Here is a 230,686-nt window from a genome sequence, read left to right on the forward strand (position 1 = left end):
TCAAGGCTCGGTCGCAGCAAGGGGGGTAGGGGGGTGCCTCTATGTTCTTCGTCAAGCGTGTGGGCAGCTTCGGCTTGGGGTCCGTTCTTCTTCGTGGGGCATGAGACTGTCTGGTCGTGCCAGAGATGATGAGTGGGTTGGAGGCGGCCTTGGCTGAGGCGTCGTCTCCTTCGTGGACGCAACGTGTTCGTGCCGGGCGCGACCTTGCTTCCTTCGCTGATGTTTCTGAGGCTGCGGAAGCGCTGGTGGGGCTGCTGCTGGACGTCGAGGACACGGCGGTGATCCGACAGACGGCAGAGGCCCTGGCCCGGGTGGGGACGGTGGCCGCCGTAAGGCTCATCGCTCTCGCGGTTGCCGAGGCTGACGACAACCAGGCTGACTGGCTGCAGACCGGGGTGCATGACGCGCTCGTGGGACCGGACGGTGTGCCGGACGTCGCAGCGGCCTGCGCGAACCTCGCCCGGGACCAGGAGGACGCTGTCCGACGGGCTGCCGCAGATATCTCGGCGTGGACAGACGACACAAGGCGTTGACCTGAATCGACCTGCCTGTGGGCTGGTTCATGCAGCTGTCGCTTGGGGAAGGCGGGGTTCGTAGAAGGTGCCGTCGCGGAGCATGGCGAACAGAACGCTGATGCGTTGGCGGGCGAGGCGGAGGATGGCCTGGGTGTGGGTCTTTCCGCGGGCCCGGCACTTGTCGTAGTAGGTGCGGGAGGCGGGATCGGCGTTCATGCAGGCAAAGGCGGACAGGAACATGGCGCGTTTGAGCTGGCGGTTGCCGCCTCGGGGTGCGTGTTCGCCATGGATCGAGGTGCCCGACGACTTCGTGGTCGGGGCGAGTCCGGCGTAGGAGGCCAGGTGGGCGGCGCTCGGGAAGCTGGTGCCGTCGCCGACGGTGACCAGCAGGACGGCGGCGGTCCTGACGCCGACGCCGGGCATCGACGTCAGGACCGGGGAAAGAGGGTGGGCCTCCAGCAGGGCGTTGATCTGGGCTTCCAGGGCCCGGCGCTGTTCGTGGACAGCGGCGAGAGAGCGGGCCAGGGAGGGCACGACGATGTCGAGGGTGCCGGTGCCCGGGACCACGACGGTCTGCTCGTCCAACGCCTCGAAGACATCGTCGATCAGCCGCTGGGCCATGCGCGGGGCCTTGGGCCGGATGAGCTCGACGAGCCTGCGGCGGCCGGCTTTGCGCAGTGCGGCCGGGGAGCCGTAGCGCTCCAGCAGCCAGGTGACGGCCTGGTGGTCGAGGCGGGGGCCCAGAACGCGTTCCAGCGACGGGTGGAACTGGGTGAGCAGGCCGCGTATCCGGTTGGACGTGCGGGTGGCCTCAGCGGCGAGGTCCTGGTCGAAGCCCACGAGGACCGTGAGTTCGGCGGTGATCTCGTCGGTGAGCTCCAGCGAGCGCAGGGTGTGCGGCATGGTGCGGGCCGCATCCGCGATCACCGCGGCGTCCTTCGCGTCGGTCTTGGCCTCACCCGGGTACAGGTCGGCGATCCGCCGCATGGCCAGGCCGGGCAGGTAGGCGACCTCGCAGCCGGCGTCCCGGGCCACGGTCAGGGGGAGAGCCCCGATCGAGGCGGGCTGGTCCACGATCACCAGCACGGTGCCGAACTTCGCGGTCAGCTTGTCGAAGACGGCCCGTAGTTTCGGCTCGCTGTTGGGCAGCTGCTTGTCGAGGACCTTCTTCCCGGCTGGCGTGAGCCCATGGCCGTGATGGGCGCTCTTGCCGACGTCCAGGCCGAGGAATACGCCCACGTCTTGGGTGTCGAACATCGCGCCCTTCCAGGGAAGTTGAACGTGCCGGCCTCGGCAGTGGTGTCGTACGCGCGCATCCACGTTATGCAGACCTGCCGCCCGCGAACTGCCCGGCATTGCGCCGGACCGGGCGGTGGCCGGACCTCTCATCAGCGTCTCCGACGGCACCTCCCGGGCCCGGTGACACCACCCCCCAGGTCATCCGTTCGACAGGGGGACACAGTCATGCCGGGCCCGGAGGCCAGCGGCCCTCTTGCAGGACCGCGGAAAACATAACGGGGTCTTTCGCCCCCGCCGCCCCTACCCAGTCCTGTCCCTTTCTGGGGGCTGCCGCCCCCAGGCCCTCGCTTGTCGGCCTGAACGGCCTCGTCCTCAAACGCCGGACGGGCTGGTAGTCAGCCCCTCCGGCGTTCAAGGCGCGGTTGCAGCAAGGGGGGCGAAGGAACTCAGGACATCAGGGCTCGTCCTCGCCCATCGCGAGGACTCTGACCGGGAAGCCTTCCAGTTCGTCCGGGACCACGTCCTCGGGGCGGAGGCGGTCGCGGGGGACCCTGCGGGTGACGAAGACGACGATGACGTCCTCGCCGGAGTCCTCGTCGCGCCCGCTGCCGACACCGGTCACGTTGGCCAGCGCCATCAGCCGGTCCTCATGGCGGTGGCTTGCCTGACGTGCGTCCACTTCGGCTCGCCTTCCACGGGTCGTGCGGGTCGTTGATACCGAGATTATTCCGACCAATAGTTCGGACGCGAGGACTGTTGGGCCGTACGGGGTGTCGTCGGCCCGCACGGGCGGAACGGGCCGGATTCACGCAAGGGAGACCTGGGAAGTCGACCCGCGTTCAACCGGCGTTCAGTCGCGGGCGGGACTGTGTGGCCGACGATCGGGTCCGCCACCCTCCACGCCTCACCCTCCACGCCTCACCCCCCTCGCCACGGTCACACGCCACCGTCACAGGAGACAGCATGTCGCTCACCCGCAGGGACTTCGCCAGACGATCCGCGATCACCGGCGCCGGTGTCGCCCTGGTCGGCAGCGTCGGTACGCTCGCCACCGCGCCCGGCGCCCTCGCGTCCACGGACACCGAGACCATGGGCGACGACGCCGACCGGCACGGCGGAGGGCACGGCGGAGCCGTCGGCTACGGCCCGCTCCTGCCCGACCCCAAGGGCATCCTCGCGCTGCCCGCCGGGTTCACGTACCGGACCATCACGTACAGCGGGAAGACCAAACTGGAGTCGGGCGAGTTCACCCCCTCCAACCACGACGGCACGGCCAGCTTCGACGGCCCGCGCGGCACGACCCTCCTCGTCAACAACCACGAGCTCAAGGGCCCGCGCGCCAACTGGAAGTACCCGGTGCCGCTGACCGAGGGCCTCGTCTACGACCCGGCCGCGTCCGGTGGCTGCACGGTCGTCGAGGTGCGTCCGGGCGGCGCGGTCGCCGAGTGGGTCGGCATCGCGGGCACCTCCACCAACTGCGCGGGCGGCAGCACCCCCTGGGGCACCTGGCTCACCTGCGAGGAGAACTCCGACCGGGCCGGCGTCAACGGCATGACCAAGGACCACGGCTACGTCTTCGAGGTCGACCCCTGCGACCGCCGTGCCAATCGCGACCCCAAGCCCCTGAAGTTCTTCGGCCGCTACGACCACGAGGCCGTCGTCATCGACCCCAAGCGCGGCCACGCCTACCTCACCGAGGACGCTGCCGGCCCCAACGGCCTCTTCTACCGCTGGACCCCGCCGAAGGGCTTCCACTACGGCCACGGCAAATTCCGCGCCCTCGCCGACGACGCGGGCGTCCTCCAGGCCCCCAAGTGCTACAACTCCGGCGGCCACTTCATCGACGACCTCTCCCGCGCCACGAAGATCGGCACGGTGTACGGCGTCGACTGGGTCGACGTACCCGACCGGGACGCCAAGACCGTTCCCGTACGCAAGCAGTTCGACACCGGTGAGGTCACCCACGCCCGCAAGCTCGAAGGCATGTGGTGGGGCGACGGCGGCGCGTACATCGTCTCCTCGTACGCCCGTGAGGAGAGCCCCGTCCAGCACGACGGCCAGGTCTGGTTCTACGACCCCAAGCGCCGCACGCTGACCCTCAAGGTCCTCCTCGGCGTGAACCCCGACCCGTCCAAGGACGGCGCCTTCGACGGTCCCGACAACATCACCGTCTCCCCGTACGGCGGCCTCGTCATCGCCGAGGACGGCGAGGGGATCTCGCACCTCTTCGGCGCGACCGACAGCGGCCGTACGTACCCCATCGCCCGCAACGACCTCAACATCGGCACCGAAGCGGAGCCCGAGTTCAGCGAGTTCACCGGCGTCACGTTCTCCCCCGACGGAAAGACGCTGTACGCCAATATCCAGGAGCCCGGCATCATGGTGGCGATCACCGGGCCTTGGAAGCGCCAGCAGCGATAGAGCGCGTCACTCGAACGGGTGAGCGTGTCAGATTCCGGGGTCGCCAGGTAGTGCTGGACATACCGTTCATGCATGTCCAAGTTGTGCGAACAATGTGGCACTCCGGTGAAGGCAAAGCGCAGACGCTACTGCAGCAACCATTGCAGCCTCCAGGGGACCGCGCGACAGCGGGCTGCGGCAAAACGAAGGCCCAAGCCGCTGTGCCCTCGATGTGGCGAGCCCATCCTGACCCGTGGCGCGGTCCACTGCAGCAGGGCCTGTGCCAACGTGACCCGTCGGCAGGCCGTGTTGGCACGGCGTGGGGAGCCAGCACCGTGCCAACGCTGCGGATCGACGGAACGGCGCCCCCGGTCCAACGGGCCCTACTGCTCCTGGGCGTGCTTCAACGACGACCGGTACGAGCGAACGGGGACGTTCGCCACGTGGCTCGCCGCGTGGCAGGGGGGCGAAGTCAGCGGCACGAGAGAGGACGGGCGCCCTGATTGGCGCGTACGCCAAGCGCTCGTCCTACTCAGAGGGCAGCGCTGCGAGAAGTGCGGGTGGGCCGAGATCAACACGTCGTCCGGACGGGTCCCCTTACACGTCGACCATGTTGACGGGGACCGAACGAAGAACCGGCCGGAGGACCTTCGGCTGCTGTGCCCGAACTGCCATGCGTTGACGCCCAACTATCAGCACCTGAACAACCCGAGGGTGCAGCCGGTCAGGCAGAAGCAGAGCCGCAGGTATCAGGAGGTCTGGCTCGGCGAACGTACACCGCAGTGACGCGGGCGCCACGGACGGCCCGGCGAACCGGCAGGTCGTCGCGTCCGTGCTGCGGCGCCCGGACGAGCCCGGCGAGCTGCTCGCGTACTGGACCGCGCAGTACGGCCGGAGCGTGCCCAAGCCCGTGAAGCGGGGCATCGCCGACGCCGTACGCCGGCTCTACAGCGGCAAGTCGCTGCTGAAGTACGACACGGCGTCCAAGGGCTACCGCTTCGGCGACATACTCAACCTCGTGCACGCGGCACCGGACCCCGAGAAGCCGTGGCAGGGCGACCTGTTCCAGTACGCGCTGGACCGTCGGCACAACCCGGACACGGCCGTCGTACCCAAGTCGCTGCCCGTTCTGGCGGCCCACCGCGACCTGATGGCACTGCGGCCCGCCAAGCGGCGCAAGGTGGTGACCGGTGCGCACGGCGCGCAGCGCCTCGCGGACGCGGGCATGACCTGGGAGGCGCTGGCCGGCTGGCTGCAGGGTCCGATGGACAAGGCGGCCTGGGAGGCCGCGATTCCGTCCATGGGTGCGATGGCACTCGTCCGGAACCTGCGTAACTTCGACGAGGCCGGGGTCTCCGACGAGGTGGCTGCCCAGGTGGCCGCCCGTATCAGCGACCCGGCGGAGGTCGCGCGTTCGCGGCAGTTCCCGTTCCGGTACCTCGCCGCGTACCAGCACGCGCCGTCGCTGCGCTGGGCGTACCCGCTGGAGCAGGCGCTCGGTCACTCGCTGGCCAATGTGCCGGCGCTGGGTGGCAGGACGCTCGTGCTCGTCGACCGGTCCGGGTCGATGTTCTACTCGCGGCTTTCCGACCGCTCGGAGCTCAACCGGGCCGACGCGGCGGCGATCTTCGGCGCGGCGCTCGCGCTGCGGGCGGCGGACGCCGATCTCGTCGAGTTCGGGACGAGCAGCAAGCGGGTGAAGTTCCGTCGGGGCGAGTCGGTGCTGAAGGTGCTGGAGCGCTTCGGCGACCTCGGCGGGACGAATACGACCGAGGCGGTCCGCAAGCACTACAAGAAGCACGACCGCGTACTGATCGTCACGGACGAGCAGGCCACGTACAGCCACTACGGCGACCCGACCGAGCAGGTTCCAGCACATGTGCCGGTCTACACCTGGAACCTCGCGGGGTACCGGGCGGGCCATGGGCCGTCCGGGACGGGGAACCGGCATGTGTTTGGGGGTCTCTCGGACGCGGCCTTCCGGATGGTTCCGCTGCTTGAGGCGGCCCGGGACGCGGATTGGCCTTGGGCGGGCTGAGGGACCGCAAGGGGGTGGGCTCGTGCCTGGGCGCGGGCCCACCCCGGGCATGATCATGGCCAGGACCAGGACCAGGACCAGGACCAGGACCATGGGAGGGGCTGGAGCGTGCAGGAGCGGCGTGACCCGTACTTCGAGAAGTACGACGCCGATTTCGGACTCAGCGGGCTGACCGAGAAGTTCGCCGATGTCGCGGTGCTCGACGGTGAGGAGGCGGCACTCGCGCTCGTCACGGCGAAGATCGTCGAGTACGAGGACGAGACGCCCGTCGACATGTCGCGGATCGAGCGGCTCGGCGAGGACGAGCGACGCAGACTCGGATTCGACGTGTTCCACGACGACTGGGGGTACGCCGAGGAACTCCGTGCGGACCTGCGCAGACTTCTGGAGTCCCCGTTGCCCGACGAGGTGCTCCGCGCGGTGTGGCTGGCAGCCACGGGGAACGCGTGGGACCCGGAGTCACACGGGATCGGCATACGGGACTGGCTCGTCCGGATCGACGAGACGTGCGCGGCGCATCCGCCTCGGTCGATGGTCGGCCGGAAACCGTCCCCGTCATGGCAGTTCTGGCGTCTTCCCGTCGCGGACGCCGCCGTACGGGACGCGATCCTGGCGGAGATCCGGTCGTCCGCCGACGAACTCACCGCTCCCGGTCTCGTGTCGGCGCTGGAGGAGGTCGTCGGCCGAGCCGACCTCGATCTCGGGTTCCGGTTCTTCCTGCGGGCCTTGAAGACCGCCTCCGTGCCGGTCGCCGAGGAACGATTCCACCGGTTCTGTGACCTCGGTGAGCCTTTCGGCTACCACATCGAAGTCATCCATGCAGGGCTCACCGTCGTGTGGCGACCCCTGCATGTTGCCCGGCGCCTCTTCGAAGGAGACTTCGGGTTCTCGGAGCTGGCCAGGCAGTTCGACCCGGTGTGGGAGCGGAACATCCCGACGGCCGAACTCCTCGGGACGACTGTCGCCGCCGACGGTTATCGCACCCCCGGTGTCCAGGCGCTCGTTCTGTGGGAGGACACCGTCCGGCTGCTGCGGTCCCCGCTGTCCACCGACACGATCACGACCCTCTGGACGGCCGCGTCGAATGTGCACCCCGACCGCTTCGAAACCGGCGGAAGGGACTGGCTTCGGTGGATCGCTGATGCGTGTACGGCCCGACTCCGGGAAGTCGCTCCCTCGCACCGTCCTGCCCTGCCGTCCGTACGGGGCGATCTGCCGTCCGTACGGGCGTCCGTATGTGGCGATCTGCCGTCTGTACGAGGTGATCTGGCGGACGCCGTATTGCACGAACTCCGGGAAGCCGCACCCCTGTTGACGGATCAGGATGCCGTGGTGTTGGAGCAGGTTGTCACCCAGGTCGATCCCGGTTTGGGGTACCGACTGTTGCTCCGGCTTCTGCACTCGGCTTCGGGGGCGCTCACCGCCGAGCAGTACGCTCGCTGCGCGGCGATCGGCGAACGGTTCGGCTACGGCGAGGACCTTGTTTCCGAGGCTGTGGAGCACCTCGTTCCGCAGGACTGATGTAGGCGGACTCTGAGGGTGAAAGCCCTCCTGGTCTTGTGCGCGACCTCGGTGACATCTAACATTTCAGTTCATGGGGACCATCCGACCAGTGCCGCGCACCCTGCTCAGGGACCAGGCCTACGCATCGATCCGGGACGCCATCGTGGCCGGGGAGATCGAGCCTGGCGCCGTGGTGCGGGACGCCGAGTTCGCCGAGCGGCTCGGGCTGTCGCGGGCGCCTGTGCGGGAGGCCTTTGCGCGGCTTGTCGACGAGGGGCTGTTGGAGAGCAAGCCGCAGAGTTATACGCGGGTGACCGCGGTGGTGGTCGCCGAGGTGCGGGACGCGGCCGCTGTGGTCGGGGCCATGCATGAGCTGGTTGTGCGCGTTGGCGTGCCGCGGTTGCGGGAGGCTGACGTGGAGGTGATGCGGGCGGCCAACGCGCGGTTCGCGTCTGCCGTGCGGGTGGGGGATGTGGATGCTGCCCTGCGTGCCGATGACGAGCTGCACGATGTGCTGGTGAGGGCGGGTGGCAATGTCGCTGCCGCTGCCACCATCGCGCGGTATACGCCGTTGATTCGGCGGCTGGAGCGGCGGCGTTTCGGTGAGGGCGGCAACTGTCGTTCGGCCGGGCTGCATGAGCAGCTCATCGAGGCGTGTGCGGATGGTGACGTGGACGGTGCGGTCCGGGTTACCGCGGAGATCTGGCGAGGGCTTGAAGGACTCGCCGACGGTGATTGAATCCGGGAGGCTGTTTATGTCCCTTTCTTCGTACGAGCGTTATCCCCTGTTGTTCGGGCCCTCGCCCGTTCATCCGCTGGAGCGGTTGACCAAGCATCTTGGCGGCGCCTCGTTGTGGGCCAAGCGGGAGGATTGCAACTCCGGGGTTGCTTATGGGGGGAACAAGACGCGCAAGTTGGAGTACCTCGTTGCTGACGCGCTTGCGAAAGGGTGCGACACGCTTGTCTCCATTGGTGGGGTGCAGTCCAATCACACTCGGCAGGTGGCTGCCTGTGCCGCTCGGGCCGGGCTCAAGTGCGTTCTCGTGCAGGAAAGTTGGGTGGACTGGCCCGACTCCGTGTACGACAAGGTCGGCAACATCCTGATCAGCCGGCTCGCGGGGGCCGATGTGCGGCTCGTGCGGGCCGGGTTCGGGATCGGGTTCAAGGAGAGCTGGGAGCAGGCGCTGCGGGAGGTCGAGGAGGGCGGCGGGAAGCCGTACGCCATTCCCGCGGGGGCCTCCGATCATCCGCTCGGTGGGCTCGGGTTCGCCGGGTGGGCGTTTGAAGTGGCCGAGCAGGAGCGGGAGTTGGGGGTCTTCTTCGACACCGTGGTGGTGTGCTCGGTGACCGGGTCGACTCAGGCGGGGATGGTTGCCGGGTTCGCCGCGCTGGAGGAAGGCGGGGGGCGGGGGCGGCGGGTGCTGGGCATCGATGCGTCGGCGGCTCCTGAGCGTACGCGTGAGCAGGTTGCGCGGATCGCTCGGGGGACGGGGCAACTCATTGGTGTGGAGCGGGAGTTGGGTGAGCGTGATGTTGAGCTCGATGGGCGGTATCACGCGGGTGTTTATGGGATTCCCGATGAGGCCACGCTGGAGGCGATGCGGCTTGCGGCGCGGACCGAGGGGATGGTGACGGACCCTGTGTACGAGGGGAAGTCGATGGCCGGGATGGTTGATCTGGTGGCTCGGGGGGAGATCGAGCGGGGGGCGACTGTGCTGTACGCCCATCTTGGGGGGCAGCCTGCGTTGAATGCCTACAGCGCCTTGTTCTGAGGGGGCCGTTGGGCGCGGCTAGCGCTCCACCTGCGCTGGTGGGTGGGGCGGGGCCGTGCCGGTATGTCACGTTCGCGACCACTGGGCATACTGCCCCGAGTGCCTTGGTGGGCGTTTCCAGCGGGAGCCCTACGTCGCGAACGTTGACATACCGGCACGGCCCCGCCCCGCGTGCGTTGGCGGCTGCGGGCCTGTGGGGGAGGGCCTTCCTCTGTCGGTCGGTGGGTTGGTGCCGGTTACAGTGCTCAGCGTGTGGGGTGATGAGCAGGGGGAGCCGGCTGGTGGGGCTCGGCGGCGGGCCACGATTCATGATGTTGCGCGGCTGGCCGGAGTGTCGCGTCAGACCGTGTCGCGGGCCGTCAATGACAAGGGTGAGATCGACCCCGGTACCAAGGAGCGGGTGCTGGAGGCGGCGCGGCTGCTGGACTACCGGCCGAGCCGGTTCGCGCGCGGGCTCGTGCGGAAGGGGACCGTGACGGTCGGGCTGGTGATTCCTGACCTGATGAACCCCTTCTTTCCCGAGGTGGCCGCCGGTGTGCTGGAGGCCGCCGAGCAGCGCGGGTGGCAGGTGGTGGTGTGGGACTCCCGTACCGATGAGGCTCGGGAGCGGGAGGCGCTCGACGTGCTCTCCCATCAGGCGGACGCCGTTGTGGGGTACTTCAGGAACGAGGACGACGTGCTGGCCCGGCGGCTGGGTGGTGTGCCGTTGGTGTTGTTGGAGCGCGGGCCGCAGCAGACCCGGTTCGCGGCCGTGGGGATCGACGCCGCCGTCGGGGTGGAGCAGGGCATCGCCCATCTGGTTCGTGCGGGGCATCGCCGGATCGGCATGCTGGACGGGGATCGGAAGGGGGTTGTCGGTCCTCGGCGGGAGGCCTTTCTCGTTGAAGTGCGGCGGCATGGGTTGTCTGTTGACGATGGTTGGGTGGTTGTGTGTCCCGAGCACAGCGTCGCGGGTGGGGAGGCTGGTATGGGGCAGTTGTTGGGCGTTCGGCCCGAAGTTACCGCCGTGTTTGGGTTCAATGATCTGATCGCTGTGGGTGCTATGCGTGCCGCTCGGCGCGGTGGGCGGCGTGTGCCTGATGACCTGGCCGTGCTGGGCTTTGACGGGCTCTCGTTGGGGGAGTTGGTGGAGCCAGCTCTGACCACCCTGCATATCGACAAGCGGCGGCTGGGGCGGCTTGCCGTCGAGCAGGTTGCCCGGTTGCGTGCGGGTGAGGCGCCGTTGAGCGGGGCCGATGCGTGGGTCCTTCCCGAGTTGGTGGTGCGGGCCTCGGCCTAGACGGGGCGGTTGCCGGCTGTCGGTTGTCGGCTGCCCGTGGGTGGGTGGGCTCGCCTTTCACAGGCCTCAACACATCTGCTGTGTACGTCCCTTGACACTGGTTTTCGGGCGCCCCGATACTCGACGGCAACGTTCACGTGAACGCTCACGGCAGATGAGAACGGTGTCGGTCGAGCCCGGGGTCCAGCCCCGACCGCATCGTTGTCCTCCCCCCCACCCCGTAGCGGGCCCGACGCGGCGCCAGGTGCTTGCCTTGCCGTGCCCGGAAAGTGAGTGCGCGCCGATGGAACACCGATTGATGTCCCGTAGACGTCTGTTGGGGGCCTCGCTGGGCAGCGCCGCCTTGTTCGGGCTGTCGGGATGCGGGGCGGGTAATGGGTCGGCCTCCGCGGGTACCGACCATCTGAGTATTTGGTACTGGCAGGGGGCGTTGAGCGACAAGTTGCTCGCCGCCTCCGCGCGTTCGGTGCCCGGGGTGTCCGGGCTGAAGGTGAAGGGGTCGCCGATCGCCGGCGACTACGAGTCGAAGGTACGCACCAGCATGGCGGCACGCGCCTATGTGCCGGACCTGGTCTGTCTCAACTCCAGCGTCGCGGAGTTCTTCCCGGACGAGCAGGAGTTCCTCGATCTGAAGGATCTGGGGGCGGGTGCGATCGAGGGCCAGTATCTGGACTGGAAGTGGAAGAGTGGGATCAGTCCGGCCGGCCGGATGGTTGGGTTTCCGCTTGACGCGGGGCCGACCGCCCTTTTCTACCGGCGGGACTTGTTTGAGAAGGCCGGGCTGCCCACCGAGCCGGAGGACGTTGCGCAGGCCACCTCGACCTGGGAGAAGTTCCTCGCTACCGGGCGGACGTTGAAGAGCAAGGCGCCCGGCAAGCCGTATCTGGTTTCCCAGATCAGTTATGTCTTCCGGATGGTTCTGTATCAGAGCCCCAAGCAGTTCGTGGACGCCGACGATCGCTTCATCGGCGACCAGGAGCACGTCAAGCGTGCGTGGGACGTGGCTGTGGAGACGTACCGGCAGGGGCTCAGTGCCAGGGTCATGGACACAACGCCTGATTACAACGCGGTCGTGAGTCGTGGCCGGGTCGCCACGATGATCAACGCTGTGTGGTCCATCAACGGGCTCAAACAGGTGGCGCCGAAGACCTCCGGGGTCTGGCGGCTGACCGCGATGCCTGCCGGGCCGACCAACTACGGCGGCTCGTACGTGGGTATTACTCGCTACTGCCGCGACCCGGAAGGCGCGTTCGCCTTCCTGAAATGGATGCTCGGGCCCGAGAACCAGTTGAAGAGCTATCAGGAGATGGCGCTGTTTCCCACGACCCCTGCCGTCTACAGCGAATCGGCGATGCGCACGCCCGATGCCTTCTTCGGTGGTCAGGTTCCCGTCGATGTCTTCGGTCCGGCCGCCGAGAAGGCCCCGGTCATCTTCCGCAGCCCCTACGAGGACACCGCCAACACCCCCGTCTTCCAGGAGCTGACCAACGTGGAAACGCTCGGCAAGAACCCCGACAAGGCCTGGCGGGACGCCATGAACGCCGCCGAAACCGCGCTCTCCCAGCGGGGGGTGAACTGACGTGGCCGCCGTCGCGGGAGCGGAGCGGGTTTCCGCCGCCGGGGGTGGGGAGGAAGCGGGCGGTCGTGGTGGTGCTCGTGCAGGTGTGCCGCGTGGTCGGTGGCGGCGCCATCTTCCGCCTTACCTCGCGATTTCTCCGTATTATTTGCTTTTTGCCGTCTTTGGTGCTTTTCCCGTGGTCTTTTCTCTGTACCTGTCCTTTCAGGACTGGGACGGCGTCGGTGACATGCGGTTCGTCGGGCTCCAGCAGTACAAGTGGCTGCTGGAGGACTCGGTGTTCTGGCACTCGATCCTCAACACGTTCCAGATCTGGTTCCTTTCCACCGTGCCGATGCTGTTCCTGGCCCTGGTGATCGCCTTTCTGCTGCACTCGCAGACACGGTTCTCCACCGTCTACCGGGTGGCGTACTTCATTCCCAACGTCACCTCGATGGTCGCCATGACCATCGTCTTCGGGTCCGTCTTCGCCCAGGCGGGGCTGGCCAATTCGATGCTCAGGGCGATTGGGGTCGAGGACGGTGTCGGCTGGCTCAGCTCCTCGCTCGGGATCAAGTCGGCGATTTCTCTGATGATTATTTGGCGGTGGGTCGGCTACAACGCCCTGATCTTTCTGGCCGGGCTGCAGGCCATACCCACCGAGCTCTTCGAGGCCGCCCGGGTCGACGGGGCGAACAGCCGGCAGACCCTCTTCCGGGTCGTGGTGCCGCAGCTTCGGCCGGTGATCCTCTTCGCCGTCATCACGTCCACCATCAACGGCCTGCAGATCTTCACCGAGTCCCAGGTGCTCTTCTACTCCGACGACCCCGGGACCACCGGCGGGCCGGGCCAGGAAGGTATGACCATCGTGCTCTACCTGTGGCAGAAGTCCTTCAACGACCTGCAGTTCGGCTACGGGGCGGCGATGGGCTGGCTGCTCTTCGCCCTCATCGCGCTCTTCGCGATCATCAACTGGCGGCTGGTGTCCGGCTCCGAGCGTGCGGACGGGCGCGGTATCGCCTTGCGCAAGGGGGCCCGCAATGGCCGTTGAACGTCGGCGGGGGGCCGCGGTGACCGCCGACCGCGCGCCCTCCAGCGTGGGGCTCGCCGTCGGGGCCGGCAGCAGGGCGACCAGGATCTGGGTCCGCGTGGCCCTGCTCCTCGGGGTGCTGGTCTCGCTGTTCCCCTTCTACTGGCTGGTGGTGATGGCCTCCGTCACCACCCAGGACATCCTCAGCTATCCGCCCAGGCTGGTGCCGGGCGCCCAACTGCTGCACAACATGGGGGAGGTGATCGAGCGGGTCGACTTCTTCGCCTCGCTGTTCAACACCCTGGTGGTCGCCGTGACCGGCACCGTGCTGGTGCTGTTCTTCGACTCGCTGGCCGCCTTCGCCTTCGCCAAGTACGAGTTCCCGGCGAAGAAGTTCCTCTTCGGCGCCCTGATGGCCACCTATATGATCCCCGCGCAGCTGTCGCTTGTGCCGCAGTTCGTCACCATGGCGGAGTTCGGCTGGGCCGGTTCGTTGAAGGCACTGATCATTCCCGGCGCGGCCAACGCCTTCGGCATCTTCTGGATGCGCCAGTACGCGCAGAACTCGCTGCCCGACGAACTGCTCGACGCCGGACGGATCGACGGCGCCGGGTTCTTCCGGCTCTACTGGCAGGTCGCGATGCCGTTGTTCCGGCCCGCGCTGGCGTTCCTCGGCATCTTCACGTTCATCGGCATCTGGAACGACTACATCTGGCCGCTGGTCGTCATGGTCAACCCCGACCGGCTCACGCTCCAGGTCGCCCTCGCCAACCTCAACGTGGTGTACAACACCGACTACGCCGTCGTCATGGCCGGTGCGTTGATGAGTGTCGTCCCGCTGATCGTGGTGTTCCTGATCGGGGCGCGGCACTTCCTCAGGGATCTTGCCGCGGGAGCCACGAAGATGTGACCGGTGGGGAGAGCGGCTGGTCTGTTGGCTGGCGACGAACGCGCGGGGCGCCCCCAAGAGGGGGCGCCCCGCGCGTTCGTCGTGGATCTGTGGGCTACAGCGACTGGGCTGCCGGCTTCACCATGCCGCGGACCGTGCGGGACTTGACGAAGTTGCCGAGGGCCGTCATTTCCCACTCGCCGGAGAACTGCTTGATGAGCTTGGCCATCATCACGCCGGTCTGGGGCTCCGCGGTCGTGAGGTCGAAGCGGACCAGCTCCTCGCCCGTGGCGGCGTCCAGGAGGCGGCAGTAGGCCTTGGCGACCTCGGTGAACTTCTGGCCGGAGAAGGAGTTCACCGTGAAGACCAGGCCGGTGACCTCCTGGGGGAGGCGGCCCAGGTCCACGACGATCACCTCGTCGTCACCGCCGCCCTCGCCCGTGAGGTTGTCGCCGGAGTGCTTGATCGCGCCGTTCACGATCGAGAGCTTGCCGAAGTAGCAGCTGTCGATGTGGTTGCGCTGCGGGCCGTAGGCGATCACGGAGGCGTCGAGGTCGATGTCCTTGCCTCGGTACGCCGGCTCCCAGCCGAGGCCCATCTTCACCTGGGCGAGGAACGGGCGGCCGCCCTTGACCAGCGACACCGTCTGGTTCTTCTGGAGGCTTACGCGGCCCTTGTCGAGGTTGATCTTCCCGGCGCCCGGGGCGGGGGCGGGGGGTGCCGCCGGGGGTGCGGGCGGGGCCGCGGGGGTGCTGAGCGGCGGGGCCGGGGGCGTCACCGGGGTCTGGACGGGGGGTGCCGCCTGGGCCGGGGCGGCCGGCTCCTCGACCGTCACGCCGAAGTCCGTGGCGATGCCCGCCAGGCCGTTCGCATACCCCTGGCCGACGGCTCGGGCCTTCCATGCGCCGTTGCGCAGGTAGACCTCGACGATCACCAGGGCCGTTTCGGAGCCGAGTTGGGGCGGGGTGAAGGAGGCCAGTACGGAGTTGTCGTCGGCGTTGCGGATCGTCGCCGTCGGTTCGACGCCCTGGAAGGTCTGGCCCGCGGCGTCCGGGCTCGCGGTGACGACGATCTTCTCGATGCCCGGGGGCACGGCCGTCGTGTCGACCGTGATCGAGTCGGGGCTGGTGCCGCCGCCGGAGCGGTACGTCACGCCCTGGCCGGTCGGCTGGTTGTAGAAGATGAAGTCGTCGTCGGAGCGCACCTTGCCGTCGGCGGTGAGCAGCAGGCCCGATACGTCGAGCCGCACCGGGGCGGCGACGTCCACCGTCACGCGGGTGACGGGGAGAGGGATGTTCGAGCCGGGGGTCATAGCTGTCATGCCCGGTGAACGAGCGGGCCCGCTTTACCGTTCCCTTACCTGCCCGCCAATTGGGTCAGCGGCGGTTTCGGGGGTGGTTGCGGGCCGTTCGTTCGTTGCCGCGCTTGTAGTTGCCGGTCCAGCGGGCCATGACCAGTTGGGGGTCGCCGGATTCCACTTCTGCGAGGAACTGGGTGGCTCTTGGGCCGCGGAGGGTGGTGGCGGGGCGGGTGCCGTGGGTGATCGTCACGGTGCCGTCGGGGTGGTGGACGTAGGCGAAGCCGTGGGGGTGGGGCATGGGGGCGATGGTAGGGGGGTGGAGTGGAGCCGGCCCAAGGGTTTTTCGCCCCCGTCGTCCCTACCCTCCCCCACTCTCGGCTTCGCTCGAGCGGGGGACCCCCATCGTCCCTGCCTCGGGGGCTCCGCCCCCGAACCCCCGCTCCTCAAACGCCGGAGGGGCTGACTACCAGCCTGTCCGGCGTTTGAGGACGAGCGCGTTCAGCGCGATAGGGGGTCTGGGGGCGGAGCCCCCAGGGACAGGTAGGGGCGGCGGGGGCGAAATCCCCCTACGGGACCACGACGATCTTTCGGCCCACTCCCGCCGCGAACTGGGCCAGGGCCTCGGGGTATTGGTCCAGCGGCAAGCGGTCGCTGATGAAGATGTCCGGGTCCAGGACACCCGTCGCGAAGAGCTCCGCCGCGCGCTCGAAGCTGTGGAGGACCGCCATGGAGCCGGTGATGGTGATCTCCTGGTTGTAGATGCGGTACGGGTCGATCGTGACCCGGGTCGCGTAGTCGGCCACGCCGAACTGGAGGAACGTGCCGGCCTTGGACACCCGCTCCAGGCCGTCCTGGATCGCCGCCGCGTTGCCCGTGGCGTCGATGACCAGGTCCCACCCCTGCGGCCGGTCCAACTCGTCGGCGCCGGTGGCCGACGCCGAGGCGCCGAGCCGCTCGGCCGTGGTCAGCCGCTGCGGATTGATGTCCACGACGTCCACGCTCGCCGCGCCCGTCCGCTTGGCCAGCTCCAGCATCATCAGGCCCATCGTGCCCGAGCCGTAGATCAGTACGTGGGCGCCCAGGCGGGAGTTCAGTACGTCGTAGCCGCGCACCGCGCACGACAAGGGCTCGATCAGGGCCGCGTCCTGGGTGCGGACGTGGTCGGGGAGGCGTACGCAGTTCGCCACGGGAGCCACCGCGTACTGCGCCGCACCGCCTGCCGTGGTCACGCCGATGGCCGCCCAGCGCTCGCAGAGGTTGTTGTGGCCCGTACGGCAGTACCGGCACTCGTGGCAGTAGAGGGACGGGTCCACCGCCACGCGGTCGCCGAGCGACAGCTCCGTGACCTGGGTGCCCACCCCGACCACCTCGCCCGCGAACTCGTGGCCCGGCACGATGGGCAGCTTGGGCGCGAACTCGCCCTGAAGGATGTGCAGATCGGTGCCGCACAGGCCGCAGGCGGCGACCTGGACGACGACGTCTCGAGGGCCGGGCGTCGGGTCCGGGACCTCGGCCACCACGGCGCGGCCCACGGACTCGATGACTGCGGCCTTCATTTGACGGCTCCCAACGACAGGCCCTGGACCAGCTTGTCCTGGGCGGCGAACCCCGCGGCGAGCACCGGCAGGGAGATGACGAGCGACGCCGCGCACACCTTCGCCAGGAACAGGCCCTGGCTGGTGATGAAGCCGGTCAGGAAGACGGGGGCCGTCTCCGCCGCCACGCCCGTCAGTACCCGGGCGAAGAGGAGTTCGTTCCAGCTGAAGATGAAGCAGATCAGGGCTGTGGCCGCGATGCCCGGGAGGGCGATGGGGGCTACGACCCGCGCGAGGATCGTCGGCAGTTTCGCGCCGTCGATCTGCGCCGCCTCGATGATCGCCACTGGTACCTCGGCGAGGAACGACTGCATCATCCACACCGCGATCGGCAGGTTCATGGAGGTGTAGAGGATGACCAGGAGCCAGATGTTGTCCAGCATTCCCGTGTTCTTCGCGAAGAGGTAGATGGGCAGGAGGCCCGCCACCACCGGCAGCATCTTCGTGGAGAGGAAGAAGAACAGGACGTCCGTCCACTTCTTCACCGGGCGGATCGACAGCGCGTACGCCGCCGGGAGCGCCAGGAGGAGGACCAGGAGCGTGGACACCAGTGATGCCACCGTGGAGTTGATCAGCGCCGGCCACGGGCTCGCGCCGCCGCCCGTGCCGAAGAACTCGCGGTAGCCGTCGAGGGTGAGGGCCGCTCCGAAGGACGGGGGATTGGTCGCCGCGTCCTCCTCGGAGTGGAAGGACGTCAGAGCCATCCAGGCGATGGGCAGGAAGAAGACGATGCCGGCCAGCCAGGCGACCAGGCCGAGGCCCCTCCCCTTGGGGCGGCGGGGGCCGGGCTGGCCCGACTCGGTACTGCGGGGGCGTACACGGATCGCGGTGGCGCTCATGAGCGGCCCACCTCCTCGCGGAACAGGGACGAGACCACGCGCAGCGCGAAGGTCGCGATGATGATCGAGCCGATGACGACCAGGACGCCCGCCGCGGAGGCGAGGCCGTTCTCGTGGGCCTGGTAGAAGCTCTGGTAGACGGTGTAGGGCAGGTTCGCGGTGCCCAGGCCGCCGGATGTGATGGTGAAGACCGCGTCGAAGTTCTGGACGATGTAGATCGAACCCAGCAGGGCGCCCAGTTCGAGGTAGCGGCGCAGGTGGGGGAGGGTCAGATAGCGGAACATCTGCCAGTTGCTCGCGCCGTCCATCTTCGCCGCCTCGATCTGCTGGTGGTCGCGGCTCTGCAGGCCGGCCAGCAGGATCAGCATCATGAAGGGCGTCCACTGCCAGACGAGGGACATCTCGACGGCGAGCAGCGGGGTGTTGGAGATCCAGTCGGGCTGTGGCCCGCCCACATAGTGCAACAACCCATTGAGCAGGCCGTATTCAGGGTTGTAGAGCACATGCTTCCAGAGCAGGGCCGCCGCCACGGGGACCACGAGGAAGGGCGCGATCAGGAGCGTACGGACCAGGCCGCGGCCCCGGAACTTGCGGTCCAGGAGGAGTGCGAGGACCAGGCCCAGGATCAGGCTGGCCAGGACGACGGTGACCGTCAGCAGGATGGTCGTCCAGACCGACTTGCGCAGGGCCGCGTCGGTGAGGACCTCGGAGTAGTTGCCGAAGCCGGTGAAGCTTCGGGCGTCCGGGTAGAGGGCGTTCCAGTCGAAGAAGGAGATCACCAGCGTGGCCACGAACGGGAGCTGGGTCACGGCGATCATGAAGATCAGGGCGGGCAGGAGCGGGGCCCTGGTCGCCCAGGCGCGCATGCGGCCCGATGGGGGCTTGACGGCGCGTACGGATGGTGCGGCTATCGGGGCTGTCGTTGTCGCGGTCATCGTCCCTCGTACTCCTCGGCGATCTCCTCGGCCAGCTTCTGGGACTTCTTCAGGGCCGACTCGACGGACTGGCGTCCGGCGATGGCCGCGCTGATCTCCTGCGAGACCTTGGTGCCGAGATCGGTGAACTCGGGGATGCCGACGAACTGGATGCCGGGCGCGGGCCGCGGCTGCACCCCGGGATCGGTGGGCCGGGCGCCCTCGATGGCCTCCTTGGTCATCTCCTGGAAGGCACCGGCCTCCTTGCGGTAGTCGGCGTTCGCGTACGTCGAGGCACGCTTGCCGGCCGGCACGTTGGACCAGCCGATCTGGTCGCCGACCAGTTGCTCGTACTCCTTGCTGGACGCCCAGGAGACGAACTTCCAGGCCTTGTCGGGGTTCCGGGACGCCTCCTGGATGCCCCAGGCCCAGGTGTAGAGCCAGCCGGAGGACTCGGTCTTCTCGACCGGCGCCGGTGCGTAGCCGATCTTGCCCTTGACCGGGGAGTTGGCCGACTCCAGGGAACCGGCGGCGGAGGTGGCGTCGTACCACATGGCGACCTTGCCCTGGGTCAGGTTGTTGAGGCACTCGGCGAAGCCGGACTGGGGCGCGCCCGCCTCGCCGTGGTCGCGGACGAGGTCTACGTAGAACTTCACCGCCCGTTCCCACTCGGGGGAGTCGAGCTGCGCTTTCCAGTTCTCGTCGAACCAGGTGCCGCCGAAGGTGTTCACGACCGTGGTGAGCGGTGCCATGACCTCGCCCCAGCCGGGCAGGCCGCGCAGACAGATGCCCTTCATGCCCGACTCGGCGCCGTCGGCCTTGGCCGCGAGGTCCGCCACCTGTGTCCAGGTGGGGTTCTCGGGCATGGTGAGGCCCTTCTTCTCGAACACGTCCTTGCGGTACATCAGGAAGGACGACTCGCCGTAGAAGGGCTGTCCGTAGAGCTTGCCGTCCTCCGCGGTGAGGGACTGGCGCATGGGCTTGAGAACGTCCTGCTCGTCGTAGCCCGTGTCCTTGGCGACGTACGAGTCCATCTCGTGCAGCCAGTCGTTCTTGGCGTAGATCGGTATCTCGTAGTTGGACAGGGTGGCGACGTCGTACTGGCCGGCCTGGTTGGCGAAGTCCTGGCTGATCTTGTCGCGGACGTCGTTCTCCGGCAGCACGGTGAAGTTCACCTTGATGCCGGTCTCCTTGGTGAAGTGGGCGGCGGTGAGCTTCTGCAGCTCCATCATCTGCGGGTTGTTGACCATGAGGACGTTGATGGAGTTGCCACCGGAGCCCGTTCCGCCCGCTCCGGTCCAGCAACCGGAGAGCAGCGGGGCGAGCAGCGTCCCTGCGGCGACCGCGACGAGCGTCGCGCGCGGCCTCCGTCGGCTCTGGGTTCGCATGGATCGCTCCTGGATTTATTGGTGCATATGGGATGGCGTGAGGGAGTGCGATGCCTCTGTAGAGGGTCAGTTGGTTTTATGGACTCTGTGTGCGGCTCTTGTTCAGACGCGGATGACCTGGGGGCCCTGCATCGAGTAGCGGTGGGCCTCGGACGTGGGCAGGAGGGTGCTGGTGACGATCGCCTCCAGGTCGCTGACCTCAGCGAACCGGCAGAAGCTCACGGCTCCGAACTTGGTGTGCACACCCGTGAAGATCGTGCGCCGGGCGGCCCTGATGGCCTGTGCCTTGACCTCGCTGACAGCCGGGTCGGGGGTGGTGAGGCCGTGTTCGCGCGAGATGCCGTTGGCGCCGATGAACGCCAGGTCGATGACGAATCCGGCGAGCATCTTCGTCGTCCAGTGGTCGACGGTCGCCAGCGTGCCGGACCTGACCCGGCCGCCGAGCAGCAGCACCGTCATGTTGTCCGCCTCCGCGAGTGCGCCCGCGGTGGCCAGGGACGCGGTGACCACGGTCAGCGGCCGGTCCCGGGCCAGTGACTCGGCGATGAGCTGCGGAGTGAACCCCTCGTCGACGAAGACCGTCTCGGCGTCCCCGAGCAGCTCGGCCGAGGCGGCCGCGATCCGGCGCTTCTCGGGCACGTGGCTGGTGGCGCGGAAGGCGAGCGTCGTCTCGAAGCCGGCGCTCTCCACGGGATAGGCGCCGCCGTGTGTGCGGCGGACCAGGCCGTGGTCCTCCAGGGCGCGCAGATCCCGGCGTACGGTCTCCTTGGCGACGCCCAGTTCGGCGGCGAGCTCGTTCACGTCCACGGCGCCGGTGCGGCGGGCGCTCTGCACGATCTCTCGCTGACGGTCTTCCGCGCTCATGTCCGACACCCGCTTTCCGTGCTCACTGCCCGTTCGGGCCCGGTGGGGCCCACGTGGGAAGTTCTACAGCGGGTACGCACCACTGACCAGGTCTGTTGCGAGATCGATGGCGCCCGTATGTGCCCGTAACGAGCGGCGGCTGCCCACGCGGGACCTGCGGCTGAGCGGAATTCGGGCAGTGGGCATGCCCGAACGACGGGGCGGGCGGGCCCGTTCGGTGCCCGCCCGTCCCGTGAGGTGTCCATGCGGAGTCGGCTTGAAGTGCTTGAAGTGTCGGTGGTGGCCGGTGTGGCCGAACGGGACCCTCGGCCCCGCCGGGAGCGTCAGTACGGCCAGACCGGCGGCTCGTTCACGAACTGGCCGCCCAGGCGGGCGTGGGCCGGGTTGTGCGGGTCCAGCTCGCCCTGCTCCGCGATCAGCTTCTCCGCGTACTGTTCCGAGTCGTCCTGCGGCTCGTAGCCGAGGCCTCGTGCGGTGGTCAGGTCCCACCACAGGCGGGTGTTGGCGGAGGAGCCGTAGACGACGGTGTGCCGGACGTCCTCGGCGGTCAGGGCCGCGTGGAAGAGGCGGGCGCCGTCGCCGGGGCTCAGCCAGACCGAGAGCATGCGCACGCCATTGGGCTCCATGAAGCAGGAGCCGATGCGGACGGAGACGGTCTCCAGGCCGTGCTTGTCCCAGTAGAACTGCGCCAGGTCCTCGCCGAAGGCCTTCGACAGGCCATAGAAGGTGTCCGGACGGCGCGGGGTGTCGATGGGGATGAGGGCGCCCGCCTCGTGCGGCGCCTCGCCCTCGGGGCGCGGGGTGAAGCCGACCGCGTGGTTCGAGGACGCGGAGACGATGCGCCCGATGCCCTCTTCGCGCGCGGCCTCGTAGAGGTTGTGCGTGCCCACGATGTTCGCCTTCAGGATCTTCTCGAAGGTGGACTCCAGCGAGATGCCCGCGAGGTGGATGATCGCGTCCACGCCCCGTACGGCCTCGCGCAGGGCCTCCTTGTCGGCGAGGTCCGCGGTGATCGCGTCCGGCTCGCCGTCGATCGGGAGCAGGTCGAGGAGGCGCAGCTCGTAGCCGTAGGCGGGCAGCAGTCCGCGCATCAGCGTGCCGAGGCCGCCTGCGGCGCCGGTGAGCAGAATGGTGCGGGGAGCGGGCATCCTCGGGTCTCCTTGAATCGGCAGTCGTCATCGTGTACGACGTTCACATCCGTGGACACGCTAGGGATCGTCGACGGATCGCGTCAAGTGTCGCGCGCGGTGGCGGAATCCGCCCCCCTTCTGCGCTCTTTCGGCTCTCTTGTTGCTCCCGTGATGCCAGGTCGCCCGCTTGACCGTCCCCAAGGGGGCGCTCTAGCGTGGAACTGTTCAGGGATATGGACATGGATCAGAAACGTGCACGAATGGCGTGTGCGTGCATGCTCATGCTCTAGGGAGAGCCCGTGACGTCAGCCCCCCTTTCCGCTCGACTCGACATCCCGACCGGGCCGCTGTTCTTCCCCGTCACCGCGTACGCCCGCGACGGCGCCGTCGACCTCGACGTCTACCGCGAGCACGTCCGGCGGGGCGTCGAGGCCGGCGCCGCCGCCGTCTTCGCCTGCTGCGGAACCGGGGAGTTCCACGCGCTCACGCCCGAGGAGTTCCAGGAGTGCGTGCGGGCGGCCGTCGAGGAGACGGCGGGCCGCGTCCCCGTCGTCGCGGGCGCCGGGTACGGGACCGCGCTCGCCGTGCGGTACGCGCGGCTCGCCGAGGAGGCGGGCGCGGACGGGCTGCTCGCCATGCCGCCCTACCTCGTCGTCGCCGGACAGGAGGGACTGCTGCGGCACTACACGGAGCTGGCATCCGCCACCTCGCTCGACGTCATCGTGTACCAGCGGGACAACGCCGTGTTCACGCCGGAGACCGCCGTCTCGCTCGCCCGTGCCGAGGGGATCATCGGCTTCAAGGACGGGCTCGGCGACCTCGACCTGATGCAGCGCGTCGTGAGCGCCGTGCGGTCCGAGGCCCCGGGCGGCCTCCTCTACTTCAACGGGCTGCCGACCGCCGAACTCACCGCACTCGCCTACCGCGGCATCGGCATCACGCTGTACTCCTCCGCCGTCTTCTGCTTCGCGCCCGAGATCGCCCTCGCCTTCCACCAGGCCCTCGGCTCCGGCGACGACCCCACCGTCAACCGGCTCCTCGACGGCTTCTACCGGCCACTCGTCGAACTGCGCGCCCAGGGCCGCGGGTACGCTGTCTCGCTGGTCAAGGCGGGCGTACGGCTGCGGGGGCTCGACGTGGGCGAGGTACGGCCCCCGCTGCACGAGCCTGCCGAGGACCACATCAAGCAGCTCGCCCAGCTCATCGAGCGGGGCTACGCGCTTCTAGAGGAGGGCATGTGAAGGCCTCGACCTTCGTCTACCCGTGGGATGTCAACGGCGACCCCGACGCGGCGGCGCGCATCGCCGGACTCGGCGTACGGCAGGCCACACTCGCCTCCGCATACCATTCCACCCGCGCGCTGACCCCCCGCCACCCCCGGCACCGCATCGTCACCGCGCGGCACGCCGCCGTGCTCTACCCGGCGGACGCCCAGCGGTGGCAGGGCCGCAGGCTCCGGCCGTACGCCGCCGGGGAGTGGGCGCCCGGGGACGCGTACGGGGAGGCCGCGGCGGCTCTCGCGGGGGCGGGACTCGATGTGCACACCTGGGTGGTGCTCGCGCACAACTCCCGTATGGGAGAGGAGTTTCCGGACACCTCCGTGGTCAACGCCTATGGGGACCGCTATCCGTGGGCGCCCTGCGTCGCGCAGCCCGACACGCGCGCGTACCTGGTCGATCTGGCCGTCGAGGCGGCGGTCCGGCCCGGCGCCGCGGGCACGGAGCTGGAATCCCTCGGCTGGTACGGGCTCCCGCATCTGCACGCCCACGACAAGACGGCGGGCGTGGCACTCGGGGACGCCGGCACGTACCTGATGTCCGTGTGCTTCTGCCCCTCCTGCCGGGAGGGCTATACGCAACTGGGTCTGGACCCCGACGAGTTGGCGGCCTCGGTCCGGCGCGCCCTGGAACCCGTGTGGCGCGGCGAGCTTCCCGACGGGGGGTGGGACGCCGTCGAGAAGCTGCTCGGCGGTGACCTGGCGACGGCCACGCGCGCGTGGCGGGACTCCGTGGCCCACTCGCTCCAGGCGGAGGCGGTCGGCGCCGTACGCGCGGCCGCGCCGGAAGGGTTCCAGATCCTGGTGCACGCGGACCCGGTCTCGTACCACGTGGGCGCGAACGCCGGGGTGGACCCCGCGCACATCCTGTCCGTCGCCGACGGTGTCGTCGTGCCGTGCGCCGGAGGCCTGGAGCCGCTGACTCCCTTCGCCGAGCAGGGAGTCGGAGGCAGTGTGCTGGCGGCCAACTTCCCCGTGGTGAGCGGGATGGGCGGCAGCCCCGCGACACTCGTCGAGGACGTGACACGGGCGGTCGGCCTGGGCGCCACCGAAGTACGGCTGTATCACGCGGGGTTGGCGTCCGACGAGGACGTGTCGCTCGTGACGGAGGCGCTCGCGCGGCTCGGCTGAGACCGCAGCAGGGGCACGACGGTCACGAGTCGTACGAGCCCGAGCACCGCCAACAGCACACGGTGGTCGACGAGTTCGACCAGGCCCGCGCCCAGCGCGAGTCCCACCGCGGTCGGCGCGAACAGCAGCGTGTTGGCGGTCGCCGTCGTACGGCCCAGCAGGGCGTCCGGAGTCTCGCGCTGGACCGCGGTGAGCGCCGCGATCAGCACACAGGGGAGCCCGACGCCGACCGCCGCGGCCGAGGCGATGACCACCGCGTCGTACGGGAGCGCACGGGCCGCCACGGCCACGGCGGTGAGCGCGATCCCATACCCGGCGAAGCGGCGTTCGCCCAGGCGGCGCAGGAGCGGGCCCGCGACCAGGCCGACCGCCACCGAGCCGACGCCCTGGGCGACGTACAGGACACCCACGTACGCGGGGGAGTGGCCGAGGCCCTCCGCCACCGCGTAGATCAACGCGCCATTGAGGCCCGAGAAGAGCATGGTCGTGCCGCCCGCGAGGACGAGCGGGCGCAGGGCCACGTGGCCCCACAAGTAGCGGGCGCCTTCGGCCGTTTGGGCGCGCCAGTCGGCCGGGGCGGGGGCCGTGAGCCGCTTCGGCTCGGGTACGCGCAGGAGTGTGTAGAGGCCCGCTGCCAAGGCGAAGGTGAGCGCGTCCAGGAGGGCGACGCGGGCGCCCCCGTACGCCGCGTACAGGCCCGCTCCCGCGAGCGGGGCGAGGAGTTTCATGCCCTCGTTGGCCGTCATGCGCAGGCCGTTGAAGTCGCCCAGGAGCTGTGGGTCGACGGCTGTGGCCACCAGGGCCGACTCCGCCGCGTCGTGGACGACGCCGGCCGCTCCGTAGACCAGGAGCACGGCGAAGAGGATCCACAAGGTGCCGGGGGAGTCGACGGCGAAGAGGGACAGCAAGAGTGCGGCCAGGCCCAGGTTCGTCCACACCAGCAGGGGCCGGCGGCGGGTGCGGTCCGCGAGGGTGCCGAGGGCGGGGCCGATCAGCGTCGGCGCCCAGAGGGCGAAGACGCAGAGGGCGGCCAGGCCGTCCGAGCCGGTCAGATCCTTCACCCAGATCCCGGACACCAGCCACATCGCCGACGAGCCGAACCCCGAGACCACGACTCCGCCGAGGTACAGCCCCGCGTTGCGGTCCTTGAGGACGCGGGCCACCGCCCATGTCCGCGTCCGCGTCCGTTTCCGTATCCATGTCGTCATGCCTGGTCATCGTGGGGCTAAGGCCCGGGGTGGGGCATCAGGCAGGTGCCTTAGTCTCGCCGTTTCGGTAGCCGAGCGGGCGGTCACGGGCGAGGTGATCGGGCTCAATCTCAGGCGGGGAATCTCCCCTTCGGGGGCGGCAGTTGCGGTATCGGATCGTGCGGGGCCGCCGACGTGGTTCCTGGTCGTGATGTGTGACGTGGACTTCATGAACTGCCACTTCTGGAGCCACGGAGCCGGTCCTCCGGAGTGAAGGCAACTCGACTGAAGGCGTAGCCGATATAACACTCCTTTCCCGGTAGTTCGGCATATACCAGTGAATTGTGTAAATCATTCGCTATATCAAACTCTTGATCACCGCGCGATAACTTTTCATTCTCAGATAGCGACACCTCGCCTTCGCGCCGCTTCACTTGTGCCCTCGGTGAGCATGTGCGCGTCACTTGAGGTTCGCGGCTCGCCTACTAGAAGACCCACGCAAGAAGCGGATCAGATAGTCAGTCGTGCGCGTTGCTCTCCGGACTGCGTCAGCGCCTGGCTGAGCGGTGGTCCCAGCCGCCGGCGGAGCAATCGGAGGAACACCGGGTGCTTGCCCTGGCGGTGGCGGTGGCGGAGGAGCTTGAGTCGATGCCCGCGGCCCAGCGGCAGGTACTGGTGCTGCGCTACTACGCGGACCTGCCCATCCGCGAGATAGCGCTGCTCCTGCACGTCCCCGAAGGAACGATCAAAAGCCGCCTGCACACGGCCCATGCGGCGATGCGGGCGCGGCTGCGCCAAGTGGAGGTGATCTGACATGACTCAGTTGACCGGCCCGGAGGAGCATCAGTTGCGCCTGGCCCTCGGCCTGATCGGCGAAGCGGCCAGCGGTGACGAACCCGCCACCTCGCCCCGTACGCGCCCCGCCTGGCCGAAGCGTCCTGGCGCCATCGTCGGTGCCCTGGTCGCCGCGGCGACCCTGGCTCTCGTTCTCCTGGCATACGGACTCTCTGACGGCGATTCAGGCGGAGCCCAGCAGGCTCAGGGACAGGCGCTGAGCCACACGGAGTGGATTGCCTGCTCGCCAGTGATCGTCGAAGGTGACGTAGTGGCGGTACGCGATCACCCTGGACAGGACGATGCGGTCAAGGTGACCCTCACCGTTACGGAATGGATCAAGCCGAGCCATGGTGCTGAGCGGCAGATCCAGTTCACCGCCCTTAGCGCCAAGGAGATGGGCGAGTATCCCTACCGGAAGGGTGAGCACATGCTGGTGGTCACCAAGGACCGTCCCGACCAGCCGGCCGACACCTTCCGCGTCGACGGGGCGGGGAAGTCACGAACCCTGGAGTTCGAGCGCAACCGGATCGATCAGAACCTGGCAGCGGCAGCAAAGACTGAGTGCCCCGCCTTCTGGCGCAACAGAGACCACGACGGCGGCGGACGGGCGGACAACTGACGTTCGTGGTGGCGTGGTCCAGCAGCGCCTCAGGCTGCCATCGATCCTGCGTGGATCGATGGCAGCCGATGGCGCTGAGAGACAGCCCCGCGACGGCCAGTTCACCGACGTCCCTGTGGCGTTGGCGTACGCGCTCCGGGAGGGGAGTCGCCGCCTCAGCGAGGGGCTGGCTGCATAGGAAGGGCTCCACGGTTCGAGGGGATTGACAGGTGCTCGCTCCCCTCTCAACAAAGCCTCGGCAAAGACGATGACAGGCGGCGGGTATGACTCAGGAAGGCGTCATCCGGGAGCCCATCCAAAGGGCCGGAACGTGGCGGGACTCCGTCGTGCACTCGATGCTCGACCACGAATGGGGCGCTCGCCAGATTGTGGTCACCTCATAGGTATGGGGACCGGTTTCCGCTCGTGCCGGGGGAGCAGGAGCGGAGTCGTCAGGATGAGGAGACCGGCGAGGGCGATCGCGACGCGGAGCCCTGTGAGGCCGGCCAGCAGGCCCCACAGGGCGGTCAGGGCCGCGATGGTGAGTTTGCCGGTGATCGACCACGCGGACAGGGTGCGGGTGAGCCGGTCCGTCGGCGTCAGGCCGAGCCGCCAGGTGACGCACAACGGGTTGAACACTCCGATGCAGGTGATCAGCCCGAACTCGACGACGATGACGAGGACGAGTCCGCCGATGCCCGGGCCCACGAAGGCCAGCCCGATCGGCCAGCAGGCGCGCAAGGTCCCCGCCGTGAGCATGACCCGGTGCTGACCGAACCGCGCGACGAGCGGGCCGGCCAGCCGTGCGCCGAGCAGACCGCCGAGACACGGCACCGCGAAGGCGAGACCGTACTGCCAGGGCGCGAACCCGAGGCGGCCGAGCATGAGGACGGCGAGCAGCGGCGAGGTCGCCATGATCAGACCGTTGACCAGGACCATGTTGAGGAACAGCGGGCGCAGCGTCGGGTGGGCCAGGATGTACCGCCACCCTTCGAGGAGTTCACCGACCCGCGACCGGGGCGGTCCGTCGGGCCGTACGGGATCGGGCCGCGCGGGATGGGGCTCGTCGTCGCCGATCGCGCGGATCCCCACCGCCGACAGCAGGAAGCTGACCGCGTTGGCCGCCACGGTCAGCACCGGGCCGAACAGCCCGACCGCCGCCCCGCCGAGCGGCGGTCCGAGCACGGTGGTCGTCCAGGTCGTCGACTCGAACCGGCTGTTCGCGACGAGCAGGTCCTCCGGCCGTACGAGAGCCTTCAGACAGGCGCCGCTCGCCGCGGTGAACGTGATGTCGGCCGCGGCGACGACCACCGCCACGACCAGGAGGTGGACGAAACCGAGGACACCGAGCGCGTACGCGACGGGGACGCTCGACAGCACCGCGAAACGGATCAGGTCCATCGCGATCATCACCGGCCGCTTGCGGCGGAACTCCACCCACGGACCGAGCGGCACCGCGACCGCCGCCCCCACCGCGAGCCCCACGGCCGCCAGGGCCGACACCTGCGAGGGCCCGGCGTGCAGCACCAGGACCGCGATCAGGGGGAACGCGTCGAACGCCAGCCGCGTACCGAACGCGCTGACCCCGTACGCCGCCCACAGCCACCCGAACCGCCGCCCCAGCGACTTTCTGGCCCCCATTCCCGGCGTGCCCCCTTCGCTGCCGCGGCCGACACCGCCTTCGATATCGCGGCCGTCGTTCCACAACCATTCGTTGACCAGCGACATCCAAGCCGTTCCACGACCTGCGGATCAAACAACCGTCCGACCGGCCGGGACACAACCATCCGTTGTACGACTAGGGTTCCGGCGTGGATCTCGATGCCGTGCGCACCTTCGTCGCCGCCGCGGACGCGGGCCAGTTCCAGGTGGCCGCCGCCCACCTCTCCGTCACCCAGCAGGCCGTGTCCAAGCGCGTCGCCACGCTGGAGAAGGACCTCGGTGTACGGCTGTTCGCCCGCACGGCGGGCGGAGTCCGGCTCACCATCGACGGGCAGGCGTTCCTGCCCCACGCACGCGACCTCCTGAAGGCCGAGGAGCGGGCGGCAGCCTCCGTACGGCCCGGCCGTCGCGCGCTGCGCGTCGACGTGATCGGTCGACGGCTCGCCCCGGCCGACCTGCTCCGCGGCTTCCACCGCGCGCACCCCGGCACCGAACTCGACGTCGTGACCCTCTTCGACGCCGACGCGGCCGTCGCCGCCGTCCGGTCGGGCACGATCGACGCCTCCTTCCGCGCCGTCACCATGCCCGCGCGGCGGCTGCCCGACCGCATCGAGGCCGTCCGGGTCCACGACGAGCCCGTCCAGCTCCTCACCGGACCGGGCCATGCGCTGGCGGGCGTCCGCGCGGTCACTCCCGCGCAGCTGGCCGGGCACCGGATCTGGATGCCCGGCATCGTCAGCGGAACCGAATGGGCCGCCTACTACGAGGACCTCGCCGCCGCGTTCGGGCTCACCATCGAGGTGACCGGACCCGACTTCGGCACCGAACCGCTCCTCGACACGATCGCCGACTCCCCGGACCTCGCGACCCTCGTCGGCGAACAGACCCGCTTCGTCTGGCCCGCCGAGCAGGACCTGCGGCGCGTCGCCGTGCACGGCCCGACACCCGTCTACCCGCACTCGCTGATCTGGCGCGGCGACAACCCGCACCCGTCGCTCACCGCGCTGCGCGCGTACCTCGCCGCCGCGCGACCCGACGACGGTGACGACCGCGATGGCGACACCTGGACACCGGCCTGGGCGCGGTGACCGGCACGGCCGGAGAGCCTCGGCGGACACTCACACGGTTCGGCGGGCTCTCGCACCGTTCAGATGGTGAGGACGATCTTGCCGCGGGGGTGCCCCTTCTCCAGGTGGCGGATGGCCTCGGCCGCCTCGGCGAGGGGGTAGGTGCGGTCGATGGGCGGCGTGATCTTTTCCTGCTCGGCGAGCTCCTTGAGAGTCAGCAGGTCCTCGCGGCGTGCGATGGAGACGAGATTGCGGAGGTTCTGGCCTATGAACGGCGAGAGCGTGACGGCCCGCAGGCCGCGGCTCATCCCGCCGAAGAAGCCCGTGCCGCCCTCCCCGCCGACGATGACGAGGGTGCCGCGCGGGGCGAGGGCGCGGCGGAGGACGGGCAGGGGGCGAAGGCCCGCGTTGTCGATGATGACGTCGTAGCGGTGCGGGCCGTCGGTGATCTCCTCGCGGGTGTAGTCGATGACGTGCGCGGCGCCCTGGGAGCGCACGAAGTCCGCGCCCGTAGGGCCGCAGACGCCGGTGACCTCGGCGCCGTACACCGTGGCGAGCTGGACGGCGTAGCAGCCGACGCCCCCGGAGGCGCCGATGACCAGGACCTTCTGGCCCGGTTTCGGACGGCCCTTGCCGCTGAGGGCCTGCAGGGCTGTCATGCCGGAGACGGGGAGGGCGACGGCCTGCTCGAAGGTGAGGTTGGCCGGTTTGAGGGCGATCTTCGCGGCCTTGGCGCACGCGTACTGAGCGAACGAGCCCTCGCAGTTGCCGAAGACCTCGTCGCCCGGCTTGAAGTCGGTCACCTTCGCCCCGACGGCCTCCACCCGCCCGGCGCCGTCCCAGCCCCGTACCGGGTTCTTGGGCTTACGGAGGCCCAGGGCGACGCGCGCCACATAGGGCCGGCCGGTCATGAGGTGCCACACCTCGGGGCCGACACCGGCCGCGCGCACCTCGACGAGCACCTCGTCGTCGCGGGGCACGGGGCGGTCGATGTCGCGCAGTTCCAGGAGGTCCGCTGATCCGTACGCATCCTGAACGATCGCCTTCATGGCGTGGCTCCCCTTCACGGTCCCCGACACCGGATATCCCGGTTGTACCGAGCATCTCGGATGTACCGAGCATCCCGATGGCTCGAACGCCTGACCAGACTCCTGAGCACGATCTTGGGAAAGAGGGCGATGAGTTTTCGTACGGCCGAGGGTCTACCCCCTGAAGACCCCGCGAGGAGAGGAGTCGAGCATGGGCGACGGCGGAACGACCCCCACCACTCTTGACCTGGGGCCGCAGGCCCTGATCGTGGCACGTCTGGCGGAGGAGGTGCGCGAGGAGCAGCTGGACGCGGCGACGCCCTGTCCGGAGTACGCGGTACGGAATCTAGTCGGGCATCTGGCCGGGCTGTCCGAGGCCTTCCGGGACGCCGGGCGGAAGGACCTCGGGGCCACGACGGACACCAACCCCACGACCCGGCTGCCCGACCTGACACCGGAATGGCGCACCGAACTGCCCAAGCTGCTGGCCGAGTTGGCCGAGGCCTGGCGCGATCCGGCCGCGTGGACGGGCGACACCCGCGCGGGCGGCGTGCACCTTCCCGGCGAGGTCGCGGGCATCGTCGCCGCCGACGAACTCGTCGTCCACGGCTGGGACCTGGCCCGGGCGACGGGACAGCCGTACGCCCCCGACGCGCCGGCCCTGCAAGCGGCGTACGAGATGCTGGCGCCGACCGCGGACGACCCGGACCGCGGCATCTTCGGACCGGCCGTGCCCGTACCGGACGAGGCTCCGCTGCTGGACCGGGTGATCGGGCTGAGCGGACGCGACCCCGGCTGGGGGTGAGGCGGCCGGGCCGGGTGAGGCAGTCGGGCCGGGTGGGGCGGCCCCGATCCGGGCGAGGCGGTCGGGCCGGGGCGGAGGATCTCGCGCCTTCTTTTGTCAGAAGCGTTGACGAAACACAGGGGTGCTCCTACTTTCATCGCGTCGCACTTCGTACGTCATATATGAGACGCGATACGTGAGATCGGATACGCGAGCCCCCGAACCCTGGGGACTCCGTCACCGTTCCTAAAGACAGAGCGGGAGTGAGTCCTGTTGCCAGGATCCATGCTCGGCCGAACGCCCCGAACGGTGTTGGGCGTTCTGGTTGCCCGCGTTCGCTCCGCGTCCGGCGCGCACGGATCGTGTCCGGGGTCCGGGGATGCGGGGGCGGGTTCCCTCACGCCCAGGGACGCCCAGTCCGGCCTGGACGGTCCGATGCCCCTGCTCATCTCTCCGGTGAGCAGGGGGCGGTGCCGTCCGTCGCCGGATCGGGTGTCCCTGGGCGCGCCTTCCGACCGCCACGGCAGCAGCGTCGTGGCGGGTGGTCTTGCGGGTTGTAGTGGTGAGGGGTTTCTGCCAGTGCTGGGCGCCCCAGCGGCTGGTGTAGGCAGGGTCCACGGCGATGACCGCGATACCCGTCTGGTCGGCCATCGAGGCCAGCCGGGCGCGGAGCTTGCCGGTGGGCATGCCGGAGATGAGCTGCCGGAAGCGTTTCCTGCGGCCGTGCTTCTCGCGGGTCTTCTCGGCGGCGAAGTCCAGGTCCTCGACAGCGATCGCCTTGACGCCGCAGGTGCGGGCCCAGTGCAGCAGGCGGGTGAGGGCGTGGCGGACCTGGGCGTCCCGGTGTTCGGCGGTGCCGGTCAGGTCGTAGAAGAAGCGGCGCGGGGCACCAACCGGATTGCCGTGCGCATCGAGGCGCCAGGCGGCCAGGTGGTCGGCGTTCATGTCGACGCCGATCACACCGTGGGCGAGCGCGGCCTCCAGAGGGAGGGTGGGGGTGGGCGGGATCTGCCAGGAGGCGGTCAGATACCAGCGGTCCCGGCCCGTATCCAGGTGGATGCGGTAGGCGATCGCTCGGCTGGCCGCGACGCGGTCGGCCCACTCGCCGCCTCGGTGCGCGAACGCGACCCTGCAAGTGAGGACGTACCGTCCGTGCGGGGCGTTCGCCAGATGCGTGAGCGGCGCGGGGAGTTTGATGCTCACCTCGCCGTCGGGGCTGACCCGGATCGTCTCGTTGCCGTACCGCTTGCCGGACTCCCCGTCGGCGGCCAGGAACCAGCGCTCGGCCTCCCAGGCCCGGCGCCACTCGCCCTCGGTGAGCCCTGCCTGGTCCAGGTGGTGCCGGGCACGGGCCAGCCGCTTACCGCCGCGTACGACATGCACGACTCCGGCCTCACGGCCTGCCCGCGCGGCGGCCAGCCGGTCCTGAAGCACCCGCAGCCGCCGGGCCTTCGCATGCCACTCCCGCCGCGACCGGTAACCCCCCGGCGCCTGCTTGGTCCCCTTCTGTCCGACCGGCTGGGACAGCCGGTGCGTCAGCGTGCGGACGCCCGCTTCCAGGTTCTGGATGTGCGCCAACTGGCCACGCCGGGCCAGCGCCCACTGGTCGTGCGACGCCTTCGTGATCGCCCCGGCCCACCGCGACGACGAGACCGGAGTCAGCCCCCGCTTACGCACCGCCCACGCCTCAGCCGAGTGCTCCAGACCGTCCCGGCAACGCGCCTTGAGATCCCTGGACGCCAGCGACCCCAGATGCGCGCCCACCAGCCACAGCACCTTCTCATCGTCCGGCGTCAGGTACTTGAGACGGGTACGGATGGCCACACCACTCGGACCGGACGCGACGAACGGCACCGCCCTACTCCTCAGTTCACCCACCCCTGTCGCCCCCGCCCCGACCCCACCCGAAGAACCCGTCACCGCGTCCAACGAGCCGTTCCCGTAAAAGGTCACGCATTCGATGCGAGAACGTCAGTCCCCCCTGAAAACCGGTGCCACGGCCGCGGCCCCACGACTTGACACAGACCACCAACACTCACTCCCACTCACCAGAACACCCTTGAACACGCTCTAGCGGCAGCAGCCCCAAACCCCGAGAGGCGCGCATGACCTCTGTGCCCACGCCGATCCCCTCCCGCACGCAGTTCGTGCTGGAAGGGATCAAACACCGCATCCTCACCGGGCAGTTGACCCCGGGGCAGGCCCTGGTCGAGACCGAGCTCGCCGCACAGTTCGGGGTGTCCAAGACCCCGGTGCGCGAGGCGCTCAAGACGCTGGCCGGCACCGGGCTCGTCGTGATGAACCAGTACAAGGGCGTCACGGTACGCATGGTGGACGCGGACATGGCGCGCGAGGTGTACGACGTGCGACTGCTCCTGGAGCCGGAGGCGCTGCGGCGCTCCGTCCGGCGCGGCTCCTCCCTCGACACGGCACGCGAGGCGCTCGAACGCGCCGACGCCGCCACCGACACCGCCCAACGCTCCCTCGCCAACCGGGAGTTCCACCGTTCCCTCTACGTCCGCTGCGGCAATCCGCTGCTCGGCCGGATGCTCGACGAGGTCCGGGACCAGGCCGCCCTGGTCTCCGCGGTCGCCTGGGCGGCCAACCCCTCCTGGGAGCGCGAGGCCACCGAGCACCGGGAGATCCTGCGGCTCGCCCTCGACGGCGACGCGGACGGCGCGGCGCGGGCCCTGCACTCGCACATCGCCTCGTTCGTGCGACGGGCCTTCCCCGAGGCCCAGGGAGAGGGTGAGCAGGAATGACCGGGACCGCGACCGAGACCGGGAACGCGACCACGACTACGACCACGACCGCGTTCGAGGCCGGGCGGGCCGCCCTCGCCGACGTGGTGGCGATCCCCGTGACCCCCTTCGCCGAGGACGGCTCCATCGACCAGGAGGTCCACCGCGTCCTGCTGCGCCGGGTGCTCGACGGCGGCGTGCGCATCCTCACGCCCAACGGCAACACTGGCGAGTTCTACGCCCTGAGCCCCGAAGAGCGGTGCACCGTAACGGAGTTGACCATCGAGGAGGCGGGGGACCGGGCCACCGTCCTGGTCGGTGTCGGGCACGACGTGCCGACCGCCGTCGCCTCCGCCCGCCACGCCCGCGACCTCGGTGCACAGATGGTGATGGTCCATCAGCCCGTGCACCCGTACGTCTCGGAGGGTGGCTGGGTCGACTACCACCGGGCGATCGCGGAGGCGGTCCCCGAGTTGGGTGTCGTCCCGTACATCCGCAACCCGGTGCTGGCCGGTGCCCGGCTCGCCGAACTGGCCGACGCCTGCCCGAACGTCATCGGCGTGAAGTACGCCGTGCCGGACGCGGCCCGCTTCGCCGCGTTCGCGCGGGACGCCGGGCTGGAGCGCTTCGTGTGGGTGGCCGGACTCGCGGAACCGTACGCGCCCTCGTACTTCTCGGCGGGCGCGACGGGCTTCACCTCAGGGCTCGTGAACGTCGCCCCGGCCGTTTCGCTGAACATGATCGAAGCGCTTCGATCCGGCGACTACGCGGGCGCCATGAAGGTGTGGGAGCAGATCCGCCGCTTCGAGGAACTGCGCGCGGCCAACAACTCCGCCAACAACGTGACCGTCGTGAAGGAGGCCCTGGCCTCGCTCGGCCTGTGCCGCCGCGAGGTCAGGCCGCCGAGCAGGCAACTCCCCGAGTCCGAACGGGCCGAGGTCGCCGCCATCGTCGCGGGGTGGTCGATATGACCGACGCCAACCCAACGACCGGGTCCGGTTCCGCAATACCCGAAGGCGCCCAAACCCCGGACGCCCCACGGCAGTTGCGCAGCCACCAGTGGTACGGAACCGAAGGCCTCCGCTCCTTCAGCCACCGCGCCCGCACCCGCCAGCTCGGCTACCTCCCCGAGGAACACCTCGGCAAGCCCGTCATCGCGATCCTCAACACCTGGTCCGACATCAACCCCTGCCACGTCCACCTCCGCGACCGTGCCCAGGCGGTCAAGCGAGGCGTGTGGCAGGCCGGCGGCTTCCCCCTCGAATTCCCGGTGTCGACGCTGAGCGAGACCTTCCAGAAGCCGACCCCGATGCTCTACCGCAACATGCTCGCGATGGAGACCGAGGAACTGCTGCGCTCGTACCCGGTGGACGGGGCCGTCCTCATGGGCGGCTGCGACAAGTCGACGCCCGCGCTGCTCATGGGCGCCGCGTCCGTCGACCTGCCGGCGATCTTCGTGCCCGCCGGGCCGATGCTGCCCGGTCACTGGCGGGGCGAGGTCCTCGGCTCCGGCACCGACATGTGGAAGTACTGGGACGACAAGCGCGCCGGGCTCATCGGCGACTGCGAGATGACCGAGCTGGAGAGCGGTCTCGCGCGCTCGCCCGGCCACTGCATGACCATGGGTACGGCGTCCACGCTGACCGCCGCCGCAGAGGCCCTCGGGGTCACGGTCCCGGGTGCCTCCAGCATCCCAGCCGTCGACTCGGGACACGACCGGATGGCCGCCGCCTCGGGCCTCAGGATCGTCGAACTCGTCCGCAGGGACCGGAAGTTGTCCGACATCCTCACGGCCGATGCCTTCGAGGACGCGGTGACGACGGTCCTCGGGCTCGGCGGCTCCACCAACGCCGTGATCCACCTCATCGCCATGGCCGGACGCGCCGGAGTCCGGCTCACCCTCGACGACTTCGACCGGATCGCCCGTACGGTGCCGGTCCTGGCGAACGTACGGCCCGGTGGCCGGACGTACCTGATGGAGGACTTCCACTTCGCCGGCGGGCTGCCCGGGTTCCTGTCGCGGATCACCGACCTGCTGCACCTCGACCGGCCGACCGTCTCGTACGACAGCCTGCGCGAGCAGCTCGCCTCCGCACAGGTGCACAACGACGACGTCATCCGCACCCGGAAGAACCCCGTCGCCGCCGAGGGAGGCGTCGCCGTCCTGCGCGGCAACCTCTGCCCCGACGGCGCCGTCATCAAGCACATCGCCGCCGAGCCGCACCTGCTCAAGCACACCGGTCCCGCGGTCGTCTTCGACGACTACCGGACCATGCAACGCACCATCGACGACCCGGAGTTGGACATCACCGCCGACACCGTCCTGGTGCTGCGCAACGCCGGACCCAAGGGCGGCCCCGGCATGCCCGAGTACGGGATGCTGCCGATCCCCGACCACCTGCTGAAGCAGGGCGTACGGGACATGGTGCGGATCTCCGACGCCCGGATGAGCGGCACGAGTTACGGCGCCTGTGTGCTGCACGTGGCGCCCGAGTCGTACATCGGCGGGCCGCTCGCCCTGGTCCGCACCGGCGACACCATCACGCTCGACGTCGAGGCACGTCTGCTCCAACTCAACGTGGACGACGAGGAGTTGGTGGCACGCCGGGCGGAGTGGACCGCGCCGCCCGAGCGCTATGAGCGTGGCTACGGCGCGCTCTACAACGAACAGATCACCCAGGCGGACACCGGCTGCGACTTCGCGTTCCTCGCACGGCCGGGCACGGTGCAGGACCCGTACGCGGGCTGAGGGACGGGCCCGCCCACCGGCGCTCCCCTCTGTCCGAGATCCCGAACGACGTGTGCGAAGCGCTTCACCACGGACTGCCCGGACGGCAAGCGCTTCCGCGAAGGCGAAGAGAAGAAACGAACGGAACGAACGCACAGCACCACCCGCACACCCCCGAGAACGGAGAAAGTCATGGCCCAAGCCGCAGCCGTGGCGAAAGAGCCCGCGCCACCCCGGCGGCGCCGTGGCTCGGCGACGCCCCGCAGGCTTCCGTATCTGCTGATCGCCCCGGCGGGACTGCTGATGCTGGGCTTCATCGCCTACCCGGTGCTCAGCGTCTTCTACTACAGCCTGCAGCACTACAACCCCACCAAGCCGTGGCGGAACGGCTTCGCGGGCTTCGACAACTTCGTGCACGCCTTCGCCGAGGACCCGCAGTTCTGGGACACGCTGGTCTTCAGCGCCAAGTGGGTCGTTGTCGAGGTCGGGCTGCAGCTGCTGTTCGGTCTGGCGCTCGCGCTGATCGTCAACCAGACCTTCGTGGGACGCTCGCTGGGCCGCGCCCTGGTCTTCTCGCCGTGGGCCGTGTCCGGTGTGCTCACCTCCGCGATCTGGGTGCTGCTCTACAACTCCCAGACGGGCATCACCCGTTACCTCGCCGACATGGGCATCGGGGAGTACGGCACGAGCTGGCTCTCCGACACCTCGACCGTCTTCCCCGCCGCGGTGGTCGCGGACCTCTGGCGCGGCGTCCCCTTCTTCGCGATCCTCATCCTCGCCGACCTCCAGTCCGTCTCGAAGGACCTGTACGAGGCCGCCGAGGTCGACGGTGCCAGTCGCTTCCGGCAGTTCGTGCACATCACGCTGCCGCACCTCAAGGACGCCATCATCCTCTCCACGCTGCTGCGCGCGGTCTGGGAGTTCAACAACGTCGACCTGCTCTACACCCTCACCGGCGGCGGACCCGCGGGCGAGACGACGACACTCCCGCTCTACATCGCCAACACCAGCGTCGACGCCCACAACTTCGGCTACGCCTCGGCCCTGACCACGGTCGCGTTCGTGATTCTGCTCTTCAGCTCGATGGTCTATCTGCGGCTGAGCAAGTTCGGAGGCGGTGACAAGTGATCACCAAGGACATCGACACCATCGCTCCGGCCGCGCCCGCACCAGTGGCCGACGAGCCGCCGCGGCGCCCGGGGAAGCGCCGCCGCGCCTGGGACGAGGCCCCACGCTGGCAGATCTACCTTCCCCTCGGCATCTACCTGCTCTTCACCCTCATCCCCTTCTACTGGATCCTGCTCTTCGCCCTCAGACCGCCCGGCTCGACCTCGCTCGTGCCCTGGCCCATGACCTTCGAGCACTTCGAGAAGGTGTGGAACGAGCGCAGCTTCGGCACGTACTTCGAGAACAGCGTCTACGTCGGCGTCGCCACGCTCCTCATGACCACGCTCGTCGCGCTGGCCGGCGGCTACGCCCTCGCCCGCTTCGACTTCAGGATCAAGCGCGCCTTCATGCTGGCTCTGCTCTGCTCGCAGTTCGTGCCGGGCGCGCTGCTCCTGGTGCCGCTGTTCCAGATCTTCGCCGAGCTCCGGATGATCAACTCGCTGGGCAGCGTCATCATCGCCGAGACCGTCTTCCAGCTGCCGCTGTCGATGATCCTGATCAGCGGCTTCATCCGGAACGTGCCGTACTCGCTGGAAGAGGCCGCCTGGGTCGACGGCTGCAACCGCTTCACCGGCTTTCGGGTCGTCGTCCTGCCGCTGCTGCGGCCCGGGCTGATCGCGGTGGGCTCCTTCGCCTTCGTGCACTCCTGGAACCACTTCCTGTTCGCCCTGATGTTCCTCAGCAACCAGGACAAGCAGACGATCCCCGTCGGCCTCAACAGCCTGATGAGCGCCGACAGCGTCGACCTGGGCGCGCTCGCCGCCGGCGGCATCATCGCGGCGGTGCCCGTCGTGATCGTCTTCGCGTTCATCCAGAAGTGGCTGATCACGGGCTTCAGCGCTGGGGCGGTGAAGGGATGAGACGAGTACGCACCTTCCCGCCGCGCACGAGAAGAGGGCGCCGCGCCCTCCAAGTCGCCCTCGCCTGCGGGCTGTTGGCCGCCGTAGGGGCACCCGCGAACGCCGAGGCCCGTGACATCAGTCGCGACACGCTGCCCGCGAACGACGGCTGGGCCGCCGCCGACGGAGGCACCACGGGGGGTTCCGACGCGGACGACGCCCACGTCCTCACCGTACGGAACCGGTCCGAGCTGGTCCGTGCCCTCGACGGCGGCAGCGCGACCCCGAAGATCATCAAGGTCGCGGGGACGATCGACGCCAACACCGACGACGCGGGCAGGCGACTGGACTGCGAGGACTACGCGACCAACGGCTTCACCATCAGGAAATACCTGGCCGCGTACGACCCGCGCACCTGGGGCGCCGCCAAGCCCTCCGGTCCGCAGGAGGAGGCCCGCCAGGCCTCGGCCGCGGCCCAGGCCTCCCGCGTGGAGCTGACCGTCGGCTCGAACACCACCATCGTCGGCCTCGGCGACAGCGCCGTACTGAAGGGCGCGAGCCTCCAGGTCCGCGACGCCGACAACGTCATCGTCCGCAACCTCGAACTCCGGGACGCCTACGACTGCTTCCCCGTCTGGCAGCCCAACACCGGCGGCCTGGGCGACTGGAAGACCGCGTACGACACGCTGTGGCTGCGCGGCGCCACGCATGTGTGGATCGACCACGTCACGGCCTCCGACAAGGGCCACCCCGACGCCGACGAGCCCACCTACTTCGGCCGCAACTACCTGCGCCACGACGGCCTGTTGGACATCACCAACGCCTCCGACCTGGTGACCGTCTCCTGGAGCCGGTTCGCCGACCACGACAAGGCGATGCTGATCGGCAGCGCCGACACGGCCACCGGCGACCGGGGAAAGCTGCGCGTCACCCTGCACCACAACGAGTTCGAGTCCGTCGTCCAGCGCGCCCCGCGTGTCCGCTTCGGGCAGGTGCACGTCTACAACAACCGGTACGTCGTCCCGGCCGACGCCCACGACTACCGCTACTCGCTCGGGGTCTCCGTCGAGTCGGCGGTCTACGCCGAGAACAACGCGTTCACCACCCCCGGCCACATCGAGGCCGCCGACCTGGTGAAGAGCTGGAACGGCACGGCCCTGCACCAGTCGGGCACGCTCTGGGGGTCCCCCCGGACGGAGTCTGGGGGAGGCTTCCCCGTCGACCTGCTCGCCATCTACAACGCCTACAACTCCGGCAGCGAACGCGACCTGACCGCCGACGTCGGCTGGACGCCCGCCCTGCACGGCACGGTCGACAGCGCCGCGAAGGCCGACCGCGACGTCGAGCGCGGCGCGGGCGCGGGGAGGATCCGATGAGCACCGCCACCGGGCCCGGAACCGCTTCGATAGGGCCCATGAACTCTTCCTCCGAGGCCCTGCCCTCGCACGAGTCCCCCCTCCCCGTCGTCCTCGCGGGCGCCCGCGGGCACGGCCACTGGCACCTCGCGAACATCCGCCGCCTCCAGGACAAGGGCCTGGTACGCCTGGTCGGTGTCTGCGAGCTGACCCCGCTCACCGAGGAGGAGCTGGACGGCTTCACCGCGCCGGGCGAACTCCCCGAGCAGTCCGCCGACTTCGGGGCCCTGCTGGACTCCACCGGCGCCGCGATCGCCGTGATCTGCACGCCGATTCCGACCCACACCGACCTCGCGCTGACGGCCGCCGCCAGGGGCGTACACGTGCTCCTGGAGAAGCCGCCCGCGCCCTCGTACGCCGAGTTCCGCCGGATGGCCGACGGGGTCGCCGCGGCCGGGGTGGTCTGCCAGATCGGCTTCCAGTCGCTGGGCTCGCAGGCCGTCCCCGTGATCCGGGAACTGGTCGTGCAGGGCGCGATCGGCCGGGTGGACGGCATCGGCGGGGCCGGGGCCTGGGCACGCGCCGAGGAGTACTACCGCCGCGCTCCCTGGGCCGGACGGCGCCGGATGAACGGGGCCGACGTCGTCGACGGCGTGCTGACCAACCCCCTCGCGCACGCCGTCGCCACCGCGCTCGCCCTCGACGGCGCCACCCGCGCGGAGGACGTCACCGGCATCGAGACCGAGCTGCTGCGGGCCAACGACATCGAGTCCGACGACACCTCCTGCGTCCGCGTCACCACCGCGGCCGGGCACCGGATCACCGTCGCCGCGACCCTGTGCGCCGAGCACCCCGACGAGCCGTACGTCCTCGTGCACGGCGACGAAGGACGGATCACCTTCTGGTACAAGCAGGACCGCGTCCTCGTCCAGCGGTCGGGACACGGCCCGCGGGAGCTCACGTACGACAGGACCGATCTGCTGGAGAACCTCGTCGAGCACCTCGAAGGCCGGGCCGACCTGCTGGTCCCGCCGGACTCGACGGGCGCCTTCATGAAGGTCGTTGAAGCGATTCGACAGGCGCCGGACCCCGTCGCACTGCCCGCCGACGCCTGGTACCTCCAAGCCGACGAGAACCGCCGGGTCGTGTACGGAGTCGACGGACTCGTCGCCGCCGCGGCCGACACCCTCGCCCTCTACTCCGAGCTGGGCGCCTCGTGGGCGCCCCCGAAAGAGGTGAGTACCTGATGAACAACGAGTCGCTGGTCCTGCGGGTCGCGGGCCGCCCGGTCGGCCGTTACCTCGCTCGTCCCGAGTTGCCGCCGAAGCTGTCGCCGCGCCCGTACTTCCACCCCGTCACCACCCTGGCCGGGACGGTCGTCACCGAGATCGGCCCCGCCGACCACATCCACCACCTCGGCGTCGGTGTCGCCGTTCCCGACGTCGAGGGGTACAACTTCTGGGGCGGTCGCACGTACGTACGCGACCGGGGGCCGACCGAGCTGGACAACCATGGCGCCCAGCGGCACACCACGTTCCAACTCAGCGACCCCGACGGCTTCGTCGAGGAACTGCGCTGGATCGCCGCGGGAGCCGAGCTGCTGCGCGAGCGGCGCACGGTCGCGGCGACCGAACTCACGGGCGCCGCCTGGGCGTTGGACTTCACGTTCTCGCTCACCAACACGACCGCCGAGCCCCTGTCGATCGGCAGTCCGGCGACCAACGGCAGACCCGGCGCGGCGTACGGCGGCTTCTTCTGGCGGGCCCGCAAGGAGGCCGAGGCACCCGCCGTGTTCACGGCCGGAACCGAGGGCGAGGAGACCGTGCACGGCACACGCGCCGACTGGCTGGCACTCGCGGGCGCCACCTGGACGCTGGTGTTCGCCGGGGCCACCGAACAGACCCGCCGCGACCCGTGGTTCGTGCGCACCGCCGAGTACCCGGGCGTCGGCTCCTCCCTCGCCCACCAGGAACGGCTGCCGCTCCCGGCCGGGGAGACCGTCGTACGCCGGGTCGTCACCGTCGTCGCCGACGGCCGCCTCGACCGGGGCGAGGCCGCGGCCCTCGTCCGCAAGGCGGTGAGCCCGTGAGCGGCCAGAGCGCGCCCGCCTTCACCGCCGACCTCGGCGACGGCACGTACCGCAACCCGGTCCTGAACGCCGACTGGTCCGACCCCGACCTCATCCGCGTCGGCGACGACTACTACCTGACCGCCTCCAGCTTCAGCCGCGTACCGGGCCTGCCCTTATTGCACTCCCGCGACCTGGTCAACTGGACGCTCGTCGGCCACGCCCTCCAACTTCTCGAACCGGCACGGGAGTTCAGGAAGCCACGGCACGACTGCGGTGTCTGGGCACCGTCGTTGCGCCACCACGACGACCGTTTCTGGATCTTCTGGGGCGACCCCGACCACGGCATCTACCAGGTCAACGCCCCTGAGATACGCGGCCCTTGGACCCGTCCCCACCTCGTCAAGGCGGGCAAGGGGCTCATCGACGCCTGCCCGCTGTGGGACGAGGAGACCGGTGAGGCGTACCTCGTGCACGCCTGGGCCAAGTCCCGCTCCGGCGTCAAGAACCGGCTCACCGGCCACCGGATGCGGCCCGACGCCGCCGGGCTGCTCGACGACGGCGAGCCGATCGTGGACGGCGACCGCATCCCCGGCTGGTTCACGCTCGAAGGGCCGAAGTTATACCGGCGCGACGGCTGGTTCTGGATCTTCGCCCCGGCCGGCGGCGTCGAGACGGGCTGGCAGGGCGCGCTACGCTCGCGCGACTTCTTCGGACCGTACGAGGAGCGGGTCGTCCTGGAGCAGGGCGACACCGACGTCAACGGCCCCCACCAGGGCGGCTGGGTGAGCACCCCGTCCGGCGAGCACTGGTTCGCGCACTTCCAGAAGAAGGGCCCGTACGGGAGGGTCGTGCACCTCCAGCCGATGCGCTGGGGCACGGACGGCTGGCCGGTCCTCGGGAACGAGGGCGTCCCCGTCGCCGTACACCGGAAGCCCGACCTGCCGCCGCAGCCGGTGTCGGCGCCCGCCACCGACGACGACTTCCCCGGCGGGCGGTTCGGACGGCAGTGGCAGTGGACCGCCAACCCGCAGGACGGCTGGGCGACCCAGCACTCCGGCGACGGACTGCGGCTGACCTGCGTACGGACGGCCGACGCGGACGATCTGCGCAAGTTACCGAACGTGCTCACGCAGCGGCTGCCCGGGGCCCCGTGCACCGTGGAGGTCGAGCTGCGGCTCTGCGCCGAGGAGCCGGGCGCGCGGGCCGGACTCGCCGTACTGGGCGACGCGTTCAGCTGGATCGGGCTCGAACGGGAGGTGGACGGGACGGTCCGCCTCGTGCACCGGTTCGCCGAGGCGGTCGCCAAGGGGGCGCCTCCCACGCCTTTGAGCCAGTGGGCGAGGGAACGGGACGCCGCCCATCCGCGACTCGCCCCCGAGGACCGGGCGCGGCTGCGGATCGAGAGCGGCGCCGGGGCGCGCTGCCGCTTCTCGTACGACCTCGGGGACGGTTGGGAGTCCTCGGGCCAGGTCTTCGCCGCCACCCCGTGGCGCTGGGTCGGCGCCCTGCTCGGCCTCGTCGCCCTCGCGCCGACCGGCGGGGGACACGCCGGGGCGGCCACGTTCACGCGGTTCCGCATTACCGCGCCACCTGCCGCCTGATCGCTTCATGTCATCACCACCGCAACCTGCCGCTTGATCGCTTCACGTCAGCACCGTTGTAAGCCTGTTGGGAGCCGCAATGACGCACTTCCGTAGCAGCAAGCGCTTGCCCAGACCGGGTCCTGGGCTTGGACCCGGTCTCTGCCGGACCTTGATCACGGTCGCCGCCCTGGTGGCCTCAATGGGGCTCGGGGCCGTCGCCCCGGCCGAGGCGGCATCCGAGAGCGTCGGCCGGACCGACAAGGCCCACGGTTTCGCGTCCCTGGAGGGCGGTACGACGGGAGGCGCCGGTGGCAAGGTCGTCACCGTCACCACCCAGGCGGACCTGGAGCGGTACGCCGCCGCCGAGGAGCCGTACGTCATCCGGGTGGCCGGGACGATCAAGGCCGAGCCGTTCGGCGCGAACGTCGTCGTGGCCTCGGACAAGACCATCATCGGCGTGGGCACCACCGGAGAACTCGTCCAGGGCGAGCTGCACCTCACCCCCGGCACCCACAACGTGATCATCCGCAACCTGACGATCCGCGACTCGTATGTCGAGGGCGACTGGGACTGCAAGGACACCGACTTCGACGGCGTCCAGATGGACACCGTCCACCACGTCTGGATCGACCACAACCGCTTCTCGCGGATCTGCGACGGACAGCTCGACATCCGCAAGGACAGCGAGTACGTGACCGTCTCCTACAACCGCTTCGAGAACAACAACAAGACCTTCGGCATCGGCTGGACGCCGAACGTGAAGACGCAGATCACCATCGACCACAACTGGTTCCGCGGGACGAAACAGCGCAACCCGTCCGCCGACAACTGCGCCTACGCACACCTCTACAACAACTACATGACCGCTCAGGTCGACCCCGGCGACCCGGTGTGGACGTACGGCAACTGGTCGCGCGGCCGGACGAAGATGGTCATCGAGAACAGCTATTACGAGGACGTCCAGCACCCCTACCAGGCCGACGCCACCGCCGAGTTGGTGCAGCGCGGGTCGATCCTCAAGAACACCACCGGGCGGCATGAGACATGGGGCGCGGCCTTCGACCCGCGGGACTTCTACGCCTACCGACTCGACCCGGCCGCCGCTGTGCCGGCGCTCGTGTCCAGGTTCTCCGGCCCGCAGCCCCACCACTCCACAGCGACACCACCCTCGTTGGATCCAGAAGAAGAGAGCCGATCATGAAGAGCAGTATGTGCAGGAGCAGCAGAGGCGGGCGTCGCTCGGCAGCCGCCGTCGCCCTGAGCGCCGTGCTCGCGCTGACCGCCACCGCCTGCGGTGACGACGGCAGCGGGGCAGCGGGCGACAAGGGCGCCGAGGGCAGCGGCAAGGGCGAGATCGTCTTCTGGGACAACAACGGCGGTGTCCGCACCGACATCTGGAAGGAGATCATCGCCGACTTCGAGAAGGCGAACCCGGACATCGACGTCGAGTACGTCGGGATCGCCGCCACCGAGTACCAGTCAAAGGTCGACACCGCCCTCCAGGGCGGCGGGCTGCCGGACGTCGGCGGTGTCGGCGCCGCGATGCTCGCCGGGTTCGCCGCCCAGAACGCGCTGGAGCCGCTGGACGACCGCCTCGGCAAGTCCTCCATCAACGGCAAGCTCAACGAGGACATGGTCAAGTCACTGAAGGCCGCCGGTGGTCGTGACGACACGCTGTACTCGATACCGACCTCCGCCAACAACGGCGTCCTCTACTACCGCACCGACCTGTTCGAGCAGGCGGGCCTCGACGACCCGACCACCTGGGACAAGTTCTACGAGGCCGCCGACAAACTCACCGACAAGGGCAAGAACAAGTTCGGCTACACCATCCGCGGCGGCGCGGGCTCCATCGCCCAGGCGCTGGACGCGATGTACGGGCAGTCCGGCATCACGTCCTTCTGGGACTCCGGCAACGAGAAGACCACGGTCAACGACCCGAAGAACGTGGCGGCCCTGGAGAAATACGTGGGCCTCTTCAAGAAGGTGACCCCGCCCGCCGACCTCAACAACGACTTCACCAAGATGGTCGCCCAGTGGGACTCCGGCACCATCGGGATGCTGAACCACAACCTGGGCTCCTACCAGGACCATGTGAAGGCGTTCGGCACCGACAGGTTCCGCGGTATTCCGCAGCCGGTCGGACCCGGTGGCAAGCGGGTCCAGGTGTCCAACCCCGTGGACGGCCTCGGGGTGTTCAAGAGCTCCAAGAACAAGGACGCCGCCTGGAAGTTCATCGAGTTCGCGACCTCGAAGACGGAGAACTCCAAGTTCAACGAGTCGGCGGGGCAGGTGCCGTCGAACAACGACGCCGCGAAAGACGCGTGGATTTCCAAGGCCGAGCCGACGAAGCTTGCCGCCGAGGCGCTGACCGATGGTTCTACGACCATCGTGCAGCTGCCGTACTACCTGCCCGACTGGAACACCATTTCCAAGACGGACAACGAGCCGGCGTTCCAGAAGGTCATGAACGGGTCGATGAGTGCCGAGGATTTCCTGAACGCGCTGGCCGATCAGCTCAATGAGGCCCAGACCGAGTGGAACGAACAGAAGGGCTAGCCGGGCCGGCACTTTGCAGGGGGGACCGACCGTGGGGGACCGCGGGGCTGTTGTGGCTGGTCGCGCCCACGATGGGGGTCCCCCCGCTCATGGGGGAGAAGCCGAGAGTGGGGGAGGAGCCGTAAATCGATACAGCCCCGCGCCCCTGAAGGGACGCGTTTCCCCCTGGCCTGCCAGAAACAGCTGAACCTCCTGTGTGAAGGCGCCACCTCCTGCACCGACCGCAGCTTTCCCATGTCCGAAAGGCACATCGTCGTGTCACTCACCCGCAGACAGATCACCACCGCGGCGCTTGCCGCCGTTCCCCTCGCCGTCGCGGCGACGGGGCCCGCTGTCGCCGCCTCCCCGCAGGGGCGGCCCCGAGAGCGCACGCTCTATATCGCCGGTGATTCCACCGCCGCCCAGAAATACGCCGATGCCGCGCCCGAGACCGGCTGGGGCATGGCGCTTCCGTTCTTTCTCCGGGAGCGGCTGGCAGTCGCCAACCATGCGGTGAACGGGCGTAGTTCGAAGAGTTTCATCGACGAAGGGCGTCTCGACGTCATTCTCGCCGCGATCCGGCCCGGTGATCTCCTTCTCGTCCAGTTCGGGCACAACGACTCCAAGGTCGCCGATCCCTCGCGGTACACCGAGCCGTGGACGACGTATCAGGACTATCTCCGTCAGTACGTCGACGGGGCGCGGGCGCGGGGGGCGCGGCCCGTGCTGGCCACGTCCGTGGAGCGGCGGAAGTTCGACGCCGGTGGGGGTGCCGTGGGCACCCATGGCGATTACCCGCCTGCCATGCGGGCGCTGGCCGCGGGCGAAGGTGTGGCACTTCTCGACATTCAGGCTCTGTCGATTGCGTTGTGGCAGGAACTCGGGGTCGAGGAGACGAAGAAGTACTTCAACTGGACCGATGTCGAGCAGGACAACACGCATTTCAATCCGCCGGGGGCCATTGCCGTGGCTCGGATGGTGGCGGGTGAGTTGCTGCGTCGGCGGATTGTGGTGCGTCGGGATGTTCGGCGGCTCGATGAGGTGATTCCTGAGTCTTGGATCAGTTGGCCGGAGTCTTAGTACTGCACGCTGAAGGTTTGTTTGCGGCTGCTGGTCCGTTGTGGCTTGTCGCGCAGTTCCCCGCGCCCCTAAAGAACCTTGGCCCTCCCCGTTATGTTTTCCGCGGTCCTGCAAGAGGGCCGCTGGCCTCCGGGCCCGGCATGACTGTGTCCCCCTGTCGAACGGATGACCTGGGGGGTGGTGTCACCGGGCCCGGGAGGTGCCGTCGGAGACGCTGATGAGAGGTCCGGCCACCGCCCGGTCCGGCGCAATGCCGGGCAGTTCGCGGGCGGCAGGTCTGCATAACGTGGATGCGCGCGTACGACACCACTGCCGAGGCCGGCACGTTCAACTTCCCTGGAAGGGCGCGATGTTCGACACCCAAGACGTGGGCGTATTCCTCGGCCTGGACGTCGGCAAGAGCGCCCATCACGGCCATGGGCTCACGCCAGCCGGGAAGAAGGTCCTCGACAAGCAGCTGCCCAACAGCGAGCCGAAACTACGGGCCGTCTTCGACAAGCTGACCGCGAAGTTCGGCACCGTGCTGGTGATCGTGGACCAGCCCGCCTCGATCGGGGCTCTCCCCCTGACCGTGGCCCGGGACGCCGGCTGCGAGGTCGCCTACCTGCCCGGCCTGGCCATGCGGCGGATCGCCGACCTGTACCCGGGTGAGGCCAAGACCGACGCGAAGGACGCCGCGGTGATCGCGGATGCGGCCCGCACCATGCCGCACACCCTGCGCTCGCTGGAGCTCACCGACGAGATCACCGCCGAACTCACGGTCCTCGTGGGCTTCGACCAGGACCTCGCCGCTGAGGCCACCCGCACGTCCAACCGGATACGCGGCCTGCTCACCCAGTTCCACCCGTCGCTGGAACGCGTTCTGGGCCCCCGCCTCGACCACCAGGCCGTCACCTGGCTGCTGGAGCGCTACGGCTCCCCGGCCGCACTGCGCAAAGCCGGCCGCCGCAGGCTCGTCGAGCTCATCCGGCCCAAGGCCCCGCGCATGGCCCAGCGGCTGATCGACGATGTCTTCGAGGCGTTGGACGAGCAGACCGTCGTGGTCCCGGGCACCGGCACCCTCGACATCGTCGTGCCCTCCCTGGCCCGCTCTCTCGCCGCTGTCCACGAACAGCGCCGGGCCCTGGAAGCCCAGATCAACGCCCTGCTGGAGGCCCACCCTCTTTCCCCGGTCCTGACGTCGATGCCCGGCGTCGGCGTCAGGACCGCCGCCGTCCTGCTGGTCACCGTCGGCGACGGCACCAGCTTCCCGAGCGCCGCCCACCTGGCCTCCTACGCCGGACTCGCCCCGACCACGAAGTCGTCGGGCACCTCGATCCATGGCGAACACGCACCCCGAGGCGGCAACCGCCAGCTCAAACGCGCCATGTTCCTGTCCGCCTTTGCCTGCATGAACGCCGATCCCGCCTCCCGCACCTACTACGACAAGTGCCGGGCCCGCGGAAAGACCCACACCCAGGCCATCCTCCGCCTCGCCCGCCAACGCATCAGCGTTCTGTTCGCCATGCTCCGCGACGGCACCTTCTACGAACCCCGCCTTCCCCAAGCGACAGCTGCATGAACCAGCCCACAGGCAGGTCGATTCAGGTCAACGCCTTGTGTCGTCTGTCCACGCCGAGATATCTGCGGCAGCCCGTCGGACAGCGTCCTCCTGGTCCCGGGCGAGGTTCGCGCAGGCCGCTGCGACGTCCGGCACACCGTCCGGTCCCACGAGCGCGTCATGCACCCCGGTCTGCAGCCAGTCAGCCTGGTTGTCGTCAGCCTCGGCAACCGCGAGAGCGATGAGCCTTACGGCGGCCACCGTCCCCACCCGGGCCAGGGCCTCTGCCGTCTGTCGGATCACCGCCGTGTCCTCGACGTCCAGCAGCAGCCCCACCAGCGCTTCCGCAGCCTCAGAAACATCAGCGAAGGAAGCAAGGTCGCGCCCGGCACGAACACGTTGCGTCCACGAAGGAGACGACGCCTCAGCCAAGGCCGCCTCCAACCCACTCATCATCTCTGGCACGACCAGACAGTCTCATGCCCCACGAAGAAGAACGGACCCCAAGCCGAAGCTGCCCACACGCTTGACGAAGAACATAGAGGCACCCCCCCGTTTGGAAGGAACCCGCACTCATGCGTAGCCCTGTGTGGCATGCCCATGTCATTGCATGCCTTGCTGGATGTACCGCTCTCGTCCTCGGTGTCACCGGGACCGTCGCCCATGCCCAGGTTGCTCAAGCCGCCCAGGGACGTGACCTCGGGCGGGAGACCCTCCCCGTCAGTGACGGCTGGGGGTCCGAGGGCACCGGTACCACGGGCGGTGCCGCCGCCACCGCCGAGCACGTCTACACCGTCACCAACTGGGCCGAGTTCAAAGCCGCGTTGAAGGCCGGTGGTGACGCGCCGAAGATCGTCAAGGTCGAGGGGGTCATCGATCCGGTGGCCGAGGGCTGTGCGTCCTTCGCCGCCGCGGGGTACGACTTCGACGCGTATCTGGAGAAGTACTCGCCGGAGAACTGGGGGCTGGACAAGGACCTGTCCGGAGAGCCCGCCGACAGCCCGGAGGGACTACGGGCCGCCTCCGCCGTCAACCAGGACAAGGCGATCAAGGCGAACGTCCCCGCCAACACCACCATCGTCGGGGTCGGCAGGAACGCCGGGATCAGAGGCGGCAGCCTGCAGATCAAGGGCGTCGACAACGTCATCCTGCGCAACCTCACCATCGAGGCCCCGCTGGACTGCTTCCCGCAGTGGGACCCGACCGACACCGACACCGGCGCCTGGAACTCGGAGTACGACGCGGTCGTCGTCTACGGCTCCACCCACGTCTGGGTCGACCACAACACCCTGACCGACGGCCGCTACCCGGACAGCACACTGCCGACGTACTTCGGCCAGACCTACCAGCAGCACGACGGGCTCCTCGACGTCGTGCGCGGCGCCAACTACGTGACGGTGTCCTGGAATTCGGTCGAGGACCACGACAAGACCATGCTCATCGGCAACAGCGACAGCGCCGGACCGACCGACACCGGCAAGCTCAAGGTCACGCTCCACCACAACCGGTTCGAGGGCGTCGTCGAGCGCGCGCCGCGCGTCCGCTTCGGGCAGGTCGACGCGTACAACAACCACTTCGTGGTGACCAAGGGGCAGTCGTACGGATACACCTTCGGCATCGGTGCCTCCTCGCAGCTGTACGCCTCGGACAACGCGTTCTCGCTGCCGGCCGACGTCAGCGCGGCCAAGACCCTGAAGAAGTGGAACGAGGCGCCGCTCACCGCCGAGAACAACTACGTCAACGGGAAGCTGACGGATCTCATCGCCGTCCACAACGCGGAGATCCCGGGGGAGACCCTCCCGTCGGGGGCCGGGTGGACCCCGACCCTGCGGACGAAGGTCGACTCGCCGCGGGCCGTGCCGGGCATCGTCGGCGGCCACGCCGGTGCCGGAAAGGTCTGCTGACCATGACCCTTCCGGCACCGGTCAGCAGACGGTCGTTCGTCGTGGCGAGCGTGGGGGCCGCGCTCGCGTTGGGGGGTGCCTCCCATGCGAGCGCGGGCGGGCGGTCTCCCTTCGGGCGGTACGGCTCGCCGTCCGCCCGGTTGAACGAGCGCACCCTGTACGTCCACCCCGGAGGCCTCGGCGACCACACCACCGTCCAGGCCGCCGTGAACGCCGCGAGCAGCAGCGGATACACGCTGGTCATCGCCCCGGGCACCTACCGTGAGACGGTCGCCGTGAGCGTCGCCCGTACCGACATGACCTGGATCGGGGCCTCGGGTGAGGCGCGTGACGTCGTGGTCGTCTACGACAACGCGGCCGGTACTCCGAAGCCCGGCGGCGGCACGTACGGTACGACCGGCTCGGCGACCACCCTCGTGCAGGCGGACGGGTTCGCCGCGCGGGACCTCACCTTCGCCAACGACTGGCTGCGCGCCGACCACCCCGGGGTCAGCGGCACCCAGGCCGTCGCCATCAAGGTGCAGGGCGACCGGTCGGCGTTCGTGCGGTGCCGGTTCCTCGGGCACCAGGACACCCTGTACGCCGACTCGATGGCGCTCGGCACTTTCGCCCGGCAGTACTTCCGGGACTGTTACGTCGAGGGTGACGTGGACTTCGTGTTCGGGCGGGCCACCGCCGTCTACGAGAACTGTCACTTCCGGACGCTGATCAGGGACGACCTGACCGGGGCACCGTACGGGTTCGTCTTCGCTCCCTCCACCGCGGGCGCCAACCCGCGCGGCTACCTGGTGACCGGTGGCCGGATCTCCAGCGAGGCGCCGGACGCCTACTACAAGCTGGCCCGCCCATGGGTGCCCAGCTCCGACACCACCGCCCGGCCCATGCTCACCGTGCGCGGGACCCGCCTCGGTGCCGGGATCGACGCGGTCGCGCCCTACACCAACATGTCGTCGGGCTTCCCGTGGCAGGACCAGCGGTTCGCCGAGTACCGGAACACCGGACCGGGCGCCGTCATCTCCGTACCGGAGCACCGGCCCCAGCTCACCGACGAGGAGGCCGCGTCCGCCACCCGGGCCGTGTACCTCGGCGACTGGACCCCCTGGAAGGGGTGCTGACATGCGCCGGCGCACACTGCTCACCGGGATCGCCGGTGGCCTGGTGGCCGTCGGCACGACCCCCGCCTTCGCGGAGGCCCGCCGCCACGTCCTGCACGTCCGCCCCGGCGGCTCCGTCCAGGACGCGGTGGACGCAGTGGAGGGGGAGGGCTGGACGATCGTCGTGCATCCGGGCACGTATCGCGAAGTCGTCAACATCCCTGCGGAGAAGGGCGAGTTGACGCTTCGCGGCGCGTCCCGCGATCCGCGGGACGCCGTGGTCGTCTTCGACAACGCCAACGGCACCCCCAGGCCAGGCGGAGGCACCTACGGCACCGCGGGCTCCGCCACCCTCACCTCGGCGGCGCCCGGCCTGACCGTCCGCGACCTCACCCTGGCCAACGACTGGCTGCGCGCCGACCACCCCGACATCACGGGCACACAGGCCGTGGCGGCGTACGTCACCGGGGACCGGTCGCGCTTCGAGCGGGTCCGGCTGCTGGCCCACCAGGACACGCTGTTCGCGGACACCACCGCGCTGGACGCCTTCGACCGGCAGTACTACCGGGACTGTTACGTCGAGGGTGACGTGGACTTCGTGTTCGGGCGGGCGCGGGCCGTCTTCGAGCGGTGCCACTTTCACACCCTCGACCGGGACGTCACCTTCAGGCCGGAGGGCATGGTGTTCGCCCCGGCCACGGCGCGCGCGAATCCGTACGGCTTCCTGGCCGTGGGGTGCCGGGTCACCTCGGGTGCCGAGGACGCCGCGTACAAGATCGCCCGGCCGTGGGTGCCCTCGTACGAGACGACCGCCTGGCCTTCGCTCGTCGTGCGGGACAGCCGGCTGGGGCCCGGTATCGACGCGGTGGAGCCCTACATCAACATGCGCGAGGCGTACCCGTGGCAGACCATGCGCTTCCGCGAGTACGCCAACTCCGGTCCTGGAGCGGTGATTTCGGTACCGGAGAACCGACCGCAGCTCACCGACGCACAGGCCGAGTCGCACACCCGGGAGGCGTATCTCGGGGACTGGAGGCCATGTGAGCGTCGCCGCGCCTGAACGACTCCCCCGAACCGACCGCTCCCGACCAACTGCCCCTGAATCAACTGCCTTTGAACCGACTGTCCTTGACCAACCGCCCTTGACCAACCGCCCCTGACGAAAGGTACCCGCACTCATGTCCCGTCCTACCGCTCTGTCCTTGGGCGCGGCTCTCGCCCTCGGCCTCGGGCTCGCCGTGATCCCCACCCAGGCCCAGGCCGCCACCGTGGTCGTCAGCAACTCCACCGACCTGTCCAACGCCATCAGGAACGCCACGGCGGGCACCACCATCCAGGTGCGCGCCGGTACGTACTACCCGACGGCCACCCTCCAGTCGACCGCCAACGGCACGTCCTCCAGCCGGATTTATCTCCAGCCCTACGGCTCCGAGATCGTGAAGATCGACGGCTCGAACCTCCCCGACGGGGACTGGATCTTCAAGCTCACCGCCGACTACTGGACCGTCTCGGGGATCACCTTCCAGAACTCCCCGGACAGCGCGGTCGTCTGCCAGTCCTGCGCCTCGACCGTCTGGGACAACATCAAGACCATCAACGGCGGCGACTCCGGCTTCACGCTCACCGGGGACAGCACCACCAACAACACCGTCCGGAACATCGACAGTTATGGCCACTATGACGCCGCCACCCACGGTGAGAACGCGGACGGCATCGCCATCAAGTTCGGTTCGGGCAGCGGCAACCTCGTCACCGGGGCGCGCCTCTACAACAACTCGGACGACGGCCTGGACTTCTGGTCGTTCTCGTCCCCGGTCACCGTCGAGCACACCTGGGCCATGGGCAACGGCAGGAACCGCTGGTCGGACTCGGCGTTCGCGGGCGACGGCAACGGCTACAAACTGGGCGGCGACGGCGAGGTCGTGGCCCACGTCCTCAACAACTCGGCAGCCTGGGACAACGCAGGCAACGGCCTTACCGAGAACGGCAACAAGGGCGCCATCGTCATCAACCGCACGACCGCCTACGCCAACGCCAAGTGGGGCTACTACTTCGCCACCGGCGCCGCCAGGCTCGGCAAGAACCTGGCGGTCGGCAACGGCGGCGGCTCGGTGAACAAGGGCACTTCGGTGGTCTCGGCCGGCAACAACTGGGACTCGGGCGTATCGACGCCCGCCTTCCGGTCCACCAACGCGTCGACCACGTACAACGCCCGCCAGTCCAACGGCGCGCTGCCCGTGACCACGTTCCTCACCACGGGCAGCACCACCATCGGCGCGACGATGGACTGAGCCCCTCAGCCTCTCAGCCTTGCCGAACCGGCCTGATCGACTCCAGGGTCGGCACCACCGGCTTGATCGTGCCGTCGGCCGCGAACTTCATGCGGTCGATGGTCGTCTCCCGGTGCATGCCGTCCCCGCCCGCCAGGCCGGGCCCGTTGAGGCCGAACCGGTGGTAGACCATGTACCAGTCGTCCGTGCCGGGGGCGTTGACCACGGAATGGTGGCCCGTGGCGAGGATGCCGTACTCCGGGCGCTTGGAGAGGATCGTGCCCCGCTTGGTCCACGGGCCGAGCGGGGAAGGACCGGTCGCGTAGGCGACGTGGTAGTTCTCGCTGCGGGTGTCGTCCTCGGACCACATGAAGTAGTACGTCCCGTTGCGCTTGACCACGAAGGAGCCCTCCCGGAAGTTGTCCGGGGTGATGTCCTGGATCTTCGACGCGTCGAACGACACCATGTCGTCGTTCAGCGGGACGACGTAACCGCGGCCGTTGCCCCAGTACAGGTACGACGTTCCGTCGTCGTCCGTGAAGACCGCCGGGTCGATCATCTGGCCTCGCAGCGAACCGCCCTTCGCCACCAGGGGTTTGCCGAGGGCGTCCTTGAAGGGGCCGGCGGGGGAGTCGGCCACCGCCACGCCGATCTGCTGCTCCGCGCAGAAGTAGAAGTAGTACTTGCCGTCGCGTTCGGCGATCGCGGGCGCCCAGGCGTTCTTGTCCGCCCAGGACACATCAGGACCCAGGTCGAGGATCTCGCCGTGGTCCTTCCAGTGGACCAGATCCTTTGATGAGAAGGCCTTGAACTTCGTGCCGCTCCAGCCCGGGAAGCCGTCCGTCGTCGGATAGATCCAGTAACGGCCGTCCAGATACTGGATGTCGGGGTCGGCGTACAGCCCCGGCAGCACCGGGCTACGGGTGGCCACGGCCTCGACGGTCCAGGTGCGGACGGTCCCGTCGGCCGCCGTCACCTCGTACTTCCGCGGTTTGCGGAAGTCGCGTCGCGTACCGGACGCCGGGCTCACCGTCGCGCCCTCACCGAGCCAGAGCTTCGGCGCGAGCCTCGACCTGTCCTCGCCCGGCATCATCGGCAGTACGACCTTCGAGGAGGCCTCGGTGACGACCGCGTACGCCTTCTGGTCCTTCACCGTGGCGTCCGTGATCGAGGTGCCGCTGACCGGATATGCGGCGAGCAGCCGGTCGTACTCCGCCTGCGTGACCGGCATGACCGTGCCGTGCCGCGGACTCGCGGGCAGTTGGTAGTTCTCCGACAACGTCCACCTGCCCGAGTCGAGGTCGGTCGTCTCGAAGGGCACGTAGCCGCGGCCGCCGTACTCGTCGATGAACAGGTACCACTTCTCCTCGGTGTTGGACTTGAAGACCGTCGGGCCCTCCCCGCGGTCGATCGAGCCACTGCCGACACAGTCCGCCACGAAGTCGTACGAGGTGTCCGTGAGCGTCGTCGACTTCTCCGCGGTGATGAACTTCGAGCAGGGGTTGGAGGAGGTGGGGTCCCGCTCGTCCTTCGTGTAGCGGTAGTAAGTGCCCCTGTGCTTGACGACCGTTGAGTCGATCACCGAGTATCCGGGGTCGTCCCAGACCTTCGGCTCGCTGAAGGAGCGGAAGTCCTTCGTCGTCGCGTACAGCATCTTGTTGTACGTGGAGCCGGTGTGGTCCGGGTCGTCGGCGGCGTACAGCTTGGACGCCCAGAAGACGACGAACTCGCCGAGCGTGTCGTCCCAATAGGCCTCCGGCGCCCAGGTGTTGCCCGCGCTGTCCGGCGAGACCCTCACCAGGCGCTGGTCGGTCCAGTGGACCAGGTCGGTGGACTCCCAGACCATGATGGACTTGCTGCCGTGGCGCTGGACGTCGTCCCAACTGCCGCTGGAGTTCTGGTACATGCGCAGATCGGTCGCGATCATGTAGAACTTGTCGCCCTCGGGGGAGCGGATCACGAACGGGTCGCGCAGGCCCTTCTCGCCGGTCGTGGAGGTGAGCACCGGCTTCCCGCCGTTCAACTCCCGCCAGTGCAGCGGGTCGTTGCCGCGGCTGAGGGCGTAGCGGATCTGCTCGCCGTCCGCCGTGCCCTCGCCGGTGAAGTAGGCGAAGAGGTAGCCGGCGTACTTCTGCTTGGTCACGTGAGGTGCTCCGCGTGGTGCTTCGGGTGAGGCTTGGGGTGGCGCTTGAGGTGGGGCTTGGGAGGGGGCTTGAGGCTGGGCCGCCGGGCTCGGTGGGGCGGCGAGCAGGCTCAGGAGGAGGGCGAAGAGGGGGATCAGGAGCGTGCGAACGGTGCGGGAACGCATGACACATCCTGTGGGGGTCTGGTGGATTCTGTTGGGGTGGACTGCCCTCGGAGTGTCACCAGTGGCGGACGGGGCGTCAATCGGTCGGCGCCGGTCCGGGCTGAGCGAAAGTTTCGGTGCGTTTGTCGGGTGCGGGTGCGTCGTGGCTGATCGCGCAGTTCCCCGCGCCCCTGGGGTGGATGGGGCGCGGGGTGGCCTTGAGGCGCGGGTCAGCGAGCCGGTGCTGTCCTTCTCAGGACAGCAGGCCCTGCGCGGTCGTTCTCAGGCCAGCAGGTCCAGGCAGTCGAAGGACGTGCCCGGGCTCAGGAACGCCGAACCCGTTGAGCCGCTGACGATGTTCAGCTTCAGGACGTTGTACTGACTGGTGTCCGACTTCCAGGCGGTTGCCGGGATGTTGTACGTGAACGTGTGGTTGTTGCCCCGGTACGAACCCGTGGTGAGGGATCGAGTCGCGGGCTGGGATGGCGGCGAAGGGATCGCCGATACCCAGTCGTTGACCGTCACGCGCGGGCGGCCGTTGATGTAGGCCGTCGTCACCCCGACGCGCAGGGTGTGCGCGGCGGCCGCCTGTGCCGCGGTCAGCTTGAAGTAGACGAGGACGCCGTCGTTGACGTCCTTCCACATGTAGCAGGGGAAGGACGCGGCCTCGCTGCCGCTGCCGATGGTGACGTTGCCGGTCCATTTCGCGGCGCGGCCGTCGGACGGGTGCGCGTACGTCATCAGGTCGGCGTTCTTGAACTCGCCCGGTGTACCGTCCCAGTCGCCGAGCCGCCAGAGGGTGCTCGCGGTGCTCGGATCGCCGCTGATCGTGATGCTGTTGAGGGCCGTCGTGCCGCCCGCGCTCACCGTCACCTCCCGCGTGTGGACGGCGAGTTCGCCCTTGTGGACCGTCAGTGTGTACGTGCCCGGCAGCATCCCGGGGCACGAGAAGGCACCCGTGCCGGCGGCGGCCTTCGCCCAGTACTGGGCGGCGGAGTTGGCGAGACCGACCGTGTACGCGTAGTCCGCGTCCATGCCCTTGAGGCCGACGCCCGCCACCTTGCCGCGTCCCGACTTGCCCACCCAGCCCGTGATGCCCAGGCCGTCCACCCACGACGTGTCGAGGTTGGCGTGGAAGAGCGAGGAGGAGGGCGCGCCGCCGTCGGTGAAGCTGAGCACGTACGGGCCCTGCAGGCCGTACCGCTCGGGCTCCGTCTGCGACTGGTTGTAGTGCAGGATCTCGTAGAGCGCCGCGCTGGTGGAGTTGGTGTGCCGCAGCAGCGAGCGGTAGAACGGGCCGCCCGAGGCCTTCTCGTGGTTGGACCGCACCAGCCACAGCGCGGCCGAACCGGTGGTGAAGCCGATGTGCTCGTAGTCCATGACGCGCTTGCCCGAGTAGTGCTTGGAGTGCGTCGTGCCGTCCGAGCGGGAGAAGACGTCCGAGGCCTCGATGGTCGTGTCGGACGAAGTCCAGGCGTCGGCACCCGAGTTGGGGAAGATGCCCGGCTTGATGCGGACGATGAACCGGGTCGCGGTGAACGATGAGTCCGCCTTGTCGGTCCACAGGTAGACGTTGTTCTGGCCGCTGCGGGCCGCGATCCACTGGGTGATCGCCCCGTGCGCGACCTTCACCAGGATCGTCGAGCCGACCTGCTTGATGGTGACCGTGGAGGCGCCGAGCCCGGTCTCGACGTGTGAGTGCTTGCCCTCGAAGCCCTCGTACTCCTTGCCCTTGTAGACCAGCGAGTTGAGGTCGCCGGTCGACTTGGACACCTTGAGGACGAGCGAGGCGCCCGTGTCGATCACGTAGTTGGAGCCGTCGTCCGTGTAACCGAACGTCGCGGCCGAGGCCGAGGACAGCAGCCCGGTACCGGCCACGACCGCCGCGCCGGTGCCGGCCACTCCCGCGGCGGACGCGGCGAGCAGCCGACGACGGGTGAGGTGTTTCTTGTGCGTGCTCACGTGCGGTGCTCCTGGTCGTACGTCACTGGTAAGTGAGGTCGGAGGCGGTGTAGTTGCAGTGCGTGCCGTCGGGGCCCGAGCCGTTCGTCGACGGCTCCGCACCCGTGTTGTTGCCGATGTACTTCTGGCACGGGACGATCTTCTTGCCGCTGTCGCCGATGATCGTGACGGCCCGCAGGGCCGCGGTGTCGCCGTAGTTGGTGTTGATGCCGACCAGCCGCGAACCCGGCGCGGTCACCTCGATCGTGTTGAAGATCGCGGTGCGCTTGTACTGCGTCGAGCAGTTGCCGCAGGAGCGGTACAGGGTCGTGAAGTCCTGGGCGGCGAACTTCGAGACGACGAGCTTGCCGCCGCCGTTGTGCTGAAAGACCTTGTCCGCGGCCTTCCTCGCGCCGCCGCCGTACACGGTGTAGGTCGCCGCATTGCCGCCGCGGAAGGTGGCGGCGTCCTCGCCGACGTCCTCCCACCAGACGTTCTGCAGATTGCAACTGCCCTGGCAGTGGATGCCGTCGGCGCCGGGCTTGCCGATGATGACGTTCTTCAGCGTCGCGCCGTCGGCGAGCCGGAAGATCGGGTCCTGGCCCTCCTCCTGGCCGTCACCGGCCAGATCGCCGCTGCCGTAGTAGCGCTTCATACCGCCGTCCCGGGTCCCCGACACGGCGATCGTCGCGGAGACGGCCTCGCTGCCGTTGGCGGTCGGCCAGGTGGTGGCGGCGCTCGCCGACGACATCATCGAGCTGGTGACGATCGCGGCTCCGGTCAGGGCGAAGGCGGAGAGACCGCCGACGACGGCGCGCCGCCGACCGGCCCTGCGACCGTGACGTGCGCGCTGTTCCGGTTCCATGCGTGAAGCCATGTCCCGATTCCTTCAGGTGGGGGGAGAGACCTTGCTTCTCCTGGTCGCCACCCGGAAGGCGGGGGTTGCCGCCCGTCGGAACTTTTTTACGAGCCGCCGTCGGACTGGTCGGACACGTCGGACACGTCGGACGCGTCGGACTACTCGGACCCTTCGGCCGCGAAGTCGCCCGCCACGCCCAGCTGTTCGTCCCCGGCCCGCGCGCCGGCCGTGTAGGTGTCGTCCCCGGCGTCACGGCCGCCGCGGTCGTGGTCGTACTGGCCGGCGAACACCCACTCGCCCGGCCACACCGTGCGGCCCGGCTTGAGTACCCAGGTGTAGACGAGGAAGCCGTCCTTTTCGGTGACGGTCGCCGTGAAGTCGTCCTCCGGCGCGGAGCGCCAGGCCCCCGCCGACGTGACCCCGCCGGTCTGCTTGACCTTCAACACGACGGTGAGCGCGGTGAGTTGCTTGCTCGTCTTCAGGGTCACATTGCTCTGCGCCCAGAACTCGTTGCTGTGCGTGTCGACCGAGCCGTCCGACCACAGCGGGCCGTTGGTGTCGTCGGCGTTGTCCGCGTTCGCGGGCGGAGCGGCCGGGGCGGACGTCTTCGGCTTGCCCGTCGGGGAGTTCGGCGTGCTCGGCTTGTCGGGCGGGGGCGAGGACTCGGCCGGGTCCGGCGGGACCGGGGCGCGGGTCGTCGTCTGCGGCGTCGGGTCGGGGGTCGGGGAGACCGCGACCGTCTGGTCGCCGGGCTTGTCGTCCTTCACCGCCGAGGCGACCGCGTAGCCGCCCACCGCGAGCACACCGGCGGCGGTGGCCGTGGCGCCGACGACACGGAACCAGCCGAGCGGGGACGACCGCGGAAAGGGACGCCGGGCACTCTCCGTGCCGGCCATGCCGCGTTCGACCCGGGCCAGGATGTGCGCGCGGTCGGGCTCGTACGCCTCGGCCGCGTCCCGCAGCGTGGCGCGCAGTTCCCCGTGCACGTCCTTCATCGTTCACCCCCTTCGGCTCCGGTGGCACGCAGCGCCGCCGCGTGCATCCGCCGCGGGGCCTCCTGGGACCCCAGCAACCGCTGCAGTTCCGCCATCCCCTTCGATGTCTGGCTCTTCACCGTACCCACCGAGATGCCGAGGGCGAGTGCGGTGTCCTTCTCCGAGAGGTCGAAAGCATGCCGCAGAACCACGCACGCCCGCTTGCGGAACGGCAGTCTGCGCAGAGCTTCCTGGACATCCACCATGCCGGGTATGTCGGGGTTCTCGGTTTTGTCCTCGCGCTGCGACCAGAACAGCGTGATCCGTCTGCGCTCACGCACCGCGCTGCGGATCCGGCTCCTGGCCAGATTGGCGACCACACCGCGGGCGTACGCCGCCGGGTGGTCCGCCGCGCGCACCCGGTCCCAGCGGTGCCAGAGTGCGAGCAGCGCGTCCGCCGCCAGATCGTCGGCGGCGTCCGGCTCGCCCGTCAACAGATGGGCCAGGCGCGCCAGTTCGGCATAGTGCCGCTCGAAGAAGGCGTGGAACTCCACGGAGGCGGCGTCGTCGACGACAGTGCCCACGGGCGACCTCTCCTGTCGGGTCCTGCGCGGTACGTACGCCTGACGGCTCACGGTGCGGGCGTATACGGCCCCTGCGCTGCGCGCGTGAAGGAACGGTGTCCCCGTGGGGCGAGATCCGAGAGAGTATCAGGCGTTCGTACAGCACTTCGAACATCGTATGGCGGGCCGAACTCGATTCCGTAACACGGGGAAAACCTGAAAACGGTTCAACGAGGGAACAATCCAGCCAGCATCCGCACACTGATCACGCAGGTAACGAGGAGTAACCGCCATGTCCGAAACTCAGAAGGTGGGCGATCGGCCGAGCGCCGGACCACCCCCGGCGAACAGCGTCGACCGGTTCTTCAAGATCTCCGCCAGGGGTTCCACCTTCGCCCGTGAGGTACGCGGCGGTTTCGCCACGTTCTTCACGATGGCCTACATCCTTGTCCTGAACCCCATCATCCTGGGCAGCGCCAAGGACAAGTTCGGCGATCAGCTCGACAACGTCCAGCTGGTCACGGCCACCGCGCTGGTGGCCGCGGTGATGACGATCATCATGGGTGTCGGCGGCAACCTGCCGCTCGCGCTCGCCGCCGGTCTCGGCCTCAACGCCGTCGTCGCCTTCCAGATCGCCCCGCTGATGAGCTGGGACGACGCGATGGGCCTGATCGTCCTTGAGGGCCTGCTGATCTGCGTCCTGGTGGTGACGGGTCTGCGCGAGGCCGTCATGCACGCGATACCGCAGCCGCTCAAGCAGGCGATCAGCGTCGGCATCGGCCTGTTCATCGCCTTCATCGGCTTCGTCGACGCCGGGTTCGTCACCCGGATCCCGGACGTGGCGAACACCACGGTCCCGGTGCAGCTGGGCGGCACCGGCGCGCTGGCCGGCTGGCCGGTCCTCGTCTTCTGCCTGGGCGTGCTGCTGACCATCGGGCTGCTCGCCCGCAAGGTCAAGGGCGCGATCCTGATCAGCATCGTGACGATGACGGTCGTCGCGATCATCATCAACGAGATCGCGGACATCAAGAGCTGGGGCCTGACCACGCCGAAGGTCCCCGACGACTTCGTGGCCTCGCCGGACTTCGGACTGCTCGGCGACTTCAGCCTGTTCGGCGCCTTCGGTGAGGCAAGCGTGATCACCGTCGTGCTGCTGGTCTTCACGCTGATCCTGTCGGACTTCTTCGACACCATGGGCACGGTCGTCGGCATCAGCGCCGAGGCCGGACTCCTGGACGAGGAGGGCAAGGTCCCGAACCTCGGCCGCGTCCTGCTCATCGACGGCGCCGCGGCGGTCGCGGGCGGCGCGGCCTCGGCCTCCTCCTCGACCTCGTACATCGAGTCGGCGGCGGGCGTCGGCGAGGGGGCGCGCACGGGCTTCGCGAACCTGGTCACCGGCGGGCTCTTCGCCCTCGCGCTGTTCATGACCCCGCTGCTGACGATCGTCCCGCTCCAGGCGGCGGCCCCCGCGCTCGTCGCGGTCGGCTTCCTGATGATGACCCAGGTCAAGCACATCGACTGGGACCGCTACGAGATCGCCATCCCGGCGTTCCTGACGATCGCCGTGATGCCCTTCACCTACTCGATCACCAACGGCATCGGGGCGGGCTTCCTGGCCTACGTCCTGATCAAGACGGTCCTGGGCAAGGCGAAGGAGGTCCACTGGCTGCTGTGGGGAGCGTCGGTGCTGTTCCTGATCTACTTCGCGATCGACCCGATCGAACAGATCCTGGGCGTGAAGTGACCACCTTCCGGGGGTGATCGGTCGCCCGCGGGCCGTGTGTGGCTGGTCGCGCAGTTCCCCGCGCCCCTAAAAGATGAAAGGCAGGGGCGGAGCCCCGCCTTTCAGGGGCGCGGGGCTGTGCCATTGTGCGGCTCCGCCGCGTGGGCGCGACCAGCCCCCACCGGCCGACAGCCAACGAACCGACCGGAACCGACCGGAGCCGTCAGTTCTGAAGCGCGGCCCGCATCATGGCTTTCGCAACCGGCGCAGCCAACCCATTCCCGCTGACTTCCGACCGCGCCGCATCCGACTGCTCCACCACCACGGCCACAGCCACTTCCTTCCCGCTGGAGTCGTCCTTCGCGTACGACGTGAACCACGCGTACGGCGTCTGGCTGTTGTTCTCGCCGTGCTGAGCCGTACCCGTCTTGCCACCCACGGTCGCCCCGGAGATCCGCGCGTTCGTCCCCGTACCCTCCTCGACGACCGTCTGCATCGCCGACTGCAACTGCTCGGCCGTGGACGAGCTGACGATCTCCTTCGTGTCCGTCGAGTCGTCGTAGTTCTCCAGCACATCGCCGTCCGCGTCACTGATCTGCGACACCATGTGCGGCGAGACCAGCTTGCCGCCGTTGGCGATGGCAGCAGACACCATGGCCATCTGCAACGGCGTCGCGGTCACGTTGAACTGGCCGATGCCCGTCAGCGCGGTGGACGACCGGTCCATGTCCGACGGATACACGCTCTCGTACGCCCGCACGGGCATGTCCTGCGTCTCGTCGTTGAAGCCGAACTTCTCGGCCATCGCCTTCAGCTTGTCCTGGCCCAGGTCGACGGCCATCTTCGCGAAGACGTTGTTGCACGAGTACTGGAGGGCGACCCGGATCGACGCGTTCTCACAGGGCGCGGACTTGCTCTCGTTCTCCAGGACCCTGGTCGTGCCCGGCAGCGTGTACGGGTCCTGGCTGGCGGTCCTCGTGTCCACCGAGGAGTACAGCCCGTCCTCCAGCGCGGCGGCCGCGACGACCAGCTTGAACGTCGAGCCCGGCGGCAGCGGCTGGCGCAGCGCCCGGTTCGTCATCGGCTTCTCCGGATCCTTGGTCAACTTCTTCCAGGCATCGGCATCGCCGGCGCTGAGCACCGAGGGGTCGTACGACGGGGTGGACACGACGCCGAGGATCCTGCCGGTCTTCGGGTCGATCGCGACGGCCGCGCCCTTCTTGTCACCGAGCGCCTCGTACGCGGCCTTCTGGACGTCCGGGTCGATCGTCGTGACCACGTCACCCGGGCCTGCGCGCTCGCCGGTGACCGTGTCGAGGGGCCCCTTCAGCCGGTTGTCCGTCCCGTCGAGCAGTTCCTGGTAGATGCCCTCCAACTGCGTCGCCCCGTACACCTGCGAGCTGTACCCCGTGACCGCCGCGTAGAGACTGCCGTCGGTGTACGTCCGCTTGTACTTGAGGTCGCCGCCTGTCGTCTGCGTGGAACCGGTGATCGCGTCGCCGGCCACGATGATGTTCCCGAGCGGGTACGCGTACTGCTCGATCACGTTCCGTCGGTTGTTCTTGCTCTCCGCGAGCGCCTGGCCTTCGTAGAACTGCACCCAGGTCGCCCGGACCAGCAGGGCGAGGACGAGCAGCAGGGTGAAGACGGAGGCGCGCCTGATCGTTTTGTTCATCCCATACGGACGACGACCGGGACGGAGCCGATCGTTCCCACCCACCCGGATTTCTCATCCGCCCTTCATGAAGCCGGGCCCCTCAAGAAGCCGGGCCCCTCAAGAAGCCGGGCCCCTCAAGAAGCCGGGCCCCTCAAGAAGCCGGGCCCCTCAAGAAGCCGTGTCCTTCATGAGGCCGTGTCCTTCATGAAGCCAGCCTCGTACGCCGCGATCACCGCCTGCGTACGGTCCCGGGTTTCCGTCTTCGCCAGGACGGCCGCCACATGGGTCTTCACCGTGGCGGGGCCGACGCCGATGCGGCCCGCGATCTCGGCGTTGGTGAGCCCGGCGGCCATCAGCCGCAGGACCTCGCGCTCCCGTCCGGTGAGCTTCGCCACCCACTCCGGCGGTGCCGCCTTCGCCCGCCCGTACTCGGTGGCGAGCGCCCGCACCGCCGCCGGGAACAGCAGGCTGTCGCTGTGCGCGACCAGCCGCACGGCCTGGACCAGTGCGTCGGCGTCGGCCCGCTTGAGCAGAAACCCGGACGCTCCGGCGCGCAGCGCCTCGTACACGTACGCGTCGTTCTCGAAGGTGGTCACCACGACGATGCGCGGGGGATCGGGAAGCGTCGCCAGGATCTGCTCGGTGGCACGGATGCCGTCGATCTCCGGCATGCGCACGTCCATGAGGACGACGTCCGGCTCCGCCGCGTGGGCGCGACCAGCCACGTGCAACCCGCAGCCGGCAACGATCCACCCCCTCAACGGCGCCCCCACCGAACCACCGTCGCACCCTCACCCCTCCAGCGTCAGCACAACCTCATCGATCTCCTCGCCCCGCGCATTCGCGAACCCCCTGTCCCGCTCGGAGACGCGAAACCCGCACTTCTCCAGCACGCGCAGCGACCCCGCGTTGTCGGCGGCCGCCCGAGCGAACAACGGACGCTCAGGCACGGCATCGAGCAGCGCCCGCAATGCCCCCGTGGCGATGCCCCGGCCCCAGTACGCCCGGTCGATCCAGTACGTCACTTCGCGCTCGTCCGGTGGGCCGTACACCGCCGCGCTGCCGACCACGTCACCGTCGACGAGGACCGTACGGTTGACGACGTCGGACAAGCTACGGATCCGCTTCCAGTGGGCGTCGAAGGCGTCCCGGTCCGTCGGGTCCTTCGCGGTGAACGCGGCCATCCGTACCGACTCGGGATCCATCATCTGCCGGAAGAACACCGGAAGATCGCTGTCGTGGACCTCACGGAGCACGACCTCCACGTCAGATACGTCAGATACGTCAGATTCGGCAGGTACGTCAGTCATGTCAGAGCCTCCGGGTGGCGAGGGTCAGCCGGTCCCGCGCGTCGAACAGCGCGTCCTTCACCATTTGCTCATGCGCGGGCGTCAGCCGCGCCACCGGCACCGAGCAGCTGATCGCGTCCCGCGCGGGCGTCCGGTAGGGGATCGCGACGCCGAAGCAGCGCAGCCCGAGCGTGTTCTCCTCGCGGTCCACCGCGAACCCCTGCTCCCGCACCTGGCGCAGCTCCTCGATGAGCTTCTCCCGGTCGGTGATCGTGTGCTCGGTCAGCGCGGGCAGCGTCTCCGGGAGCAGCTTCCGTACCTGCTCGTCGGTGTGCGTGGCGAGCAGCGCCTTGCCGAGGGACGTGGAGTGCGCGGGCAGTCGGCGGCCCACGCGCGTGAAGGGGCGCAGGTAGTGCTGGGACTGGCGGGTCGCGAGGTAGACGACGTTCGTGCCGTCGAGACGGGCCAGGTGGATCGTCTCCGTCGTGTCGTCGGAGAGCCGGTCCAGCGTCGGCCGCGCCGCCGCGACGACCTCGTCACCGTCGATGTACGACGTACCGACGAGCAGCGCCCGTACGCCGATGCCGTACCGCGTGCCCGTCGCGTCCGTCTCGACCCAGCCGAGCTCGACGAGGGTCCGCAGCAGCATGTAGAGGCTCGACTTGGGATAGCCCACCGCTTCCTGCACGGCGGCCAGGGAGTGCATACCGGGGCGCCCGGCGAAGTATTCGAGCAATTCAACCGTGCGCACCGCGGACTTGACCTGTGCTCCGCCGCCCGTCTCGCCTGCCGACATCGGCCTTGACCCCCTAGTTCGCCGGGAAATAGTCTCCACAGCATATTCACCACCAGAGACAGCGTTCAGCATATCGAACACCGCTGGTGAGTGGCACATGTACTGCGGCATTACATCTGGAGGGACCCGCGGTGGCAGCAGCACCAGTCTGGAGTGTCGACCCCCGAACCGGGAAGCAGCGCGAGCAGGTTGCGGTCGAAGCCACGGCCCAGGAGGTGGACGCGGCCGTCCGCGCGGCCCACGCCGCCCGGGGAGCACTCGCCGACCGCACGGTCCGCGCGGCCTTCCTGCGCTCCGCGGCCGACCAGCTCGAAAGCGCCAAGGACCACCTGGTCGAGGCCGCCGACGCGGAGACCGCGCTCGGCCCGGTCCGGCTCACCGGCGAGCTCGCCCGCACCTGCTACCAGCTGCGGGCCTTCGCGGACATCGTCGACGAGGGCGAGTTCCTCGGGGTCGTGATCAACCACCCCGACGACACCGCGACCCCGCCGATCCCGGACCTGCGCCGGTACAAGGTGCCGCTGGGCGTCGTCGCCGTCTACTCGGCCTCGAACTTCCCGTTCGCGTTCTCGGTCCCCGGCGGCGACACCGCGAGTGCGCTCGCCGCGGGCTGCCCGGTCGTCGTCAAGGCGCACCCCGACCACCCGGGCCTGTCCGAGCTGGTCGCCGCCGTGCTGCGCCGGGCCGCCGCCCAGCACGACATCCCCGACGGCGTCCTCGGCCTGGTCCACGGCTTCGACGCGGGCGTCGAACTCGTCAAGCACCCGCTGGTCACGGCCGCCGGATTCACCGGTTCGGTACGCGGCGGACGCGCCCTCTTCGACGCGGCGGCCGCCCGGCCCGTGCCGATCCCCTTCCACGGCGAGCTGGGTTCCCTGAACCCCGTCGTCATCACCGAGGCCGCGGCCGCCGAGCGCGCCGAGGCGATCGGTACGGGGCTGGCGGGCTCCATGACGCTGGGCGTCGGCCAGTTCTGCGTGAAGCCGGGCCTGGTGCTGGCACCGGCCGGCGCGTCCGGTGACCGCCTGGTCAAGTCGCTGACGGACGCGGTGAGCGACACGAACGCGGGCGTCCTCCTCGACCACCGCATGCGCGACAACTTCGTCGCGGGGGTCGCCGAGCGGGCCGAACTCCCCGACGTGGACGCCCCGGTGACCCCGGGTGCGGGCAGCGAGCACACGGTGAGCCCCGGGTTCCTGACGGTTCCGGCCGCCCGTATCGCCGCCGAGGGGGAGTACGACCTGCTGCTTGAGGAGTGCTTCGGGCCGGTCACCGTGGTCGCCCGCTACGAGGACGAGGCCGAGGCGAACGCGGTGCTCGCGCGGCTGCCCGGCAACCTCACCGCGACGGTCCACCTCTCCGCGGAGGAGACCGCCGGCGAGGGGCGCGGTGCGGAGATCCTCGCCGAGCTGACGCCGCTCGCGGGTCGCGTCCTGGTCAACGCGTGGCCGACCGGTGTCGCGGTCGCGCCCGCGCAGCACCACGGGGGGCCCTACCCGGCGACCACCTCCACGTCCACGTCGGTCGGCGGTACGGCCATCGAGCGGTGGCTGCGGCCGGTGGCGTACCAGAACACGCCGGAGGCGCTGCTGCCGGCGGAGCTCCGCGACGACAATCCGCTGGGGTTGCCTCGGCGGTATGACGGGCGTCTGGAGCGGTAGCGCTCCGCTGGGGGCGCCGTTTCGTTGGTGCGCCGTTGGGCCTGCGGTCGTCTGACGGCCGCAGGCCCGCTGTGGCTGATCGCGCCCACGCGGCGGAGCCGCAAATCGGCACAGCCCCGCGCCCCTGAAAGGGGCGCGCCCCTTTGAAGGCGCGCCCATCGCAACCGACCGTACGACCTGGGACAATCTCTCAATGGACCTGGAACTTCCTGAACTTCCCTTTTCTCTCCGGACGTACGGGCCCGATGGGCACTGGTCGTACGAGGACGGGGTGCTCACCGGGTGGGCGGGTGCACGGCAGGACCGGTTCGTGCCGCCTACCGACGAGGGACTGGACCCCGCGTCCGACGCCCCCCGGCTGCTGGGGTCGCCGGAGGGGGACTTCCAGCTCATCGCCCGGGTCACGGTCGGTTTCGCCGGGGCCTTCGACGCGGGTGTGCTGTACGTGCATGTGGGCGAGCGGGCCTGGGCCAAGCTCTGCCTGGAGAACTCGCCGGACGTGCCCACCGTCTGCACGGTCGTCACCCGGGGCCACTCCGACGACGCCAACTCCTTCACGGTGGAAGGTAGTTCGGTCTGGCTGAGGATCAGCCGCACCGGCCGCGCCTTCGCCTTCCACGCCTCGCGGGACGGCAAGCGCTGGACCTTCGTCCGCCTCTTCACCCTGGCGGACGAGAAGGAGACCGGAGCGGCCCTGATCGGCTTCATGACCCAGTCCCCGATGGGCGAGGGCTGCGTGGTCACGTACGACCACATCGAATTCCGCCCGGACTGGCCGGCTGACCTGAGGGACGGCACCTGAGACACGGCATTTGGGGGACGGCACTTGAGGGACGGCACCTGACGGGTGGCGCTTGAGCGTCGGTCCCCCGGGGTCGTGTCCGTGGACGCCCGGTGTCATGCTGCCGTGCATGACCACCGACACGCACCCCACCCTGCCGGACGGCCGCCCCATCCCTCTCATGACCGGACCGGAACGGCCCATGCTGGAGAGCTGGCTCGCGTTCCATCGGGCCACCCTGGAGATGAAGTGCGCGGGGCTGGACGACGGCCAGGTGCGGCTGGCGTCCGCCGCGCCGTCGGAGCTGACGCTGCTCGGGCTGGTGCAGCACCTCGCCGAGGTGGAGCGGAACTGGTTCCAGGCGGTGTTCGCCGGACTCGACGTGCCGACGCTGTACGAGGACGGCGCCGGCGGGTACGCCCTCGACCCGGAGCGAGGGCTCGACGAAGCGCTCGCGGACTGGCGCCGGGAGGTCGAGCGGGGGCAGGAGCTGTGCGCCGGGCGGTCGCTGGACGACACCGGGCGCATCGTCGAGGAGCCGATGGCCGGGGTCGAAGTCAGCCTGCGCTGGATCCTTGTCCACATGATCGAGGAGTACGCGCGGCACAACGGCCACGCGGACCTCGTCAGGGAGCGGATCGACGGCGTCACAGGCGCCTGACCAGCGGGGCGGGGGTTGATCGGGGAATTCCGGTCCAGTTTATCCGGGCCTATTCACAGGCGGTATTCCGGTCCCTTATTCAGTGCAGCTTCCCGTATTCTTCTGCCCGCTTTCGCCGGACCTAAACGCTAAGATTTCGCGAACACCATCCTCGTAATTCGGGCGGATCTCGTGGCGATTACGCATCTGTGACGCAACGCACATCGCGTCCGGTTCATTGGGAATTTTCCGGATAAAGTGGTGGTCGAATTTGAGCCCCACGTGGCGCGTGCGCCCGCGTGATAACACATCGGGTGTGCTTGCGTAACCCCATACGGCGATGCAATTTGAACTTTCGCTGGGTAAATTAAATCCGCATGACCGCCGCACAAGCAGACCTGCAAGCGGAATTCCTGGAAATGCCGGAAGGGCTGCGGATCGACCGTCCGCACGTGGACGACGGAGCCGCGCTCTGGCGCATTGCCAAGGACTCCGGAACCCTCGACCTGAACTCCTCCTACAGCTACCTCCTGTGGTGCCGTGACTTCTCCGGCACCTCCGCCGTGGCGCGCACGGCCGACGGCGAGCCGGTCGCCTTCGTCACCGGCTACATCCGGCCAGAACGCCCGCACACCCTCCTCGTGTGGCAGGTGGCCGTCGACGCGGAACAGCGCGGACGCGGCCTCGCCGCGGCGCTCCTCGACGGACTGACCCTGCGCATCACCCGCGCTCACGAACTGACCACCGTCGAGACCACGATCACGCCGGGCAACACCGCCTCCGAGCGCCTGTTCACCTCGTACGCCGCACGTCACGGAGCGACCGTCGAGCGCGAGGTCCTGTTCGACACGGGGCAGTTTCCCGACGGCCCGCACGACCCCGAAGTGCTGTACCGCATCGGCCCCTTGACGCACTGACGAACCCCCCACGCCCTGAGGAGCAACACCGTGACCATCACCCAGCCCGACCTGAGCGTCTTCGAGACCCTGGAGTCGGAGGTGCGCAGCTACTGCCGTGCCTGGCCCACCGTCTTCGACCGCGCGCAGGGCAGCCGCATGTTCGACGAGGACGGCCATGAGTACCTCGACTTCTTCGCCGGCGCCGGATCACTCAACTACGGCCACAACAACCCCGTACTGAAACGCGCCCTCATCGACTATCTGGAGCGCGACGGCGTCACCCACGGTCTCGACATGTCGACGACCGCGAAGCGCGGCTTCCTGGAGTCGTTCCAGAACCTGGTGCTGCGGCCCCGCGACCTCCCGTACAAGGTCATGTTCCCGGGTCCGACCGGCACCAACGCCGTCGAGTCCGCGCTGAAGCTGGCCCGGAAGGTCAAGGGGCGGGAGGCGATCGTCTCCTTCACCAACGCCTTCCACGGGATGTCGCTCGGCTCGCTCGCCGTGACCGGCAACGCCTTCAAGCGGGCCGGCGCCGGCATCCCGCTCGTGCACGGCACGCCGATGCCCTTCGACAACTACTTCGAGGGCAAGGTCCCGGACTTCCTCTGGTTCGAGCGGCTGCTGGAGGACCAGGGTTCCGGGCTCAACAAGCCCGCCGCCGTGATCGTCGAGACCGTGCAGGGCGAGGGCGGCATCAACGTCGCCCGCCCCGAGTGGCTGCGTGCCCTCGCCGAGCTGTGCGAGCGCCAGGACATGCTGCTGATCGTCGACGACATCCAGATGGGCTGCGGCCGGACCGGGGCGTTCTTCTCCTTCGAGGAGGCGGGCATCACCCCCGACATCGTCACCGTCTCCAAGTCCATCAGCGGCTACGGACTGCCCATGGCCCTGTGCCTGTTCAAGCCCGAGCTGGACATCTGGGAGCCGGGCGAGCACAACGGCACGTTCCGCGGCAACAACCCCGCCTTCGTGACGGCAGCCGCCACCCTGGAGACGTACTGGTCCGACGGGCCCGCCATGGAGAAGCAGACCCGCACCCGCGGCGAGCAGGTCGAGGAGGCGTTCATCTCGATCACCGAGGAGAACTTCGCCGACGTCAAGGAGTACCGCGGCCGGGGCCTGGTCTGGGGCATGGAGTTCCACGACAAGGCGCGCGCGGGCCGGATCGCCCGGCGGGCCTTCGAACTCGGCCTGCTCATCGAGACGTCGGGCCCGGAGAGCGAGGTCGTCAAACTCCTCCCGGCGCTCACCATCACGCCCGAGGAAATGGACGAGGGCCTGCGCACCCTCGCCCGCGCCGTCCGCGAGACGGCCTGAACCACACCAACTGCAGTGCAGCAACCACACCAACTGCGGTAACCGCACCAGCCGCTCATCGGCCTGAAGGAGGCTTCGCAGCACCGTGATAGTCCGTTCGTTCAAGGACCTCGAAGGCACCGACCGGCACGTCAAGTCCGCGTCGGGCACCTGGGAGAGCAAACGCATCGTCCTCGCCAAGGAGAAGGTCGGCTTCTCCCTGCACGAGACGATCCTGTACGCGGGTACCGAGACGTCGATGTGGTACGCGAACCACATCGAGGCCGTCGTCTGCGTCGAGGGCGAGGCGGAACTCACCGACGACGAGACCGGCGAGAAGTACACGATCACGCCGGGAACCATGTACCTCCTCGACGGGCACGAGCGGCACACGATGCGGATCAAGGAGGACTTCCGCTGTGTCTGTGTCTTCAATCCGCCGGTGACCGGACGGGAGGACCACGACGAGAACGGCGTCTACCCCCTGCTGACCGAACCCGAGGAGGCCTGAACACGATGACCACCATCGCCGACCTGTATCCCAGTCGCGGAGCCAGCGAGGTGTCCGTGCCCCGGCAGGACCCGGTCGTGTGGAGCACGCCCGGCACGCCGGGGCCGATCCCGGCGGCCGGTCTGGAGTCGTACGAGCGGGACGGTTTTCTCGCCGTCGAGCAGCTCATCGGCGACGACGAGGTCGCGCTCTACCACGCCGAGCTGGAACGCCTGATCGCCGACCCGGCGATCCGCGCCGACGAGCGCTCGATCGTCGAGCCGAAGTCCCAGGAGATCCGCTCGGTCTTCGAGGTGCACCGGATCAGCGAGATCTTCGCCCAGCTCGTACGCGACGAGCGCGTGGTCGGCCGTGCCCGGCAGATCCTCGGCTCCGACGTGTACGTCCACCAGTCGCGGATCAACGTCAAGCCCGGTTTCGGTGCGAGCGGCTTCTACTGGCACTCGGACTTCGAGACCTGGCACGCCGAGGACGGCCTGCCGAACATGCGGACCGTGTCCGTCTCCATCGCGCTGACGGAGAACCACGACACCAACGGCGGCCTCATGATCATGCCGGGATCGCACCACACGTTCCTCGGCTGTTCAGGAGCCACACCGAAGGACAACTACAAGAAGTCCCTGCAGATGCAGGACGCGGGCACGCCCTCCGACGAGGCGCTCACCAAGTTCGCGTCCAAGCACGGCATCAAGCTCTTCACGGGCAAGGCCGGTTCGGCGACCTGGTTCGACTGCAACTGCATGCACGGCTCGGGCGACAACATCACGCCCTTCCCGAGGTCGAACGTCTTCATCGTGTTCAACAGCGTGGAGAACGCGGCGGTGGAGCCGTTCGCGGCACCGGTACGCCGGCCCGAGTTCATCGGCGCGAGGGACTTCACTCCGGTGAAGTGACCCGCGCCCACGGGTGAAGTGACCCGCGCCCACGGGTGAAGTGACCCGCGCCCACGAGTGATCGGCCCGGTGTCCGGCTCGTATCCCGTACGGGATACGAGCCGGACACCGGGCCAACTGCCTTACAGCGTCGGGTAGTCCGTGTAGCCCTTCGCGTCCCCGCCGAAGAACGTGGACCCGTCGGGCTCGTTGAACGGGCCGCCGGCCCTGAGGCGGGCGGGCAGGTCCGGGTTGGCCAGGAACAGCTGGCCGTACGCGACGAGATCGGCGACGCCGTCCTCGACGAGGGTCAGGGAATCCGGCCCCGTCGGCCCCTCGGTGGCCGGACTCAGGACGAGGGCCCCGCTGAACCGCTTGCGCAGTGCGAGGGTCAGCTCGCGGATCTCGACCGCCTCGTTGACGTGCAGATACGCGAGACCCAGCGGCTCCAGCGCGGTCACCAGCGCGGTGTACACCGCCTCCGGCTCGGGCTCGTGGATGTCGTTGTACGGGTTGCCTGGCGAGATCCGGATCGCGGTGCGCGCGGCACCGATCTCGGCGGCGACGGCCTTGGCGGTCTCGACGGCGAACCGGATGTGGTTCTCGACGGAGCCGCCCCACTCGTCGGTGCGGTGGTTGGAGCCGGGGGCGAGGAACTGGTGGATCAAGTAGCCGTTGGCGCCGTGCAGTTCGACACCGTCGAAGCCCGCCTCGACGGCTCCCCGCGCGGCGGTCACGAACTCGCCCACGGTGGCGCGGACCTCGTCACCCGTGAGCTCGCGCGGGGTGACGAAGTCGAGGGGGCCCTCGTGCGTGTAGACCTGCCCCTGGGCCGGTACGGGTGACGCGCCGACGTTGACGAGTCCGTCGGGCAGCAGCGTGGGGTGGCCGATCCGGCCCGCGTGCATGAGCTGCGCGAAGATCCGGCCGCCGGCGGCGTGCACGGCGTCGGTCACCTTCCGCCAGGCGGCGATCTGCTCGGCGCTGTGCAGGCCCGGGGTGTCCGGGTAGCCCTGGCCGGTCGCGGACGGCTGGATGCCCTCGGTGATGATCAGCCCCGCGGAGGCGCGCTGGGCGTAGTACTCGGCGGTGAGGTCGGTGGGGAGTCCTCCCTCGCCCGCCCTGCTGCGGGTCATGGGCGCCATGGCGATGCGGTTCGCGAGGGGGGTGCCGGACAGATCGATCGGGTCGTGGGCGGTGGTCACAGAAGGCTCCCGGAAACGAAATATGTGGTCGGCCAATCATCTGAACAGGGGGCCACCGTGAACCATTCCTTGGCCGACCAAGATAATTTCGGTGCGAGCAGGCCGACGAGCCGATGGGACGTAGGCTGGACGCAACGTTCGCAGGAACCGGGAGTCGAGATGAGCGCCACCCAGGAGGTCGCGGCCGCGCAGGCCGACCCCGCCTGTACCGACAAGCTGCCCTCCGCCGCGCGCGGCGGCCCGGTCAGTCACGCCATCTCCCGCGTCGCCCGGCTGCACCGCACCACCGCGGGCAGACTGCTGCGCGGGTCGGGGCTCTACCCCGGCCAGGAGTTCGTGATGATGCACCTGTGGGACCAGGGCCCGGTGCGTCAGTCGGACCTCATCAAAGCGGTCGAGCTCGATCCGTCCACGGTCACGAAGATGCTCCAGCGCCTTGAGCAGGCCGGGCACGTGACCCGCAGCACGGACCCGAAGGACCGGCGCGCGGTGCTCGTCGAGGCGACCGAGCAGAGCTGCGGACTGCTCGACGAGATCACACGCGCCTGGGCGGGCCTGGAGGAGCACACCCTCGCGGGCCTGAGCCCGGCCGAGCGCACCCAGCTCGTCGCTCTCCTCTCCCGGGTCGAGGCGAACCTCTGCACGGAGTCAGAGGGCACGACCTAGAGCCAGGACAGGGCCGCCGCCCGCTCCAGTACGTTGCGTACGGCGTCCTCGTCGCCCGCCGTGCCCCTCGGCACCTCGTCGGGCGTGTACCGGCCGCCCACGAGCAGGCAGAAGTCCACGGCGTCCAGGACGAGTTCGCCCCGGACCGCCTCGTCCTCGGAGCCGAGCACCCACTCGGTGTCGCCCGCGCCGCCGGTCACCGCGAACAGCACCGGCGGTGCCGTCGGCCCCAGCGCCATGCCGAGTATGCGGACGGCGAGCCGGACCAGCTGCCACAGATGGGCGTCGGGGGGCGGCGGCACGGTGATACCGAGCGCGCGGCCGATGTCGTCCGTGTGGATCCACGCCTCGAAACCGCGCACCACGAAGTGGTCGGCGACCGGCAGCCGTACGCCCATCAACGTCGTGGCGTGCGCGGCCCGTTCGGGGTCCCGGGCCTCGGGCGTGGCCAGCAGCGCGGCGGCCCGCGCGGACCAGGCGGCCACCGTCTCCTCGGGGTCGCGCGTCCGCTCGTACGCGATGACGTCGGCGGTCCGCGTGTTCCACGCCTCCTCCCACGGTGTGTCCTCGGCGATCCGTGAGGGCGGCGTGTGCGTGGCAAGGCCCAGGCGCACGGCCAGTTGCTCGTCGGCGGCGATCAGATGGCCGACGGTGTCGCGGACGTCCCAGTCGTGCACGACGGGCGTGCCCCACGGCCCGTGCCCGTCCGCCACCTCCCGCAGCAGCGCACGCAGTCCGGCGACGGCGGCGGCGTACGGGACCGCGTGCGCGGCGACGCGCGGCACGGCGGGCCGGGCCCGCAGCGCGAGGGCGAGCACACTGTCCGCCCCGGCGGCGAGCACACCGTCCGCCCCCGTGGAACCGCCGCCGACGGACGTCCCCGCGGAACCGTCGCCCATGGCCCCGGCGGCAGCCGAACCGTTCTGCGAGACCGCCGTGGAACCGCCGCGCGCGGCCGGTGATGCCGCGCCCGAGGCTTTGGCCGAGGCCGCTCCCGGCGGCACGTCAAGCAGACGTACGGTCTCGCGGAGCTGTTCCGCCTCCGCCGCGCAGCTCTCGCAGCCGGCCAGATGGGCCGACACCGTCTTCTCGTCCGCGGGCTGCAGCGCGCCGAAGGCCCAGGCGGCCAGCAGCTCGGGCACACCGTCGTGGTCGTCGGTCACCGGATGCCCCCTTCCCCTGTCGCCATCATGCGCCCCTTTCCCACGCCGGATCCGGTGGCTCGGCCAAAGTCTCGGCCAACTTGCGCAGAGCGGACCGCAGGCGGGTCTTGGCGGTGCCCTCCGGGATGCCGAGTTCGACGGCTGCCTGGCGGTAGGTGCGGCCCGCGAAGTAGGCGAGGTGGACCACCTCCCGCTGCTGCTGCGGGAGATCGGCCAGCGCCGAGTGCAGCAGCAGTGAGCGCTCGCGGTCGACGACCGCCTCGTCGGGACCGGGCCCCGAGTCGGGGATGGCGTGCAGCGCGGAGTCGTCCGCCCCGGAAGCCTTGCGGTGCCGGGCCTCGCTGCGCACCCAGTCCACGGCCCGCCGGTGCGCGAGCACCGACAGCCAGGTGCGCAGCGAACCCCGGCGCGCGTCGAACGCGTACGGCCTGCTCCACAGCTGGGCGAAGACCTCCTGCGCCACGTCCTCGGCCGCCGCGGGGCTGTTCGTCACCCGCACGGCGATCCGCCGCACGAGCCCGCCGTACGCCTCGTACGCCTCGGACAGCGCGGACTCGTCGCCGTACACCAGCCGCCGACGCAGCTCCGCGTCCGCGGGCGGCCGCTCGGACTTGTGGAGAGTTGGCTCCACCGGCACCACCACCTCTGATGCCCTTCCTAGCGTCCCCGCGGACCCCGCGCCAGTGGGTCTCGCCATCAGCCCGACAGGACGTCCAGCAGCCGATCGACATCCGCGGCCGTGTTGTACAGGTGGAACGCGGCCCTCAAGTTGCCCGCGCGGTCGGAGACCTCGATCCCCGCCCGGCTCAACTCCGGCTGCCTCTTGCCGAGTCCGGGCACGGAGACGATCGCCGAGCCCGGCGCCGGAACCGGCTCCTGCCCCAGGCCGGCCAGGCCGGCGCGGAAACGGTCGGCGAGGGCGAGGTCGTGGGCGTGTACGGCGTCCACGCCCAACTCCTCGATCAGCTCCAGCGAGTGACGGGCGCCCGCGTACGAGAAGAGGCTCGGGCTCTCGTCGAACCGCCGTGCGGAGTGGGCGAGTTCCTCGACCGGCCCGTAGCAACTGTCCCAGGGGTGCTCTCCCGCGACCCAGCCCGCGAAGATCGGGTTCAGTCCTCCCAGGTCCTCCGGAACGACCAGGAAAGCCACGCCCCGCGGGCAGACGAGCCACTTGAAGGCGACGGAGGACACATAGTCGTACGCGTCCGCCTCGACCGGCAGCCATCCGGCGGCCTGGGACGCGTCGATGTACGTACGGGCCCCGTGCTCACGCGCGGCCTCGCGCAGCGCCGGCAGATCGGCGATCCGGCCGTCCGCGGACTGCGCGGCGCTGACCGCGACGAGCGCGGTGCCGGGGCGCACCGACTCCGCGATCCGCTCCAGCGGCACGGTGCGCACCTTGAGGTCGCTGCGTACGTGGAAGGGGTTCACCACGGAGGTGAAGTCGGCCTCGGCGGTGAGGACTTCGGCGCCCTCCGGCAGCGAGGCGGCGATCAGTCCGCTGTAGACGGCGACGGAGGCCCCGGCCGCGACACGGCGGTCCGGGACTCCGACGAGGCGGGCGAAGGCGGATCGGGCCGCCTCCACGTCGGCGAACATGTCCTGCGGCTGCCCGGCCGCCACGGACTCGACGCCGACCCGCATGGCGTCGACCGCGCGGGCCGGGAGCAGCCCGGTGCTCGCGGTGTTGAGATAGGTGCTCCTCGGGGCGAACTCGGTACGGACGAGGCTCTCGAAGGTCTCCATGGGACCACTCTGCGGCCCCCGGAACCCCTCGTCCATTGCCGACTTCTACGTGGTTTTGCCAAGGAACGCTTATAGATCGGCCCCGACCTGCGCTTTTCCGTCCCCGTCAGTGCTGCGGCACCGCGCATCCGTCGGGGCCGCACGCCTCCGCGTCGTCCTGCTGGATCAGCTTGAGCGGCGCGTGGCTGCTCCATGCCTGAGCCAGGGCCTGCGCGAAGACCTCGGCGGACTGGGCGCCCGAGACGCCGTACTTGCGGTCCAGGACGAAGAACGGCACGCCGTTCGCGCCCAGCTCGGCCGCCTCGCGCTCGTCGGCGCGGACCTCTTCGGCGTACGCGGCCGGGTCGGCGAGCACCTTGCGGCTCTCGTCGGCGTCGAGTCCGGCGGCGACGGCCAGCTCCACGAGCCGCTCGTCGTCGTCGAAGACGGTCCGCTCCTCGGCGAAGTTCGCCTTGTAGAACAGCCCGATCAGCTCGTCCTGCCGGCCCCGCTCCTTCGCGAGGTGCAGCAGCCGGTGCATGTCGAAGGTGTTGCCGTGGTCGCGGCCCTCGGTGCGGTACGCCAGGCCCTCGGCGGCGGCCTGCGTGCCGAGGTTCTCCTCACCGGCCTTCGCCTGCGCCTCGCTCATGCCGTACTTCTTGGTCAGCATCTTGAGGACCGGCTGGATGTCGCCCTTGGCGCGGCCCGGGTCGAGCTCGAAGGAGCGGTGCACCACCTCGATGTCGGCACGGTGCGGGAAGGCGTCCAGCGCCTTCTCGAAGCGGGCCTTGCCCACATAGCACCAGGGGCAGGCGATGTCGCTCCAGATCTCGACGCGCATGTCTTCGGCTCTTTCGACTCGGAGGAACGAGGAACACGGAGGCCCCCTCCGCTCCGAACGTGAACGTATTCATCGCCTGGGTTCATTCCGCGGGTGGGTGGGGGGCTGGTCGCGCAGTTCCCCGCGCCCCTTGAAGGCAGGGGCTGCGCCCCTAGGTCGTGTCCGCACCCACCCGTAGACGCGATCAGTCCTCGGCCAACGCCGCGCGCAGCGCTGACAGACAGGCCTGGACGGAGTCCAGCGTTGCCGCGGGACCGTAGTGGTTGACCCGGATCATCTCCTTGGCCAGGGCACCGCCCCCCGCGGCCAGCGGCAACGACGGGTCCGCGGCCAACGCCCTGGCCACCACCCAGGACGCGTCGACCCCGACTGGCGTACGCAACGTGGTGGTCACCGGCGCCGCGTCCCGGGCCTCGTACACGTACGGCTCGATCCCCGCCCCCAACGCGAGCGCCCCCGCCCGGGTGGCAGCCGAGGCCGCCGCATGGCGGGCCATCACCGCGTCGAGCCCCTCGGCCTCGATGCGCTGGACACACGCCTCCAGCGCGAGCATCTCCAGCTGGGCCGGAGCGTGCGGCAGAGTCCGGCGCCCGGCGTCGGTCCAGCGCTCCTTCCAGTCCAGGAGGGAGAGGTAGGAGCGCCGGGGAGCATACGGGTTGGCGGACATACGGGTCCAGGCACGCTCGCTCACCGAGACCGCGGAGACACCGGCGGGCCCGCCCATCGCCTTCTGGGCGCCGATCACACACAGGTCCACGCCCCACGCGTCCGGCCGCACCGGCTCCGCACCGATCGACGCTACCGCGTCCAGGTAGAACAGGGCCCCGTGCGCCCGTACGACCTCGCCGATCTCCGCGACCGGGTTCGTGTTGCCGGTGGCGGCCTCCGCGTGGACCAGGGAGACGAAGTCGATCTCCGGGTGCTCGGTGAGGGCCTCGCGGATATGCGCGGCCGTGACCGCCGTGTGGAAGGGGACGGCCAGATCGTGCACCGTCGCACCGCAGTCCCGCAGCCAGTCGCCGAACGTCTGCCCGTACGGACCGGTGATCACGTTGAGAGCCGTCGTGCCGGGGCCGGCGGCGCCGCGAATGGCACCCTCCAGCGGCAGCAGAGCCTCGCCCTGCATGATCACGACGTCCTGCTCGGTGGAGAGCAGCCGCGCCACGCGGTCCTCGATCGACGCGAAGTGCGCGGCGCTCAGCGGCGCCAGGTCCAGGAAGGGGTGGGTCACAGCAGTGCTCTCTTCGTTTACGGATAGCGCTGTTCACGGATGGCGCTCACGGGGTAGGCGCACACGAGCGTAACGGGCGGGTTCCCCGCCCACCCCACTGATGACTTCTGATGACTTCTGAGGCTGGACAGCTCATCAGCCATGGGAATGGTTTGAGGACCTCAAACCTTTCCTTATAATCAGAAGTCACAGTTCTCCCACAGGAGGTCAACCCCCGTGAAGATGGTCCTCGGGCGCCGGACCCGCATTCTGGCCGCCACCACCGCGACGGCCGGGCTGCTGCTCGTCGCGGGCTGTTCTTCGGACGACGACGGGGGCAAGAAGACCACCGCGAACGGGGTCGAGCTGGTGAAGGGCGGACAGCTCACCACCTGCACGCACCTGCCGTACCCGCCGTTCCAGTCGGAGATCGACGGCAAGGTGCAGGGCTTCGACGTCTCGGTGATCGACCTCGTCGCCGCGGACCTGGGCGTGAAGCAGACGATCCTCGACCAGCCCTTCGAGAACTTCAAGACCGGCGGGTCCCTCAACGCCGGCCAGTGCGACCTCGCCGCGGCCGGCATGACGATCACCGACGAGCGCAAGAAGAACGTCGACTTCTCCGACCCGTACTTCGAGGCCACCCAGGCCGTCCTGGCCGACAAGAAGAGCGGCATATCCTCCCTCGCCGACCTCAAGGGCAAGAAGGTCGGCGCCCAGGCGCAGACCACCGGCGAGGAGTTCGCGAAGGGCAAGGGCCTCAACCCGGTCTCCTTCGAGTCCTCCGACGCGCTGCTGAACGGCCTGCGCACCGGCCAGGTCAAGGCCGTCGTCATCGACTACCCCGTCGTCCAGGGCTGGCTGAAGGACAAGGCCAACGCGGACGCCTTCGAGCTCGCCGACAACATCAACACCGGTGAGGAGTACGGCATCACGGTGAAGAAGGGCAACACCAAGCTCCTCGCCGCCATCAACAAGGCGCTGGCGGACGCGAAGGCCGACGGCACGTACAAGAAGCTGTACGAGAAGTGGATCGGCCCATACGACGAGAACGCGGCGGGCGCCGCCTCCGCTTCCCCGTCCGCCGCCTCATGAGTGGGACGGACACCAAAGTCCAGCCACGCAGAAGCGGCCTGACCAGACGTCAGAAGCGGGCCGTGTCGCGGGGTGTCCAGTACGCGGTGTTCGTCGCAGCCCTGGTCGCCTTCGGCGTCACGGCCGACTGGGAGCAGCTGCAGAACCAGTTCGCTCAAGTCGACCTGGCCGAGCGGATGTTCCCGGACATCATCACGCTGGCGTTGAAGAACACCGTCCTCTACACGGTGTCCGGCTTCGTCTTCGGCCTCGCGCTCGGTGTGGTCGTCGCGTTGATGCGGCTCTCCTCGGTCGGCCCGTACCGCTGGCTGGCCGGCATCTACATCGAGATCTTCCGCGGGCTGCCCGCCCTGCTGATCTTCATCTTCGTGGGCGTCGCCGTGCCGTTGGCGTTCCCCGGCACGGAGATCCCCGGCGGCACGTACGGAAAGGTCGCGCTCGCGCTCGGTCTCGTCGCGGCCGCGTACATGGCGGAGACGATCCGCGCGGGCATTCAGGCCGTGCCCAAGGGGCAGATGGAGGCGGCCCGTTCGCTGGGCTTCTCGCATGCCCGGGCCATGGTCTCGATCATCATTCCGCAGGCGTTCCGCATCGTGATCCCGCCGCTCACCAACGAGTTGGTGCTCCTCTTCAAGGACTCCTCGCTGGTGCTGTTCCTCGGGGTCACGCTGGAGGAGCGCGAACTCTCCAAGTTCGGCCGCGACCTGGCCAGCGAGACGGCCAACTCGACACCGATCCTGGTGGCGGGCCTGTGCTACCTGCTGGTCACGATCCCGCTCGGTTTCGTCGTACGCCGCCTTGAGGCGAAGGCCGGGGAGGCCACCAAGTGAGCACTACGAGCAGTCCGGCCCTCACGAAGGACGCGAGCGGCACGCCGGAGATCCAGGTCCGCGGCCTGCACAAGGCGTTCGGTGACAACGAGGTGCTGCGCGGCATCGACCTGGAGGTCGGTTCCGGAGAGGTCGTGTGTGTCATCGGCCCGTCCGGCTCCGGCAAGTCCACGCTCCTGCGCTGTGTGAACCTCCTCGAAGAGCCCACCAAGGGCCAGGTCTTCGTCGGCGGCACCGAAGTGACCCACCCCGACGTGGACATTGACGCCGTACGCCGCCGGATCGGCATGGTCTTCCAGCAGTTCAACCTCTTCCCGCACCTGACGGTGACCGAGAACCTCACGCTGCCGCAGCGCCGGGTGCTCGGCCGCGACAAGGAGGCGGCCGCGAAGGTCGCCGCCGAGAACCTCCGGCGGGTCGGCCTCTCCGAGAAGGCGGACGCGTACCCCGCCTCGCTCTCCGGCGGTCAGCAGCAGCGTGTCGCCATCGCCCGCGCGCTCGCCATGGGCCCCGAGGTGATGCTCTTCGACGAGCCGACCTCCGCCCTCGACCCGGAGCTGGTGGGGGACGTACTCGCCGTCATGCGGATGCTCGCGCGCGAGGGCATGACGATGATGGTCGTCACCCACGAGATGACCTTCGCCCGCGAGGTCGCCGACCGCGTCGTCTTCATGGACGCCGGCGTCATCGTCGAGGACGGCACCCCCTCCCAGGTCATCACGAACCCGACCCACGAGCGAACCCGCCACTTCCTGTCCCGCCTACTGGACCCGGCGATGGCGGACGTGGAGGAAGGAAACTCGGACGAGCTGGGCAAGCGCCTCTAGGGGCGCGGGGCTGTATCGATTTGCGGCTCCGCCGCGTGGGCGCGACCAGCCAAGAACCACCCGCAGTCGCCGAACTAAGCTGCAGCCATGAGCGATGAGGCGGTACTGCACGTAAAGGGCCGAGTACTCATCGGCCCGGACGACGCCAGGGACGAACTCTGGATCGTCGGCGGAAAGATCACCTACGAGCGCCCCACCGGCACCCGTGACATCCGTACGGTGACCGGCTGGGCCCTACCCGGCCTGGTCGACGCCCACTGCCACGTGGGCCTCGGCCCCAGTGGCCCCGTCGCAGACGACATCGCCGAGAAGCAGGCCCTCACCGACCGGGAGGCCGGCACCCTGCTCATCCGCGACGCGGGCTCGCCCTCCGACACCCGCTGGATCGACGACCGCGCGGACCTCCCGAAGATCATCAGGGCAGGCCGCCACATCGCCCGCACCCGCCGCTACATCCGCGGCTATGCCCACGAGATCGAGCCCGACGACCTCGTCGCGTACGTCGCCCAGGAGGCTCGCCGCGGCGACGGCTGGGTGAAACTCGTAGGAGACTGGCTCAACCGTGAAACGGGCGACCTCGGCGCCTGCTGGCCGCGCGACGCGGTCGAGGCGGCGATCGCCGAGGCCCACCGTCTGGGCGCCCGGGTCACCGCGCACTGCTTCGCCGAGGACTCACTGCGGGACCTGGTGGAGGCGGGCATCGACTGCGTCGAGCACGCCACCGGTCTGACCGAGGACACCATCCCGCTCTTCGCCGAACGCGGTGTCGCCATCGTCCCGACCCTCGTCAACATCGCCACGTTCCCGCAGCTCGCGGCCGGCGGCGAGGCCAAGTTCCCCCAGTGGTCGGCGCACATGCGGCGGCTGCACGAGCGCCGCTACGACACCGTGCGCGCCGCGTACGACGCCGGTGTCCCGGTGTACGTCGGCACCGACGCGGGCGGTTCGCTCGCGCACGGCCTGGTGGCGGGCGAGGTCGCCGAGCTGGTCACGGCCGGGATCCCGCCCGTCGAGGCGCTCTCGGCGACGGCATGGGGCGCGCGGGCCTGGCTGGGACGGCCGGGCCTGGACGAAGGGGCACCGGCCGACCTCGTCGTGTACGAGGGGGATCCGCGGGCGGACGTACGAGTACTGGCGGCGCCGCGGCGAGTGGTGCTGAACGGCAAGGTCGTCGGCTAGGAACGTTTCTCGCGAGAGCAGGCCGCCGGATGCCGAGTTGACGGAGCGTAACCGGCCACCTGGCCTGCTCGTTTGGCACGTTTTCATGCGACCCGGCGCGTCAACCGGTGCGTTCGAGCCGGTTCAGTGATCCGAGTGGATCCGGGGGGATCCGGGTGAAGATGAGGAACGCGCGTGCCGAGTGATTCGAAGAAGCGCACGGAAACTCCACGTATGAGTGAACTCCCGTCAGCTTGCTGACTGTTCACTCTCCGTGCGTAAGGATTCCCGCATCGACGCCGTCGGTGCTCCCCGCAGGTCCCCGTGAGTGGAGCGTCCGGCGGCGTCGCGTCTCCAGTTCTGTCTCCCGTGGGGGTCCCACCACCTTGAACAGCAACGCTTTTCGCATGCCCGCACGCAGGTTCGCCGTCACCGCGGCGGCCACCGTCCTGGCCGCCGGTCCCGCGGTCCTGGCCGGCGCGGGCTCGGCCCACGCGACCGACGACGACGGAAGCGCGCGTGCCGTCGTCCTGCGCACCGGGCTCGACGTCTCCCTGCTCAACAAGTCCGTGAACGTCCCGCTCACGGTCTCGCTCAACGACGTCCAGGCACCGCGGAGCGCCGAAGAGACCACGCTCACCGCGAAGTTGGACGGAGTCGACGGGGGGCAGCCGTTCACCGTGCTGGGCGCGGAGGTCGCGAAGTCGAGCGCGACCGTCTCCGCGCGGAAGGCCGAAGGCTCGGTGCACCTCGCCCAGGCGAAGGTGCATGTGCCGGGGCTGCCCCTGCTGTCGCTCATCGAGGTCGAACAGGTCAGCGCGAAGGCCGTCTGCGTGGCGGGTGAGAAGCCGGTCGCCTCCGCCAACCCGCTGGGGGCGGTGACGGTGCTCGGCAGGAAGACCACGGTGAGTGCCGGTGGCCCGACCGAGGTGAAGGTGCCCGGCGTCGGTGAGGTGCGCCTCGACCTGGCGTCGACCCGCACCACCACGCGTACGGCCGCTGCCACCGCACTCCAACTCAAGGTCTCCATCAACCCGTTGAAGCTGAACGTGGCCGAGGTCGAGGGCACGGTCACCCTCGCCGAGGCCACCTGCGAGACCCCGGCCGCGCCCGCCGCGTCCGCCGACCCCTCGAACCCCGTCGAGCCCGCGGTCGAGGTGAAGCCGCAGGGTGCGACCACCGAAGAGTCCAACCTCGCCGAGACCGGCGGCAGTTCAGTGACACCGTACGTGGCCGCCGGCGCGGTCGCCCTGCTGGCGACGGGCGCCGGAGCCGTCATGCTGGCCCGCCGCAAGAGGGGCTGAGCAACATCCTGACCTCACCCGGGTGAGGTCAGGAGTCCCGCAGGCTCAGAGCCTGGTCCAGCGCCTGGAGGAAGCGGTTGACCGTCGAGCGGTCGCGCACCGCGAGGCGCAGCCACGTGTCGTCGAGCCCCGGGAAGGTGTCGCCGCGCCGCACGGCGAAGCCCAGCCGGCGCAGCCGGGTGCGGACGGCCGCCGCCCCGGGGAGCCCGATGAGGACGAAGGGGCCCTCGGCGGGCTCCACGACACGGACGCCGTCGGACGCGAACTCCCTGAGTCCGGCGACCAGATGGGCACGGTCGGTGGCGATGCGACGAGCCGCGTCCTCCTGTTCCGCCAGCGCCCGCGGAGTCGTACAGGCCTCGGCGGCGGCGAGGGCGGGCGTGGACACCGGCCAGAGCGGCTGGGCCCGTTCGAGCTCCGCGATCGTCTCGGGTGACGCCAGGACGTACCCGATGCGCAGCCCCGCGAGCCCCCACGTCTTGGTGAGGCTCCGCAGCACCACAAGACCGGGCACGTCCGTACGCCCCGCGAGAGCCTCCCGCTCGTCCGGAACCGCGTCCATGAACGCTTCGTCGACCACCAACGTCCGCCCGGGACGGGCGAGTTCGGCGATCCGCCCGGCCGGATGGAGGACGGACGTGGGGTTGGTCGGGTTGCCGATCACGACCAGGTCCGCGTCCTCGGGGACGGCCGACGGGTCGAGCCGGAAGCCGTCCTCGGCCCGCAGCAGCACCCGGTCCACGGTGTGCCCGGCGTCCCGCAGCGCCGCCTCCGGCTCGGTGAACTGCGGGTGCACGACCACGGGTTGACGGACCTTCAGCGCGCGCGCCAGCAGCACGAAGGCCTCGGCGGCGCCCGCCGTGAGCAGCACCCGCTCCACGGGCAGTCCGTGCCGCGCCGCCACCGCGGCCCGCGCGGCCCGCCCGTCCGGATAGGCAGCCAGCCCGTCCAGCGACTCGGCGACGTGCGCGCGCAGCCAGTCCGGCGGAGTGCCCGCACGGACGTTCACCGCGAGGTCGACGAGCGCCGAGCCGTCGTCGCGCACCTCGGCGTCGCCGTGGTGCCGAAGGTCGTGCGCGTCACCGTGTCCGCCGGGGCGGTATCCGCCCGGGCCGCCTCTGCCGTCTATGTCGTCCCCGTCGTTCCTGTCAGTGCGCATGGGAGGGTGCGTGGCCGTCGTGGTGGTGATGTCCGTGGTGGTGCCCGCCGTCGTGGTGGCCGTCGTGGTGGCCGTCGTCGTCCGGGTGGAAGTGCGGCTGCTGGGGGAGCCCCACCTTGTCCTCGAAGCCGGGCAGCGCGATGCGGTAGACGCAGGAGTCGCAGTTCATCCGCAGATCACCCGCGACCGCCTCCCGGTAGCGCTCCATGACCAGGTCGAGCAGTTCCGGCTCCGGCCCGATGACGTCGGCCGAGACCACCTCGACCTCCGGATGCGCGGCCGCCCACCCCTCGGTCTGCTGCCGCACCCGGTCCGGGAGGATACCCGTGAAGAGGAAGTAGGGGAGTACCACGATCCGGCGCGCGCCCAGCTTCACACAGCGGTCCAGGCCCGACGGCACGTCCGGCGCGGCCAGCGAGACGAACGCCGTCTCCACGCCCGCGTAACCCCGCCCCTCCCACAACAACCGCGCCGCCTTGTGCACTTCGGCGTTGGCGTCCGGGTCGGTCGAGCCGCGCCCGACGAGCAGGACGGTCACCGCGGCCCGGTCCTCGGGTGTCCGCCCCGAGCCGCCGAGCGCCTCGTCGAGCCGCCGCTCCAGCACGGTGAGCAACGCCGGGTGCGGGCCCAGCGGACGCCCATACGTGTACGAGATCCCGGGGTGCCGCTCCTTCTCACGGCTCAGCGCGGCCGGGATGTCGCCCTTGGCGTGCCCGGCGGACACCAGCATCAGCGGGACCGCGGCGAACCGGCGCACCCCCTGCTCGACCAGTTCGGCGACGGCCTCGCCGAGCGGCGGCGGGGACAGCTCGATGAAGCCGCCCGCGACAGGCAGCCCGGGGTTGCGGCGGCCCAGCTCGCGTACGAAGTCACGGAAGGCCTCGGCACCCGCGTCGTCCCGGGTGCCGTGTCCGGCGATGAGCAGGGCGGGGGCGGGGGTGGTCACGATTTCTCCTTGGACTGGAACGAGGACTCGGCCCGGGACTGGGAGTCAGCCCGGGACTCGGACTGGGACTGGGAGTCAGCCCGGGGCACGGGGTGGTACAGCAGGGCGTTGAGCGCCGCCGCGGCGACCGCCGAGCCGCCCTTCTCGGACACGTTGCTGACCGCGGGCAGCCCGCTCTCGCGGAGCGCGGCCTTGGACTCGGCCGCGCCGACGAAACCGACGGGCAGCCCGATGACGAGCGCCGGAGCGGCGTCCAGCGTGAGCAGCTCTTCGAGCGCGGTCGGGGCGCAGCCGATCACCCAGATCGCACCGGGCCCGACCTGCTCGTACGCGAGCCGGACCGCGTGGGCCGAACGGGTCAGCCCCGGACCGGACACGGCGTCCTTGAGCCGGCAGACGGTGTCGCGCCGGGTGATGCCCGCCGCGACCATCTCCACGTCCACCACGACGGGCGCCCCGTCGTGCAGCGCCCGGTGGGCCCTCTCCAGCGCGGCCTCGTCGGTCACGAGGTCGGTCGCGTAGTCGAGGTCGGCGGCGGAGTGGATCACCCGCTCCACGACGGCACGGGTCAGCGGCGGGAAGTGCGAGGTGTCCAGGCGGGCCCGCAGCCGCCGGAAGGACTCCTGCTCGATGGGGTGCACGATCCGGGCCCCGGGGTCCATGGTCCGGGCTCCGGGGTCCATGGTCCCGGCGCCGTGGTCCATGGTCCGGGCCCCGTGGTCCACGGTTCGGGCCCCGTGGTCCGTGATCCGGTTCTCCGGGAACACCCCGCTCACTGCGCTCACTTGGACTCCTCCTGCCAGCGGTAGCCACGCGGCGTCACCATACGCCCGGCGATCTCACGGGTCGCCGTGTTGCCCACGGTCACCACCGTCATCATGTCCACCGTCGCCGGATCGAGTCCGGAGAGGGTGGTCAGGCGGCTGGATTCGTCGGGGCGCGAGGCGTTGCGTACGACTCCCACGGGCGTCGTCGGCTTCCGGTGCTGGGCGAGGATCGTGAGCGCCTTCGGGAGCTGCCAGTCGCGGCCCCGGCTGCGCGGGTTGTAGAAGGTGACGACGATGTCGGCCTCGGCCGCCGCGCGCACCCGGCGCTCGATGACCTCCCACGGTGTGTGCAGGTCGGAGAGGCTGATCGACACATGGTCGTGGCCGAGCGGCGCGCCCAGGATCGCTCCGGCCGCGAGCGCGGCGGTCACCCCGGGCACCCCGACCACGTCGATGTCGTCGGACGCCTCCGCGAGCGCGGGCGACGCCATCGCGTACACGCCCGCGTCGCCGCTGCCGATCAGCGCGACCGCCTGCCCGAGCCGGGCCTCGGCCACGGCCGTCCGGGCCCGCTCCTCCTCGGCGCCGAGCCCCGACTCCAGGATCCGGGTGCCCGGGAGGAGCAGGTCGCGGATCTGGTCGACGTACTGGTCGAGCCCGACGAGCACCGAGGCCCGGCGCAACTCGTCCTTCGCGCGGGGCGTCAGCAGGTCCCGGGCGCCGGGACCGAGGCCGACCACCGCGAGCCGCCCGCGCACCGGCCTGCGTACGACGGCGCAGGTCGCCATCGCTGGCCGCGCGGCCGACTTGCGCTTGGGGACCAGGAGTTCGCCGCCGCGCAGCAGGGCGGCGGCCTCCGCCACCGACGGGGTGCCGACGGCGGCGAGGGGCGCGTCCGAGGGGTTCGGCACGTCGACCGCCGCCAACTCCTCGGCGCCGTACGTCACCACGGGCACCCCGAGCCGCTCGGCCGCTCCGAGAATGCCGGGCTCATCGGCCTTGGCGTCCACGGTGGCGAACTCGGCGACGGACTTCGCCGAAAGACCGGCGTCCCGGAGCGCGTCCTCGACGAGCCCGAGCACCTCGTCGACAGGAGCGCCCTTGGAGGCACCGACGCCGACGACGAGAGAGGGCGGCCGGAGCACGACCTCACTCTCGGCGGGCTCAACAGCCCTGTCACTGACGCGAATTGAGTACGCCCCGGTCTCGGCGACCCGAAGCGGCGGAAGCGGCCAGGCCACGTCGGCCTTCAGTGCAACTGCTTCCCCGTCGAGCATGGCCCGGGACACCCCGGCCACATCCCCTTCCACCGGCAGGCCGAGCATGTCGAGCCCCGGCAGACCCACGGAGTCGGTCGCCGTCGTCACGACGGGTTCGGCACCGAGCAACTCGCCCACCGCGCGGGCGAGTTCATTGGCGCCACCGCCGTGGCCCCCGACCAGGGACACCGCGAACCGCCCGCCCTCGTCGACACACACGATCCCGGGATCGGACGCCTTGTCGATGAGCAGCGGCGCGACGAGCCGCACCACGGCTCCCGTGGCGAGGAAGCACACAAGCTGCTCACACTCCGCGAAGGCCCGCCGTACGGCGTCGCCCACGGGCCCCTCGTACACGCGGGTACGGCCCGGCCAGGCCGAGGCCACCCGCTGACAGCCCGCCGAACCGGCGGCCGTCGCGGAAATCAGGCCGATCACTGAGCAACTCCTTCATCGCGCGCCGGAGGCCGGACGCCCCACAGCAGGAAAACGGGATTGGTCGCCGCGAGCCGGGTGACATCCCCCGGCAGCGGCGCCAGCCGGGACGACTGCAGCAGTACGCCGTCACAGTCGAGCCCGGCCGCGACCAGCGCGTCCCGGACCGCCGGAACCCGGTCGAGGGCGGCCATCGCCACGACGACCGACCGCCGCGCCCGTCGGGCACAGGCGGTCACGATGGCGGGCAGTTCCCGGCCGCCCCCGCCGATGAACACGGCGTCGGGGTCGGGCAGGTCGGACAGCACGGTCGGCGCGGCGCCGTGCACGGCGGTCACGTCGACCCCGTGCGCGGCGGCGTTGGCGCGGACCCGTTCCACACCGTCCAGGGTCTTCTCCACGGCGGTCACGGCGGCCCCGAGCCGTGCGCATTCCACGGCCACCGAGCCGGAGCCCGCGCCGATGTCCCACACGTGCTCACCGAGCCGCGGCCCGAGCCGGGCCAGCGCCAGCGCCCGTACCTCGAACTTGGTGATCATCGAGTCCCGGTGGGTGAACTCACCCTCGTCCAGGGCCCATTGGGCGGGTCCGGGCGGCGGCCCCGCGATCGTACGCACGGGGGAGAGGACGCGTGACTCGTCGAGACAGAGCACGACGCTCACCGCCGGCCCCCAGTCGCGGGCGGCGGCCTCGGCGGGCGTGACCCGCTCGACCCGCTCCCCGGACTGCGAGGCGGAGCCCGAGTCCGGGGCGGTGCCGGTGCCGGTGCCGGTACTGGCACCCGAGCCAGTGCCCGAGTCCGCGCCCGCCCCCAGCGCCGAAGCAACCACCAACACCCGCCCGCTCGACCGGAGCGCGGCCCCGAGTTCCGCGGGTCCGGAGCCCGGCCCCGTCAGCACCGCCACCTTGGGGTGGGCCCGGCAGACGTTCACGGCGGTCCGCAGAGCACGCCCGTGCGCGCTCACGACCACCGCGTCGTCCCAGGTCAGCCCGAGCCGCGCGAAGGCGGTGGCGACGGACGACACCCCCGGGTGGACCGCCAGCCGGTCGGCCCCGAAACGCTCCGCGAGCGCCCGGACGATCCCGAAGAACCCGGGGTCCCCGGAGGCCAGCACGACAACTCGCCCCTGGTCCGCGGGCTTCTCCAGATACTGCTCGATCGCGTCGAGGGCGGGCGCGAGCGGACCGAGGACGACTCGCTCGGCCGTGTCCGGCATCGTCGTCGCGGCGGCCAGATGGCGTCGGCCGCCCACGACGAGCCCCGCCCCGGCCAACGCGGCCCCGGCGTCCGGCGAAAGGGGCGCCCCCGTACCCGTACCGACGACGGTGATCACGGAGTGACACCCTGAGTACCTCGCGCACCCTGAACGCCCTGTGTACCCTGTGCACCCTGTGCACCCTGTGTCCGCAGCGCCCTGCGGGCCTCCGGATCGGCCTTTCGGAAACCGTGGAAGTGGCCGGGGTGGTAGAGGTGCGAGCGCGTGCCGTGTGCGTCGAGGGCCGGGCCGACCAGGAACAGCGTGTGCTTCCAGAGCTTGTGCTCCTTGACGGTCTCCTCCAGCGTGCCGATCGTGCACTTCACGATCAGCTCCTCCGGCCAGGTCGCCTGGTACGCGACCACGACCGGCGTCGACGTCGGATAACCGCCCTCCAGCAGCTCCCGTACGAGCTGTCCGCTGCGGGCGGCCGACAGGAACAGCGCCATCGTCGTGCCGTGCCGCGCGAACTCCCGTACTTCCTCCCCGGGCGGCATCGGCGTCTTGCCGCCGCCGAGCCGGGTGAGGATCACGGACTGCGCGACCTCGGGGATGGTCAGCTCACGCTGGGCGAGCGCGGCGACGGCCGAGAAGGAGGAGACGCCGGGCACGATCTCGGTCTCGATGCCGATCTCCGCGCACCGGTCGGCCTGTTCCTGCGTACCGCCCCAGAGCGCGGGGTCGCCGGAGTGGATCCGGGCGACTCTCAGCCCGGTCTCGGCGGCGCGTTCGTACACGGCGACGACGTCCTCCAACGACATCGTCGCCGAGTCCAGGATCTCGGCTCCCTCACGCGCGTGTTCGAGAACCTCGGCCTGTACCAGGCTGGCCGCCCAGATCACGACGTCGGCCTCGGCGATGGCGCGCGCGGCACGGAACGTCAGCAGGTCGGCGGCACCGGGCCCGGCCCCGACGAAGGTCACCTTGCCGGTGGGGGCATCGGCCATGGGATGGGGTCCTCTCCTACGGGTGCTGCGGGTATCGCTACGGGTAACGCAGGGGGTTTCGGGGGCGCTTCGGGACGTCATCACACGTATTCCGGAAGCCGTGCGGGCTCGGGCGTGCGGCGGACGTGCGTGAACACGGGTTGATCGGATAGCAAGGGCCTATGGCGGTGTTCGTCGCGCTCGGCGCGTTCCTCATGACGCTGGCCGGCGGCTGGACGGCGCAACGCGTCACCGACCGCCGCCACCTCGTCCTCGGTCTGGCAGGCGGTCTGATGCTGGGCGTCGTCGGCCTGGATCTGCTGCCGGAGGCGCTCGACGCGGCGGGTGACGAGATCTTCGGCGTCCCGGCCGCGCTGCTGCTGTTCGTGGCGGGCTTCCTGCTGGCGCACCTGGTGGAACGCCTGCTGGCCGCACGACAGGCGGCGCACGGGGCTGAGGAGCACGACGGCCGCGCGCCCGAGGTGGGCCTGACGGCCGCCGCCGCGATGGTCGGCCACAGCGCGATGGACGGCGTCGCGATCGGCGCGGCCTTCCAGGTCGGCGGCGGCATGGGAGCGGCCGTGGCCGTCGCCGTGATCGCCCACGACTTCGCGGACGGCTTCAACACGTACACGATCACGACGCTGTACGGGAACGCCCGCCGCAAGGCGATCGCGATGCTGTTCGCGGACGCGGCGGCACCGGTGGTGGGCGCCGCCTCGACGCTTCTCTTCACGATCCCCGAGCATCTGCTCGGCGGCTATCTCGGCTTCTTCGGCGGCGCGCTGCTGTATCTCGCCGCCGCCGAGATCCTCCCCGAGGCCCACCACGAACACCCGGCGCGCTCCACACTTCTGTGCACGATCGCGGGTGCGGCCTTCATCTGGCTGGTGGTGGGCATCGCGGAGTGAGGCGCGCGGATACCGCCCTCTGACGGAAGTCACTGTTCCGCTGACGGGAGTCACAACTTTCCGCCGCGTCCGCCGTCGCGCCGCGCGGGCGCGATGAGCGTCGAGAGATAGGGCAGCGGGGTGCCGTCCAGCTCGCCCGCGGGCCGAATGGACTCGTCCGGCAGCCCCAACGCCGACCCCCACACGGCATCGTCGAGCCGCCCGGTCTCCCGCAGCGCCGCGGCGACTTCCTGGGCCAGCCGCCCGAACTTGTACGCGACGACGGTGCCGGGCCCGTTGAGGGCGTCCTTGAGCGCGCCGGCCCCGGCGGTGACGGGCACGAGCGTCAGTGGTTCGGTGCCCTCCGTCAGCACGGCCCCGGAACGGGCGGCGAGGTCCTGCATGGCGGTGATTCCGGGCACGGTCTCGACGACCGTCCCCGGTACGGCGTGCGCGATGGTCTGCGCGAGATAGGTGAACGTGGAGTACACGTTCGGGTCGCCGATGGTCGCGAACGCCACGGTCCCGTGCGTACGCAGCAGCCCGGCCACCCGCTCCCCGGCGGCGTCCCAGGCGGCCTCGCGGCGCCCCCGGTCGGACCGCTCGTTGAGCGCGAAGACGACACGTACGACCTTGTCCTCGGACACGTAATGCAGAACGGTCGCCTCGGCGCGCCCCCGCTCCCCGCCATCCGTCCCATCGGGCGCGGCCATGACGGGCACGACGACGACATCGGCCGCCCGGAGGCAGTTGACCCCCTTGACGGTCACGAGCTCGGGATCCCCGGGCCCGACCCCGACCCCGATCAGCCTGCTGTTGCCCATGACCCGACACACCTCTCCACGAACCGACGGGCGACACCGGGCGCGGACGCCCAATGCGTATGCAGATAACTCGCGTGCACGCCCTGCTGTACGAAACCTTCGACCCGCCGCACCGGAGCACGCAGCCCCCAGGCGGGGGCCACCCCCGCCCCGGGCTCCACGACGGTGCGGTGAAACTCATGCCCGCGCATCCGGCTGCCGGCCTCGGCCAGCACACTGTCGGACACGGCGACGGCGTCCCGATACCCCAGGGTCAGCCGCTCGTCCATCCGCGCCTTCGCGTCGATCACCCCGCACATGGGCCGCCCGTCGAGCTCGCGCGAGAGATACAGCAGCCCCGCACACTCGGCGGCGACGGGAGCCCCACGCTCGGCGAGCGAGGCAACGGCCTTGCGGAGGGGTTCGTTGGCGGACAACTCAGGTCCGTACACCTCGGGAAACCCGCCCCCGATGACCAACCCCCGTGTCCCTTCGGGCAGTTCCTCATCCCGAAGCGGATCGAAGGTGACGACATCGGCCCCGGCCGCGGCAAGCAACTCGGCATGCTCGGCATAGGAGAAGCTGAAGGCGGCCCCACCCGCTATGGCAATCCTCGGGCCATCCAGCCCGTCCGGCGTTTGAGGACGAGGCCGTTCAGGCCGATACGGGGGTCTGGGGGCAGAGCCCCCAGGGTCGGGAATGGGAAGGGGCGGCGGGGGCGAGGAACCCAAGACCTCAGCCGCATCCCACGCGCCACCGGGCAACGATCCGGCCCCACGCGCCAACGCGAACAACGCATCCAGATCACACCCGCCCCGCACCTGCGAGGCCATCGCCGCAACAGCCGCAACCGCCTCCACCCGCCGCTCGGCAACAGGCACCAGCCCAAGATGCCGAGAGGGAGTACCCACCTGCTCAGCCCGCCGCAGGACACCCAGCACAGGCACCCCCGACGCGTCCAACGCCTCCCGAAGCATCCCCTCATGCCGATCGGACCCCACCTTGTTCAGGATCACTCCACCGATCCGCACCTCCGGATCCCAGGAGGCAAACCCGTGCACCAGCGCGGCCACGGACCGCGACTGCGAAGAGGCGTCCACGACCAACACCACAGGCGCCCGCAGCAACTTCGCCACATGAGCGGTAGAGGCCAACTCCCCTTCCCCCGCCGCCCCGTCGAACAGCCCCATCACCCCCTCGACGACCGCGAGATCACACCCCCGCGCGCCATGGGCGAACAGCGGCGCGACCAGCTCCGCCCCACACAGATAGGCGTCGAGATTCCGCCCCACCCGCCCGGTGGCGAGCGCGTGATACCCGGGATCGATGTAGTCGGGCCCCACCTTGTGCGGGGACACGGCAAGTCCCCGCGAGGCGAACGCGGCCATCAACCCCGTGGCAACGGTGGTCTTGCCGCTGCCCGAAGAGGGCGCGGCGATGACCAGCCGAGGGACGGAAGAACTCACCACTCGATGCCTCTCTGCCCCTTCTGGCCCGCGTCCATGGGGTGCTTGACCTTGGACATGTCGGTCACGAGGTCGGCGAGTTCGAGAAGCTTCTCGGGGGCGTTGCGCCCGGTGATCACGACATGCTGGGTCCCGGGCCGGTCCCGCAGCACGGAGACGACCTCGTCGACGTCGACCCACCCCCAGTGCATGGGGTAGGCGAACTCGTCGAGCACATACAGCTTGTACGTCTCGGCTGCGAGGTCGCGCTTGACCTGCTCCCAGCCCTCGCGGGCCTTCTCCTCGTTGTCCATCTGGTCATCCCGCTGAACCCAGGACCAGCCCTCACCCATCTTGTGCCAGTCGACGGCCCCGCCTTCATCGGATGCCCCCAGCACCCGAAGCGCGTTCTCCTCGCCGACCTTCCACTTCGCGGACTTGACGAACTGGAAGACCCCGATGGGCCAGCCCTGATTCCAGGCCCGCAGCGCGAGCCCGAAGGCGGCGGTGGACTTGCCCTTCCCGATCCCGGTGTGCACGACCACGAGCGGCCGATTGCGCCGCTGACGAGTCGTCAGCCCGTCGTCGGGCACCACACTCGGCTGTCCCTGCGGCATTACGCGGCCCTCCTGCTGTTGCCCTGAACATCCCTGACGAGCCCGGCGATCGAGTCGGCCCGCAGCTCGTCCAACGTCACGGCCGTACCGCCGAGTTCACCCGCGAGCTGCGCGGCGAGCCCGAGCCGTACGGGCCCGGACTCGCAGTCGACGACCACGGACGCGACCCCGTCGGCGGCGAACAGCCGAGCGGCCCGTCCCGCCAGCGCGACCGGCTCAGGCCCGCCCGTCGCCCTGCCATCCGTCACCACGACCACCAACGCCCGCCGAGCCGGATCCCGCAACCGCTCCACCCGCAACACGTCATGCGCCCGCAGCAACCCGGCGGCAAGCGGCGTACGCCCACCCGTGGGCAGCGACTCCAGCCGTACCGCGGCCGCGTCCACCGAAGAGGTGGGCGGCAGCGCCACCTCGCCCGTCGACCCGCGGAAGGTCACGAGCCCCACCTTGTCGCGCCGCTGGTAGGCGTCGAGGAGCAGCGACAGCACCGCCCCCTTGACCGCGCTCATCCGCTGCCGGGCGGCCATCGACCCGGAAGCGTCCACGACGAACAGCACGAGGTTCCCCTCACGCCCCTCGCGCGTGGCCTGCCGCAGATCGTCGCGCCGGACCACGAGGCCAGGCCCCGACCGGCCGCGCGCCCGCTGATGGGGTGCCGCGGCCTGCACGGTGGCCGCCAAGTGCAGCTTGGTGAGGGCCCCTTGGGGCCGACGGGCCCCGGTGGTCCGCCCATGCTCGGTCCGCGCCCGCGACCGCCGCCCGGCCGCGCCCTCGCCGAGACCCGGCACGCTCAGCACCTTCGTACGGAAGGGTTCGGCGGCCCGTACGGGAGCCTGCTCGCCCGCGCCCGGCGACGGGGCCTGCCCGCTCTCGGAGGGCTCACCCTGCGCGGGCACCTCACCGGAACTCTCGCCGCCATCGTCGTCGGGCCCTTCCTGAGGCGGCTGCCCGCCGCCTCCGTCGGGCCCGTCCGGATCCGGATCCTCGTCGCCGGAGTCGCCGGAATCATCGGATCCCCCCGAGCCGTTGGAGCCGTCCCCGCCCCCGAACTCCTCCAACGTCTCGTCGAGCTTGTCCTCGTCAAGTCCCGGTGCGTCAAAGGGATTTCGCCGACGCCGGTGCGGCAGCGCGAGCAGCGCGGCCTGCCGTACGTCCTCGGCCAGCACCTCCGTGCGCCCGGCCCACGCGGCCAGCGTGGTGGCGGTCCGGGCCATCACGATGTCGGCCCGCATCCCGTCCACCTCGAAGGCCGCGCAGGTCGCCGCGATCTGCCGCAGCGGCCCGTCGCCGAGCACGACCGACGGCAACAGCTTCCGCGCGGCCACGATCCGGGCTCGTACCGCGGTCTCCTCGTCGGCCCAGCGCGCCGCGAAGCCGTCCGGATCGTCGTCGTACGCGAGCCGCCGCCGTACGACCTCCACCCGCTGATCGGGCTCGCGCGAGGCGGCCACCTCGACGGTCAGCCCGAACCGGTCGAGCAACTGCGGCCGCAGCTCGCCCTCTTCGGGGTTCATGGTCCCCACCAGCAGGAACCGGGCCGCATGCCGTACGGAGACACCTTCGCGCTCCACGTACGAGGCACCCATCGCGGCAGCGTCCAACAGCAGGTCGACCAGGTGGTCGTGGAGGAGGTTGACCTCGTCCACGTAGAGGATCCCGCGGTGCGCGTCGGCCAACAGGCCGGGCTCGAAGGCCTTCACGCCCTCGGCCAGCGCCCGCTCGATGTCCAGCGCGCCCACGAGCCGGTCCTCGGAGGCGCCGACCGGCAACTCGACCATGCGCGCGGGCCGTTGGACCCCGGCACCCACCTCGTGCGGCCCGTCCGGGCACGCCGGGTCGGGAGCGGCGGGCGCACACGAGAACCGGCACCCGGCGACGACGTCCACTTCAGGCATGAGCGCCGAAAGGGCGCGCACGGCCGTCGACTTGGCGGTGCCCTTCTCGCCGCGGACCAGCACGCCGCCCACCGCGGGCGACACGGCATTCAGGAGCAGCGCGAGCCGCAGGTCGTCCTGGCCGACCACGGCCGTGAACGGGAACGGGGTACTCACTGGTCGTCGCCCTCCAAGTCGCCTTCGAGCTCCAGGTACGTGGCGCGCAGCCGCTCCAGCGTCTCGGCGTCCGGCTCGGCCCACAGCCCGCGGTCCGCCGCTTCGAGGAGCCGTTCCGTGATGCCGCGCAGGGCCCAGGGGTTGGACTTCTTCATGAAGTCCCGGTTCTCCGGGTCGAAGACGTACTCCGCGCTGAGCTTCTCGTACATCCAGTCGTCCACGACCCCTGCCGTGGCGTCGTACCCGAAGAGGTAGTCGACGGTCGCCGCCATCTCGAAGGCACCCTTGTAGCCGTGCCGCCGCATGGCCGCCATCCAGCGCGGGTTGACCACGCGGGCGCGGAAGACCCGGTGGGTCTCCTCGCCGAGGGTGCGGGTCTTGACCTGGTCGGGGGTGGCGGAGTCGCCGACGTACGCCTCGGGGCTCGCGCCCGTCAGGTGCCTGACCATGGCGACCATGCCGCCGTGGTACTGGAAGTAGTCGTCCGCGTCGACGAGGTCGTGTTCGCGGGTGTCGACGTTCTTGGCGGCCACGGCGATGCGCTTGAACGCCGTCTCCATGTCCCCGCGCGCAGCCCGCCCGTCGAGGCCACGCCCGTAGGCGTAGCCGCCCCAGACCGCGTACACCTCGGCGAGGTCGGCGTCGGAGCGCCAGTTGCGCGCGTCGATGAGGGGGAGGAGACCGGCCCCGTACGCGCCCGGCTTCGAGCCGAAGATACGGGCCGTCGCGCGCCGCCGGTCGCCGTGCTCGGCGGTGTCCTCGTCGGCGTGTGCGCGGACGTAGTTCCGGTCGGCGGGCTCGTCCAGGTCGGCCACCGCCCGTACCGCGTCGTCGATCAGAGCGACCACATGCGGGAACGCGTCCCGGAAGAAGCCGGAGATGCGGACCGTGACGTCGATGCGCGGCCGGCCCAGCTCCTCCAGGCCGACGACCTCGAAGCCGGTGACGCGCCGCGAGGCGTCGTCCCACACCGGCCGGCAGCCCAGCAGCGCCAGGATCTCCGCGATGTCGTCGCCCTGTGTGCGCATCGCCGAGGTGCCCCAGACCGTCAGGCCGACGGACTTCGGGTAGTCGCCGGTGTCCTGGAGGTACCGCTGCACCAGCGAGTCCGCGAGTGCCTGCCCGACCTCCCAACTCAGCCTGGACGGGATCGCCTTGGGGTCGACCGAGTAGAAGTTGCGGCCGGTCGGCAGGACGTTCACGAGTCCGCGGGTCGGCGAACCCGAGGGGCCCGCCGGGACGTAACCGCCGTCCAGGGCAAGGAGGATGTGGTCGATCTCGTCCGTCGTACGGGCCAGACGCGGCACCACCTCCCGGCACGCGAACTCCAACACCGCGACGGCGTCCGGGAGTTCGGTGCCCAGGACCTCGCGTACGAGAGCGGGCACGGCCGCGGCGTCCCAGGCGCGCTCCTCCATGCCCTCCGCGAACCTGCGGCACAGCTGCTCAAGGAGGTCGATCGCGTCGGCCGCCGACCGCGAGGGTCCCGAGACCAGGTCGCTCAGTTCGGCCGGCACCTTCAGCGGCGCGCCGGGCTCGCCCAGCAACTCCTTCTCGACCAGGCCGAAATGCTCGGCGAGACAGGCCCGCAGACCCGGCAGCGCGTTTGCTGTCCCGCCCCACACCTGCGAGGCCCGCAGCACGGCCAGTACGAGGTTCACGCGCGGCTCGGCCTCCGGGCCGCCGCCGAGAATGTGCAGGCCGTCGCGGATCTGCACGTCCTTGATCTCGCACAGATAGCCGTCGATGTGCATGACGAACGAGTCGAAGTCGTCGTCGTCCGGCTGGTCGTCCACGTGCAGGTCGTGGTGCAGCTCGGCCGCCTTGACCAGCGTCCAGATCTGGGCCCGCACGGCCGGGGCCTTCGTCGGGTCCAGGTCGGACACGAGCGCGTACTCGTCGAGGAGTTGCTCCAGCTTCGCCAGATCGCCGTACGTGTCCGCGCGCGCCATCGGCGGTACGAGGTGGTCGACGACGGTGGCGTGTCCGCGGCGCTTGGCCTGGGTGCCCTCGCCGGGGTCGTTGACGATGAAGGGGTAGACCAGGGGCAGTTCGCCGAGGACGGCGTCCGGCGCGCAGCCGCCGCTGAGCCCAAGTCCCTTGCCCGGCAGCCATTCCATCGTGCCGTGCTTGCCCATGTGCACGACGGCGTCGGCGCCGAAGCTGTTGTCCAGCCAGCGGTACGCCGCCATGTAGTGGTGCGACGGCGGCATGTCCGGGTCGTGGTAGATCGCGATCGGGTTCTCGCCGAAACCGCGCGGCGGCTGGATCATCACGACGATGTTCCCGAACTGGAGGGAGGCCAGCACGATGTCGTCGCCGTCCACGTACAGGTTGCCCGGCGGCTCGCCCCACGCCTCCAGCATCCCGTTCCGCAGATCCGGGTCGAGCTTGTCGAACCAGGCCCGGTAGTCGGCCAGCGGCACGCGCGCGGGGGCCGAGGCCAGCTGCTCCTCGGTCAGCCACTCGACGTCGTGACCACCGGCCGCGATGAGCCGGTGGATCAACTCGTCGCCGTTGTCCGGGTATTCGGTCAGGGCGTACCCGGCGTCTCGCAACGCGTCGAGGACCCGTACCGCCGAGGCGGGGGTGTCGAGGCCGACCGCGTTGCCGACCCGGGAGTGCTTGGTCGGGTAGGCGGTGAAGACGAGCGCGAGCTTCTTCTCCGCGTTCGGCTTGTGCTTCAACCGGGCGTGGCGCACGGCGATTCCGGCGACCCGCGCGGCCCGCTCGGGGTCGGCCACGTACACCGGCACATCGTCCGGACCCTGCTCCTTGAAGGAGAACGGGACCGTGATGAGGCGCCCGTCGAACTCCGGGATCGCGACCTGCATCGCCGCGTCCATGGGGGACAGGGCGGCATCGGACGCGTCCCAGGCGGCCTTCGACGAGGTCAGGCAAAGTCCTTGCAGGACAGGGATGTTGAGAAGGGTGAGCGCGCCCACGTCCCAGGCCTCTTCGTCGCCGCCCGCGGACGCCTCCGAAGCGTGCGTGCCGCCGGCGGCGAGGACGGTGGTGACCAGCGCGTCCGCCCCGCTGATCAGCTCGTACACGCCCGACTCCGCGCTGCGCAGCGAACCGCAGTACACGGCAAGGGCGTTGGCGCCCCGGGCCTCGATCGCGTCGCACAGCGTGTCCACGAAGGCGGTGTTGCCGCTCAGTTCGTGGGCGCGGTAGAAGAGCACGGCGACGGTCGGACGCTCCGTATCCAGCACGGGGTCGCCGTGGACCCCGTACTCCGGCATCTCCCGCGGCCCCTCGAAGCCCTCGCCCGTCAGCAGCACGGTGTCGGAGAGGAAGCGGGCCAGCTCGGTCAGGTTCTCCGGGCCGCCCTCGACGAGATAGCGCAGCGCCTCCGCGACCACACCGGCGGGCACGGACGACTCGGCCATCAGCTCCGCGTCGGGAACCGTCTCCCCGCCGAGCAGCACGGTCGGGATGCCGGACGCCTTGAGCGCGGCGAGCCCGTCCTCCCAGGCACGCTTGCCGCCCAGCAGCCGTACGACGGCGACGTCCGCGCCCTCGACCAGCGCGGGAAGCTCCTCCACGACATCCACGCGGGTCGGATTGCCGATCCGGTACGCGGCGCCGGAGGCACGGGCCGCCAGCAGATCCGTATCGGCGGTCGACAACAACAACACTGTGCTCATGCGGGTGCTCCCGGTGGAATGAAAGGCAGTCCTGTCGGCGCGCCGGACTCGATGAGCCGCCACAGCGCGTCCGTGTCCGCGTGTTCCTCGATCAGATCGCCGAGCCGGTCCAGCTGCTCCTCGCGCAGCGCCGCGAACGACGTGCCGGCGGCCGGTACGAAGCGACGCCCCGCGGCGGCCGCCACCTCGCGCAGGAAGGCCCGCCGGAAACCGTCCGACTCCAGCGAGCCGTGCCAGTGCGTACCCCAGACCTCGCCGACCCGGCAGCCGTCCAAGAAGGGTTCCCCGCCTGTGACTTGGGCGACCCCGTGGTGGATCTCGTACCCCTCGACGGACTCGCCGAGGGCTTCGCCGACGGGCCGCGTGAGCGTCTTCTCCCGCGCGAACCGCACCCGCACGGGAAGGAGCCCGAGCCCGTCCACCCGCCCGGCGCGCGACTCGACCTCGTCCTCGATGTGCTCGCCGAGGATCTGGAAGCCACCGCAGATACCGAGGACGGGACGCCCCTCCGCGGCCCTCCTGACGAGGGCGTCCGCGAGGCCGCGCTCCCGCAGCCACTCCAGGGCCCGGACGGTGCCCCGGGTGCCGGGTACGACGACGAGGTCGGCGTCGACGAGTTCCTCGGCCCGGTCCACGAACCGCACGACGACGCCCGGTTCGGCGGCCAGCGCGTCCACGTCCGTGAAGTTGGACATCAGGGGAATCGCGCAGACGGCGACCCGCAGGATGTCCTCGCCGACGGGGGAGGAGACCGCCGACTCCCGGACCGGGCCCCTCAGCGAGACCGCCATCCCGTCCTCCTCGTCGATGCCGAGACCGTGCTGGAAGGGCAGCACTCCGTACGTGCGACGCCCGGTGAGGCTCTTGAGCATGTCGAGGCCGGGCTCCAGCAGGGACACGTCCCCGCGGAACTTGTTGACGAGGAACCCGGCGACGAACTCCTGGTCCTCGGGCGAGAGCAGCGCGACGGTCCCGAAGAAGGAGGCGAAGACACCCCCGCGGTCGATGTCGCCGACGACGAGCACGGGCAGCCGCGCGTTGCGCGCGATCCCCATGTTCACGATGTCCGTCCGCCGCAGATTGATCTCGGCGGGACTGCCCGCCCCCTCACAGATCACCGCGTCATACGTGCCCCGCAACTCGGCGAGGCACTCCAGCACGGTCCCCAGGAGCTGTTCCTGCCGCCCGCCGTGATAGCCGCGGGCGCTCATCTCTCCGACGGGCTTGCCCATGAGGACTACTTGACTGCTCCGGTCGCTGCCCGGCTTGAGCAGTACGGGATTCATGAGCGCGGTGGGCTCCACGCGCGCGGCCTGCGCCTGCATGGCCTGCGCCCGCCCGATCTCGGCGCCCTCCCGCGTGACGAACGAATTGAGCGACATGTTCTGCGCCTTGAAGGGCGTGACCTTGACGCCGTGGCGCACCAGCCACCGGCAGATCCCGGCGGTCACGACGCTCTTGCCCGCGTCGGAGGTGGTCCCGGCGACGAGCAGCCCGCCACCCATGCCCCCGCTCATTCCCCCACTCGTTCCCCCGCTCATGACGTACGCCCCTTCGTGCGAAGGCTGTTGACGAGGAGCCGCCCGGCGACACTCACGCCGAGCGCGAGCCGGCTCACGCGCCGCGAGAGCCGTACGGCCCGCTCGATGTCCCCGACCTCCACGGCCCGCCCGCCACCATTGAGTACAGGCCGGTGCTCGACCCTTCCCGCATACGAGAGCATCCCGCCCAGCCGCACGCCGAGCGCCCCCGCGAACGAGGCCTCGACGGGCCCGGCGTTGGGGCTCGGATGCCTGGCGGCGTCGGCACGCCAGGCGCGTACCGCCCCGCGCGGATCGCTTCCCGCGACGGCCGCGAGGACGGCGGTGAGCCGCGCCCCCGGCCACCCCGCGACATCGTCGAGCCGCGCGGAGGCCCACCCGTACCGCCGGTACCGGGCGGACTTGTGCCCGACCATGGCATCGAGCGTGTTCACGGCACGGAACCCGACGAGCCCCGGCACACCGGCCGCGGCACCCCACACGAGGGCGCCCACGACGGCGTCGGAGGTGTTCTCGGCGACGGACTCGACGACGGCGCGGGCGATCCCGTCGGCGTCCAGCGCCTGCGGATCCCGCCCGCAGAGGTGCGGCAGCCGCTCGCGGGCCACCTCCATGTCCCCGGCGGCGAGCGCCCCGCCGATGGCCCGGGCCTCCCGCCCGAGCGAGGTCCCGCCGACAACGGACCAGGTGGCGGCGGCGGTCAGGGCGACGGAGGCGACACGAGAGGCCCGCACGGAACGGCCGGCGAGCGCGGCGAGCGAGGTGGCAGAGCCCACACAGACAGCGGTGTGCAGCGCGCCCCACCCCCGGTGGTCCCGCCACAGCACCCGCTCCATGGCTCCCGCGGCGCGTCCGAACGCGGCGACCGGATGCCCCCGGCGCGGATCGCCGAGCAGCAGATCACCGAGGAGGCCGGCGGCGGCGCCGTACGCGAAGACGCGATCGGCGTCACGCATCGGTTAGCCGACCGTCAGGTCGGGCACAACCGTCGCTCGACAGGCACTTGGGCAGCCGCGCATGGCGATATGTCCTCACTCAGGGTGTCCACGCCCTGGTTCGACGAGACCGACGGCGAGAGTTCCTGGCTCCCGGGGCATCGACTCCCCGGTAACAGTGGCGGGACCGCGCCGGATTCGCACCGGCTTCCTCTCCTGCCGCCGTACATGGCTCCGGCAGTCCACCACGCCCACGAACACCCGTCAACTTGCTGTTGACCTGCGGCGCTGTGGTGTGCTGAGCCCCACACCGCTGAAATTTCGTCAGCTACTCGATTCGGCGGTTTCTGGGCTCTTTCACGACGGTCAAGGTGGGAACACTGGAGGGAACGACAGTACGAACACTGAGAGCGCCGACGAGCGGCATTGGGCACTTCGGGCGGGGAGACGAACCTGGTGTGGCCGAGCCTCCGCTGCCCTCGGCAGCGGCTGGACACGGCGCTCGGGGTCGTCGCGGTGAGGACGCGGTGTCGGTGCGCTGACTTGTGGGGCTGGAGGAGGTCGGTGTGATCGACAGGGACCTGTCGGAACGGGTGTGGACCAGGAGCAGTTATTCCCAGGGCAACCAGGAATGCGTGGAGATGGCTGTGGAGTCGCTCCACGTGCTGATACGTGACTCGAACTGGCGCCGGGGGAGCAAGCTCGCCTTCCGCCGCGCGGCATGGTGTGGTTTTCTGGCGGGGCTGGTGTACCCGGGCACGGACGGCTCTTGACGATTCGTCCGGAGGGACGGGAGGTACGCATATGGGAGAGCGAGCCAAGCCATCCACCTCAGCGCACATGGGGAAGCCAGGTACTGGGGGAGCCAGACTGGCGGCGGCTGCTCCACTGACACTGTTCTGCTCCGTGACGGGGGCGCTGGCCGTCGGCCTGGGGGCTCTCGCGGCACTGCTGGTGCCGGGCGGTGCCGCGCGCGGTCTGGTCTGGCTGGTGGTGACCTCCGTCATCGCGGTGGGTGCCGGTCTGTGGTGGGGGCTCACTCCGGTCACGGAGCGGATCCGGGTTCTGAACCGCGTTCTGGCGGCGGCTCAGTTCGAGAGGGCGCCGAACCGCTGACAGGAGTCACCCGCGAATTTTCGGAGCGCAGGCGCAGCGTCCTGCCGAGCCCGGCACCGAGCGCCGTGACCAGGGCGGCGCCGATGGCTCCCAGCACCGCCGTGGTGAGCGGCGTCGCGGCCCCGAACGGGACACTGGCGGCGACCCTGCTGGCCATGGTGACGCTGAACAGCAGGACGCTGCCGCATGCCGTGCCGAGCAGCAGCCGGACGGAGAGCAGGCGTATCTCACCGTCCACCCGGGCGCTCTCCACCCGGATCAGCGCCTCCGTCCACTCGGGCCGCTGCATGGCGTACGACTTCAGGGTGCTGTCGTCGAGGGGGACGGGCCCTTCCTGATCCGTGGACTCGGCGGGCGCTCTCGACGCGTCGCCGCCCGGAACGGTGCTGGCCGCGCGTAACGCCCGCCACCACGCTCGTGTTCCGAAGACCGCCATGGGCCCTCCCCCGATTCCCGCCCGGGCCGTCCCGTCCCGGGGTCAGATGTTGACCAGACTCTCCTTGACCGTGTCGATCAGCTCGATCATCCGGTCACCTTGGTACGCGATGGTGCTGATGTCCTCGAAGCACTCCCGGTAGCGGGCCGTGAGACCGAGGTCGTCACGGTTCGACAGACCGCCGCCGGGGCCTTCCCGGAACAGTAGGTCGTCGTCGTCCTTGAACCCGAGCACGATGAACGACGTGAGGGTGCCGTAGTGCGCCCCGGCAGAGAAAGGCAGGAGCTGGATGGTGACCCTGGGGTGTTCCGCCATCGTCTTGATGTGCTCCAACTGCCGCCGCATCACCGCTGGTCCGCCGATCTGACGTCTGACGGCCGCCTCGTCCAGGACGATATTCACGAGGGGACCGTCCTCACCGTCGAAGAACCGCTCCTGCCTGCTGATGCGGAGTTCCACCTGCTGACGCGTGCGTGACTCCGAGGTCGTGCCGGGCGTGAGCAGTGCGGTGGCGTAGTCCTCGGTCTGGAGGAGTCCGGGAAGGACGATGGGGTTGTACATGAGGATGGTGTTCGCGGCCCCCTCGTAGCCCAGGTACTGCGCGTACTGGACCGACACGACGTCGCTGTACGGGGCCCACCAGGACTGGCCCTTCGAACCCCGGGCCGCATCCTCCAGATCTTTGACATGATCGGCGTCCGTGACGTCGTACAGCTGGAGCAGCGCGCGAAGGTCCGTGACGCCCAGGCCGACGGTCCCCGCCTCGATCCTGAGCAATTTGGAGAGCGACCATTCCAAGCCATTCACGGCGTCCCGCTGGGTGAGTCCAGCCTGTTCGCGGGCTTTGCGCAGCTCGATTCGCAGCCTGCGTCGGTTCAGGCTCGGATCGATGTCCCTGGCCATGGTGCTCCCTGCCACATGTCGTCGTTGACTAGTCAGGCCGCCACCGTCGAAAAGTTAACTCCCAAATAGAATAGGCGAGTTGGACGTCGGCGACCAGCGGTCGTCAGTATGACATGTGTCTTTCCGGTGCGGTCGCAGTGGCGCCTCGAATGCCAAGAAACCCCCCGTAAGCATCACAAAAAGCTCGCGGGGGGTTGATGTGGAGTTATTCGTGTCGCGTCGAGGGAAAGGCGGGATTTCCCGCCTCAGGCCACGATCAGGAAAATTCCATACGCCACGGCCGCCGCGCACAGCGCGAAGCATGCGTACGCACCCGTCGTCGTGAGCACGGCCGACCCTCCCCTTGTTGACGCTTCCTCCCGCTTGGAGAGCCCCACGATCCCAAGAGTGAAGAGCCCCACAAGGGCGACGGTGGCGATGAGGCTGACTCCGAAGACGGAGGCGAGGGCTGCCCAGTCGATCTTCATGCGGTGGGTTCCTGTTCCTTACACCGTGGCCGTACGGGCGGACTCGCTGGCGTCCGGGCCCGGGATCGTGGTCTTCAGGTCGTCGGCCGCGGCAGGCGCGCCCGCCGGCGGCGGGGCGACGGCGGCGATGGCCGTGGTGACGACGCCCGCGGGCTCGCCCGCGTCATGGTCGATGGAGTTCACGTTGTCGACGGTGACTGGCCGACGGCGGGAGAGGACCCAGATGACCGCCGCCCCGGCGATCAGCAGCGCGCCGGTGAGGACGATGCCCCAAGTGCCCTGCTTGGTGAGGAACTCCGCGCCCGCGCCGACGAGTCCGGCGGCGGGAAGTGTGAGCCCCCACGCGACGAACATGCGCGTCGCGGTCGACCAGCGGACGACGCCGCCCTTGCGGCCGAGGCCCGAACCCATCACGGCGCCGGAGCAGGACTGCGTGGTGGAGAGCGAGAAGCCGAGGTGCGAGGAGGCCAGGATGACCGTCGCGGCGCTGGTCTGGGCGGCGAAGCCCTGCGGCGGTGCGAGGTCGGTGAGGCCCTTGCCCATGGTGCGGATGATCCGCCAGCCGCCCAGGTAGGTGCCGAGCGAGATGGCGATGCCGGCCGAGACGATGACCCAGACGGGGGGATTCGAACCGGGCGCAAGGGCCCCGCCGGTGACCAGGGCCAGCGTGATGATGCCCATCGTCTTCTGCGCGTCGTTCGTACCGTGGGCGAGGGAGACCAGACCCGCGGAGGTGATCTGACCCGCGCGGTAGCCCTTGGAGGTCGCCTGCTCGCCGGCCCGGCCGCTGATGCGGTACGTCAGGCGCGTGGCGAGCATCGCGGCGAGTCCGGCCACCAGCGGCGCGGCGACCGCGGGGATCAGGACCTTGGTGACGATGGTCGAACCGTTCACCGACGACCAGCCCGCCGACATGACCGCGGCGCCGATCAGGCCGCCGAAGAGGGCGTGGGAGGAACTGGAGGGCAGGCCCAGGAGCCAGGTCAGCAGATTCCACAGGATGGCGCCGACGAGCGCCGCGAAGATGACTTCGGTGCGGATGCCCTCTTCCTTGATGATGCCGCCGGAGATCGTCTTGGCGACCTCCACGGAGAGGAACGCACCGACGAGGTTCAGTACGGCGGACATGGCCACAGCCGTCTTGGGCTTCAGGGCGCCGGTCGAGATGGTCGTCGCCATCGCGTTGGCGGTGTCGTGGAAACCGTTCGTGAAGTCAAACACGAGAGCGGTGACGATCACGATTCCGAGGAGGAGCGTGATGTGTTCCATTTACCCAGGCTTCTCTTGGATGTCAGTGGCACAGGGACCGTAGGCAACCTGAATGAACGGAAGATGAACTGTGGTGAGCTTCAAGATGGCTGAACAGAGGTGCCGCCACTCCGTTTGCGTCGGAGTGGCGGCGGGCGTTCTCGAACAGGGGCGGACTCTCGGGTTCCGGCTACCCCTTGGCGAACTGCCTGAGCCGGTTCAGGGAGCCATTGAAGAGGTTCTGGTCACCCGGCAGGCTGCCGCCGTTGTCGTACTGCCAGAACGTCCAGAACTGCCAGCCCGACGGCAGTGACCCCGCCGTGGAGCTGTAGCGGGCCAGCCACAGCGGATGGTTCGCGGCGAAGGCGGCGCTGTTGCCCGTGCACGTCTTCCACCAGTTGTAGTTGGTGTAGATCACCGGCCGTCGGCCGGTCTGCCGCTTCACCTCGTTGCTGAACGCCTTGATCCAGCTGACCATCTTGCCCTTGCTCAGGCCGTAGCACTTCTTCTTGCCGTACGGGTTGTACTCGATGTCCAGCGCGGGCGGCAGCGTCCAGCCGTCCGCGCGCCAGCCGCCTCCGTTGCGCACGAAGTACGCGGCCTGGGTCCTCCCCGACGACTTGTGCGGCAGCGCGAAGTGGTACGCCCCGCGGATGATGCCCGCGTTGCGTGCGCCGTTGTACTGCTGACTGAAGTACGGGTTGCGATACGTGTGCGACTCGCTCGCCTTCACGTAGACGAACTTGGCGCCTTTGCTCTTCGCGCTCGACCAGTTGACGTTCTTCTGGTGCGAGGACACGTCGTGGCCCTTGGGCTTGGCGGCGGCCGAGGCCGGCGCCTCGGCGAGAGCGGTTCCACCAAGCGCCAGCGTCGCCACGGAGGCGGCGACCAAGCGAGCACGTGGACGGGACGGTTTGCGATCACGAGCCATATTTCCCCCCGGAATGGCGACATGCGCGAAAAATCTCCCAGAGGCTACTGGAAGATCCCTGAAAGTCCGTCGCATGCCGGTCATTCACTCCCGACGGGCGATTCATGCCCTTGTGTGACCTTTCGCAGACGTCGGCTGCACCCTAAAGTGCCCCGCCCGTCCAGAGGTTGGCACGCGCGACTGGCAGGATCGCGGCATGGCTGAGCAGCGACGGGACCCAGGAGACGGACGAGACGCGGGGGAGCGGGGCGCGCACCCGGCACGGGAGGCGCTGGAGCGCGCGTGGGACGACCTCGTGGCGACGGCCCGCCGGACGGTGGCCGACGGCCTGGTCGTCGGCACGTCGGGCAACGTGTCGGTGCGCGTGGGCGACACGGTCCTGGTCACACCGAGCGGAGTCCCGTACGACCGACTGGCCCCCGAGAACCTCTGCGGGGTCTCCCTCGACGGCCGGCAGGTGTTCGGTTCGCTCGTTCCGACAAGCGAACTGCCCATGCATCTCGCGGTCTACCGCGCCACCGACGCGCGGGCGATCGTCCACACCCACGCGGTGCACGCCACGGCCGTCTCGACCCTCGTCACCGAGCTGCCGCTCATCCACTACATGGCCGCCGCGCTCGGCGGTCCCGTCCGGGTGGCCCCCTACGCCACCTACGGCACGGAAAAGTTGGCCGAGAACATGCTCAGGGCCCTGCGGAACCGCACAGCCTGCCTCCTCCAGAACCACGGCACCCTCACATACGGAGCCTCTCTCCCCCAGGCCTACGACCGAACGGCCCAACTGGAGTGGATGTGCCACGTCTGGCTGACAGCCTCGTCACTTCCTGGGTACTCGCCCACGCTACTGACCGAGGAGCAACTGACCGAGGCGGGCGAACGCCTGAGGGGATACGGCCGGCGACGGTGACGGGAGGGGAGCGGAGCGGAGTGGCTGGTGACGGCGGCTGGGTGAGCGGCTGGTGACTGCGACGGGTGTGGCCGGCGACGGTGACGGGGTGCGGTCTCTGACGGTGACCGGGTGCGGCCGGCGGCCGTGACGGGGTGAGGTCGGCGACCGCGACCCGGTGCGGCAGCCGACGGTGACCATGAAGGGCCACGGCATGTGATCACGTACGGCCGCCGTAGTTGATCTCCGCCGCAACGGCGCTCAGCCGACACGGGCCCTTCCGGCGGTGCCGAAACCACTGGTAACCACCGGTGCCGAATCCGCCGGTCCCGAATCCACCGGTTCCGACCCCACCGGTCCCCGCAGACCCTCCAACCGCCTACGCCGCCGAAACCACACACCCCACCGAGCCGTACCGGAAACACCGCCGCCCCGCTCCACTGGCCGACAACCGGCTCCGTCAGGAGACTGGACCCGTGCGCACCGTGAAACCGACGGCAGCAGCCGTCACCGTCGCCATAGCCGGCGCAGCCACCGTCGCAGCCACGGTGGCGGTCGGCCGCTTCGCCAGCGACGCCGCCCTCAAAGCGCCGCCGGGCAAGCCGCTGCCCACCGAACCCCGCCTCACCGTCCACTCCACGGCCGCCGGCCGGATCACCCTGACCCGCGCCCTGGCCTCACAGCGCCCGGGTGTGTACGGCCTGAGCGGCAACGGCAGCCACGCGGTCGTCGGCCCGATCCTGAACGCCACCCCGCACTCCGCCGACACGGTCGTACGCCGCCTGGAGCGCGTCACCCACGGCACCCTGGAAGCCGGGGACAAGGTCTGGTTCACCTCGGGCGTGCACATCGGCAACCCGAGCACCGCCCTCGGCCTCGACCACGCCGATGTGGACGTGCCCGGCGAACTCGGCGCCCTGCCTGCCTGGTTCGTGCCCGCCGCCCGCGACACCTGGGTGATCACCGCGCACGGCCTGGGCGCCACCCGCGAACACCCCATGAACATCATGGAGTTCCTGCACCGTCACCGGTTCCCCGTCCTCGACATCGCCTACCGCGGGGACCTCGGCGCGCCCCGCCCTTCCGACGGCCTGAACCACCTGGGCGAGACGGAGTGGCGCGACCTGGACGCGGCCATTCGCTACGCCGTGCGCTACGGCGCCGAACGCGTCGTCCTGCACGGCTGGTCCACCGGCGCCACCATGGCCCTGCGCGCCGCCGCGCACTCGGCGCTGCGCGACAGGATCTCCGGCCTCGTCCTGGACTCGCCCGTCCTCAGCTGGGAGACCACGCTGCGCGCCCTCGCCACGGCCCGCCGTACCCCCGGCGCTCTGCTGCCGCTGGCCGTCCGCGCCGCCCAGGGCCGCACCGGTCTGCACGGCGACCGCATCGAGGACGCCGCCGACCCCGAACGGCTCAAGGTGCCGATCCTCGTCCTGCACGGCCCCGACGACGCGGTCGCCCCCTGGGGACCCTCACGTCGTCTCGCCGACCGTCGCCCCGACCTCGTCACGCTGCACACCGTCCGCGGCGCCCCGCACGGCGCCATGTGGAACGCCGACCCGGCCGGCTACGAGGAAGCTCTCCGCCGCTTTCTCACCCCGCTGATGTAGCCACCTCCTCGCCCGACGCGACCACCTCCCAGCGTCGTTTCCGGGCCTTCGATCCACCCAGTCCCAGAGCTTCCGTTTAACTCCGTACCACCTGGCTGTTCGCGGCCAGGAGCGCCTGCGGGGCCCGGTGTACCGGCCGCTCCCTTGACTCCGTGCGGCATTCCGTTTGGGTTTTCGGACCGTCAACCGGAAGACTGCCCCCGTGACGTCCCGTATCCCGCGCGACTCCAGGCTCCGACTCGTCCGCCCGCGAACCCTGGCCGCCGCCCCCCGAGCGATGACCCAGCGGCCCACGCGCCGACCCGTACCCCGCCCGCCGGAGGGCACACCGGCACCCGCGGAACTCGCCCGCATGGCACGCTCCGTACTCGCCGGCGCGGCCCGTGTCGCCCGCTGGGCGGACGCCGTCCTGAGCCCGGCCAAGAACCGCGACGGCACGGCTTCGGACGGCACCCCCGAGGGCCCGGGCACGCTCTCCGACGCGACCGCCCAACGGGCCGCCACGGATCTGGCCCTGACTCCGGCTCAGGTCCGCGAGGACTGGGACACCGCACGTCTCGCGGGCCTCGTCGAGGTGCACGGCGGCACCGCGCGCCCCGGTTGGCGGCTGCGCGCCTGGAACCGCGACGACAGCGCCGTACTGCGCGGCTGGGTCGCCCTGTTCGACGCCTGGTCGATCGCCCACCCCGGCCCCGACGGGCGCGAGCCGGCCGCCGTCGCCGAGGTCGTCTCCGCGATGCCGCAGGTCCTCTCCTTCCTCCAGTTGTCCGCCGGTCCCGTCCCCGTGCCGCAACTCCTCGACCTGCTCGAACAGCGCGTCACGGAACTGCGCACCGAGCGCTGCGAGATCCCCTACGGCCCGCAGCCCGAGCCCGTCGAGAGCCCCGCCGAGGACACCCCGCTGGCCCCCCTCCTCGACTGGGCGCTGCACGCCATCGCCGCCGTGGGCGCCCTCACCTGCGCCGACGGCCAGGCCACGCTCACCCCGCTCGGCAGCTGGGCCGTCTGGGTCAAGCTGGAGCAGATCTGCGTCGCCGCGCAGAGCCCCGCCGGGAACATCGAGCAGGGCGCCGAGGACATGCTCCGCGGCTGCTCCCAGCTGCGCCCGAACGCGGCCCGCGCCGAGTACCGCGCCTGGCTCGCCGCCCGCCCCGTCGGCAGCGCCGTCACCGAACTCCTCGGCGCCGCCCGCGGCGAGGACGCCCTCCTGCGCGGACTCGCCTTCGAGGCCCTGCGCGTCGTCGGAGCCCCCGCCGAGCCCGATGTCCGCTCCGTGACCGACGAGGCCTATCTGCGGCCGTACGCCCTGCTGTGGCTCGCCGAGCACGACGGGCACGACCCCGAGGACGCCCACGAGGTACTGACCCGCAAGGAGGCCACCTGGCTGTGGGTGGACACGGCCGCGGCCGTCGCCGACCACGGCGAGGCCCCGCTCCTCGTACGGCACTTGGAGTCCGCCGTGCAGGCCACCGTCCCGGGGCTGCTCGACGAGGTGCGCGCGGTCGGCCATCCCCGCACCGTGCAGGTCCTGGTCGCGCTCGCCGCCGCCCACCCCGACCCGGCCCTCGCCAAGGCCGTGCGCCGAGCCGCCTTCCAGGTGCACACCGGGGGCAGCTAGCCGCTCCGCGGAGTGCGCGGAGTCTTCGGGGGGGCGTGATTCGGCTGTGGCTGGTCGCGCCCACGATGGGGGTCCCCCCGCTCGAGCGAAGCCGAGAGTGGGGGAGGAGCCGCACAATGACACAGCCCCACGCCCCTGGGCAGTGGGGGCGCGGGCGGGGCCAGTGGTGTCAGGCCGTTATCTCCGGTGCGTACGTGCCGAAGCTCCAGATGTTGCCCTCGATGTCCCGGGCCATGTAGTCCCGCGATCCGTAGTCCTGGTCCGTCGGGGCCATCAGGATCTCCGCCCCGTGGGCGACCGCCTGCTGGTGGTGTGCGTCGATGTCGTCCACGACGACGTACACCCCCGTGTGCGTCGATCCCTTCATCGCCTCGTCGAAGCGGCCGCCGGTGCCTCGGGAACCGAGCATCACCGCGCCGTTGCCCTGCACCAGCTCGGCGTGCAGGATCTTGCCGTCCTCGCCCTCGTACACCGAGGCCTCGCTGAAGCCGAAGGCCTCCGTCAGCTGCTTGATCGCCGCCTTCGCGTCCGTGTACAGCAGCGTCGGGTAGATGCTCGGGCGCCCGCCGTCCGTGCCTGCCATGCCGATCACTCCCTCTGGTCCCCGGCTCGTCCCCATGCCGGAACATCGCCTGAATGTGACCTGCTCCACAGTCTTGCATCCGGCACTGACAACGCCCTGCCGGGCAGAAACGGGGCGGACGACCTCGGCCGGTTCACCCCACACCGCACCCCACACCGCACCTCGTCCACCGCACCGCGCCTGGCCCCGTGCACGGCACCCCGACGGGCAATGAGCGTCACACTCCCGAACACCCGCACACAGAAAAAGTGGTTGCACCGCCCCGTTAGACTTGGCCCATGGCCATTCTCCTCGTGCATTAGACGGCGTGAACGCCTTCAGCCACCCGCCCCGTCATCAACCCTGCCCAGGAGTCTGTCCGTGATTTCCGCCTCCGGTATCGAGCTACGTGCCGGTGCCCGCATCCTCATCGAGTCCGCAACCTTCCGCATCACCAAGGGCGACCGCATCGGCCTGGTCGGCCGGAACGGCGCGGGAAAGACGACCCTCACCAAGGTCCTCGCAGGCGAAGGCGTTCCCGCCGGCGGCACCGTCGCCCGCTCCGGCGAGGTCGGCTACCTCCCGCAGGACCCGCGCACCGGCGACCTCGACATGCTGGCCAGCGACCGCGTCCTCTCCGCACGCGGCCTGGACACCCTGATCCGCAAGATGCGCGAGAACGAACAGCGCATCGCGAACGGCTCGGGCGCCACCCGCGAGAAGGCGATGCGTCAGTACGAGCGCCAGGAAACGGAGTTCCTCACCAAGGGCGGGTACGCCGCCGAGGCCGAGGCCGCCACCATCGCCGCCGCGCTCAACCTGCCCGACCGTGTGCTGGGCCAGCCCCTCCATACGCTCTCAGGTGGTCAGCGCCGCCGTATCGAGCTCGCCCGCATCCTCTTCTCGGACGCGGACACCCTGCTCCTCGACGAGCCGACGAACCACCTCGACGCCGACTCGATCGTCTGGCTGCGCGACTACCTGAAGACCTACCGCGGCGGCTTCATCGTGATCTCTCACGACGTCGACCTGGTCGAGACGGTCGTCAACAAGGTGTTCTACCTGGACGCCAACCGTGCGCAGATCGACGTCTACAACATGGGCTGGAAGCTCTACCAGCAGCAGCGCGAGGCCGACGAGAAGCGCCGCAAGCGCGAGCGGCAGAACGCCGAGAAGAAGGCCTCCGCGCTCCACTCGCAGGCCGACAAGATGCGTGCCAAGGCCACCAAGACCGTCGCCGCGCAGAACATGGCCAAGCGCGCGGACAAGCTCCTCGCGGGCCTGGAGGCCGAGCGGAGGTCCGACAAGGTCGCCAAGCTGCGCTTCCCCGAGCCGTCCCCGTGCGGCAAGACCCCGCTGATGGCCGAGGGCCTGTCGAAGTCGTACGGCTCGCTGGAGATCTTCACCGATGTCGACCTGGCCATCGACAAGGGCTCCCGCGTCGTCATCCTCGGGCTGAACGGCGCCGGCAAGACGACCCTGCTCCGGCTCCTCGGCGGCGCCGAGAAGCCCGACACCGGCCAGGTCATAGAGGGGCACGGCCTCAAGCTCGGCTACTACGCGCAGGAGCACGAGACCCTCGACCCCGAGCGCACGGTCCTGGAGAACATGCGCTCCGCGGCCCCCGACCTGGACCTGGTCGAGGTCCGCAAGACGCTCGGCTCGTTCCTGTTCTCCGGCGACGACGTCGACAAGCCGGCCGGTGTCCTCTCCGGCGGTGAGAAGACACGCCTCGCGCTCGCCACCCTCGTGGTGTCGTCCGCGAACGTCCTCCTTCTCGACGAACCGACGAACAACCTCGACCCGGCGAGCCGCGAGGAGATCCTCGGCGCCCTGCGCACCTACAAGGGCGCGGTCGTCCTCGTCACGCACGACGAGGGCGCCGTCGAGGCGCTCCAGCCGGAGCGGATCATCCTGCTGCCCGACGGCGTCGAGGACCTGTGGGGTTCCGATTACGCGGATCTGGTCGCCCTCGCCTGAGCCCCGAAGCGGTCAGTGCCTGAGCTCCGAAGCCGTCGGTGCGTGAGCCCGAAAGCGGTCAGCGGGGCTTGATCGAACCACTGATCCACTGCGTATGGATCATTCGGCTTATCCGTGATCCATCATCTGTGTGAGATCTCCTCGTACCGAGGTGTGTCCTACATCGATTTTCCGGCCGGGCTCCTTGTTCCCAAGGGTCCGGCCGTCGCGCGTCGCTGACCTGGACCTTCGTCGATGAACCCGTTCGGCCGTACGGAGAGACACGGGCGGAATTACTGATTCCGCTCATGGTGACGGGCGTCCACGGTCCAAAGCCTTTCGCACGGACCTTGCCGAATGGGTGGCCAGGAAGCTCTTGAGGGGTGATCATGAGAAGTCCAGAGCGCACTTCCCATGAGGAGGCACGGGTGGCCGAGACTCTGAAGAAGGGCAGCCGGGTAACCGGCGCCGCGCGCGACAAGCTCGCGGCAGACCTGAAGAAGAAGTACGACTCCGGTGCGAGCATCCGGGCACTGGCCGAGGAGACCGGCCGCTCGTATGGCTTCGTACACCGGATGCTCAGTGAGTCGGGCGTCACGCTCCGTGGGCGTGGCGGAGCGACGCGGGGCAAAAAGGCCGCGTCGGCCTGACGCCGGGCGGCTCCTCGTTCTCCGATGGTGGCCACCCGGTCGGTCGATTGACCGCCCGGGTGGTTACTGTGCAGTCACTTAAGGGTGTGCTTGTACGGCACCCTCTCTGACCGCACACATCGGAGGTGCCCCCATGGCTTCGTTCGACCCGCTGCTCGACAAGGACGGCGTACGGCTCACCGTCGACGACGCGATCGCCACGGTGACACTGACCAACCCGGCCAAGCGCAACGCGCAGAGCCCCGCTCTGTGGCGGGCACTGGTCGAGGCGGGGCAGTTGCTGCCGGGCACCGTCCGTGTCGTCCTGCTGCGCGCAGAAGGCAAATCCTTCTCCGCGGGGCTCGACCGGCAGGCGTTCACGCCCGAGGGCTTCGACGGCGAGCCGTCCTTCACCGAACTCGCGCGCCGTTCCGACGCCGAACTCGACGCGACCATCGCCGGATACCAGGAGGGTTTCACCTGGTGGCGGCGGAGCGACATCGTGTCCATCGCCGTCGTGCAAGGGCATGCCATCGGGGCGGGCTTCCAGCTCGCGCTCGCCTGTGACCTGCGCGTCGTCGCGGACGACGTGCAGTTTGCCATGCGCGAGACCAGCCTCGGGATCGTGCCCGATCTGACGGGTACGCATCCGCTGGTGGGGCTCGTCGGGTATGCGCGCGCGTTGGAGATCTGCGCGACAGGGCGGTTCGTGCTGGCCGAGGAGGCACAGCGGAGCGGGCTCGCGAATATCGCGGTGCCTGTTGACCAGCTCGACGGTGCCGCGCGTGATCTTGCCGGGGCGCTGTTGGCCGCGCCCCGGGATGCGCTGATCGAGACCAAGGCCTTGTTGCAGGGGGCCGTGGATCGTACCTATGAGGATCAGCGTGTTGCCGAGCGGGCCGCTCAGGGGCGGCGGTTTCGGGATCTCGCGGGGGTGGGTGACTGAGGTCGTGTGTCGTGTGCGGGTGCGTGGGGGCTGGTCGCGCCCCCGATGGGGTCCCCCCGCCCGAGCGAAGCCGAGAGTGGGGGAGGAGCCGCACAATGTCACAGCCCTGCGCCCCTAAAAACCCGGTCGTACCGCCGTCACCAGTGCTGCCACCGATGGGTGATCCGGCAGTGCCTCGGTGACTCTCGTGCGGACTTCTCTCGCCACGTCCAGCGTGCGTGCGGACGCCCCCGTCTCGAACTCCACGCGGACATGGCGGCGAGGGAGGGACGCGGTGCCCGAGCGGGATGTGATGTGGACTGCGGCCAGTCGGGTGACGCCGGGGACGGACCGTGCGGCGGTGGCCACGCGGGACTCGTCGGTGTCCAGCCGTGGCTGCGGGTCCCCAGGGCGCCCGTCGGTCTCGTCCTCGTTCGTTGTGCCCGGAGCCTCCTCCAACAGGCCCGTCACCCGCAGGTCTACGTCCGTGACCTTCAGGCCCAGTCGGTCGGTCGCGGCTGACGTGAGAGCCGTCCGTAGGCGGGCGGCGGTCGCCGGGAGAGGTTCGGCGGGTGTGGCCGCGAAATCCGCCGTGATGCGCAGTGGGCCCGGAGGCAGTCCGCTCGGGGGCGGTGGTACGACCGGCTCGGGGGCGCTGTCCGGGGCGGCGAGGGACAGGCGCAGGGCGTCGAGGCGTACTCCCTGCACGTTATGGGCCGCGCGGCGTAGTACCGACGCGGCCGCCGCCTCCGTGATCCATGCGCCGTCGCCCGGGCCGCCGAGGGGCAGCAGTCTGCCCAGGCCGAGCTGATGCCGTACCGCCTGGGTCCATCGGTCCGCCGTCATTCCTCCAGCCTGCCGCATCCCGGCGCGAGAGTGGGGAACCCGACTTAGTGTGGGCGAAGGGGCCTACCGAAAGGGATGTACGGCGATGAGCGACACGACTCAGCGGAAGCGGCCGGAGACCCCCGAGGTCGAACAGCCGGACTCGCAGCAACTCAGGAAGACCAGTGTGACCAAGCGTGGCGGTGGAGACCCGGCCGGCCGGGGGCGTACCACCATCGCCGACGGTGTGGTCGAGAAGATCGCCGGGCTCGCCGCCCGGGATGTCGTCGGCGTGCACGCGATGGGCAGCGGTATCTCGCGGACCTTCGGCGCGGTGCGCGACCGGGTGCCCGGCGGCGGTTCGAAGTCCGTCACGCGCGGGGTGAAGGCCGAGGTCGGCGAGGTACAGACCGCACTCGACCTGGAGATCGTCGTCGACTACGGCGTGTCCATCGCCGACGTCGCCCGTGATGTACGGGAGAACGTCATCGCGGCCGTGGAGCGGATGACGGGGCTCGAGGTCGTCGAGGTCAACATCGCGGTCAGTGACGTCAAACTGCCGGAAGAAGAGGACGAGGAACCGGAGACCCGGCTCCAGTAACGCCTACCAGTGTGACCTGAGTAACGCCTATCAGTGTGACCTGCTGAGGAGTGCACCATGAGCTTGGCCGTGATCGGCATGATCGCCGGAATGGCGCTGGGCTTCGCCGGGTACTTCGGCGGGTTCGGTGCCTTCCTCCTGGTGGCGGCGCTGGGCGCCATCGGCTTCGTCGTGGGCCGGTTCTTCGAAGGGGACCTGGACCCCGGTGACTTCTTCCGCACCCGCGGCACGCGCGACGACCGGCGTCGGTGACGCGCGTGTCGAGTGTGTCGGGTGTGGCCGGTGCGTCCGGTGAGCCTGCCGTCGTCGGGGAGACCGGTGAGTCCGCCGGGTCCCGTGCGGTCTTCCGGCCCGGCAGCCCCGGGCGGGCCGTCGTCCCGGCCGAGCGCGGTGGCCTCCGGATCGCCGACCGGGTCGTCGCGAAGATCGCCGCGCAGGCGGCGCGCGAGGCTCTCGACCTGTTGCCGTCCGGCGCCGAGCGTCCGCACGCCACGGTGATCGTCCACCATGAAACCGCCCGCGTCCGGGTCAGCCTCGAACTCGACTACCCCTCCGACATCGGACGCCAGTGTGCTGCCGTGCGTCACCAAGTCGTGCAGCGGGTAGAGGCGTTGGCGGGGATGGAAGTGCCCGAGGTCGCCGTTCAGGTCGAACGGCTGCACTCGGCGCAGACGAGCGGCGCGGCACAGGGGAGAACGCAATGAGCGAGTCCCACGGCTCCGAGACCACTCAGCACCTGCCCGTCATCGAGAAGGCGGTCGAGAACGAACTGGGCCAGTCCGCCTCGGCGGCGGACTACAAACCCCTGCCCGTCCTCGAGGAAGCCGACGACGGTGAGAGGCGCTACTGGTCGGCCCGTCGCATCCCCGCGGGCATCCTCGCGCTGCTGATCGTGCTCGGCGCGGGCCTCCTGCTGTACGACGTCGCAGCCGTCCGCGCCGACCGGCCCGCCATGCACTGGCGCAGGTCACTGGCCCGCGAGCTCGCCGAGCGGCCCCTCGACGACACCTGGGTCCTCGTCGGCGCCGGGGTCGCGACGGCCCTCGGCCTCTGGCTGCTCGTGCTCGCCGCGACACCGGGCCTGCGGGACGTGCTGCCGATGCGACGCGCCCACGCCGACGTACGGGCGGGTCTCCACCGGGGCGCGGCCGCCATGGTGCTGCGCGACCGGGCCATGGAGGTGTCCGGCGTACGGTCGGTGCGGGTCCGCGTGGGGCGTACGAAGGTCGACGTGCGCGCGGTGTCGCACTTCCGTGAACTCGACGACGTACGAGCCGATCTGGACGCCACGCTCGCCGACGGCATCAGGGGGCTCGGGCTTGCCCGGCGGCCCGCGCTGTCGGTGCATGTCGCGCGGCCGGGCCGGAAGGGATGAGCCAGGTGCTGAGAATCGTGAACCGGGTGCTGCTGGGCCTCGCGGGCCTGCTTCTCGTCGCGTTCGGCGGCTCCGTGCTGGCCGTCGGCCTCGGCGCGAACCCGCCCTCGTGGTGGATCCACGACGGGCGGCACGACGTACTGCTGAGCGACGCGGACCGGACGCGGTGGCGGGACGACGGCTGGTGGTGGCCCACCGTCATCGCCGTACTCGCCGTGGTCGTGCTGCTCGCCCTGTGGTGGCTCACGGCGGTACTGCGGCGGCGCCGCCTCGCCGAGGTGCTCGTCGACACCGGCGACGGCGAGGGCGCGCTGCTGCGGGGGCGGGCTCTGGAAGGCGTACTGGCCGGTGAGGCGGGCGAGTTGGACGGGGTCCAGGGGGCACAGGTGGCGCTCACCGGGCGGCGCAGCGTCCCCGAGGCGCGGGTCCAGTTGCTGCTGGAGCCGCACGCCGACCCCGGGGACGCCCTGCACCGCCTGACGACGGAGGCCCTGGCCCACGCGAGGGACTCGGCGGGCCTGGCAGCACTCCCGGCGGAGGTACGGCTGCGAGGGGTCAAGCACGGCGCGGAGAGGGTCAACTAGGGCGCTGGGGCACGCCCCTTGTCTCTTAGGGGCGCGGGGCTGTGACATTGTGCGGCTCCTCCCCCACTCTCGGCTTCGCTCGAGCGGGGGGACCCATCGGGGGCGCGACCAGCCCCCACGCACCCGCAGCCGCACAACAACCCCGCCGTTCAGAACCCGCTCCGAGCCCCACCATCCACAGGCACCATGATCCCCGTCAGATAGGACGCGGCCGGAGACAACAGGAACGCGGCCGTCCGGCCGAACTCCTCCGGCGTCCCGTACCGCCGCAGCGGAATCCGTGCCTCGTTGGCCGCCCGCGCGGCCTCCGGGTCCGGCGCGTACCCGTCGAGCTCGCGGACGCGATCCGTGTCGATGCGGGCCGGCAGCACGCCCACCACGCGGATGCCGCGCGGGCCGAGTTCGTCGGAGAGCGACTTGGCGAAGCCCGCGAGGCCCGGGCGCAGGCCGTTGGAGATGGTCAGGCCCGGGATCGGCTCGTGCACCGAACCGGAGAGCACGAAGCCGATGACGCCGCCCTCGCCCAGTTCCGCGGCGGCCGCGCGGGCCAGCCGGACGGCACCCAGGAAGACGGACTCGAACGCCGACTGCCACTGCTCGTCCGTGTTGTCGGCGACGAACCCGGGCGGCGGGCCGCCGACGCTGATCAGGATGCCGTCGAAACCGACGAAGCGCTCGCGCGCAGCCGCGATCAGGCTCTCCGGGGCCGTCGGGTCGGAGTTGTTCACGGTCACGCCGTGCGCGTTCGGGCCGAGCGCCGTCGCGGCCTCGGCCACCGTCTTCTCGTCGCGTCCCGTGATGATCACCTTCGCGCCGTCGCCGACGAGCTCACGCGCGGAGGCGTGGCCCAGTCCGCGCGTTGCTCCGGTGACGACGTAGACGCGGTCCTTCAGTCCAAGATCCATGGCCTCTATCCTGCCCCCTCCTCATCGGACCCCTCATCCTCCCCCCTACCTGCCTTCCCTCTACCTCCCCCCTCCCTTTCTCCTTCCCTCCGCCTCGCCGCCGAACAGGGCGAGGGCCGTGCCCACCAGACCGATGTGGCTGAAGGCCTGCGGGAAGTTGCCGAGTTGGTGACCGGCCACGGCGTCGTACTCCTCGGCCAGCAGCCCCACGTCGTTGCGGAGCGCGACAAGGTGCTCGAACAGGTCGAGGGCCTCCTCCGTACGGCCCGTCAGGTGCAGCGCGTCCGCGAGCCAGAACGAGCAGACGAGGAACGAGCCCTCGCTGCCCGGCAGACCGTCGATGGCCTTCGGGTCCGAGTCGTACCGGCGCACCAGGCCGTCCCGCGTGAGCTCCGCCCGGACCGCGTCGACCGTGCCGACCACGCGCGGGTCGTCCGGCGGGAGGAAGCCGAGGCGGGGGATGAGCAGGAGCGCGGCGTCCAGTTCGCGGGAGCCGTACGACTGCGTGAACGTGTTGCGCTCCGGGTCGTAGCCGCGCTCGCACACCTCGCGGTGCACCTCGTCGCGCATCGCGCGCCAGCGGTCCACGTCGCCGCGCAGCCCGGGGTTCTCCTCCAGCGCGCGGACCGTGCGGTCGGCGGCCACCCACGCCATCACCTTCGAGTGCACGAAGTGGCGGCGCGGGCCCCGGACTTCCCACAGCCCCTCGTCCGGCCCGCGCCACGCCGACCACAGGAAGTCCATGAGTGTCAGGTGCAGCCGCCACACGTGCGGCTCGGCGGGCAGGCCCGCCTCATGGGCGAGCGTGAGCGAGTCGATCACCTCGCCGTACACGTCGAGCTGGAGCTGCCGTACGGCGTCGTTGCCGATCCGGACCGGCGCCGAGCTGCGGAAACCGGACAGCCACGCCAGCTCGTACTCGGGGATCCGCCGCTCGCCCGCCAGCCCGTACATGATCTGCAGGTCCGCCGGGTCGCCCGCGACCGCGCGCAGCAACCAGTCGCGCCACGCCTTCGCCTCCTCCTGGTAGCCGCACGCGAGCAGCGCGCCCAGGGTGAGCGTGGAGTCGCGCAGCCAGCAGTAGCGGTAGTCCCAGTTGCGTACGCCGCCGATCTCCTCGGGGAGCGATGTCGTGGGTGCTGCGACGATGCCGCCGCTCGGCGCGTAGGTGAGGGCCTTGAGGGTGATCAGGGAGCGGACGACGGCGTCCCGGTGCGGTCCGTCGTAGCGGCAGCGGGCCGCCCACGCCTGCCAGTCGTCGAGACTCGCGGCCAGCGCCTCCCACGGGTCGACACGCGGGGGACGCGGTTCGTGCGACGGGTGCCAGGTCAGTACGAAGGCGACCTGCTCGCCCTCCGCGATCTCGAACTCCGCGTACGTACCGAAGTCCTTTCCCCAGGTGCGTACGCCGGGCTCGCTGCGCAGCCACACCGAGTCCGGGCCCGCGACGGCCACCCGGTGGCCGTCCGACCTGCGCATCCACGGCACGATCGAGCCGTAGTCGAAGCGCAGGCGCAGTGTGCTGCGCATGGTCACCCGGCCCTTGAGGCCTTCGACGATCCGTACGACGTCGGGGGCGCGGTCGCGCTGCGGCATCAGGTCCGTGACGCGTACCGTGCCGTCCTCGGTCTCCCACTCGGTGTCGAGCACGAGGGAGTCGGGCCGGTAGGCCCGACGGGTGCAGACGTCTGTACCCGTCGCTCCTTTCGCTCCCTTCGGCGCGATCCGCCAGTGGCCGTTCTCCTCGTCCCCGAGCAGTTTCGCGAAACAGGCCGCCGAGTCGAACCGTGGCAGACAGAGCCAGTCGATCGATCCGTCCCGGCCGACCAGGGCGGCGGTCTGGTGGTCGCCGATGAGGGCGTAGTCCTCGATGGATGGGTGCACGTGTGCCAGGTTCCCGGCGAATCGGGCGATCAACCCCGACCAGTCGCTCCGCGGGTTCGCTTCGCTGGATGGGGCGTCCTGTTGGGTGCGGGTCCGTTGTGGCTGGGCGCGCGGTTCCCCGCGCCCCTGAAAGGGCGGGCCCCGCTCCTCGCTCAGACGGTGGCCGGCTCCGCCTCCGGCGCGGTTTCCGCGGCTGCCGCCTCCGCCTGGTCGCGGCGTTCGCGGCGGACCAGGATCACCCAGCCCACGGGGACGCCCGCGGCGAAGAGCCACCATTGGATCGCGTAGGCCATGTGGGGGCCGATGCCGCTGTGGTCGGGCTCCGCGATCAGTTCGGGGGTGTCGCCCTCCGGCTCCGGCGCGGTCAGCTCGATGTAGCCGCCGAGGACCTGCTTGCCGAGTGCCTTCGCCCGCTGTTCGCTGTTGATCAGCATGACCATGCGGTCGGGGAGGCCGCGGATGTCCTTGATGCCGCTGTCGGCGGTCGTCTCGTCGGCCATCAGCCGGCCCGTGACGGTGGTCTCGCCCTTCGCGGGCGCCGGGATCTTCGGGAACTCGGTCTGCGCCCCGTCCGCGGGGATCCAGCCGCGGTTGACCATGAGGACCTTGCCGTCGTCCAGGACGAACGGGGTCAGTACGTGGAAGCCGACCTCTTCGTCGGAGTTGGTGCGGCGGCGGACGACGACCTCGTCCGCGGTGTCGAAGGTGCCCTTCGCGGTCACCCGGCGGTACAGCTCGTCGCGCTCGACCGCCCGGCCCGGCGCGGTGAGCGACTCGGCGGGGACCGGCTTCGCGGACAGCGAGTCGGAGATCACCTTGTTCAGCGCGACCTTGTGCTCGTGGCGGTGCAGCTGCCAGAAGCCCAGCTCGATCATCGTCGGGATGAGCGCGAGCATGATGAGGGTGAGGATCACCCACTGCCGGGACAACAGGAAGCGGTACACCCCACGACCGTACAACTCGGTCATGGGGTGCCGGCGGGAGGGGTGGCTCAGACCTTGTCGACGATCCCCGCCCTCCCCTCAGCGCGGGCGCAGTGGCCCCCGCAGTACCAGTGGCCCTCGACCTCGACCCCCTGGCCGATGATCTGGACCCGGCAGTGTTCGCAGATGGGCGCCATGCGGTGGATGGCGGCCGTGCTCGGTGAGGGCTGGCGGGGCACAGCCGTCGAGAGCCCGCTGCCCGGGGTGCTGGACGTTGTTGGTTGATTCCGCTCCGCTGGATCTGATCCGGCGGGGTTGTGTGCTGCGAAAGGTGGGACACGGGTGCGGGCGAATGGTCTGCCGATCAGTGACATCGCTACGCCGACCAGGGGTAACCCCTGGTCGGCGTAGCGATGTCAGCTTGCGAGTGCCCGCCCCGCCCTTGACGATGTGGCTTGTGACACGTTGTGAAGTGTGTGGAAATGACTACGAGCTGGCGTTCACTGTCGAGACCCGCGATGGGGCACGTCACGTTTTCGATTCGTTCGCTTGTGCGATCCACCGTATGGCGCCCATTTGTGAGCACTGCCGGGTGCAGATCATCGGCCAGGGTGTCGAGGTGGAAGGTCACTGGTACTGCGGCGCGCATTGTGCCCGGGCGGAGGGCAAGGTCGGCATCGTGGACAAGATTGGCTCTGCCGTGTAGCCAACGGGACCTTTGGCGCTTGGGTCAGGGTGCGAAAACGACTGCCTTGGCAGCGGCCTTCCTCATTTGGTCTTCGGACCGCCACAGCGCTTTCCCGCCGATGTCGGGCGGAACAAAAGCTCGTCTTCGGGGCGGAATGCCGAGGCTGCCAGGTCGCGCTCGTACTGTCGCAGCAGCAGCACCCCCAGCTCTACTCCGGCGAAGGGCATGTCGTGCCGCTGTACCGTGCGGCCAGCGTCTGCTTGTCCGGCTTGCCGGCGCCCGTGAGGGGCAGCGCGTCGTGGAACGTCACCACGGCCGGTACGTGCTTCGGGGTCAGCTCGGCTGCCACGTGACCGATCAGCGTGCCGGCGTCGGCGGTGCCGCCCGGTCGCGCCACGACGGCGGCGTGGATGTGCTCCACCTGGTCGTCGTCGATCACGCAGTACACCGCGGCCTGGGCGACCTCGGGATGGGTCAGTAGGGCGTTCTCCACGTCCGTGGGACGGACCTTGATGCCGTTGGTCTTGATCACCTCGCCCATGCGGCCGTGGAGGCGCAGAAAGCCGTTGGCGTCGATGGAGCCGAGGTCGCCGGTGTGTACCCAGCCGTCGCGGATGGTCGCGGCAGTCAGTTCCGGTTCGCCCCAGTAGCCGAGCATGGTGGACGGGCTTCGCACGCACACCTCGCCGATCCCGCCGGGTGGGAGGTCGTGGTCGTCGTCGAGGTCGCGGATGCGTACCTCCGCGGCCGGGCGTCCGACGGTCCGGCGGAGTTCCGGGTCGAAGTGGTCCGGCGGGGTGAGGACGCCGATGGGGCTGGTCTCCGTCGTCCCGTAGAGGCCGAGCAGTACCGGGCCGAATACGTCGAGCGCCTCGGCCAGTCGGGCGGGTGACGCCGGGGAGCCGACGTAGGTGATGTTCGTGAGGCTGGACCGGTCGGTGGTGGCGAGGTGGGGGTGGTCGACCAGCATGTACAGCTGCGGTGGGGTGATCGCCAGCGTGGAGACGCGGTGCTGTTCGACGGCTCGTAGCACGTCGCCCGCCTCGAAACCGTCGTGCAGGACGACCGTTCCGCCGGAGGCGAGCGCGAGGTCGACGACGGAGCCGCTGGAGTTGCTCACCGGCAGGGTCGACAGGTACACGAGGGGTTGCGTGGACTTGAAGCCCATCTTGAGGCCGACCTCGAGGTGGCGGCTGCGGACGCGGTAGGGCATTGCGACGGCCTTGGGGCTGCCGCTGGTTCCGCTGGTGCAGATCACCACGGCCGGCTGTTCGGGGTCGGCATCCACGGTGTCGAGGTCGAAGGCGTCCGGGTCGCCCGACGAGAGGTCCAGGACATCGGGGCCGAGGGTGCCGAGCGCGGCGAGGCGCGGTGGCTCAGGCAGTCGGTCGCACAGCTCGCGGGCCGCGTCCAGGTTCTCTTTGTCGACGGCGAGGAAGGTCGCCCCGGTCCTGCGGAGGATCTTCTGCCGTCCGGCGGCGGCCAGTTGGTCTGTGGGATCCACCGCGTTCGTGGAGTGCAGGTGGACCAGCGTGGCCCCGGCGAGGTTGGCCGCGTAGCGGAAGATGATGGTCGCCGGGCTGTTGGTGACGGTCAGCACCGCCACAACCGGGTCCTTGTCGTGTGTGGTGGGAGCTCGGTGTTCCGTGAAATGGCGACGCAGGACTTCCGCCGCCGTGAGAACCGCCCTCGAGAACTGGCCTGCGGTGAGCACCTCCCCCTCCCGCCAGAGGGCAATCCGGTCGGGGGCGGCTGCCAACGCCTCAAGCACCCGGCGGGCGTAATTCTCATTCGAGGACATCGGAACTCCACTTCGCCGGCTCGTTCTCGGGCCGTGCGGGATTGGGCGATCGTGAGGGCGTGGCGGCGCCCGTAGCCGAAGGCCACGGCGCGTACGGCCTGGGCGCGTAGCCGGCCGGCTGACGGGCCTGCCGGCCGGTCAGGGGCGCTGGCGTGTGGGGCGTAGGCGAATGTCGTCGAGGTGGACGTGTATCGGGCGTCCGATCACGTACCCGATGACCTCGGCGACGTCTTCCGGGACCAACAACGGCCCGTTCTCCTCGGCGATCGCCTCGAACCACGCCGTGTCGTAGCCGGCAGCCTCCTGGAACCCGGAGCGAACGAAGCCCGGTTCGATGAGCGTCACCCGGATGTTGTGCCGGCACACCTCCTGTCGCAGCGCCTCCACCAGGGAGTGCACCGCGAACTTGGTCGAGCCGTAGACCGGATTGGCTGCCGACACCTGCCGGCCGACGGTCGAGCCGATGACCACGATGTCGCGCGCTCGCGCGCCGTCGTCGGCCTCCGCTCGCTTGCGAAATTCGGCAGCCACCACGCGGAGTTGGCGCAGCATGGCGAGGTAGTTGACCTCTACCAGTTGTTCCCAGCGCTCCGGGTCGGAGCTCAGTACGGTGCCGGGCAGGCCCTGCCCGGCGGCGGCGACGAACACGTCGGCAGGGCCCCACTCGCGCTCGGCCGTGGCCAACAGTTCCTCGGTGTGGCCCGCCTGGGTGATGTCGCCTTCCACCGGGACGGTCCGGCCGGGCGCCGTGGCCACCTCTGCCGCCAGTTCCTTCAGTTGTTCGGCGCGCCGCCCGGCGGCCACCACGTGGGCTCCCCGCTGGGCGAGGTCGCGGACGACGGCCCGCCCTATCCCCGACGAGGCCCCGGTCACGACTGCGATGCGTCGGTCTGTCATGTCGAGTCCCTGTCCTTCATCGATCGGCCGGCTCATGGAGAGGGCGGAGCGGCAGCTCGCCCTGGTCGATCACGCCGGTCAACCAGGCGTGCAGCCAACTGCGGTCCGGTGCGGGGAACGACACGTCCAGGCGGGTGAGCAGCCGATGGGTGCGGCTGTGGTCGTAGCGGACGTTGCGCTCCGGGCGGCTCGCCCAGAAGTGGGCCAGAGCGATCTGTTCGTCGCCGTCTGCCAGGTGGTCCGCGAACAACGGCGCGAAGTCGGCGGCCTCGTCGGGCTCCAGGTCGAACCCGAGGTCGCACAGGGCGCCGAACAGGTCCGCGTAGGGCACTTCGTGGAGCGTGTCGACGTGGAAGGTTCCGCCGGACACCCTTTCGCTCCGGGAGATCTGCAGGATGCCTTCGGCCACCACATCCACCGGGCTGAGTGCGACCGTCCGCGCGTCGACGCTGGGTACACGGCCGATCTGGACTGCGGCGCGCAGGAGTTGGACCAGCCGGCTGTCGCCGCCGTTGCGCTGGAAGCGGCCGGTGACCGAGTGGCCGGTGACGTTCCCCGACCGGTAGATGAAACCTGTGCCGCCGGCCGCGGTGAACTCGTGGACGATGCGCTCTGCTTCGTACTTGCTGCGCTCGTACTCGTTGAGGAAGCTCTGGCCGATGTTGAGGGTTTCCTCGGAGAAGACCGCCGGCTCGCCCTCCGGCCCGGCGCCGCAGACCGCGAGAGTGGACACGTAGTGCAGGTCCTTCGGCCGGCCGTTGGAGGCGAGAGCCACGACTGCGCGCACCGGGTCGGTGTTGAGGCGGGTGAAGCTGTCGCGGTCGCCGAACAGACGGGTGTCGGCGGCGAGGTGGAAGACGGCCTCGACCTCGCGGACCAGCCGTGCGTAGTCCCGGTCGGGCAGGCCGAACGCGGGCTCGGCCAGATCACCGGCCAGCACGGTGAGTCGGTCGGCGTAGCGGTCGAAGTCGCCGTCGGGGAGGTACCAGGTGAGCGTCTCGCGCAGGCGCTCGGCGGCCGGGCAGCCGTCGCGGTCACGGACCAGGCAGTAGATCGTGCCGCTGGTGCGGGTGAGCAGCAGGTGCAGGAGGTGGGCGCCGATGAAGCCGGTGGCCCCCGTGAGGAGCACGGTGCCGTACTCGCGAACGCCGGTGCGTCCGAGGCCGCTGTCGGCCGGCGGTTCGAAGCGCAGCGTACGCGGGACTTGGACGAGCAGACCCGTGGTGGAGCCGGGCTCCACCACGAACTGCCCTTCCTCCGGCGGGAGTCCGGCCGCCTCCAGCAGGTGCGCTCGGGTGTCGCGCGCCAGGCCGGTCAGCTGTCCGGAGTCGTTCAGGTGTGAGGGGTAGGACAGGTCGGCGGTCACATGGCCGTCGTGGAGGCGCGCGGTGAGCTTGAGGGCGTAGCCGCGGTCGTTCTCGGGTCCTCGGACCGGGCCCTGCCGGTGTCGTGAGGGCGACAGCCGAAGCTCGTCGTCCTGCGGGAAGGCGAGCGTGCCCAGGTAGTTGAAGCACACGTCGGTGCGCTGTGGCCGACCGTGGAGCCCGTAGGCAACGCCGAGGCGGGGCACATCTGCCAGTGCGGCCTCAGCGGCCTTGATCGTGGCCGTCATGTCGTCGGCGACGGACGCGATGCTGACGGGAAAGGTGGAGGTGAACCAGCCCACCACACGGGAGACGTCCAGGTCCTCGTCGAATGGGAGTCGTCCATGGCTCTCGACGTCCACCACGACCTCGTCTGTGGCGCGCGCTGTGGCCAGTGCCTGAGCGAAGGCACCGAGCAGGACAGCGTGAGGGGGCAGCCCAGTGCGATTCAGCGCGTCGGTCTGGGTGCGGGACAGGCGGAACCAGACCGTCTCGGCGTCGGCCTCGCGGTTGTCGTCGATGGCAGGGGCTGTGGGCGAGGTGGTGATGTCGTCCCAGTGCTGGAGGTCATCGGCCAGGGCAGGGGCCTGGATGCGCAGGTGGGTGGCCCAGTCGCCGAAGTCGGTGGGCGCGGGAGCGAGCGACGGGTCTGCGCCGCGCAGCCGTTCGGCGTAGCAGCGGGCCAGGTCGTTGGTGACGATGCGCCAGGAGACGGCGTCCATGCACAGGTGATGGGACACCAGGAGGAGGTGACTGCGTTCGGTGCCGAGGAACAGGTGGGCCTGTAGCAGGGCGCCGTCCTCGACCCGGATCCGCTGCTGGCAGGCGGCGGCGGTCTCCTCGATGTGCCGTTCGGCCTTGTCGGCCGCGGTCGGCAGGGTGGAGCTGGTGAAGGGCGTGCCGGGCTCGGTGAGCACGCGGCGGACGCCCTTGGGTCCGGGGCGGAAGGCGGTGCGGAGCAAAGGGTGCAGGCGGACCACGTCGGCCACCGCGGCGGCCATGATCTTCGGGCGGACGGGAGGGTCGGCGTCCAGCAGCACCGCTTGGTTCCACTGGTCGGGCTGGGGGAAGTGCTGCCGGAAGAACCATTCCTGGGCGGGTGACAGCGCGGTGTCCTCGGCCAGAACCGGGACCGCCGGGCGGTCCGTGGTTTCGGGGTCCTCGGCCATGGCGCCCGCTCGGAGCCGGGTGGCAAGGGCGGCCGCTGTGGGTTCGGCCAGAAAAGTCGCAGCGGATACCCGATGGCCGCGGGACTGGAGGTCCGCGATCACCTGGATGGCATCAATGGAGTTGCCGCCGACCGACGAGAAGTCGTCGTACGGGGTGAAGTCGTCGTGACCGAGTTGGCGCCGCCAAGCCGTCAACACCTCGTCCAGCAACGGATCTTCGGAGGAGCGGGGGCTTCTGCGCTCGGTTGTGCTCTCCTCGACCAGCTGACGCAGCGCCGCGTGGTCGGTCTTGCCGTTCCCGGTCCGTGGGAAGGCTTCGAGGACTTCGATGCGGTCCGGGACCATGTACGACGGCAGCACTTCCCGGGCTCGGGCTCGGAGCGCGGCCGATCGGTCACGCGTACCGGATGCCGCGCTGACCACGGCGACCAGTCGGCCCTGCTCGTCGGGCAGCACCATCGCGAGGGCGTCGGTGACGCCGGGCATCCGGCGTAACTCCGCTTCGACGTGGCCGAGTTCGACGCGGTGGCCGCGTACCTTGACCTGCCGGTCGCCGCGGCCGAGGAATTCCAGCACACCCTGGGCGTCGGCCCGGACCCGGTCGCCGGTGCGGTAGGCCACGCCGAGACCGGGGTGTCGCGCGGCCACGTCCTCGGTGAACGCCGCCGCCGTGGCTTCCGGGGCGTCTCGGTAGCCGAGTGCTACCGAAGGTCCGACCACGTACAGCTCGCCGGTCGCGTCGCGCTCGTGGAAGGCGCCGTCCGGCGTGCGGACGAAGAGCCGGTTGGCACCGAGCGGGCGGCCTATCGGTACCGATACCGCGTCGCCCAGGGCGTCGAGGTCGGTCTCGGAGGTCAGGAGGTGGACGGAGACGCCGACCGTCGTCTCGGTCGGGCCGTAGTGGTTGACCAGTGTGTCGGTGATGCCGGAGGCGATGACTCTGCGGGCCAGCGGCAGGGGCAGGAGCTCGCCGCCGAGCAGCAGGTGGCGGAGGATCGGCCGGGTGGCGCCGTCGAGCCCGTATGCCTCGGACAGGACGCTCCAGTGCGAGGGCGTGGTCTTGATGACGTCGATCCCCTCGGCGCACAGATAGCGGAGCAGCCCTGCCGGGTCGCGCCGTGTGGCGTCGTCGACCAGATGCAGTGTGCCGCCGGTCCACAGGGCGAGGAAGACGCAGGTGTTCCCGAGATCGGCAGCGAGCGTGGTGATGTGGGCGTACTGGAGCGGCACGGTGATGTCGAGCCGCTCCAGCAGGGACTCGGTGTAGTGCCGGATGTTGGCGTGCGTGACCATGACGCCCTTGGGCACGCCGGTCGAGCCGGAAGTGTGCAGCACGTACGCGGTGTCGGTGTCCTGTGCTGCGAGGGTGGTCACGTCCCCATCGAGGGGCTCGCCGGTGTCTTCCTGTACGTCGATGACGTTGAGCCCGTGCCGACGCAGTTCGTCGACGTACGGTGCCGCACCGAGTACGAGGTCGGGGCGGGCCGCGGCCAGGCGGCCCGCCCCCTCGGAGACCGGATCGGACGGGTCGATCACGGTGTACGCGGCACCGGCGGAGAGCGCGGCCAGGAGCGCGGCGACAGCCGCGGGCGTACGGTCCAGGTGGACGCCGACGAGATGCCCGCGGCCGATGCCTTGGTGGCGCAGCCGGCGGGCCAGTCGTGAGACCCAGAAGTCGAGCTGTGCGTAGGTCAGACGATCGTGACCCACGGCAACGGCCGTCCGGTTCGGGTGAGCCCTCGCGTGCGCTTGGATCTGAGCCGGGAGCATCTACTTCTCGTCCTCTGGGTGTCGACGCGTGGCCGAGCGGCCGGTGGTGGGGCGTCAGCTCCAGAACAGGAGCGGTTCCTGCGGGCCCTTGGTGAGGATGAAGGCGCTGGCTCCGACCCGGTGTCGGTCCTTGGCCGGCGTCACCGCGTGTAGCTGACGGGGGCTCATGAGGATGAGGTCCCCGGCTTCCGGGTGGATCTGAAGAATTGGCTTCTCGATGGAGTCCGGCTCCAGGCCCTCGACATCGAGGATCGTCTTCTTCTCTTCCGGAGACGGCTCGCGCAGCCAGAGCTGGAGGTCGCCGCCCTCGTCCGCGGACTGCAAAAAGATATTGGCAACGAGTTGGTTGAGCACGCCATCGATCTCGGGGGCGTCGGTCTCCCAGTCGATCGAGTCGCTGTGCGGCCAGAACTCCGAAGTGTTCGGCTGGAAGACCCGGAGGGCACCGACGAAGCAGGCCCGGTCTCGCAGGCGCAGCAGGTTGGCTCCTGCCGGCCACAGCTCCTGCAGGTCCAGTCGGATGCGGTCCACCGGCGCGATGTAGGGATGGAACATCGAGCGGACGTCTTCGATCGCGGAGAGCGCCTGCTCGTGGTATTTATTCGTCAGCTCCTTGTCCCACTTGGTATCAATGTGGGGCATGTGGACACGACCGACACTGCTGGTGTGCTGCTTGTGATAATGGCCGAGTTCTTGGTGATTGATTGCCTTTTCGGCGACCTTGGCCGCGACCTCGGCCGGGTAATAGCCGCGCACGTGGATCGCAGCGATCTCTCGACTGGCGAGCTTGAGCAGGTTATCTGTGGTGAGTTCGTGCGCGACCGTGCTTGTGGCGGACCGTACGACGTCGGGCAAGGTGGTCACGGATGGCTTCCTCTCAGTGACGGCGCAGGAACTGGTGCGAGAGCGTGACCGCACTCGGACTTGATTTCGCGTTCATTCGGATCGGCGGTAACGGCGAAACAGTCCGGATCGGAAAGAATGGAATTCGCCGGTCACGACGGTATGGCCGACCGGAGAACAGCGGTTTGAAACCCTTGATCTCAAACGCGGGCGCTCATTGCGGTTCTCCTCCAGTCGCGCGCTGTAAAGCACATGTCGTTCGCGAATTGGACTGCCGAAGACTCGTCAGTGGGTGGAACCCAGGCTTGCACGACCCGGAATCCAGAGTAATTCAGAAGTTCAATGGGATATTGAATTTTAGTTTGGGTGATCTCCCTCAGCGGTGTCAACGATGGGCAACGAAAACTAGGGAAACCACTAAAAACGCTGCGGTTCGCAGTCCAGCGCCCAGGAGAGCCGACGGATGTTCGACCTGCTCGTGATCCGGTTGTACGGCAGGCCGGTTGTCCGGCATCACTGCTCCTCGTGCGGGTGCAGATGGGCCCGCTCGGCGCCGCCCGACCGGCTGGGCTCCTCTTTCGGGTTTGGCGTGCCGATCCGGATAAGAGGAATTGGCGCCGGCAGCCTCGGCGCGGCCCATCCCGGCCGTCAGGCGCCTTCCAGCCCCGGCACGGAGGGGCACGACGGACGCGTGGTTCTGACCTACACCGCGGACGCTCTTGCCGTCCACCGCGAGGGTGCCGACCTGCTGGGTCGGCACCCAGCAGGTCGGCCAGGCCACCGGGGCAGACGGCGTTCAGGACGCGGAACAGAGGCTCCCTATGTCTTCGACGCCGGTTCCACGTCCCGCAGCAGCTGGCCGAACGCTGCCTCGTCGATGACCGGGGTGCCGAACTGGCGGGCCTTGACCACCTTGGACGTACCGGAGTCCGGGTCGTTCGTCACGAGGAGGCTGGTGAGCCGCGACAGGCTCGTCGCGACATGCAGTCCGGCCTCGACGGCGCGGTCCTCCAGCAGGTCGCGCTCGACCGAGGTGTCTCCGGAGAACGCGATGCGCATGCCCTGCTTGAGCTGCTTGCCCGGTTCGTACCGCCCAGGGTTGGGATACGGGCAGGCGGGCCGCTTGCGCGAGGGGCGCCAACTCCCGGACGGGTAGCCCCCGGACGGATAGCCGCCGGACGGATAGCCGCCGGACGAGTAGCCGCCGCCGGACTGGCGGCCGATGCGTGGTGCCGACCGGTCCGACCACTCCGTCAGCGGACGGCACTCGAGAAGCGGCAGCCGTACGCCCTCGCGCGCGGCGGCCCGCAGACTCGGCCGGAACGCCTCGGCCAGCACGCGCGCGTCGTCCAGCGCGTGGTGCGCGCGCCGCTGTACGACACCGAAGTGCGCGGCGAGCGACTCCAGCTTGTGGTTGGCCAGCGGCAGACCCAGTTCCTTGGACAGCGCGATGGTGCACAGCCGCTGACGGACCGGCGCCTCGCGCTCCGCTCGCGCGTACTCCCGCGCGATCATCGACCAGTCGAACACCGCGTTGTGCGCGACGAGGACGCGGCCGTCGAGCCGCGCCGCGAACTCCTCGGCGATCTCCGGGAACAGGGGCGCCCCTTCGAGGACGTCGCTCGTCAGACCGTGGATCCACACCGGCCCGGGGTCCCGCTCCGGATTGATCACCGTGTACCAGTGGTCCTCGACCTCGCCGCGCGCGTCCAGCCGGTAGACCGCGGCCGACACTATGCGGTCGTCGCGGGCCAGTCCTGTGGTCTCCACGTCGACGACCGCGTATCCCTGCGGATAAGCGGCCGGCCACGGGGTGGTGGACGGTGCGGTCTGATGGTCTTCGAGCATGGTCACTGAGGATAAGGGGCGCGACTGACAGTCCTGTCCCCGGAGTCCGGAACCACTGGCCGGATCCGCACTGCTCAGCACGGGAGTTGCACGGCGAGCGCACCGTGTCGCATGAGGTTCGGGTCGGTTCACCCGTTCGAGTTGGTGCGGGCCCGTGCCTGCACGGCTATGGACCATTGCGGTGCCCGGTGCGACTGTGCTCCGCGCCTGGAATGCACGCGACGCGAAGGGCGGTACGACATGGCACGCGTACGGTACGGCGCGCGGACCGAGGCGGAGGTCGCCGCCGCGCGCACCGCGAGCTCCCGGCTCCCCGACATCTGGTCCACCGGTGTGGTGGCCGTCTGGGAGAGCGACCCGGACGCGGTGGCGGCGGTGCTGCCGCCCCCGCTCAAACCCACCGGGCGGCCCCTGGTCCGGGTGAACATCAGCAAGGTCGACCTGCCCGGATACCCCCTGGGCGCGGGCTCGTTCGCGGTCGCCGCCGCGCACGACGGGGTCGAGGGCTGGTATCCGCTCGTCATGCCGATGACCCACGAGCGGGCCCTCATCGGCGGCCGCGAGGTCTTCGGGGAGCCCAAGAAACTCGGCGAGGTGACGGTCGAACGCGACGGTCTCGTCGTCCGCGCCGCCCTCGCCCGGCACGGCATCGAGTTCGTGGAAGTGCGCGGCGCGGTCAGCGGGGCGCTGCCCCTGCCGGAGCCGGTCCAGAAGACCGACTTCTACTTCAAGTTCCTCCCGGCGGTGGACGGTTCGGGCTTCGACGCCGACCCCGTACTCGTGCACTGCCTGCGCAACGAGAAGGTGCGCAAGCTGGAGCGGATCACCGGTGACGTTGTCCTCCGGGAGTCCATGTACGACCCGGTCGCCGACCTCCCCGTACGCGAACTCGTCGACATCACCCTCGGTGAGAAGACGACGGACCAGCAGGGCCGGGTCGTCGAACGGGTCAGCGCACAGGCCCTGTTGCCGTACATCCACCAGCGCTACGACGACCCGCGGCAGATCCTCGACGGGCCGCCCGAGGGGAGCGTCTGAATGGAACTGAGGGCGGGACAGGTCGCCGTCGTCACCGGCGCCGCGAGCGGCATCGGGCTGGCCATGGCGCGGCGGTTCGCGGCGGACGGGCTGAAGGTCGTCCTCGCGGACGTCGAGGAGGGCGCCCTGGAGAAGGCCACCGCGGGGCTCCGCGAGGACGGGGCCGTGGCGCACGCGCGCGTGGTCGACGTCGGGCAGCGCGAGGAGGTCTTCGCGCTCGCCGAGGAGACGTACGAGAAGTTCGGTGCCGTGCACGTCCTGTGCAACAACGCCGGTGTCGGCTCGGGTGCCGAGGGCCGCATGTGGGAGCACGACCCGAACGACTGGAAGTGGGCGTTCGCGGTCAACGTCTGGGGCGTCTTCCACGGCGTCCAGGCCTTCGTGCCGCGGATGCTGGCCGGCGGCGAGCCGGGCCATGTCGTCAACACCTCGTCCGGCGACGGCGGCATCGCGCCCCTGCCCACCGCCTCCGTGTACGCCGTCACGAAAGCCGCCGTCGTGACGATGACCGAGTCGCTGTACGCGCACCTGAAGGCCGAGCACGCGCGCGTGGGGGCCTCCGTGCTCTTCCCGGGGCCCCACATGCTCCGTACGGGGTTATGGGAGTCGCACCGCAACCGGCCCGCCCGGTACGCGAAGCAGAAGCCCCGCAGGACCCCGTACCGGAGTCTCGATCAGTGGGAGGCCGCGATGAAGGAGGCGGGGAAGGACGTGCGGTTCACGCCGGTCGAGGAGGTCGCGGACTTCGTGGCGGACGGCATCCGCGCGGACCGCTTCTGGCTGTTGCCCGAGAGCGAACACAGCGACCGGCAGATCCGGGCGAGGTCCCGGTCGATGCTCGACCGCGCCGAACCGGCGTACCTGGAGCACTTCATCCTGGACTGAGGAGGCCGCAGTGACCGACCAGGACCCGTACCTGATCATCTCCTCCGACTGCCATGCCGGGCTCCCCACCGAGGAGTACCGGCCCTATCTGGACGCCCGTTTCCACCGGGAATTCGACGAGTTCCTCGCGGGGCAGGGCCGCCGCCGCGAGGAGATGACGCGGCTCGGCATCCGGAACGAGGCGTTCGCGAGCAAGTGGTTCCTGGACAACGAGGAGGGGCTGAAGGGCGGTTGGGACAGCGCGCAGCGGCTCAAGGAGCTGGACGGTGACGGCGTGGCGGCGGAGGTCGTCTTCCCGGACGCCGACGCGGTGGACAGCCGGACGGCCGCACCCTTCGGAGTGGGCCTCGGCCTCTCGGGCGACCAGGAACCGGAGTTGGGCATGGCGGGCGCGCAGGCGCACAACCGCTGGCTGGCCGACTTCGTGGGCGAGAACCCCGAACGCCACTGCGGGGTCGCCCTGTTGCCCATCACCGGTGAGGTCGTGAGGGTCGTCGCCGAGGTGTACCGCGCCAAGGAGTCGGGCCTCGGCGCCCTGATGATCCCCTCCATGTGGGTCGACAAGGAGCCGTACCACGACCGCCGTTACGACCCGGTGTGGGCCGCGGCGGCGGAGTGCGGGATGCCGGTGGTGACGCACTCCGGGGCGGCGCCCCGCCACGAGTACGGCGACCACCTCGGGATCTTTGTGAGCGAGGTGACCTGGTGGCCCGCCCGGCCGCTGTGGTTCCTGCTCTGGTCGGGTGTCTTCGAGCGCCACCCGGGGCTCAAGTTCGGTGTGGCGGAGTCCGGTTGCTGGTGGCTGCCGAACCTCCTGTGGTTCATGGACCGGCTGTACCTGGGCGCGCACGGCGGCAAGAAGCTGTCCCCCTTCGCGGAGTTGACGCGTCCGCCGCACGAGTACCTCGACCGCCAGGTCTTCGTCTGCGCGACCAACACCAAGCGGCGCGAACTCGCCCAGCGCTACGAGATCGGCGTCGACAACATCCTCTGGGGCAGCGACTTCCCGCATCCCGAGGGGACTTGGCCCGACACGCGCGCGTGGCTGTCGCGCACGTTCCACGACATCCCGGTGGCGGAGACACGCCGAATGCTGGGCCTGGCAGCGGCGGAGGTCTTCGGCTTCGACACCGGGAAACTGGCCCCGCTCGCCCGGCGCATCGGCCCGACACCGGCCGAACTCGGCCAGTCCGAGGACCAGTCGGCCGTCGAGGAGTCCTGGGCGCGCTCGCGAGAGGTGGGCCGGCACTGGCTGACGGACCACGACTTCCCGGTCCTGGGGGTGGCCCCGTGAACCAGAACCCCGTGAACCAGAACCCCGTGAACCAGAACCCCGTGGGCGAGAACCTCGTAAGTGACGACCGCTACACCGTCATCTCGGCCGACTGCCACGCGGGAGCCGATCTCCTCGACTACAAGCCGTACTTGGCGCGTCGGTTCCACGAGGAGTTCGACGCGTGGGCGGCCGCGTACGTCAATCCGTACGAGGACCTGATGGCCGACACGGCCGACAAGAACTGGAACTCGGAGCGGCGGCTCGCGGAACTGGAGCAGGACGGGATCGTCGCCGAGGTCGTCTTCCCGAACACCATCCCGCCGTTCTTTCCCTCGGGTTCGCTGATGGCGCCCGCGCCGACGGCCGAGGAGTTCGAGCGGCGCTGGGCGGGACTGCGGGCCCACAACCGCTGGCTGGCGGACTTCTGTTCGGCCGCCCCGGGCCGGCGGGCGGGCGTCTTCCAGATCCTCCTGAACGACGTCGAGGAGGCCGTGAAGGAGATCAGGTGGGCGGTCGGCGCGGGGCTGCGGGGCGGCCTGCTGCTGCCCGGCACGCCACCGGGCAGCGGACTGCCCGAGCTGTACTCGTCGGCGTACGACCCGATCTGGTCGGTCTGCGAGGAACTGGACGTGCCCGTGAACCACCACGCGGGCTCGGCCTCCCCACCACTCGGTGACGAGCCCGCCGCCCGGGCGGTCTTCATGGTGGAGACGACGTGGTTCTCGCACCGCGCGCTCTGGCACCTGATCTTCGGGGGCGCCTTCCGCCGCCACCCCGGCCTGAAACTGGTGCTGACCGAGCAGGGTTCGGGCTGGATACCCGGGGTGCTCGACATGCTGGACTACTACCACGGGCGCCTGGTCGCGGCGGCGACGAAGGCGGCCACGGCCGAGTCCAAGTTCGGTGCCGGGCTTGCCGCTTCGATGGGCAAGGGCCCCTCGGAGGTCTGGCGGGACAACTGCTTCGTCGGCGCCAGCTTCATGCGCCCGCACGAGGTGCCGCTCCGCGACCGCATCGGCCTCGACAAGATCATGTGGGGCAGCGACTACCCGCACGACGAGGGCACGTACCCGTACTCCAGGGAGGGCCTGCGGATCGCGTACGCGGGCCTTGAGCGCGAGGAGATCGCTGCGATGGCCGGCGGCAACGCGGCCCGTGTGTACGGCTTCGACCTGGACCTGCTGGACCCCATCGCGGCGAAGGCCGGTCCGACGGCGGCGGAGATCGCCGAACCGCTCACGAACCCTCCGGCGGACGCGACGAGTCCGGTGTTCGCGCGGGGAGGGTCGGTGCGGGTCTGGTGAACAGCCCGCAGCCGTACGGGACTTCACGCGGGGCTTCAGGGAGGGTGGAGCATCGGTCCCGCCCGCCGCCCACTGTCCGTGGCACGCGAACCCGGGAACCGTCAGGCCCCTCTGTGCCATCCTGACCTGCGCAGGTGGCGGACACGGGAAGGCGGCGGCATGGGGGAGAGCAGGCAGGCGCTGATCGTGGCGGTGCCTCAGTACGAACTCTCGGACCGCTTCGAGGACTTGACGGACACCGTCGGCCGGGACGTCGAGCTGATGACCGCGGCGCTGCGCTCCTCCGGCTACAGCGTGGAACTCATCGGCGTGTCCCCGCACGAGCCCGCCCTGCGCTCACGGATCCGCAGCACCATCAGCCGGGTGTGCGCCACCGCGCCGGGGGACAGCACCGTCCTCATCCACTTCACCGGGCACGGTCTCTCCGTCGGCAACGCCGACTATCTCGTGCCCGCGGACGCCCAGTTGACCTGGGCGACCTCGCCGCCGCAGGTCGCGATCGACAGCCTCATCGGACTCGACCTGGCGAAACTGCTCCAGGGCTGCCGCGCCGACACGGTGCTGCTCACCGTGGACGCCTGCCGCGACACGGCCGGTGCGGACGGTCCCTCGTACGGCGGCCCGACGACCAACTTCCCGGCCTGGCGCGACCGGGTCGCCGTCCTCTTCGGCTGCGGTCCGGGCCAGACGTGCGGCTCCGACGCGGAGAGCGGCAGCCACTTCTCACGGGCCCTCGCGGAGGCCCTGCACGCCGACACCGCGCCGCGCACCGTGGCGGACGTCATCACCCACACCGTGCGCAGGACCACCGAGTTCGCCCGGGCCGCTCGCGAGGAGCAGACGCCGACCCCGCACTACGCGCCGAGCGGTCCCGACGTCATCAACGACGTCGAACTCTGCGCCGGCCGCACCCTCCAGGAGGAGTGGACCCTGGCGGTCCGCGACCCGGAGCTGTGGGCGTCGGTCCAGTGCGGGGACGAACGCCGCGCCGAACTCCAGCAGGCCCTGGTCCGGTTGACGCAGGAGTGCGCCAAGTGGCGCGGCGGCGCCCTGGCCCATGTCCCCGACCCCTGGGCGGACGACAACTATCCCGTGCGGGTGCTGTCACGAGGACTCAGACCGCTCCTCGCGCCCTCGCAGACCCAGGGCGGACCGCTGCTCGACGCGGGCGAGTTCGCCCTGCTCGCCGCGGCGCCGTTCGTACGGGAGGCGATCTACGCGATGGGCATCAGGAGCGTCGCCACCATCGACCCCCTCCGGCTCGATCCCGCCATGGGCGACGCGGCACGCGATCCCGAACGCGTCGACCTGGAGCACACGTTCGCCGCGCACGCCCTGCTGCGGCGCAAGGGCCGGGAGCTGGCGGGACGCGGGCGCGCGGAGGACGCCGAAGCCGTCGCCGCCTGGCTCGTCCACCGGCACGTCAGCGGCAAGGAGGAGCTGTGGGACACGTACGCCCCCCAACTCCTCGCCCCGCTCGCCAAGGTGATGATCGGCGCCGACGCGGCCCCCGCCCGGCTCGGCGAACTCACCGACGAACTGGTACGGGTCTGCCGCCAGACCGCGGTCGCCCCCGCCCAGCCCTACCAGGGAGAGCGCGAGAGAGCCGACACCCGCTGGCGGCTGGACGAACTCGTGCGCCCGGACTCGACCGCGGAGCGCTGGCGACCCCGTGAACTGTCCTGGCTGATCGGTGTCGCGGGCCTGCTCGGAGGCGACCTGCGCCAGCTGCCCGGGGTCCTGGTGGACAACATCGGCATCACCGACGGCCTGAGCCCCGCCCAGGCCCTCCAGAGCATGCGAGAGCTGAGGTGGTCCCGGGACCGCCACAGCAAGGCCCTCGACCTCGACCTCCCCTGCCCCCATCCCGCGGTCCACGCGGCGCTGGAGGCACTGACCCAGTGGACCGACGACGCCGTGCAGCGGATCCGCGCCCACACCGCGCCGGCGGAGCCCGCCGAACTCCTCACCCACCTGCCCGAGCGGGTCACCTGCCGCAAGCTGCGCCCGCAGTACGACATCACGACCAGGAGCGACGCGTACGGAATGCCGCTGATGCGGTTCGCCCTCGCCGAGGACGAGATGCGCGAACTCCTCATGGGCACCCACCTGTACGGCGACCCCGCTCTCGCGCTGCGGGAGCTCTACCAGAACGCGCTCGACGCCTGCCGCTACCGGGAGGCCCGGGTGCGCTACGGGGAGCTCGGCCGGAAGATCGTCCGGAGCTGGGAGGGGGAGATCGTCTTCCGGCAGGGCGTCGACGACGAGGGTCGTCCCTATGTGGAGTGCGAGGACAACGGCGTCGGCATGGGGCACGAGACGCTGCGCGGCACCTTCTCGCGGGCCGGCCGCCGCTTCGAGCAGTCCCGCGAGTACCGACGGGAGCAGGCCAACTGGCGGCGGGCCGACCCGGACCTGAGGATCTACCCCAACAGCCGTTTCGGCGTGGGGGTGTTCAGCTACTTCATGCTGGCCGACGAGATCAGCATCTGGACCCGCGACACCGACGAGTACGGACGTGAGGACCCGTCCGGCGGGCTGCGCGTCGACATCGCCTCCAGCGGAAGCCTGTTCCGCATCCGCAAGAACGACGAGGCCCAGGCCAGGGGCGGCACGAAGGTGCGGCTCTATCTGCAGGCCGACGGCATCGACGTGGCCGGGGAACTCGGCAAGCACATCTGGCGGTCGGACTTCGCGATGCGCGTGGAGAACGAGGGCGAGACCGTCCGCACGTGGGAGAAGAAGGCCCTCTACTACTTCGGCGACCACACCCGGCCGGTGCCCGCGGGCAAGGACATGTGGTGGGTGGAGGGCAGGGGGTGCCTGCTGGCGGACGGGGTGCAGGTCGACGCGGGAGACATGCTCGGAGAGGAGGAGAGAACCGCCTACGCCTGGCTCCGGAAGGACCGTCGCGAGCCGTACGTCTACGATCCCGACGAACCGAACGGGCGCCGCCGGACCGACACATCTCCGTTCGGCTGCGTCGTGGATCTGCGGGAGAACCACGCGCCGGACATCAGCACCAACCGAACGAGGCTTCTCTCCTACGACCGGGCCTGGGTGGTCGATCGCATCCTGGAGTCCAGCGCGGACTTCGAGGCACCCGAGTGGATCACCATGGAGTGGCTCTGGGCGTTCGCCACCTGGCATCCGGAGGGAGCGGTACGCATCACGGAGCGGCTGCTCGCCGCCGACGCGCGCATCACCAGCAGGCTCGGCTGGGACCGGTCGACCGTCATCGAGTTCCGGAAGGTGGGGGTTTTCCCCCTCGATTCGGGTCTGGTGGCGCTCAAGAGGGAATACGGGGAGCCCGGGGCCCTCAGCTCCCTCAGCAGCAGGGAGGAGAGCCTGCTGGCATGGCGCGTCGGCGCACTGCGCTCCGTGGGCATCGAAATCGGCGTGCGGATGCGGGAGCTCGCGGTACCGGAGACGGTGGCAGGCTACCCAGGGCCGCAGGCATGGGAGGCGCGCCTCGGCAGGGATCAGGCGCGGGCGTTCGACGCCGTACGGCGGGCCGCTCTGGAGGACCGCTCGGACGAAATCCTGACTCTCGGAGATCTGTGGCGAAGGCTGCGACGCTATGCCATCGCGGGCCTGGAGATGCCCGCGGTGACCGGCTTCGACGCCGCTCACGCCATGACGCTCGACGCCACGGACTGCGTCCTGTTGATGGGACCACGCCGCTACTTCGGGGCACTTCTCGATCCGGACTTCGGCCGCGAGGAAGTGGATGTGCTGTCCGTGCTCAGCCGTTTCAGCACGCAGCACGGGCTTCCGATAGGCGAGGCATTGGGCAGGGCACGGCGCTTCGCGGCCGCGGGATTCCCACTGACGATCCCCGAGACGGTCGCCGAACCTCCCGAGACCCAGGTGGCCACACGGGAGGAACTCGCGGTGCTGGCCTGGCACTTCCGCTTCGTGCAGTCCGGGGAACCGCCCCGTGGGCGGGTTCCGTCCGTCGAAGACTACGAGGAGGTCCTGCGCCGGTATGCCTGGCTCGGCGTGACCCCTGTCGCACTGCCCGAACACGTCGAGGAGACCGGGCCCAAGGTCTCCCCGCCGCGTTCGCGATACTTCAGCCCGACGGAGGAGGCGCGCGAGGAGTTTCAGCGGAGTCTCGGGATGAGCTGGTTCGATGACATAAGCGAACTCTCACTGCGTCAACTGGCCCGCGCGTCCGGCATGCTGTCGCTGCCCGTCGACCGTGTCGTCGCGCGGTACGAGGGTGTCCTCACGGCTCAGTCGGTGCGGATTCCCGACTACGGAGATCTGGCCGACCGGGTCTTCAGCCGTCTCGACAGCGACCTGCTGGGTGCCGCGGTGCCGGGCTACTCGCGGGCCGGTGGAGGGGCCGCCTGCCCCGCTCCGTTGCTGGAGACGGCGTATGCCGTACGCAAGGTGCAGGAGACCGCTGAGCAGGTCGCGGAGAGCCTTCGCGGACTGGCGGCCGACGGTCTCGTGGACCCCGGGGCACCGGCTCTGGTCGAGCGCTGGCGTGACATCTCGCAGAGCGACTGGGACCTGCTCCCGGCGCCCGACCACCGGGGTAGGGGGCTGTACCGCTATCCCAAGGTGGGGGCGAGCATGGTGGTGGACGGTGAGATCCACGGCCCCTACGCGCTTCTGGCCGCGGCGCACGCCGGGATGCCCCTCGGCTCCGTGATCGCGCGGCTGCTGGCCGTGGGCCCTCTCGTCGGGCTCGCGGCGTCCGGTCCGGCGCTGCCTGCCTCCCTCGCCGAGGTACGCCCCACCACGGCGGACATCGAGGCGTGCTGCGTGCCGGACAGCGGCACACCGGACTGGTTCACGGACTCCGTCCCCGTCAGGCTGGTCCACCACGCTCTCTCCACGAGCGGCACCCTCGGCGAGAGCATGGCGGTCCTGAGCCGCTATGCCCCGCTGGGCGGTCCCTGGCGAGAACCCGCGGACGAGGGCCAAGGCCGGAGTGGTCACGGGGACGGCTTCGCCGACTGGCGGGAGCACCGGCCCACCCAGCACGACAAGGCGCTCTTCGACGCCGATCTGGTGGGTGCCCGTCCCGCGGGGCGGGCGCTCTTCGACGCCGATCTGGTGGGTGCCCGCCCCGCGGGGCCTCTCGAACTGCTGCGCGTCGCGGCCCGTTTCGGATGGCGGATCGACCACGCGTGGGACCGGCTGGCGGTCTACCGCCCGTTCGGGCTCGAACTGCTCGTGGAGCGCCCGGAGTTCGACGCGGTGCCGACCTGGCAGGACCTGATCCTCCTCACCGAGCACTACACGGGCTCGGCCCCGGCGCTCGGCGGGCAGGTCACGGCCGAGCGCATCGCCGTCACCGCGCGGGAGCTGGAGCAGCCGACCCGTTGGGTCCACGACCGGCTGGCGCTCTACGCCTCGCTGTTCGGCCTCGCGCTGCCGGCGGAATGCCCCGCCGAACCGGCCCCGACGCCGATACCCCGTCCCTACCGGGACCACACCGAGTGAGGAGTCCATGCCCGACCACGTACCGACCGACTTCCGTGAACACGAACCGGCCGTCCCGCCCACCGACACCTTCGCCGTCGTACGGTCCGAGGACGGCCGCTGGTACTCGGTGACCGGCCCGTGCCCGACGTGCAGGGCGACGGTGGTCTTCCGCGTCGCGTACGGGGTGCTGGGGCCGTCCAAGAGGCTCCTGGGCCGCGGTCGGCGTACGCCCGAGCCGCTCACGGGCACCATTCCCGTCTACTGCCAGTGCGGTTACCCCCACGCGGAGAAGCCCCCCGAGTCGCCCGACTCGGGATGCGGTGCCTTCTGGGAGGTCCCCGTGCCCCCGCCCGCCCCGGGGACGACCACGTGACGGACCTGGCCAAGAAGCGGTTCGCGCAGCTCGGCCAGCAGTTGCAGCTCGATCAGCTCACCGCCGTACGCCGGCAGGCCGAAGGGTGGCGCAACGGCCTGACCGGGCTCACCGGCCTGGTCGGTGTGGTCTTCGTGCTCAAGGGGCGGGAGAGCGTGGCCGGGATGCCCGCCGTGTGGCGCTGGACCACGGCGGCGCTGCTCGTCTCCGCGTTCGTCCTGCTGCTGATCGGGGCCCTCGGCGCCGTCCGGGCCGCGCACGGGCAGTTGGGGCAGCGGACCTGGCTGACCGGGGACCGGCTCTTCGCGGCCGTGCTGGACGAGGTCGAGCGGACCCAGGACGCCCTGACCGCCGCGCGCCGGTCCTCCGTCGTGGGACTGTGCGCGATCGTCGCCGCCATCGCGGTGTCCTGGGTCGTTCCGGTGGAAGAGAGCAAGGAGCCCGCCCCCGAGGTGCCGTACGTGCTGGTGGTGACCGTTGACGGCGCCCGCTGCGGTGAGCTCATGGCGGGCGACACCCGGACGCTGACCCTCAAGGTCGCCGGGCGGAGCGGGAAGTCCGGCGGGCGGACACCGGCGGCGAGCGGGTGGCGGAGCATCCCCTTGGATCAGGTGCGCTCCATCACACCCGTCCGCGGATGCTGACCGGCACGCCTCAGCGACGCCCGCGGCCGGGGAGTGAGATTCTCCGAGGATGAGCGACCAGGGACCCGCGAACGGAGCGGCGCACGACGAGACCCACGACGAGACCCACGACGAGGCCGACGCCGTGGTCCACGGTGAGAAGCACGACGAGGCTCACGGTGGGGCGCTCGCCTCGCGGCTGAACTGGCTGAGGGCCGCGGTGCTGGGTGCCAACGACGGGATCGTGTCCACCGCGGGCCTCGTCGTCGGCGTGGCCGGCGCCACGGACGACCGTGCCACGCTTCTGACGGCCGGGCTCGCGGGACTCCTCGCCGGATCCATGTCCATGGCCGCCGGGGAGTACGTCTCCGTGTCCACCCAACGGGACTCGGAGAAGGCGGCCCTGGCACTGGAACGACGTGAACTCCGCGACCAGCCCGAGGCGGAACTGGAGGAACTGACCGACCTCCTGGAGGAGCGGGGCCTGTCGCGGGACGTGGCCAGGGAAGCGGCGGAACAACTCACCGAACGGGACGCGCTCAAGGCCCACGCGCGCGTGGAGCTCGGCATCGACCCGGACGCGCTGACGAACCCGTGGCACGCGGCCTGGGCGAGCTTCTTCGCCTTCACGGCAGGGGCCCTGCTGCCCCTGCTGGCCATCGTGCTGCCGCCCGCAGACTGGCGACTCCCGGTCACTGTCGGGTCCGTGCTGGTCGCACTGGCCGTCACGGGATGGGGGAGCGCCCGGCTGGGCGCGGCGGAAGTACGACCGGCCGTGGCGCGGAACGCGGCGGGCGGGGCGCTGGCCATGGCGGTGACGTACGGGGCAGGGGCGTTGCTGGGGGCGGCGGGGGTGTGAGCGCGAGCGTCGGAATGTGCCGGTCCAGCGGACGACGCGTTGGCGGAGATCGCCAATAAGCAAGCGCGTACCCCCGGTAATACTTGTGGGTAACAACGTCTAGCCGCGGCCCACCAGCGGTTCTACGGTGCACCCATGCCGAACCTGCCCGATGTCGTGCTGTGGTCGATACCCGCGTTTGTGCTGCTCACCGTTGTGGAGGTGGTGAGTGTCCGGATCCATCCGGATGAGGACGCCGCGGGGTACGAGACGAAGGACGCCGCCACGAGTGTCGGCATGGGACTGGGGAGTCTGGCCTTCGACCTGCTGTGGAAGATCCCGATCGTCGCCGTCTACACAGCCATATATGAGCTGACACCACTGCGGGTGCCTGTCCTGTGGTGGACCGTGCCACTGATGTTGCTGGCGCAGGACTTCTTCTACTACTGGTCGCATCGCGGGCATCACGTGATCCGGATCCTCTGGGCCTGTCACGTCGTGCACCACTCCAGCCGGAAGTTCAACCTCACCACCGCGCTGCGCCAGCCCTGGACCACATGGACCGTGTGGCCGTTCTACGTCCCGCTCATCGCCCTCGGTGTCCATCCGGCCGCGCTCGCGTTCTGCTCGTCCGCGAACCTCGTCTACCAGTTCTGGATCCACACCGAGCGCATCGACAAGCTGCCCCGGGCCTTCGAGTTCGTCTTCAACACGCCCTCGCACCACCGGGTCCACCACGCCTCCCAGGGCGGCTATCTGGACCGGAACTTCGGCGGGATCCTGATCGTCTGGGACCGGCTCTTCGGCTCGTTCGTCCCGGAGACCGAGCGGCCGGTGTACGGACTGACCAAGAACATCGACACGTACAACCCGCTCCGGGTCGCCACGCACGAGTACGCGGCCATCGCCAGGGACCTGCGAGCGGCGGGGAGTTGGCGGGAGCGCGCCGGGCGGGTGTTCCGCGGGCCGGGCTGGCAGCCGGTGCCGGCCGAGACCGAGAAGGCCCCGGTCACGGAGCCCGTCGCGTGAAATCACCCCACGCGCGCGTGCCGCTCGTTGCCTTCGGCCTGGCGGCGGTCGGGGATCTCGTCTCCCTGGCCGCCGGGTACGAGACCGGCCACGCGGCGGCCAAGCCCCTCCTGATGCCCCTGCTCGCCGCCTACGCGCGCGCGTGCGGCGCGCCCCGGCTCCTCGTCGTAGCCCTGCTCTTCGGATGGGGCGGAGACGTCCTGCTCCTGTTCGACGCCGAACCGGCCTTCCTCGCCGGGATGGCGTCCTTCGCGGCGGGCCATGTCTGCTACCTGCTGCTCTTCGGAAGGACGACGGCACTCTTCGGGAAGACCTCCGGACTCTTCGGAAAGACCTCCGCACCCTTCGGGAAACACCCTCCACGCGCGCGTGCCACATGGCTCACGGCCGCCGCGTACGCCCTCGCCCTCGTCGCCACCGTCGCGCTCCTGTGGCCGGGGCTCCCCGCCGACCTCCGCGTCCCCGTCGCCGGCTACAGCCTGCTGCTCACCGCGATGGCGTACGGGGCCACGAGGCTCGGGCTTCTCGCGGGCGTCGGCGGTGCGCTGTTCATGCTGTCGGACACCCTCATCGCGACCGGCGTCGCCGACTGGCCGCAGCTTCCGCGCCCCGACCTCTGGATCATGCTCACCTACCTCGCGGCGCAGTTTCTGCTGGCCAGGGGAGTGCTCGGGGTGCCAGGCGGGCAGGCCGCGCCCCCGGCGGCGTACCGGGAGAGCCGCACTCTCGCCACCTGACCGGCAGCGAGTGTGCCGGTCACCACCTGATCGGCACCGGCAGTGCAGTGAGCACCGCCGAGACCGCGACCACCGCGCCCAGGACCACGACCTCCGCGCGCGCGGGGGAGTGGGCGGTGAGCGGGTCGGCCGCCCGGCGCAGGCGGTGCCTGGCCCACAGGGCGAGGGCGGCGACGGCGACCACGAGGAGCACCTTGGCGAGCAGGGTGCGCCCGTACGCCGTCGTCGACAGCTGCTCCAGGACCGTGCCGGACGGCATCCGGCGCAAGGTGCTCCACACCCCCGTCGCGGTGATTGCGGCGAGCAGAACGACCGCCACGCGCGCGTAGAGGCCCAACAACGCGGCACCCTCCCCAGGGGCGGTGTTCCGCCACCGTTGGAGCGTGCGGAGGACGTACAGCAGTCCGCCCGCCCACAGGGTCGCGCAGATCACATGGACGAGCGTCAGCCCCGAGCCGATCAGCGGACTCTGCTCCGTGACGGGGTGGGCGCGCAGCGCCTCCGCGACGGCCACCGCCACCAGTGGCCACACCTGGTTGGCCGGGCGGCGCGACAGGGCGCACAGGCCCATCACGACGAACGCGTTGACCTCCAGCAGTGCGAGCGCGCCGTCCCGGGTCTGGTAAAGGCCGCCGATGTCCATGTCGGAGAGGCTGTGCGGCACGAGGTTCCCGGTGGCCACCACCGAGGCGAGACCGAGCGCGGCGACGAAACCCGCCCCGGCCGCGACCGGAGCCCAGCTGCGGGGCACGTCCTCCAGCGGCGCGCCCGGCACCCGGCGGGCCAGCCAGGTGACGAACAGTTCGCCCGCCGGGACGCAGACCGCCGCGAACAGGACCGTCCGCAGCAGTGCGATCCCGCGCACCCCGGGAGCGGCGGCCTCTCCCGTGCCGCGCAGTGCGACGGGCGGCCCGAGGAGCGGGATCAGGGCGGCGAGGGCCACGAGGGCGAGGACGGCGACGGAACGCCGTACGACGGCCGCGCTCACCCGGGGCGCGCCCGCCTCATCACCCGTGTCGGCAGTCGGTCTTATCGAACTCACCTCAAGATCTTCACCAGTCGTCCTGGTCCGGGCAAGTCCTGGCAAAAAACTGGCTGAACGGTATTCCGCTCACGCACGCGACATTCCGCCCATCCATACGTGTCCGGCGGCCCTCCCGACTCAGGCATGGCGAGGCGAATCGTGTCCCTCCCCAAGATCCCGGGCCACCGCTCGGCCGACGCCCCCGGAGCGGCATCCGGAGAGCCCCCGGAGCGAGCCCGAACGCGGCGAGAGCCGGGCGGCCCGCAGGCCGCCCGGCTCTCGTTCCCCGAGGGAAGCTCAACTCCCCTCAGGGATCCGCTACTTCGTCACCGCGTCCAGTGCGTCGGCCGTGCCCCAGCCGTAGAAGCCGTTGTAGTTCTTCGGCCCCTCGCAGACCGCGTCGACCTTGCCGTCGCCGTCGATGTCGTACGGGTCGGTGCACGGCGTGGCGTCGGCCTCCGCGTACAGCAGGGCCTTCACCGCGGCCGCCGAAGCACGCGGGTGCGTCGACTTGATGAGCGCGGCGACGCCTGCGACGTGCGGGGACGCCATCGACGTACCGGCCATGTAGCCCCAGTTGCCGCCGGGCAGCGGGCCGAGGATCAGGCCGCTGGTGGCCGGCGGGGCCGGGGTCTGGAAGCGTGTCGAGTCGCCGCCGGGGGCAGCGATGTCGATGACGCCCAGGCCGTGGTTGGAGAACGACGACTTGATGCCCTTCGCGCCGGTCGACGCGACCGTGACGACACCCGGCAGCTGGGTCGGGATGTCGAGGCACTCGGACGGGTCGATGACGCGGTCCGACGGAGTCGTGTCGTTCGGCGAGGTCGGGTCGGTGATCTCGTCCGCGGCGAGGTCGTAGTTCTCGTTGCCCGCCGCCGCGACGTTGACCGTGCCCTTCTTCTCCGCGTACCGCGTCGCCCGGCCGATGGCCTCGACCAGGGCCTTCTGGTCCGGGTCGTTCTTGCAGTTGAAGTACCACGGGTCGGTGTAATAGCTGTTGTTCGTGACGTCCACGCCATGCGTGGCCGCCCACATGAAGCCGCAGACGACGGCCTCCGTGTAGAAGAAGCCGGCCGTCGTGGAGACCTTGATGCCGGACACCTTCACGCCCGGCGCGACACCCGTGACGCCGACGCCGTTCTTCGCGGCCGCGATCTCGCCCGCGACATGCGTGCCGTGCGGGCTCTCGGCGGCGCTCGGCCGCCAGGCGCCGTCGGTCGTGTCCGGCTTGCCCGACACGCAGTTGACCGACGCGTCGCGGTCGAAGTTCGGCGCGATGTCGGGGTGCGTGTCGTCGACGCCGGTGTCGATCACGGCGACGGTGACCTTGTCGCTGCCGAGCGTCTTCTCGTGCGCCTTGTCCGCTTTGATGGCGGGCAGATCCCACTGCAGCGGCTCCAACGGGTCCTGCCCGGCCGCCGCCTCGACGTCCGCGACCTGCTCCGCGCTGAGCACCTTGGGGGTGCCGACGTCGGTCGTGGACTGCGCGGGCAGCGGCGCCGTACGCGTCGCGCCCGCCGACTGCACCCCGCGCACCGTGCGGATCGTCTTGGCGAAGTCGGCGTTCGACGAGTGGACGACGATCACGCCGATCTTGTCGTACGACGTCACGATCGTGCCGCCGGCCTGGGCGATGGCCCTCTTCACCTGAGCGGAAGGACCGTGCCCGGCGCGGACGTTGACGACGTAGCTCAGCGGCGTGGCCTCCGCCGAGATCTTCGCGGCCACGCCGGCGACGTCGGCCACGCCGGCGACGTCGGCCGTGTCGGCGGACGGCGCCGCCGAGGCACTGACGTTCGGCAGGAAGGCGAGAGCCGTCGCCAGAGCCATTCCCAGCGGGATGGCCATGACGCGACGTGAGCGCGTCTGAGGCGCTGTCATGCTGTCTCCAGTTCGTTCGCGAATACGTGCGGGCCGTGCGGGCTGTTCGTGCCGTCCCAGCTGTGCGGGCTGTTCGGGAAGTCCCGGGAAAATCGGGTTACTTGACAGCCTTCAGCGCGTTCACGATGCCGAAGCCGTAGAAGCCGTTCACCCGCTTGCCGCCCACACAGGTGGCGTCCTGCGTGCCGTTGCCGTCCTGGTCGTACGAGTCCGGGCAGCCCGGGTTGTCCGCCTGGGCCTTCAGCAGCGCCTGCAACTGGGCCGGGCTCGCCCACGGGTGCTCGGACTTCAGCAGCGCGGCGACACCCGCGGCGTGCGGCGAGGCCATCGAGGTGCCCTGGAGGAACCCGTACTGGTTGTTCGGCATCGTGGAGAGGATGCGGCCGTTCTTCGACGGGGTGTCCGGGATCTGGTAGAGCCGGTCACCGCCGGGGGCCGCGATGTCGATGACACCCTTGCCGTACGTGGAGTAGTACGACTTGAGGTTCTGCACGCCCGTCGCGCTCACCGTGACGATGCCGGGCAGCTGGGTCGGTACGTCGAAGCACTCGTGCGGGTCGATGGTGCGGGGGACGGGGGTCGAGTCGTCGGGGCTGGTGTCGTCGACGATGGCGTCCGAGTCCAGGTCGTGGTTGGAGTTGCCCGCCGACGCGAGGTGCAGGGTGCCCTTCTTCGTGGCGTACTTCTGGGCCCGGTTGACCGCGTCGACGATCGCCTTCTGGTCGGGGTCGTCCATGCAGTTGTAGAGCCACGGGTCCACGTAGTAGCTGTTGTTCGTGATCTCCACGCCGTGGTCGGCGGCGAACACGAAGGCGCAGACGACGCTCTCCGGGTAGAAGAGTCCGTTGTCCGGGTCGCTGACCTTGATGCCGGAGACCTGCACGCCGGGCGCGACACCGGCCACGCCGATGCCGTTGCGGGCGGCCGCGATCTCACCGGCGACATGCGTGCCGTGGTAGTCCTCGGCGGTGTACGGACGCCAGGCGCCCTCACTCGTGTCGGCCACACCGCCCACGCAGTTGGCGGACTGCTTGGCGGAGAAGTTCGGGGCCAGGTCCGGGTGCGTGTCGTCGACACCCGTGTCGATCACGGCGACCGTGACCTTCCTGCTGCCCGGGTTGATCTTGGCGGCCTTGTCGGCGCCTATCGCGCGCAGGTCCCACTGGTCGGCTTCGAGAGGCTCGCTCTCGGGAGTGGCCGCGGCCTTCACCTTGGCGGCCTCGGCGGCCGACAGATAGTCGGCGGCGCCCTCGTCCGTCGTCCCCGCCGCGGTCAGCGGGGTCGTACGCGTGGCACCGGCGGACTGCACCCCGCGCGCGGTGCGGATCTGCGGGCCGAACTCCGGGTTGGCGGAGTGGACGACTATGACGCCGATCTTGTCGTACGTGGTGACGACCGTGCCGCCGGCCTTGGCTATCGCCTTCTTCACCGACTCGATCGTGCGGCGGTCGGTCTTCGTGTTGACCACGTACGCGAGGTTCGGGCCGTCCGCCGCCGTGACGGCGGGAGCGGACTGCGGGGCGGCCGCCGTGGCGACGCCCGGGACGAACCCGAGCGAGGCGGTGAGCGACAGAACCACGGGCACGGCCAGAGCGAGACGGCGTCTGGAGCGCAGATGAGCCATGGGATCTCCACATCATCCGGAAACGGAACCGGCCCGAACACGGGTGGTGCCCGGGCAGGTACATGACGGGGTGGTGCAGGCCCGAAGTTATCTCCCGTCATCCCTGGCCAGCAATGCGTTACGGGGATGTCTTGTGAAACGTCGGCCGAGACTTCCGAAATAAGTGCCGGACGTTGAACCGCTCCTCGCGCGTCAACGTGACGTTGAGCAGGGAGCACGAGCACGATCGAGCCCCCTGTTGGATCACGCCCGGGGCACCTGGTGTCACCGTCCCGCCCACGTGATCCACATCACCGTGAGGTCAGAAATCAGCCATGCCCGTACCCAGCCTGTCCCCCGATCCCCAGACACCCCCATCCCATGTCGCAACCGCACCCGCAACGCGAGGAGACTCCGTGGCTACCGACGCACCGCCCCCCTCGAAAACCGAACCTCATCTCCCCACCACCGAGGAGTTCGTAGAGGTACAGGAGAGCGCTGAGTTCGGTGAACTGCGCCGCGCCCACCGCTCCTTCGCCTTCCCGCTGACCATCGGCTTCATCGCCTGGTACCTGCTGTACGTCCTGCTGTCGAACTACGCGGGCGGCTTCATGGGCACCAAGCTCTTCGGCCACATCAACGTCGCCTTCGTCTTCGGCATCGCCCAGTTCGTCACCACGTTCCTCATCGCCTGGTGGTACGCGCGTTACGCAGCCACAAAGCTCGACCCCAAGGGTGAGGCCATCAAGTCCCGGATGGAGGGCGGCGCATGAGCCCCGCGATCACCCAGGTACAGCTCGCCGCGGGCGAGGCAAGCGAGCACCGGCCGCTGATCATCTCCCTGTTCGCGGTGTTCGTCGTCGCGACCCTCTTCATCACCGTCTGGGCGGGCCGCCAGACCAAGAACGCCTCGGACTTCTACGCCGGCGGGCGCCAGTTCACCGCCTTCCAGAACGGTCTCGCGGTGTCCGGCGACTACATGTCCGCCGCGTCGTTCCTCGGCATCGCGGGCGCCATCGCCCTCTTCGGATACGACGGCTTCCTGTACTCCATCGGCTTCCTGGTCGCCTGGCTGGTGGCCCTGCTCCTGGTGGCCGAGCCGCTCAGGAACTCCGGCCGCTACACCATGGGTGACGTCCTCGCGTACCGCATGCGCCAGCGCCCCGTGCGCACGGCCGCCGGTACGTCGACCATCGTGGTCTCGATCTTCTACCTGCTGGCCCAGATGGCCGGCGCCGGCGTCCTCGTCTCGCTGCTGCTCGGCATCACCTCCGACGCGGGCAAGGTCGCCATCGTCGCCCTCGTCGGCGTCCTGATGATCGTGTACGTCTCCATCGGCGGCATGAAGGGCACCACCTGGGTCCAGATGGTCAAGGCCGTGCTGCTCATCGGCGGCACCATCCTGATCACCTTCCTGGTGCTGCTGAAGTTCAACTTCAACATCTCCGACCTGCTCGGCACCGCCGCCGAACGCAGCGGCAAGGGCGACGCCTTCCTGGAGCCCGGCCTCCAGTACGGCCTCAGCGGTACCACCAAGCTGGACTTCATCTCCCTCGGCATCGCCTTGGTGCTCGGCACCGCGGGACTGCCGCACATCCTGATCCGCTTCTACACGGTGCCCACGGCCAAGGCCGCTCGGAAGTCCGTGAACTGGGCGATCGGCATCATCGGCGGCTTCTACCTGATGACCATCGCGCTGGGCTTCGGCGCCGCCGCGCTGATCGACCAGAAAGAGATCATCGAGTCCAATCCATCCGGCAACACGGCGGCACCCCTGCTCGCCCTGCACATCGGTGGTGTGGACTCGGCCTGGGGTGCGGTGCTGCTCGCGACGATCTCGGCGGTCGCCTTCGCGACCATCCTCGCCGTCGTCGCCGGCCTCACGCTGGCCTCGTCGTCGTCCTTCGCGCACGACATCTACGCCAACGTCATCCGCAAGGGGAAGGCCACCGAGAAGGAGGAGATGAAGGCGGCCCGCTGGTCCACCGTCTTCATCGGCATCGTCTCCATCGCCCTCGGCGCCCTCGCCCGAGACCTCAACGTGGCCGGCCTGGTCGCGCTGGCCTTCGCGGTCGCGGCTTCCGCGAACCTGCCGACGATCCTCTACAGCCTGTTCTGGAAGAAGTTCACCACCCAGGGCGCGCTGTGGTCGATCTACGGCGGCCTGATCGTCGCGGTCGGCCTGGTGCTGTTCTCGCCCGTCGTCTCCGGCGACCCGAAGGCGATGTTCCCGGACGTCGACTTCCACTGGTTCCCGCTCAAGAACCCGGGCATCATCTCGATCCCGTTCGGCTTCCTGATGGGCTGGCTCGGCACGATCCTGTCCAAGGAGGAGCCGGACACCGGCAAGTACGCCGAGCTGGAGGTCCGCTCCCTCACCGGCACCGGAGCGCACTGACCCGCCCCGCTCAGCGGCCGCGTCGTCGATCCCTACGACGCGGCCGCGTCGCGTCTCGTGTGATCGGGCGGGCCTCGTTGTCGGTCCCGTCACGTAGGCTCGCTGGTATCGGATCGACTGATCGCTTCGACTGATCGCCCGGGGGGTGTGGCGCGGTCCGCGTAGAGGGCTGTACCAATGCCTGTTCCGGGGTCTGTATCGAGGGGAAGGGGGCCACGTGCTCATCGACACTTACGGCCGTGTGGCCACCGATCTGAGGGTCTCGCTGACCGACCGGTGCAACCTCCGGTGCACGTACTGCATGCCCGAGGAGGGCCTGCAGTGGCTCGCCAAGCCCGACCTGCTCACGGACGACGAGATAGTCCGCCTCATCGACATAGCCGTGACCCGGCTCGGCATCACCGAGGTCCGCTTCACCGGCGGCGAGCCCCTGCTGCGCCCCGGCCTCGCCGGCATCGTGGAGCGAGTGGCCGCTCTTGATCCCCGCCCCCAGATGTCCCTGACGACGAACGGCATCGGCCTCAAGCGCACCGCGGCCGCCCTGAAGGCGGCGGGCCTGGACCGGGTCAACGTCTCGCTGGACACCCTCCGCCCGGACGTCTTCAAGACCCTCACCCGTCGTGACCGTCACAAGGACGTCATCGAGGGCCTCCACGCCGCCCGCGCCGCGGACCTGACCCCGGTCAAGGTCAATTCCGTACTGATGCCGGGACTGAACGAGGACGAGGCGCCTGACCTGCTCGCCTGGGCCGTGGAGCACGACTACGAACTGCGGTTCATCGAGCAGATGCCCCTCGACGCGCAGCACGGCTGGAAGCGCGAGGGCATGGTCACCGCCGGCGACATCCTCGCCTCACTGCGTACGCGCTTCGAGCTCACCGAGGAGGGAGCCGACGAGCGGGGCTCGGCACCCGCCGAGCGGTGGATCGTGGACGGGGGTTCGCACCGGGTCGGTGTGATCGCCTCCGTGACACGCCCGTTCTGCTCGGCCTGCGACCGTACGCGGCTGACGGCCGACGGTCAGATCCGCACCTGCCTGTTCGCGCGCGAGGAGACCGACCTGCGGGCCGCGCTGCGCTCGGACGCGCCGGACGAGGAGATCGCCCGCATCTGGCGGCTCGCGATGTGGGGGAAGAAGGCGGGGGCGGGCCTGGACGACCCGACGTTCGTCCAGCCGGACCGGCCGATGTCGGCGATAGGCGGCTGACAGCTCAGCCCGCTGTCTCCGGGCCCTAGCTGGGCTCGTGCCCTTGGCTGGGTTCCGGGGACTCCCAGTCCACCAGGAGTACGACGTCCTTCAGGAAGCCCCGTACACCCAGGAACTTCGACAGGTGTTCCCGGTGCTCCTCACACGCGAGCCATGTCTTGCGGCGCTCCGGCGTGTGCAGTTTGGGGTTGTTCCAGGCGAGGACCCATACCGCGTCGGCTCGGCAGCCCTTCGCGGAACAGATGGGGGAGGACGGCGAGGACGGGTCGGAGCCGGGAACGTTCAGGATCACGCCTCGACCCTACGTCAGCGGTGTCGGCCCACCGCTCCGGGTGGCTGTCACGGGGGCCACGATCCCGGCTCCACAAAAGGCGACGCCGAGCAGCCACGGGGGGAGCTGCCCGGCGTCGGTCTGTCGCTCCGACGGGGGATGCGGAGCGCGTACGAAGTATGTCATGGGTGGCCCGTCGCCCGGCACCGGAACAACATGATTGATCTGAGCTTTTCTTGAGCTTGATGCAGCCCCGAACTCCGGACGAAGGCGATCGTCCGTGGTCAGGTCCGCTCATGGGGCTCGTCGCGCAGACGCGGGCCCGGTTCGGCCGCGTGGTCTTCCGGGACGGATTCCGCGGCGTCGCCCAGGCGGGGCGGCGCCAGCATCGGTCGGGTCGGCGCGGTCACGAACGTGGACGGCAGCGAGGGCGCGTTCTCCCGGCCCGCGTTGGCGATCACCACGGCGATGTAGGGAAGCAGGATGCCGAGTACCAGGGCAACGACGGCGACGTGCCGTTCGACGTTCCAGAGGGTGGCCGCGAGGATCACCGAGACCGTGCGGACGGACATCGAGATGATGTAGCGGCGCTGCCTGCCGCGTACGTCGTCGGCGAGCCCCTGCCTGGCCCCGGTGATCCGGAAGACCTCGGCCTCGCCCTGCTTCCGCATCACGTTCCACCGCCCGCCATTGTCGGACACTCCCGGCCCGTACCAACTCCACGGTACGCCGCGGCTGCGCCGCCTACGAGACCGGGTCGGGCCAGGTTCGGGCGGGGGACCACTGCGCCGTACCGCGTATGGCCGTGCCCGACATGCGCCGTATGGCGGGCAGGCCGAGACTGGGCCCAATGCTCGCGTAGAGCCGTATAGGAGGCAGCCATGGGCTGGTTGTGGGCGATCATCGTGGGGTTCGTTCTGGGCCTGCTGGCCAAGGCGATCATTCCGGGTAAGCAGCACAGTCCGCTCTGGCTGACCACGATCTTCGGGATCATCGGCGCGGTCGTCGGCAACGCGATCGCCCGTGGTTTCGGCATCGACGAGACCCCCGGCATCGACTGGGGCCGCCACGCCCTCCAGCTGGCGGCCGCGGTGCTCATCGTCTTCCTGGGCGACATGCTCTACACGTCAGTACGGGGCAACAAAAAGAGAGCCTGACGGTAAGGGGAAGAGGGGGCGGGGAACCGCGCGCTTTCAGGGGCGCGGAGAACCGCCTGTTTTTAGGGGCGCGGGGCTGTGACATTTGCGGCTCCGCCGCGTGGGCGCGACCAGCCCCCACACACCCGCACCACACGAACCAGCCCGCAGCTCCCCTCGCCCGCAGTTCCCCTCACCCTCAGCTCACCCTCAGCGGAGCTCAACCGCGGCAAGGTTCTTCTTGCCCCGCCGCAGCACCAGCCACCGCCCATGCAGCAAATCCCCGACGCCAGGAACGGCATCCTCGGAAGCCACCTTCACGTTGTTCACGTAGGCGCCCCCCTCCTTCACCGTCCGCCGCGCAGCGGACTTGCTGGCCACAAGCCCCACCTCGGCGAAGAGGTCCACCACCGGACCGAGCTCGGCGACCTGGACGCGCGGCACCTCGGAGAGCGCCGCACCCAGCGTCGCCGCGTCGAGGTCCCCCAGCTCACCCTGACCGAACAGCGCCCGCGACGCGGCGACCACGGCGGCCGTCTGCTCGGCCCCGTGCACCAGCGTCGTCAGCTCCTCGGCGAGAGCGCGCTGCGCGGCCCGCGCCTGGGGACGCTCCTCGGTGAGCTTCTCCAGCTCCTCGATCTCCGCGTGGGACTTGAAGCTGAAGATGCGCAGGAACTTGGAGACGTCCCGGTCGTCCGCGTTCAGCCAGAACTGGTAGAACGCGTACGACGTCGTCATCTCCGGGTCCAGCCAGATGGTGCCGGACTCCGTCTTGCCGAACTTGGTGCCGTCCGCCTTGGTGATCAGCGGCGTACCCAGCGCGTGCACCACGGCCGTCGGCTCGACCCGGTGGATCAGGTCGGTGCCCGAGGTGAGGTTGCCCCACTGGTCGCTGCCGCCGGTCTGCAGCGTGCAGCCGTACCTCCGGTAGAGCTCCAGGAAGTCCATGCCCTGCAGGATCTGGTAGCTGAACTCCGTGTAGCTGATGCCCGCGTCGGAGTTGAGCCGCCGGGAGACGGCCTCCTTCGCGATCATCTTGTTGACCCGGAAGTGCTTGCCCATGTCCCGCAGGAACTCGATGGCCGACAGGCCCTGGGTCCAGTCCAGGTTGTTGACCATCACCGCGGCGTTCGGACCCTCGAAGTCCAGCAGCGGCTGGATCTGGGCGCGCAGCCGCTCGACCCACTGGGCCACGACCTCCGGCTCGTTGAGCGTGCGCTCCGAGTTCGGCTTCGGGTCGCCGATCAGGCCCGTGGCGCCCCCGACCAGGCCCAGCGGGCGGTTGCCCGCCTGCTGGATCCGGCGCATCGTGAGGATCTGCACGAGGTTGCCGAGGTGCAGGCTGGGCGCGGTCGGGTCGAAGCCGCAATAGAACGTGACGGGACCGTCCGCGAACGCCTTGCGCAATGCGTCCTCGTCAGTGGAGAGGGCGAGCAGCCCGCGCCACTTCAGCTCGTCGACGATGTCCGTCACGGTTCTCGTGTCTCCTTGGATGATCTTCAGGCGGTCGGGGATGATCTTCGGGCAGCCGGGACGACAGCCGACTGCGAGGCTATCGAGGTTATACGCCCTGACTGACAGAGCTCATATTGAAGTCGGGCACCCGCAGGGCCGGCATCGCGGCCCTGGTGAACCAGTCGCTCCACTCGCGCGGCAGCGTCTTCTCCGTACGCCCGGCCTCGGTCGCCCGCCCCAGCAGGCCCACCGGCGACTCGTTGAACCGGAAGTTGTTCACCTCGCCGACGACCTGGCCCTTCTCGACGAGATACACGCCGTCCCGGGTCAGCCCGGTCAGCAGCAGCGTCGCCGGGTCGACCTCGCGGATGTACCAGAGGCAGGTCAGCAGCAGCCCTCGCTCGGTCGCGGCGACCATGTCCTCCAAGGACTTGTCCTCGCCGCCGTCGAGGACGATGTTGCCGATGCCGGGGGTCACCGGCAGACCGGTCAGGCCGGCGCTGTGCCGGGTGCTCGTCAGATGCCTCAGTTCGCCCTCGCTGATCCACTCCGTGGGCCGGAGCGGCAGCCCGTTGTCGAAGACGGAGGCGTCGTCGCCTGAGGAGTGTGCGAGCACGAAGGGCGCGGACTCCAGACCCGGCTCGTTCGGGTCGCTGCGCAGGGTCAGGGGCAGGTCGGTGAGTTTCTCACCGACGCGTGTCCCGCCGCCGGGCTTGCTGAACACCGTCCGGCCCTCGGCCGCGTCCCGGGCCGCCGCCGACCACATCTGGTAGATCAGCAGGTCCGCGACCGCGGTCGGCGGTAGCAGCGTCTCGTACCGGCCCGCGGGCAGCTCGACGCGCAGCTCGGCCCAGCCCAGCCGGGTGGCCAGCTCCGCGTCGAGCGCCGCCGGGTCCACGTCCTTGAAGTCCCGCGTCGACCGTCCGGCCCACGCCGAGCGCGTACGGTCCGGCGACTTGGCGTTCAGCTCCAGCGTCCCGTTGGGCTGGTCGTGGCGCAGGCGCAGCCCCGTGGACGTACCGAGATAGCTGGAGACGAGCTCGTGGTTGGCGAAGCCGTACAGCTCGCGTCCGCCCGCACGCGCGCGTGCGAACGATTCGCCGAGGGCCGGGGCGAAGTCCGCGAAGACGGCCGACGAGGTCTCGGTGGGCGCGTCCGTGAAGTCGGGGGAGGCGGTCACGCCCTCGACGAGCGGCTGCGCGTCCTCGGCCGGGCCCGCGCCGCGCGCCGCCGCCTCGGCGGCCCGCACCAGCGGCTCCAGCTCGTCCGCCGTCACGGCCGAACGCGAGACGACCCCGGACGCCGTGCCCTCGCGGCCGTCGACGGTCGCGATGACGGTCAGCGTGCGCCCGCGCGTGACGCCGTTCGTGGTCAGCGCGTTGCCCGCCCAGCGCAGGTTGGCCGTCGAGTGCTCGTCGGCGATCACGACACAGCCGTCGGCCCGGGACAGTTCGAGGGCGCGCTCGACGACCTCGTGCGGCTTGTTCGTACGAGGGCTCATCGACCGGCCTCCTGCGTGGTGTTCAGAATGTTGACGCCCTTGAAGAGGGCCGACGGGCAGCCGTGCGAGACCGCCGCGACCTGGCCCGGCTGGGCCTTGCCGCAGTTGAAGGCACCGCCCAGGACGTATGTCTGCGGGCCGCCGACCGCCGCCATCGAGCCCCAGAAGTCGGTGGTCGTCGCCTGGTAGGCGACGTCCCGCAGCTGGCCCGTGATCCGCCCGTTCTCGATCTTGAAGAACCGCTGACCCGTGAATTGGAAGTTGTACCGCTGCATGTCGATCGACCACGACCGGTCGCCGACGACGTAGATCCCGCGGTCGACGCTCCCGATCAGGTCCTCGGTGGACAGCCCGGCGGGATCCGGCTGGAGCGATACGTTCGCCATGCGCTGTACGGGGACATGGCCGGGGGAGTCGGCGTACGCACACCCGTTGGACCGCTCGAAGCCGGTCAATTTCGCGATGCGCCGGTCCAGTTGGTAGCCCACCAACGTCCCGTCCTTCACCAGGTCCCAGGACTGTCCGGCCACGCCCTCGTCGTCGTAGCCGATGGTCGCGAGACCGTGCTCGGCGGTGCGGTCCCCGGTGACGTTCATCAGCTCGGAGCCGTACCTCAGCTTGCCCAGCTGGTCGAAGGTGGCGAAGGAGGTCCCGGCGTACGCCGCCTCGTAGCCGAGCGCGCGGTCCAGCTCGGTGGCGTGGCCGATGGACTCGTGAATGGTCAGCCACAGGTTGGACGGGTCGACGACCAGGTCGTACGCCCCCGCCTCGACGCTCGGCGCCCGCATCTTCTCGGCGAGCAGTTCCGGAATCCGCGCGAGCTCCGACTCCCAGTCCCAGCCGGTGCCCGTGACGTACTCCCAGCCGCGTCCGACGGGCGGCGCGATCGTGCGCATCGAGTCGAACTCGCCGCTCGACCCGTCGACCGCGACGGCGGTCAGCTGGGGGTGCAGCCGGACCCGCTGCTGGGTCGTCACCGTCCCCGCCGTGTCCGCGTAGAACTTGTTCTCGTGCACCGTCAGCAGCGACGCGTCCACATGACTGACGCCGTGGGCCGCGAGCAGCCGCGCGCTCCACTCCGCGAGCAGCCCGGACTTCTCCTCGTCCGGCACGGAGAAGGGATCGATCTCGTACGAGGAGATCCAGGTCTTCTCGGTGTGCACGGGCTCGTCCGCGAGCTCCACACGCTCGTCCGAACCCGCCGCCTTGATCACCTGGGCCGACAATTTCGCCATCGCCACGGCCTGCGACGCCACCTTCGCGGCGGCGTCCATCGTCAGGTCCACACCCGACGCGAACCCCCAGGTCCCGCCGTGCACCACACGCACCGCGTAGCCCAGATCCGTGGTGTCCGAGGACCCGGCGGGCTTCGCGTCCCGCAACCGGCAGGCCGCGCTGCGCACCCGCTCGAACCGGAAGTCGGCGTGGTCGGCGCCAAGCGCCCGGGCCCGCGCGAGCGCCGCGTCGGCCAGGGCCCTCAACGGCAGTGCCGTGAAGGCTTCGTCGATGGAATGAGGCACGGAGGTCTCCCTGCTGTCGTCGCCTGTCGGTCTGATCATGTCGCGCCGGCGGGCCGGGCGGCCACATCTTTCTGTAGGGATCCGACAGCGAGTCCGGTACGCCACTGTCGGTGCCCGATTCTCCGTAGAGGGGACGGTGCCGATAGGTTTTCGAGGTACCAGACCGGCTATCGAAAGGGTGATCCGTTGAGCCGCTCGGTTCTCGTCACCGGAGGAAACCGGGGCATCGGCCTCGCCATCGCCCGCGCATTCGCCGACGCGGGCGACAAGGTCGCGATCACATACCGCTCGGGCGAGCCCCCGGAGGGCTTCCTCGCCGTCAAGTGCGACATCACCGACAGCGAGCAGGTGGATCAGGCCTACAAGGAGATCGAGGCCGAGCACGGCCCGGTCGAGGTGCTCGTGGCCAACGCCGGCATCACCAAGGACCAGCTGCTGATGCGGATGTCCGAGGACGACTTCACGTCCGTCCTGGACACCAACCTGACGGGCGCCTTCCGGGTCGTGAAGCGCGCCAACCGCGCCATGCTGCGCGCCAGGAAGGGCCGTGTCGTCCTGATCTCGTCGGTCGTCGGGCTGTACGGCGGTCCGGGCCAGGCCAACTACGCCGCCTCCAAGGCCGGCCTCGTCGGCTTCGCGCGCTCGCTCGCCCGTGAACTGGGCTCGCGCAACATCACCTTCAACGTCGTCGCGCCCGGCTTCGTCGACACCGACATGACCAAGGTGCTCACCGACGAGCAGCGCGAGGGCATCGTGAAGCAGGTGCCGCTCGGTCGGTACGCGCGGCCCGAGGAGATCGCCGCGACGGTGCGGTTCCTCGCCTCGGACGACGCCTCGTACATCACTGGAGCCGTCATCCCCGTAGACGGCGGACTGGGAATGGGTCACTGATCACCATGAGCGGAATTCTCGAGGGCAAGCGCGTCCTGATCACCGGTGTGCTGATGGAGTCCTCCATCGCCTTCCACACCGCGAAGCTGGCCCAGGAACAGGGTGCCGAGATCATCCTGACCGCGTTCCCGCGGCCCACGCTGACCGAGCGCATCGCCAAGAAGCTCCCGAAGCCCACCAAGGTCATCGAGCTCGACGTGAGCAACGACGAGCACCTGGCACGCCTTGCCGACCTGGTCGGCGAGGAGCTGGGCGGCCTCGACGGCGTCGTGCACTCCATCGGCTTCGCCCCGCAGGACGCGCTCGGCGGCAACTTCCTCAACACGCCGTTCGAGTCGGTCGCCACGGCCATGCACGTCTCCGCCTTCTCCCTGAAGTCGCTGACCATGGCCTGCCTGCCGCTGATGCAGAACGGTGGCTCGGTCGTCGGCCTCACCTTCGACGCGCAGTACGCCTGGCCGCAGTACGACTGGATGGGCCCGGCCAAGGCCGCCCTGGAGGCCACCAGCCGCTACATGGCGCGTGACCTGGGCAAGCAGAACATCCGCTGCAACCTCATCTCCGCGGGCCCCATCGGCTCGATGGCCGCCAAGTCCATCCCGGGCTTCAGCGACCTGGCCGCCGTGTGGGACAGCCGCTCCCCGCTGGAGTGGGACCTCAAGGACCCCGAGCCGGCCGGCCGCGGTGTCGTCGCCCTGCTGAGCGACTGGTTCCCGAAGACCACCGGCGAGATCATCCACGTTGACGGAGGTCTGCACGCGATCGGTGCGTAGGCGCTTACGTAAGCGTTTACGCGAACGATTGCGTACGTTCCTTCGTACGGCTTCGACGCCCCGTTTCCCGCAGTGCGCGGGGAGCGGGGCGTCACCCGTTCGGCCCTGTCGGCCGGGCGTGCGGGCCGGTAACTGCGCACTCTGGAGGAGGAGTTCCCCCTCCCCAAATGCCCTCCCGAGCCCGGCCGAGGAGGTCCCTTTGTGCGCCTGTCCCAGCCCCGCTGCAAGCATCGGCTCCACTGGAGAGGCTCCGCCGCGCCCAGTGCCGCGCTGCTCGCTGCTCTGACGCTCCTGCTCGTGGTGCCGTGCGGCGCTGCCTCGCACACCACGAAAACAGCGCCCCACGCGCGCGTGCCCGTCGAAGAGAGGCCCTTCGGAGCGGCGTGCCGGACCGCCGTCGACGGTTCGTCTGTGACGGCGTACTGCCACAATCCGTATCCGGAGCCCGATCACGTCCGCCTGCACATCGAGTGCGACCCGTGGTGGGACATCGACACGGACGGGGCCTCGGTCGAGGCCGGACCCGCGCAGACCGTACGGCTGACCGGCCGCTGCTGGAAGGAAGTCCGCTCGGCGTGGGTCAGCCACCAGCGATGACGACGGGCCTCATCATGCGCCTCGGTCTTCACGCGGAGGTCGTGTCTGGCCTCTCCGTGGCGGGGCGTCCCGGGCGGCACAGGAAGGGATAGCCCGCCGCCTCCGCGGCGGCCGTCTCCTTGTCGCCCGCGCGGATGGCGTCCACCAGGCGCGTGTGGTCCATGTACGTCTCGGGCGTCAGCTCCTCGCCCACGTCCTCGCGCAGCCAGTCGCGCACGACCTCGCCCAGGTCCGCGTACATCGCCGTCATGACGTCGTTGTGGGACGCGGCGACCACGGCCAGGTGGAAGGTCGTGTCGGCGGTCACGAAGGCCTCCGTGTCGCCCGACTCCCAGGCCACCTCCCGGCGTACGAGCAGGGCGTCCAGCTGCTTCAGATCGCGTTCCGTGCGGCGCTCGGCGGCCAGCTTCGCGGCGCCCGACTCCAGCGTGGAGCGCAGTTCGGCGATGTGTCGCGGATCGGCGTCCGCGAAGCGGCGGTGCATCACACCCGCCAGCTCGCTGGTCGCCACGACGTAGGTGCCCGAGCCCTGACGGATGTCGAGCAGGCCGTTGTGCGCGAGCGCGCGGACGGCCTCCCGGACCGTGTTCCGGGCGACCCCCAGCTGCTCGACCAGCTCAGGCTCGGTCGGGATGCGGGAGCCCACCGGCCACTCGCCCGAGGTGATCTGGTTCCGCAGCTCGGCGATGACCTGCTCGGACAGGGCCGATCGGCGGGGGTGGCTCAGCGGCATGACGGTCCTTCGTGCCAGGGGGTGCACCGGGAGGACGCACCGGACTGCGTGTCAGGGGATTGTGCCCCAGGTGAGGCGCCCAGGTGATGTGCACCGAGGGACCCCAATGGATCCGGTGGATCCGCAGGTACCCCAAGGGTCATTGGGGGCCACCAGGGGATTGGACAACCAATCATCCCATGATTCTATGATGACTGACATGACTGGCGAGGAAACCCGGACGACCATGTCCCCACCGATACGCAGCTCCGCCCACGACGCAGACCTCCGCCCGCCCGTCACGCGCGCGTGGCTGACGCGTGTGGTGATCGTCGGCATCGTCCTCACCGCCCTCAACCTGCGTCCCGCCATCACCAGCCTCGGAGCCCTCCTCGAAGAGGTGCGCGACGGGCTCGGAATGAGTGGCACGGCCGCCGGACTCCTCACCTCCGTACCGCCGCTCTGTTTCGCCCTCTTCGGTGTCACGGCACCCCGCCTCGCCCGCCGCTTCGGACCCGCCGCCGTGGTCTGCGCCGGCATGGTCGCGATCGCCGCGGGGCTGGTGATCCGGCCCTTCGCCGGGAACACGGTCGGCTTCCTGGTCGCCAGCGCCCTCGCGCTCATGGGCATCGCGGTCAGCAACGTCCTCATGCCGGTGATCGTCAAGCGCTGGTTCCCGGACCGGGTCGGCTCCATGACCGGCCTCTACTCCATGGCCCTCGCACTCGGCACCGCCGCCGCGGCCGCCGTCACCGTGCCCATGACCCGGGCCCTGGGCGGCAGTTGGCAGGCGGGACTCGCCGTCTGGGCGGGGCTCGCGGCCGTGGCCGTGCTGCCGTGGATACCGCTCGTACGGGCACGGGGCACGGCCCTGTCCGCCGACACCACCTCGGTCAAGGCCCAGGTCCAGCACTCGGCACCGGTCCAGTCCACGGCACAGGTCCAGTCCACGGCGCAGGTCCTGACCCCGGCCTCGGCTTCCGATGCGCCGTCGGTTTCCGCGGCGAGGGTCCAGGAACCCCCCGCGCTGCGGATCACCCGGAGCCGTACGGCCTGGGCGCTGGCCGTCTTCTTCGGACTTCAGGCCACCGCCGCGTACATCACGATGGGCTGGATGGCGCAGATCTTCCGGGACGCGGGTGTCCCGGCGGGCACGGCCGGACTGCTGCTGGCCGTCACCATGGTGATGGGCGTACCGCTGGCCTTCGTCATTCCGCGGCTGGCCACGCGTCTGCCGCACCAGGGGCCGATCGTGGTCGCCCTCGGGGTCTGCGGTCTCGTCGGTTACGCGGGCCTCTACCTCGCCCCGGCGGGCGGGGCCTGGGCGTGGGCGGTGCTGCTCGGCATCGCCAACTGCGCGTTCCCGCTGGCCCTCACGATGGTCGGCATGCGGGCCAGGACGGGCGCCGGGGTCGCGCAGCTCTCCGCATTCGCCCAGAGCATGGGGTACCTCATCTCGATCCCCGGTCCGCTCCTGGTGGGCGTGCTCTACCAGCACAGCGGCGGCTGGGGACTGCCGATCGCGCTGATGGCGTGCCTGATGGTCCCGCAGATCGTGGTGGGCATCCTGGCCGGTCGCGACCGCACGGTGGAGGACGAGGCCGCGCGCCGGTCGTGACCTCTCCGAGCCGCCGCCCGGTCCGAACCGCCGCTCGGGGGCAGACCCCACCCGAGGAGGTAGACCCCACCCGAGAGGGAGCGGGCGAGGGGTGCGAGACTCTGCCGTATGCCCGTGCTCGATCCGAACCCCCAGAACGGCCAGAAGAAGATGCTGCTCGTCTTCGGCGCGTTCCTCCTCGTCTTCGTGATCATCGGCGTCATCGCGTCGATCGCCTCGCCCTGACCCGTCGGCGTCTCGCCCCGCGCTCTCCGGCGCGAGGGGAAGCGCGACGCCTCTGCCCTGCCACGCGATGCGCGACGCCTGCGTGACGCGATGCGACGCGTGAAGTCTCCGCGACGCCATGGTGGGGTTACCCCCACCATCCCCTAGGGGGTGAGTGTCAGGGTCAAGTGGGTGGATCTCCGGATGGGTTGACGGCTTCCGGGTCCGTAACTTCGAGATGTGACCGCGAGGACGCGGGCCACGGACCACTCGAAGCCCCACGGAGGCGGCATGTCGGCCCCAACGCACACACCGCCCCACCCGGCGATCAGGCGTGGCATCGAGACCCGGCTCCCCTGGTGGGCCCTCGTCCTCCCCGCGCTCGCCTTCGCCGCGCTGCTCCTGGTGATACTGAACCCCGCCGACGCCCACGCGGCAGGCGGCGACCCGGCGGTCGGCCGCCTCTTCGAGTACGTCCAGCAGATCGTGCCGCACCAGGGCTCCTGAGGTCCCGGCACCCCATGTCGGGGCGGCGAGTCAACTCCCTGCGCCCCATGGCGTGTTTCATGCGAAGCTGGGAACCATGAGCGTCGCAGAACCCCGCAGGATTGTCCTTTTCCGGCATGCGAAAGCCGACTGGCCCCAGGTGTCCGATCATGAGCGGCCGCTCGCTGAGCGGGGCCGCAAGGACGCCGCCGTCGCCGGACGCAGGCTGGCCGACACCGGCATCCCCTTCGATCTGGCCCTCTGCTCCACCGCGGCCCGGACGCGCGAGACCTGGAAACTCGCCGTCCATGAGCTCCCTCATCGGCCGAAAACGGTCTACGAGGAGCGGCTCTACGAGGTCTCTCCCGGCGAGCTGATCGCCGTGCTCAACGAAACCCCTGACGACGTACAGAACGCGCTCCTGATCGGCCACAACCCCGGCGTGCAGGGCCTCGCCGACATCCTGGCCGGCCAGTCCGAGGGCGACGCGCAGGAGCGGATGGGCCGCCGGGGCTTCCCCACCGCGGCCTTCGCCGTACTCTCCTTCAGCGGCTCCTGGAAGGCTCTGGAGCCGGGCGTGGCCACCTTGCTCGACTACTGGGCGCCGTCCGAATAGACCTGTCCGACCAGGCCTGTCCGACCAGGCCTACGGGTCTGGTCGTTCCCCCTCGCATGGACGGGGCCCGGCACCATCGCGGTGCCGGGCCCCGTCCACGCCGTGGGATGACTCAGTCCACGTGCATGTCCGCCGCCTCGACCTCTTCCCGCGTCACGCCCAGCAGATACAGGACCGTGTCCAGGAAGGGGAAGTTCACCGCGGTGTGCGCGGCCTCGCGCACCACCGGCTTGGCGTTGAAGGCGACCCCGAGACCGGCCGCGTTGAGCATGTCCAGGTCATTGGCGCCGTCGCCGACCGCCACGGTCTGGGAGAGCGGCACACCCGCCTCCGCGGCGAACCGGCGCAGCAGCCGCGCCTTGCCCGCCCGGTCCACGATCTCGCCGGTGACCCTGCCCGTCAGCTTCCCGTCGACTATCTCCAGGGTGTTGGCCTGGGCGAAGTCCAGCCCCAGCCGCTCCTTGAGGTCGTCCGTGACCTGCGTGAACCCGCCCGAGACGACGCCGACTTGGAAGCCGAGCCGCTTCAGCGTACGGATCAGCGTGCGCGCCCCAGGCGTCAGCCGTACCTCGTTGCGCACCTTGTCCACCACGGATGCGTCGAGCCCCTTGAGCAGCGCCACGCGCGCGTGCAGCGACTGCTCGAAGTCCAGTTCCCCGCGCATCGCGGCCGCCGTCACCTCGGCGACCTCGTCCTCGCAGCCGGCGTGCGCGGCGAAGAGCTCGATGACCTCGTCCTGGATGAGCGTGGAGTCCACGTCCATGACGACCAGGCGCTGGGCCCGCCGGTGCAGCCCCGCCGCGACCACCGCGATATCGACGCCCAGAGCCGCCGCCTCGGTCACCAGAGCGGTCCGCAGCTCCTCCGGCTCCGTACCGGACACGGCGAACTCGACCGCCGTCACGGGGTACTTGGCCAGCCGGAAGATACGGTCGATGTTGCCGCCGGTCCCGGTTATCCGGGCGGCGATCGCGGCCGTGGACTCCGCGGTGAGCGGGTGCCCGAGCACCGTCACCAACGACCTGCCGTGCCCGCGCGGCCGGTTGTCGCCGAGACCGGAGATGATCTCGGCCTGCAGCTTCATCGAGTCCGCCCAGCTGTGCACCGTGGCCCGCAGATCGCCCTCCAGTCCGGCCGACGGCTGCGTCACGAGCGCGCACAGCACGATCCGGCCACGGGTGACGACCTGCTCGATGTCGACCACGTCGAGTGAGTAGGCGGCAAGGGTGTCGAAGAGCCCGGCCGTGATTCCGGGACGGTCCTTGCCGAAGATCTTGACGAGGAGAGTGGGTACGTCAGCGGTTTGCGATGCGTTCATGGTGTTTCCACCGTATCCGGCACTCCGTGCCGGGTGCGCCTGAGGTCCGCCTGACGGACGGGGAACAGTGGGTGTCGCCGAGGTGTCCCCGTTCTTCACAAGCCGTGGCACCCGCGCGCCACGACCCAGGTCAGCGCGGTCCAGACCGCCAGTCAGCGTCGTTCGAACCGCAGGTCAGCGCCGTCCGGGCGGCCTCCCGGACGGGGGTGGCGGCTCGTCCGGCGGGGGAGGCGGCGGTCCGTCCTGCGACGACCGGCGCCGGCGCCGCGACCCCGGCCCGGGCGGCGGCGTGAACGGCCCGGCCACCGTGGGAGCGCCGTACACGTCATTGGGCGGCCGGGTCCCCGGTGGCTGCCCAACCCCGCCCGGATCCTGGCTCCCTGGCGGTTGCTGCCCGCCAGGGGGCTGGGTCCCGGGAGACCGCCGACCGGGGGGCTCCCCACCAGGGAACCGGGACCCGGGAGGCGGATACCCCGAGGACCGGTTGCCGCGGGGCTGGGGTCCTGGAGGCTGGGGCCCGGGGGGCGGTGCGCCCGGACGCCGCCCCGGTCCGGGCTCCCGCAGCTCGTCGGGCAGCCGCAGATACGGGTTGGTGTCGGGGTTCGCGGGCCGGAAGGGCGTACCGGGGGTGTAGGGCCCGCTCGCCCCGGCGGTCTCCCCGTACGGCTCGGCGGGGGCCGGGGCGTCCGGAGCGCCCACGTCTCCCCGTGCCAGGGGGGCCGCCTGCCGGCCGGCGGCCCCGGTGGCGCACGCGAGCAGCGCGCCCGCCGCCCCCGTGCCCGCACCCCACAGCGCGCCGAGCAGCAGCGCCATGCCCAGCTGCCCCCGCAACTCGATCCCGGAGTCGAACGCGTCGACGCCGAGCACGGACAGCGAGGCGTCCACGGACACCTCCGTCAGCCAGGCGAGCAGCGGCATGGCCAGCGCGGTCACGATCGCGAGCCGCACTGCGCAGCGCCCGGCGAAACCGAGAACACCGACACTCCGGTCACCCTGGGCGCTCCGGTCACCCCGGTCCCGTACGAACGGGGTGCGCGCCGCGGTCAGCACGCCCGCGAAGAGCATCATCAGCGCCGCCGCGACCCCCAGCAGCCAGCCCCGGCCGTCCAGTTCGGCCAGCCGTCCCAGCGAGACGGACTGGTCGGAGGAAGAGCTCAGCAACTTGTCCAGGGGATCGGGCAGGAACTGGACGAGTGGCCCCGACGCGCTTCCGTCCCAGGGGATGAACAGCCCGATCGGGATACCGAGCCACACCCCGTTCGGCGCCCCGACCAGCGCGGCGCCCGCGATCCGCTTCGGATTGTCGTCGCTGATCGCCGCGTACGCGGCCGCCGAGAAGCCCGCCAGGACCGCCACCAGCAACACGGTGACCAGCGCGGACGCGGCGGGGCGCACCACACGGTGCACGGCCGTCCAGCCCCGTGGCAACGGAGTCCGGCGCGAGGCCAGCAGCGCGATCACCAGGACGCCGAGCACCCAGCCCAGGCCGCCCAGCAGCGTCGGCACGGTCTCGACCGTGAAGCCCACCTTGGCGTTCGCGTCCGCGAGATCCCCGAGCCGGTCGGGCAGCAGCCCGCCGATGTCGCCGAGCCCGGGCACCTCCACCTTGTCGGGCAGCCCGCCGCCCGGCAGCTGGTCGAGCCCGAGCGAACCGCCGTCGATGGTGATGACGTCGTGCCCCGCCCAGGCCAGACCGCCGAGCATCGCCACGAAGAGCACCGCCACGGTGCCCGCGCGCGCGAGCAGTTCGGCCGGCGCGATCACAACTCCGGCCCCGCGCAGTGACCGTAAGAAGAACCAGGACAGCAGCAGCGCGCCCACCAGGCTCACGCCGAGTGGCGTGATCTGGAGTGCGGTGTCGGCCTGCGCGCCTTCCAGGCCGAAGGCCGACACATCGCCGGACGGCGTCACCGACCCACCCGCCCCGAGCGCCACAACCGCCGCGGTCATCGTCCCGAGCGAGCCCGCCGCGTCCGCGCCGAGCAGATGCAGCCCCAGCGCGGCCACCCCTGCCATGCCGATCAAGGCCCAGCTCACGGCGGCGATCGCGGCCAGCAGCACCTCACCCAACGACACACGCCTGGCGTGTCCCACGGTTCCGTCGCTCATCGTCAGCCCCCCGACTCAGCGCCGCGATGGTTCCACCGCGGTGTCCCCCTCGCGTGGGATTACTACTCTCCGGGCCGGTTTCAACCCAGTCAACGGAAACGGACAAGCCGCCCGTACGCGGTCTTCGCAAGGCCCGACTTTCGGTCAGAGCGCTCCTACTGAAATAGTTCCCCACGATGTTCGACATCCCTAGACTCCCTGCGATGGGGATAATTCGGGGGACAACTCAGTGGGGCATGGAGTGCCGGAACTCGTACTGGAATTGAACGGACGGACCTGGACGCTCGATGCGTCCAGGCCATACACCCTCGGACGTGATCCGCAGGGGGACGTCGTGCTCGACGACGCCAGGGTCTCCTGGCGTCACGCCACGATCAGCTGGAGCGGCCGCAGTTGGGTCATAGAGGACCACGGCAGCACCAACGGCACATTCGTGCAGGGGCAGCGGATCCATCAGATGGAGATCGGCCCCGGCTCGGCCGTGCACCTCGGCAACGCGACCGACGGACCGCGGGTGACCCTGACGGGCGCCGGGGCCGCCGCCGCACCGCAGGCACAGCCCGAGCAGCAACCGTACGCCGCGCAGGGCGCGCCGGCGGCCGGCTGGGCCCAGCAGGCTCCGCCGCAGCAGCACGCGCCGGAGCAGGGCTGGCAGCAGCCGCAGCAGGCCGCTCAGATTCCGCCGCAACAGGGACCGGGTGGCGGCGCGGGGGCGCCACCGGTCTACGGCGACCGCAGCCCCACCACGTTCCACCAGTTCTCGCTCGGGCGTGTCATGCGCATCGGCCGTGCCCTGGAGAACGAGCTGGTCGTCTCCGACCTGCAGGTCTCGCGCCACCACGCCGAGTTCCACGCGGCGCCGGACGGCCGCCACGAGATCCGTGACCTGGGCTCGCACAACGGCACGTACGTCAACGGTATGCCGATCGCCAAGGGCGGCTCCGCGCTGCTCGGCCCGAACGACATCGTCGGCGTCGGCCACTCGACGTTCCGGCTGGTCGGCGACCGTCTTGAGGAGTTCGTCGACACCGGCGAGGTCTCGTTCTCGGCCCGTCACCTCACGGTGACGGTCGACGGCGGCAAGCAGATCCTCAAGGACGTCTCCTTCGGCGTCCCGGAGAAGTCGCTGATCGCGGTCATCGGCCCGTCCGGGTCGGGCAAGTCGACGCTCCTGAAGGCGCTGACGGGCTACCGTCCCGCCAACGAGGGCGACGTCCTCTACGACAACCGGAACCTCTACAAGCAGTTCGCCGAGCTGCGCCAGCGCATCGGTCTGGTTCCGCAGGACGACATCCTGCACAAGGAACTGACCGTCAAGAAGGCCCTCAAGTACGCGGCCAAACTGCGCTTCCCCGCGGACACCACGACGCAGGAGCGCGACGCCCGCATCGACGAGGTGCTGCGCGAGCTCAAGCTCGACGTCCACAAGGAGAAGAAGGTCACCTCGCTCTCCGGTGGCCAGCGCAAGCGCGTCTCGGTGGCCCTGGAGCTGTTGACCAAGCCGTCGCTGATCTTCCTGGACGAGCCGACCTCCGGCCTCGACCCGGGCATGGACCGCGACGTCATGCAGCTGCTGCGCGGCCTCGCCGACGACGGCCGTACGGTCCTCGTCGTCACGCACTCGGTGGCCGAGCTGGCCATCTGCGACAAACTTCTGGTCATGGCGCCCGGCGGCTCGGTGGCTTACTTCGGCCCTCCCGAGGAGGCGCTGAACTTCTTCGGCTACGACACCTGGGCCGACGTCTTCTCCGCCTTCGAGAGCTACCGCGACTACGACTGGGCGGGCCGCTGGAAGGGCTCGCAGCACTACCAGATGTACGCCGCGGACATCGACGCGGTCGCCGCACAGTCCGTACCCATGCCTCCGCCGCAGGCGATGCGGCCCCCGAAGCCGCAGGGCTGGCTCTCCCAGCTGACCACGCTGATCCGGCGGTACGTGTCGGTCATCGCGTCCGACAAGGGGTTCCTGGCGCTGACGGTGATCCTGCCGGCGGTGCTGGGCGCGGTGAGCCTGCTCATCGAGCCCGACAGGACGCTGCTGGTCAACAAGCAGCTGGGGCAGAACGGACTGCCCATCCCGAACAGCACGGCGGCCACGGTGCTGCTGATCCTCGCGGTCGGCGCCTGCTTCGCGGGCGCCGCCAACTCGGTCCGCGAGCTGATCAAGGAACGGGTCATCTACGAGCGTGAACGGGCGACCGGCCTCTCACGCTCCGCGTATCTGATGTCCAAGGTGATCGTCCTCGGCGTGATCACCATGCTGCAGGGCGCACTGGTCGGCGCGATCGGCTTCCTCAGCCGCACGATCCCTGACGAGGGCCTGGTCCTCGGCAGCGCGGTCGCCCTCGAACTCTCCCTGCCGATCATGGCGCTGGGGTTCACCTCGATGATGTTCGGGCTGGTCATCTCCTCGCTGGTGAAGACCGCCGAGAAGACCATGCCGCTGCTGGTCATGTTCGCGATCATCCAGGTCGTCTTCACCGGCTGCCTGTTCCCCCTGGCCGGCGCTCTGGGCGTCAACGAGTTCTCGTACCTGATGCCGTCACGCTGGGCGGTCGGCGCCGCCGGCACCACGCTGGACTTCAACAGGATCAACCCGCACAACACGACCGACTCGGACCCGCTCTGGGACCACGAGGCACTGACCTGGGCACTGGACATGGCGGCGCTCTTCGCGCTCGCCGCCGTCTGCGCCCTCCTCGTGGCGCGCTTCCTGCGCCGCCACGAGCCCGAGGTCATGCGCAAGTAGCCGGACGGCTCCCGGACACCAGCCACACGCGAAGGGCGGCGCCCCGTTGGGGGTGCCGCCCTTTCGGCGTACGTGTCAGAGGTCCGCGCAAACCTCAGTACGCGCTGTCGACGTTGTCGATCGAGCCGTACCGGTCGGCCGCGTAGTTGGCGGCGGCGGTGATGTTGGCGACCGGGTCGTACTGGCTCTTGGGCGTGCCGGAGACGTGGTACGCGTCGAAGGTCGGCTTGATGACCTGCAGCAGGCCGATGGACGGGACACCGTTGATCGCGTTGATGTCCCAGTTGTTGATGGCCTTCGGGTTCCCGGACGACTCCCGCATGATGTTGCGGTGCAGACCGCTGTACGTGCCGGGGATGCCCTTCTTCTTCATGATGTCGAGCGACTCACGGATCCAGCCGTCGAGGTTGTTGGCGTAGGTCTTCGCGGCGACCGGCTTGACGGCGGCACGCTTCGCGGAGCGGCTCGCGGCCTCCTTCGCCTTGCGGGCGGCCTCGACCTTCTTCTTCGCGGCGGCCTCGGCGGCCTTCTTGGCGGCCGCGGCGTCGGCGGCCTTCTTCTTCGCGGCGGCGGCCTGGGCGTCGGCCAGCTGTGCGCTGAGGCCGGCCGTCGCGGGCTTGAGCTGCTCCGCGGAGACGGCGACCGGAGCGGCCGCGACAGACTCGGCGCTGGCCTGCTGCGTGTTCCCGGGCACGAGCGAGAACGCGAGGGCCGCGGCGCCGAGCGTGGCGACACCGGCGAGCGAGAGCTTGTGGGTCTTGGTCAGGGCGGGACCATGACCAGGAGTGCGGTTCTGCTTGAGCATGGTGGTGGACCTCTTCGAATAGCGCGGAGGTCGCTCTCGGTCCGATGGGGACAAAGGATGTTTCCGGACCAAACGCCGCGGGTAAGGACCCGCGGCGCCGAGCGACGATGGCCATTCTTAGCGGCCGCAATTTTCTGTGGCAAAGGTGTGACGTACGACCCGAGGTAGTGGACCCAGGAAGGGCAAATCGGGGCAGACTGTCACGTCTGCCCCGCTCACCACGAGTCCCTTTGTCTCCTAGGTCCCTTCGTACGTGATGTGCGCCCTATGTGCGGGCTCACATCGAGGGTGGCTCGGTCTCACCAGTAGTTGCGGGAGCAATGCTCTGTGTGAGGGCCCTCCGCCGGAAGGATGAGGTGCACGTCGCCGAACTCGTGCCACAGGTAGCGCCCCCGCAGTGCCGCGTCGTACCCGCGGCTGATCGCGGCCCGCCCCGCGACGGCCTCCAGCATCAGCAGATGCGAGGCCTCGGGCTCGTGCAGCCCGGTCAGCAGCCCGTCCACGACCCGCACCCCGCGCTCCGGGGTCACCACGAGACCGGTCCAGCCCTCAGCGGCCCGCACGACCCCGTCGGGGCCGGTCGCCGACTCCACCGCTCGTACGGCCGTCGTCCCGACGGCGACGACCCTGCCGTCTCCCGCCCCGGCCGCGTTGATCAGCCGCGCCGACGTCTCCGACACCGCGAAGCGCTCCGGGTACGGGGGCTCGTGCGCCTCGGCCGAGGCGACCCCGGTGTGCAGCGTGACGGGCGCGAACTGCACGCCCCGGCTCACCAGCTCCGCCACCAGTCGCGCGGTGAAGGGCCGCGCCGCGCTCGGCATCTCCGCACTGCCCGATCCGTCGTCGGACGGCAGCGCGAACACCGTCTGGTACGCGGACAGGGGCTGGTCCCGCTCCGTATAGGAGTAACGAATGGGCCTGCCGTGGCGCCGCAGCAGCCCCAGGACGTCCGGTTCCGACACCCGCCCCCACCACAGCCGCGCACTCCGTCCGGTGCGGGACTCGGTGAGCGCCTCGGTGAAGGGCTCGGTGAGGGGCTCCTCAAGGACGAGGCGTACGTCCCCGGGGAGACGCACCTCTGTCCCCGCGGGCCCGCCCGTACGCGCGCGCGTGGTGCCCGTTCCGTCGGGATCCCGCAGCTCCACGGCCCAGCGCCCGTCATCCCTGCGCGTGGAGAAATGCACCACCACGCGCGCGTGCCCGATCCTCCCGTCGACCGCGGCCGCCAGCGTCGGCGACGTGTTCACCACGAGCAGGTCCCCGGCCCGCAGCAGCCCCGGCAGATCGGCGAACGCGTGATGCGACACCTCCGTACCCCGGGAGACGAGCAACCGCACCGCGTCGCGGTCGAGCCCCGGCCCCCGCTGCTCGGCGGGCACCCGGGCCGACAGCTCCGCCGGCACCCGAAGGGCCGTCGTCATCGCTGCTCCAGCGGCGACGGCGCCCCGTAGCCCCCGCACACCGGCCTCCGGGCAGATCCTTCCGACGCCGTGGCGCAGATCATCGGGTCACCTCCAGGAGGGCCGGCGCCGCATACCGGCCACTGTGCGGACGCTGGTCGATCAGCCGCAGAAAGGCGGGCACGACAGTGGCCGGCTCGGGCCGTGGATCCTCGTCGTCCGGTACGGCCGCCGCGTACAGATCGGTGCCCATGTCACCCGGGTCGACCGCCCAGACCCGCAGCCCGGGCTCCTCCTCCCCGAGCACCGCAGACACATGGTCGAGCGCCGCCTTCGAGGCCCCGTAGCCGCCCCAGGTCTCGTACGCCTCGGCCGCGGCGTCCGAGCTGACGTCGATCACCGCACCGGCCGGGGACTCCCGCAGCAGCGGCAGCGCCTCCTGGATCAGGCCCAGCGCCGCGACCACATTGACCTCCAGGGCCCGCCGCAGCCCGTCCAGGGCCAGCACGTCGAGACGTACGAGCGGTTCGGCGCCCAGCGCGCTCGCGTTGTTCACCAGGAGGTCGACGCCACCGAGCCCCCACGCCGCCGCCACCAGACGGGCCCGGTGGTCGCCGTCGGTGACGTCCCCGGGCAGCGCCTCCACCCGTGTCCCGTACCTGGCGAGGGCGGCGGCCGACTCCTGGAGAGCCCCCGCCGTCCTCGCGTCGAGCACCAGATCCCAGCCACGCTCCGCCAGCGCCTCGGCGAGTGCGCGCCCCAGCCCCTTCGAAGCTCCCGTGATGATCGCTACCGGCATGACTTCCGTCCCCTCGTTCCCATGGCCGCCGCTCCCGGCGAGTGCCTCCAACGTAGGAACCGAGCCGCCCCCGCCGCCTCGTACGCAGGCCGCAGGACGAGGGGTCCTTCGCCCTAGGCCCAGCGGCCCAGAGAGGGCCGCCCACAGGTCGGATACGCACTGTCACACCCCGCCGGTACCGTGAGGTCATGAGTCAAGGACCCCGGTCGGGCCTGTCCGCGGTGAGCACCGCGCTGCTGGCCATGAGCCGACACCTGGAGGTGCGCGACGTCCTCAAGACGATCGTCGCCTCCGCCCGCGAACTGCTGGACGCGCAGTACGCGGCGCTCGGGGTCCCCGACGACCACGGCGGCTTCGCCCAGTTCGTCGTCGACGGCGTCAGCGACGCGCAGTGGAAGGCCATCGGCCCGCTCCCGCGCCAGCACGGCATCCTCGCCGCGATGCTGCACGAGGCCCGCCCCGAGCGCCTCGCCGACGTGCGCAGGGACCCCCGCTTCGAGGGCTGGCCCGCCGCCCACCCCGACATGTCCGACTTCCTGGGCCTGCCCATCCGGGACGGCGACGAGGTCATCGGCGCCCTGTTCCTCGCGAACAAGCTGCGTCCTTCGGTGGGAAACCCCCCACACCCTCCGAGCCCCGAACCGGCCGGCGGTTGCGGCTTCACCGAGGACGACGAGGAACTCCTGACGATCCTCGCCCAGCACGCCGCGATCGCCCTCACGAACGCCCGCCTGTACGAGCGCAGCCGTGAGCTCACCATCGCCGAGGAGCGCTCCCGCCTCGCCCACGAACTGCACGACGCCGTCAGCCAGAAGCTGTTCTCCCTGCGTCTCACCGCCCAGGCCGCCGCCGCCCTGGTCGACCGCGACCCGGGCCGCGCCAAGGGCGAACTCCAGCAGGTGGCCACCCTCGCCGCCGAGGCCGCCGACGAACTGCGTGCCGCCGTCGTCGAGTTGCGCCCCGCCGCCCTCGACGAGGACGGCCTGGTCGCCACACTGCGCACCCAGATCCAGGTCCTCGACCGCGCCCACTCCGCGCGCGTGACCTTCGACAGCCGCGGTGTCCGCGCACTGCCCGCGGCCCAGGAGGAGGCCATGCTGCGCGTCGCCCAGGAGGCGCTGCACAACGCGCTGCGGCACTCGGGCGCGGCCCGCGTCGACGTCGCCCTGGAAAAGCGCGGCCCCGGCGCCGTCCTGCGGGTCACCGACGACGGCAGCGGATTCGAGCCCACGGCGACCCGCCTCGCCGGACGCCACCTCGGCCTGGTGTCCATGCGCGACCGAACCAACGGCGTCGGGGGCACGCTCACCGTGGAATCGGCGCCCGGGAAGGGCACCACGATAGAGATGGAGGTCCCTGGTGGCTGACGCAATCAAGGTGCTGCTCGTCGACGACCACCAAGTGGTTCGCCGGGGCCTGCGCACCTTCCTCGAAGTACAGGACGACATCGAGGTCGTGGGAGAGGCGTCCGACGGCGCCGAAGGAGTCGCCCGCGCCGAGGAGCTGAAACCGGACGTCGTCCTCATGGACGTCAAGATGCCGGGCATGGACGGCGTGGAGGCCCTGCGCAAGCTCCGCGAACTCGACAACCCCGCGCGCGTGCTCATCGTCACCAGCTTCACCGAGCAGCGCACGGTGATCCCGGCCCTGCGCGCGGGCGCCGCCGGGTACGTCTACAAGGACGTGGACCCCGACGCCCTCGCCGGAGCCATCCGCTCGGTCCACGCCGGACACATCCTGCTCCAGCCCGAGGTGGCCGGCGCGCTGCTGTCCCAGGAGGAGACCAACTACGGACAGGGGAGAGGCGGTTCACTCACGGAGCGGGAGCGCGAGGTGCTCTCCCTGATCGCCGACGGCCGCTCCAACCGCGAGATCGCCCGCGCCCTCGTCCTCTCCGAGAAAACCGTCAAGACACATGTCTCGAACATCCTGATGAAACTCGACCTCGCCGACCGCACCCAGGCCGCGCTGTGGGCCGTACGCCATGGTGTGACCGGCTGATGACCTGCTGATCCACCCGGCGACGGCCTTCCGGACAGCACTACGGACGGCAACGCGGAACGTTCCGTTCCGGGCTGAGATTCATACCGTCGTGGGAATGTCCCCCGAATGGCGCATCCTTCCGGGATCTCCGCCGTTCTCCAGTGCGTGCTGCGGCGCTTTGCCGCAGTGGTTCACAAGGAGAGGGCTCAAAGAAGTGAAGAACCTGAAGAAGGCCGCAGCCGTCACGATGGTGGCCGGTGGCCTGGTTGCCGCCGGTGCCGGTTTCGCCTCCGCCACCGATGGTGCGCACGCTGACGGCAAGGCCATTGGCTCGCCGGGCGTCGCCTCGGGCAACCTCGTCCAGGTCCCGGTCGCCATCCCGGTGAACGCGGTCGGCAACACCGTGAACGTTGTCGGCATCCTGAACCCGGCGTTCGGCAACGAAGGCTTCAACGGCTGACGTTCGCGCCTCGGGTCACCAGTGACCACCGGCCTTCCAGGCACGCCTGGGGGGCCGGTCCGGTTTTCGGCCCTCCGATCATCGCCCCCCAACGGCACTGAGCTGTCCGGCCGACTCGCGACTGCGGGTGCGTGGGGGCCGATCGCGCAGTTCCCCGCGCCCCTGAAAAGAGCCGGCCCAACGTTCTTGGGGGCGCGGGGAACTGCGCGACCAGCCACCCACGCACCCGCGGTCGCCCGCCGACACTCGCCGCCGAATCAGTGGGCCCGCTCAACGAACCCCCCGCTCCCGCTCCTCCACGAACGCGTTGTACGCAGCCACCTGAGCCCGCCGAGCCGTCCGCTCGACCGGCCGCAGCGCTTCCGCCCGCGCGGCCATCTCGGACGCGCTCACCGCCCCGCCGTGCCCGTTCTCGTACGCGACCGAGACGAGCAGCCCGACCCGCTGGGCCAGCTCCAACACCCGTACCGCACGCGGCGGATATCCGGGGGCGAGCACCTCGCGACCCCGCTCGGCCCGCGCCCGGTACGCGTCGACGGCCGCCTCGGCGACCGGACCCGACCCGGCGACATCGAGCCGCGACAACACCTCAGTGGCGTCGCGCAGGGCCTCCGCGAGCTCCCGCTCCGCCTCGCCGAGGGACGGCACATCGGCGGGCGGCGCCTCACGCACGGGCAGACAGTGCCAGACGACCTCCACGTGTACGTCACCGTCGGGCCCGGCCTCGTACACCTCGGGCACGAGCCCCAGCGCGGTCCCGTGACAGACCACCGCCTCCTCGGCCTCCAGGGCGCGGGCGTTGAACTCCGGCGGTCCGCTCAGCCCGAGCGGATGCCCGGGCGCGGGCAGGGCGACCCGCAGACCGGTCGTCCCGAGCGTGCGCAGCCGCCCCAGCGCGAGGGTGAGTCCGACGGGCGCGGTCTCACCGGGCAGCCCCTCGACCCGGTGCACGGCGTCCTCGCCGACGATGGCGACGACCGCGTCGTCCGGCGAGACAAACCCGGCCAACAGGGCATTTCCCCATGCCGCCAGCCGTCCTGAGCGTGATTCCGAAAGCATGCCTCCCACCCTAAGGACCGGCCGATGGATTGGGCGGGTCGACCGGTGGCGTAGGTTTTCCCTGGGGGCTGCGTCCACAGACGTCAGCGACGGCCGAGACTGCAATGGGAGACAGCGCGCTCATGAGCGATGTACTGGAGCTTGAGGACGTATCCGTGGTCCGAGAGGGCCGGGCTCTGGTGGACCAGGTCTCCTGGTCGGTGAAGGAAGGCGAGCGCTGGGTCATCCTCGGTCCCAACGGCGCCGGAAAAACGACCCTTCTGAACCTCGCCTCCAGCTACCTCTACCCCAGCCACGGCACCGCCACCATCCTCGGCGAGACCCTCGGCAAGGTCGACGTCTTCGAGCTGCGCCCGCGCATCGGCATGGCCGGCATCGCCATGACCGAGAAGCTCCCCAAGCGCCAGACGGTCCTGCAGACGGTACTGACCGCCGCCTACGGCATGACGGCCGGCTGGCACGAGGACTACGAGGAGGTCGACGAGCAGCGCGCCCGCGCCTTCCTCGACCGCCTCGGCATGACCGAATTCGTGGACCGCAAGTTCGGCACGCTCTCCGAGGGCGAGCGCAAGCGCACCCTCATCGCCCGCGCGCTGATGACCGACCCCGAGCTCCTCCTTCTCGACGAGCCCGCCGCCGGCCTCGACCTCGGCGGCCGCGAGGACCTCGTACGCCGACTCGGCCGCCTTGCCCGCGACCCGATCGCCCCCTCCATGCTCATGGTCACGCACCACGTCGAGGAGATCGCCCCGGGCTTCACCCACGTCCTGATGATCCGTCAGGGCAAGGTGCTCGCCGCGGGCCCCCTGGAGCTCGAACTCACCTCGCGCAACCTGTCGTTGTGCTTCGGCCTCCCCCTCCTCGTCGAGCAGGTCGGCGAGCGCTGGACCGCGCAGGGCCTGCCCCTGTCCTGACAACCAGGAACACCTGACCCAAACTTGATCGGCGCCCTGTCGGCGACAGGACTCGCGGACCTACCATGACCATGTGGACGACATCGACGCATGGGTGTGGTGGCTGATCGGCGCGGTCGGGCTCGGAATCCCGCTCGTCGTCACCGCGATGCCGGAGTTCGGAATGCTCGCCGTCGGCGCTGTCGCGGGCGCTGTGACCGCGGGGCTCGGAGGTGGTGTGGTCCTCCAGGTCGTGGTCTTCGCCGTCGTCTCGGTCGCGCTCATCGCGGTCGTACGCCCCGTCGCCGCCCGACATCGTTCCCAGCGACCCCAACTTGCCACAGGCATCGACGCCTTGAAGGGCAAACAGGCCGTAGTCCTGGAGAGAGTCGACGGTTCCGGTGGCCGGATCAAACTCGCCGGAGAGGTCTGGTCCGCACGCGCCCTCGACAGCGGACGCGCCTACGACGTAGGGCAAGAGGTGGACGTCGTGGATATCGAAGGGGCCACGGCGATCGTCATGTGACTCCTGAGGCGTCCAGTGAACGGAACGTCGCACGTGGCGAGTTGTGGTCTGACACACTCGTCCAGCAAGATCTTCGACAATCACAAGATCTTCCGGAAGCACCTAGGCGGAGAAGGGTACGGGGAATCACGATGGAACCGATCATCATCGTCCTGATCATTCTGGTGGTGTTGGTCTTCATCGCTCTGATCAAGACCATCCAAGTCATCCCACAGGCCAGCGCGGCCATCGTGGAGCGTTTCGGCCGCTACACGCGCACGCTCAACGCGGGCCTCAACATCGTCGTCCCGTTCATCGACTCGATCCGCAACCGCATCGACCTCCGTGAACAGGTCGTACCGTTCCCGCCCCAGCCGGTGATCACCCAGGACAACCTGGTCGTGAACATCGACACGGTCATCTACTACCAGGTGACCGACGCCCGCGCCGCGACCTACGAGGTCGCCAGTTACATCCAGGCGATCGAGCAGCTCACCGTCACCACGCTCCGCAACATCATCGGTGGCATGGACCTGGAGCGGACCCTGACCTCCCGCGAGGAGATCAACGCGGCACTGCGCGGCGTCCTCGACGAGGCCACCGGCAAGTGGGGCATCCGCGTCAACCGCGTGGAGCTCAAGGCGATCGAGCCGCCCACCTCCATCCAGGACTCGATGGAGAAGCAGATGCGCGCCGACCGTGACAAGCGCGCCGCGATCCTCACCGCCGAAGGTATCCGCCAGTCGCAGATCCTCACCGCCGAGGGTGAGAAGCAGTCCGCGATCCTGCGCGCCGAAGGTGAGGCCAGGGCCGCCGCACTGCGCGCCGAGGGCGAGGCCCAGGCCATCCGTACGGTCTTCGAGTCCATCCACGCCGGAGACGCGGACCAGAAGCTCCTCGCCTACCAGTACCTCCAGATGCTCCCGAAGATCGCCGAGGGCGACGCCAACAAGCTCTGGATCGTCCCCAGCGAGATCGGCGACGCCCTCAAGGGCCTCAGCGGCGCCATGGGCAACTTCGGCCCGATGGGCGGCATGGGCGGAGGCGGCGGCGGCCAGGGCAACGCCCCCACAGAACGCCGAGAAAAGCCGTCGGTCACCGACTGACGCCGACTGCGAAAGGCGGCTCTTCACGTCTCCGATCGGGGACGTGAAGAGCCGCCTTTCGCTTCTAGGGGCGCGGGGAACTGCGCGACCAGCCACAACGCACCCGCACCCAACGAACAACCCGCAGCGATCCAGCACAACCAGCGGAGCGTCTACGCCGCCGGCTGCGCAAGCCACTCCGGCAAAGCCTCAAGATCATCGCGCCCCAGCGCGAGCAACATCGCATCGGCCGGCGTCGGCTCGAACGGCTGCCGCAACAGCGGCATCCCCGCCTGATCCGGCGTACGCGCGGCCTTGCGATGGTTGTCCTCCGCGCACGAGGCAACCGTGTTCAGCCAGGAGTCCTGACCACCCTGCGCCCGAGGCACGACGTGGTCCACGGTCGTCGCCCGACGACCGCAGTACGCGCACCTGTGCCGGTCACGTACCAGCACACCCCGCCTCGACCACGGCGCTTGTCTTCGGAACGGCACCCGTACATAGCGGCAGAGCCTGATCACCCGGGGCGCCGGTATATCGAGCGCGGCTCCGCGCATACGCAGTTCGGGGTGGGCCTGCTCGACAACGGCCTTGTCCTGCAGCACCAGAACGACGGCTCGATTCAACGTCACCGTCGACAGCGGCTCAAAGCTCGCATTCAGTACCAGCGTGTCCCGCATCAAGCCCACCTCCCATCTGCACCGGCCCACCCCCTGGCGGGCTTGGATCAACTCTGGCCGGGCACGCCGAGATGGACAACGCAATAAAAAATGCCCGCCCCTGATCAATTCCATGACCAGGGGCGGGCAAACGTTCAGTGAACGCTCAGCTGTCCGCGGGAGCCGCGTATTCGGCGACGATCTGCGTCCGCGCCAGCGTGTGGAACCGGAGGTTGAAGCCCACGACGGCCGGGGAGGCGTCCGAGTCGGGACCGAGCTTCTCCTGGTCCACCGCGTACACCGTGAACACGTACCGGTGCGCCGGGTCCCCTGCAGGCGGCGCGGCGCCGCCGAAGTCCTTCGACCCGTAGTCGTTGCGCGCCTGCACCGCGCCCTCGGGCAGGCCCTCGAACTTCCCCGTGCCCGCGCCCGTCGGCAATTCCGCCACCGAGGCCGGTATGTCGAACACGACCCAGTGCCAGAAGCCGCTCCCCGTAGGGGCGTCCGGATCGAAGCACGTTACGGCGAAACTCTTGGTCTCCGGCGGGAAGCCCTCCCAGCGCAACTGCGGCGAGGTGTTCCCGGCCGCGTAGACCTGAGCGTCCTTCAGCGTCGCGCCCGGCTCGACGTCCTCACTCGTGACCGCGAACGACGGCACGACGGGATGGAAGTCATGGGGAAGCGGCGGCCTCTTGGGCTCGGTCACCTCGGCACCTCCTGATCGGTTCCTGATCCTTGGAAACTCTCGCCCCGAGCCTAGAACCAGTTGCGCTTGCTACCGACCTCTGAGAGCCACTGGTTGAGATACCCGGTCCAGTCGGTCCCCTGGTAGTCGTTGAGCCCCACCTTGAAGGAGCGGAACGTGTCGCTGCCCTCACTGAAGAGACCCGGCTTCTTGTCCATCTCCAGTACGACGTCCATCTCACGGTCGTCCGCGACGAAGCTGAGCTCGACCTGGTTGAGACCGCGGTACTGCTGCGGCGGGAAGAACTCGATCTCCTGGTAGAAGGGCAGCTTCTGCCGCGTGCCCCGGATGTGGCCGCGCTCCAGGTCCGCGTTCTTGAAGCGGAAGCCCAGCTGGACGAAGGCGTTCAACAGCGCCTGCTGCGCCGGCAGCGGATGCACGCTGATCGGGTCCAGGTCACCGGAGTCCACCGCACGCGCGATCTCAAGCTCCGTGGTCACACCGACGTTCATCCCGCGCAACGGCTGCCCGTCGATCGTCGTGATCGGCGTCTCCCACGGGATCTCGAGCCCGAACGGCACCGCGTGCACGGCGCCCGCCTGCAGCTCGAAGGCACCGCCGAGCCGCTGCTTCGTGAACGCGACGTCCTGCTTGTACTCCTGGTCGTCATGGCCCTCGACCTCGACCCGGGCCTGCAGACCGACCGACAGACCCTCGATCGCCTGGTTCACGGACCCGCCCTGGATCCGCACCTCACCCTGGACGACACCGCCGGGTACGACGTTGACCTCGGTCAGCACCGTCTCGACCGAAGCCCCACCGGCCCCCAGGCTCGCAAGCAGCCGCTTGAACCCCATGTCTTTTCCTCCTCGGGCAACGCCCCGTTGTTGTTCTTCCGGATCGGATCCTTGATCCATACAAACGCGATCCGGCCGTGTCCGGTTCCGCGCCCTCACCCTGGCAAGACGCGGGCTCCCTGACCACCCCGTACGCAGTCACACCTCTGCACTACGCTCGTACGCCATGATCACGGCCCCTGACCGTACGCCCCTCACCCGGGAGTTCTTCGACCGACCCGTACTGGAGGTCGCCCCGGACCTCCTGGGGCGCGTGCTCGTGCGCACCACCCCGGACGGTCCGATCGAGCTCCGCCTCACGGAGGTCGAGGCGTACGACGGTCCGAACGATCCCGGCTCCCACGCCTATCGCGGCCGCACGGCCCGCAACGGCGTGATGTTCGGTCCGCCCGGGTACGTGTACGTCTACTTCACCTACGGCATGTGGCACTGCATGAACCTGGTGTGCGGCCCGGAGGGCAGGGCGAGCGCGGTCCTGCTCCGCGCGGGCGAGATCACCGAGGGCGCCGAACTGGCTCGCAAACGTCGGCTTTCGGCCCGATATGACAGGGAACTGGCCAAAGGCCCGGCCCGCCTGGCCACGGCCCTGGGGGTGGACCGGGTCCTCGACGGTACGGACGCGTGCGCCCCCGAGAGTTCACCGCTGAGCCTTCTCAAGGGCACCCCGATGGCCTCCGACCAGGTACGCAACGGTCCACGCACGGGTGTGGCCGGCGACGGAGGCGTCCACCCGTGGCGCTTCTGGATCGACAACGACCCGACGGTGAGCCCTTATCGGGCCCATACTCCCCGCCGTCGCCGAACTTGACTCGCCCTTGGGTCGTCCGTAATGTAGTCCGAGCCGCTTGAACCGGGTACGGCGTTCAGCCAGCAGCCGGAAGCGGCCAACCCACTACTTTCGACTCCCTCTCAGCGAGGGTGAATTCGACGTGTCTGCATGTCTGAATTCAAGCTCGCGGAACTCGATTATGAGTTGCCGAGGGGATCGGCTAACGTAGTGAATGTCGAAAGGCCGCAAGGCCAAAAGGCAAACCCCACCGACTGGGAATCACGGCCCGAAAGGCTCTGATAGAGTCGGAAACGCAAGACCGAAAGGAAGCGCCCGGAGGAAAGCCGCGAGAGATTATCTCGGGTGAGTACGAAGGAAGCGTCCGTTCCTTGAGAACTCAACAGCGTGCCAAAAATCAACGCCAGATATGTTGATACCCCGTCCACCGCATTATGTGGTGGGTGGAGGTTCCTTTGAAAAAGTCCTGCCGGGCATGGTCCTGGCAGGCGCACAGCGAGGACGTTGTGAACAGCCGGGCTTATTCCGTCCGACTGTTCCGCTCTCGTGGTGTTGTCCCGATTACGGGAATACATTCACGGAGAGTTTGATCCTGGCTCAGGACGAACGCTGGCGGCGTGCTTAACACATGCAAGTCGAACGATGAAGCCCTTCGGGGTGGATTAGTGGCGAACGGGTGAGTAACACGTGGGCAATCTGCCCTTCACTCTGGGACAAGCCCTGGAAACGGGGTCTAATACCGGATAACACTCCTGCCCGCATGGGTGGGGGTTGAAAGCTCCGGCGGTGAGGGATGAGCCCGCGGCCTATCAGCTTGTTGGTGAGGTAGAAGCTCACCAAGGCGACGACGGGTAGCCGGCCTGAGAGGGCGACCGGCCACACTGGGACTGAGACACGGCCCAGACTCCTACGGGAGGCAGCAGTGGGGAATATTGCACAATGGGCGGAAGCCTGATGCAGCGACGCCGCGTGAGGGATGACGGCCTTCGGGTTGTAAACCTCTTTCAGCAGGGAAGAAGCGCAAGTGACGGTACCTGCAGAAGAAGCGCCGGCTAACTACGTGCCAGCAGCCGCGGTAATACGTAGGGCGCAAGCGTTGTCCGGAATTATTGGGCGTAAAGAGCTCGTAGGCGGTCTGTCGCGTCGGATGTGAAAGCCCGGGGCTTAACCCCGGGTCTGCATTCGATACGGGCAGACTAGAGTGTGGTAGGGGAGATCGGAATTCCTGGTGTAGCGGTGAAATGCGCAGATATCAGGAGGAACACCGGTGGCGAAGGCGGATCTCTGGGCCATTACTGACGCTGAGGAGCGAAAGCGTGGGGAGCGAACAGGATTAGATACCCTGGTAGTCCACGCCGTAAACGGTGGGAACTAGGTGTTGGCGACATTCCACGTCGTCGGTGCCGCAGCTAACGCATTAAGTTCCCCGCCTGGGGAGTACGGCCGCAAGGCTAAAACTCAAAGGAATTGACGGGGGCCCGCACAAGCAGCGGAGCATGTGGCTTAATTCGACGCAACGCGAAGAACCTTACCAAGGCTTGACATCGCCCGGAAAGCATCAGAGATGGTGCCCCCCTTGTGGTCGGGTGACAGGTGGTGCATGGCTGTCGTCAGCTCGTGTCGTGAGATGTTGGGTTAAGTCCCGCAACGAGCGCAACCCTTGTTCTGTGTTGCCAGCAACTCCTTCGGGAGGTTGGGGACTCACAGGAGACTGCCGGGGTCAACTCGGAGGAAGGTGGGGACGACGTCAAGTCATCATGCCCCTTATGTCTTGGGCTGCACACGTGCTACAATGGCAGGTACAATGAGCTGCGATGTCGCAAGGCGGAGCGAATCTCAAAAAGCCTGTCTCAGTTCGGATTGGGGTCTGCAACTCGACCCCATGAAGTCGGAGTTGCTAGTAATCGCAGATCAGCATTGCTGCGGTGAATACGTTCCCGGGCCTTGTACACACCGCCCGTCACGTCACGAAAGTCGGTAACACCCGAAGCCGGTGGCCCAACCCCCTTGTGGGGAGGGAGCTGTCGAAGGTGGGACTGGCGATTGGGACGAAGTCGTAACAAGGTAGCCGTACCGGAAGGTGCGGCTGGATCACCTCCTTTCTAAGGAGCATCTAGGCGCCTGTCTCTCCGGAGCTGGCGTCCAGGGCCATTACGTCGGCACACGTCCGACGGTGGTTGCTCATGGGTGGAACGTTGATTATTCGGCACTCTCAGCCATCTCGGCTGCCAGTACTGTCCTTCGGGGCGTGGAAAGCTGATCACGAGTGGCGAGGGTGCCGGGCACGCTGTTGGGTGTCTGAGGGTACGGCCGGTTGATCGGCTGCCTTCAGTGCCGGCCCCAGTGAACTCGCCCGTGAGGGTGGGGTGGTGGGTGGTTGGTCGTTGTTTGAGAACTGCACAGTGGACGCGAGCATCTGTGGCCAAGTTTTTAAGGGCGCACGGTGGATGCCTTGGTACCAGGAACCGATGAAGGACGTGGGAGGCCACGATAGTCCCCGGGGAGTCGTCAACCAGGCTTTGATCCGGGGGTTTCCGAATGGGGAAACCCGGCAGTCGTCATGGGCTGTCACCCACATCTGAACACATAGGGTGTGTGGAGGGAACGCGGGGAAGTGAAACATCTCAGTACCCGCAGGAAGAGAAAACAACCGTGATTCCGGGAGTAGTGGCGAGCGAAACCGGATGAGGCCAAACCGTATACGTGTGAGACCCGGCAGGGGTTGCGTATGCGGGGTTGTGGGATCTCTCTTCTGTCGTCTGCCGGCGACAGGACGAGTCAGAAACCGTTGATGTAGGCGAAGGACATGCGAAAGGTCCGGCGTAGAGGGTAAGACCCCCGTAGTCGAAACATCAACGGCTCGTTTGAGAGACACCCAAGTAGCACGGGGCCCGAGAAATCCCGTGTGAATCTGGCGGGACCACCCGCTAAGCCTAAATATTCCCTGGTGACCGATAGCGGATAGTACCGTGAGGGAATGGTGAAAAGTACCGCGGGAGCGGAGTGAAATAGTACCTGAAACCGTGTGCCTACAAGCCGTGGGAGCGTCGGAGTGCATGCTTGCATGCACTCTCGTGACTGCGTGCCTTTTGAAGAATGAGCCTGCGAGTTTGCGGTGTGTTGCGAGGTTAACCCGTGTGGGGAAGCCGTAGCGAAAGCGAGTCCGAATAGGGCGGTATAGTAGCGCGCTCAAGACCCGAAGCGGAGTGATCTAGCCATGGGCAGGTTGAAGCGGCTGTAAGAGGTCGTGGAGGACCGAACCCACCAGGGTTGAAAACCTGGGGGATGACCTGTGGTTAGGGGTGAAAGGCCAATCAAACTCCGTGATAGCTGGTTCTCCCCGAAATGCATTTAGGTGCAGCGTCGTGTGTTTCTTGCCGGAGGTAGAGCACTGGATAGGCGATGGGCCCTACCGGGTTACTGACCTTAGCCAAACTCCGAATGCCGGTAAGTGAGAGCGCGGCAGTGAGACTGTGGGGGATAAGCTCCATGGTCGAGAGGGAAACAGCCCAGAGCATCGACTAAGGCCCCTAAGCGTACGCTAAGTGGGAAAGGATGTGGAGTCGCAGAGACAACCAGGAGGTTGGCTTAGAAGCAGCCACCCTTGAAAGAGTGCGTAATAGCTCACTGGTCTAGTGATTCCGCGCCGACAATGTAGCGGGGCTCAAGCGTACCGCCGAAGTCGTGTCAATCCAGCATGAGGGCCAACGCCCGCTGGGTTGGGTAGGGGAGCGTCGTGTGCCGGGTGAAGCCGCAGCGGAAGCTAGTGGTGGACGGTTCACGAGTGAGAATGCAGGCATGAGTAGCGATACACACGTGAGAAACGTGTGCGCCGATTGACTAAGGGTTCCTGGGTCAAGCTGATCTGCCCAGGGTAAGTCGGGACCTAAGGCGAGGCCGACAGGCGTAGTCGATGGATAACCGGTTGATATTCCGGTACCCGCTGTGAAGCGTCAAACATCGAACCTTCTGATGCTAAGACCGTGAAGCCGTTCCGGACCCTTCGGGGAAAGGAAAGTGGTGGAGCCGTCGGCCCAAGGTGGTAGTAGGTGAGTGATGGGGTGACGCAGGAAGGTAGTCCAGCCCGGGCGGTGGTTGTCCCGGGGTAAGGGTGTAGGCCGTGTGGCAGGTAAATCCGTCACACATTGAGGCTGAGACCTGATGCCGAGCCGATTGTGGTGAAGTGGATGATCCTATGCTGTCGAGAAAAGCCTCTAGCGAGTTTCATGGCGGCCCGTACCCTAAACCGACTCAGGTGGTCAGGTAGAGAATACCGAGGCGTTCGGGTGAACTATGGTTAAGGAACTCGGCAAAATGCCCCCGTAACTTCGGGAGAAGGGGGGCCATCACTGGTGATAGCACTTGCTGCTTGAGCTGGGGGTGGCCGCAGAGACCAGCGAGAAGCGACTGTTTACTAAAAACACAGGTCCGTGCGAAGCCGTAAGGCGATGTATACGGACTGACGCCTGCCCGGTGCTGGAACGTTAAGGGGACCGGTTAGTCACATTTCGGTGTGGCGAAGCTGAGAACTTAAGCGCCAGTAAACGGCGGTGGTAACTATAACCATCCTAAGGTAGCGAAATTCCTTGTCGGGTAAGTTCCGACCTGCACGAATGGCGTAACGACTTCTCGACTGTCTCAACCATAGGCCCGGTGAAATTGCACTACGAGTAAAGATGCTCGTTTCGCGCAGCAGGACGGAAAGACCCCGGGACCTTTACTACAGTTTGATATTGGTGTTCGGTTCGGCTTGTGTAGGATAGCTGGGAGACTGTGAAGCGGGCACGCCAGTGTCTGTGGAGTCGTCGTTGAAATACCAGTCTGGTCGTGCTGGATGTCTAACCTGGGTCCGTGATCCGGATCAGGGACAGTGTCTGATGGGTAGTTTAACTGGGGCGGTTGCCTCCCAAAGGGTAACGGAGGCGCCCAAAGGTTCCCTCAGCCTGGTTGGTAATCAGGTGTTGAGTGTAAGTGCACAAGGGAGCTTGACTGTGAGACCGACGGGTCGAGCAGGGACGAAAGTCGGGACTAGTGATCCGGCGGTGGCTTGTGGAAGCGCCGTCGCTCAACGGATAAAAGGTACCCCGGGGATAACAGGCTGATCTTCCCCAAGAGTCCATATCGACGGGATGGTTTGGCACCTCGATGTCGGCTCGTCGCATCCTGGGGCTGGAGTCGGTCCCAAGGGTTGGGCTGTTCGCCCATTAAAGCGGTACGCGAGCTGGGTTTAGAACGTCGTGAGACAGTTCGGTCCCTATCCGCTGTGCGCGTAGGAGTCTTGAGAAGGGCTGTCCCTAGTACGAGAGGACCGGGACGGACGAACCTCTGGTGTGCCAGTTGTCCTGCCAAGGGCATGGCTGGTTGGCTACGTTCGGGAGGGATAACCGCTGAAAGCATCTAAGCGGGAAGCCTGCTTCGAGATGAGGGCTCCCACCCACTTGATGGGTTAAGGCTCCCAGTAGACGACTGGGTTGATAGGCCGGATGTGGAAGCCTCGTAAGGGGTGAAGCTGACCGGTACTAATAGGCCGAGGGCTTGTCCTCAGTTGTTCGCGTCCACTGTGTTAGTTCTGAGACAACGAACAGTTGTCGGCTTTTGAGCAGAACACCTAACTGAAAAGTGTGCTTGTTCGCTCGAAACCATTAGGGTTTCGGTGGTCATAGCGTGAGGGAAACGCCCGGTTACATTCCGAACCCGGAAGCTAAGCCTTACAGCGCCGATGGTACTGCAGGGGGGACCCTGTGGGAGAGTAGGACGCCGCCGAACAATCTTTGGAGGACCTCTGGTCCCAGCGACTCGCTGGGACCAGAGGTCCTTTTTTTGTTTTCCGAAGCGCGCTGGGTACCCGGCTGCGCGAGAATGACTTGCGGTACCGATGACAGGAGTCACCCATGTCCACCAACTCTCCCGACGAGCGACCGGAGCGCGACCAGCGACGCCGGGACAGTGGTGACCGCGGCGGGTACCGCGGGGGCCCGCGCCGTGACAACGACCGCGGCGGGAACGGCCGGCGTGACGACGATCGGGGCGCCCCGCGTCGCGATGACAACCGTGGCGGCAGTGGTGACCGTGGTGGCTTCCGCCGAGACGACAATCGTGGCAGCGGTGGCAGCGGTAGTGGTGGTGGCGGATTCCGCGGGCGCGACGACCGTGACCGTGGTGGTCGTCCGCCGTTCCGTCGTGATGACCGTCCTGGTGCGCCGAGCCGTGACGACCGTGACCGCGGTGGGTTCCGTCGCGACGACAACCGCGGTGGTGGAGACCGTCCGGCGTTCCGCCGTGACGACGATCGGGGCGGCCCGCGGCGTGACGACAACCGCGGTGGTGCCGGCGATCGTGGTGGCTTCCGGCGTGACGACCGTCGTGATGACAACCGCGGAAGCGGCAGCAGTGACCGTGGTGGCTTCCGCCGAGACGACAATCGTGGCGGTGGCGGCGACCGTGGCGGCTTCCGTCGCGATGACAATCGCGCTGGTGGAGACCGTCCGGCGTTCCGCCGCGATGACGAGCGTGGTGGCCCGCGGCGCGATGGTGACCGTCCGCCCTTCCGGCGTGACGATCGTCGCGGCGACGACCGCGATCGTGGTGGGTTCCGTCGGGACGACAACCGTGGTGGTGGAGACCGTCCGGCGTTCCGTCGTGACGATCGTCGGGACGACGACCGTGGTGGTCGTCCGCCGTTCCGTCGTGATGACCGTCCTGGTGCGCCGAGCCGTGACGACCGTGACCGTGGTGGGTTCCGTCGGGACGACAACCGTGGTGGTGGAGACCGTCCGGCGTTCCGCCGTGACGACGATCGGGGCGGCCCGCGTCGCGATGACAACCGTGGCGGTGGCGGCGACCGTGGTGGCTTCCGCCGCGACGACCGTCGTGATGACAACCGCAGTGGCGGCAGTGACCGTGCCGGCTTCCGTCGTGACGACAACCGCGGAAGCGGCAGCAGTGACCGCGGTGGCTTCCGTCGCGACGACCGCCGTGACGACCGCAGGGACGATCGTCGCGACGGCGACCGTGCCGGCTACGTCCGTCGAGATGATCGGCGTGACGACCGCCGCGATGACCGTCGTGATGACAGCCGCGGTGGTGGCGGCGACCGTGGTGGCTTCCGGCGTGACGACAACCGTGGCAGCGGGGGCGGCGGATTCCGTGGGCGTGACGACCGTGGTGCACCGCGTCGCGACGACAGCCGTGGCCGCCCCGGTGGTGGCGGCGGATACCGGGGGCGTGACGACCGCGGTGGACGGGGCGGCGACGACCGCCGTGGCGGCGGTCGCTTCCGCGAGGAGCGGGACCGCGATCGCGAGCCGATCAAGCGGCTGCCGATCCCGGACGACGTCACGGGCGAGGAGATCGACAAGGACGTACGGCAGGAGCTCCAGAGCCTGCCCAAGGGGCTTGCCGAGGACGTCTCCCGGAACCTGGTGATGGTGGCCAGGCTCATCGACGAAGACCCCGAGGGAGCGTACGGCTACTCCAGGGTGGCGCTGCGGCTGGCATCACGTGTCGCCGCCGTACGGGAGGCGGCCGGTTTCGCCGCGTACGCGAACCAGAAGTACAGCGAGGCGCTTGCCGAGTTCCGGGCCGCGCGGCGCATGACAGGCAGTGTGGATCTGTGGCCGGTCATGGCGGACTGCGAGCGTGGCCTTGGGCGGCCCGAGAAGGCGCTCGACATGGCTGGGGCTCCCGAAGTGCAGAAGCTCGACAAGGCCGGCCAGGTCGAGATGCGGCTCGTGGCGGCCGGTGCGCGGCGGGACATGGACCAGCTCGACGCGGCCATCGTCACGCTGCAGAGCCCCGAGCTCGCCTCCAACTCCGTACAGCCGTGGACCGCGCGACTGCGTTACGCGTACGCCGATGCGTTGCTCGCGGCCGGGCGGGAGGGCGAGGCACGCGAGTGGTTCGCCAAGGCCGTCGAGTCCGACAAGGACGGCAGCACGGACGCCTCGGACCGGCTTGCCGAGATGGACGGCGTCGAGTTCGTCGACGTCCTCGTGGAGGACGACAGCGACAGCGACAGCGACGGGGATGGCGATGACGACAGCGACGGTGATGTTGAGGTCGTGAACTCCGGGACTCCGGAGCCGAAGTCGGCCGAGGTCGGCGACGACGACGCGGACTCGGACCCGGACCTTGGCGAGGGTGAGTTGAAGGGCTGACGGCTCCGCAGGAGTCGCAGGAGTCGTACGAGCACATGGGCGGGATCCCCGAGGGGGTCCCGCCCTTCGTGTTTCAGGGGGTCAGGGCGCGCAGCACCAGGCCCGACGCCGGCTTCGGGCCGAACGACGTCGACTTGCGGGGCATCGTGACGCCCTGGCTCGCGAGGGCGCGTACGACCTCCTCGTGGACCGGGTGCATCAGGACGGCCGTGCCGCCGTCGCGCTCGGCCTTGGCGACCGTGGCGGCCGTGTCGTGGATGTACGCGATGTGCTCCGGGACGTCGGGTATCCGCCAGACATGGTCGAGGAGTGTGGAGTGCAGGACCGTCGCGTCGAGGGTGCGCCAGGCGTCGGGGCGGTCCGCAGGGATCGTGCGGGCGAGCAGGTCCGGGGACGGGCGGTCGACGAGGTGGAAGGCGCCGTCGCCCGCAAGGAGGAACGCGTTTCCCTCGGCGGCCGCTACGGAGAGGGCCTCCAGGGCCGTGGAGAGAGGGCCGTTGACTTGGCGTACGCGGAAGTCGTCGCCAAGGGCTGCCAGGGCGTCGGCCACCGGGAGGCGGTGCAGGAGGCGGTGGATCGCGCGGACGCGGAGTGGGTAGCGGGCGGTGTCGACGAGGAGAACCAGGCCGAAGTCCCAGGGGCTGGGGGAGGGATGCTCCGCGCGTAGACGCAGATAAGTCGCCCAGCGGTGGTGGCCGTCGGCGATGAGGGCCTGGCGGTCGGCCAGGTCTGTCCGGATCTCGGCCAGGCCCGCAGGGTCTGTCACCGCCCACAGTCGATGGCTGAAGCCGTCCTCCGTGGTCGTGGAGAGCAGGGGAGCGCGCTCGGCGGTGTGCTCGATGACGGCGGTCGTACCGGAGACGGAGCCGTTGCCGCGGTAGGTCAGCAGCAGGGGTTCGAGGTTCGCGGAGGTGGCGCGCATCAGGGCCGCGCGATCCGCGACGATGTGCGGCATCACGCCCTCGTGCGGGAGGACCACGCCCTCCGACGGCTCCGAGAGGCGCAGGGTGCCTATGACGCCGCGTTGCAGCGTGCCGTCGCCGTGGCGCTGCTCGTAGACGTACAGGCCCGGCTCGGAGTCCGTGGTCAGGACGCCCTCGGACTGCCAGCGGTGCAGGGTGTCGGCCGCCTGCTCATTGCGGGCGCCGGGTGTGTCGGCCTGGGGGAGGATCAGCCGGACGATGTTGTGCGGGTCCGACGATTCGAGGTGGTGCAGGCCGTCAGGTCGTACGACCACGTCGTACGGCGGCGAGGTGACGGCGGAGAGGCTGCCGACTCGGTCGGGGTCGTAGCGCAGGCCCCGGAACGGGGTGAGGTCTAGGCCCATGCCGGCCGGTACGTCCACGGGACCTGCAGTGTTCATTGAGGCATCGTAAGTGTGTCAGTGCCATGAGCGATGATCGGGGGAAAGGGATCGAACGAGGAGCGATGTGTAATGAGCCAGACCGTGAGGACGCGGCCCGAGGGCATTGACCGGGCCCTGAGCGAGGCGTACGACACGGCGCTGCTCGACCTGGACGGGGTGGTGTACGCGGGCGGGCACGCGATCGCGTACGCGGTCGACTCGCTCGGCACGGCCCGTGCGGGCGGGATGCGTCTGGCGTACGTGACGAACAACGCGCTGCGGACGCCCGACACCGTCGCGGCGCATCTCACGGAGCTGGGGATACCGACTGAGGAGTCGGACGTCATCACCTCGGCGCAGGCGGTGGCCAGGCTGATCAGCGAGCAGGTGCCGCAGGGGGCACGGGTTCTGGTGATCGGTGGGGAGGGGCTGCGGGTCGCGCTGCGCGAGCGCGGGCTGGAGCCGGTCGAGTCGGCCGAGGACGAGCCGGTGGCGGTCGTGCAGGGGTACGGGGGGCCCGATCTGGCGTGGGGCCGTTTCGCGGAGGCCTGCTATGCCATCGCGCGCGGGGTGCCGTGGTTCGCGTCCAACACCGATCTGACGATTCCGAGCGCACGGGGGATCGCCCCGGGCAACGGCGCGGCCGTGGAGGTCGTACGGATCGCGACCGGCGCCGAGCCGCAGGTGGCGGGCAAGCCGTTGCCGCCGATGCACCGCGAGACGATCCTGCGGACCGGGGCGGAGCGCCCGCTGGTGGTGGGGGACCGGCTCGACACGGACATCGAGGGCGCGTTCAACGGCGAGGTGGACTCGCTGCTGGTGCTGACCGGTGTGACCGACGGGGCGCAGCTCCTCGCCGCGCCGCCGGAGCACCGGCCGACGTATGTCGACGCCGATCTGCGGGGGATGCTGACCGGGCAGCCGGAGGTCGTCGAGGCGGGCGAAGGGTTCCGCTGTGGGGGCTGGACGGCGACGGCCGGTGGCGAACGGCTGGAACTGGAGGGCGAGGGCGAGGCGATGGACGGGCTGCGGGCGCTGTGTGCCGCCGCCTGGACGGCCGCGGGGGATGGGGCGTGCGAGCTGGACGGGGGGAAGGCGCTGGCGCGGCTGGGGCTTTGAGCGCGGGTGCGGAGGGTGCGGAGGGTGCGGAGGGTGCGACGGCTTCCTCGGCTTCCTCGGCTTCCTCGGCTTCCTCGAACTCCTTGGACTGCTTGGATTCCTTGGTTCCGCGGCCTCCGTGGGCCCTTCGGCGGGGCTCCGGAGTGCGGCCTCAAGAGGAAGGTCGCGCAGGTCACCGCATACGCGGATCGAGCTCGCGGGGAGGGTAGGCTAACCTAACTGCGTGTTGGTCGACAGTCCCTCTGTACCGCGCGCGGAGACCGCCCCCGCGCCCCCAACCCGCCGGGCGATACGGGCCGCTGGGCTCTTCGTGTCCCTCGCCGTGCTGGTGCTCGTCGCGTTGGCGAGTATCGCGATCGGCGCAAAAGAGCTGTCCCTGGAGCAGGTCTGGCACGGCTTGTTCGAGGACACCGGAACGTACGGCGACGTCGTGGTGAGCGAGCGGCTGTCGCGTACGGTCCTCGGGCTGCTCGTGGGCGCCGCGCTCGGCCTTTCCGGGGCAGTCCTCCAGGCGCTGACCCGCAATCCGCTCGCCGACCCGGGACTGCTCGGCATCAACGCGGGCGCGTCCGCCGCGGTCGTCACGGCCATCACCTTCTTCGGTGTCACCTCGCTGAGCGGCTATGTGTGGTTCGCCTTCGCGGGGGCGGCCGTCGTCGGGGCGCTCGTGTACTTCCTCGGCGGCAGCCGGGGTGCCACACCGGTGCGGCTCGCGCTCGCCGGCACCGCGATCAGCGCCGCGCTCTACGGCTATCTGCAGGCCGTGATGATCATGGACGAGGCGGCGCTCGGCAAGATGCGCTTCTGGACGGTCGGTTCGCTGGCCTCTGCAACGAACACGACCATCGAGCAGGTGCTGCCGTTCCTCGTGATCGGCACGGTCCTCGCGCTGGCACTCGCCCGGCCGCTGAACGCCATGGCCATGGGCGACGACACCGCCCGCGCGCTCGGGGCACATCTGAACCGCACCCGCGGGCTGTCGATGGCCGCCGCGACCGTGCTCTGCGGGGCCGCGACCGCCGCCTGCGGGCCGATCGTCTTCGTCGGGCTGATGGTTCCGCACGTCGTACGGTCCTTCACCGGGCCCGACCTGCGCTGGATCCTGCCGTACGCCACCGTGCTGTCACCGGTGCTGCTGCTCGGTGCCGATGTCATCGGCCGGATGATCGCCCGGCCCGCGGAGCTCCAGGTCGGCATCGTCACCGCGATCCTCGGCGGGCCGGTCTTCATCTTTCTCGTACGACGGCGGAGGACGGCGCAGCTGTGAAGCCCCCACGCAACCAGACCGGACAAGATCAGCCGGGTTCCGTCCGGGCCTTTCGTACTCGGACCGTTCGTGCCGGTGGCGGGCTGTCGGTCCGTTTCGATGTCCGCGCGTTCACGGTCGTCGCGCTGTTGCTCGTGGCCGCGCTCACCGCGAGTGTCGTGCTCATCGGCACCGGCGACTTCCCGATACCGGCGGCCGACGTCCTCAGGACGTTGCTCGGCAACGGCGACGCGGGCCAGGAGTTCATCGTCAACGAGCTGCGCCTGCCGCGGGTCCTGGTAGGGCTCCTGGTGGGAGCCTCGCTCGGGCTCGGCGGCGCGCTCTTCCAGGCCATCTCCCGCAATCCGCTGGGCAGTCCGGACGTACTCGGTCTCGGGCAGGGTGCGACGGCCGGCGCGCTCGTGATGATCGTGCTGTTCCCGGGGAGCGCCACCCAGGTCACCGTCGGGGCGCTGGTCGGCGGCCTGGTGACCGGGCTCGCCATCTATGTGCTCGCCTGGAAGCGGGGTGTGCACGGATATCGGCTGGTTCTGGTCGGTATCGGTGTCGCCGCGATCGTCACGGCCGTCAACGGCTATCTGATCACCAAGGCCGACCTCGTCGACGCGGCCCGCGCCATCGTCTGGATGACCGGTTCGCTCAACGGCCGTGACTGGGCCCAGGTCTGGCCGCTGCTCGGGCTGTGCGCCGTCCTCGTACCGCTGGTTCTCGGCAACGCGCGCGGGCTGCGGATGCTGGAGATGGGCGACGACGTGGCGTACGCGCTCGGTGTCCGGGTCGAGCGGACGCGGCTGCTGCTGATGGTGGCCGCCGTGCTGCTCACCGCGTCCGCCACCGCGGCCGCGGGTCCGGTCGGCTTCGTCGCGCTCACCGCACCGCAGCTCGCGAGGCGCCTCACCCGCTCGCCGGGACCCAACCTGGTGCCCGCGATGTGCATGGGCGCCACCCTGCTGGTCGTCGCGGACTGGGCCTCGCAGCGGGCCTTCGGTGCCGACCAGTTGCCCGTCGGCGTCGTGACCGGAGTGCTCGGCGGTGTCTATCTGCTGTGGCTCCTGGTCACCGAGCGGAAGGCGGGCCGGATATGAATGCCGACGACGGGACCAGTACGGCCGCCGGCGACATGGCGAGTACGGCCGCCGATGACACGACACGTATGGCCGTCGACGACACGATGAGCGCGGCCGATGACGACTCGATGAGCGCGGCCGATGACGGCAAGTCGCGTACGGCCGTCGACCGCAAGACGAGTACGGGCGCCGATGGCGGGCCGCACGTGAACACCCGAAGGAGCACTGTGAACCGCCTGTCCGCCGAGAACGTCACCCTCGCCTACGACCAGCGCGTCATCGCCGAGCAGTTGTCGGTCGAGATACCGGACAACTCGTTCACGGTGATCGTCGGCCCGAACGCCTGCGGCAAGTCCACGCTGCTGCGCGCGCTGTCCCGCATGCTGAAGCCGCGCCAGGGCCGGGTGCTGCTCGACGGGCAGGTCATCCAGTCGCTGCCCGCGAAGAAGGTGGCCAGGACGCTCGGGCTGCTGCCGCAGTCGTCGATCGCGCCGGACGGGATCACCGTCGGCGACCTCGTGGGGCGCGGGCGCTACCCGCACCAGGGGCTGTTGCGTCAGTGGTCGACCGAGGACGAGCGGATCGTGCGCGAGTCCATGACCTCGACCGGAGTCGCCGAACTGGCCGACCGATACGTCGACGAACTCTCCGGAGGCCAGCGCCAGCGCGTGTGGATCGCCATGGCACTCGCCCAGCAGACTCCGCTGCTGCTGCTCGACGAGCCGACGACCTATCTCGACATCCAGCACCAGATCGACGTGCTCGACCTGTGCGCGGAACTCCACGAGGAGCAGGGCCGCACCCTGGTCGCCGTACTGCACGACCTCAACCACGCGGCCCGGTACGCCACTCACCTGATCGCCCTGCGCGAGGGCTCGGTGATCGCCGAGGGCGCCCCGGCCGACATCGTCACGGCCGAGCTGGTCGAGGAGGTCTTCGGACTGCGCTGCCAAGTCATCGACGACCCGGAGACGGGTACGCCGCTGGTGGTGCCGGCGGCGCGGAAGGCACGTACGTCCGCCGCGTCCGTCGGAGTCACGAAGAGTTAGTGCTCCCGGAGGGCGCAGGATGATCGCCGAGGGCCGACCGGGCGATGCGGAGCAGGAGCAGGATCAGGATCAGGATCAGGATCAGAGGAGCTTTCTGAGCCTGAGCAGGTCGCGCAGGCCCGCTTCGAGCTTGACGCGGCCCGAGCCCCAGGCCTTCGCGAAGTTCAGCTCGCCGTCGACCATCGCGACCAGGTCGTCGCCGGCCATCGTGAGCCGGATCTCGGACTTGTCGGGTGGTGGGCCCTGGACCGTGTCGAGCACCTCGATCCGGCCGTCCTGGAGACGGCCGACGAAGGTGACGTCGAGGTCGGTGATATGGCAGCTCAGCGAGCGGTCCAACGCCGCCGCGCTGCGTACGTCGCCGTCCGCGCCCGCCATGTTGTCCGAGAGCTTGTCGAGTGCGCTGCGGCACTCCTCAATCGTGGCCATCGCGATCGACGGTACCTCAGTGCTTCGCGGTAGCGTCGAGTCATGAGCGACTCCATGACCGGCCCGGAGACGGGAGCCTTCGACACGGGGCCCTTCGGTGCGGAGGGTCACGTTCCGGCCGAGGGCGTGCCCGGGCCCGTGTCCGAGCCGGTTCCGATGCCGGTACCGGGTTCGGCTCCGGCTCCGGCTCCGGTGCCGTCCGCGGATCCCGAAGCCACGGCCCGGCCCGAAGCCGAAGCTGTAGCCGAGGCCGTAGCCGGACCTGAGGCCCGAGCCGAGGCGGCGCCCGTCGCGGAACCCGGGCCTGACTCGGTATCCGAACCCGACTCGGCACCCGAACCCGACTCGGCACCCGAACCCGACTCGGCACCCGAGGACGATCCCGCCGCCCCCGCTCCGCTGCACGTGCCGCGTACGCCCACGGGCAACGCCGAGGCCGACGCCCTGCTGGACCGGCTGGCCGATGTGGACCACCTCGCCACGGACGGGCACGTCGAGGTGTACGAGGATGTGCACCGGGGGCTGCGCGACGCGCTCACCGCGCTCGACGCCCGCCCGGGACCTCCGGTTCCCACCCGCCACCCGACCACCACCCCTCAACGAGGCCCTGCGGGCCGCCCATCCGATTCTTCGTACGTACACAGGAGCTGAACCGAACGTGGCAGGAGTGGCACGACGCCGCCTCGACGCCGAGCTGGTCCGGCGCAAGCTCGCCCGCTCGCGCGAGCACGCCGGACAGCTGATCGCCGCCGGGCGGGTCACCGTCGGCAAGACTCTCGCGACCAAGCCCGCCACCCAGGTGGAGACCGCCGCCCCCATCCTGGTCGCCCAGGACGACAACGACCCCGACTACGTCTCGCGCGGCGGCCACAAGCTCGCCGGGGCGCTGGAGGCCTTCGTTCCGCTCGGTCTGGAGGTCGAGGGGCGCAGGGCGCTGGACGCCGGCGCCTCGACCGGCGGTTTCACCGATGTACTGCTGCGCGCGGGCGTCGCCCACGTCGTCGCCGTGGACGTCGGCTACGGGCAGTTGGCCTGGTCTCTTCAGAGTGATGAACGCGTCACCGTCAAGGACCGTACGAACGTACGCGAGTTGACGTTGGAGGCGATCGATGGGGAGCCGGTGGATCTTATTGTCGGTGACTTGTCCTTCATCCCGCTCGGCCTGGTGCTGCCCGCCCTTGTGCGGTGCGCGGCGCCCGGAGCCGACCTGGTGATGATGGTCAAGCCGCAGTTCGAGGTGGGCAGGGAACGGCTCGGGAGCGGCGGAGTCGTCCGCAGCCCCGAGCTACGGGCGGACGCCGTACGCGGTGTGGCCCGGCAGGCGGGGGAACTGGGACTCGGGGTGAACGGTGTGACGGCCAGCCCGCTGCCCGGGCCCTCGGGGAATGTCGAGTACTTTCTGTGGCTGCGTGCCGGGGCACCCGCACTGGACCCGGCCGACGTTGACCGTGCAGTGGCGGAGGGGCCGCGTTGACACAGACCCGAGCTCGTACTGTTTTTCTGCTCGCCCACACCGGACGGCCCGCGGCCATCCGCAGTGCCGAGCTCGTCGTCCAGGGGCTGGTGCGTTCCGGTCTCGGCGTACGGGTCCTGGAGGCGGAGGCGGCCGATCTGCCGTTGCCGGCGAGCGTGGAGCTCGTCAAGGAGGCGACACCGGAGTGCCTCGACGGGTGTGAGCTGCTGATCGTCCTCGGCGGTGACGGGACGCTGCTGCGCGGCGCCGAGTTCGCCCGCGCCTCCGGGGTGCCCATGCTCGGCGTCAACCTCGGGCGTGTCGGCTTCCTCGCGGAGGCCGAGCGCGACGACCTCGACAAGGTCGTCGACCGGGTGGTGACGAAGGCGTACGAGGTCGAGGAGCGGATGACCGTCGACGTCGTCGTGCACAGCAACGGCGATGTCGTCCACACGGACTGGGCGCTCAACGAGGCCGCCGTGCAGAAGGCGGGGGCCGAGAAGCTCCTGGAGGTCGTGCTGGAGATCGACGGGCGGCCGGTGACCGGGTTCGGGTGCGACGGGATCGTACTGTCGACGCCGACCGGGTCGACGGCGTACGCGTTCTCCGCGGGCGGGCCCGTGGTGTGGCCGGAGGTGGAGGCGCTGCTCATGGTGCCGATCAGCGCGCACGCCCTGTTCGCCAAACCGCTGGTGACCTCGCCGAACTCGGTGCTGGCCGTGGAGGTCCTGCCGCACATCCCGCCCGGGGTGCTGTGGTGCGACGGTCGCCGCACGATCGAACTGCCGCCCGGCGCCCGGGTGGAGGTCCGCCGGGGGGCCGTGCCGGTGCGGTTGGCGCGGCTGCACCATGCCTCGTTCACCGATCGGCTCGTCGCCAAGTTCGCGTTGCCGGTGGCGGGGTGGCGGGGCGCTCCGCACTGAGTGCTCCGCAGGGAGCGGGGCTTGTCGTTGGTTTGGTGCGGGCCGGTGGGGGCTGGTCGCTCCCCCACTCTCGGCTTCGCTCGAGCGGGGGGACCCCCATCGCGGCGGAGCCGCATATCGACACAGCCCCGCGCCCCTGAAAGACGGGGCTACGCCCCTGTCTTTCGTCTTTAGGGTGCGCGGCGAACTGCGCGACCAGCCCCCACGCGCCCGCAGCCGGGGGACGGGCAATTCGGTCAACCGCACCTGGGGGTTTGTGGAGGGACTGGGGCCGCGTCGCGCCGGGTGGCCGAAACCTCGTATGGTCATGTCCGTGTTGGAGGAGATGCGGATACGGTCGCTCGGAGTCATCGACGACGCGGTCGTCGAGCTGTCACCCGGCTTCACCGCCGTGACCGGTGAGACCGGCGCGGGCAAGACGATGGTGGTCACCAGCCTGGGCCTGCTGCTGGGCGGGCGCGCGGACCCGGCCCTCGTGCGGATCGGGGCCAAGAACGCGGTCGTGGAGGGGCGGATCTCCGTCCCCGACGGTGCCTCGGCCGTCCTACGGGCCGAGGAGGCGGGCGCGGAGCTCGACGACGGGGTGCTGCTCATCAGCCGTACCGTTTCCGCCGAGGGACGATCACGAGCACACCTGGGCGGGCGTTCCGTGCCGGTGGGGCTGCTCGCCGAGCTCGCCGACGACCTGGTGGCCGTGCACGGCCAGACCGATCAGCAGGGGTTGCTCAAACTGTCCCGGCAGCGGCAGGCCCTCGACCGGTACGCGGGCGACGCCGTCGCCGTACCGCTCGCCAAGTACGCGGGCGCCTACCGACGGCTGCGCGCCATCTCCACCGAGCTGGACGAGATCACCACGCGCGCGCGGGAGCGTGCCCAGGAAGCCGACATGCTGCGCTTCGGGCTCGACGAGATCGCCGCGGTGGAGCCGCGGGCGGGCGAGGACGTCGAACTGGCGGCCGAAGCCGAGCGGCTCGGGCACGCGGAGGCGCTGGCGTCCGCCGCCACGGCCGCGCACGCCGCCCTCGCGGGCAATCCCGAGGACCCGGAGGCCATCGACGCCACGACGCTCGTCGCGGGCGCGCACCGGGCCCTGGAGGCCGTACGGTCCCACGACGCGGCCCTCGGCGCGCTGGCCGGCCGCATCGGGGAGATCGGGATCCTGCTGGGCGATGTGGCGGGGGAGCTGGCGGGGTACGCCGACGACCTCGACGCGGACCCGCTGCGGCTCGCGGCGGTCGAGGAGCGGCGCGCGGCGCTCACCGCGCTGACCCGCAAGTACGGGGAGCACGGCGAGGGCACGGCTACGGTCCTGACCTGGGCGGAACAAGGAGTCGCGCGACTCCTGGAGCTGGACGGCGACGACGACCGGATCGGCGAGCTGACGGCCGAGCGGGACGCGCTGCGGGCCGAACTGGGCGGGCTGGCACAGGGGTTGACGGACGCCCGTACGGAGGCCGCCGAGCGCTTCGCCGCCGCCGTGACCGCCGAACTCGCCTCGCTCGCCATGCCGCACGCGCGCGTGTCGTTCGAGATCCGGCAGACCGAGGACCCGGAGGGCGTGGAGGTCGGCGGCCGGCCGGTCTCGTACGGGCCCGCCGGGGTCGACGAGGTGGAACTGCTCCTCGCTCCGCATCCGGGGGCGCCGCCGCGGCCCATCGCCAAGGGGGCGTCCGGTGGTGAGCTGTCGCGCGTCATGCTGGCCGTCGAGGTCGTGTTCGCGGGTACGGATCCGGTGCCGACGTATCTCTTCGACGAGGTCGACGCGGGTGTCGGCGGCAAGGCCGCGGTCGAGATCGGGCGGCGGCTCGCGCGGCTCGCCAAGAGCGCGCAGGTCGTTGTCGTCACCCATCTCCCCCAGGTGGCCGCCTTCGCCGACCGGCAGTTGCTGGTCGAGAAGACGAACGACGGGTCGGTGACCCGGTCCGGGGTGAAGGTCCTGGAGGGCGAGGCGCGGGTACGGGAGCTGTCGCGGATGCTGGCCGGGCAGGAGGACTCGGAGACGGCCCGGGCGCACGCGGAGGAGTTGCTGGCGGCGGCCCGGAGCGACGGGTAGCCGCCGCTCCGCGGCGGGCGCCGTGTGCCGCTCCGCGGCAGGACGCTCACCCGCTCCGCGGGCCGAACTCCGCCGCTCCGCGGCGGTTTCCCCGCCCACCAGCCCGTGTTGAGCGCTCCGCGCTCCGCGATTCCTGCCTGCTCCGCGAGTCCCGCGCGCTCCGCGAGTCCCGCGCGCTCCCTGAATTCCGCGCGCCCCCTGAATTCCGCGCGCTCCGCGAATCCTGCCCGCTCCCCGAGTCCCACCCGCTCCGCAAACCAACCACCGTCCACCTCTCACTAATGTGAGTGATCACCCGCACCCCCTCTCCGCCACCCAAAGCCACCCCACCCCCACCCCACCCTCTCGATGGTCCGCAACTCCCGCGAGCCCTGGCATCCTTAGAAGAGGAGCCCGAGCGGTACACCCCCACCGCGCGTTCTTTCTGTACGTTTCTTCGTGACCGCCCGACGCCGAACCAGGAGCCCCGGCCACGTGAGCCACGTGAGCAGCCACTCACCGCCCGGACAGTCGCCGCTGCGCACTGTCCAAGTGCTCGGCGGCGGCAGCGCGGGCAGCTGTGCCCATGTGCGGTCGCTGACCTCGGGGCTCGTCGAACGGGGCGTGCGGGTCACCGTGTGCGCCCCGGCCACGGCCGACCACACGTACGACTTCAGCGGTGTCGGAGCCGAGCACGTGCACGTGCCGAGGCGGAACGATCCGACCTCCATGGCCGTGCTGCGGGCGGCCTGCGCGGACGCCGACCTGGTGCACGCGCACGGGCTGCACTCCGCGTTGCGGGCCGCGCTCGCGCTCAGCGGACGGCGCGTCCCGCTCGTCGTCACCCTGCACTCCCGCCCGTACGCCGAGGGCGCGCGGGCGCATCTGCTGCGCCTCCTTGAGCGGCGCGTGGCCAAGGCCGCCTCCGTGGTCCTCGGATCCTCGTCCGACCTCGTGGACCGGGCCCGCAGCAGGGGAGCGCGGGACGCGCGGCTCGCCGCGGTCGCGCTGCCCGCCCCGCGCAGGCCCGCCGAGGGCGAGGACGCCGACCGGCTGCGTCCCAAGGCGCGTGCCGAACTCGGCGCGACCGACCGGCCGTTGCTGATGACCGTCGGCTCCCTCGAACGGCACCGGGGGTACGACACGCTGCTGGACGCCACGCGCGCGTGGCGGCGGCTCGATCCCGTACCGCTGCTGGTGGTCGCCGGGGAGGGTCCGCTGCGCGGTGAACTCCAGCAGCGCATCGAGAACGAGGGGCTGCCCGTGCGTCTCGTCGGCCGACGGGACGACATCGGGGAGCTGCTCGCCGCCGCCGATCTCGCGCTGCTGCCCGGCAGTTGGGAATCGCGCTCCGTGCTGGCCCAGGAAGCCCTCCACGCGCGCGTGCCGCTCGTCGCGGCTGCCGCCGGAGGCATCCCCGAACTCGTCGGCGACGCCGCCGAACTCGTCCCGCACGGCGACTCCGAAGCGCTCGCCGAGGCCGTCGCGGATCTTCTCACCGACCCCGACCGGCGGGAACTCCTCAAGGACAAGGGCACGCTCCAGGCGGCCACTTGGCCGACCGAGGACGAGACGGTGGCCCAGGTCCTCAGCGTGTACGACGAGTTGACCAAGCCCTTGCCGCTGCCGTAGGACCGCTCGAGAACGGGGCGGCGGCTACGGGACGAGTCTGCGGGCCCGCAGCGCCAGGCTGAGCGCCAGCACCGTCTGCGGGTCGTCGAGGTCCGTCCCGAGCAACTCCCCGATCCTCGCGAGCCGGTTGTAGAGCGTCTGCCGGTTGAGGTGCAGCTCGCGCGCGGTCTCCGCCTTGCGGCCCGCGTGCGCCAGATACGTCTCCAGGGTGGGCAGCAGCGGCGGCTTGGAGCGATGGTCGTGGTCGCGGAGCGGGCCGATCGCGCGGTCCACGAAGGCGGCCAGGTCCGGCTGGTCCCGCAGGCGCCACAGCAACAGGTCGATGTCCAGGCGACGGGCGTCGTACCAGGGGCGGTCGGACAGCCCCTGGGCCGCCGTGGCCGTCTCGGCCGCGTGCCGCAGGCCGGCCGACGCGGCCGTCCAGCCGCCCGCCACGCCGACCACCACGACCGGCGGCTGCGCCCCCGGACGCTGCATGCCCGCCCGCTCCACACCGGCCCGCAGCGCCGCCGCGACGCGGTCCGCGACCGTCGACCGCTCGGACTCCGAGCGCAGCCCCAGCAGCAGCGGTACGCGGCCCTCGACAGGGCGTACGCCCAGCAGGACCGGCACCCCCACCGAGGCCAGCTCCTCGGCGACCGCGCGCGCCAGGACGGCCCAACCCCCGCCGGGGGACAGCCCGTCGGTGAGCCGCATCACCACCGGGAGCAGCGGCCCCGGGCCCGGCTTGAAGCCGAGCACCCGGGCCTGCGCGGGCGCGTCCTCGGCGGCGACGCGGCCCTCGGCGAGGTCGGTGAGGAAGTCGCCCCGGCCGCGCGCCGCCAGCTCCTCCTCCTGGCGGGCCTGCATCAGGACCACGGCGAGGATGCCAGCGGCCTGCTCGGCCGCCATACGGTGCACGGGTGCGAGCGGGGCGTGCGGGGCGTTCACGGGCAGCAGGACGAGCCGGGCGCGGACCGAACCGGTGCCGGGCCCGCCGCCGGGCACCTCCACCAGGACCGACCCCGCCGGCGGATCCTCCTTGTGCTGGCCGCGCAGCCCCTCCCACACCTGGAGCGGATCGGCGTTCGCGGGGCCGCTCCCGGCGGCGTACAGGAGCTGACCGTCCGGGGTCTCCAGGAAGACCGGGTTGCCGCTGAAGTCGGCCAGGATGCCGAGGACCTGGGGGATACCGCCTCCGCCGAGCAGGGCTTGCGTGCAGCGCCGGTGTACCGCCTCGGCGCGCTGGAGCAGCGCGTAGTGGCCGTTGACGATCTCGGTGTGGATCTCCTCGGTGACCGCCACGAACGCCACCTCGCGGTGCAGTTGGACGAGCGGCAGACCGGCCGTCCGCGCCGTCTCCACGAGGGCCGCGGGCAGCCGGGTGAAGCGCGTGCCCAGTTCCACGACGAGGGCCGCGATGCCGCGCTCGGCGAGGGTGCGGACGAAGGCGCGCTGGTCGGCGGGGCGGGTGCCGAGCCCGTACCCCGTGGTCAGGAGCAGTTCGCCGCCCTTCAGCAGGGATGCGATGTTCGGTACCTCGCCCGCGTGCACCCAGCGCACGGTACGGTCCAGCCGGTCGGCGCCCGCGAGGATCTCCGGCAGGCCGCCGCGCAGCCCGGGCAGCTCCAGGGCCCGCCGCACGGTGATCCCGCCGCCGCGCGCGTCCGGTGTGTCGATACGGCTGTCCATGACGCGGACGCTACCTCGTCCTCCACCTGCCGTGAGGTGCCGGACAGGGCCTACGCGGGCGGGATGTTGTGGTTGAAGCGGAACACGTTGTCCGGGTCGTACTGGGCCTTCACCCACGCCAGCCGCCGGGTGTTCTCGGTGCCCAGGCCCGCCTCCACCCGGTCCTCGCCCTCGTCGCCGATGAAGTTGAGGTAGACCGCGCCGGTGCTCCACGGCCGGACGTCGGCGCGCACGTCCCGCACCCACTGGACGCAGCGCTCGTCGTCCGCGGGGTCCTCCCAGATGCCGAAGGGGTGCACTGCCCAGGCCGCGTCCCGGTACGGCACCGGGTACGCGCGGGGGCCGTCGGCGACCGCGCCGCCCAGCGGGAACAGCATGTGCTTGGTTCGGGTGGGCACGGGCATCGTGTCCGCGCGGGCGCAGAAGACGTCCACGAACTCGTCGGGCGCGCCCGTCAGGTACTCCGCCGACCAGTAGTTCCGCATCCCCGGCGGATCGTCGATCATGCACTGGAGGTCCGCGTACGGGATCGCCGTGACGATCTCCACCTCGTGCGGCAGTGCCAGCAGGGGCTGGGCGGTCTTACGCAGGTCGTCCTCGCTGCCCGCGTACGTCACGAGGGCCCCGCACAGCAGCGTGCCGACCAGGTGCTCGGGGACGAACTCCTCGGGCGGTCCGGTCAGGTAGAGCACGCCGCCGCCCGCCTCCACCGGCCCGGTCTCCATGATCTCGCGGAAGACGCGGGTCACCTCCGGGCCCGACTCGGGGCGATACAGCACCAGGGCCATCGCGAACTCGGGCAGCTCGTGCAGTTTCAGGGTCAGCGCGGTCGCGACGCCGAAGTTCCCGCCGCCGCCGTGCAGGGCCCAGAACAGCTCGGGGTTCTCCTCGGCGCTCGCGTGGACCGCAGAGCCGTCGGCGGTCACCAGATCGACGCCGAGCAGGTTGTCGACCGCGAGCCCGAACGTCCGCTCCAGCCAGCCGCTTCCGCCGCCCAGTACGAAGCCGCCGACCCCGGTGGTCGAGGCGCGGCCCCCGGTGGTCGCCAGGTGGTGCGGCTCGGTGGCGCGGTCCATGTGGCTCATCGTCGCGCCGCCCCCGACGCGTACGGCCGCGGCCCCGGGGTGGACCGTCACCTCGTGCATCCGGCGCAGGTCGACGACCAGACCGCCGTCGTTCAAGGCCATGCCCGCCACGCTGTGGCCGCCGCCGCGTACCGCGATCTTCAGGTCCAGGTCCCGGGCGAACCGCACCGACCGGGTGACGTCGGCCTCGTTCGCGCACTGCGCGATCACTGCCGGACGCCGGTCGATCATCGCGTTGAAGACCGTCCGGGCCTCGTCGTACCCCGGATCCTCAGGAGCGAAGACGTCACCGACGAGGTCCTCGCGGAGCGCGGCGAGCGCCGCACCCGCCTTCGAGAGGGAAGCCATGGCCGCCCCCCTTCCAGAGCAGGGGCATACACGTACTTCCCAGGCTAGGCGGGCAGGGCCCATCGGTCGCGCCGAGCCCGCGGGCCGGCCGTCGTGCGGCTCCCCTGGGAGCCCGGGGCAGTCGCACGGACCGCGTGACGGCCCTCGGTGCAGGTTCCCCTCACCGCTGGCCATTGACTGGGCTGTCACCTGCGGGTTCCGATGCGGTCCCGATGGTCTGTCCACGGTTCTGTTCCATGATCGTGATCCTCTCCTCGGGCTGTCCCGTTCGCTCGGCCTCTGTGAGCCGCGTGAGAGACGGTCGGAGCCGGTGCGCGAGGGCGGGGTCCCAGAGTTCGATCTCGCCTGCGAGCAGGCCGAGAGATACGCCCGTCTCCGGGTTCGTACTTCGAGCGATGCCCGCCCACTCCACCCGCGGCGGGGTTATCCTCTGCGCTCCGAGCGGCGCGCCTCGGTTCGATCCTCGACGGGTTGGTGGTCGGGCGTCAGGTGCCGGGCGAGCAGCAGCGCGGCCCACAGCTGCAGCCGTCTCTCGGTGAGAGGCCGGTCCAGCATCTGCTCCGCCCGGCGCAGCCGGTAGGTGACGGTGTTCTTCGCGACCACCAGCCGGTCGGCCGTAGCCTGCGTCCGCCCCTGGTGCTCGAACCAGGACAGCACTGTCTCGCGCAGGGCGGGCGCCAGCGGGTCCTCGTTCCTGCCGAGATCCCCGAGTTCGCGCGCGACGAACTCACTGGCCTGTTCACGGTCGGTCGTCATCATCGCGACGACATCGACATCGGCGTAGCGGACGACATCGCCGTGGGGCACCGCGGAGTGCTGGGCCACCCGCGCGGCTTCGAGGGCCTCGCGATGCGACCGGCGGAACCCCTCGATCCCATACCCAGGCTCCCCCAGGAAGAGCAGCGTCCCCGGACGGGCGAGACGGTCGTCGACCGGCGGTGGCGGTACGTCCCTGGCCAGGGCACACCAGGCCCACACCGCGGTCCGGCCGACCGGCATGACGAGTCTCGCCGTGGCTCCGAGCGCGTCGATCGTCGCGGACGCAGCACGGTGGACCACCGTCGCGTCGGCGTGGCCTGGTGTCGCGTGCTGGAGCACCAACGCGACGTGCAGCCGCCCGTCCAACTGGTAGCCCAGCGTGCGGGACGCCGCGGCCACGTCGACCGGACCGCCGTCGAGGATCGACCGCACCGCCTCGTCACGCGCGGCGTTGGCGCTGCTCAGCCAGGCGCGCTCCTCCTCGTGATAGGTCTCGGAGGCCCCACGGGCGAAACCGTCCACGTAGGTGAAGAGCAGCCGGGAGACCAGGGCGAGCTGCTCGGGCTGCTGCTCGACGGGTACGAGGGTGCGGCAGGCCTCGATGAAGGACTCGGCCAGGAGTGCGTGTCCCAGCCTGATGGAGGCCCACACCTGGTCCAGCGTGATCCGGCGGTGGACGAACTCCCGCATCTGCCGGTCCCCCTCGGCCGTAAGGCCGGCCTGCTCGACCTTGCCCGCGTCCAGCGCGACCAGCAGGTGCAGCGCTACGGACTCGGGCCCCAGCCGCTTGGTGGCGAGGACGGCCTCGCTGCCGCCGAACACCGGATCGGCCTCGATGTTCCGCAGTGCGACGCGGTATCCGAGTTCCACCGCCCACGCCACCGGGCCCTCCCCGAGACGGGTACGCGCCGCCGCCAGGGTCTCCGGCAGGCACACTGGGTCAGGGACGGCCGGCCCATCAGGACGCAGCCGGCGCACCCAGCTCCCTGGTTCCGAGGCTGCGGTTCCACTCACCGTTGTCCCCCTCTGCCGGCTTGTTGTCCTCCTCTGCCGGGTCCGCCGGGTCCCGCCGTTCCGCGGCATCGCCAAGCAGGCTGGACAGGAGGTGCCGGAGTTCGGCCGGACCGGGCTCCAGTACTACCCGGTCATCCATCACATGACCACGAACACAGACCACGAATTTCGCGATCGAGATCGACGGTGACACGGCCTGTTCCTGCCACTACCTGTACGTTGCCCACTTCTCCGACGACGGCACCGTCACCAGAGGTCCCGACGAATCCGTCGCCGCTTCCGCCGCTTCCGCCACTTCGTACTGCACGGCGTCGAGCGTTGCGCGTGCCTCCGCAGCCACGCCCCGGACCGGGTCTTCGGTCCGGGGCTGTGGGCGTACGGATCAGGCTCCGGCCGTGGGCAACTCGAAGTCCGGGAACTCCTCGACGACCGAACCCTCGGGGATGGCGTCGTTGTCCTCCGCGCTGCCGAAAGCACGCCACAACTCATAGGCGATCTCGCGCGAGATCCGGCCGTCGCGCATCTCGAAGATGTGCACGAGACGCATGTTCATCCTGGTGCCGATCGGGTAGGGCAGGTTCGGCATCTTGTCCCCGATCACCGTGACCTCGGCGATCTGGTCGTCGAAGACGAACTGCTCGGTGGCGAACCGGCGCAGGGAGGTGGTCTTGTGAAAGCCAACGGTCTTGAAGATGTCGTGGTACGCCGACAGCACCTCCTTCGGGTCGGTGTAGATCATCCCGCGGCTGGGCGCCTCCCAGCTGATGTCGTCGGCGTAGAGGGCAACGGCCTTCTCGACGTCTTCGGGGTTCTCGTTGTGGAAGTGCGCTTCGATCACCGCGAGGTTGCGGGCGACGATCTCGTCGCGGGTGAGCTCGCTGTCGAGGCGGGTGTCGGTGAGCACGTCGACGTGGCTGAGAGTCATCTTCTTTTTCCTTCGGGTCGGCGGGTGGTGTAAACGGGTTTCCTTTGGGTCGGTGGGTGGTGCAGACGCGCGGACGGGGCGTGGGTCAGGGCGGTCGGGACGGCTCGTTCGTCCGCGGCGGCGGGTACGGCGGGGCGGAGGCAGCGTGGCGAGGACGAGCGGGTACTCGCCGCCGCGTGCGGCCTTCCACACTGTCCCCCTGGCACACACCGTCCTTTTGGCGATGGCCAGCTTTTCGCGGAGGTCATCGCGGCGCCGACCACCAGCGTCGGGAGCATCATGCGGGCGGCGATCGCCGAGCTCAGCGGCGCGGCGGGACCCGGCCCGACCATCGGGCGGTCCGGTCGTTGACCGGGCGCCTTGAAGATCATCAGGTCCTCTCGTCAGGCCGGGCGGGCGCGCGGCGGCCGGAGGGAACGGGTAGCACACGCCCGCGTGAGCGACGTGACCGCAGGGCCGTGCCGGTGGGATTCCTGGCGGGCCGTGCCGACATGGTGGTCGGCGTCCTGTGCCTCGTCTGCCGCGTCGCTGGTGCCGGGCCTGTGGGCAGGAGCAGCGCGCCCCAGACCTCGGGCCGGTGTTCAGACTTCGGGCAGGAGTGCCCACCTGCGGCTCACCGACCCGGTGGCCCACGACCATCTCCCGTTCAGCACCCCCCTGTTGTCAGCGAGCGCGCCCAGGTTCTCCTGGGGGAAGGCACGTAGGCGATCGGCCTCTGACAGCACGGCGGCGGCCTGGTCGCGGCCACCCCGCCGGAGCCGACGGGGAACTGGAACATCGGGTCGCAGGGTCAACGTCATCGTCGCTCCTCGCCGCTCGCTGTTGTGTGGGGCGTGGCCAGACCGGGTGAACCCGCCCTGATGCCAGGAATCGTCTGCGACAACGAGCACCGTCGTCTTGGTCCGGGCGACCAGAACGAACCGGTCGGGTTGCACCGGGTGAGCATCGGGCGACGGGTGCAACTCACCAGAACCCCGGCGACGGCGGCGAGGCGGCGAGCCGCGCGGGTCAATCCGCCGGGCCGTTGTTGGTCGGCCAGACCAAGTGCCGACGCCAAAGGTTCCGCTCTACTCGCTCTACGGCAGTGCGACGAGAGTCAGCCCTATCGACGCCGGCGCGGCGAGGTCTCATCGAGGAGGCAGGGAATGACGGAGCAGTCCACGGTGCACGGCGACCGCGTCGCCACCGAAGCCTTTGTCCCTGCCTACGTGCGAGCCTTCGGTCCTGCCTACATGCGCCGGGTCGTCGGTCATCTCCGTGGCGCCGACGGGCTCCGTGGTGGAGACGTTCACAGCCGTGTCCCTCGCCCGGCGCTCGTGGCCCTCTGCACACACTGCGCACAGCCGCTTGTGGCCTTCCGCACGCAGCACGGCTCGGACATGCCTGCAGCGGTCCGCTCGACCGGCAGCTTCCCGGCCAACGTGCTGTCCGCGTGCCGTGGAGCTCGACGGAGCTCGACGCCGTCCAGGAGAACACGGAGCTCGACGCCCTCCGGGAAGACGGGAAGACGTCGAGCCCTTCGTGCTCTGGACGGGCGCTCTGTACGGACTCCAGCACACCCCGCCTGACCAGCCTGACCATTCGCATCACCGAGCGCAGCTGCGGTCCTGGTCGGCTGCCCCACCCATCGGACTCACGAGGAGCGACCATGACACTCACTCCCCATTGGATCGGCGGCCGTCGGTACGAGACGGCCGGCGATCGCCTGCCGGTGCTCGACCCCGCCACGGGCCAGACGCTCGGCGAGGTCCTGCAGGCCGACGCCGAGGTCGTCAAGCAGGCGGTCACGTCGGCCGTCGCGGCGTTCCCGGCGTGGCGGAACACCACGCCCGCGCGGCGGGCCCAAGTGCTCTACGCGTTCCGGAATCTGCTGCGTGAGCACACCGACGAACTCGCCGCACTGGTCACGGCCGAGCACGGCAAGACCCTCGCCGACGCTCGCGGGGAGGTCGCCCGCGGTATCGAAGCCGTCGAACTGGCCTGCGGCGTCCCCGGTCTGCTCAAGGGCGAGTTCTCCGAGCAGACCGGCACGAACATCGACACCTACTCGATCCTGCAGCCGCTGGGCGTGTGTGTCGGTATCACGCCGTTCAACTTCCCGGTGATGATCCCGCTGATGAAGATCGCGGTCGCGGTCGCGGCGGGGAACAGTTTCATCCTGAAGCCGAGCGAGCAGGACCCGGGGGTGTCGGTCCGTCTCGCGGAGCTGGCGAAGGAGGCGGGACTTCCGGATGGTGTGTTGTCAGTGGTTCACGGTCGCCAGGAGACCGCCGAAGCCCTGATCGACCACCCGGACACCGCGGCGGTGTCGTTCGTGGGGTCGACCCCGGTCGCGCACAGCATCTACAAGCGTGGGGCGCAGGCGGGCAAACGGGTCCAGGCCCTCGGCGGGGCGAAGAACCACCTCGTCGTCATGCCCGACGCGAAGATCGAGGCCGCGGCGGACGCGCTCGCGTCGGCGGCGTTCGGCTCGGCGGGTCAGCGGTGCATGGCGATCACCACCGCGGTCGTGGTCGGCGAGGCCGCCGAACCCCTGTTGGACGCCCTGAAGGTCCGGGCCGAGGCCGTCGTGATGGGCGCCGGCGCCGCGGACGGCTCGGAGATGGGGCCGCTGGTCAGCGCAGCGGCTCAGGAGCGGGTCCGCGGTCTCGTGGCGCGGGCGATCGAGGCAGGCGCCCGGCCGGTGGTCGACCGCAGCACGGAGTCCGTCGCGGGCAGCGAGGGCGGATTCTTCGTCGGCCCGACGCTGCTCGACAACGTGGCGTCGACCTCGGAGATCTACCTCAAGGAGGTGTTCGGTCCCGTCCTGATCGTGCTCCGCGTCGACACCCTTGATGAGGCGCTTGAGCTGATCCGCACCAACGAGTACGGCAATGGCGCGGCGATCTTCACCCGCAGCGGTGCCGCCGCGCGCCAGTTCCAGCGCGAGGCCGCCGCCGGGATGGTGGGCGTCAACGTGCCGATTCCCGTGCCGGTGGCGCCCTACAGCGTGGCGGGCTGGAAGAACTCGATCTTCGGGGACACCGGTCTGAACAACGGAGCGTGGCGTTTCTACACCCAGCCCAAGTACGTGACATCCCGGTGGGACGAGGCCGTCGCCGGGGTCGACCTCGGCTTCCGCCCCAACTGACAGGTACCGCACCACGAACAGCGCGATCGATGCCCGCGATCGACGACAAAGACGCGATCAGTACGACGACCAAAGAGACAAAGAAAAGAAAAAGAGACAAGAAAGGGACTGCAGATGAGGCTCGTAGGATTCCTCAAGGACGGCGTCCGGCACATGGGAGCCGTCGAGGGCGACCAGGTCCGTGACCTCGGCACGGCGAAGGAGTTCTGGGTCGAACCGAAGGCCGGTGCGACCGCGGTGGGCGGTGACGTCGTTCCGCTCTCGTCGGTGACGCAGGCGCCCGCAGTTCCGGAGACCTCCCGGATCTTCTGTGTCGGTATCAACTACCACTCCCACGCGGGTGAGGCGAAGAGCGTCGCGGGTCTGGACGTGCCGAAGTACCCGATGATCTTCGCTCGGTGGCAGCAGTCGCTGGTCGTCGACGGTGACGCCGTGCCGGTACCGCCGAAGGAGGAGGGGCTCGACTGGGAGGTCGAGCTCGCCGCCGTCATCGGAGCGCGGGTGTGGGAGGCCGAGGAGGCCACCGCCCTCGACCACGTCTTCGGCTACACGGCGTTCAACGACCTGTCGGCCCGGACGAAGCAGCTGCTGACGCCGCAGTTCACGCTCGGGAAGAACTCCGACCGCAGTGGCCCCATCGGCCCGGTACTGGTCACCTCGGACGAGTTCGGCGACCCGTCCGGCGTGCGGGTCGAGACCCGTGTGAACGGCGAGGTCATGCAGTCCGGCAACACCAAGGACCTGATCCACTCGGTGGGGCAGATCATCGAGTTCATCACCGACACCCTCACCCTGCTGCCCGGCGACGTGATCGCCACCGGCACCCCGGGCGGCGTCGGGGTCGGCCGGGACCCCCAGGTCTTCCTGCACCCGGGCGACGTCGTCGAGGTCGAGGTGGAGCGGATCGGCGTCGTGCGGAACCCGATCGTTGACCGTGGGGACCTCGTGTGACGGAGACGGAGGGGCGTGCCACCGCGGTGGTCGCGGCCCCGCCGCACATCGCGGACCGGATCCACCACGACCTGCACACGCGGCCGAGATCGTGGACCCGCTCGTACGGGTCCTCGACATCGCCTCGCGCGTCGTGGCGCCGGGCGCCGCATGGATCACCAACCGGATCGCCAACCAGGACGAGTGCACGGACTGCTTCCCCGTGAGGTCTTCGACGCCCTCGGCGCCGAAGACCTCGGATCAGCCCCCGTACGCCCCGGACGCCGTCAGCCGCAGCGCCGTGTCGATCAGCGGCACGTGGCTGAACGCCTGCGGGAAGTTGCCGACCTGGCGCTTCAGACGCGGGTCCCACTCCTCCGCGAGGAGCCCGAGGTCGTTGCGCAGGGCCAGCAGCTTCTCGAAGAGCTTGCGGGCCTCGTCCACGCGGCCGATCATCGCGAGGTCGTCAGCCATCCAGAACGAGCAGGCCAGGAACGCGCCCTCGTCACCCTCCAGGCCGTCCACGCCCGCGTCCTCACCGGAGGTCGGGTAGCGCAGGATGAAGCCGTCCGACGTGGACAGTTCGCGCTGGATGGCCTCGATCGTGCCGATCACGCGCTTGTCGTCCGGCGGCAGGAAGCCCATCTGCGGGATCAGCAGGAGCGAGGCGTCCAGCTCCTTCGAGCCGTACGACTGCGTGAAGGTGTTGCGCTCCTTGTCGTAACCCTTCTCACACACGTCCCGGTGGATGTCGTCGCGCAGCTCGCGCCACTTCTCCAGCGGGCCGTCCGCGTCGCCGGACTCGATGAGCTTGATCGTCCGGTCGACGGCGACCCAGGCCATCACCTTCGAGTGCACGAAGTGGCGGCGCGGGCCGCGCACCTCCCAGATGCCCTCGTCCGGCTCGTCCCAGTGGTCCTCCAGGTAGCGGATCAGCTTGAGCTGGAGCAGCGAGGCGTAGTCGTTGCGGGCCAGGCCCGTCATGTGGGCCAGGTGCAGGGCTTCGGTGACCTCGCCGTACACGTCGAGCTGGAGCTGACCCGCGGCGCCGTTGCCGACCCGTACGGGCCCCGAATTCTCGTACCCGGGAAGCCAGTGGAGCTCCGCCTCGCCCAATTCCCGTTCGCCCGCGATGCCGTACATGATCTGCAGGTTCTCCGGGTCGCCCGCGACCGCGCGCAGCAGCCACTCGCGCCAGGCGCGCGCCTCCTCGCGGTAGCCGGTGCGCAGCAACGAGGACAGGGTGATCGCCGCGTCACGCAGCCATGTGTAGCGGTAGTCCCAGTTGCGGACACCGCCGATCTCCTCGGGCAGGGAGGTCGTCGGGGCGGCGACGATGCCGCCCGTCGGCGCGTACGTCAGTGCCTTCAGCGTGATCAGCGAGCGGACCACGGCCTCGCGGTACGGCCCGTGGTACGTGCACTGATCGACCCAGTCGCGCCAGAAGTCCTCGGTGGCCTCCAGCGACTGCTCCGGCTCGGGCAGCGCGGGTGGCTGCTTGTGCGAGGGCTCCCAGGAGATCGTGAACGCGATCCGGTCACCCGGCGCGACCGTGAAGTCCGAGTACGTCGTGAGGGCCTTGCCGTAGGTCTCGCACGCGGTGTCGAACCACACCGAGTCGGGACCGGCGACAGCCACCGTCCGCCCCTCGTGCTTGTGCACCCAGGGCACCACACGCCCGTACGAGAAACGCATCCGCAGCGCGGAGCGCATCGGGACGCGGCCCGTGACGCCCTCGACGATTCGGATCAGCTGCGGCGCGCCGTCACGCGGGGGCATGAAATCCGTCACGCGGACCGTGCCGCGTGAGGTGTCCCACTCCGATTCGAGGATCAGCGAGTCGCCGCGGTAGCGGCGGCGGGCCGCGGTCGGCGGTTCGGCGTCGGCGGCATGCGCCGGACCGAGCCGCCAGAATCCATGTTCCTCCGTGCCGAGAAGTCCTGCGAAGACGGCGTGGGAGTCGAAGCGGGGGAGGCACAGCCAGTCCACCGTGCCGTCCCTGCAGACCAGCGCGGCTGTCTGCATGTCTCCGATTAGTGCGTAGTCTTCGATGCGCCCGGCCACGTGCAACTCCAGTCGAACGGCCACGTCGCCCCCCGAGGGGCGGTCGCTCTTTGCGGTCAAGGGAACGTATGTAAATCGTCGTCGCGCGACGTCAATTGTCGTGGTGATGTCGTAGCGAAACGAACTGACGAGCTCTCGAAGTTCCGGGCGACGGGCGTGGGTGGTGCCGTTTGCCGGCCTGACTCGGCAGCGATCGTCCGAGCAGGATACGACGCACGATGATGATCCGCGCGCCGCTCCGGACAACCCGTCTGCGCCGAACGAGTGAGCACGACTGTGGTCCGTGTCGACCTGTGTGCAGAGCGTGGCCGGAAGCGGCCTCGCCCCGTCGCTGATACCCTGGTAGCCCGTGGACCGGTGGGCGCCCCGGCAGGAAAAGGGACCCCCGAACCGCAGCGACGGCACCTCCGGAAACCTCCGGGTCGGGCAGCCGTACCGCACCAGACACCGCGACCACGGGAGCCCCCTCTTGGCCATGCCGCCCGCTGCTTTTCGAAACAGCACAGCCACGACGACCAAGCACATCTTCGTCACCGGGGGTGTCGCCTCCTCGCTCGGCAAGGGGCTGACCGCCTCCAGCCTGGGCGCGCTGCTCAAGGCGCGGGGTCTGCGGGTCACCATGCAGAAGCTCGACCCGTATCTGAACGTCGACCCGGGCACCATGAACCCGTTCCAGCACGGTGAGGTGTTCGTCACCAACGACGGCGCCGAGACCGACCTGGACATCGGCCACTACGAGCGCTTCCTCGACGTCGACCTGGACGGCTCCGCCAACGTCACCACCGGGCAGGTCTACTCGACGGTCATCGCCAAGGAGCGGCGCGGCGAGTACCTCGGCGACACCGTGCAGGTCATCCCGCACATCACCAACGAGATCAAGCACCGCATCCGGCGCATGGCCACCGACGACGTCGACGTCGTCATCACCGAGGTCGGCGGCACGGTCGGCGACATCGAGTCGCAGCCGTTCCTGGAGACCGTCCGTCAGGTCCGTCACGAGGTCGGTCGCGACAATGTGTTCGTCGTCCACATCTCGCTCCTTCCATACATCGGCCCCTCCGGGGAGCTGAAGACGAAGCCGACCCAGCATTCGGTTGCGGCGTTGCGCAGCATCGGTATCCAGCCAGACGCGATCGTGCTGCGCGCCGACCGCGAGGTGCCCACCGCGATCAAGCGCAAGATCTCCCTGATGTGCGACGTCGACGAGGCGGCCGTGGTCGCGGCCATCGACGCCAAATCCATCTACGACATCCCGAAGGTCCTGCACACCGAGGGTCTCGACGCGTACGTCGTCCGCAAGCTGGACCTCCCGTTCCGCGACGTGGACTGGACGATCTGGGACGACCTGCTGGACCGCGTCCACCGCCCGGTCCACGAGATCGACCTCGCGCTCGTCGGCAAGTACATCGACCTTCCCGACGCCTATCTGTCCGTGACCGAGGCCCTGCGCGCGGGCGGCTTCGCCAACAAGGCCCGTGTGAAGATCAAGTGGGTCGCCTCGGACGACTGCAAGACCCCGGCGGGGGCCGCCAAGCAGCTCGGTGACGTGGACGCGATCTGCATCCCCGGCGGCTTCGGCGACCGCGGCGTGTCCGGCAAGGTCGGCGCGATCCAGTACGCCCGCGAGAACAGGATCCCGCTGCTCGGTCTCTGCCTGGGCCTGCAGTGCATCGTGATCGAGGCCGCGCGCAACCTCGCCGGCATCACGGACGCCAACTCCACCGAGTTCGACTCCGCCACCGCTCACCCGGTCATCTCCACCATGGCCGAGCAGCTCGACATCGTGGCGGGCGAGGGAGACATGGGCGGCACGATGCGCCTGGGCATGTACCCCGCCAAGCTCGCCGAGGGCTCGATCGTGCGCGAGGTGTACGACGGCAAGGAGTACGTCGAGGAGCGCCACCGCCACCGTTACGAGGTGAACAACTCCTACCGTGCCGAGCTGGAGAAGAAGGCCGGTCTGCAGTTCTCCGGGACGTCTCCGGACGGCAAGCTCGTGGAGTACGTGGAGTACGCGCGAGACGTCCACCCTTACCTGGTCGCGACGCAGGCGCACCCCGAGCTGCGCTCGCGTCCGACCCGGCCGCACCCGCTCTTCGCGGGCCTGGTCAAGGCGGCCGTCTCGCGGCAGGAAGAAGCGCGCAAGACAGCCAAGTAGCACGTGGGTTGTACGGTTGCCGGGGTGCGCGGCTTTTGAGACGCGTGCCCCGGTTTCTTCATCGCTTCTGTATCGATTGCTTCTTTATCGCTTTTGTTGGGCGTATTTCCGTTGGGCGCGGATTCGCGCGTGTGGGAGGACAAGTCGACATGACCATCAAGGACACCGCCGAGGAGTGGGAGGTCAGGGCGACCGAGACGCCGTTCGTGGGCAACAAGACCTCCGTGCGCACCGACGACGTGGTCATGCCCGACGGATCGGTCGCCCGCCGCGACTACCAGGTCCACCCGGGTTCGGTGGCCGTCCTCGCCCTCGACGACCTGGGCCGTGTCCTGGTCATCCGCCAGTACCGGCACCCCGTACGCCACAAGCTCTGGGAGATCCCGGCCGGTCTGCTCGACGTCCCCGGCGAGAACCCGCTGCACGCCGCCCAGCGCGAGCTCTACGAAGAGGCCCATGTGAAGGCCGAGGACTGGCGTGTGCTCACCGACGTGTTCACCACGCCCGGCGGCTGCGACGAGGCCGTCCGCATCTTCCTCGCCCGCGATCTCTCCGAGGCCGAGGGCCGGCGCTTCGAGGTCGAGGACGAGGAGGCCGACATGGAGCTCTCCCGCGTCCCGGTCGACGAGCTCGTACGCGGCGTACTCGCCGGGGAGCTGCACAACAACTGCCTGGTCGTGGGCGTGCTTTCGCTGATCGCGGCGCGGAACGGCGACGGCCTGGACACCCTGCGCCCGGCCGAGGCACCGTGGCCCGCACGCCCCTTCGAGGCGTGACCCACTCCGGCACCCGCCCCGGGAGCCGTCCCTCGACCAAGGTCTGAACCCACTCGGGCCTACGCGTACGGCCCACCGGTGTGACGATCGCCTGATCCGATCGGGGGACGTTCCCGCCGTGCTCCGCACAGATCGTCGCAGAGCGTGAACTAGGCTCTGGAAACGCCCCGACCGGAGTCCCGGCGGGCTTGCACGTGCGGTGGGACGGGAGTGTGGCCCGTGACGGATCAGGCGGTGGACGCCGGCGGCACGACGAGGTCGGAAGAAGAGCGGCGCCCGGCTGCCCACTCCTCCCCCACTCCCGACTTCGCTCGATCGGGGGGACCCTCATCCACGGAGAGTCGGTTCTTCGGCCGCACAAGAGAGTTGAAGGAACTACGGGCCGACATCGAGCGGGCCGGTCTCGACACTCTCGCGGGCCGGAAAGCGCCACGCGCGCGCGTGCTGCTCATCGCGGGCAAGCCCGGATCCGGCAGGACCGCACTCGCCGAGGAGCTCGTACGGCAGGTCGCGGACAGTTACCCGGACGGCATCCTGCGAGCCCGGCTCACCGAGCCCGACGGCACCCCCGTGGCGACCGAACGAACCGCCCGTGACCTGCTCACCGCCCTCGAACGGACCGCCCCCGCCGGAGCCGACGAGGACGAGCTGTCCGAGCGGCTGCGCGAGGCGCTCGCCACCCGCCGGACCCTGCTCCTGCTGGACGACGCGGCCGACGCCGAACAGGTCGACGTGCTCCTCCCGGAGACCCCCGACTGTCTTGTCGTCGCCGTCTCCGGCGGTCCCCTCACCGGGATCTCCGATGTCCGGCCCTGCACCCTCGGCGGCCTGGACACCAAGTCCGCCCTCGACCTTCTCGACCGGTACACCGGCTCGGTGCGCATCACCGTCGACCCGCGCGCCGCCGAAGGGCTCGTGGAGATCTGCGCGGGTCAGCCCGCCGCGCTCGTCCTCGCCGGCGCCTGGCTGGCCCACCGGCCCAAGGCGGCCGTGGCCGACCTGGCCAAGCAGTTGCGCACCGACGGTGACGAAGGCCGTGTTCCCGACGTCCTCGACGTTCTCGGCCGGGTATTCCGCCTCTCCTACGCGGCCCTGCCCTCGACCGCCGCGCGGATACTGCGACTCCTCTCGCTCGCCCCCGCGGGCCTCGTCGACCCGCACACCGCGTCCGCGCTGGCCGGCTGCTCGGTCGGCGTCGCCCGCACCACCCTGGACGACTTCACCAAGCTCGGCCTCGTACGGTCCGTCGAGTCGCCCCTGCCGCAGTACGAGGTGCCCGGCTGTCTGATGCCGCTGCTGCGCTCGCTCACCGAGACCCAGGACCGCCCGGCCGAGCTCCAGCTGGCCCGCGCCCGGATGCTGGAGCGGACCGTACGGCTGCTGGTGTCCTGCCGGGCGATCACCGAGACCGACAGCTCTCCGGCCCGCGAGAAGCTCGCCGGAATGCCCCGCGCGCTGCGCTTCCCGAACCCCCGCGCTGCCGCCGACTGGCTGCGCATCCGACAGCCCGCGCTGCTCGCCGCGGCCCGGCTCGCGGTCGCCGACGGGGAGCTGGACACGCTGGCCCGTCGCCTGATGGCCGCGCTGGTCAGAGCGATGGTCGCGCACTTCGGTACGCAGGCCGCGGCGCCCGAGCTGTACGGCATCCACCGGCTCGTCCTGGACGTGGCGGAGCGCCGGAACCTGCCCCGTGAGAAGGCCGCCGCGCTGCTGAACCTCGCCGACCTGGACGCCCAGACCGGCCGTACGGCCGACGCGCTGGCCCGCTACAGGGCCGCCCTGGACGCCGGACGCGAGGCGAACGACCCGTATGCGACCGGCCGCGCGATGGAATCCGTAGGCGGCGCCCACCAGGAGCTCGGGGACTACGACCGGGCCGCCGACTGGTACGGGCGCGCGCTCGCCCAACGGCTCGCGCGTGACGAGCGCGAGGACACGGCCCGGCTGCACGGACGCATCGCCACCGCGCACACCTACGCGGGCCGCTACGGCGAGGCGCTGCTCAACTGGCGCTCCGCGGTCACCGGCCACCGCAGGAACGGTGATGTGGCAGGTCACGCAAGGGCGTTGAGCGAGATGGCACGCGTGCAGGAGTACGCGGGCCGGTCCGAGGAATCCCTCGCCACCTGCCAGGAGGCGGTCGAGTGGGCACGCCGCGCCGAGGACGTCCGGCTGCAGGCCGCGCTGCACCTGCGGCTCGCCGACACGCTGGACCGTCTGGGGGACCCCGCGTCCGCCGGCCTGCACCGCGGCGCGGCCGAGCGCATGCTGGGTGACGAGCTCCCAGAGGGCGTATCAGCCAGGGAACACGACGCTAACGCCTGCGAATTCCGCAGTACATCCGAAGAAGATTGAAGCATTGAAAGGCTAGACAGAGGGAATCCCTTCATTAGACTGGCTCCGCCGCGTCTTTTCGTGGTGTCTCCCGGTGTGCTCCCGTGCGTACCGGTATGTCAGACCTCGTTCTGGCAGACGTTGCGTGACCCCAGACCCCTTCTGAGCCAAGGACCGTGATCGACGTGAAGGTCGGCATCCCCCGCGAGGTCAAGAACAACGAGTTCCGGGTGGCCATCACCCCCGCCGGTGTGCACGAGCTGGTACGCCACGGCCACCAGGTCCTCATCGAGCACAACGCCGGAGTCGGCTCCTCGATCGCGGACGACGAGTTCGTCGCCGCCGGAGCGCGGATCATCCCCACCGCCGACGAGGTCTGGGCCACCTCCGACCTGCTGCTCAAGGTCAAGGAGCCCATCGCCGAGGAGTACCACCGCCTCCGTAAGGACCAGACGCTCTTCACCTACCTGCACCTGGCCGCGTCCAAGGAGTGCACGGACGCGCTCGTCGAGTCCGGTACCACGGCGATCGCCTACGAGACCGTCGAGCTGCCCGGGCGCTCCCTGCCGCTGCTCGCCCCGATGTCGGAGGTCGCGGGCCGGCTGGCTCCGCAGGTCGGCGCGTACCACCTGATGCGCTCGGTCGGCGGCCGCGGTGTGCTCCCCGGTGGTGTCCCCGGCACGCAGCCTGCGCGGGCCGTCGTCATCGGCGGGGGTGTCTCCGGCTGGAACGCCACGCAGATCGCCGTCGGCATGGGGTTCCACGTCACGCTGCTCGACCGCGACATCCACAAGCTCCGCGAGGCCGACAAGGTCTTCGGCACCAAGGTCCGGGCGATCATGTCCAACTCCTTCGAGCTGGAGAAGGCCGTTCTGGAAGCCGACCTCGTCATCGGCGCCGTACTCATCCCGGGCGCCAAGGCGCCGAAACTGGTCACCAACGAGCTCGTGTCGCGGATGAAGCCCGGAAGTGTTCTTGTCGACATCGCCATCGACCAGGGCGGCTGCTTCGAGGACTCCCGTCCGACGACTCACGCGGAGCCGACCTTCCCGGTCCACGGCTCGGTCTTCTACTGCGTCGCCAACATGCCGGGCGCGGTGCCCAATACGTCGACATACGCTCTGACGAACGCGACACTCCCGTTCATCGTGGAACTGGCGGACCGCGGCTGGGTCGAGGCACTGCGCCGTGACCCGGCGCTCGCCAAGGGCCTCAACACCCATGACGGCAAGGTCGTTTACCGTGAGGTCGCGGAGGCCCACGGGCTGGAGCACGTCGAGCTGGAGACTCTGCTCGGCTGACGTTACGACCGATCTGTCCCGACCCGTCGCGGCGCTCTTCACCGATAAAAGGCGATACGTCAACTCACGTCGTCAACATCGTGCGTACGGCCGGACCTTGCCCCACAAGGTCCGGCCGCATGTGTGTCGAGTCACTTTGCGAGACTCGTTCAACTCGCCTCGAACGTAACCCTTGAACCGTTTCGCACACCCGTGAAACCTGCCGTGCGACGCCCTTACGCCCTTGACAGAGGGGTGTTCCGTTGCCGACACATCGGGCCGGGTCCGGCGGATTGTGTTGCTGCGGAGCGGTGACACGCCATAGAGTCGCCAATCGTCGGCATGGTGCCACGCTGACCTATCTAGAAGTTTCCTGGTCACCAAGGAGGTAAGACGACTTGTGAATGAGTCGACATTTACTCCCGGGGGTGGTCAACCAGGAATGCCTGCGCAGGGCTCAAGGCTCACGGGGCTCGAGGCTGTCGGCTCCGTTGCTGTGCGCACCTTCGCAGCCCAGCAGAGTCCGAAGATGACTCAGACAGCACACCAGAGCATGGATGGCCATCACGTGAACGCCATGGCCGGCAACGGAAGTGGCGAGAACCGCACCCACTTCGCCGACTACGACGACCTGCCCGAGGGGCATTTCTACGACCCCGACGCCGAGTACGAGCCAGATCCGGAGTACGCGGCCACGCTCGCGCCCGACGCGGCGCGCCAGCGGCGTGAGCGCATCGGCCCGACCGGGCGCCCGCTGCCGTACTTCCCGATCCCGGGCCCGCTGACCGATCACGGCCCCGCGAAGATCATCGCGATGTGCAACCAGAAGGGCGGCGTCGGCAAGACGACGTCGACCATCAACCTGGGCGCGGCGCTCGCGGAGTACGGACGCCGGGTCCTGCTCGTCGACTTCGACCCGCAGGGCGCACTGTCCGTGGGTCTCGGCGTCAACCCGATGGAGCTCGACCTCACCGTCTACAACCTGCTCATGGAGCGGGGCATGGCGGCCGACGAGGTGCTCCTGAAGACAGCGGTTCCGAACATGGACCTGCTGCCCAGCAACATCGACCTGTCCGCCGCCGAGGTCCAGCTGGTGTCCGAGGTCGCTCGCGAGTCCACGCTCCAGCGGGCGCTGAAGCCGCTGATGGCCGACTACGACTACATCGTGATCGACTGTCAGCCCTCGCTCGGTCTCCTCACCGTCAACGCCCTGACGGCGGCCCACAAGGTGATCGTGCCGCTCGAGTGCGAGTTCTTCGCCCTCCGCGGTGTCGCGCTGCTCACCGAGACCATCGAGAAGGTCCAGGAGCGCCTCAACCCGGAGTTGGAGCTCGACGGCATCCTCGCCACGATGTACGACTCGCGGACCGTGCACAGCCGTGAGGTGCTCGCGCGCGTGGTCGAGGCGTTCGACGATCACGTCTACCACACGGTGATCGGCCGGACCGTCCGCTTCCCGGAGACCACGGTCGCCGGTGAGCCGATCACGACGTACGCCTCCAACTCCGTCGGTGCCGCCGCCTATCGCCAGCTCGCCAGGGAGGTGCTCGCCCGGTGTCACGCCGAGTGAGTCTGCCGGGGGCCGACGAACTGTTCCGTACGACCGGGGGAATGGCGCTGCAGGCGTCCAGCCCCAGGCGCCAGGCCAACGGCGAGGCCCGGGTGCCGGCTCCGGCGGGCGAGAGCGACGCCGCTGCCGCCGGGGAGGACGCCCCACAGTCGGTACCCGTGCGGGGCGGCGACGGTGAGGGCGACGAACACGTCGCGGCCGACGCCGACTCCGCCGACGGGGAGTCCCGCAGTCGGGGCGCCGCCGAGGACCGTTCCGGGCGGCGTCAGGGGGCGCAGGAAGGTTCTGCCGGGGCGCAGCCGCGCAAGCGGGGCCGGGGCTCCGGGCGCCGGCCCAGCGGGCGGGAGCGGCACGACGAGAAGATCACGGTGTACGTGTCCGCCGAGGAACTCATGGACCTGGAGCACGCCCGACTGGTGCTCCGCGGGGAGCACGGGCTCGCCGTCGACCGCGGACGGATCGTGCGTGAGGCGGTCGCCGTGGTGCTCGCGGATCTCGAATCCCGCGGGGACGCGAGCATTCTCGTACGACGGTTGCGTGGGCGGTAGCGGTAGCCTGCGACGGCTATGACCTCGAACGACGCCCCTGACTCTGCCTCCGGCGGTTCCGGTGGCCGTCGGCGTGTGCTGGGGCGGGGGCCCGGGGGCGCGGTCCCGCCCGAGCCTCCGGCCGAGGTCCTGCCGCCCGCGGCCCCGCCCGAGCCTTCGGCCGAGGTTCTGCCGCCCGCGGCAGAGCCCGCGCCGCCCGCGCCAGAGCCCGAGCCGCCCGCGGTGGAGCCTGAGCCGCCCGACGTGGAGCCTGAGCCGTCGGCGGCGGACAGCGAAGGCCCGGGATCCGACGAACCCGGGGACGGGGTCTTCAAAGTTCGGCTTGCCAACTTCGAAGGGCCCTTCGATCTGCTGCTTCAGCTGATCTCCAAGCACAAGATGGATGTCACCGAAGTCGCGCTCTCCAAGGTCACCGACGAGTTCATGGCGCACATCAGGGCGATGGGGCCGGACTGGGACCTTGACGAGACGACCGAGTTCCTGGTCGTCGCCGCGACGCTGCTCGATCTGAAGGCCGCCCGGCTGCTGCCCTCCGCCGATGTCGAGGACGAGGCCGATCTCGCGCTGCTGGAGGCCCGGGACCTGCTCTTCGCGCGGCTGCTGCAGTATCGGGCGTACAAGCAGATCGCCGACATCTTCAACCGGCGCCTCGACGAGGAGGCGCGCCGCTACCCCCGTACCGTCGGGCTGGAGGCGCACCACGCCGAGCTGCTGCCCGAAGTCGTCATCAGCATCGGGGCGGAAGGATTCGCCAGGCTCGCCGTCAAGGCGATGCAGCCCAAGCCGAAGCCGCAGGTGTACGTCGACCACATCCACGCGCCCCTCGTGAGCGTGCAGGAGCAGGCCGAGATCGTGATGGCGCGGCTCCGGGAGCTCGGAGAGGCCAGTTTCCGCTCGCTCGTCGAGGACACCGACGACACCCTCACCGTCGTGGCGCGTTTCCTGGCCCTTCTGGAGCTCTATCGGGAGAAGGCGGTCTCCCTGGACCAGGAAGAGGCTCTGGGGGAGCTGGTGGTGCGCTGGACGGGCGGGGACGGGGATACGCGGCCGACGGTGACGGACGAGTTCGACAGACCGCCGGAGCCGGTCAAGGAGGAGAAGACGTGAGCGAGGACACCACCGAGGCCCCGGCCGGTGCGCGAGGCGTCGCGGATCTCGACCTGAAGCCCGCCCTGGAGGCCGTCCTCATGGTCGTGGACGAACCCGCGACCGTGGAGCACCTCGCGAAGATCCTTGAGCGGCCGAAGCGGCGGATCGCGGCCGCTCTGCGCGAGCTGGCCGACGAGTACACCATCCAGGGGCGCGGCTTCGAGCTGCGGCTCATCGCCGGCGGCTGGCGGTTCTACAGCCGGCCCGAGTACGCGGCGGCCGTCGAGCGCTTCGTCCTCGACGGGCAGCAGGCCCGGCTCACCCAGGCCGCGCTGGAGACACTGGCGGTGGTCGCGTACCGGCAGCCGGTCAGCCGCAGCCGGGTCTCGGCGGTCCGCGGAGTCAACTGCGACGGCGTCATGCGGACCCTCCTGCAGCGGGGTCTGGTCGAGGAGGCGGGCGCGGAACCCGAAACAGGTGCGATCCTGTACACGACGACGAACTACTTCCTGGAGCGAATGGGCCTGCGAGGCCTGGACGAGCTCCCGGAGCTCGCGCCCTTCCTCCCGGAGGCGGACGCGATCGAAGCAGAGACGCTGGAAGGGGTCCCGTCGTTCGATCCGGACGCACCGGATGCAGATGCAGACGACACGACGACGACGGAACTTTGATGCGAAGCAGTGGCAGCGGTAGTGGCAGGAACAGCGGGCGCGGCAACCCCCGTGGAACCGGTGGGGGCGGCAACCCTCGCGGGTCCGGCGGTGGCGGCAGCTCCCGCGGGACCGGCGGAAGCGGCAGCCCCCGGGGAACCGGTGGCGGCGGCTCCCAGCCGAGGAGCGCGGGAGGGCGCGACGACAGGCCGAAGCGCGCCGGAAAGCCCCGTCCCGAGGAGCGCCGCTACGACGTAGGCCCCGGCGCCACCCACGAGGGCCCGAAGTCCGGACGCGGCAACGCGGCCCGCGGCGGTGCCAAGGGCGGTCCCAAGCAGGGCCAGCAGCGCGGCGGCCGTACGGAGCCCGCGCGCTCCCGTGAGTACGAGACGCGTGCCGAGGAGCGCAACCGCGACCGGTACGCGGGCAAGCCCGAGGTCAAGACGCCCAAGACCTTCCCGGGCGCCGAGCAGGAGGGCGAGCGCCTGCAGAAGGTGCTCGCGCGCGCGGGCTACGGTTCGCGGCGCGCCTGCGAGGAACTGGTCGAGCAGTCCCGGGTCGAGGTCAACGGCGAGATCGTCGTCGAGCAGGGCATGCGAGTCGACCCGGAACACGACGAGATCAAGGTCGACGGACTGACCGTCGCCACGCAGTCGTACCAGTTCTTCTCGCTGAACAAGCCCGCCGGCGTCGTGTCGACCATGGAGGACACGGAGGGCCGCCAGTGCCTCGGTGACTACGTGACGAACCGGGAGACGCGGCTCTTCCACGTCGGGCGGCTCGACACCGAGACCGAGGGCGTCATCCTGCTCACCAACCACGGAGAGCTGGCGCACCGCCTCACCCACCCCAAGTACGGCGTGAAGAAGGTCTACCTCGCGCACATCGTGGGCCCGATCCCGCGCGACCTGGGCAAGCAGCTCAAGGACGGCATCCAGCTGGAGGACGGGTACGCGAAGGCGGACCACTTCAGGGTCGTCGAGCAGACCGGCAAGAACTACCTCGTAGAGGTGACCCTCCACGAGGGCCGCAAGCACATCGTGCGGCGCATGCTCGCCGAGGCGGGCTTCCCGGTCGACAAGCTCGTGCGCGTGTCCTTCGGGCCGATCACCCTGGGCGACCAGAAGTCGGGCTGGCTGCGCCGGCTGTCGAACACCGAGGTCGGGATGCTGATGCAGGAAGTCGGCCTCTAGACCTCTGGGCCTTTGGACCTCTAGGCCTTTGGGCTTCTGGGCCTCTGGAGAACCTCCAGAGAAAATCGTCTCCTTCGTAGAGACCTGTTTTGTACGGCATCGGCCGGTTCCGGGATTTCCCGGGGCCGGCCGATGTGCGTTCG

The 230,686-nt window shown here is 69.8% G+C and carries 198 protein-coding genes, 3 rRNA genes, 1 pseudogene and 1 riboswitch (1 of these 203 running past the window's edge); of the genes and pseudogenes, 117 read left to right on the forward strand and 85 right to left on the reverse strand.

Annotation, left to right across the window (positions count from 1 at the left end; all coding sequences use genetic code 11):
* Both OHA11_RS36510 and OHA11_RS36515 read left to right on the forward strand, forming a co-directional pair.
* On the forward strand, positions 1 to 29 hold the end of the coding sequence (locus OHA11_RS36510; RefSeq protein ID WP_266503611.1) for a hypothetical protein. It extends 1,399 nt beyond the left edge of the window; the window shows 29 of its 1,428 coding nt (coding positions 1,400-1,428); the start codon falls outside the window, past its left edge; the stop codon is at positions 27 to 29.
* A 96-nt stretch (positions 30 to 125) separates the two neighbouring features.
* A complete protein-coding gene (locus OHA11_RS36515) occupies positions 126 to 533 on the forward strand; it encodes a hypothetical protein (RefSeq protein WP_266507475.1) in 408 nt (135 codons plus the stop codon).
* Positions 534 to 560: 27 nt separating this feature from the next.
* Here the strand turns inward: OHA11_RS36515 and OHA11_RS36520 are convergent, their stop codons facing one another.
* Both OHA11_RS36520 and OHA11_RS36525 read right to left on the reverse strand, forming a co-directional pair.
* Positions 561 to 1,772, reverse strand: coding sequence for an IS110 family transposase (locus OHA11_RS36520; protein WP_266492891.1), 1,212 nt, complete (start codon positions 1,770 to 1,772; stop codon positions 561 to 563).
* 436 nt (positions 1,773 to 2,208) lie between these two features.
* On the reverse strand, positions 2,209 to 2,433 hold the full coding sequence (locus tag OHA11_RS36525) for a hypothetical protein (protein ID WP_266503613.1): 225 nt from the start codon (positions 2,431 to 2,433) through the stop codon (positions 2,209 to 2,211).
* 284 nt (positions 2,434 to 2,717) lie between these two features.
* Between OHA11_RS36525 and OHA11_RS36530 the strand changes: the two genes are divergently transcribed.
* The 10 genes and pseudogenes from OHA11_RS36530 (at position 2,718) to OHA11_RS36570 (ending at position 14,241) form a co-directional block, all read left to right on the forward strand.
* Entirely contained in the window at positions 2,718 to 4,175 is a 1,458-nt protein-coding gene (locus OHA11_RS36530) for an alkaline phosphatase PhoX (protein ID WP_266503614.1), read from the forward strand.
* 72 nt (positions 4,176 to 4,247) lie between these two features.
* Positions 4,248 to 4,940, forward strand: coding sequence for an HNH endonuclease signature motif containing protein (locus tag OHA11_RS48435; protein ID WP_323186721.1), 693 nt, complete (start codon positions 4,248 to 4,250; stop codon positions 4,938 to 4,940).
* Positions 4,939 to 6,192 (forward strand): annotated as a pseudogene (locus OHA11_RS36535) (TROVE domain-containing protein); the annotation flags it as partial. The gene OHA11_RS48435 and the pseudogene OHA11_RS36535, both read left to right, overlap by 2 nt.
* A 108-nt stretch (positions 6,193 to 6,300) precedes the next feature.
* Positions 6,301 to 7,713 (forward strand): hypothetical protein, encoded by a 1,413-nt coding sequence (locus OHA11_RS36540; RefSeq protein WP_266503616.1) that lies wholly within the window; start codon positions 6,301 to 6,303, stop codon positions 7,711 to 7,713.
* 73 nt (positions 7,714 to 7,786) lie between these two features.
* Positions 7,787 to 8,434 (forward strand): GntR family transcriptional regulator, encoded by a 648-nt coding sequence (locus OHA11_RS36545; protein ID WP_266503618.1) that lies wholly within the window; start codon positions 7,787 to 7,789, stop codon positions 8,432 to 8,434.
* A gap of 16 nt (positions 8,435 to 8,450) precedes the next feature.
* Entirely contained in the window at positions 8,451 to 9,467 is a 1,017-nt protein-coding gene (locus OHA11_RS36550; protein WP_266503619.1) for a 1-aminocyclopropane-1-carboxylate deaminase, read from the forward strand.
* A gap of 250 nt (positions 9,468 to 9,717) precedes the next feature.
* A complete protein-coding gene (locus tag OHA11_RS36555) occupies positions 9,718 to 10,746 on the forward strand; it encodes a LacI family DNA-binding transcriptional regulator (RefSeq protein WP_266503620.1) in 1,029 nt (342 codons plus the stop codon).
* Between the two features lie 298 nt (positions 10,747 to 11,044).
* Positions 11,045 to 12,325 carry an ABC transporter substrate-binding protein gene (locus OHA11_RS36560; protein ID WP_266503622.1) on the forward strand — a complete coding sequence of 427 codons (1,281 nt, stop codon included), beginning with the start codon at positions 11,045 to 11,047 and terminating at the stop codon, positions 12,323 to 12,325.
* A 175-nt stretch (positions 12,326 to 12,500) separates the two neighbouring features.
* Positions 12,501 to 13,352, forward strand: coding sequence for a sugar ABC transporter permease (locus OHA11_RS36565; RefSeq protein WP_323186722.1), 852 nt, complete (start codon positions 12,501 to 12,503; stop codon positions 13,350 to 13,352).
* Complete coding sequence (locus tag OHA11_RS36570) at positions 13,342 to 14,241, forward strand: carbohydrate ABC transporter permease (RefSeq protein ID WP_266503624.1); 900 nt, start codon at positions 13,342 to 13,344, stop codon at positions 14,239 to 14,241. Before OHA11_RS36565 ends, OHA11_RS36570 begins: the two co-directional genes overlap by 11 nt.
* A gap of 94 nt (positions 14,242 to 14,335) precedes the next feature.
* Here OHA11_RS36570 and OHA11_RS36575 read toward each other — a convergent pair whose 3' ends face one another.
* The 8 genes from OHA11_RS36575 to OHA11_RS36610 all read right to left on the reverse strand — a co-directional run bounded on the left by OHA11_RS36575 (position 14,336) and on the right by OHA11_RS36610 (position 22,268).
* Positions 14,336 to 15,532 carry a TerD family protein gene (locus OHA11_RS36575; protein WP_266507691.1) on the reverse strand — a complete coding sequence of 399 codons (1,197 nt, stop codon included), beginning with the start codon at positions 15,530 to 15,532 and terminating at the stop codon, positions 14,336 to 14,338.
* 64 nt (positions 15,533 to 15,596) lie between these two features.
* Positions 15,597 to 15,818 (reverse strand): hypothetical protein, encoded by a 222-nt coding sequence (locus OHA11_RS36580; protein WP_266503626.1) that lies wholly within the window; start codon positions 15,816 to 15,818, stop codon positions 15,597 to 15,599.
* 268 nt (positions 15,819 to 16,086) lie between these two features.
* The gene (locus OHA11_RS36585) at positions 16,087 to 17,076 is read right to left on the reverse strand and encodes a zinc-dependent alcohol dehydrogenase family protein (RefSeq protein WP_266503628.1); all 990 of its coding nucleotides are present in this window, start codon (positions 17,074 to 17,076) and stop codon (positions 16,087 to 16,089) included.
* Positions 17,073 to 17,954 (reverse strand): carbohydrate ABC transporter permease, encoded by an 882-nt coding sequence (locus OHA11_RS36590; protein WP_266503629.1) that lies wholly within the window; start codon positions 17,952 to 17,954, stop codon positions 17,073 to 17,075. Before OHA11_RS36590 ends, OHA11_RS36585 begins: the two co-directional genes overlap by 4 nt.
* On the reverse strand, positions 17,951 to 18,889 hold the full coding sequence (locus OHA11_RS36595) for a carbohydrate ABC transporter permease (RefSeq protein ID WP_266503631.1): 939 nt from the start codon (positions 18,887 to 18,889) through the stop codon (positions 17,951 to 17,953). Before OHA11_RS36595 ends, OHA11_RS36590 begins: the two co-directional genes overlap by 4 nt.
* Positions 18,886 to 20,256: a sugar ABC transporter substrate-binding protein gene (locus OHA11_RS36600; RefSeq protein WP_266503633.1), complete on the reverse strand. Its 1,371-nt coding sequence runs from the start codon at positions 20,254 to 20,256 to the stop codon at positions 18,886 to 18,888. The genes OHA11_RS36595 and OHA11_RS36600 overlap by 4 nt, the downstream gene beginning before the upstream one ends.
* A 102-nt stretch (positions 20,257 to 20,358) precedes the next feature.
* Entirely contained in the window at positions 20,359 to 21,129 is a 771-nt protein-coding gene (locus OHA11_RS36605) for a DeoR/GlpR family DNA-binding transcription regulator (protein ID WP_266503635.1), read from the reverse strand.
* Between the two features lie 314 nt (positions 21,130 to 21,443).
* A complete protein-coding gene (locus tag OHA11_RS36610; protein WP_266503636.1) occupies positions 21,444 to 22,268 on the reverse strand; it encodes an NAD(P)-dependent oxidoreductase in 825 nt (274 codons plus the stop codon).
* Positions 22,269 to 22,549: 281 nt separating this feature from the next.
* On the opposite strand from OHA11_RS36610, the gene OHA11_RS36615 reads away from it, so the two are divergent.
* Together OHA11_RS36615 and OHA11_RS36620 are read left to right on the forward strand one after the other, a co-directional pair.
* On the forward strand, positions 22,550 to 23,491 hold the full coding sequence (locus OHA11_RS36615) for a 5-dehydro-4-deoxyglucarate dehydratase (RefSeq protein ID WP_266503637.1): 942 nt from the start codon (positions 22,550 to 22,552) through the stop codon (positions 23,489 to 23,491).
* On the forward strand, positions 23,488 to 24,657 hold the full coding sequence (locus tag OHA11_RS36620; RefSeq protein WP_266503638.1) for a hypothetical protein: 1,170 nt from the start codon (positions 23,488 to 23,490) through the stop codon (positions 24,655 to 24,657). Before OHA11_RS36615 ends, OHA11_RS36620 begins: the two co-directional genes overlap by 4 nt.
* Here the strand turns inward: OHA11_RS36620 and OHA11_RS36625 are convergent.
* Positions 24,591 to 25,865, reverse strand: a complete 1,275-nt coding sequence (locus OHA11_RS36625; protein ID WP_266503640.1) for an MFS transporter — start codon at positions 25,863 to 25,865, stop codon at positions 24,591 to 24,593. The two genes, OHA11_RS36620 and OHA11_RS36625, sit on opposite strands and share 67 nt — an antisense overlap.
* Positions 25,866 to 26,375: 510 nt before the next feature.
* Between OHA11_RS36625 and OHA11_RS36630 the strand changes: the two genes are divergently transcribed.
* Entirely contained in the window at positions 26,376 to 26,657 is a 282-nt protein-coding gene (locus tag OHA11_RS36630; protein ID WP_323186723.1) for a sigma factor-like helix-turn-helix DNA-binding protein, read from the forward strand.
* A gap of 1 nt (position 26,658) precedes the next feature.
* Positions 26,659 to 27,300, forward strand: coding sequence for a hypothetical protein (locus tag OHA11_RS36635; protein WP_266503642.1), 642 nt, complete (start codon positions 26,659 to 26,661; stop codon positions 27,298 to 27,300).
* A gap of 372 nt (positions 27,301 to 27,672) precedes the next feature.
* Here the strand turns inward: OHA11_RS36635 and OHA11_RS36645 are convergent, their stop codons facing one another.
* Positions 27,673 to 28,920, reverse strand: coding sequence for an MFS transporter (locus OHA11_RS36645; protein ID WP_266507692.1), 1,248 nt, complete (start codon positions 28,918 to 28,920; stop codon positions 27,673 to 27,675).
* 170 nt (positions 28,921 to 29,090) lie between these two features.
* Here OHA11_RS36645 and OHA11_RS36650 point away from each other — a divergent pair, with 170 nt between their 5' ends.
* Entirely contained in the window at positions 29,091 to 30,029 is a 939-nt protein-coding gene (locus OHA11_RS36650) for a LysR family transcriptional regulator (RefSeq protein ID WP_266503643.1), read from the forward strand.
* A gap of 59 nt (positions 30,030 to 30,088) precedes the next feature.
* Here OHA11_RS36650 and OHA11_RS36655 read toward each other — a convergent pair whose 3' ends face one another.
* Positions 30,089 to 31,057 carry an NAD(P)-dependent alcohol dehydrogenase gene (locus OHA11_RS36655; protein WP_266503644.1) on the reverse strand — a complete coding sequence of 323 codons (969 nt, stop codon included), beginning with the start codon at positions 31,055 to 31,057 and terminating at the stop codon, positions 30,089 to 30,091.
* A 190-nt stretch (positions 31,058 to 31,247) separates the two neighbouring features.
* On the opposite strand from OHA11_RS36655, the gene OHA11_RS36660 reads away from it, so the two are divergent.
* The gene (locus OHA11_RS36660) at positions 31,248 to 31,841 is read left to right on the forward strand and encodes a TIGR03086 family metal-binding protein (protein WP_266503645.1); all 594 of its coding nucleotides are present in this window, start codon (positions 31,248 to 31,250) and stop codon (positions 31,839 to 31,841) included.
* A gap of 225 nt (positions 31,842 to 32,066) precedes the next feature.
* Here OHA11_RS36660 and OHA11_RS36665 read toward each other — a convergent pair whose 3' ends face one another.
* Positions 32,067 to 33,698 carry an IS200/IS605 family accessory protein TnpB-related protein gene (locus OHA11_RS36665; protein ID WP_266507693.1) on the reverse strand — a complete coding sequence of 544 codons (1,632 nt, stop codon included), beginning with the start codon at positions 33,696 to 33,698 and terminating at the stop codon, positions 32,067 to 32,069.
* Between the two features lie 227 nt (positions 33,699 to 33,925).
* On the opposite strand from OHA11_RS36665, the gene OHA11_RS36670 reads away from it, so the two are divergent.
* The 13 genes from OHA11_RS36670 (at position 33,926) to OHA11_RS36730 (ending at position 49,483) form a co-directional block, all read left to right on the forward strand.
* Positions 33,926 to 34,582 carry a GntR family transcriptional regulator gene (locus OHA11_RS36670; protein WP_266503647.1) on the forward strand — a complete coding sequence of 219 codons (657 nt, stop codon included), beginning with the start codon at positions 33,926 to 33,928 and terminating at the stop codon, positions 34,580 to 34,582.
* Positions 34,579 to 35,532 carry a dihydrodipicolinate synthase family protein gene (locus OHA11_RS36675; RefSeq protein ID WP_266503648.1) on the forward strand — a complete coding sequence of 318 codons (954 nt, stop codon included), beginning with the start codon at positions 34,579 to 34,581 and terminating at the stop codon, positions 35,530 to 35,532. The genes OHA11_RS36670 and OHA11_RS36675 overlap by 4 nt, the downstream gene beginning before the upstream one ends.
* Positions 35,529 to 37,310, forward strand: coding sequence for an L-arabinonate dehydratase (araD, locus tag OHA11_RS36680; RefSeq protein ID WP_266503650.1), 1,782 nt, complete (start codon positions 35,529 to 35,531; stop codon positions 37,308 to 37,310). Before OHA11_RS36675 ends, araD begins: the two co-directional genes overlap by 4 nt.
* A gap of 171 nt (positions 37,311 to 37,481) precedes the next feature.
* Positions 37,482 to 38,417 carry a carbohydrate ABC transporter permease gene (locus tag OHA11_RS36685; RefSeq protein WP_266503652.1) on the forward strand — a complete coding sequence of 312 codons (936 nt, stop codon included), beginning with the start codon at positions 37,482 to 37,484 and terminating at the stop codon, positions 38,415 to 38,417.
* The gene (locus OHA11_RS36690) at positions 38,414 to 39,316 is read left to right on the forward strand and encodes a carbohydrate ABC transporter permease (RefSeq protein WP_266503654.1); all 903 of its coding nucleotides are present in this window, start codon (positions 38,414 to 38,416) and stop codon (positions 39,314 to 39,316) included. The genes OHA11_RS36685 and OHA11_RS36690 overlap by 4 nt, the downstream gene beginning before the upstream one ends.
* Positions 39,313 to 40,671, forward strand: a complete 1,359-nt coding sequence (locus OHA11_RS36695) for a polysaccharide lyase family 1 protein (RefSeq protein ID WP_266503655.1) — start codon at positions 39,313 to 39,315, stop codon at positions 40,669 to 40,671. The genes OHA11_RS36690 and OHA11_RS36695 overlap by 4 nt, the downstream gene beginning before the upstream one ends.
* Before the next feature lie 38 nt (positions 40,672 to 40,709).
* On the forward strand, positions 40,710 to 41,897 hold the full coding sequence (locus OHA11_RS36700; RefSeq protein WP_266503656.1) for a Gfo/Idh/MocA family protein: 1,188 nt from the start codon (positions 40,710 to 40,712) through the stop codon (positions 41,895 to 41,897).
* Positions 41,894 to 42,739 carry a PmoA family protein gene (locus OHA11_RS36705; protein ID WP_266507695.1) on the forward strand — a complete coding sequence of 282 codons (846 nt, stop codon included), beginning with the start codon at positions 41,894 to 41,896 and terminating at the stop codon, positions 42,737 to 42,739. The genes OHA11_RS36700 and OHA11_RS36705 overlap by 4 nt, the downstream gene beginning before the upstream one ends.
* Positions 42,736 to 44,322 carry a glycoside hydrolase 43 family protein gene (locus tag OHA11_RS36710; RefSeq protein WP_266503658.1) on the forward strand — a complete coding sequence of 529 codons (1,587 nt, stop codon included), beginning with the start codon at positions 42,736 to 42,738 and terminating at the stop codon, positions 44,320 to 44,322. Before OHA11_RS36705 ends, OHA11_RS36710 begins: the two co-directional genes overlap by 4 nt.
* Before the next feature lie 151 nt (positions 44,323 to 44,473).
* Positions 44,474 to 45,505: a right-handed parallel beta-helix repeat-containing protein gene (locus tag OHA11_RS36715; RefSeq protein WP_323186724.1), complete on the forward strand. Its 1,032-nt coding sequence runs from the start codon at positions 44,474 to 44,476 to the stop codon at positions 45,503 to 45,505.
* Positions 45,502 to 46,863: a sugar ABC transporter substrate-binding protein gene (locus OHA11_RS36720; RefSeq protein WP_266503660.1), complete on the forward strand. Its 1,362-nt coding sequence runs from the start codon at positions 45,502 to 45,504 to the stop codon at positions 46,861 to 46,863. The genes OHA11_RS36715 and OHA11_RS36720 overlap by 4 nt, the downstream gene beginning before the upstream one ends.
* A gap of 255 nt (positions 46,864 to 47,118) precedes the next feature.
* Positions 47,119 to 47,922, forward strand: a complete 804-nt coding sequence (locus OHA11_RS36725; RefSeq protein ID WP_266507697.1) for a rhamnogalacturonan acetylesterase — start codon at positions 47,119 to 47,121, stop codon at positions 47,920 to 47,922.
* Between the two features lie 349 nt (positions 47,923 to 48,271).
* A complete protein-coding gene (locus OHA11_RS36730) occupies positions 48,272 to 49,483 on the forward strand; it encodes an IS110 family transposase (RefSeq protein ID WP_266492891.1) in 1,212 nt (403 codons plus the stop codon).
* A 27-nt stretch (positions 49,484 to 49,510) separates the two neighbouring features.
* On the opposite strand, the gene OHA11_RS36735 is transcribed toward OHA11_RS36730, so the two are convergent.
* On the reverse strand, positions 49,511 to 49,918 hold the full coding sequence (locus tag OHA11_RS36735; RefSeq protein WP_266507475.1) for a hypothetical protein: 408 nt from the start codon (positions 49,916 to 49,918) through the stop codon (positions 49,511 to 49,513).
* 119 nt (positions 49,919 to 50,037) lie between these two features.
* Here OHA11_RS36735 and OHA11_RS36740 point away from each other — a divergent pair, with 119 nt between their 5' ends.
* From OHA11_RS36740 to OHA11_RS36755, 4 genes are all read left to right on the forward strand, one after another.
* A complete protein-coding gene (locus tag OHA11_RS36740; protein WP_266503661.1) occupies positions 50,038 to 51,366 on the forward strand; it encodes a polysaccharide lyase family 1 protein in 1,329 nt (442 codons plus the stop codon).
* A gap of 2 nt (positions 51,367 to 51,368) precedes the next feature.
* Positions 51,369 to 52,481: a pectinesterase family protein gene (locus OHA11_RS36745; RefSeq protein WP_266503663.1), complete on the forward strand. Its 1,113-nt coding sequence runs from the start codon at positions 51,369 to 51,371 to the stop codon at positions 52,479 to 52,481.
* A 1-nt stretch (position 52,482) separates the two neighbouring features.
* On the forward strand, positions 52,483 to 53,520 hold the full coding sequence (locus tag OHA11_RS36750; RefSeq protein WP_266503665.1) for a pectinesterase family protein: 1,038 nt from the start codon (positions 52,483 to 52,485) through the stop codon (positions 53,518 to 53,520).
* Between the two features lie 118 nt (positions 53,521 to 53,638).
* A complete protein-coding gene (locus tag OHA11_RS36755) occupies positions 53,639 to 54,751 on the forward strand; it encodes a right-handed parallel beta-helix repeat-containing protein (RefSeq protein ID WP_266503666.1) in 1,113 nt (370 codons plus the stop codon).
* Positions 54,752 to 54,764: 13 nt separating this feature from the next.
* Here the strand turns inward: OHA11_RS36755 and OHA11_RS36760 are convergent, their stop codons facing one another.
* The 5 genes from OHA11_RS36760 to OHA11_RS36780 form a co-directional block, all read right to left on the reverse strand.
* A complete protein-coding gene (locus OHA11_RS36760; protein ID WP_266503667.1) occupies positions 54,765 to 57,038 on the reverse strand; it encodes a family 43 glycosylhydrolase in 2,274 nt (757 codons plus the stop codon).
* A gap of 261 nt (positions 57,039 to 57,299) precedes the next feature.
* Positions 57,300 to 58,979: a rhamnogalacturonan lyase B N-terminal domain-containing protein gene (locus OHA11_RS36765; RefSeq protein WP_266503668.1), complete on the reverse strand. Its 1,680-nt coding sequence runs from the start codon at positions 58,977 to 58,979 to the stop codon at positions 57,300 to 57,302.
* A 22-nt stretch (positions 58,980 to 59,001) separates the two neighbouring features.
* Positions 59,002 to 59,835, reverse strand: a complete 834-nt coding sequence (locus tag OHA11_RS36770; protein ID WP_266503670.1) for a pectate lyase — start codon at positions 59,833 to 59,835, stop codon at positions 59,002 to 59,004.
* A gap of 140 nt (positions 59,836 to 59,975) precedes the next feature.
* Entirely contained in the window at positions 59,976 to 60,812 is an 837-nt protein-coding gene (locus OHA11_RS36775; protein WP_266503672.1) for a hypothetical protein, read from the reverse strand.
* Positions 60,809 to 61,375 (reverse strand): SigE family RNA polymerase sigma factor, encoded by a 567-nt coding sequence (locus OHA11_RS36780; protein ID WP_266503673.1) that lies wholly within the window; start codon positions 61,373 to 61,375, stop codon positions 60,809 to 60,811. Before OHA11_RS36780 ends, OHA11_RS36775 begins: the two co-directional genes overlap by 4 nt.
* A 271-nt stretch (positions 61,376 to 61,646) precedes the next feature.
* Between OHA11_RS36780 and OHA11_RS36785 the strand changes: the two genes are divergently transcribed.
* Entirely contained in the window at positions 61,647 to 63,098 is a 1,452-nt protein-coding gene (locus tag OHA11_RS36785) for an NCS2 family permease (RefSeq protein WP_266503674.1), read from the forward strand.
* Positions 63,099 to 63,300: 202 nt separating this feature from the next.
* On the opposite strand, the gene OHA11_RS36790 is transcribed toward OHA11_RS36785, so the two are convergent.
* The 4 genes from OHA11_RS36790 to OHA11_RS36805 form a co-directional block, all read right to left on the reverse strand.
* Positions 63,301 to 64,752, reverse strand: a complete 1,452-nt coding sequence (locus tag OHA11_RS36790) for a penicillin-binding protein 2 (RefSeq protein WP_266503675.1) — start codon at positions 64,750 to 64,752, stop codon at positions 63,301 to 63,303.
* 167 nt (positions 64,753 to 64,919) lie between these two features.
* Positions 64,920 to 65,459 (reverse strand): response regulator transcription factor, encoded by a 540-nt coding sequence (locus OHA11_RS36795; protein ID WP_266503677.1) that lies wholly within the window; start codon positions 65,457 to 65,459, stop codon positions 64,920 to 64,922.
* A 66-nt stretch (positions 65,460 to 65,525) separates the two neighbouring features.
* Positions 65,526 to 65,999, reverse strand: a complete 474-nt coding sequence (locus OHA11_RS36800; RefSeq protein WP_266507699.1) for a GNAT family N-acetyltransferase — start codon at positions 65,997 to 65,999, stop codon at positions 65,526 to 65,528.
* Positions 66,000 to 66,045: 46 nt separating this feature from the next.
* Positions 66,046 to 66,819, reverse strand: a complete 774-nt coding sequence (locus OHA11_RS36805; RefSeq protein ID WP_266503678.1) for an IclR family transcriptional regulator — start codon at positions 66,817 to 66,819, stop codon at positions 66,046 to 66,048.
* A gap of 131 nt (positions 66,820 to 66,950) precedes the next feature.
* Between OHA11_RS36805 and OHA11_RS36810 the strand changes: the two genes are divergently transcribed.
* The 7 genes from OHA11_RS36810 (at position 66,951) to thpD (ending at position 73,503) form a co-directional block, all read left to right on the forward strand.
* Positions 66,951 to 68,480, forward strand: coding sequence for an aldehyde dehydrogenase (NADP(+)) (locus OHA11_RS36810; RefSeq protein ID WP_266503679.1), 1,530 nt, complete (start codon positions 66,951 to 66,953; stop codon positions 68,478 to 68,480).
* Between the two features lie 193 nt (positions 68,481 to 68,673).
* Complete coding sequence (locus OHA11_RS36815; protein WP_266503684.1) at positions 68,674 to 69,282, forward strand: DUF1349 domain-containing protein; 609 nt, start codon at positions 68,674 to 68,676, stop codon at positions 69,280 to 69,282.
* 109 nt (positions 69,283 to 69,391) lie between these two features.
* Entirely contained in the window at positions 69,392 to 69,922 is a 531-nt protein-coding gene (locus OHA11_RS36820; protein ID WP_266503686.1) for a DinB family protein, read from the forward strand.
* A gap of 356 nt (positions 69,923 to 70,278) precedes the next feature.
* Positions 70,279 to 70,818 carry a diaminobutyrate acetyltransferase gene (gene ectA, locus OHA11_RS36825; RefSeq protein ID WP_266503687.1) on the forward strand — a complete coding sequence of 180 codons (540 nt, stop codon included), beginning with the start codon at positions 70,279 to 70,281 and terminating at the stop codon, positions 70,816 to 70,818.
* A gap of 30 nt (positions 70,819 to 70,848) precedes the next feature.
* Positions 70,849 to 72,120, forward strand: coding sequence for a diaminobutyrate--2-oxoglutarate transaminase (gene ectB / locus OHA11_RS36830; RefSeq protein ID WP_266503688.1), 1,272 nt, complete (start codon positions 70,849 to 70,851; stop codon positions 72,118 to 72,120).
* An 85-nt stretch (positions 72,121 to 72,205) separates the two neighbouring features.
* Positions 72,206 to 72,610, forward strand: coding sequence for an ectoine synthase (locus OHA11_RS36835; protein WP_266503690.1), 405 nt, complete (start codon positions 72,206 to 72,208; stop codon positions 72,608 to 72,610).
* Positions 72,611 to 72,615: 5 nt separating this feature from the next.
* A complete protein-coding gene (gene thpD, locus OHA11_RS36840) occupies positions 72,616 to 73,503 on the forward strand; it encodes an ectoine hydroxylase (protein ID WP_266503691.1) in 888 nt (295 codons plus the stop codon).
* A 122-nt stretch (positions 73,504 to 73,625) separates the two neighbouring features.
* On the opposite strand, the gene OHA11_RS36845 is transcribed toward thpD, so the two are convergent.
* On the reverse strand, positions 73,626 to 74,687 hold the full coding sequence (locus OHA11_RS36845; RefSeq protein ID WP_266503692.1) for an alkene reductase: 1,062 nt from the start codon (positions 74,685 to 74,687) through the stop codon (positions 73,626 to 73,628).
* Positions 74,688 to 74,846: 159 nt separating this feature from the next.
* Here OHA11_RS36845 and OHA11_RS36850 point away from each other — a divergent pair, with 159 nt between their 5' ends.
* The gene (locus tag OHA11_RS36850; RefSeq protein WP_266503693.1) at positions 74,847 to 75,353 is read left to right on the forward strand and encodes a MarR family winged helix-turn-helix transcriptional regulator; all 507 of its coding nucleotides are present in this window, start codon (positions 74,847 to 74,849) and stop codon (positions 75,351 to 75,353) included.
* Here the strand turns inward: OHA11_RS36850 and OHA11_RS36855 are convergent.
* From OHA11_RS36855 to OHA11_RS36875, 5 genes are all read right to left on the reverse strand, one after another.
* Positions 75,350 to 76,516, reverse strand: a complete 1,167-nt coding sequence (locus OHA11_RS36855; protein WP_266503695.1) for a maleylpyruvate isomerase family mycothiol-dependent enzyme — start codon at positions 76,514 to 76,516, stop codon at positions 75,350 to 75,352. The two genes, OHA11_RS36850 and OHA11_RS36855, sit on opposite strands and share 4 nt — an antisense overlap.
* A 25-nt stretch (positions 76,517 to 76,541) precedes the next feature.
* On the reverse strand, positions 76,542 to 77,159 hold the full coding sequence (locus tag OHA11_RS36860; protein ID WP_266503696.1) for an RNA polymerase sigma factor: 618 nt from the start codon (positions 77,157 to 77,159) through the stop codon (positions 76,542 to 76,544).
* A 53-nt stretch (positions 77,160 to 77,212) separates the two neighbouring features.
* On the reverse strand, positions 77,213 to 78,262 hold the full coding sequence (locus OHA11_RS36865) for an aminotransferase class V-fold PLP-dependent enzyme (RefSeq protein ID WP_266503697.1): 1,050 nt from the start codon (positions 78,260 to 78,262) through the stop codon (positions 77,213 to 77,215).
* A 106-nt stretch (positions 78,263 to 78,368) separates the two neighbouring features.
* The gene (locus OHA11_RS36870) at positions 78,369 to 79,082 is read right to left on the reverse strand and encodes a DsbA family oxidoreductase (protein WP_266503698.1); all 714 of its coding nucleotides are present in this window, start codon (positions 79,080 to 79,082) and stop codon (positions 78,369 to 78,371) included.
* A gap of 184 nt (positions 79,083 to 79,266) precedes the next feature.
* Entirely contained in the window at positions 79,267 to 80,313 is a 1,047-nt protein-coding gene (locus tag OHA11_RS36875; protein ID WP_266503700.1) for an alanine--glyoxylate aminotransferase family protein, read from the reverse strand.
* Between the two features lie 216 nt (positions 80,314 to 80,529).
* Here OHA11_RS36875 and OHA11_RS36880 point away from each other — a divergent pair, with 216 nt between their 5' ends.
* The 5 genes from OHA11_RS36880 to OHA11_RS36900 all read left to right on the forward strand — a co-directional run bounded on the left by OHA11_RS36880 (position 80,530) and on the right by OHA11_RS36900 (position 85,506).
* Positions 80,530 to 81,387 (forward strand): transporter substrate-binding domain-containing protein, encoded by an 858-nt coding sequence (locus tag OHA11_RS36880; RefSeq protein WP_266503701.1) that lies wholly within the window; start codon positions 80,530 to 80,532, stop codon positions 81,385 to 81,387.
* Positions 81,384 to 82,217 (forward strand): amino acid ABC transporter permease, encoded by an 834-nt coding sequence (locus tag OHA11_RS36885; protein ID WP_266503702.1) that lies wholly within the window; start codon positions 81,384 to 81,386, stop codon positions 82,215 to 82,217. The genes OHA11_RS36880 and OHA11_RS36885 overlap by 4 nt, the downstream gene beginning before the upstream one ends.
* Entirely contained in the window at positions 82,214 to 83,044 is an 831-nt protein-coding gene (locus tag OHA11_RS36890; RefSeq protein WP_323186725.1) for an amino acid ABC transporter ATP-binding protein, read from the forward strand. Before OHA11_RS36885 ends, OHA11_RS36890 begins: the two co-directional genes overlap by 4 nt.
* 87 nt (positions 83,045 to 83,131) lie before the next feature.
* Entirely contained in the window at positions 83,132 to 84,223 is a 1,092-nt protein-coding gene (locus OHA11_RS36895; protein ID WP_266503704.1) for an amidohydrolase family protein, read from the forward strand.
* Between the two features lie 365 nt (positions 84,224 to 84,588).
* Positions 84,589 to 85,506, forward strand: coding sequence for an SCO1860 family LAETG-anchored protein (locus OHA11_RS36900; protein WP_266503706.1), 918 nt, complete (start codon positions 84,589 to 84,591; stop codon positions 85,504 to 85,506).
* Positions 85,507 to 85,534: 28 nt separating this feature from the next.
* On the opposite strand, the gene cobC is transcribed toward OHA11_RS36900, so the two are convergent.
* The 6 genes from cobC to cobM form a co-directional block, all read right to left on the reverse strand.
* On the reverse strand, positions 85,535 to 86,665 hold the full coding sequence (gene cobC / locus OHA11_RS36905; protein WP_266503707.1) for an Rv2231c family pyridoxal phosphate-dependent protein CobC: 1,131 nt from the start codon (positions 86,663 to 86,665) through the stop codon (positions 85,535 to 85,537).
* Positions 86,655 to 87,611, reverse strand: coding sequence for a sirohydrochlorin chelatase (locus OHA11_RS36910; RefSeq protein ID WP_266503709.1), 957 nt, complete (start codon positions 87,609 to 87,611; stop codon positions 86,655 to 86,657). Before OHA11_RS36910 ends, cobC begins: the two co-directional genes overlap by 11 nt.
* A complete protein-coding gene (locus OHA11_RS36915) occupies positions 87,608 to 88,273 on the reverse strand; it encodes a precorrin-8X methylmutase (protein WP_266507702.1) in 666 nt (221 codons plus the stop codon). The genes OHA11_RS36910 and OHA11_RS36915 overlap by 4 nt, the downstream gene beginning before the upstream one ends.
* Positions 88,274 to 88,392: 119 nt before the next feature.
* The gene (gene cobJ, locus OHA11_RS36920) at positions 88,393 to 90,075 is read right to left on the reverse strand and encodes a precorrin-3B C(17)-methyltransferase (RefSeq protein ID WP_266503711.1); all 1,683 of its coding nucleotides are present in this window, start codon (positions 90,073 to 90,075) and stop codon (positions 88,393 to 88,395) included.
* The gene (gene cbiE / locus OHA11_RS36925) at positions 90,072 to 91,406 is read right to left on the reverse strand and encodes a precorrin-6y C5,15-methyltransferase (decarboxylating) subunit CbiE (RefSeq protein WP_266503712.1); all 1,335 of its coding nucleotides are present in this window, start codon (positions 91,404 to 91,406) and stop codon (positions 90,072 to 90,074) included. Before cbiE ends, cobJ begins: the two co-directional genes overlap by 4 nt.
* Entirely contained in the window at positions 91,403 to 92,275 is an 873-nt protein-coding gene (gene cobM / locus OHA11_RS36930) for a precorrin-4 C(11)-methyltransferase (protein WP_266503714.1), read from the reverse strand. The genes cbiE and cobM overlap by 4 nt, the downstream gene beginning before the upstream one ends.
* Before the next feature lie 161 nt (positions 92,276 to 92,436).
* Here cobM and OHA11_RS36935 point away from each other — a divergent pair, with 161 nt between their 5' ends.
* The gene (locus OHA11_RS36935) at positions 92,437 to 93,165 is read left to right on the forward strand and encodes a ZIP family metal transporter (RefSeq protein WP_266503717.1); all 729 of its coding nucleotides are present in this window, start codon (positions 92,437 to 92,439) and stop codon (positions 93,163 to 93,165) included.
* Positions 93,166 to 93,215: 50 nt separating this feature from the next.
* Here OHA11_RS36935 and cobI read toward each other — a convergent pair whose 3' ends face one another.
* Genes cobI through OHA11_RS36970 form a run of 7 tightly spaced genes read right to left on the reverse strand, consistent with a single transcriptional unit; the run spans position 93,216 to position 104,207 of the window.
* Positions 93,216 to 93,968, reverse strand: a complete 753-nt coding sequence (cobI, locus tag OHA11_RS36940; protein WP_266503719.1) for a precorrin-2 C(20)-methyltransferase — start codon at positions 93,966 to 93,968, stop codon at positions 93,216 to 93,218.
* Positions 93,950 to 95,413 carry a cobyrinate a,c-diamide synthase gene (locus OHA11_RS36945; RefSeq protein ID WP_266503721.1) on the reverse strand — a complete coding sequence of 488 codons (1,464 nt, stop codon included), beginning with the start codon at positions 95,411 to 95,413 and terminating at the stop codon, positions 93,950 to 93,952. The genes cobI and OHA11_RS36945 overlap by 19 nt, the downstream gene beginning before the upstream one ends.
* Positions 95,410 to 96,009, reverse strand: coding sequence for a cob(I)yrinic acid a,c-diamide adenosyltransferase (cobO, locus tag OHA11_RS36950; protein WP_266503722.1), 600 nt, complete (start codon positions 96,007 to 96,009; stop codon positions 95,410 to 95,412). The genes OHA11_RS36945 and cobO overlap by 4 nt, the downstream gene beginning before the upstream one ends.
* Entirely contained in the window at positions 96,009 to 98,060 is a 2,052-nt protein-coding gene (locus OHA11_RS36955; RefSeq protein WP_266503723.1) for a putative cobaltochelatase, read from the reverse strand. Before OHA11_RS36955 ends, cobO begins: the two co-directional genes overlap by 1 nt.
* Positions 98,057 to 101,710, reverse strand: a complete 3,654-nt coding sequence (gene cobN / locus OHA11_RS36960; protein ID WP_266503725.1) for a cobaltochelatase subunit CobN — start codon at positions 101,708 to 101,710, stop codon at positions 98,057 to 98,059. The genes OHA11_RS36955 and cobN overlap by 4 nt, the downstream gene beginning before the upstream one ends.
* Positions 101,707 to 103,215: a cobyric acid synthase gene (locus tag OHA11_RS36965; RefSeq protein ID WP_266507704.1), complete on the reverse strand. Its 1,509-nt coding sequence runs from the start codon at positions 103,213 to 103,215 to the stop codon at positions 101,707 to 101,709. Before OHA11_RS36965 ends, cobN begins: the two co-directional genes overlap by 4 nt.
* Before the next feature lie 32 nt (positions 103,216 to 103,247).
* Positions 103,248 to 104,207, reverse strand: a complete 960-nt coding sequence (locus OHA11_RS36970; protein WP_266503727.1) for a cobalamin biosynthesis protein — start codon at positions 104,205 to 104,207, stop codon at positions 103,248 to 103,250.
* Positions 104,208 to 104,303: 96 nt separating this feature from the next.
* A riboswitch (cobalamin riboswitch) is annotated at positions 104,304 to 104,440 on the reverse strand.
* 312 nt (positions 104,441 to 104,752) lie between these two features.
* Here OHA11_RS36970 and OHA11_RS36975 point away from each other — a divergent pair.
* Positions 104,753 to 104,959: a DUF397 domain-containing protein gene (locus OHA11_RS36975; RefSeq protein ID WP_266503729.1), complete on the forward strand. Its 207-nt coding sequence runs from the start codon at positions 104,753 to 104,755 to the stop codon at positions 104,957 to 104,959.
* 272 nt (positions 104,960 to 105,231) lie between these two features.
* On the opposite strand, the gene OHA11_RS36980 is transcribed toward OHA11_RS36975, so the two are convergent.
* From OHA11_RS36980 to OHA11_RS37000, 5 genes are all read right to left on the reverse strand, one after another.
* Positions 105,232 to 105,738 carry a hypothetical protein gene (locus tag OHA11_RS36980; protein WP_266503731.1) on the reverse strand — a complete coding sequence of 169 codons (507 nt, stop codon included), beginning with the start codon at positions 105,736 to 105,738 and terminating at the stop codon, positions 105,232 to 105,234.
* A gap of 42 nt (positions 105,739 to 105,780) precedes the next feature.
* Positions 105,781 to 106,641: a helix-turn-helix transcriptional regulator gene (locus OHA11_RS36985; RefSeq protein ID WP_266503733.1), complete on the reverse strand. Its 861-nt coding sequence runs from the start codon at positions 106,639 to 106,641 to the stop codon at positions 105,781 to 105,783.
* Positions 106,642 to 106,886: 245 nt separating this feature from the next.
* The gene (locus OHA11_RS36990; protein ID WP_266503735.1) at positions 106,887 to 107,108 is read right to left on the reverse strand and encodes a hypothetical protein; all 222 of its coding nucleotides are present in this window, start codon (positions 107,106 to 107,108) and stop codon (positions 106,887 to 106,889) included.
* 18 nt (positions 107,109 to 107,126) lie between these two features.
* Positions 107,127 to 108,377, reverse strand: a complete 1,251-nt coding sequence (locus OHA11_RS36995) for an inorganic phosphate transporter (RefSeq protein WP_266503736.1) — start codon at positions 108,375 to 108,377, stop codon at positions 107,127 to 107,129.
* Between the two features lie 169 nt (positions 108,378 to 108,546).
* Positions 108,547 to 109,287: a lysozyme gene (locus OHA11_RS37000; RefSeq protein ID WP_266503738.1), complete on the reverse strand. Its 741-nt coding sequence runs from the start codon at positions 109,285 to 109,287 to the stop codon at positions 108,547 to 108,549.
* Positions 109,288 to 109,483: 196 nt separating this feature from the next.
* Here OHA11_RS37000 and OHA11_RS37005 point away from each other — a divergent pair, with 196 nt between their 5' ends.
* The 3 genes from OHA11_RS37005 (at position 109,484) to OHA11_RS37015 (ending at position 113,404) form a co-directional block, all read left to right on the forward strand.
* A complete protein-coding gene (locus OHA11_RS37005; protein ID WP_266503740.1) occupies positions 109,484 to 110,194 on the forward strand; it encodes a class II aldolase/adducin family protein in 711 nt (236 codons plus the stop codon).
* Positions 110,195 to 110,649: 455 nt separating this feature from the next.
* Positions 110,650 to 111,786, forward strand: a complete 1,137-nt coding sequence (locus tag OHA11_RS37010) for an alpha/beta hydrolase (protein ID WP_266503742.1) — start codon at positions 110,650 to 110,652, stop codon at positions 111,784 to 111,786.
* Between the two features lie 202 nt (positions 111,787 to 111,988).
* Positions 111,989 to 113,404, forward strand: coding sequence for a hypothetical protein (locus tag OHA11_RS37015; protein WP_266503745.1), 1,416 nt, complete (start codon positions 111,989 to 111,991; stop codon positions 113,402 to 113,404).
* A 169-nt stretch (positions 113,405 to 113,573) separates the two neighbouring features.
* Here the strand turns inward: OHA11_RS37015 and OHA11_RS37020 are convergent, their stop codons facing one another.
* Complete coding sequence (locus OHA11_RS37020; RefSeq protein ID WP_266503746.1) at positions 113,574 to 113,987, reverse strand: VOC family protein; 414 nt, start codon at positions 113,985 to 113,987, stop codon at positions 113,574 to 113,576.
* 360 nt (positions 113,988 to 114,347) lie between these two features.
* On the opposite strand from OHA11_RS37020, the gene OHA11_RS37025 reads away from it, so the two are divergent.
* The 3 genes from OHA11_RS37025 (at position 114,348) to OHA11_RS37035 (ending at position 117,500) form a co-directional block, all read left to right on the forward strand.
* Positions 114,348 to 115,946 carry an ABC-F family ATP-binding cassette domain-containing protein gene (locus tag OHA11_RS37025; RefSeq protein ID WP_266503749.1) on the forward strand — a complete coding sequence of 533 codons (1,599 nt, stop codon included), beginning with the start codon at positions 114,348 to 114,350 and terminating at the stop codon, positions 115,944 to 115,946.
* A gap of 407 nt (positions 115,947 to 116,353) precedes the next feature.
* Entirely contained in the window at positions 116,354 to 116,575 is a 222-nt protein-coding gene (locus tag OHA11_RS37030; RefSeq protein ID WP_006123601.1) for a helix-turn-helix domain-containing protein, read from the forward strand.
* Positions 116,576 to 116,708: 133 nt separating this feature from the next.
* Positions 116,709 to 117,500 (forward strand): enoyl-CoA hydratase/isomerase family protein, encoded by a 792-nt coding sequence (locus OHA11_RS37035; RefSeq protein ID WP_266503751.1) that lies wholly within the window; start codon positions 116,709 to 116,711, stop codon positions 117,498 to 117,500.
* A 114-nt stretch (positions 117,501 to 117,614) separates the two neighbouring features.
* Here OHA11_RS37035 and OHA11_RS37040 read toward each other — a convergent pair whose 3' ends face one another.
* A complete protein-coding gene (locus OHA11_RS37040; RefSeq protein ID WP_266503753.1) occupies positions 117,615 to 118,325 on the reverse strand; it encodes a nucleopolyhedrovirus P10 family protein in 711 nt (236 codons plus the stop codon).
* An 85-nt stretch (positions 118,326 to 118,410) separates the two neighbouring features.
* On the opposite strand from OHA11_RS37040, the gene OHA11_RS37045 reads away from it, so the two are divergent.
* The 5 genes from OHA11_RS37045 (at position 118,411) to amaP (ending at position 120,864) form a co-directional block, all read left to right on the forward strand.
* Positions 118,411 to 118,905, forward strand: coding sequence for an Asp23/Gls24 family envelope stress response protein (locus tag OHA11_RS37045; RefSeq protein WP_266503756.1), 495 nt, complete (start codon positions 118,411 to 118,413; stop codon positions 118,903 to 118,905).
* 57 nt (positions 118,906 to 118,962) lie between these two features.
* The gene (locus tag OHA11_RS37050; protein WP_189840591.1) at positions 118,963 to 119,157 is read left to right on the forward strand and encodes a hypothetical protein; all 195 of its coding nucleotides are present in this window, start codon (positions 118,963 to 118,965) and stop codon (positions 119,155 to 119,157) included.
* A gap of 149 nt (positions 119,158 to 119,306) precedes the next feature.
* Entirely contained in the window at positions 119,307 to 119,609 is a 303-nt protein-coding gene (locus OHA11_RS37055; protein WP_266507706.1) for a hypothetical protein, read from the forward strand.
* Complete coding sequence (locus tag OHA11_RS37060; protein WP_266503759.1) at positions 119,606 to 120,280, forward strand: DUF6286 domain-containing protein; 675 nt, start codon at positions 119,606 to 119,608, stop codon at positions 120,278 to 120,280. The genes OHA11_RS37055 and OHA11_RS37060 overlap by 4 nt, the downstream gene beginning before the upstream one ends.
* Complete coding sequence (gene amaP / locus OHA11_RS37065; protein WP_266503762.1) at positions 120,277 to 120,864, forward strand: alkaline shock response membrane anchor protein AmaP; 588 nt, start codon at positions 120,277 to 120,279, stop codon at positions 120,862 to 120,864. The genes OHA11_RS37060 and amaP overlap by 4 nt, the downstream gene beginning before the upstream one ends.
* Positions 120,865 to 121,013: 149 nt before the next feature.
* Here the strand turns inward: amaP and OHA11_RS37070 are convergent, their stop codons facing one another.
* From OHA11_RS37070 to OHA11_RS37085, 4 genes are all read right to left on the reverse strand, one after another.
* Positions 121,014 to 121,769, reverse strand: a complete 756-nt coding sequence (locus OHA11_RS37070; protein WP_266503765.1) for an SDR family oxidoreductase — start codon at positions 121,767 to 121,769, stop codon at positions 121,014 to 121,016.
* 60 nt (positions 121,770 to 121,829) lie between these two features.
* Positions 121,830 to 123,653: a glycoside hydrolase family 15 protein gene (locus OHA11_RS37075; RefSeq protein WP_266503767.1), complete on the reverse strand. Its 1,824-nt coding sequence runs from the start codon at positions 123,651 to 123,653 to the stop codon at positions 121,830 to 121,832.
* A 152-nt stretch (positions 123,654 to 123,805) separates the two neighbouring features.
* Complete coding sequence (locus tag OHA11_RS37080) at positions 123,806 to 124,597, reverse strand: SURF1 family protein (RefSeq protein ID WP_266503770.1); 792 nt, start codon at positions 124,595 to 124,597, stop codon at positions 123,806 to 123,808.
* Positions 124,598 to 124,644: 47 nt separating this feature from the next.
* Complete coding sequence (locus tag OHA11_RS37085; protein ID WP_266507896.1) at positions 124,645 to 124,773, reverse strand: hypothetical protein; 129 nt, start codon at positions 124,771 to 124,773, stop codon at positions 124,645 to 124,647.
* 260 nt (positions 124,774 to 125,033) lie between these two features.
* On the opposite strand from OHA11_RS37085, the gene OHA11_RS37090 reads away from it, so the two are divergent.
* Positions 125,034 to 125,282 carry a hypothetical protein gene (locus OHA11_RS37090; RefSeq protein WP_266507708.1) on the forward strand — a complete coding sequence of 83 codons (249 nt, stop codon included), beginning with the start codon at positions 125,034 to 125,036 and terminating at the stop codon, positions 125,280 to 125,282.
* 190 nt (positions 125,283 to 125,472) lie between these two features.
* Here the strand turns inward: OHA11_RS37090 and OHA11_RS37095 are convergent, their stop codons facing one another.
* The 5 genes from OHA11_RS37095 to OHA11_RS37115 all read right to left on the reverse strand — a co-directional run bounded on the left by OHA11_RS37095 (position 125,473) and on the right by OHA11_RS37115 (position 134,956).
* A complete protein-coding gene (locus OHA11_RS37095; RefSeq protein WP_266503773.1) occupies positions 125,473 to 127,065 on the reverse strand; it encodes a class I adenylate-forming enzyme family protein in 1,593 nt (530 codons plus the stop codon).
* A 138-nt stretch (positions 127,066 to 127,203) separates the two neighbouring features.
* The gene (locus OHA11_RS37100; protein WP_266503775.1) at positions 127,204 to 127,962 is read right to left on the reverse strand and encodes an SDR family oxidoreductase; all 759 of its coding nucleotides are present in this window, start codon (positions 127,960 to 127,962) and stop codon (positions 127,204 to 127,206) included.
* Between the two features lie 16 nt (positions 127,963 to 127,978).
* Positions 127,979 to 132,265 (reverse strand): amino acid adenylation domain-containing protein, encoded by a 4,287-nt coding sequence (locus OHA11_RS37105; protein WP_266503778.1) that lies wholly within the window; start codon positions 132,263 to 132,265, stop codon positions 127,979 to 127,981.
* Between the two features lie 54 nt (positions 132,266 to 132,319).
* Complete coding sequence (locus tag OHA11_RS37110; RefSeq protein WP_266503781.1) at positions 132,320 to 133,129, reverse strand: 2OG-Fe(II) oxygenase; 810 nt, start codon at positions 133,127 to 133,129, stop codon at positions 132,320 to 132,322.
* A 798-nt stretch (positions 133,130 to 133,927) separates the two neighbouring features.
* Complete coding sequence (locus tag OHA11_RS37115; protein WP_266503784.1) at positions 133,928 to 134,956, reverse strand: DEDDh family exonuclease; 1,029 nt, start codon at positions 134,954 to 134,956, stop codon at positions 133,928 to 133,930.
* A 240-nt stretch (positions 134,957 to 135,196) separates the two neighbouring features.
* On the opposite strand from OHA11_RS37115, the gene OHA11_RS37120 reads away from it, so the two are divergent.
* The 10 genes from OHA11_RS37120 to OHA11_RS37165 all read left to right on the forward strand — a co-directional run bounded on the left by OHA11_RS37120 (position 135,197) and on the right by OHA11_RS37165 (position 148,501).
* Positions 135,197 to 135,994 carry an acetoacetate decarboxylase family protein gene (locus OHA11_RS37120; protein WP_266503787.1) on the forward strand — a complete coding sequence of 266 codons (798 nt, stop codon included), beginning with the start codon at positions 135,197 to 135,199 and terminating at the stop codon, positions 135,992 to 135,994.
* Positions 135,995 to 136,879, forward strand: a complete 885-nt coding sequence (locus tag OHA11_RS37125; protein ID WP_266503790.1) for an SDR family NAD(P)-dependent oxidoreductase — start codon at positions 135,995 to 135,997, stop codon at positions 136,877 to 136,879.
* Positions 136,880 to 136,889: 10 nt separating this feature from the next.
* Positions 136,890 to 138,173 (forward strand): amidohydrolase family protein, encoded by a 1,284-nt coding sequence (locus tag OHA11_RS37130; protein WP_266503793.1) that lies wholly within the window; start codon positions 136,890 to 136,892, stop codon positions 138,171 to 138,173.
* Between the two features lie 41 nt (positions 138,174 to 138,214).
* A complete protein-coding gene (locus OHA11_RS37135) occupies positions 138,215 to 139,459 on the forward strand; it encodes an amidohydrolase family protein (RefSeq protein ID WP_266507709.1) in 1,245 nt (414 codons plus the stop codon).
* Between the two features lie 159 nt (positions 139,460 to 139,618).
* Positions 139,619 to 144,919: a caspase family protein gene (locus tag OHA11_RS37140; protein ID WP_266503795.1), complete on the forward strand. Its 5,301-nt coding sequence runs from the start codon at positions 139,619 to 139,621 to the stop codon at positions 144,917 to 144,919.
* A gap of 7 nt (positions 144,920 to 144,926) precedes the next feature.
* A complete protein-coding gene (locus OHA11_RS37145; protein ID WP_266503798.1) occupies positions 144,927 to 145,274 on the forward strand; it encodes a hypothetical protein in 348 nt (115 codons plus the stop codon).
* On the forward strand, positions 145,271 to 145,918 hold the full coding sequence (locus tag OHA11_RS37150) for a hypothetical protein (protein WP_266503801.1): 648 nt from the start codon (positions 145,271 to 145,273) through the stop codon (positions 145,916 to 145,918). Before OHA11_RS37145 ends, OHA11_RS37150 begins: the two co-directional genes overlap by 4 nt.
* Positions 145,919 to 145,967: 49 nt before the next feature.
* Entirely contained in the window at positions 145,968 to 146,756 is a 789-nt protein-coding gene (locus tag OHA11_RS37155; RefSeq protein WP_266503804.1) for a VIT family protein, read from the forward strand.
* A gap of 135 nt (positions 146,757 to 146,891) precedes the next feature.
* Positions 146,892 to 147,764 carry a sterol desaturase family protein gene (locus OHA11_RS37160; RefSeq protein WP_266503807.1) on the forward strand — a complete coding sequence of 291 codons (873 nt, stop codon included), beginning with the start codon at positions 146,892 to 146,894 and terminating at the stop codon, positions 147,762 to 147,764.
* Positions 147,761 to 148,501, forward strand: coding sequence for a lysoplasmalogenase (locus OHA11_RS37165; protein WP_266503808.1), 741 nt, complete (start codon positions 147,761 to 147,763; stop codon positions 148,499 to 148,501). Before OHA11_RS37160 ends, OHA11_RS37165 begins: the two co-directional genes overlap by 4 nt.
* A 19-nt stretch (positions 148,502 to 148,520) precedes the next feature.
* On the opposite strand, the gene OHA11_RS37170 is transcribed toward OHA11_RS37165, so the two are convergent.
* The 3 genes from OHA11_RS37170 to OHA11_RS37180 all read right to left on the reverse strand — a co-directional run bounded on the left by OHA11_RS37170 (position 148,521) and on the right by OHA11_RS37180 (position 153,030).
* A complete protein-coding gene (locus tag OHA11_RS37170; RefSeq protein ID WP_266507710.1) occupies positions 148,521 to 149,489 on the reverse strand; it encodes a CopD family protein in 969 nt (322 codons plus the stop codon).
* Positions 149,490 to 149,843: 354 nt separating this feature from the next.
* Positions 149,844 to 151,406, reverse strand: coding sequence for a S8 family serine peptidase (locus OHA11_RS37175; protein ID WP_266503810.1), 1,563 nt, complete (start codon positions 151,404 to 151,406; stop codon positions 149,844 to 149,846).
* Positions 151,407 to 151,503: 97 nt separating this feature from the next.
* Complete coding sequence (locus OHA11_RS37180) at positions 151,504 to 153,030, reverse strand: S8 family serine peptidase (protein ID WP_266503811.1); 1,527 nt, start codon at positions 153,028 to 153,030, stop codon at positions 151,504 to 151,506.
* 395 nt (positions 153,031 to 153,425) lie between these two features.
* On the opposite strand from OHA11_RS37180, the gene OHA11_RS37185 reads away from it, so the two are divergent.
* The 3 genes from OHA11_RS37185 to moaA all read left to right on the forward strand — a co-directional run bounded on the left by OHA11_RS37185 (position 153,426) and on the right by moaA (position 156,614).
* Positions 153,426 to 153,782: a DUF485 domain-containing protein gene (locus OHA11_RS37185; protein ID WP_266503812.1), complete on the forward strand. Its 357-nt coding sequence runs from the start codon at positions 153,426 to 153,428 to the stop codon at positions 153,780 to 153,782.
* A complete protein-coding gene (locus OHA11_RS37190) occupies positions 153,779 to 155,407 on the forward strand; it encodes a cation acetate symporter (protein ID WP_266503813.1) in 1,629 nt (542 codons plus the stop codon). Before OHA11_RS37185 ends, OHA11_RS37190 begins: the two co-directional genes overlap by 4 nt.
* A 217-nt stretch (positions 155,408 to 155,624) precedes the next feature.
* The gene (gene moaA, locus OHA11_RS37195) at positions 155,625 to 156,614 is read left to right on the forward strand and encodes a GTP 3',8-cyclase MoaA (protein ID WP_266503815.1); all 990 of its coding nucleotides are present in this window, start codon (positions 155,625 to 155,627) and stop codon (positions 156,612 to 156,614) included.
* Positions 156,615 to 156,639: 25 nt separating this feature from the next.
* Here the strand turns inward: moaA and OHA11_RS37200 are convergent, their stop codons facing one another.
* Together OHA11_RS37200 and OHA11_RS37205 are read right to left on the reverse strand one after the other, a co-directional pair.
* The gene (locus OHA11_RS37200; protein WP_266503816.1) at positions 156,640 to 156,906 is read right to left on the reverse strand and encodes a hypothetical protein; all 267 of its coding nucleotides are present in this window, start codon (positions 156,904 to 156,906) and stop codon (positions 156,640 to 156,642) included.
* A 263-nt stretch (positions 156,907 to 157,169) separates the two neighbouring features.
* On the reverse strand, positions 157,170 to 157,556 hold the full coding sequence (locus OHA11_RS37205) for a DUF3099 domain-containing protein (protein WP_266507711.1): 387 nt from the start codon (positions 157,554 to 157,556) through the stop codon (positions 157,170 to 157,172).
* 210 nt (positions 157,557 to 157,766) lie between these two features.
* Between OHA11_RS37205 and OHA11_RS37210 the strand changes: the two genes are divergently transcribed.
* Entirely contained in the window at positions 157,767 to 158,042 is a 276-nt protein-coding gene (locus tag OHA11_RS37210) for a GlsB/YeaQ/YmgE family stress response membrane protein (protein ID WP_266503818.1), read from the forward strand.
* A 189-nt stretch (positions 158,043 to 158,231) separates the two neighbouring features.
* On the opposite strand, the gene tyrS is transcribed toward OHA11_RS37210, so the two are convergent.
* The 3 genes from tyrS to OHA11_RS37225 form a co-directional block, all read right to left on the reverse strand.
* Positions 158,232 to 159,494 (reverse strand): tyrosine--tRNA ligase, encoded by a 1,263-nt coding sequence (tyrS, locus tag OHA11_RS37215; protein ID WP_266503821.1) that lies wholly within the window; start codon positions 159,492 to 159,494, stop codon positions 158,232 to 158,234.
* Between the two features lie 88 nt (positions 159,495 to 159,582).
* Positions 159,583 to 160,977 carry a metallopeptidase TldD-related protein gene (locus tag OHA11_RS37220; protein ID WP_266503824.1) on the reverse strand — a complete coding sequence of 465 codons (1,395 nt, stop codon included), beginning with the start codon at positions 160,975 to 160,977 and terminating at the stop codon, positions 159,583 to 159,585.
* On the reverse strand, positions 160,974 to 162,497 hold the full coding sequence (locus OHA11_RS37225) for a TldD/PmbA family protein (RefSeq protein ID WP_266503826.1): 1,524 nt from the start codon (positions 162,495 to 162,497) through the stop codon (positions 160,974 to 160,976). Before OHA11_RS37225 ends, OHA11_RS37220 begins: the two co-directional genes overlap by 4 nt.
* Positions 162,498 to 162,683: 186 nt before the next feature.
* On the opposite strand from OHA11_RS37225, the gene fabG reads away from it, so the two are divergent.
* The 3 genes from fabG (at position 162,684) to OHA11_RS37240 (ending at position 164,758) form a co-directional block, all read left to right on the forward strand.
* Positions 162,684 to 163,388, forward strand: coding sequence for a 3-oxoacyl-[acyl-carrier-protein] reductase (gene fabG / locus OHA11_RS37230; RefSeq protein ID WP_266503827.1), 705 nt, complete (start codon positions 162,684 to 162,686; stop codon positions 163,386 to 163,388).
* Positions 163,389 to 163,393: 5 nt separating this feature from the next.
* Positions 163,394 to 164,161 carry an enoyl-ACP reductase FabI gene (fabI, locus tag OHA11_RS37235; protein ID WP_266503830.1) on the forward strand — a complete coding sequence of 256 codons (768 nt, stop codon included), beginning with the start codon at positions 163,394 to 163,396 and terminating at the stop codon, positions 164,159 to 164,161.
* Between the two features lie 207 nt (positions 164,162 to 164,368).
* Entirely contained in the window at positions 164,369 to 164,758 is a 390-nt protein-coding gene (locus OHA11_RS37240; protein ID WP_266507712.1) for a hypothetical protein, read from the forward strand.
* A gap of 28 nt (positions 164,759 to 164,786) precedes the next feature.
* Here OHA11_RS37240 and OHA11_RS37245 read toward each other — a convergent pair whose 3' ends face one another.
* A complete protein-coding gene (locus OHA11_RS37245; RefSeq protein WP_266503832.1) occupies positions 164,787 to 165,491 on the reverse strand; it encodes a FadR/GntR family transcriptional regulator in 705 nt (234 codons plus the stop codon).
* A gap of 187 nt (positions 165,492 to 165,678) precedes the next feature.
* Here OHA11_RS37245 and OHA11_RS37250 point away from each other — a divergent pair, with 187 nt between their 5' ends.
* The 4 genes from OHA11_RS37250 (at position 165,679) to OHA11_RS37265 (ending at position 168,394) form a co-directional block, all read left to right on the forward strand.
* Positions 165,679 to 167,088: a CynX/NimT family MFS transporter gene (locus OHA11_RS37250; RefSeq protein WP_266503835.1), complete on the forward strand. Its 1,410-nt coding sequence runs from the start codon at positions 165,679 to 165,681 to the stop codon at positions 167,086 to 167,088.
* A gap of 108 nt (positions 167,089 to 167,196) precedes the next feature.
* On the forward strand, positions 167,197 to 167,313 hold the full coding sequence (locus OHA11_RS37255) for an SGM_5486 family transporter-associated protein (RefSeq protein ID WP_266503838.1): 117 nt from the start codon (positions 167,197 to 167,199) through the stop codon (positions 167,311 to 167,313).
* A gap of 270 nt (positions 167,314 to 167,583) precedes the next feature.
* On the forward strand, positions 167,584 to 167,799 hold the full coding sequence (locus OHA11_RS37260; RefSeq protein WP_266503841.1) for a hypothetical protein: 216 nt from the start codon (positions 167,584 to 167,586) through the stop codon (positions 167,797 to 167,799).
* 76 nt (positions 167,800 to 167,875) lie between these two features.
* Positions 167,876 to 168,394 (forward strand): histidine phosphatase family protein, encoded by a 519-nt coding sequence (locus OHA11_RS37265; RefSeq protein WP_266503843.1) that lies wholly within the window; start codon positions 167,876 to 167,878, stop codon positions 168,392 to 168,394.
* A 112-nt stretch (positions 168,395 to 168,506) separates the two neighbouring features.
* Here OHA11_RS37265 and serB read toward each other — a convergent pair whose 3' ends face one another.
* Positions 168,507 to 169,712, reverse strand: a complete 1,206-nt coding sequence (gene serB / locus OHA11_RS37270) for a phosphoserine phosphatase SerB (RefSeq protein WP_266503850.1) — start codon at positions 169,710 to 169,712, stop codon at positions 168,507 to 168,509.
* A 174-nt stretch (positions 169,713 to 169,886) separates the two neighbouring features.
* Positions 169,887 to 171,821 (reverse strand): streptophobe family protein, encoded by a 1,935-nt coding sequence (locus OHA11_RS37275; RefSeq protein WP_266503852.1) that lies wholly within the window; start codon positions 171,819 to 171,821, stop codon positions 169,887 to 169,889.
* A 241-nt stretch (positions 171,822 to 172,062) separates the two neighbouring features.
* On the opposite strand from OHA11_RS37275, the gene OHA11_RS37280 reads away from it, so the two are divergent.
* Positions 172,063 to 174,570, forward strand: a complete 2,508-nt coding sequence (locus OHA11_RS37280; protein WP_266503855.1) for an FHA domain-containing protein — start codon at positions 172,063 to 172,065, stop codon at positions 174,568 to 174,570.
* A gap of 94 nt (positions 174,571 to 174,664) precedes the next feature.
* On the opposite strand, the gene OHA11_RS37285 is transcribed toward OHA11_RS37280, so the two are convergent.
* From OHA11_RS37285 to OHA11_RS37295, 3 genes are all read right to left on the reverse strand, one after another.
* Entirely contained in the window at positions 174,665 to 175,375 is a 711-nt protein-coding gene (locus tag OHA11_RS37285) for a transglycosylase SLT domain-containing protein (RefSeq protein ID WP_266503858.1), read from the reverse strand.
* 299 nt (positions 175,376 to 175,674) lie between these two features.
* Positions 175,675 to 176,796 carry an S-adenosylmethionine:tRNA ribosyltransferase-isomerase gene (locus tag OHA11_RS37290; protein WP_266503861.1) on the reverse strand — a complete coding sequence of 374 codons (1,122 nt, stop codon included), beginning with the start codon at positions 176,794 to 176,796 and terminating at the stop codon, positions 175,675 to 175,677.
* Positions 176,797 to 176,875: 79 nt separating this feature from the next.
* Positions 176,876 to 177,574, reverse strand: coding sequence for an SDR family oxidoreductase (locus OHA11_RS37295; protein ID WP_266503870.1), 699 nt, complete (start codon positions 177,572 to 177,574; stop codon positions 176,876 to 176,878).
* Positions 177,575 to 177,762: 188 nt separating this feature from the next.
* Here OHA11_RS37295 and OHA11_RS37300 point away from each other — a divergent pair, with 188 nt between their 5' ends.
* The 3 genes from OHA11_RS37300 (at position 177,763) to OHA11_RS37310 (ending at position 180,017) form a co-directional block, all read left to right on the forward strand.
* Positions 177,763 to 178,941 carry a GAF domain-containing sensor histidine kinase gene (locus tag OHA11_RS37300; RefSeq protein ID WP_266503872.1) on the forward strand — a complete coding sequence of 393 codons (1,179 nt, stop codon included), beginning with the start codon at positions 177,763 to 177,765 and terminating at the stop codon, positions 178,939 to 178,941.
* Complete coding sequence (locus OHA11_RS37305) at positions 178,934 to 179,575, forward strand: response regulator transcription factor (RefSeq protein WP_266503874.1); 642 nt, start codon at positions 178,934 to 178,936, stop codon at positions 179,573 to 179,575. The genes OHA11_RS37300 and OHA11_RS37305 overlap by 8 nt, the downstream gene beginning before the upstream one ends.
* A gap of 196 nt (positions 179,576 to 179,771) precedes the next feature.
* Complete coding sequence (locus OHA11_RS37310) at positions 179,772 to 180,017, forward strand: chaplin (protein WP_266503877.1); 246 nt, start codon at positions 179,772 to 179,774, stop codon at positions 180,015 to 180,017.
* A 270-nt stretch (positions 180,018 to 180,287) separates the two neighbouring features.
* On the opposite strand, the gene OHA11_RS37315 is transcribed toward OHA11_RS37310, so the two are convergent.
* Entirely contained in the window at positions 180,288 to 181,076 is a 789-nt protein-coding gene (locus OHA11_RS37315) for a hypothetical protein (RefSeq protein WP_266503880.1), read from the reverse strand.
* Between the two features lie 122 nt (positions 181,077 to 181,198).
* On the opposite strand from OHA11_RS37315, the gene OHA11_RS37320 reads away from it, so the two are divergent.
* The 3 genes from OHA11_RS37320 (at position 181,199) to OHA11_RS37330 (ending at position 183,580) form a co-directional block, all read left to right on the forward strand.
* Positions 181,199 to 181,990, forward strand: a complete 792-nt coding sequence (locus tag OHA11_RS37320; protein ID WP_266503882.1) for an ABC transporter ATP-binding protein — start codon at positions 181,199 to 181,201, stop codon at positions 181,988 to 181,990.
* Positions 181,991 to 182,063: 73 nt separating this feature from the next.
* On the forward strand, positions 182,064 to 182,495 hold the full coding sequence (locus OHA11_RS37325) for an NfeD family protein (protein ID WP_266503884.1): 432 nt from the start codon (positions 182,064 to 182,066) through the stop codon (positions 182,493 to 182,495).
* Between the two features lie 131 nt (positions 182,496 to 182,626).
* A complete protein-coding gene (locus tag OHA11_RS37330; protein WP_266503887.1) occupies positions 182,627 to 183,580 on the forward strand; it encodes an SPFH domain-containing protein in 954 nt (317 codons plus the stop codon).
* 152 nt (positions 183,581 to 183,732) lie between these two features.
* On the opposite strand, the gene OHA11_RS37335 is transcribed toward OHA11_RS37330, so the two are convergent.
* From OHA11_RS37335 to OHA11_RS37345, 3 genes are all read right to left on the reverse strand, one after another.
* Entirely contained in the window at positions 183,733 to 184,239 is a 507-nt protein-coding gene (locus tag OHA11_RS37335) for an HNH endonuclease (RefSeq protein ID WP_055615424.1), read from the reverse strand.
* A gap of 145 nt (positions 184,240 to 184,384) precedes the next feature.
* Positions 184,385 to 184,924 carry a YbhB/YbcL family Raf kinase inhibitor-like protein gene (locus OHA11_RS37340; protein ID WP_266503894.1) on the reverse strand — a complete coding sequence of 180 codons (540 nt, stop codon included), beginning with the start codon at positions 184,922 to 184,924 and terminating at the stop codon, positions 184,385 to 184,387.
* 50 nt (positions 184,925 to 184,974) lie between these two features.
* A complete protein-coding gene (locus tag OHA11_RS37345; protein WP_266503896.1) occupies positions 184,975 to 185,760 on the reverse strand; it encodes a sporulation protein in 786 nt (261 codons plus the stop codon).
* A 166-nt stretch (positions 185,761 to 185,926) separates the two neighbouring features.
* Between OHA11_RS37345 and OHA11_RS37350 the strand changes: the two genes are divergently transcribed.
* The 6 genes from OHA11_RS37350 (at position 185,927) to OHA11_RS37375 (ending at position 194,703) form a co-directional block, all read left to right on the forward strand.
* Positions 185,927 to 186,568: a DNA-3-methyladenine glycosylase gene (locus OHA11_RS37350; protein ID WP_266503899.1), complete on the forward strand. Its 642-nt coding sequence runs from the start codon at positions 185,927 to 185,929 to the stop codon at positions 186,566 to 186,568.
* Positions 186,569 to 187,121: 553 nt separating this feature from the next.
* A 16S ribosomal RNA gene (locus OHA11_RS37355) occupies positions 187,122 to 188,649 on the forward strand.
* A 318-nt stretch (positions 188,650 to 188,967) separates the two neighbouring features.
* Positions 188,968 to 192,090 (forward strand): 23S ribosomal RNA (locus tag OHA11_RS37360).
* A gap of 106 nt (positions 192,091 to 192,196) precedes the next feature.
* Positions 192,197 to 192,313 (forward strand): 5S ribosomal RNA (gene rrf / locus OHA11_RS37365).
* The 16S, 23S and 5S rRNA genes sit together here, the layout of an rRNA operon.
* A gap of 246 nt (positions 192,314 to 192,559) precedes the next feature.
* Positions 192,560 to 193,972, forward strand: coding sequence for a hypothetical protein (locus OHA11_RS37370; RefSeq protein WP_266507713.1), 1,413 nt, complete (start codon positions 192,560 to 192,562; stop codon positions 193,970 to 193,972).
* A complete protein-coding gene (locus OHA11_RS37375; RefSeq protein WP_266507715.1) occupies positions 193,864 to 194,703 on the forward strand; it encodes a hypothetical protein in 840 nt (279 codons plus the stop codon). The genes OHA11_RS37370 and OHA11_RS37375 overlap by 109 nt, the downstream gene beginning before the upstream one ends.
* Before the next feature lie 73 nt (positions 194,704 to 194,776).
* Here the strand turns inward: OHA11_RS37375 and OHA11_RS37380 are convergent, their stop codons facing one another.
* A complete protein-coding gene (locus tag OHA11_RS37380) occupies positions 194,777 to 196,066 on the reverse strand; it encodes a DUF1015 domain-containing protein (protein WP_266503902.1) in 1,290 nt (429 codons plus the stop codon).
* A 72-nt stretch (positions 196,067 to 196,138) separates the two neighbouring features.
* Here OHA11_RS37380 and OHA11_RS37385 point away from each other — a divergent pair, with 72 nt between their 5' ends.
* The 4 genes from OHA11_RS37385 to OHA11_RS37400 all read left to right on the forward strand — a co-directional run bounded on the left by OHA11_RS37385 (position 196,139) and on the right by OHA11_RS37400 (position 200,550).
* A complete protein-coding gene (locus tag OHA11_RS37385; RefSeq protein WP_266503905.1) occupies positions 196,139 to 197,167 on the forward strand; it encodes an HAD hydrolase-like protein in 1,029 nt (342 codons plus the stop codon).
* A 223-nt stretch (positions 197,168 to 197,390) separates the two neighbouring features.
* Positions 197,391 to 198,434: an iron ABC transporter permease gene (locus OHA11_RS37390; RefSeq protein WP_266503908.1), complete on the forward strand. Its 1,044-nt coding sequence runs from the start codon at positions 197,391 to 197,393 to the stop codon at positions 198,432 to 198,434.
* A gap of 83 nt (positions 198,435 to 198,517) precedes the next feature.
* Positions 198,518 to 199,519 (forward strand): iron chelate uptake ABC transporter family permease subunit, encoded by a 1,002-nt coding sequence (locus OHA11_RS37395; protein ID WP_266507717.1) that lies wholly within the window; start codon positions 198,518 to 198,520, stop codon positions 199,517 to 199,519.
* An 86-nt stretch (positions 199,520 to 199,605) separates the two neighbouring features.
* Positions 199,606 to 200,550, forward strand: coding sequence for an ABC transporter ATP-binding protein (locus OHA11_RS37400; RefSeq protein WP_266507719.1), 945 nt, complete (start codon positions 199,606 to 199,608; stop codon positions 200,548 to 200,550).
* 81 nt (positions 200,551 to 200,631) lie between these two features.
* Here OHA11_RS37400 and OHA11_RS37405 read toward each other — a convergent pair whose 3' ends face one another.
* The gene (locus OHA11_RS37405; RefSeq protein ID WP_266503911.1) at positions 200,632 to 200,979 is read right to left on the reverse strand and encodes an SCP2 sterol-binding domain-containing protein; all 348 of its coding nucleotides are present in this window, start codon (positions 200,977 to 200,979) and stop codon (positions 200,632 to 200,634) included.
* Positions 200,980 to 201,171: 192 nt separating this feature from the next.
* Between OHA11_RS37405 and OHA11_RS37410 the strand changes: the two genes are divergently transcribed.
* The 5 genes from OHA11_RS37410 to OHA11_RS37430 all read left to right on the forward strand — a co-directional run bounded on the left by OHA11_RS37410 (position 201,172) and on the right by OHA11_RS37430 (position 207,019).
* Positions 201,172 to 201,630 carry a hypothetical protein gene (locus tag OHA11_RS37410; RefSeq protein WP_266507721.1) on the forward strand — a complete coding sequence of 153 codons (459 nt, stop codon included), beginning with the start codon at positions 201,172 to 201,174 and terminating at the stop codon, positions 201,628 to 201,630.
* A gap of 7 nt (positions 201,631 to 201,637) precedes the next feature.
* The gene (locus OHA11_RS37415) at positions 201,638 to 202,453 is read left to right on the forward strand and encodes a TlyA family RNA methyltransferase (protein ID WP_266503913.1); all 816 of its coding nucleotides are present in this window, start codon (positions 201,638 to 201,640) and stop codon (positions 202,451 to 202,453) included.
* A complete protein-coding gene (locus OHA11_RS37420; RefSeq protein WP_266503915.1) occupies positions 202,450 to 203,355 on the forward strand; it encodes an NAD kinase in 906 nt (301 codons plus the stop codon). Before OHA11_RS37415 ends, OHA11_RS37420 begins: the two co-directional genes overlap by 4 nt.
* Positions 203,356 to 203,656: 301 nt before the next feature.
* Positions 203,657 to 205,408, forward strand: a complete 1,752-nt coding sequence (gene recN / locus OHA11_RS37425; RefSeq protein WP_266503917.1) for a DNA repair protein RecN — start codon at positions 203,657 to 203,659, stop codon at positions 205,406 to 205,408.
* A gap of 474 nt (positions 205,409 to 205,882) precedes the next feature.
* Positions 205,883 to 207,019 (forward strand): glycosyltransferase family 4 protein, encoded by a 1,137-nt coding sequence (locus OHA11_RS37430; RefSeq protein WP_266503920.1) that lies wholly within the window; start codon positions 205,883 to 205,885, stop codon positions 207,017 to 207,019.
* A 24-nt stretch (positions 207,020 to 207,043) separates the two neighbouring features.
* Here OHA11_RS37430 and OHA11_RS37435 read toward each other — a convergent pair whose 3' ends face one another.
* From OHA11_RS37435 to OHA11_RS37455, 5 genes are all read right to left on the reverse strand, one after another.
* Positions 207,044 to 208,690 (reverse strand): PucR family transcriptional regulator, encoded by a 1,647-nt coding sequence (locus tag OHA11_RS37435; RefSeq protein WP_266503923.1) that lies wholly within the window; start codon positions 208,688 to 208,690, stop codon positions 207,044 to 207,046.
* A gap of 50 nt (positions 208,691 to 208,740) precedes the next feature.
* A complete protein-coding gene (locus tag OHA11_RS37440; RefSeq protein WP_266503926.1) occupies positions 208,741 to 210,123 on the reverse strand; it encodes an FAD-binding oxidoreductase in 1,383 nt (460 codons plus the stop codon).
* Between the two features lie 423 nt (positions 210,124 to 210,546).
* A complete protein-coding gene (locus OHA11_RS37445; protein WP_266503929.1) occupies positions 210,547 to 211,764 on the reverse strand; it encodes a CdaR family transcriptional regulator in 1,218 nt (405 codons plus the stop codon).
* 76 nt (positions 211,765 to 211,840) lie between these two features.
* Positions 211,841 to 212,089 carry a hypothetical protein gene (locus OHA11_RS37450; protein WP_266503931.1) on the reverse strand — a complete coding sequence of 83 codons (249 nt, stop codon included), beginning with the start codon at positions 212,087 to 212,089 and terminating at the stop codon, positions 211,841 to 211,843.
* A 189-nt stretch (positions 212,090 to 212,278) separates the two neighbouring features.
* Complete coding sequence (locus tag OHA11_RS37455) at positions 212,279 to 212,821, reverse strand: nuclear transport factor 2 family protein (RefSeq protein ID WP_266503933.1); 543 nt, start codon at positions 212,819 to 212,821, stop codon at positions 212,279 to 212,281.
* Positions 212,822 to 214,469: 1,648 nt separating this feature from the next.
* On the opposite strand from OHA11_RS37455, the gene OHA11_RS37460 reads away from it, so the two are divergent.
* Both OHA11_RS37460 and OHA11_RS37465 read left to right on the forward strand, forming a co-directional pair.
* Entirely contained in the window at positions 214,470 to 215,951 is a 1,482-nt protein-coding gene (locus tag OHA11_RS37460; RefSeq protein WP_266503935.1) for a CoA-acylating methylmalonate-semialdehyde dehydrogenase, read from the forward strand.
* Between the two features lie 114 nt (positions 215,952 to 216,065).
* Entirely contained in the window at positions 216,066 to 216,902 is an 837-nt protein-coding gene (locus tag OHA11_RS37465; protein ID WP_266503938.1) for a fumarylacetoacetate hydrolase family protein, read from the forward strand.
* Between the two features lie 240 nt (positions 216,903 to 217,142).
* Here OHA11_RS37465 and OHA11_RS37470 read toward each other — a convergent pair whose 3' ends face one another.
* Positions 217,143 to 218,945, reverse strand: a complete 1,803-nt coding sequence (locus OHA11_RS37470) for a glycoside hydrolase family 15 protein (protein WP_266507723.1) — start codon at positions 218,943 to 218,945, stop codon at positions 217,143 to 217,145.
* A 475-nt stretch (positions 218,946 to 219,420) separates the two neighbouring features.
* On the opposite strand from OHA11_RS37470, the gene OHA11_RS37475 reads away from it, so the two are divergent.
* From OHA11_RS37475 to OHA11_RS37515, 9 genes are all read left to right on the forward strand, one after another.
* On the forward strand, positions 219,421 to 221,103 hold the full coding sequence (locus tag OHA11_RS37475) for a CTP synthase (protein WP_266507725.1): 1,683 nt from the start codon (positions 219,421 to 219,423) through the stop codon (positions 221,101 to 221,103).
* 149 nt (positions 221,104 to 221,252) lie between these two features.
* Positions 221,253 to 221,879 carry an NUDIX hydrolase gene (locus OHA11_RS37480; protein ID WP_266503941.1) on the forward strand — a complete coding sequence of 209 codons (627 nt, stop codon included), beginning with the start codon at positions 221,253 to 221,255 and terminating at the stop codon, positions 221,877 to 221,879.
* A 366-nt stretch (positions 221,880 to 222,245) separates the two neighbouring features.
* Positions 222,246 to 224,234 carry a tetratricopeptide repeat protein gene (locus OHA11_RS37485; RefSeq protein ID WP_266503944.1) on the forward strand — a complete coding sequence of 663 codons (1,989 nt, stop codon included), beginning with the start codon at positions 222,246 to 222,248 and terminating at the stop codon, positions 224,232 to 224,234.
* 164 nt (positions 224,235 to 224,398) lie between these two features.
* Complete coding sequence (gene ald, locus OHA11_RS37490) at positions 224,399 to 225,514, forward strand: alanine dehydrogenase (RefSeq protein ID WP_266507727.1); 1,116 nt, start codon at positions 224,399 to 224,401, stop codon at positions 225,512 to 225,514.
* Between the two features lie 421 nt (positions 225,515 to 225,935).
* Positions 225,936 to 227,063: a ParA family protein gene (locus tag OHA11_RS37495; protein WP_266503947.1), complete on the forward strand. Its 1,128-nt coding sequence runs from the start codon at positions 225,936 to 225,938 to the stop codon at positions 227,061 to 227,063.
* Positions 227,048 to 227,611 (forward strand): hypothetical protein, encoded by a 564-nt coding sequence (locus tag OHA11_RS37500; RefSeq protein ID WP_266503950.1) that lies wholly within the window; start codon positions 227,048 to 227,050, stop codon positions 227,609 to 227,611. Before OHA11_RS37495 ends, OHA11_RS37500 begins: the two co-directional genes overlap by 16 nt.
* 18 nt (positions 227,612 to 227,629) lie before the next feature.
* The gene (locus OHA11_RS37505; protein ID WP_266503953.1) at positions 227,630 to 228,718 is read left to right on the forward strand and encodes a ScpA family protein; all 1,089 of its coding nucleotides are present in this window, start codon (positions 227,630 to 227,632) and stop codon (positions 228,716 to 228,718) included.
* Complete coding sequence (gene scpB / locus OHA11_RS37510) at positions 228,715 to 229,371, forward strand: SMC-Scp complex subunit ScpB (RefSeq protein WP_266503956.1); 657 nt, start codon at positions 228,715 to 228,717, stop codon at positions 229,369 to 229,371. Before OHA11_RS37505 ends, scpB begins: the two co-directional genes overlap by 4 nt.
* Complete coding sequence (locus OHA11_RS37515) at positions 229,371 to 230,543, forward strand: pseudouridine synthase (RefSeq protein WP_266503959.1); 1,173 nt, start codon at positions 229,371 to 229,373, stop codon at positions 230,541 to 230,543. Before scpB ends, OHA11_RS37515 begins: the two co-directional genes overlap by 1 nt.
* Positions 230,544 to 230,686 lie beyond the last annotated feature (143 nt).

It is taken from the genome of Streptomyces sp. NBC_00878 (assembly GCF_026341515.1).
Taxonomy (GTDB): domain Bacteria; phylum Actinomycetota; class Actinomycetes; order Streptomycetales; family Streptomycetaceae; genus Streptomyces.

Coding starts and splice junctions, on each gene's coding strand:
- OHA11_RS36515 (WP_266507475.1), top strand. CDS start 126: ATGATGAGTGGGTTGGAGGCGGCCTTGGCTGAGGCGTCGTCTCCTTCG.
- OHA11_RS36520 (WP_266492891.1), bottom strand. CDS start 1,772: ATGTTCGACACCCAAGACGTGGGCGTATTCCTCGGCCTGGACGTCGGC.
- OHA11_RS36530 (WP_266503614.1), top strand. CDS start 2,718: ATGTCGCTCACCCGCAGGGACTTCGCCAGACGATCCGCGATCACCGGC.
- OHA11_RS48435 (WP_323186721.1), top strand. CDS start 4,248: ATGTCCAAGTTGTGCGAACAATGTGGCACTCCGGTGAAGGCAAAGCGC.
- OHA11_RS36545 (WP_266503618.1), top strand. CDS start 7,787: ATGGGGACCATCCGACCAGTGCCGCGCACCCTGCTCAGGGACCAGGCC.
- OHA11_RS36550 (WP_266503619.1), top strand. CDS start 8,451: ATGTCCCTTTCTTCGTACGAGCGTTATCCCCTGTTGTTCGGGCCCTCG.
- OHA11_RS36560 (WP_266503622.1), top strand. CDS start 11,045: ATGTCCCGTAGACGTCTGTTGGGGGCCTCGCTGGGCAGCGCCGCCTTG.
- OHA11_RS36570 (WP_266503624.1), top strand. CDS start 13,342: ATGGCCGTTGAACGTCGGCGGGGGGCCGCGGTGACCGCCGACCGCGCG.
- OHA11_RS36575 (WP_266507691.1), bottom strand. CDS start 15,532: ATGACCCCCGGCTCGAACATCCCTCTCCCCGTCACCCGCGTGACGGTG.
- OHA11_RS36580 (WP_266503626.1), bottom strand. CDS start 15,818: ATGCCCCACCCCCACGGCTTCGCCTACGTCCACCACCCCGACGGCACC.
- OHA11_RS36585 (WP_266503628.1), bottom strand. CDS start 17,076: ATGAAGGCCGCAGTCATCGAGTCCGTGGGCCGCGCCGTGGTGGCCGAG.
- OHA11_RS36590 (WP_266503629.1), bottom strand. CDS start 17,954: ATGAGCGCCACCGCGATCCGTGTACGCCCCCGCAGTACCGAGTCGGGC.
- OHA11_RS36595 (WP_266503631.1), bottom strand. CDS start 18,889: ATGACCGCGACAACGACAGCCCCGATAGCCGCACCATCCGTACGCGCC.
- OHA11_RS36600 (WP_266503633.1), bottom strand. CDS start 20,256: ATGCGAACCCAGAGCCGACGGAGGCCGCGCGCGACGCTCGTCGCGGTC.
- OHA11_RS36610 (WP_266503636.1), bottom strand. CDS start 22,268: ATGCCCGCTCCCCGCACCATTCTGCTCACCGGCGCCGCAGGCGGCCTC.
- OHA11_RS36625 (WP_266503640.1), bottom strand. CDS start 25,865: ATGACGACATGGATACGGAAACGGACGCGGACGCGGACATGGGCGGTG.
- OHA11_RS36635 (WP_266503642.1), top strand. CDS start 26,659: ATGACTCAGTTGACCGGCCCGGAGGAGCATCAGTTGCGCCTGGCCCTC.
- OHA11_RS36645 (WP_266507692.1), bottom strand. CDS start 28,920: ATGGGGGCCAGAAAGTCGCTGGGGCGGCGGTTCGGGTGGCTGTGGGCG.
- OHA11_RS36655 (WP_266503644.1), bottom strand. CDS start 31,057: ATGAAGGCGATCGTTCAGGATGCGTACGGATCAGCGGACCTCCTGGAA.
- OHA11_RS36660 (WP_266503645.1), top strand. CDS start 31,248: ATGGGCGACGGCGGAACGACCCCCACCACTCTTGACCTGGGGCCGCAG.
- OHA11_RS36670 (WP_266503647.1), top strand. CDS start 33,926: ATGACCTCTGTGCCCACGCCGATCCCCTCCCGCACGCAGTTCGTGCTG.
- OHA11_RS36675 (WP_266503648.1), top strand. CDS start 34,579: ATGACCGGGACCGCGACCGAGACCGGGAACGCGACCACGACTACGACC.
- araD (WP_266503650.1), top strand. CDS start 35,529: ATGACCGACGCCAACCCAACGACCGGGTCCGGTTCCGCAATACCCGAA.
- OHA11_RS36685 (WP_266503652.1), top strand. CDS start 37,482: ATGGCCCAAGCCGCAGCCGTGGCGAAAGAGCCCGCGCCACCCCGGCGG.
- OHA11_RS36695 (WP_266503655.1), top strand. CDS start 39,313: ATGAGACGAGTACGCACCTTCCCGCCGCGCACGAGAAGAGGGCGCCGC.
- OHA11_RS36700 (WP_266503656.1), top strand. CDS start 40,710: ATGAACTCTTCCTCCGAGGCCCTGCCCTCGCACGAGTCCCCCCTCCCC.
- OHA11_RS36720 (WP_266503660.1), top strand. CDS start 45,502: ATGAAGAGCAGTATGTGCAGGAGCAGCAGAGGCGGGCGTCGCTCGGCA.
- OHA11_RS36730 (WP_266492891.1), top strand. CDS start 48,272: ATGTTCGACACCCAAGACGTGGGCGTATTCCTCGGCCTGGACGTCGGC.
- OHA11_RS36735 (WP_266507475.1), bottom strand. CDS start 49,918: ATGATGAGTGGGTTGGAGGCGGCCTTGGCTGAGGCGTCGTCTCCTTCG.
- OHA11_RS36740 (WP_266503661.1), top strand. CDS start 50,038: ATGCGTAGCCCTGTGTGGCATGCCCATGTCATTGCATGCCTTGCTGGA.
- OHA11_RS36745 (WP_266503663.1), top strand. CDS start 51,369: ATGACCCTTCCGGCACCGGTCAGCAGACGGTCGTTCGTCGTGGCGAGC.
- OHA11_RS36750 (WP_266503665.1), top strand. CDS start 52,483: ATGCGCCGGCGCACACTGCTCACCGGGATCGCCGGTGGCCTGGTGGCC.
- OHA11_RS36755 (WP_266503666.1), top strand. CDS start 53,639: ATGTCCCGTCCTACCGCTCTGTCCTTGGGCGCGGCTCTCGCCCTCGGC.
- OHA11_RS36760 (WP_266503667.1), bottom strand. CDS start 57,038: ATGCGTTCCCGCACCGTTCGCACGCTCCTGATCCCCCTCTTCGCCCTC.
- OHA11_RS36770 (WP_266503670.1), bottom strand. CDS start 59,835: ATGGCTTCACGCATGGAACCGGAACAGCGCGCACGTCACGGTCGCAGG.
- OHA11_RS36775 (WP_266503672.1), bottom strand. CDS start 60,812: ATGAAGGACGTGCACGGGGAACTGCGCGCCACGCTGCGGGACGCGGCC.
- OHA11_RS36785 (WP_266503674.1), top strand. CDS start 61,647: ATGTCCGAAACTCAGAAGGTGGGCGATCGGCCGAGCGCCGGACCACCC.
- OHA11_RS36790 (WP_266503675.1), bottom strand. CDS start 64,752: ATGAACAAAACGATCAGGCGCGCCTCCGTCTTCACCCTGCTGCTCGTC.
- OHA11_RS36805 (WP_266503678.1), bottom strand. CDS start 66,819: ATGTCGGCAGGCGAGACGGGCGGCGGAGCACAGGTCAAGTCCGCGGTG.
- OHA11_RS36815 (WP_266503684.1), top strand. CDS start 68,674: ATGGACCTGGAACTTCCTGAACTTCCCTTTTCTCTCCGGACGTACGGG.
- OHA11_RS36820 (WP_266503686.1), top strand. CDS start 69,392: ATGACCACCGACACGCACCCCACCCTGCCGGACGGCCGCCCCATCCCT.
- ectA (WP_266503687.1), top strand. CDS start 70,279: ATGACCGCCGCACAAGCAGACCTGCAAGCGGAATTCCTGGAAATGCCG.
- thpD (WP_266503691.1), top strand. CDS start 72,616: ATGACCACCATCGCCGACCTGTATCCCAGTCGCGGAGCCAGCGAGGTG.
- OHA11_RS36850 (WP_266503693.1), top strand. CDS start 74,847: ATGAGCGCCACCCAGGAGGTCGCGGCCGCGCAGGCCGACCCCGCCTGT.
- OHA11_RS36865 (WP_266503697.1), bottom strand. CDS start 78,262: ATGGAGACCTTCGAGAGCCTCGTCCGTACCGAGTTCGCCCCGAGGAGC.
- OHA11_RS36870 (WP_266503698.1), bottom strand. CDS start 79,082: ATGCGCGTCGAGATCTGGAGCGACATCGCCTGCCCCTGGTGCTATGTG.
- OHA11_RS36885 (WP_266503702.1), top strand. CDS start 81,384: ATGAGTGGGACGGACACCAAAGTCCAGCCACGCAGAAGCGGCCTGACC.
- OHA11_RS36895 (WP_266503704.1), top strand. CDS start 83,132: ATGAGCGATGAGGCGGTACTGCACGTAAAGGGCCGAGTACTCATCGGC.
- cobC (WP_266503707.1), bottom strand. CDS start 86,665: ATGCGCACTGACAGGAACGACGGGGACGACATAGACGGCAGAGGCGGC.
- OHA11_RS36915 (WP_266507702.1), bottom strand. CDS start 88,273: ATGGACCCCGGGGCCCGGATCGTGCACCCCATCGAGCAGGAGTCCTTC.
- cobM (WP_266503714.1), bottom strand. CDS start 92,275: ATGGCCGATGCCCCCACCGGCAAGGTGACCTTCGTCGGGGCCGGGCCC.
- OHA11_RS36935 (WP_266503717.1), top strand. CDS start 92,437: ATGGCGGTGTTCGTCGCGCTCGGCGCGTTCCTCATGACGCTGGCCGGC.
- cobI (WP_266503719.1), bottom strand. CDS start 93,968: ATGGGCAACAGCAGGCTGATCGGGGTCGGGGTCGGGCCCGGGGATCCC.
- cobO (WP_266503722.1), bottom strand. CDS start 96,009: ATGCCGCAGGGACAGCCGAGTGTGGTGCCCGACGACGGGCTGACGACT.
- cobN (WP_266503725.1), bottom strand. CDS start 101,710: ATGAGCACAGTGTTGTTGTTGTCGACCGCCGATACGGATCTGCTGGCG.
- OHA11_RS36965 (WP_266507704.1), bottom strand. CDS start 103,215: ATGGGTGGCGGGCTGCTCGTCGCCGGGACCACCTCCGACGCGGGCAAG.
- OHA11_RS36970 (WP_266503727.1), bottom strand. CDS start 104,207: ATGCGTGACGCCGATCGCGTCTTCGCGTACGGCGCCGCCGCCGGCCTC.
- OHA11_RS36980 (WP_266503731.1), bottom strand. CDS start 105,738: ATGGCGGTCTTCGGAACACGAGCGTGGTGGCGGGCGTTACGCGCGGCC.
- OHA11_RS36985 (WP_266503733.1), bottom strand. CDS start 106,641: ATGGCCAGGGACATCGATCCGAGCCTGAACCGACGCAGGCTGCGAATC.
- OHA11_RS36990 (WP_266503735.1), bottom strand. CDS start 107,108: ATGAAGATCGACTGGGCAGCCCTCGCCTCCGTCTTCGGAGTCAGCCTC.
- OHA11_RS36995 (WP_266503736.1), bottom strand. CDS start 108,377: ATGGAACACATCACGCTCCTCCTCGGAATCGTGATCGTCACCGCTCTC.
- OHA11_RS37000 (WP_266503738.1), bottom strand. CDS start 109,287: ATGGCTCGTGATCGCAAACCGTCCCGTCCACGTGCTCGCTTGGTCGCC.
- OHA11_RS37005 (WP_266503740.1), top strand. CDS start 109,484: ATGGCTGAGCAGCGACGGGACCCAGGAGACGGACGAGACGCGGGGGAG.
- OHA11_RS37020 (WP_266503746.1), bottom strand. CDS start 113,987: ATGGCAGGCACGGACGGCGGGCGCCCGAGCATCTACCCGACGCTGCTG.
- OHA11_RS37035 (WP_266503751.1), top strand. CDS start 116,709: ATGGCTTCGTTCGACCCGCTGCTCGACAAGGACGGCGTACGGCTCACC.
- OHA11_RS37040 (WP_266503753.1), bottom strand. CDS start 118,325: ATGACGGCGGACCGATGGACCCAGGCGGTACGGCATCAGCTCGGCCTG.
- OHA11_RS37045 (WP_266503756.1), top strand. CDS start 118,411: ATGAGCGACACGACTCAGCGGAAGCGGCCGGAGACCCCCGAGGTCGAA.
- OHA11_RS37050 (WP_189840591.1), top strand. CDS start 118,963: ATGAGCTTGGCCGTGATCGGCATGATCGCCGGAATGGCGCTGGGCTTC.
- OHA11_RS37060 (WP_266503759.1), top strand. CDS start 119,606: ATGAGCGAGTCCCACGGCTCCGAGACCACTCAGCACCTGCCCGTCATC.
- amaP (WP_266503762.1), top strand. CDS start 120,277: ATGAGCCAGGTGCTGAGAATCGTGAACCGGGTGCTGCTGGGCCTCGCG.
- OHA11_RS37070 (WP_266503765.1), bottom strand. CDS start 121,769: ATGGATCTTGGACTGAAGGACCGCGTCTACGTCGTCACCGGAGCAACG.
- OHA11_RS37085 (WP_266507896.1), bottom strand. CDS start 124,773: ATGGCGCCCATCTGCGAACACTGCCGGGTCCAGATCATCGGCCAGGGG.
- OHA11_RS37095 (WP_266503773.1), bottom strand. CDS start 127,065: ATGTCCTCGAATGAGAATTACGCCCGCCGGGTGCTTGAGGCGTTGGCA.
- OHA11_RS37100 (WP_266503775.1), bottom strand. CDS start 127,962: ATGACAGACCGACGCATCGCAGTCGTGACCGGGGCCTCGTCGGGGATA.
- OHA11_RS37105 (WP_266503778.1), bottom strand. CDS start 132,265: ATGCTCCCGGCTCAGATCCAAGCGCACGCGAGGGCTCACCCGAACCGG.
- OHA11_RS37115 (WP_266503784.1), bottom strand. CDS start 134,956: ATGCTCGAAGACCATCAGACCGCACCGTCCACCACCCCGTGGCCGGCC.
- OHA11_RS37120 (WP_266503787.1), top strand. CDS start 135,197: ATGGCACGCGTACGGTACGGCGCGCGGACCGAGGCGGAGGTCGCCGCC.
- OHA11_RS37125 (WP_266503790.1), top strand. CDS start 135,995: ATGGAACTGAGGGCGGGACAGGTCGCCGTCGTCACCGGCGCCGCGAGC.
- OHA11_RS37140 (WP_266503795.1), top strand. CDS start 139,619: ATGGGGGAGAGCAGGCAGGCGCTGATCGTGGCGGTGCCTCAGTACGAA.
- OHA11_RS37145 (WP_266503798.1), top strand. CDS start 144,927: ATGCCCGACCACGTACCGACCGACTTCCGTGAACACGAACCGGCCGTC.
- OHA11_RS37155 (WP_266503804.1), top strand. CDS start 145,968: ATGAGCGACCAGGGACCCGCGAACGGAGCGGCGCACGACGAGACCCAC.
- OHA11_RS37160 (WP_266503807.1), top strand. CDS start 146,892: ATGCCGAACCTGCCCGATGTCGTGCTGTGGTCGATACCCGCGTTTGTG.
- OHA11_RS37175 (WP_266503810.1), bottom strand. CDS start 151,406: ATGACAGCGCCTCAGACGCGCTCACGTCGCGTCATGGCCATCCCGCTG.
- OHA11_RS37180 (WP_266503811.1), bottom strand. CDS start 153,030: ATGGCTCATCTGCGCTCCAGACGCCGTCTCGCTCTGGCCGTGCCCGTG.
- OHA11_RS37190 (WP_266503813.1), top strand. CDS start 153,779: ATGAGCCCCGCGATCACCCAGGTACAGCTCGCCGCGGGCGAGGCAAGC.
- OHA11_RS37205 (WP_266507711.1), bottom strand. CDS start 157,556: ATGCGGAAGCAGGGCGAGGCCGAGGTCTTCCGGATCACCGGGGCCAGG.
- OHA11_RS37210 (WP_266503818.1), top strand. CDS start 157,767: ATGGGCTGGTTGTGGGCGATCATCGTGGGGTTCGTTCTGGGCCTGCTG.
- OHA11_RS37220 (WP_266503824.1), bottom strand. CDS start 160,977: ATGAGCCCTCGTACGAACAAGCCGCACGAGGTCGTCGAGCGCGCCCTC.
- fabI (WP_266503830.1), top strand. CDS start 163,394: ATGAGCGGAATTCTCGAGGGCAAGCGCGTCCTGATCACCGGTGTGCTG.
- OHA11_RS37245 (WP_266503832.1), bottom strand. CDS start 165,491: ATGCCGCTGAGCCACCCCCGCCGATCGGCCCTGTCCGAGCAGGTCATC.
- OHA11_RS37250 (WP_266503835.1), top strand. CDS start 165,679: ATGATGACTGACATGACTGGCGAGGAAACCCGGACGACCATGTCCCCA.
- OHA11_RS37255 (WP_266503838.1), top strand. CDS start 167,197: ATGCCCGTGCTCGATCCGAACCCCCAGAACGGCCAGAAGAAGATGCTG.
- OHA11_RS37260 (WP_266503841.1), top strand. CDS start 167,584: ATGTCGGCCCCAACGCACACACCGCCCCACCCGGCGATCAGGCGTGGC.
- OHA11_RS37265 (WP_266503843.1), top strand. CDS start 167,876: ATGAGCGTCGCAGAACCCCGCAGGATTGTCCTTTTCCGGCATGCGAAA.
- serB (WP_266503850.1), bottom strand. CDS start 169,712: ATGAACGCATCGCAAACCGCTGACGTACCCACTCTCCTCGTCAAGATC.
- OHA11_RS37275 (WP_266503852.1), bottom strand. CDS start 171,821: ATGAGCGACGGAACCGTGGGACACGCCAGGCGTGTGTCGTTGGGTGAG.
- OHA11_RS37285 (WP_266503858.1), bottom strand. CDS start 175,375: ATGCTCAAGCAGAACCGCACTCCTGGTCATGGTCCCGCCCTGACCAAG.
- OHA11_RS37290 (WP_266503861.1), bottom strand. CDS start 176,796: ATGACGACGGCCCTTCGGGTGCCGGCGGAGCTGTCGGCCCGGGTGCCC.
- OHA11_RS37295 (WP_266503870.1), bottom strand. CDS start 177,574: ATGCCGGTAGCGATCATCACGGGAGCTTCGAAGGGGCTGGGGCGCGCA.
- OHA11_RS37300 (WP_266503872.1), top strand. CDS start 177,763: ATGAGTCAAGGACCCCGGTCGGGCCTGTCCGCGGTGAGCACCGCGCTG.
- OHA11_RS37315 (WP_266503880.1), bottom strand. CDS start 181,076: ATGCTTTCGGAATCACGCTCAGGACGGCTGGCGGCATGGGGAAATGCC.
- OHA11_RS37320 (WP_266503882.1), top strand. CDS start 181,199: ATGAGCGATGTACTGGAGCTTGAGGACGTATCCGTGGTCCGAGAGGGC.
- OHA11_RS37330 (WP_266503887.1), top strand. CDS start 182,627: ATGGAACCGATCATCATCGTCCTGATCATTCTGGTGGTGTTGGTCTTC.
- OHA11_RS37335 (WP_055615424.1), bottom strand. CDS start 184,239: ATGCGGGACACGCTGGTACTGAATGCGAGCTTTGAGCCGCTGTCGACG.
- OHA11_RS37345 (WP_266503896.1), bottom strand. CDS start 185,760: ATGGGGTTCAAGCGGCTGCTTGCGAGCCTGGGGGCCGGTGGGGCTTCG.
- OHA11_RS37350 (WP_266503899.1), top strand. CDS start 185,927: ATGATCACGGCCCCTGACCGTACGCCCCTCACCCGGGAGTTCTTCGAC.
- OHA11_RS37380 (WP_266503902.1), bottom strand. CDS start 196,066: ATGAACACTGCAGGTCCCGTGGACGTACCGGCCGGCATGGGCCTAGAC.
- OHA11_RS37385 (WP_266503905.1), top strand. CDS start 196,139: ATGAGCCAGACCGTGAGGACGCGGCCCGAGGGCATTGACCGGGCCCTG.
- OHA11_RS37400 (WP_266507719.1), top strand. CDS start 199,606: ATGAGCGCGGCCGATGACGACTCGATGAGCGCGGCCGATGACGGCAAG.
- OHA11_RS37405 (WP_266503911.1), bottom strand. CDS start 200,979: ATGGCCACGATTGAGGAGTGCCGCAGCGCACTCGACAAGCTCTCGGAC.
- recN (WP_266503917.1), top strand. CDS start 203,657: ATGGTCATGTCCGTGTTGGAGGAGATGCGGATACGGTCGCTCGGAGTC.
- OHA11_RS37435 (WP_266503923.1), bottom strand. CDS start 208,690: ATGGACAGCCGTATCGACACACCGGACGCGCGCGGCGGCGGGATCACC.
- OHA11_RS37440 (WP_266503926.1), bottom strand. CDS start 210,123: ATGGCTTCCCTCTCGAAGGCGGGTGCGGCGCTCGCCGCGCTCCGCGAG.
- OHA11_RS37455 (WP_266503933.1), bottom strand. CDS start 212,821: ATGACTCTCAGCCACGTCGACGTGCTCACCGACACCCGCCTCGACAGC.
- OHA11_RS37460 (WP_266503935.1), top strand. CDS start 214,470: ATGACACTCACTCCCCATTGGATCGGCGGCCGTCGGTACGAGACGGCC.
- OHA11_RS37465 (WP_266503938.1), top strand. CDS start 216,066: ATGAGGCTCGTAGGATTCCTCAAGGACGGCGTCCGGCACATGGGAGCC.
- OHA11_RS37475 (WP_266507725.1), top strand. CDS start 219,421: ATGCCGCCCGCTGCTTTTCGAAACAGCACAGCCACGACGACCAAGCAC.
- OHA11_RS37480 (WP_266503941.1), top strand. CDS start 221,253: ATGACCATCAAGGACACCGCCGAGGAGTGGGAGGTCAGGGCGACCGAG.
- OHA11_RS37495 (WP_266503947.1), top strand. CDS start 225,936: ATGCCTGCGCAGGGCTCAAGGCTCACGGGGCTCGAGGCTGTCGGCTCC.
- OHA11_RS37505 (WP_266503953.1), top strand. CDS start 227,630: ATGACCTCGAACGACGCCCCTGACTCTGCCTCCGGCGGTTCCGGTGGC.
- OHA11_RS37515 (WP_266503959.1), top strand. CDS start 229,371: ATGCGAAGCAGTGGCAGCGGTAGTGGCAGGAACAGCGGGCGCGGCAAC.